This window comes from Arthrobacter psychrochitiniphilus (assembly GCF_003185915.1).
In the GTDB taxonomy this organism is placed as follows: domain Bacteria; phylum Actinomycetota; class Actinomycetes; order Actinomycetales; family Micrococcaceae; genus Specibacter; species Specibacter psychrochitiniphilus.
This window is the reverse complement of record NZ_QHLZ01000006.1, coordinates 115,344-311,485: the sequence shown is the minus strand read 5'-3', so window position 1 is coordinate 311,485 and position 196,142 is coordinate 115,344. Positions and strand designations below refer to the sequence as shown.

At 60.0% G+C, this 196,142-nt stretch carries 174 protein-coding genes and 2 tRNA genes (1 of these 176 only partly in view); 54 read left to right on the top strand and 122 right to left on the bottom strand.

All coding sequences use genetic code 11. From position 1 onward, the window contains the following. Positions 1–1,130: 1,130 nt before the first annotated feature. Entirely contained in the window at positions 1,131–3,215 is a 2,085-nt protein-coding gene (gene uvrB, locus CVS29_RS11725; protein WP_110106491.1) for an excinuclease ABC subunit UvrB, read from the bottom strand. Positions 3,216–3,448: 233 nt separating this feature from the next. On the opposite strand from uvrB, the gene CVS29_RS11720 reads away from it, so the two are divergent. After that, positions 3,449–3,925 carry a DUF4190 domain-containing protein gene (locus tag CVS29_RS11720; protein ID WP_110106490.1) on the top strand — a complete coding sequence of 159 codons (477 nt, stop codon included), beginning with the start codon at positions 3,449–3,451 and terminating at the stop codon, positions 3,923–3,925. A gap of 82 nt (positions 3,926–4,007) precedes the next feature. On the opposite strand, the gene coaE is transcribed toward CVS29_RS11720, so the two are convergent. Beyond that, positions 4,008–4,940, bottom strand: coding sequence for a dephospho-CoA kinase (gene coaE, locus CVS29_RS11715; protein WP_110106489.1), 933 nt, complete (start codon positions 4,938–4,940; stop codon positions 4,008–4,010). 22 nt (positions 4,941–4,962) lie between these two features. Here coaE and CVS29_RS11710 point away from each other — a divergent pair, with 22 nt between their 5' ends. Further along, positions 4,963–5,700 carry an IMPACT family protein gene (locus CVS29_RS11710; protein WP_110106488.1) on the top strand — a complete coding sequence of 246 codons (738 nt, stop codon included), beginning with the start codon at positions 4,963–4,965 and terminating at the stop codon, positions 5,698–5,700. 14 nt (positions 5,701–5,714) lie between these two features. Here CVS29_RS11710 and CVS29_RS11705 read toward each other — a convergent pair whose 3' ends face one another. Together CVS29_RS11705 and rpsA are read right to left on the bottom strand one after the other, a co-directional pair. Further along, positions 5,715–6,326: a DUF805 domain-containing protein gene (locus tag CVS29_RS11705; protein WP_110106487.1), complete on the bottom strand. Its 612-nt coding sequence runs from the start codon at positions 6,324–6,326 to the stop codon at positions 5,715–5,717. Between the two features lie 174 nt (positions 6,327–6,500). After that, positions 6,501–7,982, bottom strand: coding sequence for a 30S ribosomal protein S1 (rpsA, locus tag CVS29_RS11700; RefSeq protein WP_110106486.1), 1,482 nt, complete (start codon positions 7,980–7,982; stop codon positions 6,501–6,503). Positions 7,983–8,240: 258 nt separating this feature from the next. Here rpsA and CVS29_RS11695 point away from each other — a divergent pair, with 258 nt between their 5' ends. After that, complete coding sequence (locus tag CVS29_RS11695) at positions 8,241–9,002, top strand: ABC transporter permease (RefSeq protein WP_211315124.1); 762 nt, start codon at positions 8,241–8,243, stop codon at positions 9,000–9,002. A 72-nt stretch (positions 9,003–9,074) separates the two neighbouring features. Here the strand turns inward: CVS29_RS11695 and CVS29_RS11690 are convergent, their stop codons facing one another. Together CVS29_RS11690 and polA are read right to left on the bottom strand one after the other, a co-directional pair. Further along, positions 9,075–10,418: a GNAT family N-acetyltransferase gene (locus CVS29_RS11690; RefSeq protein ID WP_170120961.1), complete on the bottom strand. Its 1,344-nt coding sequence runs from the start codon at positions 10,416–10,418 to the stop codon at positions 9,075–9,077. 74 nt (positions 10,419–10,492) lie between these two features. Next, positions 10,493–13,117, bottom strand: a complete 2,625-nt coding sequence (gene polA / locus CVS29_RS11685) for a DNA polymerase I (protein WP_245932210.1) — start codon at positions 13,115–13,117, stop codon at positions 10,493–10,495. Between the two features lie 163 nt (positions 13,118–13,280). On the opposite strand from polA, the gene CVS29_RS11680 reads away from it, so the two are divergent. Further along, entirely contained in the window at positions 13,281–13,739 is a 459-nt protein-coding gene (locus tag CVS29_RS11680; protein ID WP_110106482.1) for a hotdog fold thioesterase, read from the top strand. A 141-nt stretch (positions 13,740–13,880) separates the two neighbouring features. Here the strand turns inward: CVS29_RS11680 and CVS29_RS11675 are convergent, their stop codons facing one another. Next, a complete protein-coding gene (locus tag CVS29_RS11675; protein WP_110106481.1) occupies positions 13,881–14,135 on the bottom strand; it encodes a hypothetical protein in 255 nt (84 codons plus the stop codon). Continuing rightward, a complete protein-coding gene (locus tag CVS29_RS11670) occupies positions 14,132–15,520 on the bottom strand; it encodes an inorganic phosphate transporter (RefSeq protein ID WP_110106480.1) in 1,389 nt (462 codons plus the stop codon). Before CVS29_RS11670 ends, CVS29_RS11675 begins: the two co-directional genes overlap by 4 nt. A 294-nt stretch (positions 15,521–15,814) precedes the next feature. Here CVS29_RS11670 and CVS29_RS11665 point away from each other — a divergent pair, with 294 nt between their 5' ends. Then, the gene (locus CVS29_RS11665; protein WP_110106479.1) at positions 15,815–16,807 is read left to right on the top strand and encodes a pirin family protein; all 993 of its coding nucleotides are present in this window, start codon (positions 15,815–15,817) and stop codon (positions 16,805–16,807) included. Positions 16,808–16,835: 28 nt separating this feature from the next. On the opposite strand, the gene CVS29_RS11660 is transcribed toward CVS29_RS11665, so the two are convergent. The 4 genes from CVS29_RS11660 to CVS29_RS11645 form a co-directional block, all read right to left on the bottom strand. Beyond that, entirely contained in the window at positions 16,836–17,894 is a 1,059-nt protein-coding gene (locus CVS29_RS11660; protein WP_245932201.1) for an LLM class flavin-dependent oxidoreductase, read from the bottom strand. Positions 17,895–18,023: 129 nt separating this feature from the next. Beyond that, complete coding sequence (locus CVS29_RS11655; RefSeq protein ID WP_110106477.1) at positions 18,024–19,265, bottom strand: pyridoxal phosphate-dependent aminotransferase; 1,242 nt, start codon at positions 19,263–19,265, stop codon at positions 18,024–18,026. Between the two features lie 88 nt (positions 19,266–19,353). Further along, positions 19,354–19,731, bottom strand: a complete 378-nt coding sequence (locus CVS29_RS11650; protein WP_110106476.1) for a VOC family protein — start codon at positions 19,729–19,731, stop codon at positions 19,354–19,356. Between the two features lie 144 nt (positions 19,732–19,875). Next, complete coding sequence (locus CVS29_RS11645; RefSeq protein WP_110106475.1) at positions 19,876–21,597, bottom strand: long-chain-fatty-acid--CoA ligase; 1,722 nt, start codon at positions 21,595–21,597, stop codon at positions 19,876–19,878. Positions 21,598–21,784: 187 nt separating this feature from the next. Here CVS29_RS11645 and CVS29_RS11640 point away from each other — a divergent pair, with 187 nt between their 5' ends. The 6 genes from CVS29_RS11640 (at position 21,785) to CVS29_RS11615 (ending at position 26,222) form a co-directional block, all read left to right on the top strand. Beyond that, on the top strand, positions 21,785–22,054 hold the full coding sequence (locus CVS29_RS11640) for a GlsB/YeaQ/YmgE family stress response membrane protein (protein ID WP_110106474.1): 270 nt from the start codon (positions 21,785–21,787) through the stop codon (positions 22,052–22,054). 13 nt (positions 22,055–22,067) lie between these two features. Next, positions 22,068–23,270, top strand: a complete 1,203-nt coding sequence (locus CVS29_RS11635; RefSeq protein WP_245932200.1) for a YihY/virulence factor BrkB family protein — start codon at positions 22,068–22,070, stop codon at positions 23,268–23,270. Between the two features lie 269 nt (positions 23,271–23,539). Further along, positions 23,540–24,175, top strand: coding sequence for a uracil-DNA glycosylase family protein (locus CVS29_RS11630; RefSeq protein WP_110106473.1), 636 nt, complete (start codon positions 23,540–23,542; stop codon positions 24,173–24,175). A 554-nt stretch (positions 24,176–24,729) separates the two neighbouring features. Continuing rightward, positions 24,730–25,122 carry a DUF3054 domain-containing protein gene (locus CVS29_RS11625; protein WP_179442418.1) on the top strand — a complete coding sequence of 131 codons (393 nt, stop codon included), beginning with the start codon at positions 24,730–24,732 and terminating at the stop codon, positions 25,120–25,122. Between the two features lie 75 nt (positions 25,123–25,197). Continuing rightward, entirely contained in the window at positions 25,198–25,479 is a 282-nt protein-coding gene (locus CVS29_RS11620; protein WP_110106472.1) for an Lrp/AsnC family transcriptional regulator, read from the top strand. Positions 25,480–25,487: 8 nt separating this feature from the next. After that, positions 25,488–26,222, top strand: coding sequence for a copper homeostasis protein CutC (locus CVS29_RS11615; protein ID WP_110106471.1), 735 nt, complete (start codon positions 25,488–25,490; stop codon positions 26,220–26,222). A 146-nt stretch (positions 26,223–26,368) separates the two neighbouring features. Here CVS29_RS11615 and trpD read toward each other — a convergent pair whose 3' ends face one another. Then, entirely contained in the window at positions 26,369–27,439 is a 1,071-nt protein-coding gene (trpD, locus tag CVS29_RS11610; RefSeq protein WP_245932199.1) for an anthranilate phosphoribosyltransferase, read from the bottom strand. Positions 27,440–27,625: 186 nt separating this feature from the next. On the opposite strand from trpD, the gene ctaE reads away from it, so the two are divergent. The 4 genes from ctaE to qcrB all read left to right on the top strand — a co-directional run bounded on the left by ctaE (position 27,626) and on the right by qcrB (position 31,959). Then, positions 27,626–28,264 (top strand): aa3-type cytochrome oxidase subunit III, encoded by a 639-nt coding sequence (gene ctaE, locus CVS29_RS11605; protein ID WP_179442420.1) that lies wholly within the window; start codon positions 27,626–27,628, stop codon positions 28,262–28,264. Between the two features lie 90 nt (positions 28,265–28,354). Continuing rightward, positions 28,355–29,143 carry a cytochrome bc1 complex diheme cytochrome c subunit gene (gene qcrC / locus CVS29_RS11600; protein WP_110106468.1) on the top strand — a complete coding sequence of 263 codons (789 nt, stop codon included), beginning with the start codon at positions 28,355–28,357 and terminating at the stop codon, positions 29,141–29,143. 98 nt (positions 29,144–29,241) lie between these two features. After that, on the top strand, positions 29,242–30,270 hold the full coding sequence (gene qcrA, locus CVS29_RS11595) for a cytochrome bc1 complex Rieske iron-sulfur subunit (RefSeq protein WP_110106467.1): 1,029 nt from the start codon (positions 29,242–29,244) through the stop codon (positions 30,268–30,270). 3 nt (positions 30,271–30,273) lie between these two features. Continuing rightward, the gene (qcrB, locus tag CVS29_RS11590) at positions 30,274–31,959 is read left to right on the top strand and encodes a cytochrome bc1 complex cytochrome b subunit (RefSeq protein WP_110106466.1); all 1,686 of its coding nucleotides are present in this window, start codon (positions 30,274–30,276) and stop codon (positions 31,957–31,959) included. A gap of 210 nt (positions 31,960–32,169) precedes the next feature. On the opposite strand, the gene CVS29_RS11585 is transcribed toward qcrB, so the two are convergent. Next, a complete protein-coding gene (locus CVS29_RS11585) occupies positions 32,170–32,949 on the bottom strand; it encodes a GntR family transcriptional regulator (RefSeq protein WP_110106465.1) in 780 nt (259 codons plus the stop codon). A gap of 76 nt (positions 32,950–33,025) precedes the next feature. On the opposite strand from CVS29_RS11585, the gene CVS29_RS11580 reads away from it, so the two are divergent. Then, positions 33,026–33,313 (top strand): HPr family phosphocarrier protein, encoded by a 288-nt coding sequence (locus CVS29_RS11580; protein ID WP_110106464.1) that lies wholly within the window; start codon positions 33,026–33,028, stop codon positions 33,311–33,313. A 179-nt stretch (positions 33,314–33,492) separates the two neighbouring features. Here the strand turns inward: CVS29_RS11580 and CVS29_RS11575 are convergent, their stop codons facing one another. From CVS29_RS11575 to CVS29_RS11555, 5 genes are all read right to left on the bottom strand, one after another. After that, on the bottom strand, positions 33,493–33,894 hold the full coding sequence (locus CVS29_RS11575; protein WP_110106463.1) for a cytochrome c oxidase subunit 4: 402 nt from the start codon (positions 33,892–33,894) through the stop codon (positions 33,493–33,495). Further along, complete coding sequence (ctaD, locus tag CVS29_RS11570; RefSeq protein WP_110106462.1) at positions 33,891–35,600, bottom strand: aa3-type cytochrome oxidase subunit I; 1,710 nt, start codon at positions 35,598–35,600, stop codon at positions 33,891–33,893. Before ctaD ends, CVS29_RS11575 begins: the two co-directional genes overlap by 4 nt. Positions 35,601–35,613: 13 nt before the next feature. Then, a complete protein-coding gene (gene ctaC / locus CVS29_RS11565) occupies positions 35,614–36,498 on the bottom strand; it encodes an aa3-type cytochrome oxidase subunit II (protein WP_110106461.1) in 885 nt (294 codons plus the stop codon). Between the two features lie 179 nt (positions 36,499–36,677). Beyond that, the gene (locus CVS29_RS11560; RefSeq protein WP_110106460.1) at positions 36,678–37,061 is read right to left on the bottom strand and encodes a HesB/IscA family protein; all 384 of its coding nucleotides are present in this window, start codon (positions 37,059–37,061) and stop codon (positions 36,678–36,680) included. 65 nt (positions 37,062–37,126) lie between these two features. Further along, positions 37,127–38,581, bottom strand: a complete 1,455-nt coding sequence (locus tag CVS29_RS11555; protein WP_110106459.1) for a dipeptidase — start codon at positions 38,579–38,581, stop codon at positions 37,127–37,129. Positions 38,582–38,651: 70 nt separating this feature from the next. Here CVS29_RS11555 and CVS29_RS11550 point away from each other — a divergent pair, with 70 nt between their 5' ends. Next, positions 38,652–39,254, top strand: a complete 603-nt coding sequence (locus CVS29_RS11550) for a DUF3043 domain-containing protein (protein ID WP_308467738.1) — start codon at positions 38,652–38,654, stop codon at positions 39,252–39,254. Positions 39,255–39,456: 202 nt separating this feature from the next. Further along, positions 39,457–40,461, top strand: coding sequence for an aldo/keto reductase family protein (locus CVS29_RS11545; RefSeq protein ID WP_110106457.1), 1,005 nt, complete (start codon positions 39,457–39,459; stop codon positions 40,459–40,461). Between the two features lie 150 nt (positions 40,462–40,611). On the opposite strand, the gene CVS29_RS11540 is transcribed toward CVS29_RS11545, so the two are convergent. Then, a complete protein-coding gene (locus CVS29_RS11540) occupies positions 40,612–41,679 on the bottom strand; it encodes a quinone-dependent dihydroorotate dehydrogenase (protein ID WP_110106456.1) in 1,068 nt (355 codons plus the stop codon). 93 nt (positions 41,680–41,772) lie between these two features. On the opposite strand from CVS29_RS11540, the gene CVS29_RS11535 reads away from it, so the two are divergent. Further along, the gene (locus tag CVS29_RS11535) at positions 41,773–43,476 is read left to right on the top strand and encodes an FAD-binding dehydrogenase (RefSeq protein ID WP_110106455.1); all 1,704 of its coding nucleotides are present in this window, start codon (positions 41,773–41,775) and stop codon (positions 43,474–43,476) included. Continuing rightward, positions 43,473–44,627, top strand: coding sequence for an alpha/beta hydrolase (locus CVS29_RS11530; RefSeq protein ID WP_245932198.1), 1,155 nt, complete (start codon positions 43,473–43,475; stop codon positions 44,625–44,627). The genes CVS29_RS11535 and CVS29_RS11530 overlap by 4 nt, the downstream gene beginning before the upstream one ends. A 71-nt stretch (positions 44,628–44,698) precedes the next feature. On the opposite strand, the gene CVS29_RS11525 is transcribed toward CVS29_RS11530, so the two are convergent. The 3 genes from CVS29_RS11525 to leuA all read right to left on the bottom strand — a co-directional run bounded on the left by CVS29_RS11525 (position 44,699) and on the right by leuA (position 48,176). Further along, positions 44,699–45,535, bottom strand: coding sequence for an isoprenyl transferase (locus tag CVS29_RS11525; RefSeq protein ID WP_245932197.1), 837 nt, complete (start codon positions 45,533–45,535; stop codon positions 44,699–44,701). Positions 45,536–45,544: 9 nt separating this feature from the next. Further along, positions 45,545–46,297 (bottom strand): DNA repair protein RecO, encoded by a 753-nt coding sequence (gene recO / locus CVS29_RS11520; RefSeq protein WP_110106453.1) that lies wholly within the window; start codon positions 46,295–46,297, stop codon positions 45,545–45,547. 136 nt (positions 46,298–46,433) lie between these two features. After that, a complete protein-coding gene (gene leuA, locus CVS29_RS11515; protein WP_110106452.1) occupies positions 46,434–48,176 on the bottom strand; it encodes a 2-isopropylmalate synthase in 1,743 nt (580 codons plus the stop codon). 299 nt (positions 48,177–48,475) lie between these two features. Between leuA and CVS29_RS11510 the strand changes: the two genes are divergently transcribed. Next, positions 48,476–50,440, top strand: a complete 1,965-nt coding sequence (locus tag CVS29_RS11510; RefSeq protein WP_110106524.1) for a M13 family metallopeptidase — start codon at positions 48,476–48,478, stop codon at positions 50,438–50,440. Positions 50,441–50,551: 111 nt separating this feature from the next. On the opposite strand, the gene CVS29_RS11505 is transcribed toward CVS29_RS11510, so the two are convergent. The 5 genes from CVS29_RS11505 to CVS29_RS11485 form a co-directional block, all read right to left on the bottom strand. Beyond that, entirely contained in the window at positions 50,552–51,982 is a 1,431-nt protein-coding gene (locus tag CVS29_RS11505; protein ID WP_245932196.1) for an LCP family protein, read from the bottom strand. A 292-nt stretch (positions 51,983–52,274) separates the two neighbouring features. Beyond that, a complete protein-coding gene (gene era, locus CVS29_RS11500; protein ID WP_110106451.1) occupies positions 52,275–53,240 on the bottom strand; it encodes a GTPase Era in 966 nt (321 codons plus the stop codon). Further along, complete coding sequence (locus CVS29_RS11495; RefSeq protein ID WP_110106450.1) at positions 53,233–54,591, bottom strand: hemolysin family protein; 1,359 nt, start codon at positions 54,589–54,591, stop codon at positions 53,233–53,235. Before CVS29_RS11495 ends, era begins: the two co-directional genes overlap by 8 nt. Further along, entirely contained in the window at positions 54,588–55,061 is a 474-nt protein-coding gene (gene ybeY / locus CVS29_RS11490; RefSeq protein WP_110106449.1) for an rRNA maturation RNase YbeY, read from the bottom strand. Before ybeY ends, CVS29_RS11495 begins: the two co-directional genes overlap by 4 nt. Beyond that, complete coding sequence (locus tag CVS29_RS11485) at positions 55,058–56,131, bottom strand: PhoH family protein (protein ID WP_110106448.1); 1,074 nt, start codon at positions 56,129–56,131, stop codon at positions 55,058–55,060. The genes ybeY and CVS29_RS11485 overlap by 4 nt, the downstream gene beginning before the upstream one ends. Positions 56,132–56,472: 341 nt before the next feature. On the opposite strand from CVS29_RS11485, the gene CVS29_RS11480 reads away from it, so the two are divergent. Next, positions 56,473–57,474: a GerMN domain-containing protein gene (locus tag CVS29_RS11480; protein WP_110106447.1), complete on the top strand. Its 1,002-nt coding sequence runs from the start codon at positions 56,473–56,475 to the stop codon at positions 57,472–57,474. A gap of 301 nt (positions 57,475–57,775) precedes the next feature. On the opposite strand, the gene CVS29_RS11475 is transcribed toward CVS29_RS11480, so the two are convergent. From CVS29_RS11475 to hrcA, 3 genes are read right to left on the bottom strand one after another with little or no spacing between them, the layout of a single operon-like run. Continuing rightward, a complete protein-coding gene (locus CVS29_RS11475) occupies positions 57,776–58,570 on the bottom strand; it encodes a 16S rRNA (uracil(1498)-N(3))-methyltransferase (RefSeq protein WP_110106446.1) in 795 nt (264 codons plus the stop codon). Between the two features lie 5 nt (positions 58,571–58,575). Further along, positions 58,576–59,718 carry a molecular chaperone DnaJ gene (gene dnaJ / locus CVS29_RS11470; protein ID WP_110106445.1) on the bottom strand — a complete coding sequence of 381 codons (1,143 nt, stop codon included), beginning with the start codon at positions 59,716–59,718 and terminating at the stop codon, positions 58,576–58,578. Positions 59,719–59,751: 33 nt separating this feature from the next. Next, on the bottom strand, positions 59,752–60,765 hold the full coding sequence (gene hrcA, locus CVS29_RS11465; RefSeq protein ID WP_110106444.1) for a heat-inducible transcriptional repressor HrcA: 1,014 nt from the start codon (positions 60,763–60,765) through the stop codon (positions 59,752–59,754). A 329-nt stretch (positions 60,766–61,094) separates the two neighbouring features. Here hrcA and CVS29_RS11460 point away from each other — a divergent pair, with 329 nt between their 5' ends. Together CVS29_RS11460 and CVS29_RS11455 are read left to right on the top strand one after the other, a co-directional pair. Beyond that, the gene (locus tag CVS29_RS11460; RefSeq protein ID WP_110106522.1) at positions 61,095–61,943 is read left to right on the top strand and encodes a DUF3097 domain-containing protein; all 849 of its coding nucleotides are present in this window, start codon (positions 61,095–61,097) and stop codon (positions 61,941–61,943) included. A gap of 20 nt (positions 61,944–61,963) precedes the next feature. Next, positions 61,964–62,392 (top strand): DUF4870 domain-containing protein, encoded by a 429-nt coding sequence (locus CVS29_RS11455; RefSeq protein WP_110106443.1) that lies wholly within the window; start codon positions 61,964–61,966, stop codon positions 62,390–62,392. Positions 62,393–62,471: 79 nt separating this feature from the next. Here CVS29_RS11455 and hemW read toward each other — a convergent pair whose 3' ends face one another. Both hemW and lepA read right to left on the bottom strand, forming a co-directional pair. After that, positions 62,472–63,701 carry a radical SAM family heme chaperone HemW gene (gene hemW, locus CVS29_RS11450; RefSeq protein WP_110106442.1) on the bottom strand — a complete coding sequence of 410 codons (1,230 nt, stop codon included), beginning with the start codon at positions 63,699–63,701 and terminating at the stop codon, positions 62,472–62,474. After that, positions 63,698–65,554 (bottom strand): translation elongation factor 4, encoded by a 1,857-nt coding sequence (gene lepA, locus CVS29_RS11445; RefSeq protein ID WP_179442422.1) that lies wholly within the window; start codon positions 65,552–65,554, stop codon positions 63,698–63,700. Before lepA ends, hemW begins: the two co-directional genes overlap by 4 nt. Before the next feature lie 186 nt (positions 65,555–65,740). On the opposite strand from lepA, the gene CVS29_RS11440 reads away from it, so the two are divergent. Beyond that, positions 65,741–66,328, top strand: a complete 588-nt coding sequence (locus CVS29_RS11440) for a type II toxin-antitoxin system PemK/MazF family toxin (RefSeq protein ID WP_110106441.1) — start codon at positions 65,741–65,743, stop codon at positions 66,326–66,328. 178 nt (positions 66,329–66,506) lie between these two features. Then, entirely contained in the window at positions 66,507–66,767 is a 261-nt protein-coding gene (gene rpsT / locus CVS29_RS11435) for a 30S ribosomal protein S20 (RefSeq protein WP_110106440.1), read from the top strand. A gap of 1,577 nt (positions 66,768–68,344) precedes the next feature. On the opposite strand, the gene holA is transcribed toward rpsT, so the two are convergent. The 8 genes from holA to CVS29_RS11390 all read right to left on the bottom strand — a co-directional run bounded on the left by holA (position 68,345) and on the right by CVS29_RS11390 (position 80,487). Continuing rightward, positions 68,345–69,352 carry a DNA polymerase III subunit delta gene (gene holA, locus CVS29_RS11425; protein ID WP_110106438.1) on the bottom strand — a complete coding sequence of 336 codons (1,008 nt, stop codon included), beginning with the start codon at positions 69,350–69,352 and terminating at the stop codon, positions 68,345–68,347. 124 nt (positions 69,353–69,476) lie between these two features. Continuing rightward, complete coding sequence (locus CVS29_RS11420; protein ID WP_110106437.1) at positions 69,477–71,387, bottom strand: ComEC/Rec2 family competence protein; 1,911 nt, start codon at positions 71,385–71,387, stop codon at positions 69,477–69,479. After that, positions 71,384–72,298: a ComEA family DNA-binding protein gene (locus CVS29_RS11415; protein ID WP_110106436.1), complete on the bottom strand. Its 915-nt coding sequence runs from the start codon at positions 72,296–72,298 to the stop codon at positions 71,384–71,386. The genes CVS29_RS11420 and CVS29_RS11415 overlap by 4 nt, the downstream gene beginning before the upstream one ends. 60 nt (positions 72,299–72,358) lie before the next feature. Next, positions 72,359–73,360, bottom strand: coding sequence for a DegV family protein (locus CVS29_RS11410; protein WP_110106435.1), 1,002 nt, complete (start codon positions 73,358–73,360; stop codon positions 72,359–72,361). A 199-nt stretch (positions 73,361–73,559) separates the two neighbouring features. Next, positions 73,560–76,064, bottom strand: a complete 2,505-nt coding sequence (leuS, locus tag CVS29_RS11405) for a leucine--tRNA ligase (protein ID WP_373366721.1) — start codon at positions 76,062–76,064, stop codon at positions 73,560–73,562. 234 nt (positions 76,065–76,298) lie between these two features. After that, positions 76,299–77,813 carry a glycerol kinase GlpK gene (gene glpK, locus CVS29_RS11400; protein WP_110106434.1) on the bottom strand — a complete coding sequence of 505 codons (1,515 nt, stop codon included), beginning with the start codon at positions 77,811–77,813 and terminating at the stop codon, positions 76,299–76,301. A 48-nt stretch (positions 77,814–77,861) separates the two neighbouring features. After that, the gene (locus CVS29_RS11395; RefSeq protein ID WP_110106433.1) at positions 77,862–78,605 is read right to left on the bottom strand and encodes an MIP/aquaporin family protein; all 744 of its coding nucleotides are present in this window, start codon (positions 78,603–78,605) and stop codon (positions 77,862–77,864) included. An 85-nt stretch (positions 78,606–78,690) separates the two neighbouring features. Next, a complete protein-coding gene (locus tag CVS29_RS11390; RefSeq protein WP_110106432.1) occupies positions 78,691–80,487 on the bottom strand; it encodes a glycerol-3-phosphate dehydrogenase/oxidase in 1,797 nt (598 codons plus the stop codon). 167 nt (positions 80,488–80,654) lie between these two features. Between CVS29_RS11390 and CVS29_RS11385 the strand changes: the two genes are divergently transcribed. The 6 genes from CVS29_RS11385 to CVS29_RS11360 are packed head-to-tail and all read left to right on the top strand — an operon-like array spanning position 80,655 to position 87,132. Continuing rightward, positions 80,655–81,617, top strand: a complete 963-nt coding sequence (locus tag CVS29_RS11385; RefSeq protein WP_110106431.1) for a sugar-binding transcriptional regulator — start codon at positions 80,655–80,657, stop codon at positions 81,615–81,617. A gap of 49 nt (positions 81,618–81,666) precedes the next feature. After that, positions 81,667–82,500 carry an aldo/keto reductase gene (locus CVS29_RS11380; protein ID WP_110106430.1) on the top strand — a complete coding sequence of 278 codons (834 nt, stop codon included), beginning with the start codon at positions 81,667–81,669 and terminating at the stop codon, positions 82,498–82,500. A 1-nt stretch (position 82,501) separates the two neighbouring features. Further along, positions 82,502–83,518 carry an alpha/beta fold hydrolase gene (locus tag CVS29_RS11375; protein ID WP_110106429.1) on the top strand — a complete coding sequence of 339 codons (1,017 nt, stop codon included), beginning with the start codon at positions 82,502–82,504 and terminating at the stop codon, positions 83,516–83,518. Between the two features lie 53 nt (positions 83,519–83,571). Continuing rightward, on the top strand, positions 83,572–84,630 hold the full coding sequence (locus tag CVS29_RS11370; protein WP_110106519.1) for a glycosyltransferase family 4 protein: 1,059 nt from the start codon (positions 83,572–83,574) through the stop codon (positions 84,628–84,630). Then, the gene (locus CVS29_RS11365; protein WP_110106428.1) at positions 84,627–86,093 is read left to right on the top strand and encodes a hypothetical protein; all 1,467 of its coding nucleotides are present in this window, start codon (positions 84,627–84,629) and stop codon (positions 86,091–86,093) included. The genes CVS29_RS11370 and CVS29_RS11365 overlap by 4 nt, the downstream gene beginning before the upstream one ends. Next, the gene (locus tag CVS29_RS11360; protein WP_110106427.1) at positions 86,047–87,132 is read left to right on the top strand and encodes a hypothetical protein; all 1,086 of its coding nucleotides are present in this window, start codon (positions 86,047–86,049) and stop codon (positions 87,130–87,132) included. Before CVS29_RS11365 ends, CVS29_RS11360 begins: the two co-directional genes overlap by 47 nt. 579 nt (positions 87,133–87,711) lie before the next feature. Here the strand turns inward: CVS29_RS11360 and CVS29_RS11355 are convergent. From CVS29_RS11355 to pyrR, 13 genes are all read right to left on the bottom strand, one after another. Beyond that, positions 87,712–89,883: a primosomal protein N' gene (locus tag CVS29_RS11355; RefSeq protein WP_110106426.1), complete on the bottom strand. Its 2,172-nt coding sequence runs from the start codon at positions 89,881–89,883 to the stop codon at positions 87,712–87,714. A 136-nt stretch (positions 89,884–90,019) separates the two neighbouring features. Further along, complete coding sequence (gene metK / locus CVS29_RS11350; RefSeq protein ID WP_110106425.1) at positions 90,020–91,222, bottom strand: methionine adenosyltransferase; 1,203 nt, start codon at positions 91,220–91,222, stop codon at positions 90,020–90,022. 90 nt (positions 91,223–91,312) lie between these two features. After that, a complete protein-coding gene (locus tag CVS29_RS11345; RefSeq protein ID WP_110106518.1) occupies positions 91,313–92,677 on the bottom strand; it encodes a bifunctional phosphopantothenoylcysteine decarboxylase/phosphopantothenate synthase in 1,365 nt (454 codons plus the stop codon). Between the two features lie 26 nt (positions 92,678–92,703). After that, positions 92,704–92,961 (bottom strand): DNA-directed RNA polymerase subunit omega, encoded by a 258-nt coding sequence (gene rpoZ / locus CVS29_RS11340; protein ID WP_038462701.1) that lies wholly within the window; start codon positions 92,959–92,961, stop codon positions 92,704–92,706. Between the two features lie 68 nt (positions 92,962–93,029). Further along, positions 93,030–93,644, bottom strand: a complete 615-nt coding sequence (gene gmk, locus CVS29_RS11335) for a guanylate kinase (protein ID WP_110106424.1) — start codon at positions 93,642–93,644, stop codon at positions 93,030–93,032. Beyond that, a complete protein-coding gene (gene mihF, locus CVS29_RS11330; RefSeq protein WP_110106423.1) occupies positions 93,641–93,961 on the bottom strand; it encodes an integration host factor, actinobacterial type in 321 nt (106 codons plus the stop codon). The genes gmk and mihF overlap by 4 nt, the downstream gene beginning before the upstream one ends. Before the next feature lie 121 nt (positions 93,962–94,082). Then, the gene (gene pyrF / locus CVS29_RS11325; protein ID WP_110106422.1) at positions 94,083–94,997 is read right to left on the bottom strand and encodes an orotidine-5'-phosphate decarboxylase; all 915 of its coding nucleotides are present in this window, start codon (positions 94,995–94,997) and stop codon (positions 94,083–94,085) included. Beyond that, positions 94,987–98,298, bottom strand: a complete 3,312-nt coding sequence (gene carB, locus CVS29_RS11320; RefSeq protein WP_110106421.1) for a carbamoyl-phosphate synthase large subunit — start codon at positions 98,296–98,298, stop codon at positions 94,987–94,989. Before carB ends, pyrF begins: the two co-directional genes overlap by 11 nt. Next, positions 98,298–99,494 (bottom strand): glutamine-hydrolyzing carbamoyl-phosphate synthase small subunit, encoded by a 1,197-nt coding sequence (gene carA / locus CVS29_RS11315; protein ID WP_245932195.1) that lies wholly within the window; start codon positions 99,492–99,494, stop codon positions 98,298–98,300. The genes carB and carA overlap by 1 nt, the downstream gene beginning before the upstream one ends. A 17-nt stretch (positions 99,495–99,511) precedes the next feature. After that, positions 99,512–100,036 (bottom strand): PH-like domain-containing protein, encoded by a 525-nt coding sequence (locus CVS29_RS11310; protein ID WP_245932194.1) that lies wholly within the window; start codon positions 100,034–100,036, stop codon positions 99,512–99,514. Further along, positions 100,036–101,361 carry a dihydroorotase gene (locus CVS29_RS11305; RefSeq protein ID WP_110106419.1) on the bottom strand — a complete coding sequence of 442 codons (1,326 nt, stop codon included), beginning with the start codon at positions 101,359–101,361 and terminating at the stop codon, positions 100,036–100,038. Before CVS29_RS11305 ends, CVS29_RS11310 begins: the two co-directional genes overlap by 1 nt. Next, complete coding sequence (locus CVS29_RS11300) at positions 101,358–102,368, bottom strand: aspartate carbamoyltransferase catalytic subunit (RefSeq protein ID WP_110106418.1); 1,011 nt, start codon at positions 102,366–102,368, stop codon at positions 101,358–101,360. The genes CVS29_RS11305 and CVS29_RS11300 overlap by 4 nt, the downstream gene beginning before the upstream one ends. After that, entirely contained in the window at positions 102,365–102,976 is a 612-nt protein-coding gene (gene pyrR / locus CVS29_RS11295) for a bifunctional pyr operon transcriptional regulator/uracil phosphoribosyltransferase PyrR (RefSeq protein WP_110106417.1), read from the bottom strand. Before pyrR ends, CVS29_RS11300 begins: the two co-directional genes overlap by 4 nt. 147 nt (positions 102,977–103,123) lie before the next feature. Here pyrR and CVS29_RS11290 point away from each other — a divergent pair, with 147 nt between their 5' ends. Next, entirely contained in the window at positions 103,124–104,515 is a 1,392-nt protein-coding gene (locus tag CVS29_RS11290) for a PrsW family intramembrane metalloprotease (protein WP_146213041.1), read from the top strand. A gap of 66 nt (positions 104,516–104,581) precedes the next feature. Here CVS29_RS11290 and nusB read toward each other — a convergent pair whose 3' ends face one another. The 14 genes from nusB to CVS29_RS11215 all read right to left on the bottom strand — a co-directional run bounded on the left by nusB (position 104,582) and on the right by CVS29_RS11215 (position 118,173). Continuing rightward, complete coding sequence (nusB, locus tag CVS29_RS11285; protein ID WP_110106415.1) at positions 104,582–105,022, bottom strand: transcription antitermination factor NusB; 441 nt, start codon at positions 105,020–105,022, stop codon at positions 104,582–104,584. Then, positions 105,022–105,585, bottom strand: coding sequence for an elongation factor P (efp, locus tag CVS29_RS11280; RefSeq protein ID WP_110106414.1), 564 nt, complete (start codon positions 105,583–105,585; stop codon positions 105,022–105,024). Before efp ends, nusB begins: the two co-directional genes overlap by 1 nt. Before the next feature lie 237 nt (positions 105,586–105,822). Then, positions 105,823–106,323: a tetratricopeptide repeat protein gene (locus tag CVS29_RS11275; protein ID WP_110106413.1), complete on the bottom strand. Its 501-nt coding sequence runs from the start codon at positions 106,321–106,323 to the stop codon at positions 105,823–105,825. A 1-nt stretch (position 106,324) separates the two neighbouring features. Then, entirely contained in the window at positions 106,325–107,449 is a 1,125-nt protein-coding gene (aroB, locus tag CVS29_RS11270; protein ID WP_110106412.1) for a 3-dehydroquinate synthase, read from the bottom strand. Between the two features lie 3 nt (positions 107,450–107,452). Beyond that, positions 107,453–108,025: a shikimate kinase gene (locus CVS29_RS11265; protein WP_110106411.1), complete on the bottom strand. Its 573-nt coding sequence runs from the start codon at positions 108,023–108,025 to the stop codon at positions 107,453–107,455. Beyond that, a complete protein-coding gene (gene aroC, locus CVS29_RS11260; protein WP_110106410.1) occupies positions 108,025–109,224 on the bottom strand; it encodes a chorismate synthase in 1,200 nt (399 codons plus the stop codon). The genes CVS29_RS11265 and aroC overlap by 1 nt, the downstream gene beginning before the upstream one ends. Before the next feature lie 5 nt (positions 109,225–109,229). Further along, complete coding sequence (locus CVS29_RS11255; RefSeq protein ID WP_110106409.1) at positions 109,230–110,153, bottom strand: shikimate dehydrogenase; 924 nt, start codon at positions 110,151–110,153, stop codon at positions 109,230–109,232. After that, entirely contained in the window at positions 110,141–111,505 is a 1,365-nt protein-coding gene (gene mltG, locus CVS29_RS11250) for an endolytic transglycosylase MltG (RefSeq protein ID WP_110106408.1), read from the bottom strand. Before mltG ends, CVS29_RS11255 begins: the two co-directional genes overlap by 13 nt. Beyond that, positions 111,502–112,041: a Holliday junction resolvase RuvX gene (gene ruvX, locus CVS29_RS11245; RefSeq protein WP_110106516.1), complete on the bottom strand. Its 540-nt coding sequence runs from the start codon at positions 112,039–112,041 to the stop codon at positions 111,502–111,504. Before ruvX ends, mltG begins: the two co-directional genes overlap by 4 nt. 58 nt (positions 112,042–112,099) lie before the next feature. Further along, entirely contained in the window at positions 112,100–114,781 is a 2,682-nt protein-coding gene (gene alaS, locus CVS29_RS11240) for an alanine--tRNA ligase (RefSeq protein WP_110106407.1), read from the bottom strand. A gap of 151 nt (positions 114,782–114,932) precedes the next feature. After that, entirely contained in the window at positions 114,933–115,169 is a 237-nt protein-coding gene (locus CVS29_RS11235; RefSeq protein ID WP_179442424.1) for a hypothetical protein, read from the bottom strand. Between the two features lie 42 nt (positions 115,170–115,211). Continuing rightward, positions 115,212–115,586, bottom strand: a complete 375-nt coding sequence (locus tag CVS29_RS11230; protein WP_110106406.1) for a DUF948 domain-containing protein — start codon at positions 115,584–115,586, stop codon at positions 115,212–115,214. A gap of 191 nt (positions 115,587–115,777) precedes the next feature. Further along, on the bottom strand, positions 115,778–116,404 hold the full coding sequence (gene rpsD / locus CVS29_RS11225) for a 30S ribosomal protein S4 (RefSeq protein ID WP_110106405.1): 627 nt from the start codon (positions 116,402–116,404) through the stop codon (positions 115,778–115,780). A gap of 302 nt (positions 116,405–116,706) precedes the next feature. Continuing rightward, entirely contained in the window at positions 116,707–118,173 is a 1,467-nt protein-coding gene (locus tag CVS29_RS11215; RefSeq protein WP_110106403.1) for a replication-associated recombination protein A, read from the bottom strand. A gap of 32 nt (positions 118,174–118,205) precedes the next feature. On the opposite strand from CVS29_RS11215, the gene CVS29_RS11210 reads away from it, so the two are divergent. Further along, entirely contained in the window at positions 118,206–118,811 is a 606-nt protein-coding gene (locus CVS29_RS11210) for an acVLRF1 family peptidyl-tRNA hydrolase (protein ID WP_110106402.1), read from the top strand. 111 nt (positions 118,812–118,922) lie between these two features. Next, complete coding sequence (locus CVS29_RS11205; protein WP_110106401.1) at positions 118,923–119,381, top strand: LapA family protein; 459 nt, start codon at positions 118,923–118,925, stop codon at positions 119,379–119,381. Between the two features lie 263 nt (positions 119,382–119,644). On the opposite strand, the gene aspS is transcribed toward CVS29_RS11205, so the two are convergent. Further along, the gene (gene aspS, locus CVS29_RS11200; RefSeq protein WP_110106400.1) at positions 119,645–121,420 is read right to left on the bottom strand and encodes an aspartate--tRNA ligase; all 1,776 of its coding nucleotides are present in this window, start codon (positions 121,418–121,420) and stop codon (positions 119,645–119,647) included. A gap of 210 nt (positions 121,421–121,630) precedes the next feature. Next, the gene (gene hisS, locus CVS29_RS11195) at positions 121,631–122,977 is read right to left on the bottom strand and encodes a histidine--tRNA ligase (RefSeq protein ID WP_110106399.1); all 1,347 of its coding nucleotides are present in this window, start codon (positions 122,975–122,977) and stop codon (positions 121,631–121,633) included. Between the two features lie 230 nt (positions 122,978–123,207). On the opposite strand from hisS, the gene CVS29_RS11190 reads away from it, so the two are divergent. The 3 genes from CVS29_RS11190 (at position 123,208) to CVS29_RS11180 (ending at position 126,383) form a co-directional block, all read left to right on the top strand. Then, complete coding sequence (locus CVS29_RS11190; protein ID WP_110106398.1) at positions 123,208–124,041, top strand: peptidylprolyl isomerase; 834 nt, start codon at positions 123,208–123,210, stop codon at positions 124,039–124,041. Between the two features lie 121 nt (positions 124,042–124,162). Next, positions 124,163–125,641, top strand: a complete 1,479-nt coding sequence (locus tag CVS29_RS11185; RefSeq protein WP_110106397.1) for a DUF349 domain-containing protein — start codon at positions 124,163–124,165, stop codon at positions 125,639–125,641. Positions 125,642–125,765: 124 nt separating this feature from the next. After that, on the top strand, positions 125,766–126,383 hold the full coding sequence (locus tag CVS29_RS11180; RefSeq protein ID WP_170120960.1) for a type IV toxin-antitoxin system AbiEi family antitoxin: 618 nt from the start codon (positions 125,766–125,768) through the stop codon (positions 126,381–126,383). A 211-nt stretch (positions 126,384–126,594) separates the two neighbouring features. Here the strand turns inward: CVS29_RS11180 and CVS29_RS11175 are convergent, their stop codons facing one another. The 9 genes from CVS29_RS11175 to pdxT form a co-directional block, all read right to left on the bottom strand. Beyond that, the gene (locus CVS29_RS11175) at positions 126,595–128,943 is read right to left on the bottom strand and encodes a RelA/SpoT family protein (protein WP_315913679.1); all 2,349 of its coding nucleotides are present in this window, start codon (positions 128,941–128,943) and stop codon (positions 126,595–126,597) included. A gap of 166 nt (positions 128,944–129,109) precedes the next feature. Beyond that, positions 129,110–130,114 carry a protein translocase subunit SecF gene (gene secF / locus CVS29_RS11170; RefSeq protein ID WP_110106394.1) on the bottom strand — a complete coding sequence of 335 codons (1,005 nt, stop codon included), beginning with the start codon at positions 130,112–130,114 and terminating at the stop codon, positions 129,110–129,112. After that, positions 130,114–131,880 carry a protein translocase subunit SecD gene (gene secD / locus CVS29_RS11165; protein WP_110106393.1) on the bottom strand — a complete coding sequence of 589 codons (1,767 nt, stop codon included), beginning with the start codon at positions 131,878–131,880 and terminating at the stop codon, positions 130,114–130,116. The genes secF and secD overlap by 1 nt, the downstream gene beginning before the upstream one ends. A 95-nt stretch (positions 131,881–131,975) precedes the next feature. Next, on the bottom strand, positions 131,976–132,374 hold the full coding sequence (yajC, locus tag CVS29_RS11160) for a preprotein translocase subunit YajC (RefSeq protein WP_306457009.1): 399 nt from the start codon (positions 132,372–132,374) through the stop codon (positions 131,976–131,978). A 256-nt stretch (positions 132,375–132,630) separates the two neighbouring features. Continuing rightward, on the bottom strand, positions 132,631–133,791 hold the full coding sequence (gene ruvB, locus CVS29_RS11155; protein WP_245932192.1) for a Holliday junction branch migration DNA helicase RuvB: 1,161 nt from the start codon (positions 133,789–133,791) through the stop codon (positions 132,631–132,633). 2 nt (positions 133,792–133,793) lie between these two features. After that, positions 133,794–134,426 carry a Holliday junction branch migration protein RuvA gene (ruvA, locus tag CVS29_RS11150; protein WP_110106391.1) on the bottom strand — a complete coding sequence of 211 codons (633 nt, stop codon included), beginning with the start codon at positions 134,424–134,426 and terminating at the stop codon, positions 133,794–133,796. A 77-nt stretch (positions 134,427–134,503) separates the two neighbouring features. Then, the gene (gene ruvC / locus CVS29_RS11145; RefSeq protein ID WP_110106390.1) at positions 134,504–135,091 is read right to left on the bottom strand and encodes a crossover junction endodeoxyribonuclease RuvC; all 588 of its coding nucleotides are present in this window, start codon (positions 135,089–135,091) and stop codon (positions 134,504–134,506) included. A gap of 3 nt (positions 135,092–135,094) precedes the next feature. Then, a complete protein-coding gene (locus tag CVS29_RS11140; protein WP_110106389.1) occupies positions 135,095–135,850 on the bottom strand; it encodes a YebC/PmpR family DNA-binding transcriptional regulator in 756 nt (251 codons plus the stop codon). Positions 135,851–135,852: 2 nt separating this feature from the next. Continuing rightward, positions 135,853–136,539 carry a pyridoxal 5'-phosphate synthase glutaminase subunit PdxT gene (gene pdxT, locus CVS29_RS11135; protein ID WP_373366687.1) on the bottom strand — a complete coding sequence of 229 codons (687 nt, stop codon included), beginning with the start codon at positions 136,537–136,539 and terminating at the stop codon, positions 135,853–135,855. A gap of 132 nt (positions 136,540–136,671) precedes the next feature. On the opposite strand from pdxT, the gene asnB reads away from it, so the two are divergent. The 3 genes from asnB (at position 136,672) to CVS29_RS11120 (ending at position 142,198) form a co-directional block, all read left to right on the top strand. Then, complete coding sequence (asnB, locus tag CVS29_RS11130) at positions 136,672–139,356, top strand: asparagine synthase (glutamine-hydrolyzing) (protein ID WP_110106388.1); 2,685 nt, start codon at positions 136,672–136,674, stop codon at positions 139,354–139,356. A gap of 93 nt (positions 139,357–139,449) precedes the next feature. After that, positions 139,450–141,513 carry a M3 family metallopeptidase gene (locus CVS29_RS11125; RefSeq protein ID WP_110106387.1) on the top strand — a complete coding sequence of 688 codons (2,064 nt, stop codon included), beginning with the start codon at positions 139,450–139,452 and terminating at the stop codon, positions 141,511–141,513. Positions 141,514–141,517: 4 nt separating this feature from the next. Next, positions 141,518–142,198 (top strand): GNAT family N-acetyltransferase, encoded by a 681-nt coding sequence (locus tag CVS29_RS11120; protein WP_110106386.1) that lies wholly within the window; start codon positions 141,518–141,520, stop codon positions 142,196–142,198. A 61-nt stretch (positions 142,199–142,259) separates the two neighbouring features. On the opposite strand, the gene CVS29_RS11115 is transcribed toward CVS29_RS11120, so the two are convergent. The 7 genes from CVS29_RS11115 to CVS29_RS11085 all read right to left on the bottom strand — a co-directional run bounded on the left by CVS29_RS11115 (position 142,260) and on the right by CVS29_RS11085 (position 151,482). Beyond that, on the bottom strand, positions 142,260–143,153 hold the full coding sequence (locus CVS29_RS11115) for a dihydrodipicolinate synthase family protein (RefSeq protein ID WP_110106385.1): 894 nt from the start codon (positions 143,151–143,153) through the stop codon (positions 142,260–142,262). Positions 143,154–143,349: 196 nt separating this feature from the next. Further along, complete coding sequence (pdxS, locus tag CVS29_RS11110) at positions 143,350–144,252, bottom strand: pyridoxal 5'-phosphate synthase lyase subunit PdxS (protein WP_110106512.1); 903 nt, start codon at positions 144,250–144,252, stop codon at positions 143,350–143,352. A gap of 110 nt (positions 144,253–144,362) precedes the next feature. After that, positions 144,363–144,989 carry a phosphatidylinositol phosphate synthase gene (gene pgsA, locus CVS29_RS11105; protein ID WP_110106384.1) on the bottom strand — a complete coding sequence of 209 codons (627 nt, stop codon included), beginning with the start codon at positions 144,987–144,989 and terminating at the stop codon, positions 144,363–144,365. Further along, a complete protein-coding gene (locus CVS29_RS11100; protein ID WP_110106383.1) occupies positions 144,989–145,567 on the bottom strand; it encodes an HIT family protein in 579 nt (192 codons plus the stop codon). Before CVS29_RS11100 ends, pgsA begins: the two co-directional genes overlap by 1 nt. After that, a complete protein-coding gene (thrS, locus tag CVS29_RS11095) occupies positions 145,564–147,573 on the bottom strand; it encodes a threonine--tRNA ligase (protein WP_245932191.1) in 2,010 nt (669 codons plus the stop codon). Before thrS ends, CVS29_RS11100 begins: the two co-directional genes overlap by 4 nt. Positions 147,574–147,647: 74 nt before the next feature. Beyond that, a complete protein-coding gene (locus tag CVS29_RS11090) occupies positions 147,648–151,088 on the bottom strand; it encodes a DNA polymerase III subunit alpha (RefSeq protein WP_110106381.1) in 3,441 nt (1,146 codons plus the stop codon). Next, a complete protein-coding gene (locus CVS29_RS11085) occupies positions 151,081–151,482 on the bottom strand; it encodes a hypothetical protein (RefSeq protein WP_110106380.1) in 402 nt (133 codons plus the stop codon). Before CVS29_RS11085 ends, CVS29_RS11090 begins: the two co-directional genes overlap by 8 nt. A 270-nt stretch (positions 151,483–151,752) precedes the next feature. Between CVS29_RS11085 and CVS29_RS11080 the strand changes: the two genes are divergently transcribed. The 4 genes from CVS29_RS11080 (at position 151,753) to CVS29_RS11065 (ending at position 154,007) form a co-directional block, all read left to right on the top strand. After that, positions 151,753–152,259 carry a GNAT family N-acetyltransferase gene (locus tag CVS29_RS11080; RefSeq protein WP_110106379.1) on the top strand — a complete coding sequence of 169 codons (507 nt, stop codon included), beginning with the start codon at positions 151,753–151,755 and terminating at the stop codon, positions 152,257–152,259. 23 nt (positions 152,260–152,282) lie between these two features. After that, positions 152,283–152,537, top strand: a complete 255-nt coding sequence (locus CVS29_RS11075) for a VOC family protein (RefSeq protein WP_110106378.1) — start codon at positions 152,283–152,285, stop codon at positions 152,535–152,537. A 230-nt stretch (positions 152,538–152,767) separates the two neighbouring features. Continuing rightward, positions 152,768–153,571 carry an LCP family protein gene (locus CVS29_RS11070; RefSeq protein WP_170120959.1) on the top strand — a complete coding sequence of 268 codons (804 nt, stop codon included), beginning with the start codon at positions 152,768–152,770 and terminating at the stop codon, positions 153,569–153,571. A gap of 34 nt (positions 153,572–153,605) precedes the next feature. Beyond that, complete coding sequence (locus CVS29_RS11065; protein ID WP_110106376.1) at positions 153,606–154,007, top strand: LCP family protein; 402 nt, start codon at positions 153,606–153,608, stop codon at positions 154,005–154,007. Positions 154,008–154,052: 45 nt separating this feature from the next. Here the strand turns inward: CVS29_RS11065 and CVS29_RS11060 are convergent, their stop codons facing one another. Further along, positions 154,053–154,778, bottom strand: coding sequence for an SOS response-associated peptidase (locus tag CVS29_RS11060; protein WP_110106511.1), 726 nt, complete (start codon positions 154,776–154,778; stop codon positions 154,053–154,055). A 104-nt stretch (positions 154,779–154,882) separates the two neighbouring features. On the opposite strand from CVS29_RS11060, the gene CVS29_RS11055 reads away from it, so the two are divergent. The 3 genes from CVS29_RS11055 to CVS29_RS11045 all read left to right on the top strand — a co-directional run bounded on the left by CVS29_RS11055 (position 154,883) and on the right by CVS29_RS11045 (position 156,974). Continuing rightward, entirely contained in the window at positions 154,883–155,140 is a 258-nt protein-coding gene (locus CVS29_RS11055) for a mycoredoxin (RefSeq protein WP_110106510.1), read from the top strand. Positions 155,141–155,256: 116 nt separating this feature from the next. Next, positions 155,257–156,354, top strand: coding sequence for an S-(hydroxymethyl)mycothiol dehydrogenase (locus CVS29_RS11050; protein ID WP_218868018.1), 1,098 nt, complete (start codon positions 155,257–155,259; stop codon positions 156,352–156,354). Beyond that, positions 156,354–156,974 carry an MBL fold metallo-hydrolase gene (locus tag CVS29_RS11045; protein ID WP_110106375.1) on the top strand — a complete coding sequence of 207 codons (621 nt, stop codon included), beginning with the start codon at positions 156,354–156,356 and terminating at the stop codon, positions 156,972–156,974. The genes CVS29_RS11050 and CVS29_RS11045 overlap by 1 nt, the downstream gene beginning before the upstream one ends. 104 nt (positions 156,975–157,078) lie before the next feature. Here the strand turns inward: CVS29_RS11045 and CVS29_RS11040 are convergent, their stop codons facing one another. The 3 genes from CVS29_RS11040 to CVS29_RS11030 all read right to left on the bottom strand — a co-directional run bounded on the left by CVS29_RS11040 (position 157,079) and on the right by CVS29_RS11030 (position 159,242). After that, on the bottom strand, positions 157,079–157,792 hold the full coding sequence (locus tag CVS29_RS11040; protein ID WP_110106374.1) for a lipoate--protein ligase family protein: 714 nt from the start codon (positions 157,790–157,792) through the stop codon (positions 157,079–157,081). Next, entirely contained in the window at positions 157,789–158,610 is an 822-nt protein-coding gene (locus tag CVS29_RS11035; protein ID WP_110106373.1) for a thioesterase family protein, read from the bottom strand. The genes CVS29_RS11040 and CVS29_RS11035 overlap by 4 nt, the downstream gene beginning before the upstream one ends. 89 nt (positions 158,611–158,699) lie before the next feature. Further along, a complete protein-coding gene (locus CVS29_RS11030; RefSeq protein WP_245932190.1) occupies positions 158,700–159,242 on the bottom strand; it encodes a DedA family protein in 543 nt (180 codons plus the stop codon). A 207-nt stretch (positions 159,243–159,449) separates the two neighbouring features. Here CVS29_RS11030 and CVS29_RS11025 point away from each other — a divergent pair, with 207 nt between their 5' ends. Beyond that, the gene (locus CVS29_RS11025) at positions 159,450–161,081 is read left to right on the top strand and encodes an AMP-binding protein (protein ID WP_110106372.1); all 1,632 of its coding nucleotides are present in this window, start codon (positions 159,450–159,452) and stop codon (positions 161,079–161,081) included. 97 nt (positions 161,082–161,178) lie between these two features. Beyond that, a complete protein-coding gene (locus CVS29_RS11020; RefSeq protein WP_110106371.1) occupies positions 161,179–161,772 on the top strand; it encodes a class I SAM-dependent methyltransferase in 594 nt (197 codons plus the stop codon). 86 nt (positions 161,773–161,858) lie between these two features. Here the strand turns inward: CVS29_RS11020 and CVS29_RS11015 are convergent, their stop codons facing one another. Genes CVS29_RS11015 through CVS29_RS10995 form a run of 5 tightly spaced genes read right to left on the bottom strand, consistent with a single transcriptional unit; the run spans position 161,859 to position 166,701 of the window. After that, the gene (locus CVS29_RS11015; protein WP_245932189.1) at positions 161,859–162,977 is read right to left on the bottom strand and encodes an adenosine deaminase family protein; all 1,119 of its coding nucleotides are present in this window, start codon (positions 162,975–162,977) and stop codon (positions 161,859–161,861) included. Next, positions 162,974–164,047 (bottom strand): ABC transporter substrate-binding protein, encoded by a 1,074-nt coding sequence (locus CVS29_RS11010; RefSeq protein WP_110106370.1) that lies wholly within the window; start codon positions 164,045–164,047, stop codon positions 162,974–162,976. Before CVS29_RS11010 ends, CVS29_RS11015 begins: the two co-directional genes overlap by 4 nt. Positions 164,048–164,087: 40 nt before the next feature. Next, positions 164,088–165,089: an ABC transporter ATP-binding protein gene (locus tag CVS29_RS11005; RefSeq protein WP_110106369.1), complete on the bottom strand. Its 1,002-nt coding sequence runs from the start codon at positions 165,087–165,089 to the stop codon at positions 164,088–164,090. Beyond that, positions 165,089–165,883 carry an ABC transporter permease gene (locus CVS29_RS11000; RefSeq protein WP_110106368.1) on the bottom strand — a complete coding sequence of 265 codons (795 nt, stop codon included), beginning with the start codon at positions 165,881–165,883 and terminating at the stop codon, positions 165,089–165,091. The genes CVS29_RS11005 and CVS29_RS11000 overlap by 1 nt, the downstream gene beginning before the upstream one ends. Then, a complete protein-coding gene (locus CVS29_RS10995; RefSeq protein ID WP_110106367.1) occupies positions 165,880–166,701 on the bottom strand; it encodes an ABC transporter permease in 822 nt (273 codons plus the stop codon). The genes CVS29_RS11000 and CVS29_RS10995 overlap by 4 nt, the downstream gene beginning before the upstream one ends. A gap of 175 nt (positions 166,702–166,876) precedes the next feature. Between CVS29_RS10995 and CVS29_RS10990 the strand changes: the two genes are divergently transcribed. Continuing rightward, positions 166,877–167,824, top strand: coding sequence for a LacI family DNA-binding transcriptional regulator (locus tag CVS29_RS10990; protein ID WP_110106366.1), 948 nt, complete (start codon positions 166,877–166,879; stop codon positions 167,822–167,824). 44 nt (positions 167,825–167,868) lie between these two features. Here the strand turns inward: CVS29_RS10990 and CVS29_RS10985 are convergent, their stop codons facing one another. From CVS29_RS10985 to nrdH, 6 genes are all read right to left on the bottom strand, one after another. Next, entirely contained in the window at positions 167,869–168,414 is a 546-nt protein-coding gene (locus CVS29_RS10985; RefSeq protein WP_110106506.1) for an NUDIX domain-containing protein, read from the bottom strand. A 74-nt stretch (positions 168,415–168,488) separates the two neighbouring features. Beyond that, complete coding sequence (gene yiaA / locus CVS29_RS10980; RefSeq protein ID WP_110106365.1) at positions 168,489–168,953, bottom strand: inner membrane protein YiaA; 465 nt, start codon at positions 168,951–168,953, stop codon at positions 168,489–168,491. A 156-nt stretch (positions 168,954–169,109) separates the two neighbouring features. Continuing rightward, positions 169,110–170,087 carry a class 1b ribonucleoside-diphosphate reductase subunit beta gene (gene nrdF, locus CVS29_RS10975; RefSeq protein WP_110106364.1) on the bottom strand — a complete coding sequence of 326 codons (978 nt, stop codon included), beginning with the start codon at positions 170,085–170,087 and terminating at the stop codon, positions 169,110–169,112. Positions 170,088–170,196: 109 nt separating this feature from the next. Next, the gene (gene nrdE / locus CVS29_RS10970; protein ID WP_110106505.1) at positions 170,197–172,317 is read right to left on the bottom strand and encodes a class 1b ribonucleoside-diphosphate reductase subunit alpha; all 2,121 of its coding nucleotides are present in this window, start codon (positions 172,315–172,317) and stop codon (positions 170,197–170,199) included. Positions 172,318–172,331: 14 nt separating this feature from the next. Continuing rightward, positions 172,332–172,808 carry a class Ib ribonucleoside-diphosphate reductase assembly flavoprotein NrdI gene (nrdI, locus tag CVS29_RS10965; RefSeq protein WP_110106363.1) on the bottom strand — a complete coding sequence of 159 codons (477 nt, stop codon included), beginning with the start codon at positions 172,806–172,808 and terminating at the stop codon, positions 172,332–172,334. Between the two features lie 129 nt (positions 172,809–172,937). Continuing rightward, positions 172,938–173,192, bottom strand: a complete 255-nt coding sequence (gene nrdH, locus CVS29_RS10960) for a glutaredoxin-like protein NrdH (RefSeq protein WP_110106362.1) — start codon at positions 173,190–173,192, stop codon at positions 172,938–172,940. Between the two features lie 443 nt (positions 173,193–173,635). On the opposite strand from nrdH, the gene CVS29_RS10955 reads away from it, so the two are divergent. Then, positions 173,636–174,568 (top strand): LysR family transcriptional regulator, encoded by a 933-nt coding sequence (locus CVS29_RS10955; protein WP_110106361.1) that lies wholly within the window; start codon positions 173,636–173,638, stop codon positions 174,566–174,568. 56 nt (positions 174,569–174,624) lie between these two features. Here CVS29_RS10955 and CVS29_RS10950 read toward each other — a convergent pair whose 3' ends face one another. From CVS29_RS10950 to CVS29_RS10910, 9 genes are all read right to left on the bottom strand, one after another. Beyond that, complete coding sequence (locus CVS29_RS10950) at positions 174,625–176,037, bottom strand: aldehyde dehydrogenase family protein (RefSeq protein WP_110106360.1); 1,413 nt, start codon at positions 176,035–176,037, stop codon at positions 174,625–174,627. Positions 176,038–176,210: 173 nt separating this feature from the next. Beyond that, entirely contained in the window at positions 176,211–178,526 is a 2,316-nt protein-coding gene (metE, locus tag CVS29_RS10945) for a 5-methyltetrahydropteroyltriglutamate--homocysteine S-methyltransferase (RefSeq protein ID WP_110106359.1), read from the bottom strand. Between the two features lie 81 nt (positions 178,527–178,607). Further along, positions 178,608–179,570: a methylenetetrahydrofolate reductase gene (locus CVS29_RS10940; RefSeq protein ID WP_110106358.1), complete on the bottom strand. Its 963-nt coding sequence runs from the start codon at positions 179,568–179,570 to the stop codon at positions 178,608–178,610. 389 nt (positions 179,571–179,959) lie between these two features. Continuing rightward, on the bottom strand, positions 179,960–180,757 hold the full coding sequence (locus CVS29_RS10935; RefSeq protein WP_110106357.1) for a hypothetical protein: 798 nt from the start codon (positions 180,755–180,757) through the stop codon (positions 179,960–179,962). Beyond that, entirely contained in the window at positions 180,754–181,752 is a 999-nt protein-coding gene (locus CVS29_RS10930) for a vWA domain-containing protein (RefSeq protein ID WP_110106356.1), read from the bottom strand. Before CVS29_RS10930 ends, CVS29_RS10935 begins: the two co-directional genes overlap by 4 nt. Continuing rightward, positions 181,749–182,732, bottom strand: coding sequence for a VWA domain-containing protein (locus tag CVS29_RS10925; protein WP_110106355.1), 984 nt, complete (start codon positions 182,730–182,732; stop codon positions 181,749–181,751). The genes CVS29_RS10930 and CVS29_RS10925 overlap by 4 nt, the downstream gene beginning before the upstream one ends. Continuing rightward, positions 182,723–183,193, bottom strand: a complete 471-nt coding sequence (locus CVS29_RS10920) for a hypothetical protein (protein WP_110106354.1) — start codon at positions 183,191–183,193, stop codon at positions 182,723–182,725. The genes CVS29_RS10925 and CVS29_RS10920 overlap by 10 nt, the downstream gene beginning before the upstream one ends. Continuing rightward, on the bottom strand, positions 183,183–184,127 hold the full coding sequence (locus CVS29_RS10915; RefSeq protein WP_308467740.1) for a DUF58 domain-containing protein: 945 nt from the start codon (positions 184,125–184,127) through the stop codon (positions 183,183–183,185). Before CVS29_RS10915 ends, CVS29_RS10920 begins: the two co-directional genes overlap by 11 nt. Positions 184,128–184,154: 27 nt before the next feature. Next, positions 184,155–185,162: an AAA family ATPase gene (locus CVS29_RS10910; RefSeq protein ID WP_110106352.1), complete on the bottom strand. Its 1,008-nt coding sequence runs from the start codon at positions 185,160–185,162 to the stop codon at positions 184,155–184,157. 161 nt (positions 185,163–185,323) lie between these two features. Between CVS29_RS10910 and CVS29_RS10905 the strand changes: the two genes are divergently transcribed. Next, on the top strand, positions 185,324–185,521 hold the full coding sequence (locus tag CVS29_RS10905; protein ID WP_110106351.1) for a hypothetical protein: 198 nt from the start codon (positions 185,324–185,326) through the stop codon (positions 185,519–185,521). Here CVS29_RS10905 and CVS29_RS10900 read toward each other — a convergent pair whose 3' ends face one another. Then, on the bottom strand, positions 185,522–186,787 hold the full coding sequence (locus CVS29_RS10900) for an ROK family transcriptional regulator (RefSeq protein WP_245932188.1): 1,266 nt from the start codon (positions 186,785–186,787) through the stop codon (positions 185,522–185,524). Between the two features lie 132 nt (positions 186,788–186,919). Next, complete coding sequence (locus CVS29_RS10895) at positions 186,920–188,101, bottom strand: class I SAM-dependent methyltransferase (protein ID WP_308467742.1); 1,182 nt, start codon at positions 188,099–188,101, stop codon at positions 186,920–186,922. A gap of 141 nt (positions 188,102–188,242) precedes the next feature. Between CVS29_RS10895 and CVS29_RS10890 the strand changes: the two genes are divergently transcribed. Further along, positions 188,243–189,241, top strand: coding sequence for an MIP/aquaporin family protein (locus CVS29_RS10890; RefSeq protein ID WP_110106350.1), 999 nt, complete (start codon positions 188,243–188,245; stop codon positions 189,239–189,241). Here CVS29_RS10890 and CVS29_RS10885 read toward each other — a convergent pair. The 10 genes from CVS29_RS10885 to CVS29_RS10840 form a co-directional block, all read right to left on the bottom strand. After that, the gene (locus CVS29_RS10885; protein ID WP_170120958.1) at positions 189,235–189,651 is read right to left on the bottom strand and encodes a YchJ family protein; all 417 of its coding nucleotides are present in this window, start codon (positions 189,649–189,651) and stop codon (positions 189,235–189,237) included. The genes CVS29_RS10890 and CVS29_RS10885 overlap by 7 nt on opposite strands. Positions 189,652–189,695: 44 nt before the next feature. Continuing rightward, a complete protein-coding gene (locus CVS29_RS10880; protein ID WP_110106348.1) occupies positions 189,696–190,424 on the bottom strand; it encodes a FadR/GntR family transcriptional regulator in 729 nt (242 codons plus the stop codon). Between the two features lie 197 nt (positions 190,425–190,621). Next, positions 190,622–190,697 (bottom strand) — tRNA-Ala (locus CVS29_RS10875). A 61-nt stretch (positions 190,698–190,758) separates the two neighbouring features. Beyond that, a tRNA-Ala gene (locus CVS29_RS10870) sits at positions 190,759–190,834 on the bottom strand. A gap of 110 nt (positions 190,835–190,944) precedes the next feature. Then, positions 190,945–191,712 carry a histidine phosphatase family protein gene (locus CVS29_RS10865; protein WP_110106347.1) on the bottom strand — a complete coding sequence of 256 codons (768 nt, stop codon included), beginning with the start codon at positions 191,710–191,712 and terminating at the stop codon, positions 190,945–190,947. A 46-nt stretch (positions 191,713–191,758) separates the two neighbouring features. Next, on the bottom strand, positions 191,759–192,151 hold the full coding sequence (gene rsfS / locus CVS29_RS10860; protein WP_110106346.1) for a ribosome silencing factor: 393 nt from the start codon (positions 192,149–192,151) through the stop codon (positions 191,759–191,761). Positions 192,152–192,183: 32 nt separating this feature from the next. Next, positions 192,184–193,920: a hypothetical protein gene (locus CVS29_RS10855; protein WP_146213040.1), complete on the bottom strand. Its 1,737-nt coding sequence runs from the start codon at positions 193,918–193,920 to the stop codon at positions 192,184–192,186. Then, positions 193,920–194,621, bottom strand: a complete 702-nt coding sequence (gene nadD / locus CVS29_RS10850; protein ID WP_110106344.1) for a nicotinate-nucleotide adenylyltransferase — start codon at positions 194,619–194,621, stop codon at positions 193,920–193,922. Before nadD ends, CVS29_RS10855 begins: the two co-directional genes overlap by 1 nt. After that, on the bottom strand, positions 194,596–194,841 hold the full coding sequence (locus CVS29_RS10845) for a hypothetical protein (protein ID WP_110106343.1): 246 nt from the start codon (positions 194,839–194,841) through the stop codon (positions 194,596–194,598). Before CVS29_RS10845 ends, nadD begins: the two co-directional genes overlap by 26 nt. A 269-nt stretch (positions 194,842–195,110) precedes the next feature. Continuing rightward, positions 195,111–196,142, bottom strand: the 3' portion of a protein-coding gene (locus tag CVS29_RS10840) for a glutamate-5-semialdehyde dehydrogenase (protein WP_110106342.1). Its footprint extends 249 nt past the window's final position; 1,032 of the gene's 1,281 nt are visible here — the last part of the coding sequence; the start codon falls outside the window, past its right edge; the stop codon is at positions 195,111–195,113.

The window sequence follows — 196,142 nt, the reverse complement described above, 5'->3', positions numbered from 1 at the left end:
TATCCGGGCAGTTTTGCTGGCCACCAGTGGGCAGATAACCTGGCCGCTGGTGGGCAGAAACTCATGGCCCTTGACACCCGCGGCCCACAGCTCACGTCGAAGTAACGGAACAGAACGCCGTGACGGCTAGCAGCACGCGAATGTCCACAAATGCGAAGTTCATGGTTCTGCCCCGTCAGAACTGAGCGCTGGGGCCCTTCCTCACTCACACTACGCACCGTGCGATTGAACCTTAAGGAAATCACCCTGCGGCAGGACAGCTCAGCGACCACCCCTGGACGAGAGTTGGTCCGGCAGCTGTCCAGCCGACGTGCTATCAGGGGCGAGGGCACTTGAACGGCAACCTGAAACGATGTAGCCCAGCGGCCTTCACCCCGCCGTGGATCTAGATACAATACGAAAAACTATGCGGTATCTTTCTCCTGTTGGGGGCTTTTCTTGTTGCTTCTGCCACGGTAAGCGTCCTGTTATCTCCAATCCGAGGGACCCGCTGGAATTGCTGATACACCTCGCATTAGCGGGGAATAAGCCGGGAAAAGGCGAAAAGAGCGGCAAGCAACGTTCCTATAATGACGGAAGCGAAGCCAACGCATCAACCGCACGGCCGGTTGAATCAATCAGGTGTTGAAAACACTCCATATTCGTCTTTTTTCCGGGTCCAAGCGCCACTTTTCCTACGGCAAATGTGAAAGCTTCTGCATGGAACGGGCTTTAGCCCGGACAAGCTAGAAGGCGCAACAATCTACTAGCGTGATGAAGTCCGAAACTGCCAGTTGAGCATGAGGATGCCATGAAATGCCACATTGGGTATACCCTGATCAACGCAACTCATCCACTGTCAGACTCTCGGAGATTAGGCGGCCAAGCGAAAACTGCGAGGACAGCAACCAATCCAACCGCTGAGCAGCTGTGGAATTCGAACCGTAACTTCTTGACGAAACAGCCAGTCAAAGATTCTCGCAGATTAGCAATGAAATCTATTGCTGCAGCTCAGAGCATGTTAAGAATTCAAAACATTCATCAGTTATCAAACCTTTTAACCCCGTTTAAACTTCACATACCCAAGATGCGCAGCGCTTGCCCCCGCGGGTCTCAACAACATCGACCCGCCGGGGCCAGCGCACGTACCGTTAGTCGTGGCCGGCTTCACGCATCTGGCGCAGTTCCTTCTTCAGATCCCCTACCTCATCGCGCAGCCTGGCTGCCAGTTCAAAGTGGAGGTCAGCGGCGGCACCATGCATCTGTGCCGTTAATTCCTCGATCAGGTCCATCAATTCCTTCGCAGGGCGGGAGGCAGTGCTGCCAGAGGCCTTCTTCTTGCCACCCTTTCCGCCTGTTTCACGCTTGAGACGTGCCTCCTCCAGCAGGGCTGCCGTGTCTGCGTCTTCCCTGGCCAATTGGTCGGTAATATCGGCAATCTTCTTACGCAACGGCTGCGGATCAATACCGTGTAATTTGTTGTAGCTGACCTGAATTTCTCGGCGCCGGTTGGTCTCGTCAATGGCGAACTGCATGGAGGCCGTGATCCGGTCCGCATACATATGCACCTCACCAGAGACGTTACGGGCTGCACGCCCAATGGTCTGGATCAGTGAGGTGGAAGAACGCAAGAACCCTTCCTTATCCGCGTCAAGGATGCTGACCAGGGAAACCTCGGGCAAATCAAGACCCTCACGCAGCAAGTTAATCCCCACCAACACATCAAAAACGCCCATGCGGAGTTCACGCAGCAGTTCCACCCGTCGCAAGGTGTCAACATCGGAGTGCAGGTACTGGACCTTGATGCCATTGCCCAGGAGGTAGTCCGTGAGATCCTCGGACATGCGCTTGGTCAAGGTGGTCACCAGCACGCGCTCATTTTTTGCTGTACGTTTGCGGATCTCTCCCAGCAAGTCATTGATCTGGTCCTGAGACGGCTTCACAATAATCTGGGGGTCAATCAGTCCCGTGGGGCGGATGATCTGTTGCACGTAGCCATCCGAAACCCCCAGCTCGTACTTTCCGGGAGTGGCCGAGAGGTACACGGTCTGGCCAATGCGTTCCTGGAATTCATCCCATTTCAGTGGCCTGTTATCCATGGCGGAGGGCAACCTGAAGCCGTGGTCTACAAGGGTGCGCTTGCGGGACATGTCCCCTTCATACATGGCCCCGATCTGCGGAACCGTCACATGGGATTCGTCAATGACCAGCAGAAAGTCATCCGGGAAGTAGTCAATCAAGCAATGCGGGGCGCTGCCCTGATCACGGCCGTCAATGTGCCGCGAATAGTTTTCAATGCCGTTGCAGAAACCCATCTGCTCCATCATTTCCAGATCATACGTGGTGCGCATGCGCAGCCGCTGCGCTTCAAGGAGCTTGTTCTGGCTTTCAAGTTCTTTAGTTCGTGCAGCCAGCTCATCCTCAATTTGTTTGACGGCACGAGCCATGCGGTCAGGCCCGGCTACGTAGTGAGATGCCGGGAAGACATACATCTCGTTTTCTTCCCTGATGATTTGCCCTGTTAAAGGGTGCAGGGTGTAGATGCTTTCAATCTCGTCCCCAAAAAACTCCACCCTGAGGGCCTGTTCCTCATACATGGGGATAATTTCTACGGTGTCCCCCCGGACGCGGAAGGTGCCGCGGTGGAAGTCAATGTCATTGCGCGTGTATTGCATGCTCACAAACTTGCGCAGCAGATCGTCACGGTTCATGGTTTCCCCACGGCGCAGCGTGACCATCCCAGCCACGTACTCTTCCGGGGTGCCGAGTCCGTAAATGCATGACACCGTGGCAACCACAATCACATCACGCCGGGTCAAGAGCGCGTTTGTTGCCGAATGCCGTAGCCGCTCTACCTCTTCATTGACGGAGGAATCCTTCTCAATGAAGGTGTCCGACTGCGGAACATACGCCTCCGGCTGGTAGTAGTCGTAGTACGAGACGAAATATTCAACAGCGTTATTAGGCAGCAGCTCCCTAAATTCGTTGGCAAGCTGTGCTGCCAGGGTCTTATTTTGCACCATGACCAGTGTGGGCCGCTGCACCTGCTCAATGAGCCACGCCGTTGTGGCGGACTTGCCTGTTCCGGTGGCACCGAGCAGGACCACATCTTTCTCACCGTTGTTGATGCGTTCGGTCAGTTCCTTAATGGCTGCAGGCTGATCGCCTGCCGGCTTGAACTCACTGATGACTTCGAAGGGTGCAACGACCCGGTTGATTTCCTGCGCAAGGCTCATGGCGTTAACGCTACCGCGTCCTATGCACTATGGGGCACTTCCTCTGCCAGTTGTTCACCTCTGGCAGCTAATGGGGAGGACTCCCCATGACACAACACCAACTTGTCAGCCATGCCATGACAAAATGAGACTAAGCACGAAGGTGTTCCTTCAGCCACTTCCGGGGGCTACACGGAACCCATCGACATCACACTGCACACCACCGGCTTGAGAAAGCTTCCTGAGAGGAAAACATGAGCGAGAATCCCGAAAACCCCTACGGCCAGCCCGTAAAGACCCAGGCACCCTACAACCAGCCCGGCCAGGCCCCTGCACCTTACGGCCAGCAGCCTCCCGCACCTTACGGCCAGCAGCCTGCCCCCTACGGCGCACCCGCTGTGGACCCGGGCAAGACACTGTCCATTGTTGCCATCATCCTGCCGTTCGTAGGCTTCGGTCTGGTCGGTATGATCTTGGGCTTCGTGGCCCTCTCCAAGTCCAAGAAAGCCGGCTTTGGACGTAACACTCTGGCCCTGGTGGCCGTCATCATCGGTGCACTCGCGGTTGTTGCTTCCATCATTGCGACCATTGTTATTGTCGTGGCAGCCATGAACGCCGTCAACGAAGTGGGCGGATTGGACCTGATCACTCAGGTTGTCAACCAGTGCCAGAGCACCGGTGCCGAATCCGTTGTGGTTGACGGACTGGAATACTCCTGCGCCGGCTACTAAGCCAAAAATAAGTCTCGGCCTTTCCCTCCGGGGAGCCGCCGGCTAGCAGGGCCCGCACCTCAACGGTGCGGGCCCTGCTTCGTTAGAGGGGTGCTGCTGCCAGCTCAATTGTGGCGTGCTGGCCCGGATCTGCCGAGGCCAAGAGAGTTGATCCTCCCCCTTGCGGCAGTGGGAAATAGCCTGCCGTAGCCAAAGCAGCCAACAGACTCCCACGGCTAGTTCCTCTAGCCGCCTCGATGACAAACACTGGTCCGTGCGCCGAACGGGGCGGTAAAATCTCCGCACTCGCCCCCACTGCCAAGTGAAGCCGCGCAAGCAGTCTGTCCCTTGCGCCCTCCTCAAGGGGCACCGACGCTGCTGCGGCGTGAACAGTGGACGCATCTGGGGACGCTGTGGCAGGTATTCCAGCTGCCAGGTTCACAGCAAACGGCACTAGCCGGTCAAACCACAGTGCATCCAATGCGCCAAGAGCATCCTCTCGGGTGCCATCGTTAACAATCACCACATCGGCCGCTGACATGCGCTGTTCGTCGCTGGCCTGGGCACCAATGCGCGCCATCGCATCTTCGTACGACATGCCACGATCAGTCATCATTCGCCGGAGACGGCTCTCCAATGGCGCTTGCGCAACCACCACCAGATGGAAGGCGGGGCCTTGCCCTGTCTCCACGAGCAGCGGAATGTCCTGCACCACAATGGTTCCCGGCCCGGCGCTGGACTTCAGTGCGGTGGCCGCCTCCCTCACCAGAGGATGCGTAATGGCGTTCAGGGCCACCAGTTGTGCCTTGTCAGAAAAAACCATGGCGCCCAGGGCCGAACGATTCAGCGCGCCATCGGCCAACAACATGCCGGCACCAAAATGTTCGACGACGGCGCGCAAGCCAGGCGAGTCAGGGGCCACCACCTCGCGGGCCAGTTGGTCCGCATCAATGACCAAGGCACCCAGGTCACGGAAGCGGGCGGAGAGCAGCGATTTTCCGGAGGCAATGCCACCAGTGAGTCCCAATGAAAGCATGACTCCACACTAGACTGATTTGGTGAGCCAGACTGTCCAGCCCAGCCCCGGGCCCCCGCGGGCCACGCCCGGCCCCAACTCGTACACAACCCTTCGCGCCGGAGCCGATTTCCGTCATGAACTCGTGATCAAGCGTTCCCGTTTCATCACGGTGCTGCGCCGAGTGGACGAGGAGCCGTCAGCCAGGGCGCTGGTGGCCGAACTGCGCAAGGAGTTTTACGACGCCCGGCACCACTGTTCGGCCTTTGTCATTGGCCCAGGCCGCGATCTTCAGCGCTCCCACGACGACGGCGAACCTTCCGGCACAGCTGGCACACCCATGCTGGATGCGTTGGTGAAACGTGAGACTCGGGCTGGTGATGGGGTGCACAGCGCTGACCTCAGCGATGTGTGCGCCGTGGTCGTACGCTATTTTGGCGGCATTCTCCTGGGTGCCGGTGGGCTGGTGCGGGCGTACTCAGAGTCCGTCAGCAAAGCCCTGGAGTTGGCTCCCTTGGTGAGCCGGGACAGGCTCAAACTTTTCACTGTAGCCGTCCCCCATGCGGCGGCAGGCCGGCTGGAAAATGATCTGCGCAGCGCCGGCTACCTCATGACGGGCAACAACTATGACGCCCTCAACACCCATGTGGGATTGGCCATAGCTGATGATGATCTGATCATCAACACTGCTGTGGAACGCCTTGCCGCATTAAGTGCGGGGCGCTGCACGTTGGCAACAGCCGGCACGGACTGGGTGGACACACCATTAGACCGGGCCTGACAACGGCTGCCGATCTACCTTTGGTGCTTCCTAGCTTGCAGGCGCGCACGTTCCGGCTGCAGGCGATCGAAACGGCTGCCGCCTGGCTTTGAGGACTTGCACGCCAAGCCCCCGATGATCAGGAATCCCACCCATGGGATCAATACCAATATTGTCAAGAGGCCGGGGAGATTAGCGTCGTGAAGACGCCGGGCAGTTAGCGCCAGCATGGGCACAAAAGAAACGAACACGAAGGTGATATAGGCATTGACTACCCAGTCACTGGTGGCTGAATTCACCATGGCCGTAATAACGAACACGGCAGCCATAAAGAATAGGACCCACCAAAATTCGCTGCGGCTGGCCCTGCCGCTGAAAGTTCCGTACTTCTTGTAGAAACGGCCCACGGCTTGTAGCGGGGTGGCCCCGACCATGGGCTGCGAAGCGGAATCTGCCGACCCATAACTCATCGACGGAGTCACATACGGTGGCACGGACGCCGGCATCTGCCATTCTTGAACCTGCTGCCCTAGTGGCTGCGGGGCTTGTGCCTGCGTCACCGGAACCGAGACCGGCGCAGCCTCTGCAGGGCCAAAGTATCCAGGGATTACACGATGATGCTGCGGGTGGTGTTCCGGATTGGTCATTGCCTCATATACCTCTTGTTCGATGGTTTCAACCCATCGTATCCGAAGGCATGCCTGCCCGGGCTAAGATCATTGACACAAACAGCTCAACAGGTTCTGCCCCCTTAACAGGTACGGGTCCCCCACCCGAAGGTGGAGAACCCGTTCAGAACTACTGTGTGAAAGGCTGGGAAATTAGTTTCCGGTCAGCTTTTCGCGCAGGGCAGCAAGTGCCTCGTCGGAAGCCAGAGTGCCGGCGCCCGATTCGGTTGCAGCAGGCTCGGAGGAGTAGGAAGTCCCTGCGGACTCGCCACCTTCACCGGCGTTATCAGCAGCTGCATCTTCTGCGGCGTGCTCGGCAACCTGCTTCTTGTGTGCTTCCCAGCGAGTCTGGGCATCAGCGTACTGCTGCTCCCAAACGGCGCGCTGGCTCTCGTAGCCTTCAAGCCACTCGTTGGACTCGGAATCGAAGCCCTCCGGGTACTTGTAGTTGCCCTCTTCGTCGTACTCAGCAACCATGCCGTAGAGTGCGGGATCGAACTCGGTGGAGTCGACGTCAACACCTTCGTTGGCCTGCTTGAGTGAGAGCGAGATCCGGCGGCGTTCCAGATCGATGTCGATGACCTTGACGAACAATTCGTCGCCAACGGAGACAACCTGCTCGGCCAGCTCAACGTGGCGCACGGCCAGCTCGGAGATGTGAACCAGGCCTTCGATGCCGTCTTCAACGCGAACGAACGCACCGAAGGGAACCAGCTTGGTGACCTTACCCGGAACAACCTGCCCGAGGGCGTGGGTGCGAGCGAAGGTCTGCCAGGGATCTTCCTGCGTAGCCTTGAGCGAGAGCGATACACGCTCGCGGTCCAGGTCAACTTCCAGAACCTCAACGGTGACTTCCTGGCCAACTTCGACAACCTCAGACGGGTGGTCGATGTGCTTCCAGGACAGCTCGGAAACGTGGACGAGGCCGTCTACGCCGCCGAGGTCAACGAAGGCACCGAAGTTGACGATGGAGGAAACAACGCCGGGACGAACCTGGCCCTTTTCCAGCTTGTTGAGGAACGTGGAGCGAACCTCGGACTGGGTCTGCTCGAGCCAGGCACGGCGGGACAGAACAACGTTGTTGCGGTTCTTGTCCAGCTCGATGATCTTGGCTTCGATCTTCTGACCGATGTAGGGAGCCAGGTCGCGGACACGGCGCATCTCGACCAGCGATGCAGGCAGGAAGCCGCGCAGGCCGATGTCGAGGATAAGACCACCCTTGACCACCTCGATGACGGTACCGGTAACGACACCGTCTTCTTCCTTGACCTTCTCGATGTCGCCCCAGGCACGCTCGTACTGCGCGCGCTTCTTGGAGAGGATCAGTCGGCCTTCTTTATCTTCCTTCGTGAGGACCAAAGCTTCGACCTGATCGCCAACGGAGACTACGTCTCCGGGATCAACGTCGTGCTTGATGGACAGCTCGCGGGAGGGGATGACACCTTCGGTCTTGTAACCGATGTCGAGCAGAACTTCGTCGCGATCAACCTTGACAACGATACCTTCAACGAGGTCACCGTCGTTGAAGTACTTGATGGTTGCATCTACTGCGGCGAGGAATTCTTCAGCAGTACCAATGTCGTTAATGGCAACGACGGGAGTGGTACTAGTCTTCTCGGGGGTCGTGATGGTCATGTAGTAGGGGCTCCGATGTGGATAGTTGGTTTCGACGGATCCGTAGCTTCGCCGCATAGTACTCGCGACGTAACCGTTGCCGGACCCGAATATTATTATGAGTGCAGGGGTTCCTGCGCAGTGCTGTGCATATTTTGGGCAAGTGAGGACCGCAAAGGCCACCACATCACTCATTACATACCCGCTCAGTATAGTTGTTCGGGAGTGGGAGCGCAAAACGCATCCGCCACTTTTCGGCAGCTTGCAATAATGGCGTGTGTGAATGCTTCTACACTTCTGGTCCTTGGGCCGAATGCCTGGTTTTTGCTGGCCGTGATGTTGCTGTTGGCCGCCGTAGTGTGGCGTTGGGCTCTGGGCCGTTCACCCTTCCAACTAGTGACTGCAGGAGCCCGGGCACTTGCACAGTTGAGTGCCGTTGCTCTGATCATTGCGTGGCTGTCACAGCACACGGCGCTGTCCTTCAGCTTTGTAGCCTTCATGTTTGTTATGGCGGTCTGGACGTCGGGGCACCGGGTTGCCCCTTCGGGGCGGTGGTGGATGGCAGCGATTCCCCTGGCGGCGGCCGTGGCGCCCATGGCCGCTCTCATGTTTGCTTTTGGGGTGCTGCCCTTCAACGCGCTGGCCATCATCGCCGTGCTGGGTCAGCAGATTGGCGGGGCCATGTCCGCGGTCACGCTCAGTGGGCGGCGCATCCGTGACGAATTGCACCTGCGGCACGGCGAGACTGAGGCTGCTGTGGCCCTGGGATTCCGCTGGCCGACTGCCCGCTTCATGGTGGGCCTGCCTGTTGCCGGCGAGGCGGTACTACCGGCTGTTGACCAGACCCGCACGGCCGGGCTGGTCACGCTGCCGGGCGCCTTCGTGGGAATGATCCTTGGCGGGGCCGCCCCACTTGATGCAGGCATGATCCAGCTCCTCGTGCTGATTTCCCTGCTGTTCGTCAATTCCACAGCCGCCGCCATGACACTGTGGCTGAGCACTCTGGCGGCATGGGACCGACCACGCTCAGTGGCCGTTTGAGTGCACCTTTCCCGCTTGCCCGTGGCTGATTTCCTGCACGTAGGCGGGAAGGGTGCGCTCAAGTGAAGAAAGCTAAAAATTGGTCATGCAATGCGCTGATTCCTTGGCGGCAAACAGCGCGTCAAAGGCGGCTACCGTCCCGGCAAGATCCTCGCGGATCCGGCCTGCTGCGTGGAGGGTTTGGGCACTGACGGCGCCCAAATACAGGCTGGAGAGTTCACTGACGCCCATGCTCAGCCCAAAGGGAACCGAGCCGTCCTCCGGGCAGCGGGTGACCGTGGCCTTGCCGTGGATTACATCGATCCGGAAGATCCCGGAGGCATGTCCCAGCGGGTCGCCCACGTGGATGGTCAGGCTGCCGTCAGCCCTGTAGTCACGCGCAGCCAGTGCCGCAGGTGTGTCCAGTATCCGCAGCCACAAGAGGTCCTCCGTGGAAGTGCGCTTGTACCGCCGCTTGGCTGCCATGGCCCATTCCAGCGGGTCCACTACTGGAGCCATGGACCACGTGATCACCTCAATTAAATCGAGTGAGCCCAGGAACTTCCACAAGGCCAGGTAGGCGCCGTCGCTGGCCGCGAGCAGGTCCACAATCTGCACGGTGGCCAGGGAGCTGTCAGTGCTCGGCTTGTACGTCACGTAGCCGTCAACAGCTCCGTGCTGGTCGTAGTGGAGCGCCGCCCGAACGTTCTTGACCGGTTCCATGCTCCCGTAGTTGCCGTGGCCCGAGGCACTGAGCCGGTACATGTCATGCCGTCCTATTGATCCGTACCGGCCCGCATGGACTTTGGCAAAGACCTCATTGTGGACGTCCCGGACGGTTGCCGGATCCGCGATTTCAACCTGGCCTTGTTCGGCTGCCGCGGGCACAATAAAGTCCAGGCCGCCCTTGACGTTGACCTCAATGTCACTGGCGTGGGTTGCCACGCCGAATCCGAAGCGCCCGTAAATGGTTGCCTCGGACGCTGTCAGGGCCGCCACCGGGATCCCGGCCGCCTTGGCCTGGGCCAGGTCAGATCCCATCATGGCCCGCAATAATCCACGACGGCGGTGGCTGGGCCGGACCGTCACAGCAGTGATCTGGTGGACCGGAAGCAACGTTCCCCCGCCAACATTGAGGGTCTTTCGGTGGTAGGCGTAAGTGGCTACCGGATAGTCGACCCCCCACGCACCGGCGGGTGACACCGTGTCTTTGAGGTAGGCCCCGGTAGCCATCCGCTCATCGGCCTGCTCACATTCAACATACCGTTTGGCGAGCTCCGGGGTGGGAGCGTCCCCGTGGAACCCTAAAGCCACCGCCTGAATCCAGGCACTGACCTCCGCCGGCACCTCTCCGTCCACGAGCCGGCAGGGGAAGGTGCGCAGCTCATAGGGGAAGGACCGCGGGGCCCGCTGGCGGGTGCTGTGTTCGTTACTCATGAGCTCTTCCATCCGGGTGGGCGAAGTGAGGGTCGGTGCAGTGAAGGTTGGTGCAGTGAAGTGCGAGGCGGTGCTTAGTGTCCGGCGTCGTTCCAGCTGGCGCCGATGCCCACCTGGACTTCCAGCGGCACCTGCAGTTGGGCTGCGGCACCCATTTGTTCTGTGACGAGCGCCTTGACGGTGTCAAGCTCCCCGGGCCAGATTTCCAGGATCAATTCATCATGAACCTGCAACAGCATCCGCGATTTCAGGCCCTGCTCCGTCAGCGCCTTGTCCACGCCGAGCATGGCCTCCTTGATGATGTCCGCGGCCGAGCCTTGGATGGGTGAGTTCAGTGCCACCCGCTCGGCCAACTCGCGCAGTTGGCGGTCGGTGCTGGCCAGATCGGGCAGGTAGCGGCGGCGGCCCTCAATCGTGGAGGTGTAGCCGTCAATGCGGGCTTGTTCCACCACGCCACGGAGGTAGTCGCGGACGCCGCCAAAGCGGTCAAAATAGTCCTTGACCAGGGTGCGGGCCTCATCGACGGAGATTTCCAGCTGCTTGGACAAGCCAAAGCTGGTCAGCCCGTATGCCAGCCCATAGGACATGGCCTTGACCTTGGAACGCATGGCGGAGGTGACCTCTTCCGGGGCCACACCAAACACATGCGAGCCAACGTAGCGGTGCAGGTCCTCGCCCTGGGCATAAGCCTCAATGAGGCCGGCATCCCCTGAGAGGTGGGCCATGATGCGCATTTCAATTTGCGAGTAGTCGGCTGCCAGCAGGCACTCGTAGCCTTCGCTGACCACGAAGATGTCCCGGACCCGGCGTCCTTCCTCGGTGCGGATGGGGATGTTCTGCAAATTGGGGTTGTTGGAGGACAAGCGTCCCGTGGCAGCAACATTTTGGGCGTAAGTGGTGTGGATGCGCCCGTCCTGACCCACCGATTTCTTCAGGGTCTCCACCATTTGCTTGAGCTTGGATGCCTCGCGGTGGGCCATGAGCTGGGCTAAGAATTCGTGCCCGGTCTTTTCCAACAGCATCTTCAAGGAAGCGGCGTCGGTGGTGTAGCCGGTCTTGATCTTCTTGGTCTTGGGCAGCCCCAATTCTTCAAAAAGGACTTCCTGGAGCTGCTTGGGTGAACCCAGGTTGACCTCGTGCCCAATCGCGGCAAAAGCGGCCTCCTGTGCTGCGTTCATGGCAGCGGTGAAATCGGCAAGCAGCGTGGCCAGGCGCTCTTGAGAAACGTCAATGCCCGTCAATTCCATCTCGGCCAGAATAGCGGCCAGAGGAAGTTCCAGCTCGCGTAGCAGGCCTTCAGCGCCACGCTCCACCAGCATGGGGGCGAAATGTTCGCTCAACAGCAGGGCCACGTAGCCGCGCTGGACGGCGTCGGTGAATTTTTTCTCACCCTCCAGTCCCAGGTCCAGCTGCCCGGATTCCTCTTTTGCCGCTTCGAAGGAGACCTTCAGGTGGACTTGGCTCAGCTCGGCCAGTTCGTAGCTGCGCCGGTCAGGCTGGATCAGGTAGCCAGATAGTGAGGTGTCATCGATGACCCCTGCCAAGGCCAGCCCGCGTACCGAGAGCGCCTTGAGCGCTTCCTTGTACTCGTGCACCACCTTCGGCGCATCGGCTGCCAGCCAGGTGGCCAGGGTGTTCTCCAGCGCCTCATCGGCGGTGCTCAGTTCAACCACCACGGCGGAATCGGCACGTACCAGCGCTACCGCGACGGCCTCGTGGGCCAGACCGGCCTTTTCGCTGAGCACATCTACAGCTACGGGGCCCGGGGCGGCCTTCAGCCAGGTGGTGAGTTGGCCCGCCTCAGTGAGAAGCTGATGCTCGGGCACCTCGTGAGCCTCACCGGCATCCTCCGGTTCCTCCTCACCAAAAAGGTCAAAGAGTCGCTTGCGCAGGGTGTTGAACTGGAGCGCGTCAAAGAGTTCCTCAACAGCCTCACGGTCCGGGGATTGCAACAGGGTTTGTTCCAGGGCCACGGGCAGGTCCATGTCACGCAGCAGGTGGTTCAAGTGGCGGTTGCGTTTGACGTCCTCCACATGGGCTCGCAGCGACTCCCCCACCTTGCCGCCAATAGAGTCAACGTTTTCCAGGATCCCGTCCAGGTCCCCGTAGAGCTTGAGCCATTTGGCTGCAGTCTTGGGCCCCACACCGGGAACGCCCGGCAGGTTGTCCGCGGATTCGCCCACCAGCGCAGCCAGATCCGAGTAACGGTTGGGAGGGACCAGGTACTTCTCCTCGACGGCCGCAGCATCCATAGGCGGGATGTCGGAGATGCCCTTCTTCGGGTACAGGACCAGCACTTTTTCGGTGATGAGCTGGAAAGCGTCACGGTCACCGGAGACCACCAGCACGTCCCAGCCGGCGGCTTCGCCCTGGGTAGAGAGCGTGGCGATGATGTCATCAGCTTCAAAACCGTCCACCGAAATGGTGGGAATCTTCATGGCTGCCATGACTTTGATAATGAGATCAATCTGGCCGTAGAACTCCTCAGGAGTTTTATTACGTCCGCCCTTGTACTCCGTGTACTCCAGGGAACGGAAAGTGGGTGTGTCTAGATCGAAGGCCACCACCACATGGGTTGGTTTTTGCTGCCGGATCATGGTCAGCAGCATCGAGGTGAAACCATGCACTGCATTGGTGTGCTGGCCCGTGTCCGTGGCGAAGTTCTCCGGGGGCAGGGCGTAAAAGGCACGGAAGGCCATGGAGTGGCCGTCAACCACCAGCAGGCGCGGGGTTCCCCCGCTGGGAAGCCCGGTAGCAGGGGCTGTAGCGGGCGCTGTGGCTGGCGCTGAAACCGGGCTGGTTGCAACAGTGGACTGGGGGGCCGTCTTGGCAGAATCACTCACAGGTGCCAGCCTAGTCATCATGAGCGATAAATTCACACCGCATCCCCTGACCGAAGAACTCCTCGCCGCAGGAATCCCCACCGAAATTCACGCCATCCTCGGAAAGCACGGCGTGGGCGCCCTGGTCACCAAGATGGGAATCGTGTTCACCGAGATGAGCGCCGAATCCATGGTTGCCACCATGCCTGTTGAGTCAAACACTCAAGTGACGGGTGTGCTCCATGGCGGAGCTCACGTGGTTTTGGCCGAAACGTTGGGTTCCTTTGCTGCTGCTTTTCACGCTGGTCCCGGCAGCAAGGTGGTGGGTATTGAGATCAATGCCACACACCACCGGGCCGCCAGCACGGGCCTGGTCACCGGCACCGCCACGCCCATCCACCTGGGCCGCACCCTCACCACCCACGAGGTTGTTATGAGAAATGACGCTGGCCAGCGCTTATCCACCTGCCGCATCACCAACATGATCCTCTCAAACTAGCCCCCACCAACCCGTACCAATCCGCACCGCCGGAACGCTCCGTTGAGCCTTGGAAGCCGTTAACTTACGACGCCGGGCACCCGCCTTCCGCAGTATGCAAAAGGTGAGTGCCCGGCGTCGTTCTTCAATGGTGAGGCGGGCTTAGACTTCCACGCCAAACACATGCATGGCGGCCTTGTAAAACGGCGGCACAATCAGCACTATTCCGGCCACCACAGCCAGGATGCTGAACCCGAAGCAGACGTAGGAACCAAATTTGGCAGCGCCCGGGGAGTTTGCTTCCGGATCATCACTGACAGCATCCAGCCGCACGCCCAGGGAGTACATGGTGACGACAAATACGGCGCCAACCAAGGTGACGATGGCGACAATGACGAATCCAAACCAGTCAATCATTTGTTGCCCTTCTTAGCGTCAATCTTTGCCTTGTCCTTGGGAGCTTCCGCCTGCGCGGCAGCCTTGGTCATGGCCTTCAAGACAGCCGTATCGGCACGGTCCAGGGCCGTTTGCGCGTCGGCGCGGACGGCGGCGGTTTCGGCAGCACGCCTGGCTGCCTTTTCGGCCACCTTCTGTGCGGCACGGGCCTTGGCGGCCAACTTCTCGCGCTCCTTCTTGCTGGGGATGTTCAGCGCTTCACCCACGGCGTCAACGTCACTGATGGCGTTGTTGTGGTCAACCACTTCACGCTGTGACCTGTAGAACATGAACAAGATGGCGCCCAGTCCCAAGATTGCCACGATGACCAGGCCTACTGTGCCGGTGCGGATCAGCAGGGCGGCAAGGCCACCCACAATGGCCGCCGAAGGTAGGGTCAGGAGCCAGGCAATACCAATCTTGCCAATGGCGCCCCAGCGTACTGTGGCACCCTTGCGGCCCAGTCCGGAGCCAATCACGGAGCCGGAGGCCACGTGCGTGGTGGAGAGAGCGAAGCCAAGGTGGCTGGAGGCCAAAATGGCGGCTGCCGTGCTGGTTTCAGCGGCGAAACCCTGGGCGGGCTTAACGTCTGTCAGGCCGGAGCCGAGCGTGCGGATGATGCGCCAGCCGCCGGCATACGTACCACCGGCAATCGCAATGGCACAGGCCGTGATGACCCAGAGGTGCGGACCTGTTCCTGCTGTTTGCAAGCCCGATGCCACCAGTACCAAGGTGATTACACCCATGGTCTTCTGGGCGTCATTGGTGCCGTGAGCCAGTGCCACGAGGGAGGAACTGAAGACCTGTCCGCGGCGGAAACCGCCACGTTTCTGAGTCAGCTTGTCTCCGGAGTCCGGGTCGGAACGGCGGGTAATACCGTACGCCAGCCGCGTACACAGGTAGGCGACCAGGCCGGCAATGGCCGGCGCCAGGATGGCCGGCAGGAGCACCTTGGAGATAACCACCATGAAGTTCACTGCACCGAATGACCAGGTACCGACGATCGCGGCTCCGATAAGCCCACCGAACAGTGCGTGGGACGAGCTAGAGGGCAGGCCCAGCAACCAGGTGAACAAGTTCCACAGCACGGCACCCATGAGCCCGGCGAAGATCATCTCCGGGGTGATGGCGACACCGTTGGGCCCGCCCTCATTGATGATGCCGCCGGAGATGGTCTTGGCCACCTCGGTGGAGAGGAAAGCACCCACCAGGTTCAAGATTGCGGCCAGGGCCACAGCAGTCTTGGGTTTGATGGCGCCGGTGGCAATGGGAGTTGCCATGGCGTTGGCTGTGTCGTGAAAGCCATTCGTAAAATCAAAGAAGAGGGCCAGTGCTATGACTAGCACGACCATGAAGGTGAGATCCACCCGCGATCCAATCTTGAGGGGGCAAAGGCGAGACTACAAGAATTATTGAGCAGGAAACTTTGTGCCACCGCCCATGACATGAGACAGCGCTGGTGAACCCAACCGCTACGATCCTACGATGATTTTCCCACGCTTGGTGCCCAGAACCCAAGCAGCAGGTTAACGGAAGGTGAACACGGGGTTAACCCCGGCACTAAGAGCGCGCACTAGCATTGGTCCAAGAGCCGCCTGAGCCGAGGTGCTCGCTATCCGCAACACCGTGACCTTGGCCCGTTTTCTGGAAGGACCCCTGCAATGAGTAACCTTGAAACTAGCCCAGATGAGCTGCTTTGCCCCAGTGATCCCGGGCCTTTGGTGGCGGGCGTGCAAATCTTAGCGCCGCGCCTGGTGCCCCTGGGCGGCCCCCGTGCCATGACCGTGCGGCGAACTCTGCCACAACGAGGCCGCTCCCTCATTGGGGCGTGGTGTTTTGTTGATCACTATGGTCCCCATCATATAAAAAACAACCCGCCCATGGCAGTCCCGCCACATCCTCACACCGGGCTGGCTACCCTTAGCTGGCTCTTTAGCGGAGAAATCCTGCACGCCGACAGCGCCGGCAATCACACCTTGATCCGGCCCGGGGAGCTGAACTTAATGACCGCCGGCCGTGGCATCAGCCACTCGGAGTATTCAACGCCCACCACCCACACCTTGCATGGGGTTCAACTGTGGGCGGCGCTGCCGGACGCCGCACGCTTTACCTGGCCCAAATTTGAGCATTACCGGCCAGTTCCACGGCAACTACCCGGAGTGGTCATCAGTGTCTTCCTGGGCTCAGCACTGGGCGAGCACTCCCCCGTTGAGACATTCACGCCCATGGTGGGTGCCGAGATCAGGCTCGACGCCGGCGCCGCGCTGACACTTGATCTGGCCCCAGGCTTTGAACATGGATTCCTTGTTGATACTGGATCCCCGAGCATTGCCGGCACCACGGTTGCCAGCAACGAGCTGGCCTACTTGGGGCTGGGACATGACACGGTGCACCTGGTTGCAGGCCACGCCCCTGTCCGGCTGCTCTTCATAGGAGGCGAGCCCCTCAACGAGTCCATCCTGATGTGGTGGAACTTTGTGGGCCGAACTCACGAGGAGATCGTGGCGTTCCGGGCTGCCTGGCAAGCCGTGATAGGGCAGGAACCAGGCGGTGCGCAGTTTACTTTCACCCTGCCCACCGGCCAGCGTGACGCCCCTCTGCCAGCTCCGGCGCTGCCTACGGTCAGGCTGCGTCCACGCGCCAACCCGAGCTGAGGGCAGAAAGTTCCCTGGCCAGTCTTGGCTACTCTTGGCTGAGGTTGGCCCGCACGCGCGGGGCAACCTCAGTGGCGTAGAGCTCAATGCTTTTCATCAGGGACGCGTGCGGCAGCGTGCCGTGAGAGTATTTCAGATCAAACCGCGAGAGTCCCAGTGTCTTCGCTACCCGGGTGATCTTTTTCGCCACAGTTTCGGGTGAACCCACCACGAGTGCGCCGTTGGGTCCGGCCGTGGCATCAAATTCTGCACGGGTCAGGGCTGGCCATCCCCGGTCCTTGCCAATACGGTTGTGCATGATGGCATAGTGGGGCCAGAGCTCATCCATAGCTTCCTGGTCCGTTGCGGCAATATGGCCTGGTGAATGGACGCCAATGGGCTGGCCGGGCTGGCCGAATTCCTTCAATGCCCGGTGATAGAGCTCGGCAAAGGGTGCAAACTGCGCAGGCTCTCCCCCAATGATGGCCAGCATGAGCGGCAAGCCGTAGTGGGCGGCCCGCACCACCGATTGGGGGCTGCCACCCACGGCAATCCAGGTCTTCAGCGTGCCGGACTCCATGGCCGGGTACACGCTCTGCTGGTGAAGTGCCGGGCGTAGATTACCGCTCCAACTGACGGGTTTTTCCTTGAGCAGTTCGGTGAACAATTCAAGTTTTTCCTCGAAGAGCTCCTCATAATTGGCCAAATCAAGGCCGAAGAGCGGGAAGGATTCCGTGAAGGACCCCCGCCCAAGGATCACCTCCGCGCGGCCGGAGGAAACGGCGTCGAGCGTGGAAAAGCGCTGATACACGCGGATGGGGTCATCGGAGCTCAGTACCGTGACGGCCGAGCCCAAGCGGATGCGCTGTGTTTGCCCGGCAATGGCTGCCAGCACCATATCTGGGGCGGAAATGGCGTAATCGTCACGGTGATGCTCTCCCACGCCAAAGTAGTCAAGGCCCAAGGTGTCAGCCAAGACGGCTTGTTCTACGACGTCGCGAATCACGTGCGCGGCGCTCTTGGGCGCTCCCGTGGCGTCTAGGGTGATGTCACCGAAAGTGTCTAACCCCAGTTCGATGTGCCGGGGTGAGGAAGTGTTCGTAGCCAAGGGGGTTCCGTCCAATCTCAAAGAAAGATGCGTTTGCATCTAAGTGGGGAACTGTTGTGCCACTCAAACTATTCCCGCCGCGGCTAGTGGCGGCGCGGCTAGAGACGGCGCGGCTAGTGACGCCCAGACTCAGGCCTGCCTGGCCATGAGTGCGGCTTTGCTCCGGTAGACGGCCAGAAAACTGCTAATTCGCCGGATGGCTTCTTCAATGTCACCCACGGAAGGCAGGATGACGAAGCGGAAGTGGTCAGGGGTGGGCCAGTGGAACGCGGTGCCGTGGCTGACCAAGATTTTCTGGTCCTGCAGCAGATCAATCACAAATTTCTCATCCGAGTCAATGGGGTAGATCGCCGGATCGAGCTTGACGAACAAGTACATGGCCCCCGCTGCCGGGACGCAGGAGACACCGGGCAGCGCGTTCAGGAGCTCCGAGGCCCTGTCCCGCTGTTCATGTAGGCGTCCACCGGGCTTTGTGAGGTCGTTGATGCTCTGGTAGCCGCCCAGTGAGGTTTGAATGGCATGCTGGGCCGGCACGTTCGAGCACAGGCGCAAGGAGGCAATGAGTTCCAGTGCCTCCTTGAATCCAGCCATGGCGGAGCGGGGACCGGAAAGTGCCACCCAGCCCGCCCGGTAGCCTGGCATCCGGTACGCCTTGGAGAGGCCACTGAACGTGAGCACACACACGTCTTCGGCTAGCGAGGCCATGTGAATGTGGCTGCGGCCGTCGTACAGGATCTTCTCGTAGATCTCATCCGAGAAGATCACCAAATCATGCTCACGGGCCAGCTCCATGAACTTTTCCAGGATGTGCCGCGGATACACCGCACCTGTGGGGTTATTGGGGTTAATGATGACAATGGCCCGGGTTTTCGGCGTAATTTTCGCCTCAACATCGGCCATATCAGGCCACCACGCCGTCTCCTCATCACAGAGGTAATGCACGGGCACACCCCCGGTGAGTGTGACGGTAGCGGTCCACAGTGGATAGTCCGGTGCTGGGATAAGGACCTCGTCACCGTTTTCCAAAAACGCCTGCAGCGTCATGGAAATAAGTTCGCTGACACCATTTCCCACGAAGATATCATCCACACCGATCTTCATCAGACCCTTGGTTTGGTAGTACTGGGAGATAGCGGTCCGGGCCGAGAAGATGCCCTTGGAATCGCTGTAGCCCTGTGCCCCGCGGAGGTGGTGGATCATGTCCACAACAATGGATTCCGGCGCCTCAAGGCCAAACGGGGCCGTATCGCCTAAATTCATGCGCAGGATCCGGTGCCCCTCCGCCTCCATTTTCTGGGCGGCGTGCAGGATGGGACCGCGAAGTTCGTACCGGACATTGGCTAGTTTTGAAGAATGTTGCATGGGGCGCATACATTCCATCTTCACACAAGCGCGGGTGGCCAAAGCCGCATTGTCCGCATTCCGGTCAGCCGTGCCCCCCGCTGCGGCAAGGACGCCTTCACTCTTGAATGACGCTGAGCACGTTTCCTGCAGGATCCCTAAACCAGGCAATCAAGGGCCCGCCCTTGCGGAAAATCCCTGCAGAATCCGTCTCCATCGGGGTGCCCGCGTAGTGTTCAAGTTCCACGCCGGCCCGCACCAACGCCTCCACGGCGCCTTCGATCTCGGGAACAGGAAAGTTCAAAACAGTGAAGGATGCTGGCTGATGCGCGGCACCCTTGGGATAGAGAATAATCTTTGACCCGCCGGGCGGATGCAATGAAAGCATCCCGTTCTCCTCGCTGACCACCAGCCCCAGAGTTCCGCCATAAAATGAACGTGCCACAGGAATATCATCGACTGAGAATCCACTGAAGGCGCTGCTCTTTTCAAACATGGTGAGTACTTCCTTCTTGCCAGCGTGTGCCTATCCTCATCCAGTGTAGGTATCAGGGGTAGGTGGGCACCAGAGAATTTTTTTACTTCGCTTGAACTTCCCTGATGTGGGCGCGCTTCCTGAGGCCCTGAATTCCGGCGAGTGCTACAGGGATTTTTCCGAGGCTTCCTTGACTTGTTTGCGCAGGATCTTGCCCAGCATGGAGCGTGGCATGTCCGGCACTTCAATGATCCGCACGGGCACCTTGTACCGGGCCAGGTATTCCTTGCAAAAGGCGCGCAGGCCGGGCTCGTCCAACACAGTCCCGGGTTCCAATTGGACGGCTGCCACTACCATCTCCCCGCCCCGTGGGGAGTTCGCACCGAACACGGCAGCCTCAAGGACGGACTCGTGCCGGCGCAGCACCTGCTCCACCTCGGAGGGAGAGACGTTGAATCCGCCCGTGATGATCAGCTCCTTGGCGCGGTCAACTATGGTGGTGAATCCTTCCGGATCAACCGTGACAATGTCCCCGGTACGCAGCCAACCGCCGTCGGTCAGAGTTTTTGCGGTTTCCCCCGGATTGTTCCAGTAGCCCGGAAATACCTGCGGGCCTTTGAGCAGCAGTTCTCCCGGCTCGCCGGCAGTGACCTCGCGGGAGGGATCCTCAATGTCCACAACCTTCATCAACGTTGATGGGAAGGGAACGCCAATGGTCCCTGTTCGCCGCGTTGAGGCGAACGGATTTCCCAGCGCCACAGGTGAGGACTCGGTCATGCCATACCCCTCAACAAGGAGTCCTCCGGAGACTGACTCCCAGAGCTCCACCACGTGTTCGGGCAAGCTCATGGCCCCGGAGATGGCGAATCTGATGGACCGCAGTGACACCCCTTGTTCCTGGGCGGCCACTGCGGTGCGCTCGTAAATGGGCGGCACGGCGCAGTAGACGGTGGCAGGAGTCTTCTTCATGGCGGAGATCACCAGATCCGTCTCGAATTTGGGGAAGAGAACAAGCAGGCCCTGTTTGCGGATACCGAAGGTGAGGTAGAGGGTCATGCCGAAAGCATGAAACATGGGCAGCACGGCGTAGAGGACCTCATTGCGCAATTGCGCACCTTGCATCCAGGCCTCGCCCTGCAGCGCATTGGCGTAGAGGTTGCGGTGGGTGAGCATGGCACCCTTGGGCCGGCCGGTGGTGCCGGAGGTGTAGCCAATAACCGCCAGGTCCGCCACGCCGGGCCGGGTGGCCGAGGCCCCAAGAGCCTCACCGGCTAGGAGTTCGCGCCACGGCATGGTCCCTGGGGCGGGCCCTGACAATGCCTCGCGGGAGGTTCGCATTTTCCGCAACGGCAAGGATAGGGCCAGGCGTTTGACGGTGGGGAATTCCGTCAACAGATTCACCGAAATGATCCGCTCCGGAACCATCCCGTCGGGGAAACTCGCCACGGCGGATACGGCCTTGTCCCAGACAATAGCAATCCGGGCACCGTGATCCTGGAATTGGTGTAAGAGTTCCTCCGAGGTGTACAGCGGATTGTGCTCCACCACCACAGCGCCCAAGCTCAACACCGCGTAGAAGGAAACCACGTGCTGGGGGCAGTTTGGCAGCACCAACGCCACCCGGTCCCCCGCCCGGACTCCAAGCCGGCTCAGCCCGCCCGCGGCACGGGCTACCTGCTGTCCTAGATGGCGGTAGCTGGTGCGGCGCCCAAAGAATTCCATGGCCGGGCTGTCTCCAGCTTCCTGCACGGAGCGTTCAAACATATCCACCAGAGATTCCGTGGGCATCTGAATCTCTGCCGGAACACCCGCCTGATAGTTGGCTACCCATGGTTGCTGGACAGGGCCCGGTGATTCGGCCGTGTTGGTGCACTCGTTGTTCGGCATGGTTCCATCTTGCCGCTTGCAGAGAGAATTCTTCAAACAGTTACCCGTTGGTGCTGGACTCATGGCGTGAGGCTCGTTAGCGTGGAATCACTGACCTTGTAGGAAATAACTTACAGTAAACTACTTGGACTTATTGCCCTACGAATAGCAGCACTTTCACTACTAATGCACTATAAGGAGAGCCGTTATGGGTTTCATCGGATGGATTATTTTGGGCCTCATTGTCGGGGCTATCGTCAAGGCCATTATGCCCGGCAAGGTAGGCGGCGGCTGGGTCACGAGCTTGATCCTTGGCGTGGTGGGCGCCGTGGTGGGCGGCTGGATCGGTGACGCTCTCTTTAACAAGGGTGAAATGGGCTTCTTCAATATCTGGTCCTGGATTCTGGCCATTGTGGGTGGTTTGGTGGTTGCCGGGATTTACGGTGCTATCACCGGACGCAGCAAGACAGCCGCCTAGGAGCTTCTGAACCGTGATATTAAATCAACGAGGCCCGGCCACAGCGCCGGGCCTCGTCACGTCCGGAGCAGCCGTCGCTAAAGCCGGCGCTCCAGCCCCTGACGACGACCGCAAACCGGACACCCCCGCCCAACTGCCAGCAAAGTCATGGAAGTATGCCGGGCGGCGTTCATTGGCCAAGTTCAGCGCAGATGGCTGCACGGATCTAGCAGCATCACTGACCTACTTCGGCGTGCTCTCCCTTTTCCCGGCGCTTCTGGCCCTGATCTCGATCATGGGTCTAGTGGGTCAGGCAGAACAGACCTCCGCACTTCTGCTCGATATGGTGAGCCGCGCTGCTGGCCCCGATACTGTTGAAGCCATCCGGCAGCCAGTAGAGCAGCTGACAAGTTCCCCCGCTGCCGGGTTGACCCTAGCTCTGGGAATTATCACGGCTCTATGGTCCGCCTCGGGTTATGTTGGCGCCTTTAGCCGGGCCATGAACAGGATTTATGGCATGGATGAGGGGCGGCCCATCTGGAAACTGCGCCCAGTCCTGCTACTAGTGACACTGGCCGTAGTTCTCTTAGTGGCCGTCATGGCCCTAATGGTCTTAGTCTCTGGGCCCGTAGCACAGGCTGTGGGTGAGGTGTTCGGAATCGGACCTGCCGCTCTCACGGTCTGGTCTATCGCCAAGTGGCCCGTGGTGGGTATCTTGGCAGTGGTGCTGATTGCCATCTTGTACTACTTCACCCCTAATGTGCGTCAGCCAAAATTCCGCTGGATTAGTATTGGCGCCACCGTCGCGTTGGTGGCCGTAATTGTGTCTTCAGCAGCGTTTGGCCTGTACGTGGCAAACTTCTCGCACTACAACAAAACCTACGGAACCATTGCTGGCATGATCGTGCTGCTGCTCTGGATGTGGATTATGAACCTGATGCTGCTCTTCGGGGCCGAGGTAGACGCAGAACTTGAACGCGTGCGTGAACTCCAAACAGGGATCAAAGCGGAATCACAACTTCAGCTGCCCCCGCGCGATATTTCCGCCAGCGCCAAGAAACAAATCAAAGAACATCAGCTTCTCACCGAGGGCCGCCAACTACGTACCGAACTAAGCACAGATGCGGAGCCTCCGGTGAGTAAAACTGCCGAGGCCCGCACTCTGCTGTGGCTCGCCGGAATCGGCGCCGGTGCCCTTGTTGTGTCCGCGGTACGCGCCCGGCGGCGTCAACCCTGAGTGTGCCACTCGGCGAGAGCGTCGCAGAAGCGCCCGCTGACGCTCCCGGAGGGAAACATCCAGTGGCCCTAAAAAACTGTCCGGGGGCAGGTTTGGGGCCTCTTTGAAGCTGTTGCATTTCTCACAATTGGGGAATTTTCCATCTCCTTAGCACAGACCCGCGATGCCCTGTTGCCCGGAAATAATTGATAGGCTGGGAAGTCGGCCCTGCTCTCTTAACGAAAGCTGCCGCAACCACTCCCATTCCCTCTAAGGAGAACTAAGCCTCAATGACATCCGTGGCCACTGAATCACCGCGTGAACAGCTCTGGAATCGCCGTTATGACGAGAACATTGCTCCCATCACCGAACTTTGCGACTCGCTGGCCGAAGCGCGGCCCGAGCAGCAAGTGGCCTACGTGGACCCCGTTCACGACGTGGACGAGTGCAAGATCATCAGCCTGTTCTCAAACGTTGGCGAATTGGACTCCTCCGGGTTCGTCACAGCAGGAGATGAGCAGGCAGCCACACGGCTTCTGGGCATCCACTGGCAGCTGGGCCTGCGCCCCAGCTACGTCATGCCGTGGAACGTCCACCCTTGGTTCACCCCGGGCGAAGCCAATGGCCGCCTCACGGCACCCCAGATTGAGCAGGGCCTGCGCCCGCTCGTAAAATTCCTCACACTTGTACCGCGCGCCTCAGCTTTGGTTGCCCACGGCACCGAAGCTCACCGGTTGGCGGATCAGTTGTTGAAGGCTCAGGGCCCCATGCTGTACAAGCGCGGTTTTGGAATTTACAAGGTCCGCTCACTATCCGGCCGTAGCTTCGCTGGCTCAGCGGAGCGTCAGGAGCAGTGGCTGCTGGAATCCGCCAAGGCCTATGCCGAGTCAATGACGCGCAACGGAATCACCGTCAAGGGACGCTAAGGCTTCACCCCGGACTTCTCCCATTGCACCAACAAAGCGGCCCCAGCCATGACGGTTGGGGCCGCTTTGTTGGTTTGGGAGTATGGACCGGACACCACACAGGGAAGTGAACTGGTGGGTTCTAGTGAGGCGGACCAGCCGGTGGGCTAACACCGAGTCAGAGCAACGCCCCGCCAGGTTTTCCAGGACCGCCTTGCACGTTACCCAAGCCAGGCAGCTCTGAACCGGCAGCAGTGATCCACTCTGACAAGGCCGGCCGTGCTGCACAGAGTGGCTCTCAGTGCAGCCGCGCAACTGAGCCGTGTCGTAGGCGGCTTGAAGTGCTGCCCTGTCAATTTTCTTTCCTCTCATCAGGGCGACAAAAAACGCATTGGGCACCTGCGTCCATCCAACTCAAAGCAGTCAGTGGCCAAGGCCCCTAGAAAATACTCAAGGAAACACGCCCGGCGCAACAATGCCTGCCCCGCGGTATTATCCATCCTGCTGCAAACGGGGTGTGCAAACCTCTTTTGGGGACCGCTGGCGCAGAACTTTTTTCGACTAAACTTGGCCGAGTGACGCAAACGAATTCCAAACAAAGTTCCAAAACCCTCATCTATGCCGCCATAGCGGACCTTGTGCTGGTAGTGCTGTTCGCCCTCTCTGGCCGAAGCTCCCACAGCGAATCACTCACGGCAGCCGGCGTACTCCAAACCGCCTGGCCCTTCCTGGCTGCACTGGCCATAGGCTGGCTTGTGTGCCGCATGTGGCGGGCCCCTCTGGCCGTCTGGCCCCAGGGCGTGTGCCTGTGGTTGATCACCGTGGCTGGCGGTATGGCCTTGCGCATCCTCTCCGGGAACACCGCCGAACTGCCCTTTGTCATTGTTGCCACCCTGGTCTTGGCACTATTCCTGCTGGGCCACCGGCTCCTCGCAACATTCGTAACGCGACGGCCCAAACGAGCGTGATTCAGGCAACGATTGAGTTAGGATCGTTAGAAGCTTTTAGCCGCAAAGACAAGCCCCACGAGAGGGAACACACCTGTGATCACCGCATTTGTCCTGATTAAAACTGATGCAACCCGGATTCCCGAGTCTGCCCAGGAAATTTCCGAATTGGTCGGAATCAGTGAAGTTTATTCAGTGACCGGCGAGTGGGACCTTATTGCCATTGCCCGGGTAGAAAAGCATGAGGATCTGGCCGACGTTATTGCTGACAAGCTCTCGAAGGTGAAGTCGGTTGTTTCCACCACCACGCAGATTTCCTTCCGCGCCTACTCCCAGAATGATCTGGACGCGGCGTTCTCCCTCGGCTTCGACCACTGAGCCCCAGGATGCAGCTGGAAATTGCTGTTCAGGACGTCCCCGGCGCACAGCTCGCAGCCGCCCATGGAGCGGCCCGCATTGAGTTGTGTTGCGCCTTGCAACTGGGCGGGCTGACGCCCTCCCAAGGACTACTCCAAAGCGTCCGCTCTGCTGAACCGGCTCTGCCCATTCATGCCCTCATTCGGCCGCGCCCGGGAGACTATGTCTACGACGAGGCTGCTGTGGCGCTCATGGTTGCGGAGATCAAGGCCATGCGCGACGGCGGTGCCACCGGAGTAGTCATTGGGGCCCTCACAGCGGCTGACACCATTGACTATCAGAGCGTCCAGACATTGGTGGCGGCCGCCGATGGATTGCACATCACCTTTCACCGGGCTGTGGACCATCTTTCTTTGTCCGACGCCGTTGCCGCAGTCCCACATCTGGCTGACTTGGGCGTCTGCCGCATCCTCAGCTCCGGTGGGGCCGCCAGCGCAGGAACCGGGCTGGAACAGCTGCAAGCCATGCATGAGGCATCGGCAGGAGCATTGAGCATCATGGCAGGTGGCGGTGTGAAAATCTCCGACTTCGCCGCGTTCTACGACGCCGGTCTGCGTGATGTGCATCTTTCAGCCAAGCGGACCCTCAACACCAGGCCCCCTGGCCACCTCACGGGTGCGGCCCTGGCTGAGGATCACAGCTATTTCGCTACGGATGCCGCGCTGGTGGAACAAGCCGGACAAGCCGCGCGAGCCCTTCACTAGCCAGTGCCTGAACTGAGCCGGGGCGTCCCTGGCCTTGGGACTGCCCGGGCTCGGGAGTACACGGAATTAGGGCTATTACGACTTGGGACGGCCAAGGCTGGGGTATTGGGCGTGTTTGTAAACCGCCAGGGAAAGTCTCTCTTGGGCTAGGCCTGTTCGGCTTGGCCGCCCAAGGCGACCCAGTGGCTCAGGACCGTGGCAGCCGCGCCACTGTCAATAGCTGCTTCAGCCTTGGCTAGGCCAGCTGCCATACGTTCCTGCAGCGTACCCAGCCCGGAAACGTTATACGCCACCAGCCCTGCCGCCGCGTTCAGGACCACGGCGTCGCGCACGGGCGAATGTTCCCCATCCAGGATGCGGCGCACCACCTCGGCATTGAAGGGGGCATCTTTCCCCCGCAGGTCCTCGATGGTGGCACGGGGAATGCCCAGCTCCAGGGGTTCAAAGTGACTCTCGGTGATCTGGCCTTCCCGCACTTCCCAAATGGTGGAGGTGCCCGTGGTGGTAAGTTCATCCAGGCCATCGCTGCCACGGAACACCAAAGCCCGCACGTTCCGGGCCGCCAGGACGCCCGCCATGAGTGGGGCCATGCGGGCATCCGCCACACCAATGGCCGAGGCAACCACCCTGGCTGGGTTAGTAAGCGGGCCTAGGAAGTTGAAAGCGGTGGGGACGCCTATTTCCTTCCTGGCAACTGCGGCGTGGCGCATGGAGGGGTGGAAGAAATTAGCGAAGCAGAAGGTGATTCCCACCTCTGTCGCGGCCCGGGTGAGAATCTCCAGCGGCAAATCCAGACGCACGCCCAGGTTCTCCAGAACATCAGCTGACCCTGCCGCTGAGGAAGAAGCACGGTTGCCGTGCTTGACCACCGTAGCCCCGGCGCCGGCGCACACCAAGGCGGCCATGGTGGAAATATTTACCGTATTTAAGCGGTCCCCGCCGGTGCCAACAATATCCAGCGCGTCTCCTGGAACATGCAACGGCCTGGCGTTCTCTAGCATTGCCTCGACGAGTCCGTTAACTTCCGCGACGGTTTCACCTTTGGCTCGCAGCGCCACCAGGAACCCGGCGATCTGCACATCCGTAGCATTTCCGGCCATGATCGTGTTCATGGCCCACTGAGTTGCATCCTGTCCAAGATCTTGACCCGCGATCAGTGCGCCGATCAGATTGGGCCAGGTGTGTGTGCTTACCGGAATGTTTTGGAGAGGATTCACCCTCCAGATATTAGACGAATAAGTGACAACTCCAGCGTTTGTGACCATTGACACGTGGAGCGTGTTGTGCATACAGAACTGGGTTTTTGCTGTGAATACGCAGGAATTTCGCAAGTTTGTAGAAAAAGATCACGTGATCGGAGTTTTGCATTGGGTTCTGAGGCTTTTTATAGACATAATGTCTATGTGACAACTGCGACCCATGCCCCCAGTACCCCGGCGCATCCGACGCTGAACCGCCCGAACATGGTTTCTGTAGGAACCGTAGTTTGGCTGTCCAGTGAGCTGATGTTCTTTGCCGGCCTTTTTGCCATGTACTTCACACTGCGCTCCACCACAGGTGGTTTGTGGGCTGAAGAAACGGCCAAGCTGAACTTCCCGTTCGCCTTGGTAAACACCCTCATCCTGGTTTCCAGCTCCTTCAGCTGCCAGATGGGTGTGTTCACCGCGGAGAACCTTCGGCCTCGCCGCACTGGACGCCTCTTCCAATTCTCCAAGTGGGGAATGACGGAGTGGTTCCTGTTGACCTTCGTTCTTGGTTCAATCTTCGTTGCCGGTCAGACGACCGAGTACGCGATGCTGACTTCCGAGTACGTGACCCTGAATTCAAACGCCTATGGCTCCGCCTTCTACATAACGACTGGTTTCCACGGCCTGCACGTTATTGGTGGTCTCATAGCATTCCTCCTTATCATTGGCCGCGCCTATGCAGCCAAGAAGTTTGGACACTTCGAAGCTACGAGTGCGATCGTGACTTCTTACTACTGGCACTTCGTGGATGTTGTGTGGATTGGCCTCTTCTTGGTCATCTACGTGCTGAAGTAAGCTGCCAACAGCTCTCTTCTCTACAAGGTAAGAATTAGCATTTGCGGCTCTCACTAGGGGCTGCTGGATATAGATCAAAGGAACCACCAAGTGAAGGCACTCTCGCAGAAGCGACGTCATCCGCTGGCCGCACTAGCGTTGCTAGTGATGGGGCTCATGCTGACAGGTGGGCTATACGCCGTTGTCACAACCGTGAATCAGGCTAAGGCCGATACCACCACTTACACAGCGCAGGAAGTACAAGAGGGCGAGAAGCTTTTTATTGCTAACTGCGCCACCTGTCACGGCCTCGGCGCCAACGGCACTGACGCAGGACCGTCTTTGGCCGGTGTTGGCGCCGCAGCTGTTGATTTCCAGGTTGGCACGGGCCGCATGCCCATGCAGATGCAGGGCCCGCAGGCTCGGCAGAAACCGAAGCAGTTCACCACCTCCCAGACCCGTGAAATGGCTGCCTATGTAGCCACACTCGGTGACGGTCCGGCACTGCCTGAAGAGCAGTACATCGACGGTGGCGGCGACGCTGCTGTTGGCGGCGAGCTGTTCCGTGTTAACTGCGCCATGTGCCACAACGCTGCCGCTGCCGGTGGCGCCCTGACACGAGGCAAGTTCGCACCCCCGCTGGCTGGTGTCTCGAGCAGCCACATCTACAGCGCCATGGTGACCGGCCCGCAGAACATGCCGGTCTTCAACGACACGAACATCACCCCTGAAGGCAAACGCGACATCATCACCTTCTTGAACACCATTGAAAACCAAGGTGCGCCTGGTGGAGCACAGCTTGGCTCACTGGGCCCTGTCTCAGAAGGCTTGTTCCTCTGGACCGTGGTTCTGGGTGTCATCATCGGATTTACCATTTGGCTCACCTCACGGACTTCCTAAGTCCCAAGAAGCCTTAAGATTTTGGCTGCAGCTGCAGCCACAGAAACATACATTACGACCCCGGGAATGTACCGGGATAAGAGAAGGATGAGGGGATTATGGGCAACCATAGTGACGGCTCGCCGACAAGCTCGGACGCCGTAGCTAAGGCTGGTCACGAAGAGGTGGATAAGTTCCAAGACCCGGGACTGCCTCCACATCGTTTGCGACTAGCTGACACGGACCCCAAGGCTGCAAAGCGGGCCGAACGCCAGGTGGCATGGCTATTTATCATTTCCATTGTCGGAACCTTGCTGTTCTTCGTCGCCTACTTCGGTATCCGTCTGGATGACACTTTCGGCCCGCTGCGTCTGCAGAACACACTTCTGGGCTTGGGCGTGGCCTTCGCCATGCTCGGCATTGGAACGGGCATTGTGCACTGGGCCCGTGCCCTCATGCCGGACCACGAAGTTGCTGAAGAGCGCCACGCGATCCGCAGTGAAGAGGATCGCTTGGCCGCTGTGCAGATCGTCGACGACATTTTGGACGAGACAGGCATCAAGCGCCGTCCGCTAATTCGCAACACGCTCATCGGTGCTGTGGCGCTGGCACCCCTGCCTGCTATTGCAATCTTCCGTGACTTGGGCCCCCTTCCGGGCGACTCGCTGCGTCACACACTCTGGAAGGAAGGCGAGCGTCTTGCTCGCGACCCTGACGGCACTCCGATCAAGGCCTCTGATGTCACCATCGGCTCAGCATTCCATGTGATTCCTGAATCGTTGAACAGCCTGACCGAAGGCAAGATCGCTGCCAAGGCCAAGGCCGTTGTACTGCTGATGCGCTTGAACCCCGAAGACCTCAACCCTTCGCAAGGCCGTGAGGACTGGGGCTACAACGGAATCGTTGCCTACTCCAAGATCTGCACCCATGTTGGGTGCCCGGTTGCACTGTACGAACAGCAGACGCACCACCTGCTGTGTCCTTGCCACCAGTCGACTTTTGACCTCACGCAAGAATGCAAGGTCATCTTTGGACCCGCCGTTCGCCCGCTGCCTCAGCTGCCTATCGCAGTTGATGCTGATGGCTACCTGGTGGCTCAGAGCGACTTCCACGAACCTGTTGGACCAAGCTTTTGGGAGCGTGGCTAAACCATGTCTACAACACAGCAAACACCCGCACAGGAAACACCGTTCGTTCCCGCAACCGCCACGGGCCGCATCACCAACTTTGTTGATGAGCGTGTGGGCGGCTCAGGCATACTGCGTGAATTCGGCCGGAAGGTCTTCCCTGACCACTGGTCCTTCATGTTCGGTGAAGTCGCCCTGTACTCCTTCGTCATCTTGCTTCTCTCGGGCACTTTTTTGACGTTCTTCTTTGATCCGTCCATGGCGGAAACACATTACAGTGGCCCCTATGTCCCGCTCAAGGGTGTAGAGATGTCAGTGGCTTACGATTCCACGCTACGGCTCTCCTTTGAGGTACGTGGCGGCTTGTTCATGCGCCAGGTCCACCACTGGTCAGCCCTGCTCTTCGTGGCCGCTGTCTCTGTGCACATGCTCCGTGTGTTCTTCACCGGCGCATTCCGCAAGCCCCGCGAGCTGAACTGGGTGGTGGGCGGTGTACTGCTCATCCTCTCCATGGCTGCAGGCTTCACCGGCTACTCCCTTCCCGATGACCTGCTCTCAGGTAACGGCCTACGCATCATTGACGGTGTGGTTAAGTCCATCCCCGTCATTGGAACTTACATCTCGTTCTTCCTGTTTGGCGGGGAGTTTCCGGGTACGGCCATTATTGGGCGTTTGTACATGTTGCACATCATGTTGGTCCCAGCCATGATCCTGCTCATGATCGCGATTCACCTGTTCATGGTTGTTGTTCACAAGCACACGCAGTACCCTGGCCCCGGACGTAACGACCGCAACGTAGTCGGCTACCCGCTCGGCCCGGTATACGCTGCCAAGGCCGGTGGCTTCTTCTTCATTATGTTCGGCATCATTGCCTTCATCTCCGCGACCTTCCAGATCAACCCGGTATGGAACTACGGCCCCTACGATCCCTCCCCGGTTTCCGCAGGCACACAGCCTGACTGGTACATCGGCTGGGTCGATGGTGCACTTCGCTTGATGCCAGGGTGGGTGTTCAACATTCCGATGGAGTGGCATATCCCGTTCCCGTGGGGCACCAACACGCTCTCGATGAACGTGCTTGCCCCTGCTCTGATCCCCGCTGGGATTGTGTTCACCTTGCTGTTCATCTACCCGTGGATCGAACGCTGGGTGACCCGGGACAACCGTGAGCACCACGTGCTTGACCGGCCGCGCAACGCACCAACGCGCACCGCTATTGGTGTTGCAGGCTTCATCTTCTACTGCGTCATGTGGGCAGCTGCCAGCTCCGACTTGATCGCAACGCACTTCGAGGTCTCCCTCAATGACGCGTTGTACTGGATGCGGGCGCTATTCATCGTTGGTCCGATCCTTGGCTTCATCATCACCAAGCGAGTTGCTTTGGCGCTCCAGCGCAAGGACCGTGAGATTGCACTACACGGCCGTGAGACCGGTCGCATTGTGCGCCTGCCGCACGGTGAGTTCCAGGAAATCCACGCACAGCTCGATGACTACAAGCGTTACAAGCTCGTAGGCTTCGAGTCCCCCGTTCCTGAAGAAGGCATCCCGAACGAAAACGGCATTGTGACGAAGAAGGAAAACCTGCGCTCCAAGCTCAGCAGCTTCTTCTTCGAGGATCGTGTAGCTCCGGCCGCACCGTCCGAGCTCGAAGCCGGTCACCATCACGAGGCTATTACAGCCGCTGACGATGACAAGGCGATCACACACTAATTTTGTGAGAGATCTGTAGTTCAAGAGAAAAGGCGGTTCCCATAAGGGAGCCGCCTTTTCTCTTTGTCGTTCAGTATTTCCCAATTTCCCAACACTGCTACGCGCCGTAGCTTCTCGGGTGGAGATAGCCAAAGGAGCCGTGCTCACGGTTCACCCCACCAGCGCCTGGAAGGCACAGCTGCCCGGCCACAGCCCTGCAGTAGACGCGGTCTAATACATACGACGAGGGCGCACGCCAGGACGTTGCAGGGGCACACGCAGCTTATAGCGATCAGCTCGGTAGAAGGACACCGAGTAGTCAACCGTGGACCGTGAGACAAAGGCATGGCGTTCGGTCCTCAGCACGGGCGCACCAATATCCACGTGCAATAGCCGCGCAATGGACGGTGTCGCGGCATTTGCCTCAATGGTGTCCTCGCCCCATTCAATGATGAGCCCATAACGCTCCCCCAACACGTTGTACAGGGATGCCGGCGGTCCGGCGTCGAGAATCCCGGGCACCCGCCAGGCCGGGATAAAGTTTTCATCCACGCTCATGGGCAGGTCATCAGCCAACAGCAAGCGGCGCAGCCGGATCACGGCCTGGCCTTCCTCAATTTGAAGTTCTCGGGCAAGCCGTGCAGTGGCGGGAATCTGCTCAAAGGCGAGGGTACGTGCCGCGGGGCGCAGTCCGCGTCGGGCCATTTCTTCTGAGTAGGAGGTGAGCTTGAGAGTGAGATCGAGTTTTGCCCGGGCCACAAAGGTACCCACGCCCACGACTCGCTCCAGCAGTTCTTCTTCTACCAGGGCTTCAACAGCCTGACGAAGAGTCATGCGAGCAACACCGAAGCGTTGGGCCATGTCCCGTTCCGAGGGCAGTTGCCGACCCGGCTTGCTGTGCTCTACTACATAACTGCGCAACAGTTCCCGCAGTTGGATGTGCACCGAAACTGGGGTACTCCGATCCAACTCACCCGGGATCTCGTACGCCGATGGCACTAAATAGCTCATGATTGTCCTCCCCTCACAAGTACCACCCTAAAACACGACTACTCTCTATACAGAACCATCTACCGTAGGAGTAATCATGTACACCCGGAAAGCCTTAGTTGCCGCAAGCGTAGGCTTGCACGCGCGTCCGGCTGCCGTCTTTGTCAGGGCCGTCAACGGCACTGGGCTACCCATCACACTGGCGAAAGCCGGCAGTGTCCCCATTGACGCACGCTCACTTTTGGCTGTCATGAGCGCCGACTTTGAGCACGGCGCCGAAGTGGAGATCAGCGTCGCCCCCAGCGACGCTCCTGAAGAGAGCGTAACGGCCGCTGTAGACCAGCTGGCAGCCTTGCTTCTCACCGATCTGAGCGGCACTCTCTAACAGGCACTCGGGGGCTTTACCGTCCCGCACGTGGGCGCAGCACCAAGAAGCATTGACGCTGCACATCCTAGCAACACTAGATCACAGCAACACAAAAGGGATTGCCCCGCACCAGTGGTGCGGGGCAATCCCTTTTGTGTTGCTGATCCTGTATGAAACCTGTTTAATGCAGGGCGAATTTAGTGTGCGTGGTCTCCACGGCTGTACTCGTAGACCCAGCCAACCAACGCGATCACGGCCAAACCGGCACCGAAGAGGAACACCCACCAGCCAACAGCCAAGCCCAAGAAGCCAAAGAAGCAAGCCAATCCAAGGACTAGCGGCCACCAGCTCCAAGGGCTGAAGTGCCCTTGTTCGCCAGAGCCTTCGTGGACCTCAGCGTCGAGACGGTCCTCGGGACGTGGCCCGATTCTGTTACCGGTGAAGTGCAGGTACACACCCACCATGAGGCACAGCGCGGAGAGCAGCATGAGCGCAAGGTAACCCACGTGCTCCTGCCAATCCACCATGAAACCGTAAACAACGGCTACGGGAATAAAGAACACACCCAGCAGCATGAAAAGCCAAGATTCTACCTTCACTTTGCAGCTCCCTTCGAGGATGCAGTCACAGGCTGAACTGGCTGGTAATGCGGGGCCAGCTCAGGATGGTGTAGATCAAGTGCCGGTCGCTCCGAACGGATACGCGGCAAGGAGGTGAAGTTGTGACGTGGCGGCGGGCAAGAAGTTGCCCACTCCAAGGAAGCACCAAAGCCCCAAGGATCATCAACCTCAACCTTCTTGCCACTGCGCCAGGTAATGTACACGTTCCAGAACCAGGGGATCATGGACGCGCCCAGAACGAACGACGAAATGGTGGAGAACTGGTTCATCCAAGTGAAGTTATCTTCAACAAGATAATCAGCGTAACGACGCGGCATACCCATGACACCCAACCAGTGCTGGATCAGGAAGGTGCCGTGGAAGCCCAGGAACAAGAGCCAGAAGTGGATCTTACCAAGGCGCTCGTTGAGCATCTTCCCTGTGAACTTGGGCCACCAGAAGTAGAATCCGGCAAACATGGCAAAGACCACGGTTCCGAAGACCACGTAGTGGAAGTGAGCCACAACGAAGTACGTGTCCGAGACATGGAAGTCCAGCGGCGGTGAGGCCAGGATGATTCCGGTCAGGCCACCGAACAAGAAGGTGACAATGAAGCCAAGGCTCCACAGCATGGGTGTTTCAAATGTCAGCGAGCCTCGCCACATGGTGCCGATCCAGTTGAAGAACTTCACACCCGTTGGTACGGCGATCAGCATCGTCATGAAGGAGAAGAACGGCAACATTACCTGGCCGGTCACGTACATGTGGTGTGCCCACACAGTGACGGACAGCGCAGCAATGGAAATGGTTGCAAACACCAGACCCTTGTAACCGAAGATCGGTTTGCGGCTAAAGACCGGGAAAATCTCGGAAACAATACCGAAGAACGGCAACGCAATAATATAGACCTCGGGGTGGCCGAAGAACCAGAACAGGTGTTGCCACAACAAGGCTCCACCGTTTTCGGCATCAAATATATGAGCCCCAAAACGTCTATCTGCTCCCAAGGCGAACAATGCAGCGGCCAACGGAGGGAAGGCCATCAGGACCAAGATGCCAGTGATCAGCGTGTTCCACGTGAAGATGGGCATACGCCACATGGTCATGCCTGGGGCACGCAGGCAAATGATCGTGGTAATGAAGTTCACGGAACCGAGAATGGTACCGAAGCCGGACAGCGCCAAACCGAAGACCCAGAGGTCTCCACCGACGCCAGGGCTGTAGGTGGTGTTTGAGAGCGGTGCGTAGGCGAACCAACCGAAGGCTGCTGCGCCCTGGGGGGTGAGGAACCCGGCCACGGCGATGGTGCTACCAAAGGTGAAGAACCAGAATGCCAGCGCGTTCAGTCGCGGGAAGGCAACATCGGGTGCACCGATTTGCAGCGGCATAATGACGTTGGCAAAGCCGGCAAAAAGCGGTGTTGCAAACATCAGCAGCATGATGGTGCCATGCATGGTGAACAACTGGTTGTACTGATCCTTGGTCTGCAGAATCTGCATACCAGGCTCAAACAACTCTGCCCTGATGATAAGCGCCATGACGCCACCAAGACAGAAGAATATAAATGATGCGATCAGGTACATGTACCCGATGGTTTTGTGGTCGGTGGAGGTGATCCAATTGACGACAATGCGTCCCTTGGAAACCGGAACGACTCTAGGAGCAGCTGAATTGACTTCAGTTGCCGAGTACTCGAGCGTAGACACTTTCCTCTCCCCCCTACTTCTTCTGGTTCTCGGTGATGGCAGCGTTCGGGTTGCGGTCGTACTTCTCAGTCAACTCACCAGTCTGGCCCTTGGCCTTCAACTCGGCAAGATGGGCATCGAACTCGGCCTGCGTGACAACCTTGACGTTGAAAAGCATCTCTGAGTGGTATTCGCCACAAAGTTCCGCACACTTACCGTCATACGTACCCAAAGCGGTAGGCGTCAGGGTCATGTAGTTGGTCTTACCCGGGAGCATGTCCTTCTTATCCAAGAAGGCAGGAACCCAGAAAGAGTGAATAACATCGCGTGCGTTCAACTGGAGTTCAACCGAACGGTTCACCGGCAAGTACAGGGTGGGCAGGGTGGACTTATCGAACGGCTTACCGTCCAGTTCAGCCTGGACGCCGACGGAATAAACAGATTCCTTGACGTCCTTACCCTCCAAGTAGTTGAAATCGAAGGACCACTGTTTGGCTCGGACGTCGATAGTGACATCCGGGTTAGCGTCACGGGCGTTGATGGATTCCTGCTCGATGTTCGTGAAGTGGAAGAACACCAGCACCATGAACAACGGCACCAACACATAAAAAACCTCCAGTGGGAGGTTGTAACTTGTCTGGCGCGGGAAACCCGTGGCACCCTTGCGGCGACGGTACGCAATAATGCACCAGATGATCAGGGCCCAAGTAATGAGACCAATGATCAAAATTGTGATCCATGTATTAACCCACAGATCGATGATCCCAGCCGTGTGATTGGTGGTATCACGTTCGGCTGGCATCCAGCCGTTCTTATTCTCTGCCGTACATCCTGACAAAGCTAACGCTCCGGCAATCGCCAACCCGGCTATGGGGATGACTTTCGCGCGTCGGCTGCCGGTTCGGTCCTGCGAACTCACAGACGGCCCTTCCTCTTGTTACTGTGCTCTGCAACGGTTGCATACCGCTGGAGCTAATGGGTTTTACTACTCGATGTAGAGCTTACCGCTATGGCACGCAAAATGCGCACTAAACCCTCCGTGCGTCGGATGTCCACAAAGAATATTTATGGACAGCCCCACCTCGAGCAGAAGTTTCTTTAATGGAATGAATCGCCGCAGGCGCAAGAGCCCCCGGCACTAGGGTTATCAATGGTGAAACCCTGCTTTGAGATTGTGTCCTCAAAGTCGATGCTGGCACCGTCTAGGTAGGGCACGCTCATCTTGTCAATGACCACCTCGACGCCGTCAAAGTCACGTACGGCGTCTCCTTCGAGCACGCGCTCATCAAAGTACAGCTGGTAGATCAAACCGGAGCAGCCTCCGGGCTGAACTGCCACACGCAGGCGCAGGTCGGTGCGGCCTTCCTGTTCAAGGAGGCTACGTACCTTGCCGGCAGCAACATCAGTGATCAGCACACCATGGGTGGGCAGCTCACTTTCAACAGCGGCAGATGTGGTTTCTTCGTGGACATTTGCAGTCATGGCGTTTCCTTACGTGAGGGTACAAGTACATGCTACGTCGAGCCCGGCAGAGGCGCTAACTTGGTTCAGACTTGCTGACCCGTTTGACGATCCCCCAGCGCACCGCTATTGACGGCCGCCAACAGGAGAGCCTGGGACACAATGGCCTTTTCAAAGTCACCCAAATGCAACGACTCATTGGCGCTGTGGGCGCGGGAATCCGGGTCCTCAACACCGGTGACGAGAATTTGCGCAGCCGGGAAGGTTTCTTTCAGATCGGCAATGAAGGGGATGGACCCACCCATTCCCGTCTCCACAGCCGGCACTCCCCACGACTCCCCCATGGCCCACAGTGCGGCTTGGGCTGCGGGAGCAGAGACGTCGGTGGCGAAGGACTGACCGGATTCGCCCGGCATGAAAGTGACTTGGGCGCCAAAGGGAGCATTGCTCTGCATGTGCTGCGCCAAGGCCTCCATGGCCGCGGCCGGATCCTGCCCGGGAGCCAGTCTCAGACTGATCTTGGCCCGCGCAAAAGGCAGTAATGTGTTGGAACTCATATCAACGCTGGGGATATCCATACCAATGACGCTCAGCGCTGGTTGGGCCCACAACCGTGAGGCAAGGCTGCCGCGGCCAGCCAGCTTAACGCCGTCGAGCACGGCAGCGTCAGCCCGGAATGTTGCTTCCGGATATTCCAGGGCAACCTCGGGTCCCCGGTGCAGGCCAGCAATAGCCACCGAGCCCTGATCGTCATGGAAGGTGGCAATCAGGCGGGCCAACAGGGTGGGCGCATCAAGTAGAGGCCCACCAAACATGCCCGAGTGGACGGCATGGGCGCTGACCCGGACCTCCACTGTGCCGTCAACCAGTCCACGCAGGCTCGTGGTCAGGGCCGGTATACCTACCTGCCAGTTAGCTGAATCGGCAACAACAATGACATCACCAGCTAGCAAATCACGGTATTCGGCCAGGAAGTCTTTGAACGTGGGTGAACCCGCCTCCTCTTCCCCTTCAATAAAGAAGGTAATGCCGACGCCGAAGTCAGCACCCAAGGTTTCGGTGACGGCCCGGAAGGCGGCAATATGTGCCATGATGCCGGCCTTGTCATCTGCTGCACCGCGGCCGTAGAGCCGGCCCTCACGCTCGGTGGCCACAAAAGGCTCGGTGTCCCAGAGTGCGCTATCTCCGGGCGGCTGTACGTCATGGTGGGCGTAAAGGACCACGGTGGGCATACCAGGGGCCGGAAGTTTTCGGGCCACGACGGCGGGGCCGCCCGGGGCGCCGTCGGCCTTGGGAACGCGCAGGATCTGTACGTCTTCAAGGCCAGTAGTGCGGATAAGTTCTGCCACGGCTTCCGCACTGCGTTCAAGCGCGGCGGCGTCAAAGGCATCCCAGGCGATTCCGGGAATGGCCACCAGTTCTACGAGTTCCGCCACCGTGGCGGAAAGGTTTGCCGCTACGTTTGCTCGAAGCGCGGCCGTGGGGAGCTGTGCTCCCATGCGGGGATCCAACCCGGCATGAGGCGTGTGTTCAAGAGTCATGAACCAAAGACTACCGCCGCCAAAACACCTGCGGTCAAGGTGGCGGCCGTGTTCGGGGTATTCTATACGGGTGTTTGGACGTAAGAAAGATCAAGCCCCCGACCCGCAGCTGGCGGCTGCCTCCAACGAGCCGATTGTCAGGTCCAAGGACCCGCAGTCAGCCAAAGGCGTGCCCACGCCGTCCCGGAAGGCACAGGAGGACGCCCGCAAGCGGCCCCTTGTTCCCAACGACCGTGGGGCAGCCAAAGTAGCAGCGCGAGACGCTCGCCGTGAAGAGCAGGCCCGTATGCGCCGCGCCCTGGACACCGGAGAAGAACGCTTCCTGCCAGCCCGTGACAAGGGCCCGCAGAAGCGTTACGTCCGTGACTATGTGGACGCCCGCTTCAGCCTCGGCGAATACGTCATGTTTGCGGCACTGGCCATTGTGCTGCTGACAGTTGTCATCCCGCCCACGAACAACGCCACGATTATCCTCTTTGGCCTTTTCTGGGTCATGGTGGCAGGTGTGGCAATTGATGTTTGGCTCATGTCACGCAAGCTTAAGCGCCTTGTAATTGCCAAGTTCGGCGGCGTGGATTCCGGTGTGATCTGGTACGCCTCCATGCGTTCAATGCAGTTCCGCCGTCTGCGCCTGCCCAAGCCCATGGTGAGCCGCGGAGAGTGGCCTTCCTAGTCCCCACTCCCTCCCAAACCTCGTGCCTCGGCTCGGGGCCCTCGGGAGCGTGGGCCCACCCACACCACCCAACTTTCGTGCCTCGGCTCGGGGCCCTCGGGAGCGTGGGCAACGTCATTGAACATACCCACTGCGCAGCACGCCGGTCATTTCCTGAAGGAAGTGACCGGCGTTTCACTTTAAGTGTGGTTAAGCTGGAGCTATGGAATACCGCCACCTTGGCCGATCCGGCCTGAAAATCACTGAAATCACCTACGGCAACTGGCTCACCCACGGCTCGCAAGTGGAAAACGAGGTTGCCACGGCCTGCGTACGTGCAGCGCTGGACGCCGGCATCACCACCTTCGACACGGCGGACGCCTACGCCAACGGGGCAGCGGAGGAAGTTCTTGGCGCTGCCCTGGCCTCGGAGCGCCGCGAATCCCTGGAAATCTTCACCAAAGTTTACTGGCCGGTGGGACCCAAGGGCCCCAATGATACGGGCCTGTCCCGCAAACACATCATGGAGGGAATCAATAACTCCCTGCGCAGGCTGAACATGGACTACGTTGACCTGTACCAGGCGCACCGCTACGACTTTCAGACTCCCCTGGAGGAGACCATTGCCGCCTTCGGCGATGTGGTTCGGGCAGGCAAGGCTCTCTACATCGGAGTTTCAGAGTGGACCGCGCAACAACTCCGTGACGGCCAGCGCCTGGCACGCGAGGCAGGGTTCTCACTGGTCTCAAACCAGCCGCAGTACTCAGCGCTCTGGCGGGTCATTGAACCGGAGGTGATCCCGGCCGCGAAGGAGCTGGGCATGTCCCAGGTAGTGTGGTCACCCATGGCGCAGGGCGTGTTGAGCGGGAAATACCTTCCGGGCGCGCCGCTGCCTGCCGGTTCGCGCGCCACGGACGAACACGGCGGGGCAAACACCATCAAGGGTTTCCTCAACGATGACATTCTGGCCAATGTACAAAAATTGCGCCCGGTTGCGCAGGAGCTGGGGCTGAGCATGCCACAGCTTGCTATTGCGTGGGTATTGCAAAACGAGAACGTCGCAACAGCCCTGGTGGGGGCCTCACGGCCCGAGCAGGTGGCCGAGAACGTCAAGGCCTCCGGCGTGAAAATCCCGGCCGAGCTCATGGCAGCCATTGACACTGCTCTGGCTCCGTCCATCATTAACGATCCTGCGAAAACAGTGAGCCCGCCCACCCGCGTGGCGTAGGCGCATATTAAGGGTAGGAGCATACAGGCGGGCGCCGAGGTCCTCTCGCGGGCAGTAAGATTTCTCGCGCGTTCTTCGTTCCTCATACCGTGCGGGGAAATCCATCCCCGCTCCGAGGATCTCGACCCCCGCTGAAGCGCAAATGTGTTGCTACTTGCGCAACGCGGCAAGTTCCTTGTTGATACGAGCCGCCCAGAAAGGGCCCTCGTACAAGAACGCCGTGTAGCCCTGAACGAGGGTGGCACCAGCGTCGAGCCGTTCCTGGACGTCGACACCGCTTTCCACACCACCTACTGAAATAAGAACCAGAGAATCCCCTACGGCCGCCTTGAGCTGGCGCAGGACCGCCAATGAGCGGGCCTTCAACGGCGCTCCGGAAAGCCCGCCAGCACCCTTCTCCTGGACCAAGGCGTCCGGGCTGGCCAAGCCCTCGCGGCTGATGGTGGTGTTGGTGGCGATAATGCCATCCAGTTTGAGCTCCAGGGCCAGGGCTGCAACATCCGCAACATCCTCGTCGGCGAGGTCAGGGGCAATCTTCACCAGCAACGGGACATGCCGAGCCGCGGAGGCATTGGCCGCTTCACGAACTCCCACAAGTAGCGGCCGCAGCGTAGCCACGTCTTGCAACAAGCGCAGCCCGGGGGTGTTGGGTGAGCTGACGTTGACCACAAGGTAATCGGCCGACGGCGCAAGGGTGCGGGCGCTGATGAGGTAATCCTCCAACGCATCTTCTAACTCGACCACCTTGGTTTTGCCAATGTTGACACCAACGATGGGCCGGACTCCCGGGTAGGTCTTACTCAGCCCAGCCAGCGCTTCCTTGAGACGAGGAGCCACGGCTGCGGCGCCGTCGTTGTTGAAGCCCATGCGGTTGATCACGGCACGGTCCTCCACGAGACGGAAGAGACGCGGTTGAGGGTTTCCTTCTTGAGCCTGGCCCGTGATGGTGCCAACCTCAACGTGACCAAAGCCCAGGTTTGCCAGGGCGTTGATGCCCTTGCCCTCTTTATCAAACCCGGCCGCCAGGCCAAACGGTGTGGGGAATGTCAGGCCCAATGCCTGTGTGGTCAGAGAGCTAGACGGGGTGAACATGCGGCGCAATACTGCACCGCCTCCCACGGTATGGATCGCCTTGATCATGGTGAAGCCGATCTTGTGCGCCTTCTCGGCATCCATCCAAGAAAAGCAGAGCCGGAAAACTGTGGGATATATACGCATACCCCTAGTTTTCCGGTTCGGCGGCACAACTGCAAAACGCCTGAACGTGAGCTGTACGCGTGACGGCTGACAAAGAGGCGTTAGCATGGCCACATGAATACCAATGGCGGTGGCGTGTGGCAGCATTCGGACGTGGTGGTTGTAGGGGCGGGACTGTCCGGATTGGTGGCCGCAGCAGAGGCGTATAACGCGGGGAGCCGCGTGTTGATCCTAGATCAGGAGCCCGAAGCGTCACTGGGCGGGCAAGCACATTGGTCCTTCGGCGGGCTGTTCATGGTGGACACTGCGGAACAACGCCGTCTGGGGGTCAAGGATTCAGTGGAGCTCGCCATGAATGATTGGCTGGGTTCAGCAGCCTTTGACCGTCCCGAGGATGCCTGGCCACGCGCCTGGGCGGAAGCCTATGTCAACTTTGCTGCGGGAGAAAAACGGGCCTGGCTGCATGCGCTTGGAGTCAGGTTCTTCCCCCTTGTCCAATGGGCTGAACGTGGCGGCTACGACGCCCAAGGTCACGGCAATTCCGTCCCCCGATTCCATGTGGCGTGGGGAACCGGCCCCGGCATTCTCTCCCCCTTTCTGGCCAAGGTCCGTGAGGGGGTGGCCGCAGGGCGCGTTCAGATTGCCTTCCGCCACCGCGCCACGGAATTGGTGTTCCATTCCAGATCCGTCACCGGGGTGCGCGGCGAGCTTCTTGAGCCCTCCGGTGTGAACCGAGGCGAAGCCAGCAACCGCACTGTTGTAGGAGATTTTGAGGTGTCCGCCCAATCAGTTATTGTCACCACTGGTGGGATTGGCGGAAACCACGCCATGGTCAGGGAACAATGGCCCAACAGTAGCGGTCCGGACTATATGCTCAGCGGAGTCCCCGCCTCCGTGGACGGAGAGTTCCAACAATCCGTGGCCAACTCCGGTGGGGCACTGATCAATACAGACCGCATGTGGCATTACACAGAGGGCATCCACAACCCTGAGCCCGTGTGGCCTCTGCATGGAATTCGGATTCTTTCCGGGCCCTCACCCCTGTGGCTCGACGCCACGGGACAACGCCTGCCCATCCCGCTGTTCCCGGGCTTTGATTCATTGGGCACGCTTCGTCATTTAGAAACCACTGGACATGAACATTCCTGGTTTGTGCTCAACAAGACCATTCTGAACAAGGAATTTGCTCTCTCTGGTTCCGAACAGAACCCGGATCTGACAGGCAAGGACGTGAAACTTCTGGCCAAACGTGCCCTTCCCGGTACCCCGGCACCCTTGCAAAAGTTCCTCGACGCGGGCATTGACTTTGTTCAGGCTGCCACCGCCCAGGAACTGGCGCTCAAGATGAACGCGTTGACGGGCAACTCACTGATCGATCCGGAAAACTTGCACCAAACTATTCTCGCGAGGGATATGCAAGTGGACAGTGGCCTTGGCAAGGATACTCAGCTCAATGCCATCCGGGAGGCGCGCCGCTTTGCCACCGACAAACTGATGCGAGTGGTTCCCCCGCATCCAATCCTGGCAGCGGAGCACGGCCCGCTGGTTGCGGTTCGCTTAACAACTCTGACGCGCAAGAGCCTGGGCGGGCTCACAACGGACCTTTCGGCCAGGGTGCTCGGTGGCGACGGTGAGCCCATCCCCGGCCTCTTTGCTGCCGGCGAGGCTGCTGGCTTTGGCGGGGGCGGCATGCACGGCTACCGATCCCTAGAGGGAACTTTCCTTGGCGGCGCCCTGTTTTCCGGCCGCGTTGCCGGCCGTCACGCGGCAGAAGCTACCGGGACTGCGGCTGCTGCAGCTGGGAGTACCGGGGTATGAGCGCCGCTACCACGCTCTGGGGGCCAGATATTCTGGGCCCGGACTACCAAGCAACAACGCTCTTGGTGCCAATGCCCGGCCAGAACCTCAACGCACAGACCACTACTGCCCCCGGGGCCGGAGCGAACGCTGACAGCCCCAGCCCCAGCCCCAGCCCCAGCCGAGAGTACCGGGCCACCCTGGTCCGCCACCGGCCCCAAGGTGGCCCCCGTCAAGCCTCCCCAGCAATAGCGGGCACGCCTGTGCTGTTCATTCACGGGTGGAGCGACTACTTCTACAACACAGGATTGGCTGAGTTCTTCACGGATCGCGGATACAACTTCTATGCTCTTGATCTGCACAATCACGGCCGCAGCCTGGAGTCTCCTGAACTGGGCGGCTATGTGGGTAATCTGGCCGATTACGACGCCGAAATACTCGCCGCATATGACCTCATTGACAGGGAGAGCGCGCCTCATCAGCAAAGGGCAGAAACCGTGCCCGGCTCACTAGAGCCCGGTGAGAGGCCGGCACGGCCCTTCATTCTGGTAGGTCACTCCACTGGTGGGCTCATCGCCACATTGTGGGCGCAACACTATCCCGGCCGGGTCAGCCATCTGGTACTGAACAGCCCTTGGCTGGAGATCCAGGGCGGGGCCGCGATCAGGCGGGCGGCTACACCCTTGGTACAGTTGGCAGATTTGCGGCCACTGCTGCGGATGCGTGTGCCCGAACGGTCGTTCTACTGGCGCGGCATCAGCAATGAAGCTTATGGAGAATGGCCGGTGGACAAGGCACTCCGGCCACCGCACGCGTTTCCTGTTCGGGCCGGCTGGATGAAGGCTATTTTAGCCGCGCAACAGGAAGTGGCCTCCGGACTGAAACTACCCATGCCCATTCTGGTGCTGCTCTCCTCCAAGAGCATGCTTGGCCCTGTCTGGAACGATGCGATGCTGCGTGCCGACGTGGTCCTTGATGTGCGCTCTTTGGCGTTACGGACCCTCTCACTGGGAAACTCCGTCACCTTGGAACGGATCGAGGGGGCCCTTCATGAGGTTCTTCTCTCTCCCCAACCGGTGCGAGATGACGCCTATACCAAAGTGGCCCGCTGGCTGCAGGGTTATGTAACACCTGTGCTAAAACCTGCTTCGACCAAGGGCACTGATGATTAGGCATGATTCCTTCTAGGGAGCCTGTATTTTCAGTGCCCTCAGAAGGTCCCGTAGTCCTTACGTGGAGGCCACTAGCCGTGGGCAGCTGCATCCACGGCGCCACCATAGCGCCGGTCCCGGCGGGCGTATTCATCCACAGCAGCCCACAGGGTCCGCCGGTCCACATCCGGCCACATGGTGTTCATGAAAACAAACTCCGCATACGCTGATTGCCACAGCAGGAAATTTGAGAGCCGCTGCTCTCCGCTGGACCTCAGGAATAAGTCCACATCAGGGACATCGGGCAGGTACATGTACTTCTGGATGGTTTTTTCATTGACCTGTTTGGGGCTCAGCCGCCCCGCCGCCACATCCGCGGCCAAGGCCGCCACGGCGTCTGCAATTTCCGCCCGGCCCCCGTAATTAACACACATGGTCAACGTAATCACATCGTTGTCCTTGGTGTGCTCCTGGGCGGCCTCAAGCTCCTTGATGACAGAGCCCCACAACTTGGGCCGCCGTCCTGACCATCGAATGCGCACACCCCACGCGTCGAGTTGATCCCGTTGGCGTCTTAATACGTCCTTGTTAAATCCCATCAGAAAGCGGATTTCTTCGGGCGAGCGCTTCCAGTTTTCCGTCGAGAAGGCATAGACACTGACATATTTTATGCCCATTTCAATAGCCCCGGCCATGACGTCCAGCAGCGCCGGCTCCCCCGCTTTGTGCCCTTCCACCCGGGGCAGGCCGCGCTGGTTGGCCCAGCGTCCGTTGCCATCCATGACAATGGCAACGTGCTCGGGGATGAGTTCTTGGGCAATGGCAGGGGCACTCTCCCCTGAGGTGTGCGGCCAAGGCGCCACTACCGGAAGCTTAGCCGCGCTCCGGCTGCTTTTTGCCTTGCCGCCTTTGTTTCCACTGCGCTGCATTGCCATACTCTAAACACGCTCCACAAGTTTCAGGGAACGCACAGTGCGTTCCAAATGCCATTGCACATAACCGGCCACAAGACCCGCCGCCTCGCGACGATGAAGGGCCAAGGAGCCCTGTGCCCCGGCCCAGTTTCCGCTCAATAGCTGCCCCAGAAGCACCATAGTTTCCGGAGCAGGGGCGGGGGAACCCGGCGGCCTGCAGTCATGACACACGGCCCCACCCAAGGATGCATTGAAGGCGCCATGAGGGCCCGGCTCACCGCAGCGGGCGCAGGCTGAGAAGCTCGGCGCCCAGCCTGCGATCGAGACGGCTCTTAGGAGGTAGGAGTCAAGGATCAGCTCGGGCGCATGGGCGCCTCGGCTGAGCGCGGCCAGGGCCCCCACCAGCAGCAGGTAGTGCGCTGTTGAGGTTTCGCCATCAACATCGGTGAGCCGCTCCGCCGTTTCCGCCATGGCCGCCGCCACCACGTATCTGTCATAATTGGCGGCAATCGCATCGCCGTAGCTTGCCTTCGCCACTGCCTGGGTGATGATGTCCAAGGAACGTCCCTTGACCAGCTGAAGATCAGCCACCATGAACGGTTCCAGCCGGGCGCCAAATTTACTGCTGGTGCGCCGCACCCCCTTGGCTACGGCACGCAGCTGCCCATGATGGTGTGTCAGGAGCGTGATAATTCTATCTGCTTCACCCAGTTTGTGCGTGCGCAGAATCACAGCATCATCCCGATAGGTGCGGGCGGCAAAAGATTGATTGGACACTGACCCATTATCCCATCTTTGCCTCCCGCCGCGGAGCAACCCGCGCCGAGCAATGGATCCGCCAAACAAGCCCGGCAAACAAGTCACCCCGGTAGCTGCCAAGAGGTGGCAGCTACCGGGGTGCACTGTTTGGTGATTAGACGTTCTGAGAGTCACGCACCGCACGGTTGACGGCTGAGATAACTGCCTTCAAGGATGATGTGGAGGTGTTGGCGTCAATGCCAACACCCCACAGTACGCGTTCACCAACGGCACACTCCACAAATGCCGCAGCACGTGCATCCCCTCCCTCTGAGAGAGCATGTTCGGAGTAGTCCAAGACCCGCACATCCATGCCATCTTCAGCCAGAATACCCAGCAGAGCTGCAATGGGCCCGTTGCCGGTTCCCGTGCGGGTGTGGACTGTGCCGTCAATGGTGACCTTGGCAACGAGCATCATCTCGCCGTCGTCATCCGTTGACGTGGTAAACGGCCCAATGCGGTAGCGGCCCCACTGCTCATCGCTACCCTCTGCGGGCAGGTATTCATCCTTGAAGATTTTCCACAGTTCGGCGGCGCTGACTTCTCCACCTACCGTATCGGTGCGCTGCTGGATGACGCCGGAGAATTCAATCTGTGCCCGGCGCGGCAGGTCCAGGCTGTGCTCATTCTTCAACAGGTACGCCACACCACCCTTGCCGGACTGGGAGTTGACCCGGATGACAGCTTCGTAGCTGCGGCCCAGGTCCTTGGGGTCAATGGGCAGGTACGGGACAGCCCAGGTGTGTGCTTCCACGGCAACGCCGGCCGCGGCAGCGTCGGCCTCCATGGCTTCAAAACCCTTCTTAATGGCATCCTGGTGCGAGCCGGAGAAGGCGGTGAACACCAGATCGCCACCGTACGGTGAACGCTCAGGTACCGGCAGTTGATTGCAGTACTCTACGGTGCGGCGCACTTCATCAATGTCAGAGAAGTCAATCATGGGGTCAATTCCCTGCGTGAACATGTTCAGGCCCAAGGTCACCAGATCCACATTGCCGGTGCGCTCACCGTTTCCGAACAGGCAACCCTCAATCCTGTCAGCACCTGCCAGGTAGCCCAGCTCGGCAGCAGCAACACCGGTACCACGGTCATTGTGCGGGTGCAAGGAGAGCGCAATGCCTTCCCGCGGGTGCAGGTTCCGGCTCATCCATTCAATAGAGTCGGCATAGACGTTGGGTGTGGCCATCTCCACGGTGGCGGGCAAGTTGATGATGACCTGGTTCTCGGCTGAGGCTTCGAAGATGTCGGCAATGGCGTTGCAAACGCGCAGGGCGTATTCGGGCTCGGTTCCCGTGAATGATTCGGGCGAGTACTCATAGGTGATGCGGGTATCGGTCAGGGTCTCTTCATACTTCTTGCACAGGCGCGCACCCTGCAGGGCAATGTCAAGGATGCCGTCCTCGTCCTGGTTGAAGACAACGCGACGCTGCAGCACCGAGGTGGAGTTGTACAGGTGCACGATTGCCTGCTTGGCACCGATCAGGGACTCGTAGGTCCGCTCGATCAAGTGCTCGCGTGCCTGAGTCAAAACCTGGATCGTGACGTCGTCCGGGATGTGGCCGCCTTCGATGAGCTGACGCACAAAGTCGAAGTCGGTTTGTGAGGCGGACGGGAAGCCTACTTCAATCTCCTTGAAGCCCATCTTGACCAGCAGTTGGAACATCTTCATCTTGCGGCCCGGGCTCATAGGGTCAATCAGAGCCTGGTTGCCGTCGCGGAGGTCAACGGCGCACCAGCGCGGCGCCTTCGTGATTACTTTGTCCGGCCATGTCCTATCCGGCAAGCTCACGGAGATCTGATCCTGGAACGGGATGTAACGCTCGACGGGCATTCCGGAGGGTTTTTGCGCATTTCGCATGGAGGTGACCTTATCTGTTGTACAACGAAGTGGGAGGCCGGCCGGGCAACACAAACACCGCAGCGAGGGTGGCCATGGTCCGTGTCGAACAAATCAACAGGTTCTAGGCCTCGCCGCGGCAGCTAAGAAGAAGCATTCCAGTGCGCACATTTTTACCCTAACACGGCACGTAGGATGGTGGTGAACGAACTCACTTTGTGGGTTCGCCCACCTTCCAAAAAGCACACACCTGTGAGCGCACCACGCCTGCAAGCCAGCAACGCTTGAAGGCGGTAACCCATGAAGGGGAAACGATTTCTTTGACCCACGCCGGCATCAATTTCAGCCATCTTGACCCGGGCACAAGGCCCCAGGATGATCTATTCCGCCATGTCAATGGCACGTGGTTGGACGCTGAGGTGATCCCGGAGGACCGGGCAGTCACCGGATCTTTCATCACCTTGCGCGACGAATCCGAAGATGCCGTCAAGGCCATCATTGAGCAGGCAGGCGCGCAGGCGGACCCCACCGACTCCGCCAACGCGGCACTGTCCGCAAAAATTGGTGCCTTGTATGGAACCTTCATGGATGAGGCCGCCATTGAAGCAGCCGGGGCCGCTCCCCTCGTTGCAAAGCTCCGCAGCATTGAGCAGGTAGGCAGCATGGAGGCCCTGGTCCGGCTCATGGGCGATCTGGACCGTACCGGTGGCAGCACCTTGTTCGGTGCCTATGTCAACAACGACGCCGGAAATCCAGACCGCGCCCTGCTGCACCTTTTCCAATCTGGCCTAGGGCTCCCGGATGAGTCCTACTACCGGGATGAAAAATTTGAGGCCATTCGCACCGCCTATGTTGGACATATCCAGACCATGCTGGAATTGGCGGGCATAGCCGACGCCGCCGTCAAGGCGCCGCGCATCATGGCCCTGGAGACGGAGATTGCCGCAACACACTTGGACAAGGTGTCCTTGCGCGATCCACAGAAAACCTACAACCTGATGAATCACAGTGAAGCCGTTGCGCTTTTGCCTGCACTAGCTACCTGGCTCGAATCTCTGGGTGTGACGCAGGAGCAAAGCGCTGAAGTGGTGGTGGCCACGCCTGATTTCTTTAGCGGGCAACAAGCCCTGCTGGTGGAGGGCCGCCTGGCCGATTGGCAGGCATGGCTGGCCATGCGCACCATCTCCAGCCTGGCAGGCTACCTGTCAAAGGAATTTGTTGATAGTAACTTCGCTTTCTACGGCACAACCCTCAGCGGGACCCCTGCCATCAGAGACCGATGGAAGCGAGCCGTGGCCCTTGTTGAAGGATCCCTAGGTGAGGCGGTGGGCCAACTCTACGTAGCCAAACACTTCCCTGAATCACACAAAACTCGTATGGAAGCCCTAGTAGCTAACCTCATCGAGGCCTACCGCAGCAGCATTGCCGAGCTTGCCTGGATGAGCAGCGAAACAAAAGAAAAGGCCCTCGAAAAATTGGCGGCCTTCACTCCCAAGATCGGCTACCCCGCCAAGTGGCGTGACTACTCCGCCCTGGAGATTAGAGAAGGGGACCTGCTGGGCAACATTGAGCGCAGTAACGCCTTCGAGCTGGCGCGGCAGCTGGCAAAGATTGGTGCCCCCATTGACCATGATGAATGGTTCATGACACCCCAGACAGTCAATGCCTACTACAACCCCACCATGAACGAGGTGGTGTTCCCGGCCGCAATCTTGCAGCCACCCTTCTTCGATGTAGAAGCTGACGACGCCGCTAACTACGGTGGGATTGGCGCCGTCATCGGGCACGAGATTGGCCATGGTTTCGATGACCAGGGTTCACAATTTGACGGTTCCGGGGCACTGCGGAACTGGTGGACTGACGCGGACAGAAGCGCTTTTGAGGCTCTCACCAAGAGATTGGTGCAACAGTACAACGTACTGTCCCCCATGGCCGCCCCCGACGAGTTCGTCAATGGTGAACTGACCCTCGGTGAAAACATCGGCGACCTCGGAGGATTAGCCATCGGTTTCAAGGCCTACCAGCTCAGCTTGAAGGATTCCAGCTCAGCTGTCATTGATTCTCTCACGGGTGCCCAGCGCTTCTTCTACTCTTGGGCCGAATGCTGGCGCACCAAGATCCGATACGAGGAAGCTGTCCGACGCCTCACAATAGACCCGCACTCCCCCGCGGAACTACGCTGCAATGCGGTGGTCAGCAACCTCGATGCCTTCCATGAGGCCTTCGGCACCGTACCGGGCGACCAACTGTGGCTGGCACCGGAGCAACGCGTCAGCATCTGGTAGACAGACGGTACCTCAGAGGCAGCCACTAAGCACCTCACACACAAGGGGGCGCGGTGGTGAAAGGATTCCTTTCACCACCGCGCCCCCTTGTGTGTTCTAGCCCGTGGCGAGCTAGTAGGTGTAGTACAGCGGGTTGACCTTCATGCACTCACCGCTTTGCTCGGCGGTGCTGGAGACAATGTCATCTGGCAGAACGATCTTGCCGAATTCCTTGCCGGAGGCCCAATCAGCCCCCACCACGAGGCTGATGCCCGTCACGGTTGGATCAGATTTCACGGCACTTGCGGGAAGCTTGAAGAGTGCGGCCACATCAGCCGCCACGTCAGCCATGTCCGCCCCGTAGAGAAGCTGGGTTTTGCTCTGTACGGGAACATCCCCTGCCTGCCAAGCACTTTGGAAACCAGCGGCCGCCAGTTCCTGGACCAATTCCAGGGAACGGCCAACAATGGCGGTTGCGTTGACCACGCTGATGGGCTGCAGTGACTTGTCATAGGGCGGTGCTGAGGGCGCCTGCGTTTCAGGGGCTTTGCTTGACGCGACGCCAGAAGGAGCCGCGGCCGGGGGGCTCGGGGAGGGGGCTCCGGAGAGATCCGCGTCCTGGCGCAGGGCTGCGAAGAATTGGCTGGCCTGAGGCTCCTTCAACTGAACCCTGTTGATATCTGCAGAATATGGTTCGTTGGGGACCGTGACAAAGGAGACCTTGCTCAGATCAATCTTGGCCAAGCGTGTAGCTACACCGATCATGGCTGGAACATTGGCCAGGTTCTCATCAATGGTGAGGTTTTTGGTGACCACGTCAGCCAAGGTGTAGAGCTTGGGCAGGTTGGTCAACGTCCCTTCACTCTTGACCTTGCGCACCATGGAGCCAAGGAAATACTGCTGGGCCTTGATCCTGTCCAGATCACCGGAATCACCAAAGGCGTGCCTGGTGCGCAGGAAAGCAAGCGCCTGTTCCCCTTCTACCAGGCTTTTACCCTTGGGTAGTTTCAGGAACGAGCCGTTGACGTCATACATGGCGTGGTCAACACACACTTCAACACCACCCAAGGCCTTGGAAAGTTCCTTGACGGCTGTGAAGTCAGCCAGCATGAAATGGTCAATGGTCAATCCGGTGATGTCATTGATGGCCGCTACAGTGCAGCCGGGCCCTGCCGCAAGCGCTCCGTTGAGCTGTCCCAGAAGTGCCCCTGGAACGGTTTCACCGGTCGCCACGGACACGCAATCAGGGATGGGCACCATGAGGTCGCGGGGAAAACTGGTCACGGAGACCCGGCTGTTATCTGCCGAGATATCCATCAGGAGCATCACATCCGATTGGCCCTGACCGGCAGAATCTTCCGCGGTACCGTACTCACTGTTCTTGCCAGCGCGTGTATCGGTTCCAAGAATCAGGATCTGCAAGGAGCCCGTGTCTTCCACGGACTTGCCCGAACCGGAGGCGTTGGGTACGCGCCCGTCAAGCGGCGCTGTTGTGACATTGCTTTGCAGCTTGTAGAAAAGCAGCCCGGCAGTGCCTAACCCAATAACAAGGACTGAGCACACAGCAAGAGCCGTGATTCGCAACCAGAGTGGGGCTCTGCGATGGGGCTTGTAGTGCCTGCCGGCCGGCTCCAAGGTACTCTCAGGTCCCCTAGGTGGGGTGCTGGCAGCTTTCACTGCCCCCGTTTCGGCACGGCGACGCCCCATGAACAAACCTTTCACTATGGATATAAACTCTCAAGAGTTTATCGGCGAAGGCTGGGAACATCCCACAAGCCACACGTTCGCCCAAAATTGAACAGAAAAACATCAAGCGGCGGCCCGGCAGGCCGCCGCCTTCCTGCTGAATTATTCGCTAAAAGCCCAGCTTAACAAGCTGTTTGGGATCGCGCTGCCAATCCTTGGCTACCTTGACATGCAAATCAAGGTAGATTTTGGTACCCAGTAGCGCCTCGATACCTTTCCGCGCAGTGGTGCCTACATCGCGAAGCCTGGCCCCACCCTTGCCGATAATGATGGCCTTTTGGGAGGGCCGTTCCACATACAGATTGACCCGCACATCCAGCAACGGGTTATCCTCCGAGCGGCCTTCTCTGGGAATAATCTCCTCAACCACCACGGCGAGGGAGTGAGGCAGTTCATCGCGAACGCCCTCCAGCGCGGCCTCACGAATCAACTCTGCAACCATGACAGCCTCAGGCTCGTCGGTGAGGTGCCCATCAGGATACAAGGCAGGGCCCTCCGGCATGTAGCTGGCGAACACCCCTGCCAAGGTTTCAACTTGGAAGTCTTCCACAGCGGAAACAGGTACGACGGCGGCAAAGCCAGTCTCGCCGAAGACATCCCGGCCCAGCTTGTCAACAGCTATGAGCTGGTCTGTGACCGCTTGGCGGTCCACCGTGTCTGTCTTGGTGACAATGGCAATGACAGGTTTTTTGCCTACGTTGGCCAATTGCTGGGCGATGAACCTGTCACCGGGACCAATTTTTTCATTGGCCGGCAAGCAGAAACCAATAACATCAACTTCAGCCAGAGTATCCGCCACCAGATCGTTGAGGCGTTTACCCAAGAGTGTTCGGGGGCGGTGCAGCCCTGGGGTGTCCACCAGAACAAGCTGGAATGTGTCCCTGTGCACTAGCCCACGAATGGTGTGCCGGGTGGTTTGCGGCTTGGCCGAGGTGATCGCTACCTTTTGTCCCACAAGGGCGTTGGTCAGTGTTGATTTCCCTGCATTGGGCCGGCCGGCCAAGACGGCGAAACCTGCACGGAAACCCTCGGCCTTGGGAGCAGGCATGGCCAGCTTCTTGTTCGACTTACTCATGGTTGCTCCTAGTGTTTTGATCAATGGTCGCCTCATTCGAAGGCGCATTAGCTAATTTTGAATCTCTTATGCCAGTGTCCGTCCCGGACCGGCTGCTGGCAATATTACGGCTGGCGATGATGTGGCTAATTCTGTTGCGTTGGGGTTCCTTGCGCTCAGCCTGCAAGATCACCCCGGAGATCTCCACAATGTCCCCCACCATGGGGATCCGCCCCAAGTGCTTGGCAAGGAGGCCGCCCACCGTGTCCACCTCGTCGTCGTCCATGTCCTTATCGAAAAGCTCACCGAGTTCGTCAACGGCCAACCGGGCCCGAATCCGGAAGCACCCTTCTGCAAGGGTCTGCACATCTGGGGACACGGAATCGTATTCGTCCTCAATTTCTCCAACAATTTCCTCAAGGAGGTCCTCGAGTGTCACCAGACCGGCCGTTCCGCCATACTCATCCACCACAATGGCCACATGTGTTGATTCCAGCTGGAGTTCTTTGAGGAGGGCGTCCACCGGCTTGGACTCGGGAACATAACGAACAGTTCGTGTTAGCTGCTCCACGCTGGGCCTGCCCCGGGCACCATTGTTGCGGTACAGGGTAGCCACCAGGTCTTTGAGGTACAGGATCCCCAGAATATGGTCGGTACTTTCCCCAATTACTGGAATGCGCGAGTACCCCGAAGACAGAAAGGCCTCGAGTGCTTCTTCCAGTGTGGAATCTTGGCCAATGCTCATGATGTCAGTGCGCGGAACCATAACGGCCCGAACCATGGTTTCACCCATGTCAATCACGCTGTGGATGAGTTCAGCCTCATTGTCCTCAATCATGTCCGCTTCACTGGCGCGATCAACGAATTCACGGAATTCCTCTTCGCTGACAAATCCTTCATCGGCAGCTGGCGCGTCCTTGGTGAGGGCGGCGCCCAGACGGTTCAGCCATTTCGGGATGGGGCCCAGAACGCGCCGTAGAAAGTGCACCAGCCAGGACGTTCGGCCTACAAGAGCAGCCGCGTGAAGGCGGCCCAGGCGTCGCGGGGACACGCCCACCATCATGAACCCCAAAAAAGCCATGATGACGGTGGCGATCAGCCCGGCGAGCCATTCGTTGTCCAGCAGCCGCACCAGAAAAAGGGCCACGGCTACGGCGGCAGCCATTTCAAACCAGACCCGCCAAAACTTCAGCGCATTCAAGTGCGCTTGAGGTTCAGCGAGGACCTTATCCATGGATACGCCACGGCTGTGCAAGGCAATGCTTTCCGAGTCGTGGCGGGGAAAGAACCCTAACGCTGACTCAATGGCCGTCAAAAAAGCGGCAATGGCCGTGAAGAGAATCCCCAGGACCGGCAAGAGAACAAGCGTCACTGCGTGGTCTCCCGCGGAGCTTCCCGGCCCAGGAAGCTGGAGAGCAATTCACGCTGGATGCCAAACATCTCTTCCTTTTCCTCCGGTTCACGGTGATCGTATCCCATCAGGTGCAACATGCCGTGTGTGGTGAGCAGCAATAGTTCCTCCTCCATGGAGTGCCCTGCACTCACCGCCTGCTCCTGTGCCACAACGGGGCAAAGAACAATGTCTCCCAGTAATCCTGGTGCGGTGGGCTCGGCAGCCGTGCCGGGGCGCAGCTCATCCATGGGGAAGGAGAGCACATCGGTGGGGCCGGGCTCATCCATCCATTCCACGTGAAGCTTTTCCATGGTTTCAATATCCGCCAAAATGACCGAAACTTCCGTTTGCGGGTGCAGATGCATGGCCGTCAGGATGTGACGGATCAGCTTGACGAGCTCTTCCTGGGGTGCCTCCACGCCTGATTCATTGTTAATTTCGATGCTCATCGTGACGTGCTGTCCTTCGGTTTTGTGGGGCTGGGATGAGCTTCATCCCAGCTGTTGTAGGCGCTGACAATGGCACCCACCAAACGGTGGCGCACCACATCCGTGGCGTCCAGTATGGAGAAGTTGATGTCATCAACGCCCTCGAGAATCTCCCTGACTACCCGCAAGCCAGACCGCGTTCCCGTGGGCAGATCCACTTGCGTGATGTCTCCCGTGACAACAATCTTGGATCCAAAACCCAACCGAGTCAGGAACATTTTCATTTGCTCCGGGGTTGTATTCTGGGCTTCATCTAAAATGATGAACGCATCGTTGAGGGTGCGCCCACGCATGTAGGCCAGCGGAGCCACCTCAATGGTTCCTGCCGCCATGAGCCTTGGAATGGTTTCCGGATCCATCATGTCGTGCAGTGCGTCATAGAGCGGGCGCAGATAAGGATCAATTTTATCGTTCAAGGTTCCGGGCAAGAAGCCCAACCGTTCCCCTGCTTCAACGGCAGGGCGGGTGAGAATGATCCGGCTGACTTCTTTGTGTTGCAAAGCCTGAACTGCTTTTGCCATGGCCAGATAGGTTTTTCCTGTGCCGGCGGGGCCAATACCGAACACCACGGTGTTGCGGTCAATGGCGTCTACATAGTCCTTTTGATTCGCGGTCTTAGCCCGGATGGTCCGGCCACGGCTGGAGAGAATATCGTGACTGAGGATGTCCACCACAGAGACCTCAGGACGGGTTTTGAGCATGACTACCAGCTGTTCCCAGATGGCAGCACTCATGGTGCTCTCGCGGGCCACCATGCCGCGGGCTTCCTCCATCAAGTGCATGATGCGCGGCACTACTCCAACAGGGCCGGTGATGGTGAGCACATTGCCACGAGCTAGGAAGGAAATCCCCGGATAGAGTTTTTCAACAACCCGCAGCCCCTCGTCTTCGGCACCCAAGGTGGCAACCATCTGCTCGGTTGAGCGAAAATACACCAGTTCGGTGCGGGTCCCGTCCACTGAATGGGGGAAGTGCCCGCCCTGACCTTCTTCTGCGCTGTGATCGCTTTGGTGTGCTGTTGTCTCTGCCATAAGTCCGGCCCGTCCAGGCCTGAAATCTCTCCTTGGGTTTACCGGTTTTAATTCCCGGAACGCCTGCTATTTCTCCTTATCATCAATTCTAGTGCACTGCTCAGCAACGCCGCTCATATACGCTTCGCCGCCGATGTGCATCTTTGTCCCAAACTGCGGAAAAGTGTTTCGATACGGTTTCAGTTCACCCAAACCAGCCAATTCGAGCTCTTCCGCACATTCTCCTGTGCCAAGCTAGGTACGGTTCCAAGCCTTGTGGGGATGCTTGGAGCAGGCGCATCCATCATGGACTGGGCCTTCAACCAGCACACTTTGACAAAGAAACTGCGAGACAACTCCCCATGGACGCCTTCCCCCCTGTGCCAACACCCCGGACTGGCGCCGCTGCCATCCCGGATGTTAGGGGGCAGCGGACGGCCGAGAGGCTGCGCACCGTAGACAAGGTTGCCATTGTGGCCCTGTCACTGACACTTCTTTTGGGCGGCTGTACCTCTGCCAACACCCAGAACCCTGACTCGTCAATGCCAGCCACGGCGGCGTCCTCGTCCACCGGGCTAGTGACAAGTGCGCCCCTGGAAACTGCCACAGCCTCGCAGACCCTGCCCGTTTACTGGCTAGGTCGCAGCAACAGCGATGTTTTCCTGTACAGGGAATTCCGCGCTTCCACCGCCCTCGATGAGCCCATTGTCACCGCATTGCGCATCATGATGAGCAATAAGGCACTGGACCCCGATTACTTCACCTTGTGGAGTGCCCCGTCCCGGCTCGGAGCCTCCATTTCCGCTAAGAATGTCATCACGGTGGATGTGTCGGCGGACGCCTTCAGTCAAAAAGCGGACGCCGGAATGGCTGAGCGTTCCGTTTCCCAGCTGGTGTACACAGCCACTGCTGCGGCCGCCATGGCCGGGCTCGTTGACACCAGCTCCCCCATCCAGGTCTCCGTTCTTGTTGACGGACATACCGGTTATAGCGCCTTTGGACATGTCCCCTTGGATAAGCCGCTGACCCGTAACCCTGCCTATATAGCCCCTGTTTGGATCATTGACCCGGCCAACGGCTCAACATACAAGCATCTCCCACTGAAGGTGACGGGCCAAGGCGTCTCCCCGACAGGGACACTGGCGTGGTCTTTGTCTCACGTAAGTGAGGGCAAAGTCGCTGACGAGTATCTCAGCGGAACCGTCAATATTCCCCAGGGTCCCAACGAGTTGGGTGAGTTCACCTTCAATCTGGTTCCACCAAACGGCAGCTACCAGCTCTCCGTCTTCATCGACAACCCCCTGCTGCCGGGCCGCAAAATTGGCATCGACACCAAGATTGTCACCATCACCGGCAGCCCGTAACCGGCCAAAAAAGTAGGCCTCTCAAAGCTGAAACGGAGGCCGTGGGTGGGCCCCCACGCCCGAGGGACCCGCTGCCGAGCTTGCGCGTGAAACGGAGGCCGTGGGTGAAACGGAGGCCGTGGGTGGGCCCCCACGCCCGAGGGACCCGCTGCCGAGCTTGCGCGTGAAACGGAGGCCGTGGGTGGGCCCCCACGCCCGAGGGACCCGCTGCCGAGCTTGCGCGTGAAACGGAGGCCGTGGGTGGGCCCCCACTCCCGAGGGACCCGCTGCCGAGCTTGCGAGGAGGGGGAGGGTGTGGGGACTACCAGCGCCCGAGCTGCTGGCTAAGAATTGCCACAGCGGCGCCTCCGGCAGTCGAGGAGCGCAGCACATTGTGGCCCAACAGGGCCGTCAGCGCGCCAGCGTCCTTGAACGCTTGAACTTCTGTGGCGCTCATACCGCCTTCCGGACCCACGATCATCAGCACCGTGGTACTTGCTGATTCTCCTGTGGGCGCAGCATACCCGCCGGCAGCGCCTGATTCCTGCCAGTTCCGGGCCACCTCCGCGACTGAGTCTAAGGCGTCCTCGTGCAATATCAGGGCTAGCCCGGCGGCAGCGATTTCTTCGCAGACCCCGGCGGTGCCCAACAGTGATCCGACGGTGGGTATGGTTGAGCGGCGCGCCTGTTTCGCGGCCGCCGCGACCACCTGACGCCACTTCTGCGGCCCCTTAGTGGCCTTGTCCATCTTCCACCGCACAATGGAGCGTTCAGCCTGCCAGGGTGCCACCGCGTCGATGCCAAGTTCAGTAGCCATTTCAATGGCCAGCTCATCCCTGTCACCCTTGGCCAATGCCTGGATCAAGACAAAGCGCAACGGCTGGGCTGGTTCTTGTTCCACACTGTTGACCTGCACCGTCAACAAACCCTTTTCAGCGCTGCTGACGGTGCAGGACAAACGCAACCCAGCGCCGTCGCACATGTCCACCGGCTCACCTGAGGCGAGACGTTTGACCGTAGTGGCATGCCGGCCCTCATCCCCACCTAGGGTGAAGTGTGCGCCGGGCAGCAACCCGGAGAGCTCTGCAGGGTTGGCGTAGAAGACTGGGTTACTCATGAGGTTTAGTTGTTGCCGAACTTATCACGCAGCTTGGCGAACATGCCGCCACTGGAGACCAGTTTCCCTTCGGTGAAGGTCTCCCCGCGCAGGGCTGCCAGTTGCTTCAGGAGGGCTTCCTGCTCGGCGTCGGGCTTGGTGGGTGTCTCCACGTGAATGTGTACCTTCAAGTCTCCACGGCCAAAGCCACGCAGGTGGGTCACCCCCAGGCTGCGCAGGTTGATGACTTCCCCTGCCTGGGTGCCGGGCTTGATGCTGATGGGCTGCTCACCATCGAAGGTCTCGAAGTTCAGCTCTGTGCCCAGTGCGGCAGCGGTCATGGGGACGCTGAGTGTGGCATGCAGGTCATCGCCTTCACGCACAAAGCTGGGATCGTTATTGACCTTCATCTCCACGTACAGATCGCCTGAGGGGCCACCTGCCGGTCCGGCCTCGCCCTGGTTGGCGAGTTGGATCCGGGTCCCGGTGCCCACTCCTGCAGGGACCTTGATGGTCAGCGTGCGGCGATCGCGGATACGGCCTTCGCCCATGCACTCGTTGCACGGGTCCACGATCATGGTGCCGAAGCCTTGGCAGGAGTTGCAGGTAGCCAGGGTCATGACATTGCCCAAGATGGAGCGCATGGGGCGTTGAATCTGGCCACTGCCATGGCAAATGTCACAGGTGGTGGGTGCCGTTCCCTGGCGGCAGCAGCTGCCCTCGCAGGTGGGGCAGGTGATGGCGGTGTCAATTTCAAGCTTCTTGTTGACGCCAAAGACGGCCTCGCGCAAGTCCACGCGCACGCTGATGAGGGCGTCTTGGCCGCGGCGCATACGTGATGCGGGACCACGCCCTCCGCCGCCACCGCCACCGGCACCGCCGAAGAAGGTTTCAAAGATGTCCTGGAAGGCGAAGCCCTCGCCACCAAAGCCGCCGCCACCGCCACCTGCGTCATTGCCGTTTTCGTTACCCGTGGTGTCATAGATGCGGCGCTTTTGCGGGTCAGACAAGACCTCATAGGCGTGTGTTACAGCCTTAAAGCGATCCTGAGCATCCGCGGCGTCATTGACGTCCGGATGGAGTTTGCGTGCAAGCTTGCGGTAGGCCTTCTTGATTTCCTCGGCCGTTGCGTCGCGGGAGACGCCCAATGCATCGTAATGGTTACTCAAAGTAATGCTCTCTTTTGTTGAAACGGTGGCCGCTTAGCCGGCCAAAATTCTCGAAAGGTACTGGGCCACGGCGCGAACGCTGGCCATGGTGTTGGGGTAATCCATTCTGGTAGGACCCACCACACCAAGCTTGGCGTTCTCACCACGGACGTAGCTGGTGGCCACCACTGAGGCTTCCGCGAGGGAATCGTGCGGGTTTTCCCGTCCAATCACCACAGACATACCCAAGGAGTCTTGGGCCATGGCTTCAAGCAGCCTCAGTAGCACCACTTGTTCCTCCAGTGCGTCAAGGACGGGCCCGATGCTCAGGGGGAAGTCATTGTTTGACCGGGCCAGGTTGGCGGTGCCTGCCATGACAATCCGGTCTTCACGGGCGTTGTGCGCCAATAGCGCCAAACCCTGGGCCAAGCGTGCAGCCACAGCATGCTCTCCCAAGGGGACATCGAGGGGAACTTTGGAGACAGCGCTGGGCAATTGGGCCACAGTGAGTCCGTTCAAACTGGCCATAAACACTTTGCGCAATCCGGCCAGGATGTCATCATCAACGGCGGCACCAATATCGATGACGTTTTGTTCTACCTTGCCAGAAGCCAAGATCAGGACCACTAGCACTTGATGCGCTGCCAAGGAGACAAACTCAATGTGGCGCACAGTGGCCGCAGTGGTGCGCGGATACTGGACAACCGCCACTTGGTTGGTCAGCTGGGCCAGGGTCCGCACTGTCCTCTCGAGGACGTCATCCAGATCGGTGGGCCCATCTAACAACACAGAGATGGCTCGGCGTTCAGCGGCTGAAAGTGGCTTAACGGAGGCCAACTGATTCACGAAGAGCCGGTAGCCCTTGTCAGTGGGGATGCGCCCGGAACTGGTGTGCGGGGCCGTGATCAGCCCTTCTTCTTCCAGCGCGGCCATGTCATTGCGGATAGTGGCACTGGAAACTCCCAGATGGTGCCGTTCCACGAGTGCTTTGGAGCCGACGGGTTCCCGTGAATGCACATAGTCTTCGACAATGGCCCGTAGAACTTCCAACTTACGTGGTTCACTCATGCCCGGCACCTCCTTTCAGCCTTACGCTCTGCACCCATATCCCCTTGGACTCTTGACTAGGCGGGAATGTCAGAACATCTTTTAGAAAACAACTTTTAGCACTCTACCCAACCAAGTGCTAAGTCTAATACCTTTCCACGGCACCCCCATGGCCCACCGGTTCCCGCCACGTTCTCGACACGCTCCGCAGACACGCACTATGAACCGCGTAAGTGTGCCGCCTCAAGAGCGGCCCCGGCACGCGATAGCATGGCTTTTCATCCTGCAGCGTTCGCCATGAGCGTTGCCTTGAGCGTCAAGAGTCAGGTTTTTGCATGCATTTCAGTGACGTGTCCCACCATCAGTGGGGTCCCCAGGACCTCAGTGCCCCGCCGCCCCGAATCCTGCGCAAGGTTGAAGCCCGTTCCGGCCTTGTTGTAGAGGACGTGCAAACAGGCTGGGTGGGCGCGGTGGTCCGTCTGGAAAAGTCCGGCGGCATGCACATTGTGGAACTCGCCGACAGGCGCGAAAAGATCCGCGCCTTCCCGCTGGGATTTGGCTTTCTGTACGAGGGTGAGCCGATTGAGCTCATCGCACCTACCACAGCCGCACCCAAGAAGGCCCTGCGTACCGCATCTGGCTCCGTCAAAGTTATGGGGGACCGCGCCAAGGTGGCCAAGGCCAGTCGGATTTGGGTGGAGGGCAAGCACGACGCCGAACTGGTGGAGAAGGTCTGGGGAGACGATCTGCGGGTGGAGGGGATCGTAGTAGAACCTCTCCGAGGGATCGATGACCTGGCCGCCGCGGTGGCCGATTTTGGCCCGGGACCCCAGCGCAGGTTGGGCATTTTGGTGGACCATTTGGTGCCCGGTTCCAAAGAAACACGCATTGTGGGCAATCTCATGAAGAAGCCCGGGGTATCCAAGAACGTGCTGGTGGTGGGACACCCATATGTAGATGTCTGGCAGGCTATCAAGCCTGCTACTCTGGGCATCCCGGCATGGCCTGTAGTGCCTAGAACAATGGAGTGGAAGCTGGGTATCCTGAAGGCCTTCGGCTGGCCCCACACTACCGCTGAGGACATTGGACTGGGCTGGGCGAGATTGCTGTCACGGGTGGGTTCGTACTCAGATCTGGAGCCGTCCCTGCTGGGCCGGGTCGAAGAGGTCATTGATTTTTTGACGGCACCCGTATCCTAGAGTGAGGGCAATAATCCACCATGCCCGTAGTTGCGCATGCTGAAAGGCCTGAGATTGTGAACCACCCGGTTAACCAGAGCAATGTTGCACCCCAGCAGCCCCTCACCCCCTCCGAAGATAAGCAGTGGGCTTTCATGTCCCACTGTGGCGGAATTCTTGGGTGTGTACCTTCGCTGCTGATCTATAAATTCTTGGCTGCCCGCGGCCGATTTACAGCACAGGAGTCCAAGGAAGCCCTGAACTTCACCTTGATCCCGACAGCTTTGGCTGTCCTGCTGAACATTGTGGCTATCATTGCCCACGCGATCAGCCCAGGAAGCGGGACCATCTTTTCCCTGCTGGCGCTGCTGATCTGGGCCTTCCTGACGGTGTTCTCCATCATCGGCGCCGTACGTGTCAACAGTGGCCAGCCCTACCGCTACCCGCTCAACCCGCGGCTGATCAAGTAACTGATCAAGTAACTGAAAAACAGCACCAGATTGCACGGGTAGCTAGCCCGGAAGTGGCTTTAGCCGGCCTTAGCCACGGTTAGTCTAAGAGCGCCCGTGTCACGGCATCGCCCAGGAGCCTGCCCTTGAGCGTGAGCACCAAAGTGCCGGCGAAAACCTTGAGCGGGTCCACCAGTTCCTGTGCGATGAGCCCGGCAATGGCTTTGCGTGCCGTGGGCGAGAGTGTGTCCACAGCCAGCCCTTCGGACAACCTGGACACCAGCATGATCCGTTCCAGCTCTCGGGTTTGCGCATCAAGAGTTTCACGCCCGGCGGCCGGGGATTCACCCTTATCAAGCCGATTCGCGTACGCCGTGGGGTGTTTGACATTCCACCAGCGCACCCCACCAACATGGGAGTGCGCTCCGGGGCCAATCCCCCACCAGTCATCTCCACGCCAGTATGCAAGGTTGTGCTGGCAGGCGTCCTGGGGGGTCCGCGACCAGTTGCTGACCTCATACCAGGACAGGCCAGCTTCTTGAAAGAGCCGGTCTGCTAGTTCGTATTTCGCGGCGTGATCGTCGTCGTCAATGTTCGGGACCTGGCCGCGGCGGATCTGGGCGGCCAGTTTGGTTCCCTCCTCCACAATGAGCGAGTATGCGGAGATGTGATCCGGCTCGTAGCTCAACGCTGTGCGAACGGATGTTTCCCAGTCCGCGAAGCTCTCCCCTGGCGTGCCGTAGATCAAGTCCACACTGACCCGCAGGCCAACCTCACGCGCCCAGGCAACCGCCTGTGGCACCCTCTCCGGGTTGTGCGTGCGGTCCAGCACCTTCAAGACGTGCGGGATCGCGGACTGCATGCCGAAGGACACGCGGGTGAATCCGCCGTCGAATAGTTGCTGTAGGGATTCCCGGGTGACCGAATCAGGGTTAGCCTCGGTGGTGACCTCGGCGCCGTCCTCCAGTCCCCAGCGGGCCACGGCGGCAGCCAAGATGCGGGTGAGATCGCCGGCAGCTAACAGGGTGGGCGTTCCACCACCAAAGAAGACAGTGCTCAGCTTGCGTTTCGGAAGCCCGGAGGCACTCATGGCCTGGGCCGCAAACTCCACCTCACGCACAGCGGTTTCGGCGTAGGCATCCTGGGAGGCCCCGCCACCTAATTCAGTTGCCGTGTAAGTGTTGAAATCGCAGTAGCCACAGCGCACGGCACAGAAAGGGATGTGCACGTACAGGCTGAACTTGCGATCTGCTGCACCGATGGCGGCCTGCGCGGGCAGGACGCCATCGGCCGGGGCCGGGTCCCCGAGGGGCAAAACGCTGGGGGTCACTTCTTTGACTTGTCCTTTACCGGCTCTTCGGAGGACAGTGCAGCGATGAAGGCTTCCTGGGGAACCTCCACACGGCCCACCATCTTCATGCGCTTCTTGCCTTCCTTCTGCTTTTCGAGCAGCTTGCGCTTACGCGAAATATCGCCGCCGTAACACTTGGCCAATACGTCCTTGCGGATGGCGCGGATGTTTTCTCGGGCGATGATGCGGGCACCAATGGCGGCCTGGATGGGCACCTCAAACTGCTGGCGCGGAATAAGTTCGCGCAGCTTGCCTGTCATCATGACACCGTAGGCGTATGACTTATCGCGGTGGGTGATGGCGCTGAAAGCGTCCACTTGCTCACCCTGAAGCATGATGTCGACCTTGACAAGATCGGCAACCTGATCGCCGTCTGCCTTCCAGTCCAACGAGCCATAGCCGCGGGTCTTGGACTTGAGGATGTCAAAGAAATCGAACACAATCTCGGCCAAGGGCAGGCGGTAACGGATCTCCACCCGGTCCTCGGAGAGGTAGTCCATGCCGCCGAGAATGCCGCGCCGGGTTTGGCACAGTTCCATGATGGCGCCAACAAATTCGGTAGGAGCCAAGATGGTTGCGGCAACCATGGGTTCGCGGACCTCGGCGATCTTACCCGTGGGGTATTCGCTGGGGTTAGTCACGTGGACAACCTTCTTGTCCTCGAGCGTGACCTCGTACTCCACGTTGGGGGCGGTGGAGATCAAATCAAGGTTGTGTTCGCGTTCCAGACGCTCACGAGTGATTTCCAAGTGCAGCAAACCTAGGAAGCCCACACGGAAGCCGAAGCCCAGTGCGGCCGAAGTTTCGGGCTCGTAGACCAGAGCCGCGTCATTGAGCATCAGCTTTTCCAGTGCGTCACGCAGCACGGGATAGTCGGTACCATCCAGCGGGTACAGACCCGAGAACACCATGGGCTTGGCGTCATGATAGCCAGCCAACGCTTCCGTGGCCGGCTTGTGGAAGGTGGTGACGGTATCGCCCACCTTGGACAGGCGCACATCCTTCACACCCGTAATTAGGTAGCCCACTTCACCAACACCCAGGCCCTTGGACGGCTTGGGCTCGGGTGAGCTGACACCAATTTCCAAAAGCTCATGGGTGGCGCGCGTGGACATCATCTGGATTTTTTCGCGCGGGCTCAAGCTGCCGTCAATAACACGGACATAGGTGACTACGCCGCGGTAAGTGTCGTACACGGAGTCGAAGATCATGGCACGGGCAGGGGCATTGGGATCGCCTTGGGGTGCCGGGAGGTCGCGGACAATCTGGTCAAGGAGTTCCTCAACACCAACACCTGTTTTGCCGGAGACCATCAAAACATCTTCCGGCTTGCCACCGATGAGGTTGGCCAGCTCAGCGGCATACTTCTCAGGTTGCGCGGCCGGCAGGTCAATCTTGTTCAGCACCGGGATGATGGTGAGGTTGTTCTCCATGGCCAGGTACAGGTTAGCTAGAGTCTGCGCTTCAATGCCTTGGGCAGCGTCCACCAGCAAGATGGCACCTTCACAGGCTGCGAGGGAACGGGAGACCTCGTAGGTGAAGTCCACGTGGCCCGGGGTGTCAATCATGTTCAGGCAGTACGAGGTACCGTCAACTTCCCACGGAATGCGCACGGCCTGGGACTTGATCGTGATGCCGCGTTCGCGCTCAATGTCCATGCGGTCAAGATATTGCGCCTTCATATCACGCTGCTGAACCACTCCAGTGAGCTGGAGCATCCTATCGGCCAGGGTTGATTTACCATGGTCGATGTGCGCGATGATGCAGAAGTTCCTGATGATCGCCGGATCGGTGGCGGCGGGCACCGGGGCAGTGCGGGCCATGGGTGACACTAGGGTTCCTTACTGTTGCCTGGACGCAGGGATTGCGGCTGATGCGCCGAACCGTGCAGGGGTTGCGCCGGCGTAGTACACGCCGCACACTCATTGCCACCAAGTCTCCCACGTTTACCCCGCCACAAGAGAACCCGCCGCGTGGAAGCCACCTAGAAGTGGCCCATATTAGCTACCCTAGAAATCATGGCATCGACTTCCGACCGCATTTTTAAATTCCTCCGCTCCCTGGCAGGCTCACTCTTCGGCTCAGGGGAGGCGTCCCCACCCTCCACTAAACCCTCCGATAAGACCCGCTCGCGCCCAGCCTCCCGCCCGGCTGCCCGCCCGGCTGCCCGTCCGGCGTCGAGCGGGCCCACCAACACCCTGAGCGCACCCTATCCCGGGGACTTCCGCGGCACGGCAACCGTTAGCTACGCTCCCAAGCCCGACGGCGAGGCGGACCCGGGCGAAATTGTGTGGACTTGGGTGCCGTATGAGGAAGACCACAGCCAGGGCAAGGATAGGCCTGTGCTCATTGTGGGGCGGAACGGCAAACGCTTGCTGGCTCTGATGATGACCAGCAAGGACCACAGCGATGACCACCGCGGGGACAACGACTACATCGATATTGGCACCGGTACTTGGGACAAACAGGGCCGAGAGAGTGAAGTGAAACTGGACCGGGTGCTTCAAATCTCCGCCAGTGACATGCGCCGCGAAGGCTCAATTCTCGATAAAAAACGTTTTGCTGCCGTAGCTACCGGTCTGCGCCAGCGACACGGTTGGAAATAGGCGCCCCAAACTAGGCCCGCCATCTGATAAACTTTTTGATTGTGTGTATCCGTGCAGGTCGGCGGATGCAACAGCTTGGCCAGACGTTCACCATAATTCGAGCATCCCCACGCCGCTGTCAACGGTCAAGCTACGCCCTCTACGACCGAATTTACGTATCAAAAGAGAGTTATACAACGTGGCTAATATCAAGTCTCAGAAGAAGCGCATCCTGACCAACGAGAAGTCGCGTCAGCGCAACCTCGCTGTTCGTTCAGGCGTCAAGACCGCTGTCCGTGCAGTAAACACGGCTGTGGCCGCAGGCGACAAGGATGGCGCAACAGCCGCACTGGTGAATGCCGGCCGTAAGCTGGATAAGGCTGTCAGCAAGGGCGTTTTGCACGCCAACAACGCTGCCAACCGCAAGTCAGCCATCTCCAAGAAGGTTAACGCCCTCTAAGAGAAGCTGACCCGCTTCGCAACTCAAAGGTAGGACCCCCACTTTGGTGGGGGTCCTACCTTTTTTAAGCACAGTTCTTTTTTTGAGCACAGGGTGCGCCCCTTGAGTTGTAGCCGGACTCATCCCTATGCCTGGATTCTATTCACTCCCGTTTACGTGATTTGGGCGCTCTTTGCCTGGCCACTGCCAGGTTCCGTTTTCTTCGCGGTGGCACTCGCCTGGTCACCATACCTCCTCGCCACAGCCGTGGGGGCTCATCTTAGTCAGCACTGCGATGCTCTTGCTATCGGTCCTTGGACTAGCTCAGTGGATTTTGCCGATCGTTGCCAGCATCGTTGCTCTGCACATCTTCTTCATGGCGTTACTGTTCGGGCGCACCATCGATTAGTATCTCTGATCGTTCATGCTCATGCTCACGCTCGCACTAGCCGGGCCTGTGTTGACTTCAACACAAACACCATGGACCACAGTCTGGGGCATCTTCGGTGTCGGAAGTGCCTGCGTCACCAGCGCATTCGGATAGTGCATGATCAGAGCAGCGCGGCTCACTCTCACCGAAGCCAAGAGCGAGTAGGCACCCGCAAACCCCTCGCGGGCACTGGACGACTACTGTAACCACCGAAAACCGCACCTTGAACGGGCGTCTATACTCCATGCCTAAGCCGGATGTGTACTCATCATAAAGCCACTCGTTGAGGGCTTCGAGAGCATTAACCGTGGTGGCGCTTTCGCCGGGGGTCGATGGCGGGTTGGGGCCGCGTCCGGGCTAGCGAGAAGACCACCAGGGCCACAGCGATCAACCAGCATGAAGCCATGATCAACGAGCTGAAATCCTCGCCGTAGTCTGCGAAACTGAGTCCGTTGAAGAAGGCTGCCAGAGTAAAAACTGCGGCAATTCCGCTGGGCCATCGCCCGCGCCGCCGCCCAAAGACCAAAGGAGGCTTCTCCAGGAACTGGGGAAATACTCCCCGCCGGAGCCTAGATGAGTTGTTGGTAGCACGACGAACAGGTTAAGGACCATGCCGGCCATAAACGCCAGCCCGAAGAGCCACAATAGGATGACCGCTTGCACCCTCAAACTCGACCTGCCCATATTCCGGTCTTAGCACCCACGCCGATGACCGTCAAGCCAGTGCACAGCCCATGGCCGAACGTCTAGGATTCCTGGAATGCTCGCCTAACTGGCTGCATTGTGGCAGTGGCGGCTAACCAAAATCACCATAAAGGCAGAAAAACACATAGTCCCTCTCACCGGTCCTGTATGGAAGCGAATTGTGCAGCGATAGTACGTACAAGAAGTCTCAGCTGCACCGGATATCGGCATGAATATGGACCTTGTGAATTGGCCAGTCACAACGGATGATCACGGATCACTCACGAGGCTGAATATGGGTGGCCAGTCTATGTCAGGGCGATGATCACACTGTGCCCGACCCGGTGTGTCACCGATGGGTGCGCTGATCTTCTTGGCAGAAGCCGCGTCCAGGAGCGAGCCCGCATACCTTCAGACGCGAGCTGGCCCGAAGAACGCAAGGCAATGACAACAGGCACTGACCTCTGGCACAGGGCTTAGCTAGCTAGCGGCGCGCGGCGGTGGCAATCACTATGACAGCCCGCTCGACGGCATACACAGGATCTTTCGCCTCACCCTTCACCTGGGCGTCAGTTTCAGCCAGAACCTTGATGGCGGTCACGAGCGCAGGCCCGCTCCAGTGCCCGGCATCGCGGCGTGCAGCGTCCACCTGCCAAGGGCTCATGCCGAGGTCACGGGCCAGCTGGGCAGAGCTTCCGCGCAGCGAAAATACTTTGGCAATCTGGCGCACCTTCATGGCCAGGGCCCCTACCAGTGGCACCGGATCCACGCCCGTTGCGAGGGCATGCCTGAGGGTAGATAACGCTACGGGCCCGTTTCCTGCGAGGGCCGCATCGGCCACCCGGAAGGCAGTGGCCTCGACACGGCCTCCGTAGTATTTATCAACATCGTCGGCGCTGACCATGCCCGTGGTATCTGCGATCAGCTGGGAGCAGGCTGCCGCAAGTTCCGACAAGTTGGCGCCCACGGCCGCGACCAAGGCGCGGATCGCCTGCGCATCAATCCGCCGCTTGTTCAGAGTAAATTCCGCGCTAACAAATTGTGTCTTTTCGGCATCCTTCTTCAACGGCAGGCACTCAATGCGAGGCACACCGAGCGCCTTCAAAGCATCAAGGAGTTTTTTCCCGCGGGTACCGCCATTGTGGATCAGCACGAGTGTCACATCAGGGGCCGGATCCAACAGATACGCCAGCGCGTCCTGGAGGAAGTCATCATTCATGGTGGCCAGACCGGACACTTCAATGAGCTTGGGTTCGCTAAAAAGGGACGGGCTGGCAACGAGCCCCAGTTGACCTGCCGTGTACTGGCTCGCATCAAGGCTTGTCAGTTCCGTGGCCGGGTCTTGTGAGCGCAGTTTCCCACGAACACTATCCAAGGCCCTACTCGCAATGAAGTCCTCGGGGCCAAAGAGAAGCACCACGGGAGCCAAGGGAACATCGCGCCAGTCGGCACCGCCGGAAGGCCGCTGGGAAGATCTTGGGGCCGGGCTCATTGCCTTGTTCCTGTCCGTTTTGTTCCTGTCCATGCATTATCCACAGCCTCTACTGTGCCACCCCTATCCTTGAATCCCAACCCGTACCATTGCCCCTGGCCGAATCTCTGCATCCAAGCCCCACTCATGAGAGAAGTACCGCCGCACTCCACCAGGCAGTCGCCGCCATGACGAGCCCCACAGTGACCCCAAATTCGTGTCCACGCCAGCGCGCTGGCAGCAATGCGCGCAACCGCCCTGCCAAGGCGATGGCACGTTCCTTCTCCACTACGGCAAAAAGTGCAGCAAGTACTGCCCCGTTCAATACTGACATCAGCATGAATCCTTCGAGCCCTGCGGGCCAGGGCACGCTTGACGCTGGCAGGGCAGCCATGGTGCGGGCCACCGTTGCCACCCACCAGGCCCCGGCCCCGCTGACCGCAGCACACAGCGCCGCAACAGGCGGGATAAGTGCCGCCATCACCATCCCCAGCGTCCCCACAGTGGTCACGAGTGCCACCACAGGTGCCGCAAGCATGTTCGCCGGGATGGTGTAGGGCGTCAAACGGGCCTGCAACAGAACAATCACGGGTGCGCAAAACAACTGGGCCGCCAAAGGAATGGCAATTGCCTGTGCGAGCCACAGCGGCAGCATGGCGCCAAGCCAGCGCACACAGCGCTGGCCAATCAGGTGCAGCCCAAGCGTGGCCAGAACCGAGAGAATGAACGCGTAATCCGCGACGAGCCAGGGGTTGGCCACCAGTAAGGCCACGATGGTCACGCAAAGTAGCGCACCCACCCGCTTGGGCCGCCCACCCAGAACAGCCATGGCCCCGATGGATCCCATGACAGCAGCCCGCAGCACGCTCGGGTCCGGCCCTACCACCATGACGAAACCAAGCAGCCCTGCTCCTGACAGCGCAAAGGCGACACTGGGCTTGATACGCAGGGAGCGCAGCCCCAGCATGATGCTGGCCAGCACCAATGTGCAGTTGGCTCCACTGACAGCTGTCAGGTGGGTCAGGCCAACAGTTTTCATGGCCTCTTCTAGGCCGCTACCCATGCCGCCGCGATCCCCCATGACCATCCCCGGCAGGAGTCCTGCGGTATCCTCCGAGCGCCCCGTCCACACGTTCTGGACGGCGGCAATCCACGAGTTCCTGATCTTGGTGACTGCCATACCCGGACCGCCTGCGGCGGCGATCACCTCTTGGGGAGCAGTGGTGGTGCGTAAGAACCCGGCAACCGTGCCACTGCCGTGCGTTGTGCTGATGGTGCCGGCCGTGACCGCACGGTCTCCGTCCATGAGCACGGCCCACGAGGACCCAGCCACAACCCGGACCGGCACTGTGCCTGTGAAAACTTCTCCCCCGGCACGGATGCTGATAACCAACGCATCAAAGGCAACCCTGGGTGGCCCGTTCCCTGCAGCCAAAAGCCTCGGTGCGCTCTCAAGCTGCAGGGTGAGTACAAAGTCCCCACCACGGGCTATGACCTGATGCAGGGGGGACGTGCCCGCACCCCCGGTGCGCAAGGACGCCGAGCCCAGAACGGCCAAAACGCAGATGGCCGTCAGAGCCATGGTGGGCCCCGCCCTGGCGAACAGTGCCGTCCATCGCGAATACCTCAGAGTGAGGGTTCGGGAGTTGCTTCCGGAGCGGGTGCGGGAATGGGTGCGGGAATGGGAGCAGGATCGGGAGAGGGAGAGGTTCCGCAGCTTTATGGCACGGATACTCATGGGCACAAGAACTGACTTCAGGACCGCCGCGAACAAGAGCGTGGTGAGTAGGAGCACGCAAGCACCCACTATTTCCTTGGGCAGAGTTGTGGCTGCTGCTGCCGCAGCGCAGCTGCCAAGGACGGCGGGTAGGAGCCTGATATCGGCTCTCCTGCGGCCCCTCTCCTGGGCCCGCGCCGCCTGGGCGTCGGCAATGCGGCGCTGAAGATCGCTCAGGCGCAGCATCACGCGGGCTCGCAGAGGCTGCGGAGGAGTTGGTGCCATCTCCCCCACTGCGGCTTTTGCGAAGCGGGCCCAGCGCGGTTCACGAACCCTCATGAGACGCTCACCAAATCTCTTAGACCCGCCAACAGCTTTGCGCCAATCCCTGCCACGGCATCGAGCCCGTCAACCGTGGCAAAGGGACCATGCTCGGTACGCCACGCAACTATTCGTTCGGCCAGAACTGGGCCAACTCCCGGCAAAGTGTCCAGTTCTCCGGCCGTGGCAGTGTTGAGATTGAGCAGTCCCGCTGCTCCCCCACCGCTACTACCCTCTACCCCTTGCGGCGGGCCCGGTTGCAGCACCGCTCCCGGAGCTGTCAGCATTCTGGCTGCCTGTTCCTTGGTGGGCACAAACACTTGCAAACCGTCCGCCAGCGGGGCAGCTAAATTCAGTGCTGAGAGTTCCGCTGCCGGCAGCGCTCCTCCGGCCGCATCTACCGCCTCAAAGACTCTGCTGCCGGGGCGCAGCAGAAATACTCCCGGGTGTTTAACAGCCCCGGCCACATGAACCACCAATGTTCCCGGCTCAACACTCCCCGGTACACTACTTCCGGGATCCCGAGTTCCGTTGGAGGCTGCACCGGCACTGCCGTCAGGGATGGACTTCACTGCGCTGGCGGTGCTTGCCGGACGGCTTGCCTGACCGGGAGGGCCCGGACTACCAGGACCCGACGGCACTGTTCCCGCCTCCGCAGCCAATGGTGGCACGGCCACTTTCCCGGCTGTCTCGGCAGCCAGCTGGGCAGAAGCATTCTGAACGCTCGCTGACTCGATCCACAGGACCCCCAGCACGGCAGCCACCATGGCCAGCACCACCACGAGGGAGCGCACAGAAACGATCCACCTTGGCTTTTGCCAACGAGCCCCGACACTGGGGCCGTTGGGGGCCTCGTCGCCAGTCCACGCTGCACCGCGATGAGCTTGCCTGACCTGTTCGCGGTGGAATGTGGTGCTGTGCTCTTTCATGGACCCACAGTAGGCCCAGCAGATGCCGTAGGTACGGCAGTTTGAGGCGTCTGTGACGGGCTATGGCTTAGTGTCAGGCTGTGGAGGAATCTTGGCACCAGCAACAACCACTACAAGTACGCCCAAGCCGGCGTGGGCTGCCAAAACAGCCGGTAGGCGGGTCAGCGTGGCATCGTCCAAGCCCGGCGAGCCACGCTCCAAGGACTCGCTAAGCGTGCTGGCCTGCGCCTCATTCCCGAAGTGGTGCACGCTGATCTGGGTTCCGGCGGCACCGCGTGCTGCAATATCCGCTGCAGCAAGTGCCTCCAGCCGAGCAATGGCCTTAGCCGCCGTCCGTATCTTTTCCAGCGGGACAATGGCCCCGTCCTTGATCCCGAGAATCGGTTTGATATCCAGCACTGTCCCCAGCCATGAGGAGGCCAAGCTAATCCGTCCGCCCCTGCGCAATTGCTCCAAACTGGGAACATAAAAATATATCTCCGTGGCAGAAAAAGCCGCCTTGGCACCAGCAATGATGGCTGGAGCCTCCTCACCTCGTAGCGCCGACTCCACGGCAGCCTGCACGCCCCTGCCCTGGCCCATGCCCACTGTTGCGGAGTCCACCACGTAAACGGGGATGGGTGAGCGGTCCGCAGCCAACGCTGCGGCCTCAAAAGTTCCCGAGAGTTTGGCGGACATATGCAAGGAGACAATGTTCGTAAAACCTGCCTGCGCAGCCGCCTTGTAGGCTCGTTCAAACTGCCCCGGTGAGGGCCGTGAGGTCTTGACAGACGTACCGGAAGCAAGCGCCAGTGACATGTGGGCCTCCAGTTCCGCATCATCATCGGAAAAGACGTTCTCACCAATGATGACGGGGATGGGCACCACCGTCAGGAGTCCGGCGCAGCCAATCCGGGCAATCCATTCCGGCGGTAAGGCAGCCGCAGAGTCTGTGACGATGGCTACCGTAGGAGCAGGAGAGGCAGCCGAACCAGCTGGCACAGCAGCGATCTCGGTGGATCTAGGTCGAATCCGCCCTACCTGTGTCCGTAGCCAGGCACGTGCTGCTGATGCTTCATTCACGGTGCCCTCCCCCTCTCTAGCTCAGTGGTGCCGGACTCAGTCTTTTCGGCTCAGTAGTGCCAAAGCTACCCAACCACAACACAAAAGTGTCCTGCCCCGGTCAGGGCCAGGACACTTTCGCACGGATTCTTCCGTTGGTTACAGCGTGTCGCGTCTAGGCAGCAAAAATCTAGGCAGCAAAAATCTAGGCAGCAAAAATCTAGGCAGGAACAATATTGACCAGCTTAGGCGCCCGCACAATAACTGTGCGGATGCTGGCCCCATCCAGAGCCTTTTTGATAACTTCCGAGGTCAGTGCGAGTTCGCGCAGCTCATCCTCGGTGATGTCCGGGGACACTTCGAGGCGGTCCTTGACCTTGCCCTTGATCTGCACAATAGCCGTCACGCTCTGTGCCACCAAAAGAGCCTCATCCACCGCAGGGAATCCGGCGTTGGCAACGGAAGCCGGATGCCCTAGTGTCTCCCACATGTCCTCGGCCGTGTACGGTGCGAACAGGCTCAGCACAATGGCCACGGCTTCAGCTGCTTCACGTACTGCCGGATCGCCCGCACCGGCGCCGGAGTCAATGACCTTTCGGGTGGCGTTGACCAGCTCCATCAACTTAGCCACCACAACGTTGAACTTGTGCCCTTCCAAGAGCGCCTTCGCGTCATGGATGGTGTGGTGGGTCAATGACCGCAACGCAGCGTCGCCACCAATACCGGGGGCGCCGGGCGCACTGTCCACATCGCGGGCCAGGCGCCATGCACGGGCCAGAAACTTGGCCGAGCCGGACGGGGAAACATCCGCCCAGTCGACGTCGTCCTCGGGAGGGCCGGCAAAGATCATGGTGAGGCGAACGGCGTCCACCCCGTACTTATCCAGCTGCTGGCCCAGGTCCACACCGTTACCCAGGGACTTGCTCATGGCCTTGCCGCCGTTGAGGACCTGGCCCTGGTTCAGCAGGGCGCTGAAGGGCTCGGTGGCCTCGAGCATGCCCATGTCGTGGATGACCTTGGTAAAGAAGCGGGCGTACAGCAGGTGCAAGATGGCGTGCTCCACACCGCCCACGTACTGACCTACCGGCATCCACTCGTTGACCTTGGCCGGATCGAACGGGCCCTCGGTGAACTGCGGGGAAACGAAGCGCAGGAAGTACCAGGAGGAATCCACAAAGGTGTCCATGGTGTCGGTGTCACGCTTGGCGGCGCCACCACATGAAGGGCAGGCCACATTAACCCATTCGGCTGCAGCAGCCAGCGGGGAGGTGCCCTTCGGGGACAGGTCCTCGCCGCGCAGGTTCTCCGGCAGGCGCACGGGCAGCTGGTCATCCGGCACCGGGACTTCGCCGCAATCGGCGCAGTGAATGATCGGGATGGGGGTGCCCCAGAAGCGCTGGCGGGACAGCAGCCAGTCACGCAGGCGGAAGTTGACGAACTTCTCGCCCGTGCCCAGCTTCTCCAGGATTTCGATGGCGGCCGGGATGCCTTCGGTCTTGGACAGGCCGTTGAGCTCGCCGGAGTTGATCAGGGTTCCTTCGCCGGTGGTGGCGATGCCGGTCTCGGCGGGGTCCTCGCCTCCGGTGTCCAGGACTGCACGGACTGGCAGGTCGAACGCCTTGGCGAAGTCCAGGTCACGCTGGTCATGGGCGGGGACGGCCATGATGGCACCTGTGCCGTAGTCCGCCAGGACGTAATCGGCGGCCCAGACGGGCAGCTTCTCACCGGTCAAGGGGTTGATGGCGTAGCGGCCCGTGAAGACACCCGATTTGGGGCGTTCGGTTGACTGGCGTTCAATGTCGCTGAGCGCCTTGGTCTGCTCGCGGTAATCGCTGAGCGCCTCGGCGTGCTGGGCAGTGACCAGATCCACGGCTAACGGGGCATCGGCTGCCACAACAAAGAACGTGGCCCCGTACAGTGTGTCGGGGCGGGTGGTGAAGACCGTCAGCTCCTGCGCCGGCTTTTCCTCGCCAGCGGCTTCGATCACAAAGGTGACATGAGCACCCTCAGAGCGGCCAATCCAGTTCTTCTGCATGGCCAGCACGCGGTCCGGCCAGAGGCCCTTCAACGCATCCATGTCATCGAGTAGGCGGTCCGCGTAGTCGGTGATCTTGAAGTACCACTGGTTCAGTGACTTCTTGGTAACAACCGAGCCGCAACGCTCACAGGCACCGTTGACAACCTGCTCGTTGGCGAGCACGGTCTGGTCCGTGGGGCACCAATTAACGGGAGAGTTCTTCCGGTAGGCCAGGCCACGCTCATAGAAGCGCTTGAACAGCCACTGCGTCCACCGGTAGTACTCGGGGTCAGAGGTCTGCAGGCGGCGCGACCAGTCCACGGAGATGGCGTAGCGCTTGAAAGATTCCGCCTGCGTGTCAATGTTGGTGTACGTCCACTCGCTGGGGTGGGCGTTGCGCTTGATGGCGGCGTTCTCTGCGGGCAACCCGAAGGAATCCCAGCCGATCGGGTGCAGCACGTCATAACCGAGCTGGCGCCAGTAGCGGGACACCACATCACCCATGGCGAACGCTTCAGCGTGGCCCATGTGCAAGTCGCCCGAGGGGTACGGGAACATGTCAAGGACGTAGCGGCGTTCCTTGGAACCGTCGTCAAGCGGGGCGAAAACATTGAGTTCATCCCACACGGCAGGCCATTTGGCCTCTATTGAGGCGAAACTGTAGACGCCCTCTTCGCTGTTCTCTTCAGTCTGGGACTGCACGCTCACGTACCCTGCCTTTTCATTCATCATTGGCTTCTTGCACCTCACTCCTTACACACAAAAGCCCCTCGACATAGCAAGGGGCTCACCGCAACGAGAATTTTCTGGTTGCGGCTAGCTAAGGAGGAGAAATTTATGCACGTCTCTACTTTAGCGCACAAAAAGTACGACGGCGGGAGGCCGCCTTTGGGGAAAAGGTGGGCTCCCGCCGTCGTACTTCACTGCTGTTTGGCAGTGCTGTTACAGCACGTCCTCGTCAACCCAGTCCATGGACTTGGTGACGGCCTTCTTCCACAAACGCATCTGACGGTCACGCTCAGCGGCGTCCATGTTGGGCTCCCAGCGCTTGTCCTCAGACCAGTTCGCCGAAAGCTCGCCCAAGCCCTTCCAGAAGCCCACTGCCAGACCTGCCGCGTAAGCTGCGCCGAGCGCCGTGGTCTCGGTGACCTTGGGGCGGATCACGGGTACGCCAAGGATGTCCGCCTGGAACTGCATGAGGGCATCATTGGCAACCATGCCGCCGTCGACCTTCAATTCCGTCAAGTCAACGCCGGAATCCGCGTTGACGGCGTCCAAGACTTCGCGGGTCTGGAAAGCGGTGGCTTCCAGTGCAGCCCGGGCAATGTGGCTCTTGTTCACAAAGCGGGTCAGGCCCACAATGGCGCCACGGGCATCGGGACGCCAGTACGGGGCGAACAAGCCGGAGAAGGCTGGGACAATGTATACGCCACCGTTGTTCTCTACCGAAGCGGCGAGCTCTTCCACCTCTGGTGCTGACTTGATCATGCCGATGTTATCGCGCAGCCACTGGATGAGGGATCCGGTGACGGCAATGGAGCCTTCCAGAGCGTAATGCGGGGCTGCGTCGCCTAGCTTGTAGCCAAGCGTGGTGAGCAGCCCGTTCTTCGAGTGAACAATTTCCTCGCCCGTATTGAAGATCAGGAAGCAACCGGTGCCGTAGGTGTTCTTGGCCTCACCTGCTTCAAACGCGGCCTGGCCGAACGTGGCTGCCTGCTGGTCACCGAGGATTCCGGCCACGGGAACTTCACGCAGCAGCTGGCTGCCGTGCACGTGCCCGTAGACCTCGGAAGAGGACTTGATGGCCGGCATCATGGATTTCGGCACACCAAAGACAGCCAAAATCTCGTCATCCCAGGCCAGGGTTTCCAGATCCATGAACATGGTGCGGGAGGCGTTGGTGACGTCGGTGATGTGCACTCCACCGTCAACACCGCCGGTCAGGTTCCAGGTGACCCAGCTGTCCGTGTTGCCAAATAGCAGATCCCCAGCTTCCGCCTTGGCGCGGGCGCCGTCAACGTTGTCAAGGATCCATTTGATTTTGGTGCCGGAGAAGTAGGTGGCCAGGGGCAGGCCCACCTTTTGCTTGAAGCGCTCCACGCCGCCGTCAGCGGCCAGTTCATCAACGATGCTCTGCGTGCGGGTGTCCTGCCACACGATGGCGTTGTAAACCGGGACGCCGGTGTTCTTGTCCCAGACAACCGCCGTTTCGCGCTGGTTCGTGATGCCCACGCCAACAATATCGTGCCGGGTCAGGTTGGCCTGGGCAAGAGCGGTACCAATGACCTCGCGGGTGTTGTTCCAGATCTCGGTGGCGTTGTGCTCAACCCAGCCCGCCTTCGGGAAGATCTGCTCATGTTCTAGCTGACCAGTAGAGACGATGTTGCCGTCATGGTCAAAAACGATGGCACGGCTGCTGGTGGTGCCCTGATCGATGGCAATTACATACTGAGACATCTTTGTTTCCTTTGCTCGTGATTCATGTGAAGAACAAACAGCAGGTACTTAGGCAGTTACTACCAGCGGCAGCCACTGTGCAGCGGCACCACCCAAGGCGCCACCAAGGAGCGGGCCCACTACGGGAACCCAGGCGTAGGACCAGTCACTGGAACCCTTGCCCTTGATGGGTAGCAAGGCGTGTGCAATACGCGGCCCCAGGTCACGGGCAGGGTTGATGGCGTAGCCGGTAGGCCCACCAAGGGATGCGCCGATACCAACAACAAGCAGGGCCACGGGCAGTGCCCCGAGTTCGGCCGGACCGTTGGCGAAGTGCAAGATGACAAAGACAAGAACAAAGGTGCCGATGACTTCGGTGGCTACGTTCCAGCCGTAGCTGCGGATGGCCGGACCGGTTGAGAACACACCCAGCTTCGTGGCAGCATCCGGCTCACCATCGAAGTGCTGCTTGTAGGCCACCCAACACACAACGGCACCTATAAACGCACCCACCATCTCGCCACCAAAGTACGTCATGGTGGAGCCGAAGTTCACGGCCACATCGGGAGCATATTCAGCCTTACCGTTGGCTAGGATTCCGACTGTTACTGCAGGGTTGAGGTGGGCGCCCGATTTGGCAGCGACGAAGACACCGGCAAAGACTGCCAGGCCCCAGCCCCAGTTAACTAAAAGAAACCCGCCGGCATTGCCTTTGGTTCCCTTCAGGGCAACGTTTGCAACAACACCACAACCCAACAGGGTGAGCATCATCGTTCCCATCACCTCAGATGCGAACACAATTCCAAGAGACATCTTTGACTCCAAATGGCTAGTTTTTACATGAAAAGATCAACCCTTATTGGTTGCTCCTCTTGAGCCCCCTTTGCCCCCCTGGGGCTTAGGCAATCAAGCTTTGTACGTGGACGCCGTGGAAGCGTGCCAACACATCGACGCTGTGGCTGATTTCTTCCGCCACCTTTGCTGCATTCCATCCCAACGGTCCAGCTAGCGCTGCTGCCGTCTCGGCCAACAGTTCACTGGTAACCAAGCCCCGGAAGGCCAAGGAGGTGCGGCGGATCATAACGTCGATGAGGTGTCCAATTTGTTCGTGCTCCACCATGAACGCAACTTCCCGGTCACTGAGCTCGTCGGTGGAATTGAAGACGGTATCAATCCCTTCCCCGAGGTACGCCAGAACTTCTTCAGCGCGCGTTCCGTAACGGGTCAGAAGAACTCCTGCCCGTGCGGCGGTCACTGAGTCGCTGGTGTGGGCCAAAATCCAGGCTTCCACTCCGGCGGTGCTATCCGGGAAATTCACGCCGCCACCAATGGGCAGCTTGGCGGTGGACCGCTTTCGCGGTGCACCAATAATGGCCAGAACGTCATTGCTCATGTGCTCTGCCAAGGCCCGGAACGTAGTCCACTTGCCACCAACCAGGCTCAGCACCGGCACTGTTTTGCCGCCGATACTGTGCTCGGCCCGCTCAATACGGTAGTCACGGGAAACAAACCCGGGCGCTGTTTCATCGTGGCGCGGCAGCGGGCGGACCCCGGCGAAGCTGTAAACAATCTCCTCGCGGGTGACCAGGACGTTGGGGAAGACGTGTCCAATGAGATCGAAGAAGTAGTCAATTTCGTCTTCCGTGCACACGGCATCCGCCGTCATATCAGCGTTGACGTCTGTGGTGCCCACCAGGACTCTGTCTCCCATGGGGTAGATCAGCACAATCCGGCCGTCAGTGTGTTCAAAGAAGATTTCACGGCCGTTGCAGGCCGCCAGCAGACCGGGGTGGTCAAGGACAATATGTGAGCCCTTGGTGCCACCCATGAAGCGGGTGGGTGAGCCCATGTCGGTGTTGGTCATATCCACCCAGGCACCCGTGGTGTTGACCACAACATCGGCAGTGAAGGTGAACTTTTCGCCGGTGAGCTGATCGGTGAGCTCCACGCCGTCCTCAGCAACAGCCGTGACGGCCAGGTAGTTGGTGGCGCGGGCCTTGGCCTCGGCAGCCGTGGCCGCGGCTGCACCGGAGACGGGAAGCCCGGCCTTTTCGCCATCCTGCAGGACATCCAAAGTTAGCCGTTCCGGGTTGTGCACGGAAGCGTCGTAGTAAGTTGCCGCGTACTTGATGCCCGAATGCAGCTGGGGCAGCTCGGCCAGAGCCTTCTTGCGGCCCTTGAAATCGTGGCGGGGTACCGTGCCACCGTCACGGGAAAACGCGTCATACAGTGTCAGGCCAGCCTTGATCAGGAAGGCGCCGCGCTCTTGGGGCTTGCCCTGCTTGTGAGTCAGGAAGCGGATGGGGGCACTAAGAATTCCGGAGAAGGTGCTGAAGATGGGGATGGTGGTCTGCAGCGGCTTGACGTAGTGAGGTGCAATCTTGAGCAGCCCATTGCGCTCCACCACTGATTCCTTGACCAGACGGAATTCGCCGTTTTCTAAGTACCTGATGCCGCCGTGGATCATGTGTGAGGACGCGCCGGAGGCTCCCTGGCAGTAATCGCCGCGTTCCACGAGCGCCACATCAATACCTTGAAGGGCTAGATCCCGGAAGGTGCCCACACCGTTGATGCCGCCACCAATGATCAGGACACTGGCACGCGGACGCTGCTTCAGAGCCTCAACCTGGGCGCGCACAACTGCTTGCGTTTCTTCGGGTGCATTGTTCTTGCCAGCGTTGCCGTGGTGTCCCACATCGACCTCTTTCGAGTCCAGTTTAATTGCGCTCTACGCGCCTCGTACCCTTATTGTTGGAACAAATGAACAATATAGTCAACAGACCTGCACAAACGTGCAGAAAGGGTGTGTGAACCGTGAGTTCCAAGCGGATAAAACAGCAGGACACCCTCCGAGCTGCACAAATGTACTACTTGCAGGACCAAACCATGGATGCCATTGCCAGGGAGCTGCGAACCTCCCGCTCCACGGTGTCCCGGCTGCTCTCCACAGCCCGTGACAGCGGACTGGTGCAGATCCAAATCAAGACTCCCTCGGACCGTGCTCCGGAACTAGAACGCGCTATTCGCAAGCGCTACCGGGTGGAAGTCCATGTTGTTCCCGTTTCAGACATGCTCGGTGAGGTTGAAGTCTTGGAGCGGGTCAGCATGCAAGCTGCTCGCACCATTGGCCCATTGGTTGATTCCAATGCCGTGATTGGGGTGGCGTGGGGATCTACTGTCAGTACCGTCAGCCGCCATCTGACCCGCAAAACCACGCACGGCAGCACCATTGTCCAACTCAACGGCGCCGGAAACACCCAAACCTCCGGCATCACTTACGCCTCGGAAATCGTCCGTCGTTTCGGCACAGCCTATGGTGCCAAAGTGGAACAATTCCCGGTCCCTGCCTTCTTTGACCATGCAGAGACCAAAAACATGATGTGGCAAGAACGCAGCGTACGGCGCATCCTTGACCTGCAGGACCGCATGACCATTGCCATCTTCGGCGTGGGCTCCATGGATGCCGAAATCCCCAGCCACGTCTACTCCGGCGGCTATCTGGATTCCACCGACCTGGACGCGCTAGAAGCCAGCGGCGTAGCCGGAGATGTGGCAACAGTGTTCTTCCGCTCCGATGGATCCGATGACGGCATTGTCCTCAACTCTCGCTCCAGCGGACCTGACTTGGAAAGCCTGCGCAAGGTCCGGCGTCGTATTTGTGTGGTCTCTGGCGCGAAGAAAATTACGGGACTGCGCGGGGCCCTCGCAGCCGGTTTGGTCACTGATTTGATCCTGGATGAATCTACGGCCCGGGAATTGGTGGAATTGTCCAGCCCCTCCAACGATCCCATTTTTGGCTTCCTCAACGGCCTGGATGGCTTGTAGGCCGCGCCCCAATACCGTGCCGAGGCATGGACTGGGTAAAGTCGTGGATATGCAACGCTCCCCCAAACACACGCTCAACAACGGTGTAGACATTGACCAGCTCGGCTACGGCGTCTATAAGGTTCCGGCCCAGGAGTGCGCGGATCTGGTCTCCACCGCCCTCGATACCGGTTACCGGACTGTGGACACGGCCGCGCTCTACGGCAATGAGGAGGGCGTAGGCCAGGCCATCCGCAACGCCGTGGATGGCGGTACTGCCCGTGCAGAACTGTTCGTGACCTCCAAGGTGTGGAATACAGAGCACGGCTACGACGCCACGCTGGCCGCCTTCGATGCCAGCATGGAACGGCTTGGCCTTGACGTGCTGGACATGTTCTTGATCCACTGGCCATGCCCCGAACGGGAACTCTTCATCCCTACATACAAGGCGCTGGAAACCCTGTATGGCGAGGGGCGTGTGCGTGCCATTGGCGTGAGCAACTTCGAGCCGGAACATCTGGAGCAGCTCTTGGATTCCTGCGAGGTGGTCCCCGCCGTCAACCAGATTGAACTCCATCCCTGGCTGACCCAGACACGCCTGCGAGCGCTTCATGCCGAGCTGGGTATTGCCACCCAGGCGTGGAGTCCGCTGGCCCGGGGCACCATTCTTTCCGATCCGGTGCTGGTGGAACTTGCGGGAACGCACGGGCGCACTGTGGCCCAAATTGTGTTGCGGTGGCATGTCCAGTCCGGTCATTTGGTGATCCCCAAGGCCAGTTCCGGCGTACGCATGGCTCAGAATCTTCACGTTTTTGACTTTGCTTTGTCCCCGGAGCAGATGAGCATCATTGACGGATTGGATAGGGAGCGCCGTTCCGGTTCCAATCCAAAGGACGTGAACTGAGATGTCCGCCAAGAGCAGTACGACGGCGCCAGCCGCACGTCTTGTAGTTGACCTGGCCGGGCGGGAAAGGACACACGTGGTGGAGATCGCCGGCACCTCCGTACATTATTGGGAGTACGCGGCGGTTGGCTCCCCTGCGATTGCCGCCGACGTTGCGGCTGTCCCGGCCGCTACGACCGATGCTGTGGCTGCGCCTGCCCCTGTCCCTGCCTCTGCCGCTTCTCCTGTCCGGACCATTGTGATGGTCCATGGCTTCCGAGGTGACCATCATGGGCTGGAGCGTGTGGTGGAGCTATTGCCCCACGCCAGGATCATCATGGCTGATCTGCCCGGCTTTGGACGCTCACCGGCGTTCGTCTCCGGTGGCGGCCATGACATCCCCGGCTACAGTGCATTCCTGGGCGGCTTCCTTGATCAACTGGAGCTGGGGCCCGAGACCGTGTTGTTAGGCCATTCCTTCGGATCCATTGTGGTGAGCCACTTTGTGGCGGCCAACCCGGGCCGGGTGTACCCCCTGATTTTGGTCAACCCTATTGCCTCCCCCGCCTTGGAGGGCCCCAAAGGAATCATGACCAAACTGGCGGTGTTCTATTACTGGGCCGCGGCGAAACTCCCCGATGCCCTGGGCAACGCCCTGCTGCGCAGCAAAGTCATTGTCCATCTCATGAGTGTGACCATGGCCAAGACGCGGGACAAGGAGTTGCTGACTTTCATCCATGGCCAGCACCACGCCTACTTCAGCGGTTTCGCCAACCGGGACATGCTCCTGGAGGCTTTTCAGGCGTCCGCCGGTGGCACGGTCCGTGAGGTGGCCGCGTTACTGACGCTGCCTACCCTCCTGATTGCCGGGGAACTCGATGAAATTGCCCCACTGCCCCATCAGCACAAACTCCTAGAACGCCTCCCCGATGGCGAGCTGGTGGTCATTGCTGGGGTGGGGCATTTGATCCACTACGAAACACCCGAACCGGCAGCAGCCGCCATCACCGATTTCCTTGAAAGGCATCCAGCCCCTTGAGCACCACGAATGCGGCCATCACCCCGGCCCCCGCCAGCAAGCCAAGAATCGTCATGGATGCGCGTTTTACCCGGATGGATCACCATGATGGGATCAGCCGTTACGGCGCATCCCTCATGGCCGCCGTGGCCCCCTTTGCCGACGTCACCATGCTCATTCACGACGAGCGTCAGCTGGCATTGCTGCCGGATCTGCCGTGGGTGAAAATCAGCTCACCCCTCTCCCCGAGAGAACTCTTTGTGGCCCGCCAGGTGAACAAGCTGGGGGCGGATCTGGTGTTCTGCCCCATGCAGACCATGGGCAGCTGGGGGCGAAAGTATCCGCTGGTACTGACCTTGCACGATCTGATTTATTACGAGCACCCGGCCCCTCCCGGCTTCCTTCCCGCCCCGGTACGGGTGCTGTGGCGGCTGTACCACAAGGCTTATTGGCCGCAGCGGATGCTCTTGAACCGGGCCAATGTGGTGGCCACCATCAGTAAGACCACGCTGGCCCTGATGCGCAAACACCAGCTCACCAAGCGGCCCATCCGGATCATTGGCAACGCACCCCAGGGTGAGAGGACCCCGCGGGACCCTGCTGTGGTTCCGGAGAAGTCGCTGGCTTACATGGGTTCCTTCATGCCATACAAAAACGTAGAAACGCTCATTCGCGGCATGGCCGAGCTGCCAGATTTCACTTTGAACCTGCTGAGCCGGATCACCCCTGAACGCCGGGCCGAACTTGTGAAGCTGATCCCGGCCGGGGCTACCGTGGTATTCCACAATGGCGTCAGTGACGCCGAGTATGACGAGTTGCTGCTGCGTACTACCGCGCTGGTCACACTGAGCAAGGCGGAGGGTTACGGGCTGCCGCTCGTGGAGGCCATGGCGTTGGGGACTCCCGTGATTGTTGCGGACACCCCTATTTTTCGGGAGGTGGGCGGGGAGGCTGCACGGTATGTGCCAGCCGATTCACCAACGGAGTTTGCCCAGGCCGTCCGCGCACTGGACGCCCCGGGTATCTGGGCGGCATGTTCGACGGCGTCCGTGGCCCAGGCGGGCACCTTCAGCTGGGATGCCTCCGCCCGCGAGCTGATAGCCATTGCGCAGGAGCTACGCGCCACCTCATGAGTACGCGATTAATCCAGGCTCGGGCCAAGCCCCGATTCTGTTTCCCCTGGCTTGCCCTTTTACTGGGGCTGACCACGGGCAGCTTCGCCTTTCTGGGAATCCAAATCGTCACAGCCACCCCCGGTGAGCATCTTGAGATTGTGGTGGAGGGTGCCCATCCGTTCAATATTTCCCAAGAAAGCGTCACTAAGGTTCTGGGCGGCCCGGTTGCCACGTGGCGCCCCATCCGTATTCTGGTTACAGACCGGCTGCTCAGCTCCGATGAGAAAACAGGCCGGAGCGATCCGGGTGCCGATGTCATTCTGAGTACGGCCATTGACAGCGATACCACCACCTTTTCAGGTGAACAGGGCTTCCTGGGCGCCGGCGTTTATCAGCCTGAAGGAGAACACGGCCAGCGGCTAAGCCACGCCCGTGACATCACCCAGACGTATTTGGACAACGTTGGGCTTGGCCATGGCCCCCAATCCGTAGCGGCGGCAGCGCTTCGATCTGCAGACTTGCTCGATGAGGGCCCCTTGCTCCCGCCTCTGTTCTGGTGGGCGGGGACTGTCATTGGGCTAGGGCTGACGGTTGTGACTCTCACTCACTCGTTATCCCGCCGACGCCGCCATGAACGGCTATATCAGCGGCTTTCCGGCGCCCAACGCAAATTGGCTGGCGTGGTTCTTGAACTCGAAGGACTCGAGGTGACCTACGCCAGCACGCCGGAGAAACTGCGGACAGCAGGGTACACGTCAACTTGGACGAGTATCCGCAATGCTTCGCTGGCCCTGGCCCGCTCGGAAGACGCCGTCATGGAGGCCGTTTACACCGCCAGTACCGCACTAAAACCAGAAGCGGCGAAGCTGGTGGAAATTTTTGAAAGCAAAGCTGCGAAGATAACCGCACAGGCGGATGCTCTCATGGGGGCCGGGTCAGTACTGGGTGAGCTTGCTGGCGGCCAAGGTGTGCTGGACCGTTTAGCCGCGCCTGTGTCCTTTGCCGGCCGTGAACTGCTGGCACGTCTTGATGCTCGGCCTCCCGGGACAGTAACAACACGGCGGGTACAAAATTTTAGGAAGGCACTCAATGCGTTGCTTGCCGTGGCGGCAGGTGGCCACGGCAGCGCTTCGACGCTCACCGCGTGGACCAGAGCGGAGGCCGATCTTCAACGCACAGCGCAGGCCATCAACCGTTCCTTACACCACCGCCATATGCTTCCCGGTGGACGAGGACACCATGAGAACCTCTCGGCGCTTCGCGTGGGCATGGGACTCTCTGGATCAAAAGTGCTGCTCACTACACTCGATCAGGCTAACGCGGCCGCCCACTCACGCTTTGGTCCTCTGCCGGGAACAGATGAAGACCCCTTGGCGCTGCCCGATTTTTTTCTGGTGGACGCTGCTGCCTGGTCCGGGCAGCAAACTATGGTTGGTGCTGGCAGGCATTGCACTGACGATTCTCTCGGTCACCGTCAGTAGTGTGGTGGTAGCCCAAAGACCCCATGCTCCCAGCGAGGAGGCTTCTGGGAGCAAGCCACTGCGCTCGCTCCACTTCGACGGGGATCTGGGCGGCATTGATCAGGGTGAGATTCGCCGCTATCTTCCGAACCACTTCACTGAGGATGTTGATGTCACCGTAGTAGTGCGCAGCGCCGAAGACTACTTGAACTGGCCAACCGGTCCGTACGTTCGTGACACACTGACCAGCGAATTCTATGAACCGCAAGTCCTCGTTGATGCGTTGTGGAGGCTCAAGAGTGAGTTCCCGGGGCTTCTTGATCCGGCAACTGCTGAGCTCCGCAGTGACCATACAATCATTCCCGTGTGGCGTGTGAACTCGGAATACGTAACGATCCCCGCCATCATCTCTGGCGCGGTAAACCTAGGCGGACGTTCCCACCTTGGCACCTTCGACTGGGAATACGGCAGCTACTTTGTTTCCGACCATGCGGAAAACCAAGTGATCTCCGCCGTCAAAGAGCTGTCCCTAGGGCTGGAAAGCAACAACTATAGTGAACCTGAAATCAATGGCTTCTGGCTCTTCGTGCTGCTGACTCTAAGCCTTGGACTATCCAGCATTACCCTGCTCCTCGTGATCCGCTACGGCGGCAGCGTTTCGATGCGGCTGGGACTCTTCGGACGCAACGCCCGGACGTTGCGCCGCCTACGTGATGAACTCGATGCCTTGGCCCTAGGCCTAGACGACTCCCGACTCAACGCGGTTGCCGGCCTTGGCGCCTCTCCAACAGACTCCAAGACTCCTGGAACGGTCGCTGAATCCGACCAGCGCATCTACGAGCGCACCTTGGTCATGGCCTGGCGCATTTCCGAGGATCTCGCTTCCCGGCCGCTCTCAGGACGTCTGGACGCTGGCTACGTGGCAGAAATCGATCACCTTGAAACTATTGTGACTGCTTTGGGACTGCGTGAGAACGATGTTAAACGCCGTACCCAGCAACTGCTCGATGCAACCTTTGGCAGGAGCAAGTTCCCGAAAAATTCAGGGCATACGGGCTAAGGCCGAGAGCCTGGAGGGCTTTATCCGCGCCGACCTGAGGGTGGGCCGCCTCGGAGCACTTGTTGTTGTAGCTTTTCTAGAACCGAAGGTTCGGCGGCGATCTCTACGGTGCTATCCGGCAGGGATAGCGTCAGCACCATCAACCCCGCAGGCACATGCCCCGACTTGCCACCAGAGACACGCTGTGGAGGGCCGGAAACACTCAGTACATCCAATATTTTCTGCTGCCCCAAGGGGACTTCCGAACCGGACATGACCTCTTGGAAGAGGATTTGGTGCGGCTGACATGCGGCAGTGCCACCAGCCCAGGAGATTAAACAAGGTTGAGAAGATCCCTATTGACCACCCATTTCCACTGGTTCTGTAGATCAGAAGTGATCCCACAGCCATCAGTGCGATCAGCAGCGCAATGACTGCCCTCCTGTGCTGCCAGAGCCATTCCCTCATGTTTTGACCGAACTTTCTCGGGAGGATAGTCAATTCTGCGGCCCAATTCTGGCATCAGCAGCTCCCAGAACCGCGCCAACAGTGGGCCCAGATGGAGCTCAGTTTAGCCTTGTTCGCCTGCGCACGGGTGGGCTACAAGACGTCCAAACCGTCGCAGCGAACCTGCACAGGAGAGCCAACCCGCCGGGCAGCATTGGCGGCTTTCAGTGAACGCATGGCAGCGGTGACGCTGCCAGCCATGCTGTAGGGAAACAACAGAATAGTCCTGTAGTCCGGGGCCTGGTCAGCGGCAGTTCCTGCTGCACCGGCGGCGCCGCCAGCAGCACCGCCAGCCCCTGGGGCACCGAACGCAAGAGGAGCCGGGCCAATGGTGCGGACAGCCTGTGGCAAATCCAGGGCAGCCACGAACGCCGCAACATCGGCCTCGCTTCCCGTCAGGGACGCCAGGCGCATGGCCGGCGGCAGACCCAACTCGTGCCGCAGCGCAAACTCCCGCTCGGCATGGCCGGCCGGATCCCACCTAACTAGAGCCGCCACTTCAACAGACTCCTCAGCAGTGACGACAACAACGCCGCCTTCCTGCGCGGGCCGGACCAGTGCCGCAGCGTTCAGCCACCGCCGCAGAGTCTCCTCGCCGGCACGCAGCGATTCACGCCGGAGCATGGAATCGCCGTCGAGCAGCAGAGCCGCCGAATAGCCGTGCGGAGCAACAGGCTCAGCCCCAATAGTTGCCACAACGATGGCGGCCCGGTCCGGCACCGTTGTCTTGATGTTCTCTCCTGAGGAGGAAATGACAGGGACCGACGGGAAGGCCCGCCCCAGCTCCTCCGCGGTCCGCAAAGCACCCACGGAAATAGCACGCAACAAATTGAACCCACAGGTGGGACAGCTAAAGGCAGTCTCGGCCGTACCGCACCATTTGCAGGTGACCATGGTTAGGGTGGATCCTGGCGCCCTGGACTGCATCAGCGGCCCCGTGCAGTGCCTGCACCGTGCAACCTCCCGGCACCGCTGGCAGGCCAGCCCCGGCGCGTAGCCGGTGCGGGCAACTTGAACAAGGACAGGCCCAAATTTCAGGGCATCCTTCGCCGCTGCCCAGGCCCTGTGCGGCAGCCTGGCCAACGCTGCGGCCGGGTCCCGTTCCTGTTCAAAAGAATCGGAAGTGCTGATGACCCTGGCAGTGGCCTTTCGCACGGCCGGGCGGGATGCAACGATCTCCTGTGCCCAACCGGTGGCTACGAGGCGCTGGGATTCGCTGCTACGGCTGTGCCCTGCCATGAGGACAGCCGTGTCCTCTACCTCGGAGCGCAACAGCAGGACGTCACGGCTGTGCTGATAGGGCGCGCGGCGTTCAATATGGAGTTCATCGCCGTCATCCCAGCACACAACCAGCCCAAGGTTGGTGACGGGGGCATAGGCGGCTGAACGGGTACCAATCACAATCCGCACATCCCCGGCAAGGACACGAAGAAAGTTGGCATAGCGCAGGTTAGGGCCGTCATCCGCGGTGAGCTTCACAAAGCTGCCCTCCGCTAGGACCTCGGCAAAAGCCTGCTCCAACAGCTCCAAGTCCCGCAGATCTGGAACAACCACGATGGCGCCACGACCTGACTGCGCACAGTAGGCAACAATCTGGGCCAACTGGCGCTGCCAGGAATGCGGCCCAAAACCGGCGAGGGAACCCAGCACGGCCTTGGGGCTCTCCCCCATTGCCAGCCGGGTCAAGAATTCTTCGGCGTTCTGGTAATCGGCAAAAAGGGGATACCCAGGCTTGGCGGGCGGCCCTGCTGCTGCAGGAGCTTCTCCTGCAGCTTCCGCTTCCACCAGCTCCGCAGCCTTTTTCAGATACACCTTTTCAAGGCTTGCCACCCGGGGCGGCACGGCCACACGGAGCACGTCCGCTACGGTTCCGCAGTAACGGGCAGCCACCTTGTGGGCCGCCTGGAGCACGGCGGGGGTCAGGACCTGCACGGGGGAATACACCCGTGTCAGCGGCACCAGCCGTTCGCTTTCAGATTCGGCTGCCCGGGCTACCAGGAAACCGTTGAGGTCCTGACCAGAAAACTTGACCCGCACACGCACACCCGGCTGTGCCTGGGCGTCGAGTTCAAGCGGCACGGAGTAGTCGAAGACCCTGTCAAGGTGTGGCAGCGGGGAATCAATGACTACGTGGGCAACAGGCAACTCGCGGGCCAGCACCACTCCGCTGTGCGGATCTGCCACACGCTGCTTCGCGACAAAGCCACTGAGAAGGCTCAACTGCACGCCTTCGGCCGGCCCCTCATGGTTCAGCGGTTCATCCATGACGTCCTCCCAGGGTGCGTGGTGCGGTTCGGGCCGCGTAAAACCGGCCCCTAAAACAAGCTAAGCACAGCCCACTGACAAAGTGTCGGCGGGCCGTGCTCGGCTGTGGATAAGCAAACGTGGATAGCTAAAGCCGTTAGGCGTTAAAGTACGCCTTGAGCGCATCCACGCGGTCAAGGTTCTCCCACGTGAAGTCGGGATCGTCACGGCCAAAGTGGCCGTGTGCGGCCGTCTTGGCGTAGATGGGGCGTTTCAAGTCAAGGCTGTCGATGATGGCCATGGGGCGCAGATCGAAGATGGCCGCAATGGCGTCTTCGATGCGGCGTGGATCCACCGTCTCGGTGCCGAACGTCTCGACGTACACGCCCACGGGGCGGGCCACACCAATGGCGTAACCTACCTGGATTTCAGCGCGCGCAGCTAGCCCGGCGGCAACAACGTTCTTGGCAACCCACCGCATGGCGTAGGCAGCTGACCGGTCAACCTTTGACGGGTCCTTGCCGGAGAAGGCGCCGCCACCGTGACGGGCCATGCCACCGTACGTATCCACAATGATCTTCCGGCCCGTCAGGCCGGCATCACCTACGGGTCCGCCCACAACAAACGGGCCCGCAGGGTTCAGGTATGTCTTGACGGAGGAAACATCCAGGCCTGACGCCTCCATCACGGGGGCAATGACAAATTCCGCCAAATCCGCGCGCAACTTCTCCAAGGAAGTGCCTTCGGCATGCTGGCTGGAGATGACAACGGTGTCCACTGATACGGGCTTTTCGCCGTCGTACCCAATGGTCACCTGGGTTTTGCCATCGGGTCGCAGGTATTCGAGCAGCCCGGACTTGCGCACATTGGTCAGGCGCTCCGAGAGGCGGTGCGCCAAGAAAATGGGGGTGGGCATGTAAGAGGCGGTCTCGTTGCTCGCGTAGCCGAACATGAGGCCCTGATCGCCGGCGCCCTGGGTGTCATATTTGTCAACGGCAGTACCCTCGCGGACCTCCAAGGCGTTAAACACGCCATCGGAAATGTCCTGGGACTGCTGGCCAATGGAGACCGAAACACCACAGCGTGCGCCGTCAAAACCATTGGCTGAAGAGTCATAGCCAATGTCCAGGATGGTGTTGCGTACAATCTGCGGGATTTCCACATAGGCGTTAGTTGTCACCTCGCCGGCCACATGGACCAGACCCGTAGTGGCCATGGTTTCCACGGCAACACGGGAATCCGGGTCTTCGGCCAGCAGCGCGTCAAGTATGGCATCACTGATCTGGTCGCAGATCTTATCCGGATGACCTGCCGTCACGGATTCGGAGGTAAATAGGCGCAGGGGGTTTACTGAAATCACGTCTCTACTTTACTGGGGATAGCGCGCCACCCATTGCTGCGAGACACGGTTTGTCATCTATAGTATGTGCCGGCGCGCGGCTAATACTTGCTAATTCTTCCTAGTTCTTGCGAGTTCTTGCGAGTTCTTGCCTAGCTTTTGTGCAATAAGATGCACGACGACGTCAGCCACCTGGCGCTTGCTGCCCGCCGATTGCACAGGGCTGGAACCGTCCAGGGACAAGATCTCAACGTGGTTGTTATCCTGGCCAAAGACCCGCTCGCTGCCGCTTTCGCCGGGACCAACCTCGTTGACCACCAAAAGATCGCAGCCCTTGCGGCGCAATTTAGCCTGCGCATAAGTGCGTGCATCAGCCTCGTCGTCACCAGTTTCGGCGGCAAACCCAACAATGAGCTGCTGCTGGTTTTGCGCGGAACGGTGGGCCACCAATTCAACCAGAATGTCCGGGTTGCGGACCAAGGTTATGACGGGATCCTCACCATGGTCGCGTTTTTTGATTTTTCCGGTAGAAATAGTGGCCGGACGGAAATCAGCCACGGCAGCGGCCATGATGATCACGTCGGCGGTGGCCGCCGCTGCCAGGGTTGCCGCCCGCAGTTCAAGGGCAGTCTCGATTGGCTGGAGCCGGGCGGTTGCCGGAGGAGCAACGTCCAAGGGCGCGTGGATCAAGGTGACCTGTGCTCCTGCCGCTAGGGCGGCTTCGGCCAAGGCCACTCCCTGCTTACCTGAGGACTTGTTGCCCAAGTAACGCACGGGATCAAGTGGTTCTCGGGTGCCACCAGCGGTGATCAGAACATGGCGGCCCGCCAGCTCACCGGGTTCGGCGCCCGCTTGTTCCCCCGCAGAAGCTGCAGGTTCGGTCCCCAACGCTTCCCCCGCAGAAGCTGCGGATGCAGCGGGTGCCGGGGACGCGGCGTGGCGTTTGGCGGAATGCTCAACCAGACTCAGGGCGGCAGTAAAGATGTCTTCCGGCTCCGGCAGCCGGCCCGGACCCGAGTCGGCGCCCGTCAAGCGGCCAACTGCGGGGTCCAGGACGTGCACGCCACGAGATCGCAACGTAGCCACATTGGCCACCGTTGCCGCATGGGCCCACATTTCTGTGTGCATGGCGGGGGCAAGAAGCACCGGGCCTCGAGCCATGAGCAAGGTGGTGGTGAGCAAGTCATTGGCCTGCCCACTGGCGGCCTTGGCCAAAAGATCGGCGGTGGCCGGAGCCACCACGATCAAATCGGCCTCATGGCCGATCCTCACGTGGTTGACCTGGTCCACGGCGTCAAAGACATTGTTGGTCACGGGCCGCCCGCTCAGGGCCTCCCATGTAGCGGCACCAACAAAATTGGTGGACGCGTCGGTAGGAATGACCGTGACCTGATGCCCCGCCTCCGTGAAGAGGCGCAACAACAGGGCCGCCTTGTAAGCGGCGATACCGCCACCTACCCCCAAAACAATGTTCAGCTTAGACACCGTGGCTCAAACGCGCTTTAGACAGTCTCGACGGGAGTGGAAACCAGCAGGCCCTCGTCGATTTCACGGAAAGCGATGGAGAGGGACTTTTCATTGAGCTTGGTGTCAACCAGCGGGCCAACATATTCGAAAAGGCCCTCGTGCAGCTGAGCGTAGTAGGCGTTGATCTGGCGTGCGCGCTTGGCACCAAAGATGACCAGTCCGTACTTCGAATCCGCAGCTTCAAGCAGCGAATCGATCGAGGGATTGATGATGCCTTCGGGTTGTGTAGTCAATTACTTCTCCAAAAAATCGAAAGGGTGTCTTGCAGTTCCAGCATTGTTGCGTTCCAACAAATGCCGGCTCAAGCAGTGTGATGGGGGGTGAGCCCCATCAGTTCAACAAGCGCGGCTGCAGCCCGGCTTACCTGGTCATTGACAATGACGTAATCAAATTCCGGCGCGGCAGCAAGTTCCAGTTTAGCGGTTTCTAGGCGGCGGTGCTGTTCTTCAAGCGTTTCTGTGCCGCGTCCCACTAAACGGCGCACTAATTCATCCCAACTAGGCGGTGCCAGGAACACGAAATCAGCCTCCGGCATGGCTTTTTTAACTTGGCGCGCACCCTGCAAATCAATCTCCAGCAGCACTGACTTTCCGGCAGCCACGGCCGCCGCCACGGTGCTGCGCAAGGTACCGTACCGGTTCACACCATGGACAGTGGCCCACTCCAGCAAGTCACCCTTTGCCACCAGTGAATCGAATTCCTCTGCTGACTTGAAGAAGTAGTGAATCCCTTCTTCCTCGCCGGGGCGGGCCACACGGGTGGTGGCGGAAACTGAGAGCCACACATCCGGGTAGTTGTCCCGGATGAACGTGGACACGGTGCCCTTGCCAACAGCGGTGGGACCCGCCAAGACAGTGACACCACTGCGTGGCTTGCTCCGGTGGGTGAGTTCGGACGGTACGTTGAACCCGCTCATGACTTCTTTCCCAAGTAGTCAATGAGGGCGCGGCGCTGATGCACGCCCAGCCCACGCACCCTGCGGGTTGGGGCAATCCCCAGCTCGCTCATGATCACAGTTGCACGTACCTTTCCAATGCCCGGGAGGGCTTCCAATAAATCACTGACTCTGAGCCTGTCCAGGGCTGGCTCATCGAGCGCCGCGGAAAGCAAAGCGCCCACACTGAGCTGTCCTGTTTTCAAATCCTGCTTCGCCTGGGACCTGACCGCCCGGGCAGCAACGGCCTTAACCCGCGCGTCTGCGCGTTGTTCCTGCGAGAGGTGCGGCAAATTCACGAAAAAGCTCCCTGATGATGGCTGTCCCCGATGCGGATGGCGAACACGGTATTTATTTCGAACCTATCCGCACCGGGGAAGCAAATCAATCTGCGGCGAGGCATCCCCACCACATTCGGGACTACTTCAGGCTGGCTAGTGTTTCCACCGTAGCAGCCCGCAGGGCGGCAATGTCCGGCCCTGCTGCCAAGATGCCTCTGCTGGAGGTACCCAGAACCGCAGGGTATGCGGGCCCAAACGTAGCCCGCATATCCGCCCCAGTGGCTCCTTGGGCGCCAAGCCCCGGAGCCAGAATAGGGCCGTTGACAGCGGCTAGGTCAATGTCCAGCTCGCGCAGCGCATTGCCTACGGTGGCACCCACCACAAGCCCTACCGAGCCGAGAGCAGCCGCCGCGTAGCGCTGATTCTCTTGCGCGGCCGCCTGCACAATGCGTTTGGCCACGGACTCGCTGCCACCGACATGCTGGACGGACGCGCCCTCCGGGTTGGAGGTCAGTGCCAGGACAAAAACACCCCGGCCGTTGGCTGCTGCCAGATCCAGTGCCGGCCGCAGGGATTCAAAGCCCAGGTAGGGGCTCAGCGTCACCGAATCTGCCGCCAGCGCTGAGCCCTCACGCAGCCAGGCATCGGCATAGCCGGCCATGGTGGAACCAATGTCCCCGCGCTTGGCATCAGCAATAGTGAGCACCTCCGCTTGCGCGGACGCGGCCAGCAACTCCTCAAGGACTGCCAACCCGGCCGAGCCGTGGCGCTCATAGAGCGCCACCTGCGGCTTGATGGCTGCCGCCAGCGCAGCCACGGCCTCCAGCACTGTCTGGGAAAAGGTGCGCAGGCCCTGGACATCATCCGCCAGGCCCCATGCGGCCAGCAGGCCCGGGTGGGGGTCAATCCCCACACACAGGGCACCGCGGGCCTCCATGGCGGCGGCGAGGCGTGCGCCGAACGAGACCCGGCCGCCGTCTGGGCCCTCTGCGGCGGGGGGCCCGCTGCGGGGCCCCCCGGCTCCGAGGGAGCCGCTGGGGATACTACTTGGCATTCTGCGCTGCCTGGCCTGCTGCCAGGACCACTGCGTGCTCCTGCAAGCTGGTGACGTCCCATTCGTAGGAGCGCAATGCTTCCATGGCCTGAACAGCCACGTTGAATTCAGCCACCGTGGTGATGCAGGGGCGGCCGTTGGAAACTGCCGCCGCACGGATCTCGTAACCATCCCCGCGAGCCTGGCCGCCTGAGGGTGTGTTGAAGATCATGTCAATCTCACCGTTGTTGATGAGATCCACAATGCTCTGATCATCCGAACCACCGCTCTCCTGGCTGATCTTGCGAACAGTGGTGGAGGCGATGCCGTTGCGGCGCAGGACATCTGCGGTGCCGCCTGTGGCCACAATCTTGTAGCCCAGGTCAACGAGGCGCTTGACGGCCATGATGATGGAGCGCTTGTCACGGTTGGCCACCGAGACGAACACCGTTCCGTCCACCGGCAGGGCGCCGTTGGCAGCTGCCTGGCTCTTGGCGAAGGCAGTATCAAAGTGCTTGTCAATGCCCATGACTTCACCCGTGGAACGCATTTCCGGCCCCAGCAGGGAGTCAACAACGTGGCCTTCAACAGTGCGGAAACGGTTGAAGGGCAGCACAGCTTCCTTCACAGCAACCGGGGCGTTGTCAGGTAAGTTCCCGCCATCTCCCACCTCGGGCAGGATGTGGTGGACGCTGCGCAGGTGGGCAATGGAGACACCCACACCAATCAAGGCAGCTGCCTTGGCCATCTGCACACCGGTTGCCTTGGAGACAAACGGTACGGTGCGGGAGGCCCGCGGGTTGGCTTCAAGCACGTAGAGGATGTCCGCAGCCAGGGCGAACTGGATGTTGATCAAACCACGCACACCAACGCCTTCGGCGATGGCGCGGGTGGCCGCACGGACCCGCTCCTGGACGTCCTTGCCCAAGGTGATGGGAGGCAGCACGCAGGCGGAGTCACCGGAGTGAATGCCGGCCTCTTCAATGTGTTCCATGATGCCGCCAAGGTACATGTCCTTGCCGTCAAAGAGGGCGTCCACGTCAATCTCAATGGCGTCTTCTAAGAACCTGTCGATTAGGACCGGGTGCGCCTCGGTGATCTCGGTAGCGTTCTTGATGTAGCGGGACAGGTTGGCCTCGTCATAGACAATCTCCATGCCGCGGCCGCCCAGGACGTAGGAGGGACGGACCAGCACGGGGTAGCCAATCTCATCGGCAATCTTCTTGGCATCGTTGAAGGACACGGCCGTGCCATTCTTCGGGGCGATCAAGCCGGCCTCATCCAGGACGCGGGAGAACATGCCGCGGTGCTCGGCCAGATCGATGGCTTCCGGGGAGGTACCCAAGATGGGCACACCGGCGTCGGCCAGTTCCTGTGCCAGCTTCAGGGGCGTCTGCCCGCCCAGCTGAACAAAGACACCCATCACGCCGCCGGTGCGCTCTTCAGCCGCGATGATTTCCAGCACGTCCTCGAGTGTCAACGGCTCAAAGTACAGGCGGGTGGAGACGTCATAGTCAGTGGAGACGGTTTCCGGGTTGCAGTTGACCATGACGGTCTCGTAGCCGGCCTTGCGCAACGCCATGGAGGCGTGCACGCAGGAGTAGTCAAACTCGATGCCCTGGCCAATACGGTTGGGCCCTGAGCCGAGGATGATGACGGAGGGCTTTTCATGGAGCGCAATCTCATCCTCCTCGTCATAGGTGGAGTAATGGTACGGGGTGTACGCGGCGAATTCCGCGGCGCAGGTATCCACCGTCTTGTAGACAGGGCGGATGTTCAATGCTTGGCGGACGCCACGAACCACTGCCTCGGAGTTATTGGTCAAGGCACCGATCTGGGCGTCAGAGAAGCCGTGGCGCTTGGCCAGCTTGAGCATTTCCGGGCTCAAGGCTGTGGACTTGCGGATGGTTACCGAGACTTCATTGAGTAGCACCAGCTGATCAAGGAACCAAGGGTCAATGCCGGTTGCCTCATACATTTGCTCCACCGTGGCACCGCCGAGCAGGGCACGTTGAACCTGGCCAAGACGCTCCGTGGTGGGACGCTTGGACGCTTCGATGAGTTCCGGCACGTCCAGGGCGTTGACGCTGTGGAATTCCAGGCTTGCACCCTTCTGTTCCAATGAGCGTAGCGCCTTCTGCAGGGCTTCGGTGAAGTTGCGGCCCATGGCCATGGCTTCGCCAACGCTCTTCATGGTGGTGGTCAGGGTGGGGTCCGCTGCCGGGAACTTCTCAAACGCGAAGCGGGGTACCTTGACAACCACGTAATCCAGCGCGGGCTCGAAGGAGGCCGGGGTCTTCTGGGTGATGTCGTTGGGGATCTCATCCAGGGTGTAGCCCAAGGACAGCTTGGTAGCGATCTTGGCGATAGCGAAGCCGGTTGCCTTCGAAGCCAGTGCCGAGGAGCGTGAAACGCGCGGGTTCATCTCAATGACCACCACTCGCCCTGTGTCAGGTTCGATCGCGAACTGAATGTTACAGCCACCGGTGTCCACGCCAACCTCGCGGATCACCGCAATGGAGATGTCGCGCAGATTCTGGTATTCGCGGTCCGTCAGGGTCATGGCCGGGGCCACGGTGATGGAGTCACCCGTGTGGACGCCTACCGGGTCAAAGTTTTCAATGGAGCAAACAACAACGACGTTATCGTTCTTGTCGCGCATCATTTCCAGCTCGTATTCCTTCCAGCCAAGGATGGACTCTTCGAGCAGAACCTCGGTGGTGGGGCTGTACTGCAGGCCTTGACCCACAATGCGCTCCAAGTCCTTGGGCGTGTAGGCCAGGCCGGAGCCGAGCCCACCCATGGTGAAGGAGGGGCGGACCACCATGGGGTAGCCAAGGTCCTTGGCCGCCTCGAAGGCTTCATCCAGAGTATGGATGATATGGCTGCGTGCCGATTCGGCACCGCAGCGCTCCACCACACCCTTGAACTTTTCGCGGTCCTCGCCGAGTTCAATAGCGGCGATGTTCGCACCGATCAGCTCCACGTTGTACTTGGCCAGAACACCATTCTTATCCAAGGCGATGGCCGTGTTCAACGCGGTCTGGCCACCGAGGGTGGGCAGGATGGCGTCGGGGCGTTCCTTGGCGATGATCTTCTCCACCACCTCGGGGGTGATGGGTTCAACATAGGTGGCGTCCGCGAACTCGGGATCGGTCATGATGGTGGCCGGGTTGGAGTTGACGAGGATGACCCGCAGGCCCTCTTCCTTCAAAACACGCAGCGCCTGGGTGCCGGAGTAATCAAACTCGGCAGCCTGGCCAATCACGATCGGGCCGGAGCCAATGACCAAAACTGATTTAAGATCTTCCCTCTTTGGCATTACTTATCTTCCTGGCTCTGTGTGCTCTGGCTGGCTGCACTCTGGCTCTGTGCACCCTGGTAATTGGTCATGAGATTGATGAACCTGTCAAACAGGTACGCGGCGTCATGCGGGCCGGCTGCCGCTTCGGGGTGGTACTGCACCGAGAAGGCGGGGATGTCGCGGCAGGAGAGACCTTCAACCACTTGATCGTTGAGGCTGATGTGGCTGACCTCAACGCGGCCAAAACGCTCCTCGGGGGCCTGTGTAGGTCCCTCCAGCGGGGCGTCCACGGCAAAGCCGTGGTTCTGGCTGGTGATTTCCACCTTGCCGGTGCTGCGGTCCATGACGGGCTGGTTCATGCCGCGGTGTCCGTAGCGCAGCTTGTACGTGCCAAAGCCCAGGGCACGGCCTAGGATCTGGTTGCCGAAGCAGATGCCGAAGTAGGGCACCCCGGCGTCCAAGAAAGCGCGCACAAAGGCCACCTGGGCATCAGCGGTGGCGGGGTCCCCTGGGCCGTTGGAGATGAACACACCGTCCGGGTTCAGCGCCATCGCATCCTCAAAGGACGTGCTGGCGGGTAGCACGTGCAGGCGCACACCGCGCTCGGCGAAGCGGGCCGGGGTCATGGCTTTCATGCCAAGGTCCAGGGCCACAATGGTGAATAGGGTTTCCCCGGTCCAGCCGTGATCGGCAGGCTCAACGACGTACGCTTCCTTAGTGCTGACCTCTTCGGCCAGGCGCAGGCCAGCCATGGACGGCTGGGCCTTGACCTCGGCGAGCATCTCGGCCTCGGAGCGTGCTGCAGCTTCACCGGAGAAGATGCCGGCCTTCATGGAACCGCGTTCGCGCAGGTGGCGGGTGATGGCCCGGGTGTCTACACCCTGGATGCCGACAATGCCCTGGGAGATGAGTTCCGCGTCAAGGGTGCCCTCGCTGCGCCAGTTGGAGGGGCGGCGGGCGGCGTCGCGGACAATGTAACCGGCAGCCCAGATCTTGGCTGATTCATTATCTGCCTGATTCACACCGGTGTTGCCAATGTGGGGTGCGGTCTGGACAATCAGCTGGCGGGCGTAGGACGGGTCCGTCAGGGTTTCCTGGTATCCGGTCATGCCAGTGGTGAAGACAGCCTCGCCCAAGGTTGTCCCCTGTGCGCCGTAGCTGCTGCCACGGAAAGTGCGGCCATCTTCCAAGACTAAAAGTGCCTGTACAGGCATGGTTGTTTCCCTCATTCTCAATTGTTCTTTCCGTTGCGCTCTGTATCGCTGTCTTCAGGCAACAGTGCCTGTAATGCGTGAATCAAGGGGCGTTTAGCGCCAGCTTCTGTGGTTCTAAAGCCCGTGTCTACTTGGGTATTCTCCAGCAACCAGCCAATAACAACCAGTCCATCCTTTTCCACAAATTTACCCGCCATGCCGGAGCCGGTGCTGACCTCGGTAAGTTTTTGCGCGGCGATGAAAATCTCTTGTGCCCCTGTGCGCTCCACCAGGATCCCTGACGGGTAAACATGGACCACGGCGGTGGTCCGGATGCCCAAGCCGTGAACGGCCAGCCGGTCAAGCCAGTCCCCGCCCGAGGTGGTGACCACATACATGCCGGGGACACTGATCACTGCCTCACCCAGATCGGTGGGCACCGCGGGAAGCTGAGCAACATCACTTTGCCGCTTGAGCTTGTTCCGCCAGCCCCATCCCATGAGGGCGAACACCACCACAACCAGCAGTAGGGTCAGGATGCCGGGAAGAATCCGTTCATCCACTAGTTGGCTCCATGGCGGTAGGGGGTGTTGAGCATGCCACTTAACACTGTGGGGTGTCCGTTAAAGAAGGTGGCAATGACCTTGCCCGGCAGTTGCAGGCCGGCGAACGGTGAGTTGCGGCCCTTGGTTGCCATGGCGGAGGGATCAACGGTCCAACGCGCTGCGGGGTCCACAAGCACAATGTTGGCCGGCTCCCCCACTTCCAAGGGACGGCCCTGATCGGCCAGCTGGCCAATCTGTGCCGGCGTGGTGGAGGTGACGCGGGCAAAGTCCGCCCAGGTCATCAAGTTCGTTTCGATCATGGTTTCCTGCACCACTGACAGGGCTGTTTCCAATCCCGTCATACCCATGGCTGCGGCGGCCCATTCGCATTCCTTGGCTTCGCTAGGGTGCGGGGCGTGATCGGTGCCAACAATGTCAATGGTGCCATCAGCCAGAGCGGCACGCAGTGCGTGAACGTCGGCGTCGGCGCGCAGCGGCGGGTTGACCTTGTAGACGGGGTTGTAGCTGCGTACCAGTTCTTCGGTCAGCAGCAGGTGGTGCGGGGTGACCTCAGCGGTGACAGAGATACCGCGTTCCTTGGCCCAGCGGATGATCTCCACCGATCCGGCTGTGGACACATGGCACACGTGCAGGCGTGAACCCACATGCTGGGCTAGCAGCACGTCACGGGCAATGATGGATTCTTCGGCTACTGCCGGCCAGCCGGCCAGGCCCAAGTCAGCGGAGACTTCGCCCTCGTTCATCTGGGCGCCTTCGGTGAGGCGGGGTTCTTGCGCATGCTGGGCGATCACGCCGTCGAACGCCTTGACATACTCCAGGGCACGGCGCATCAGGACGGGGTCACTGACACAGATGCCGTCATCGGAGAAGACCCGGACGCGGGCGCGGGAATCGGCCATGGCCCCCAGCTCGGCGAGCTGTGCACCGGCGAGTCCCACGGTTACTGCACCCACGGGGCGCACATCCACCCAGCCGGATTCACGGCCCAGCGTGTAGACCTGCTCCACCACGCCGGCGGTGTCAGCCACGGGTGAGCTGTTGGCCATGGCGTGCACGGCGGTGAACCCGCCCAGGGCTGCGGCACGGGTGCCGGTTTCCACGGTTTCGGCGTCTTCACGGCCGGGCTCGCGCAGGTGGGTATGCAGGTCAACCATGCCGGGCAGTGCCACCAGATTGGTGGCGTCAATAACAGTTGCCTGTCCCACAATCTCGGCACTCAGGTCCTGGCCCACCGCGGCGATAACCCCGTCTCGGACCAGGATATCGGCGGTTTCCTTGCCCAATAGGGAGGCTGAACGAATCAAGTAACCAGAAGAAGTCATGAAGGGTCCTTTACTGAGGGCAGAGGTGAGGGGGCGTGGCTCTGACGCATTTCCCCGGATAGCAGGAGGTACAAGGTGGCCATGCGCACCGAGACACCGTTGCGCACCTGGGCCAGCACGGTGGAGCGTGGCGAGTCAGCGGCGGCCGAGGAAATTTCCAGGCCCCGGTTCATGGGCCCGGGGTGCATGATGATGGTGTCCTTGAGGTTCAGGGCATCCAACTTGGCCAGGCGGGAGTCGTCGAACCCCCACCGGCGCGCATACTCCCGGGTGGAGGGGAAGAAGGAGGCGTTCATGCGTTCGGCCTGGACCCGGAGCATCATGACCGCGTCAACACCCTTTTCCAGGGCCGCGTCCAGGTCATAACTGACTTCGCAGGGCCAGTGCTCGATGCCGACCGGCAGAAGGGTGGGTGGCGCCACCAAGGTCACGTGAGCACCCAGGGTACGCAGCAGCCACACGTTGGAGCGGGCCACGCGGGAATGCAGCACGTCGCCAACAATGATCACGCGCATGCCGCTCAGGTCCGCACCCACGGAGGAGGTGCCGGCAAGTTTAGCCCAGTGGGCTCGCATGGTGAAGGCGTCCAGCAGTGCCTGGGTGGGGTGTGCGTGGGTACCGTCACCGGCGTTGATGACGGCGGCATCAATCCAGCCGGAGTTGGCCAGCTGAGCGGGCGCCCCGGAGGCCCAGTGCCTGATGACCACGGCGTCAGCGCTCATGGCTTCCAGGGTTTGGGCGGTGTCCTTGAGGGATTCACCCTTGGAGACGGAGGATCCCTTGGCGCTGAAGTTGATGACGTCTGCGGAGAGGCGCTTGGCTGCGGCTTCAAAGGAGATGCGGGTGCGGGTGGAGTCCTCAAAGAACAAGTTCACCACGGTGCGTCCGCGCAGGGCGGGCAGCTTCTTGATTTCCCGCTCGCCCACGGCACTCATTTCCTGGGCCGTGTCCAGGATCTGGATGGCGTTTTCGAGGCTGAGCTGTTCGGTGGAAAGTAAGTGCCTCATGCGCCAGCCTCGATAACAACCTGGTCATCGGCGGCTGAGCCACCATCAATTTCACTCAAGCGCACACGCACTTTTTCAGTGGAGGATGTGGGCAGGTTTTTGCCAACATGGTCTGCACGGATGGGCAGCTCGCGGTGCCCGCGATCCACCAGTACGGCCAGGCGCACCACGCGGGGGCGGCCCAAATCAACCAGCGCATCCAAGGCTGCACGGATGGTGCGCCCGGAATACAGCACATCGTCAACCAGGACCACTGTTTTGCCGTCAATACCGGATACGGGCAGTTCGGTGCGCTGCGGGGCTCGGGTGGGATGCTGGGCTAGATCGTCACGGAACATGGTGACATCGAGCTGGCCAACAATGGCGGCGGGGTCTATGCCTGGATCACTGGCGGCCAGTTTCGCGGCCAGTCGCTGGGCGAGTGGGTAACCGCGGCGCGGAATGCCTAAAAGCAACAGATTGGCGCTGCCCTTGTTGGATTCCAAAATTTCATAGGCGATACGAGTTAGCGCCCGTTCAATATCTCCGGCGCTGAGAACCACACGGGACACAGTGAGCGGTGCCGAGTTTTGCTGAACTGCCTCATACTCTGCAGAGGAATTCGTCATTTTCTCGCGTCCCCTTTCCCCGCCTCACAGGACGGAATTAAAAGGTTGAATGCGTACAACTCAAACTACCACAGGCACCGCCACGCCCACGCGCTGGCACAGCGCGGCACCTTGGAGCGGGCACGCACTGGCCCTACGCTTGAGAACATGACTGAACCTGGCCACTGGCAAGATCCCGCCGCAGGTGCGCCTCTGGCGCAACCGCACTACGCCCAAGCACCACTGCCACAGGTGCAGGGGCCCGGGCCCGGCTCGGCGCTGAGCTACCGGCCTGACTATTGGGCGCATCCGGCCCCGGTGCAAACCAAACGAAAGCCTCGGGGCACGGGCGTCAAAGTGACCAACATCATTTTGCTCAGCGTGCTGATTCTAGTAACACTGGTGACCTTGGCCTTCTTCGCCATTTCCATTGGCGCCAACGTCTTTTTGATCTGCGGGGCGTTGGCACTGATCCCTTTGGTTATCTGTATTGCCGCCTTGATGTGGATTGACAGGTGGGAACCGGAGCCCCTCGCGGCCTTGATCCTGGGCTTCTGCTGGGGTGCCGGGATGGCTGTTGTCACCACCCTTGTTGTGGGTAGCTGGGTCCAGCCCCTACTCATGAGCCCCAACCCTGCCGCGGACGCTGATATGGTGGGGGCCGTAATTCAGGCACCCTTAGTGGAGGAATTCTGCAAAGGTGCCGGATTGCTGTTGCTCTTTTTCCTGCGCCGGCGCACCTTCGACGGTCCCATAGACGGGGTGGTTTATGCGGGCATGATCGCTGCCGGCTTCGCATTCACGGAAAATATCCTCTATTTCGGCCAGGCGCTTTCCGAAGCGGACGGCGCCGTGGGCGGCCTGGCCAGCATCTTCATCCTGCGAGGGCTCATGTCACCGTTTGCCCATGTCATGTTTACCGCAATGCTGGGCGTCTGTGTGGGCTATGCAGCCCGCAACGGTGGCACCCTCATGGTCCTGGGCGCCTGGGTGGTAGGCCTTGTCCCGGCCATGCTCCTGCATGGGCTTTGGAACGGTTCAGCCTTTTTGGGCGGCAACTTCATCATTGTGTACGTGGTGCTTCAGGTCCCCTTGTTCATCCTGAGCATTGTGGGCATCGTCTTATTGCGCCGCTCTGAGGCGAAACTCACCCGCCGGCGTCTATCCGATTACGTCCCGTCTGGCTGGTTCACCCAACAAGAGGTGCCGATGCTCGCAACAGGTGCAGGCCGGCGTCGCGCTTTAACATGGGCTAGGACCTTTGCGGCGGCACCCATCATGAAGGAGTTCATCCGCCTGGCCACGCGCCTGGCATTCACCCGGCAGCGGCTGCTAGTTGATGCCCGGGGCGCCAGCAAAGGGTCAAGAACACGCTTCGCCGCGAACCAGGAACTAGAACTCGGATTGCTCAACAGGAGCACCGCCGTGCGTAGCGAACTGCTAGGGCGCCATTCACAGGCTGTGTGGCAGGCCCAAAACTTGGCGTCCCAACAGATGCAAGCGCAACAGATGCAAGCCCAGCATTTTCAATCCCAGCATCAGCCCTGGCAACAGCCTTAAACGAGAACTGACCCGCAGCTCTTGGCTGCCGGTCAGTTCTCGTTGCGGGTGGGCCCCAGGCGGCTTCTAGGCCAGCAGAGTCGGCTTGATCTGCTGCAAACGTCCCAGCAGGCCGTTGATGAACTGGGGAGATTCATCAGTTGAGAGAATTTTTGCCAATTCCACGGCTTCGCTTATGGCGACTGCATCCGGAACGTCGTCGTTGTAGAGCAGCTCCCAGGTGCCGATGCGCAGGATAATCCGGTCCACGGCGGGCATGCGCTCAAGCGTCCAGCCCTGTGAGTAGGTCGCCAGGAATTCGTCAATGCTCTCGGCCATTGCTGTCACGCCTTCAACCAGGTCAACGGTGTAGACGTTGATGATCTGATCGGCAATTTCACGCCGTGCCGTCAAAGCCGACATGGCGCTGACCTCACGCTGCTCGGCCTCGAACAAAATGTCCAGGGCGCGGCGGCGGGCCTTGCTACGTGCCGAATTCGGTTTGTTGCTGTCCTTAGTGCTTGCCACTACTCGCTGACACGTCCCAAGTAGCTGCCGTCACGGGTATCAACCTTGACGAGAGTGTTGTTCTCAACGAACAAGGGAACCTGAATTTCCAGACCGGTCTCAACCGTTGCGGGCTTGGTACCGGCGGAGGAGCGGTCACCCTGCAGTCCGGGCTCGGTGTAGGTGATACGCAGCTGCACGCTCGGCGGCAGTTCAATGTAGAGGGGTGAGCCCTCGTGCAACGCGATGGTCACATTGATGTTTTCGAGCATGTAGTTCGTGGCGTCACCAATGGTCTTGCCTGACACGGTGAGCTGATCGTAGTTGTCCAGATCCATGAAGACGTAGTCTTCGCCGTCCTGGTACAGGTACTGGAAGTCTGAGCGGTCAACCGTTGCGGTTTCAATCTTCAAACCAGCGTTGAAGGTCTTATCAACCACCTTGCCGGAGAGGATGTTGCGCATCTTGGTGCGGACAAACGCCCCGCCCTTGCCTGGCTTGACGTGCTGGAACTCAATGACGTTCCAGAGCTGTCCTTCAAGTTTGAGAACGGTGCCGTTCTTAATGTCGTTTGTCGTTGCCACAGTAGCCTCTTAGCGTATAAGTATTTTCAAAAATCCATTGACCATACTACCGCACCTTGCTTTGCGCCGCCGCATGATTTCTACCACCATGGCTGGACACCTCACCGGCAAGCACGACGGCGGCCCTCACAACATCGATCCGTGAGAAAAGGTTGTTTAGAACCGCCAAAGCGACCTTTTCTCACGGATCGATGGATTATCCGGATGCGCGGACCTGGAATCCACCCGGTGGAGGCGTTATTCGCGTTCGGCCAGGTCCAGGGCCCGTTTCAGGGACACCGTGGCCGAGTAAATTGCTGAGGCGTCGGAGCCGGATACCACCCGCAGCTCAAGGGCGGTGGCGAAGGTTTTCGCCGCCGTTTCAAAGGCACCGTTGCTGAAATACACCTTGCCGAGCTGCTGAAAAACCCAGGCTTCCATGGGTTTTCCTGCCACCTCTGGCAGAACGGCCCGCAGGATCTTCTCGGCCCTGTCAAAATGCTTGCTGGCCCGCAGAATATCAGCGTCCAGGACCTGCAACCGCAATGATCCAGGATCGCTGAGCCGGGCGGTGGCAGCAGCATCGGCTGCCTCGGCCGTCAGCCCTCGAGCCAGCAGAACAAAGACCCTATCCGCGGCATCGCCTGACTCTTCCAGTGCCAACTCGCAGGCCTCTTCATCCACCACTTCCGGCAGGAGCGTCTCGGGGTTGACGGCTGTTCCTGGGAATCCGGCTGAGGGCCAATCTTTTAACCCCATGCTAGGAAGCTATTTCCTGGTAGGCGGCAAAGAGCAGGGACTGATCGGGCACGTCCAAGATCCCGGGCCGGCCAATGCCGTCAAGAACCACAAAACGCAGCAGGTCCCCGCGAGTCTTTTTATCCCGCTTCATACCATCGAGCAGTGCCTGCCAGCGGTCCCTGCGGTAGCTCAACGGCAGTCCCAAAAGATCCAAGATGGTGCGGTGCCGGTCAGCATCGGCATCGCTGAGCCGGCCTACACTGCGGGCCAGTTCTGCCGCGAACATCATGCCGACGGACACAGCGGCACCGTGGCGCCAGGAGTAGCGTTCAACCAGTTCAATGGCGTGGCCTAGGGTGTGTCCGTAGTTGAGGATTTCACGCTGACCGCTCTCCTTCAAATCTGCCGAAACCACGGCAGCCTTCACAGCTATGGCACGCTCAATGAGTTCGCGCAGCACAGCGGAGGCGGGGTCCTTGACGGCTTCCGGGTTGGCCTCGATCAAATCCAGGATCACGGGATCGGCGATGAAGCCGCACTTGATCACCTCGGCCATCCCGGAGATCAGTTCATTGGGGGGCAGAGTGGCCAAGGTATCCAGGTCAACGAGCACGCCGGCCGGCGGGTGGAATGCGCCCACCAGGTTCTTGCCCTCTGCCGTGTTGATCCCTGTTTTGCCACCAACAGCGGCGTCCACCATGCCCAGCAGGGAGGTGGGAATATTCACGAGCTTAACCCCGCGCAACCAGGTGGCGGCAACAAATCCGCCCACATCGGTCACGGCGCCACCACCTACGGCAACAATGGCGTCGGAGCGGGTGAAATCATTCTTGCCCAAAACTTCCCAGCAGAAAGAAGCCACCTGAATGTGCTTGCCTTCTTCGGCATCGGGAATCTCTGCCGTGAGGGCGGTGAAGCCGGCAGCTTCGAGTTCATCCCGGACGGTATCCCCCGTCAGGCGCAACGCCCTCGGGTGGATAACCAAGACCTTTTTGACTCGCTCACCCAAGAGTGCCGGAAGCTGCGCCAGCAGCCCCCGGCCCACAACCACCTCGTAATTCTCCTGCGGCAAGACGCCGGTAACCTTGATGACGGTGTTGGGGGTGGCTGCTTCTGTGGAAGTCTCTGGGTTCACGGTGTTCATGGTTTAGGAATTCTCTTCTCTGGATTCTGCTGCCAACAGACGGATCAGCCGCTCAACAAGCTGCGGCACATTGGAATTGGCCACATCAAGGGTGATGTTGGCCAGCCGGGCGTACACAGGACCGCGCACGGCGGCCAAGCGTTCCCAGGCGGCAACGGGGTCCGCCGACAGCAGGGGACGGCCTGTGTTGCGGGTGATGCGCTCCCGGACGGTGTCCAGTTCTGCACGCAGGAAAACAACGGTGGTCCGGGCCAGCAATTGCTGGGTTCCGGAGTCCAGGACGGCGCCACCGCCCAGAGACAAGACCACGGCTTTGGGGCTGGGGCTATCTAGGACGTCGGCAATGGCCTTCGCCTCGAGCTGACGGAAGTGGTGCTCGCCCCTGCCGGCAAAAATCCGAGGAATGGCCCCGTGCTTGGCCACAATTTTGTGGTCGGAGTCAATGAACTCCAGTCCCAGCACGCGCGCCAGCTCGGCCCCAATCACGGACTTGCCAACAGCCATGGGCCCGATCATGACAATGGGCTGTTGGGGCGTGAAGTCCGGCGCCCCCACCGGATCCCTGCCCGTGCCCATCAGTGGTCCTGGGTATCCAGATTGGCGGGGATGGCCGCCAGGTAGCTGTCCATGTTCCGCTTGGTCTCCGCAATGGAATCGCCGCCGAACTTCTCCACGAGTGCTTCTGCCAGCACAAGTGCGGTCATGGCTTCCGCCACTACGCCGGCAGCCGGAACGGCACAGACGTCGGAGCGCTGATGGTGCGCCTTTGCGGGCTCACCGGTGGCAACGTCAATGGTCTTCAGGGCGCGCGGCACGGTGGCAATGGGCTTCATGGCCGCGCGTACACGCAGCACATCGCCAATGCTCATACCACCCTCAATGCCGCCGGCACGGTTGGAGGTGCGGATGATGCGCCCGGATTCGTCGCGCACAATTTCATCGTGTGCGGCGGAGCCTCGGCGTGCGGCGGTGGCGAACCCGTCGCCAACCTCCACGCCCTTGATGGCCTGAATACCCATGAGGGCACCGGCCAGGCGTGAGTCCAGGCGGCGGTCCCAGTGCACATAGCTGCCCAGTCCGGGAGGCAGGTTGTAGGCCAGGACCTCAACAACTCCGCCGAGTGTTTCGCCTTGTTTCTGAGCCGCATCCACTTCCGCAACCATGGCGGCTGAGGTGGCTACGTCAAAGCAGCGCAGCGGATCGGCATCCAGTGCGGCCACGTCGGAGAGCACCGGAAGCGCGGCACTTTCGGGTAAGGCAACGCCGGCAATTTGCACCGTGTGGCTGACCAGTTCAACGCCTACGGCGGCGAGCATCTGCGCGGCCACTGCACCGAGGGCTACTCGTGTGGCGGTTTCGCGGGCACTGGCACGCTCCAACACGGGGCGGGCCTCGCTGAATCCGTACTTCTGCATACCGGTGAAATCGGCGTGGCCGGGGCGCGGACGCGTCAAGGGTGCGTTGCGGGCCTGCCCCTCCAACTCGGCAGCATCCACGGGGTCCGCAGACATGATCGACTCCCACTTGGGCCATTCCGAGTTGGCAATCTGAATGGCAACGGGGCCACCCTGAGTCAAGCCGTGCCGGACGCCGCCCAAAATGGTCACCACGTCCTGCTCAAACTTCATGCGGGCGCCGCGGCCATAGCCCAGACGTCGCCTGGCCAGGGCGTCCTGGATGTGGGCGCTCGTGAGCTCCACACCGGCGGGCACGCCTTCAATAATTCCAACGAGAGCCGGGCCATGTGATTCTCCGGCGGTCAACCAACGCAACATACTCTCTATCCTGCCATGTTCTGTTCATGGGAATCGCGCCTGTGGACGCCAATTGCGTCGCACATCACATTGATGACGTCCCCGATTTGCACTGTGTCCAAGGTACCTAACCCTCCGGCCTCTGAAAACAGTTTGACTTGTTCCACACCTTGGTACAAAAGCATTTCGATGCCCGCCACAACTGTGCCACCGGCAGCCTGCCAAACCTGCGCCAGGGCACTGGGCCACGGATCATAGGCCACGTCCAACAACAACGCCCCGTCCTGCACAGTTGCACCTATGCCCGCAAACTCTCCGGCGAGCCCGTCCGCACCGTGCGGTGGCAGCGTGGAAATGATGACATCAAAGCCGGCCAGTTTCCCGGCGGCAGCATCAAAGGATTCAAGCACCACGCCGACACCCAGGGCTGCTGCTACATGGAGGGTCCCAGCAGCCTTGTGAGCGTTACGCACAAAGAGCGTGATGTCCGTGGCGTGGAGTTGCCCCAGGGCGGCAATGGCCGAAACTGCCGTGCCTCCACCGCCCAGGATGGCCGCCCGGGGCCGCTGTCCCACGCCTGCGTGGCGCAGGGCGTTGACAATCCCGGCGACGTCGGTGTTGTCCCCCACAAGGCGGGTGCCTCCGGTGCCGTCCCGCCTAGGAACAATGGTGTTGACGGCACCAACGGCAGCAGCAACAGGTGTGAGCTCATCCACCAGCATGGCCGCCTCGTTCTTCAGCGGCATGGTGACGGAGAGACCGTACCAGTTCCCGTCAGCACGCACCTGTGCCAGGAAGCCGGCCAATTCCGGCAGCTGGAGATCGCGGGCAACGTAGTTGAAGGGGGCTCCCAGCGCCGTGTAGGCGGCGTTGTGCAGGGCCGGTGACTGTGAGTGCCCAATGGGGTGTCCTAAGACCGCACCGAAAAGCTTATCTGTCACTGGTTGCATTCACCTTCATTGGCTGCGCACCATGCGGAGAACTTCGCCACGTTAGCCTGATGTTCGGCATAGGTCTTCGCAAAAAGAGTCTCTCCGGTTTTAAGGTTCACGGTCACCCAGAAATAATACGGATTCGCTTTGGGGTGAGCGGCAGCAACAATGGCCTTGGCGCCCGGGGAACCGATGGGGCCAATAGGCAGCCCCGGATTCGCATACGTGTTGTACGGATTGGACTTGTCAGCCTTTTGCGCTGCCGTGAAGTGGTAAGACTTGGTGCCCAGACCATAGGTCACGGTGGCATCGGATTCAATCCGTCCACCAGTTTCCCCGTCAGGGTTGTTGAGCCGATTTTCAATGGCACCGGAAATCAGCGCATAGTTATCCGGCGTACCCTCAAATTCAATGATGCTGGCAATGGTTAGAACCCGGAACTGCTCATCAGGATCGGTGACTCCGGTCTCCGTCAGCTCCTTCTTGGTGTTCTCCACCATTTGGGCCAGAATTTCCTGGGCGTTAAGGTCTATGGAGAAGCGATACTCCCCCGGTGCTAGGTAACCCTCAAGGTTCAGAGCCTGGGCCGGGAGCCCAAAGAGCTTCGGCTCCTTGGACAGGGCAGTGAACTCGCCTTCGGGAATCCCTGTGCTCTTGGCTAGCACCGCCAGAACCTCGTTGATACGCAGGTTTTGTGCCACGGCAGCGTAGTGGACCTTCTCATCACTACTGGCCAGCAAAATAGCCACCGCGTCTGAGGCCTTCATCTGGGACTTCATCTGGAACTCTCCAGGTTGCAAAGAACCTGAGCCATCAGCAGCTTTAAGCGCATCCAGGAACGCCTGCTCGCTCGCCACCACATCACTGCTTTTGAGCTCGCTGGCCACGGTGCGCCCGTTGGCGCCCGGCTGGATGAGAATCTGTACCGTCCCCGTGCCAGGGCCCGGGTAGTCCGGCACCGTAAATCCACCCAGCATGGGTTTAACGGCCTGGACCGCAAAGTAAACAACAGCACCAAACAGCACCAGGACCACCAGGAAGGCCAGGCTGCGACGGCGCTTGCGGACCCGCTTGGAGACCCGGCTGGTTCTGCGCGAAGGCAGCACCAGCACCTCCGGCGCTACGGGCTCGGAAGATTCGTGCTGCCCATACTCTTCGTAGTGTTCGTAGTCCGAATGACCCGTGTAGAGAGCATCTTCAGCGTTATCGTGCCCATATCCTTCGGCGGCGCTGTGCTCGTCGTCGTACTGGGGCCCGTCACTCTGGGGCCCGTCACTCTGGGGCTCGGCATGGTAGGGCTCAGCGTGGTGGGGCTCGGTGCTGCGGCGTCCGCCGGAGCTCTGGGAGCGGTCCCGAAAAAGATCACTCATGGCGCCTCCCGGGGCTCAAGAGGCGCAGTGTTTAAACTGGTGATGGTGGTTCCCTCTTCGTGTTCAGATGAATCGGCAGTCCCCACAACACCCGACTTGATGGCGCGCACGATCTCTCCAACATCACCATTGCGCGCTTTTTGCATATCAATGGCATGTTGCAGGATTTCAACTGCCGCCACTTGATCTACCACTTTACGGTGTTCACGGCTACTGATACCAGCCTGATGCAGTGACTGGTGGGCGCTGACAGTGCTCAGGCGTTCATCCACAAGCCGCACCGGGACATCCATTCCCGCAGCATCCAGCAAGTTTGCCAGCTGCTGCGCATAGCTTCTAGCCATGTCCGCCGAAGCCTTTTCCTCACCCTTTAAGGTGCGGGGCAGGCCAACAAAAATCTGCCGTACGCACCGGGTGGCGGCCTCTTTGAGAACCACCTTGATATCACTATTGCGCTTAGCGTCACGGCTGAGCGTTTTCACAGGCGTGGCTAAGATACCCTCGGGATCGCACGTGGCCAACCCCACCCGGACCATGCCCACGTCCACACCAAGTTTGACCCCTTGCGGGTAGTTAAGCTCCAGCACTGAGGCCCTAGGTCCGGTTCTTCACTGCGTCACTGACAGCAGTCAGTGCTGCGGGAATAGCAGTCACATCCGAGCCGCCACCCTGAGCCATGTCAGGCTTTCCGCCACCGCCGCCGCCGAGAATACCGGAGGCGATCTTGACTAGGTTCCCAGCCTTGATGCCGGCCTGGCGGGCGGCCTCATTGGTGAGAACCAAAATGATGGGCCGGCCATTGCTGGCTCCGGCTACGGCAATGGTCGACGGCGCCGAGCCGAGACGGTCGCGCAGGTCCAGTGCCAGCACGCGCAGCTCATCGGCGCTGCCAACTTCGCCGGCATTGTGGGCAATGACGCGCACGCCGTTGGCGTCCACGGCAGTTCCTACCAAGTTTGCTGCTGCTGCGCTGAGCTGTTCCTTGCGGAGACGTTCCAGCTCCTTCTCCGCGGTCTTGAGTTTCGCCAAGGTGGCGGCCACGCGTTCCTGGAGCAGGCTGGAGGGCACCTTGAGCATGTCCGTCAATTCACTGACCAGGGCGCGCTCGGCGGCCAGGTGACGGAACGCGTCCATGCCAACGAAGGCCTCGACGCGGCGGTTTCCGGACCCTACCGATTGCTCACCCAACAGGGTCAGCGAACCGATCCGGGAGGTGCTATCCACGTGCGTGCCGCCGCACAGCTCACGTGACCAGGCGCCGTCGATCTCTACAACACGGACCTCGGAGCCGTAGTTTTCCCCGAACAGGGCCATGGCTCCGAGCGCCTTAGCGGCGTCCAAATCCATAACTTTGGTGTCCACACGGTAGTTGTTGCGAATGGCAATGTTGGAAACTTCCTCGATCTCAGAACGGGTCGCGGCGCTCAGGCCCTCACCCCAGGCGAAGTCGAAGCGCAGGTAGCCGGCCTTGTTGAAGGAGCCTCGCTGCAGTGCTTCCGGGCCGAGGATCTGATGCAGGGCAGCGTGCACAATGTGCGTACCCGTGTGTGCCTGCTCTGCTGCGTGGCGGCGTTCGCGGTCCACGGCAGCACGCACCAAAGCGTCTGCTGGCAGTTCGCCTTCGCGCACAATTGCCTTGTGAACGCTCAGGCCTTTGATGGGGCGCTGGACATCAAGAACTTCCACCACAAAGCCGTCACCGGTGATCAGGCCCGTATCAGCAGCCTGCCCGCCGGCCTCGGCGTAGAACGGAGTGGCGTCCAGGACCAGCGAAACTTCATCGCCCGTGGAGGCGTGCGCCACGGCGGCACCATTGGCCAGGATGGCGCGGATGCGGCCCTCGCCTTCCAACTCGGTATAGCCGGTGAAAACAGTCTCGCCCTGGGCATGCAATTCATGGAACACCGTGAGATCAGCGTGGCCGCTCTTCTTGGACTTGGCGTCCTTACGGGCGCGATCACGCTGTTCGAGCATGAGTGTGCGGAACCCTGCCTCATCAACGGCCAGGCCTGCTTCGCCGGCCATTTCCAAGGTGAGGTCAATGGGGAAACCGTAGGTGTCATGGAGAGCGAAGGCTTCTTCACCGGACAGCGGGTGGTTGGCTGCCTTGGAAACCTTCACGGCTTCCTCCAGACGGGCCGTGCCGCTGGCAATGGTGCGCAGGAAGGACTTCTCTTCCGCGTAAGCAATGCGTGCGATCCTCGCGAAGTCGGTTTCCACCTCAGGGTAGGCGCCCTTCATGGCGTCCCGTGAAACGGGCAGCAGCTCCGGCAGGACGGCTGTTTCCACGCCCAGGAGGCGCATGGCACGCACGGCACGGCGGATCAGGCGGCGCAGCACGTAGCCGCGGCCCTCGTTGGAGGGGGTGACGCCGTCGGAAATCAACATCAGGGAGGAGCGGATGTGGTCGGCAACAACACGCATGCGCACGTCATCTGTGTGGTGCGGGTCGGCAGGGTCCTCCGTGGAGGTGTACTTTTTGCCGGAAATTTCGGCGGCTTTGTCCAGAACGGGACGGACCTGATCGGTCTCGTACATGTTCTCCACGCCCTGCAAAATCATGGCAAGACGTTCCAGTCCCAGGCCTGTGTCAATGTTCTTGTTGGGCAGTTCACCCACCACATCGAAGTCCACCTTGGAGGTGACGTTGTCAATCTGGTACTGCATGAACACGAGGTTCCAGATTTCAATGTAACGGGTCTCATCCGCAATGGGGCCGCCGTCAATACCATACTCTGCGCCACGGTCGTAGAAGATCTCCGAGCAGGGTCCGGCCGGGCCGGGCTGGCCGGTGGACCAGTAGTTGTCTTCCTTGCCGATGCGCTGGATGCGGTCAGCGGGGACGCCCACCTTATCGCGCCAGATACCGTACGCCTCGTCGTCCTCGGTGTACACCGTGACCCACAGACGCTCCGCTGGGAGGCCGTAGCCGCCGTCGTCCAAGGAACTGGTGAGCAGTTCCCAGGCGTAGGGGATGGCGGTTTCCTTGAAGTAGTCGCCGAAGGAGAAGTTGCCGCACATTTGGAAGAAGGTGCCGTGGCGGACCGTCTTGCCAACCTCGTCAATGTCTCCGGTGCGGATGCATTTTTGCACGCTTGTGGCGCGCTTGAACGGCGGGACCTCGCGGGCGGTCAGATACGGGATGAAAGGGACCATGCCGGCCACTGTGAACAGTAGGGAAGGGTCGGAGGACACCAGGGAGGCAGAGGGCACGGGTGTGTGGTGCTTGCTGGCGAAGAATTCTACCCAGCGGTTTGCGATGTCGTGCGATTTCATTAGCCTGGTGGCTCCTTCATAGTTCTACAGGGCAAAAAGCTTTACGTCGCTGGCAGGTGAAGCTCAGCGGCTTTAGTTCAGCGGCTTTAGTTCAGCGCCGTTGATGGCGCATGGCGCTGGCGCTGTGGTGCTGGCGCTGTGGTGCGTTGCTTCAGCGGCGGGTTGTCAGGGATGGGTCTTGGTCAACGCCTAAGGCTATCCGCAAATCACTTTCACGTTCATTCATGTTCTCACGGAGTGTGTCAGCGAAATCCGCAATCGCATCACCCACACGTCCCACGGCCCGGTTGAGCCCTTCGGGGCCCAGCGCGCCTCGAGCAGCCGTAATTTTCCGTGCTGCGATGACACCAATGGTGATGCCCACGCCCAGCCAAAAGATTTTCTTCATGGATGCTTGTCCTTATATAACGGCAATATTTTGCGGGCGCGGTTAACGGGCGCGCCGGGCGCGTGAGGGCTTGCTGCGGCCGGAAAAGGCCTGACGGACGCCGTAGGAGAACGCGGCAACTTTGATCAGCGGGGAGCCGATGGTGGCTGCGACGAGTGCTGACAGCGCTGAAATGTTGGCGGTTGCGTCTGAGACGTTGTTGGAGATTGAATCAACCTTGCCCAACTGTGTGTTGGTTGTGGCAACTGTTGCCGTGACCTCTTCGATCAGCGGGGTGGTACCGTCGCCGATCTGTTTAATGGTGATGCGAATTTCTTCAAACACCTTGCCCAGTTTAAGGATCGGCACAGCCAGTAAAGCCACCAAGATGGCAAAGACCCCTGCCGCGATCAATCCTGCAATGTCGCCACCACTCATGTGTGTGCCGCCTCAATTCCATGCTCGTTGGCCAATATTGTCCGGCCGTGGCCGAATACAACATGTTTCCCCAAAATACCTTAGTCCAAAAGTATCGTGATTCGGGCACAAAACAGCCCGCGGCGGTTGCCACGGGCTGCAATGTGTTTCAAGCTGCGAAGGATTCGAGCTCTACTTCATGCTAAGAAAATTTAGCGTGAGTAGAATTCAACAACCAGCTGCTCTTCACAGGTTACGGGAACCTCAACACGCTTGGGGCGGCGCACCAGGCGAGCCTGCAGGCTCTCCAGCTTGACGTCCAAGTACGCGGGGACCGCGGGGAGCACGTCGCGGTGGGCGCCGGCTGCAGCGAGCTGCAAGGGAACCATGGTCTGGCTGCGCGGGTGCACGTGGATCAGCTGACCCTCAGCAACGCGGAACGACGGGCGGTCCACGCGGGCGCCGTCAACCATGATGTGGCGGTGAACAACCAGCTGGCGAGCCTGGGCCGTGGTGCGGGCGAAGCCTGCACGCAGAACCAAAGCATCCAAACGGCTTTCCAAGATTTCAACCAGGTTCTCACCGGTCATGCCCTTGGTGTGCTTGGCTTCTTCGAAGGCACGGGTCATCTGTGCTTCGCGGATGCCGTACTGGGCGCGCAGACGCTGCTTTTCGCGCAGACGTACAGCGTAGTCACTGTCCTGCTTCTTGCGGGCGCGTCCATGCTCACCGGGGCCGTACGGGCGGCGTTCCAGGTACTTGGCTGCCTTGGGAGTCAGAGCAATGCCGAGGGACCGCGAAAGGCGGGCCTGACGGCGGGCACGTGTGTTGTTAGCCACTTGTGTCCTTCCAATAGGTGCAATAAGTGTTGTCTCTGGCCTCCATTGTGGAGAGCTGGGGCTATTGCAACCCGTCGCTACAGCACCTGGGCATGGACAACAAGATCCTTGTTAGCACGGCAAATACGCGGCAAAATGCCGCCCAGTGCGTGCTTGGATGTTGTGCATGGAGCCAGAGCTTGCCAGTGCGGGTTCAACTCTACCACTTGCAAGCACTCGAGCAGCAGCGCGCCGCTGCCTACTACCGAGGAGGGTGCCAAATCTGAGCCACCAACTCTGCAGGCCCGGTTCATCCTGCGCCGTCACCCCTTCTTGGGTTCTGTTCCGCGAATAATCTCCCGCAGCCGGGCTAGGCGTGGACCCAGGTCCCGTTCGTGCCCATTGGCTGTAGGCGTGTAATAGTTCCGTCCCACCAGGTCATCCGGCGGGTATTGCTGGGTGGCAATGGAGTGCGGTGAATCGTGGGAGTAGATGTAACCCTTGCCGTGGCCAAGCCCGGCCGATCCGGCATAGTGGGCATCTCGCAGCGGCGCCGGAACGGTGGAGCCCCTACCGGCTCGAACATCGGCAATGGCGGCGTTGATGCCGTTATAGGCAGCGTTGGACTTCGGCGCGGTAGCCACATGCACTACAGCCTCGGCCAGGATGATCCGAGCCTCCGGCATACCAATCAGTGCCACGGCTTGGGCTGCCGCAACAGCCGTTTGTAGCGCTGTTGGATCGGCCATGCCCACATCTTCGGCGGCGGAGATCATGATGCGCCGGCCAATGAAACGCGGGTCCTCCCCTGCCTCCAGCATGCGTGCCAGGTAGTGCAGCGCAGCGTCTACATCGGAACCCCGGATGGACTTAATGAAGGCGCTGATGATGTCATAGTGCTGATCCCCTGCCCTGTCATAGCGCACGGCTGCAGCATCTATGGCGCGCTCAGCAATGGCCAGGTTAATCTCCACCGGGGCGTCTTGGCCCTGCTCAGCACCAGCGCCCGCACCAGCACCCGTACCAGCACCCTCTGCGTCTTCAGAGAGGGCCACCCCTGCGGCGGCTTCCAAAGTGGTCAACGCCCTGCGGGCATCGCCAGCCGCAAGCCGCACCAGGTGATCTAGTGCCTCATCCGTCACGGTGACAAGAGAGTCCAGGCCGCGCGGATCAATGATGGCCCGCTCCAACAGGCCTTGGATGTCCGCATTTGTTAGAGGCTGCAGGGTCAGCAAGATGGAACGTGAGAGCAGCGGTGCCACCACGGAGAACGACGGGTTTTCGGTAGTGGCCGCAATCAACACGACCCACCGGTTCTCCACCCCAGGCAGCAGGGCATCCTGCTGCGCCTTGTTGAAGCGGTGAATTTCATCCAAGAACAATACAGTGGTGCGCCCGTGCAGATCCCTGTCGGTCAGCGCCTGGTCCATGACCCGGCGCACATCCTTAACCCCGGCGGTGATGGCGGAAAGTTCCACAAACTTCCGTCCCGGTCCGCGGGCAATCACGTGTGCCAGCGTGGTCTTTCCCGTCCCGGGAGGCCCCCACAACATCACGGAGGCGGGCCCTGCCGCTCCCCCAGCGCTGCCACCAGCCGCCAACATTTGCAGTGGTGAGCCGGGGCCCAGCAGGTGCTTCTGGCCCACAACTTCTTCAAGGCTTCGCGGACGCATGCGCACGGCAAGGGGGCTGCGTGGGCGCGATCCGTCCCCCGCTGACCCACTCGAGGCGAGGGAATCGTCGTCGTCCGTGTCATCGTCGCCATGCAGCGCGCTAAAAAGGTCACTCACCCCTCTAGGCTATCGCCCGGTAGTCTGGCAGCGTGAACCCTGCCCAACGCACCAACTATGTCCCCGCTAGCCGCCTGATGGGTTGGCTGGAGCGCTTTTCCGGCGCGCACGGTGGACAGGATTCCCTACAAGACACTGACGACGGCGTGATGTTGCGTATGCGCGACGGCGCCACCGCAACGTTGGCAGCACCCTGGCCGGCCGAGGGACGGCCCGGACGCGGTACCAACATTCTCGAAAGACTGGTGTCCGTGACCGCCCAGGAGCGCAGCTACGGCATTTTGTTGCTCCGGCGTGGCGGTTTTGCTGTTGGGGTGGCCAAAGCGGGAAAATTGGTGGCACACAAAGTGGGCAGTGCCTCTGGCCGGTCTCGTGGCACTGACCCGGCTGCTGCCGTAATCGAACGCGCCTCGCAGGAAGCCAGCCGCCTTTTTGCCGGGGCAGCCTTTGAATACTTGGGCACTGGCGGCGACAGGCAACTGGTTGACTCTGTCCTCTCGGTTCCGGCCCTGCGTAGGTACGCGGACACTACCCGTCTGGCGCCTATTCCTGTCCAGGAACTGAAAATGGATGCGTTGATGCGGGCAGCGGCGGATTTTGCTTCCGTTCGCATTCACATTACGGATGTGCACAAGTAGTGCCCGCAGCCTGGGACCCGATACCTGAGGGTGACCCCGGCGCACTGCACGGGTATTGTGTCAGGTATCTCTCCTGCACGGAGAGGTACCACAGGATTTAGGGGTTAGAAAATGTCCAATGATCCAGTGCTGCCTCCTGAAGAGGGCACATCCCAATACATCGATCCGGAGCGTTCCATCGTGCCGGAGCATGAGCCAGAGGCGGCCGCCATTCCTACGCCGGCCACAGCCAACCAGGGCTCTAAGGTGGTTCCCACCAAAAGTCCCAAGAACCCACCAGTAACGCGAGCTGGCATGGTGTGGGCCGCTGTCATCGCCGGATTGCTACTGCTGGTTGTGCTCATCATCTTTATCCTGCAAAACGACGCAAGGGTGACTGTGAATTTCTTTGGCGCCTCCGGTGAGCTTTCCCTGGGCATGGCATTGTTCATTGCCGCGGTAGGAGGCGGGATACTGGTAGCGATTGCTGCAGCGGTGCGAATCCTGCAGCTGAGAAATCAACGCCGTCACCTAACAAACCGGCCGACAGCCCAACCGGGGCTCTCGGCCAGTGACCAGCCGGGGATCTAGGCACCCGGGCCTCCCGAGCAGTGCAAGCGAGGCTCACTGCACTGACCTTCTCCCTCAAGTTCCTGACATTTTTTGTTGGCCAGCAGCCAGTTCTCCCTGCGCCTCCTGAGCTCCTAAGCTCCTAAGCTCCTGTTGGATCATGGGTTCGACCCCAAGTTTCCACGGCAGCGGCGTACTGGCACGGAACTCTTGCCGCACATTTAGGCAAAAGAATGCCTGCCACCCCGCGAGTGGGGTGGCAGGCATTCTGGCGGTTGCTGGGGTTACTTGTCCCCGGCGCTTGCTTCGGGCTTGAAGTCCACGCCGGCTTCCTTGCGCTGCTGTGCCGTGATGGGCGCAGGGGCCTGGGTCAGCGGGTCGTAGCCGCCACCGGACTTCGGGAAAGCAATGACGTCGCGGATGGAGTCAACACCTGCCAGCAGGGACACGGCACGGTCCCAGCCAATGGCGATTCCACCGTGCGGCGGGGCACCGAACTTGAAGCCTTCCAGTAGGAAGCCGAACTTCTCTTCCGCTTCTTCGTTGCTCAGGCCCATGACTTCAAAGACACGCTTCTGCACGTCGGAGCGGTGAATACGGATGGAACCGCCACCAATCTCGTTGCCGTTGCAGACGATGTCGTAAGCGTAGGCCAAGGCGCTTTCCGGATCCGTGTCAAAGGTGTCCAGGAACTCGGGCTTGGGCGAGGTGAACGCGTGGTGCACGGCGGTCCACTTGCCGGCGCCAACGGCGACGTCACCGGAGGCTACGGCGGCGGCGGCGGGCTCGAACATGGGCGCGTCAACGATCCAAACGAACGCCCAATCGGCCGGGTTGATCAGGCCGGTACGGTGGCCGATTTCAACACGGGCGGCACCCAGCAGTGCGCGGGAGGGGGAAACCTCGCCGGCGGCGAAGAAGATGGCGTCACCGGGCTTGGCACCCACGGCCTCGGCCAGGCCGGCACGCTCGGTGTCGGTCAGGTTCTTGGCTACGGGTCCGGTCAGCTCGCCCTCTTCCTTGAACAGGACGTAGGCCAGGCCCTTAGCACCGCGCTGCTTGGCCCATTCCTGCCAGGCGTCCAGCTGGCGGCGCGGCTGTGAGGCCCCGCCGGGCATGACAACGGCACCAACGTAAGGGGCCTTGAAGACGCCGAATTCGGTGTCCTTGAAGAACTCCGTCAAGTCAGTCAGTTCCAGGCCGAAGCGCAGATCAGGCTTGTCGGAGCCATAACGGGCCATGGCGTCGCGGTAGGTCATGCGCGCAATAGGCAGCGGAATTTCAACGTCAATCAGCTTCCACAGTGCCGAAACAATCTTCTCGCCCAGGGCGATGATGTCGTCCTGATCAACGAAGCTGGCCTCGATGTCCAGCTGGGTGAATTCCGGCTGGCGGTCCGCACGGAAGTCCTCATCGCGGTAGCAGCGGGCAATCTGGTAGTACTTTTCAAAGCCGCCCACCTGCAGGAGCTGCTTGAACAGCTGTGGGGACTGCGGCAGCGCATACCAGGAACCCGGGGCCAGACGTGCCGGCACCACAAAGTCGCGGGCACCTTCGGGGGTGGAACGCGTCAGTGTGGGTGTCTCAATTTCGGTGTAGCCCTGCTCGTGCAGCAAGTTACGGGCCACACGGTTCGCCTCTGAGCGCAGGCGCAGGTTGCGCTGCATGCCGGGGCGGCGCAGGTCCAGGTAACGGTGCTTCAGGCGCGCTTCCTCACCAACTTCAACATGCTCATCGACCTGGAACGGCAGGGGCGCTGCTTCGTTAAGTACCACGACCTCATCGGCCATGACTTCAATCTCACCGGTGGCGAGGGCCGGGTTTTCGTTGCCTTCGGGGCGGCGGGAGACCGTGCCGGTGATCTGCAACACGAACTCGTTGCGCAATGCATGGAAGATTTCTTCTTCCCGCACTACAATCTGGGCCACGCCCGAGGCGTCACGCAAATCCAAGAACGCCACTCCGCCGTGGTCGCGGCGGCGGGCTACCCAGCCCGAGAGGGTGACGGTTTGGCCAATATGTTCAGCCCGCAGGGAGCCCAGGTCATGTGTGCGCAGCACAGCATTCCTTTCAATGGTGGTGAACGGCCCATAATGTGGGCCCGCAAAAGAGTTTGATATGAAGTTTACCGTTGATCGCGACACCCTAGACCCGGTAGAGCGCTCTAAGGGAAATCGACCCGTGAGAAATGGCTGCTATGACGCTCCATAGCAGCCATTTCTCACGGATCGGTGGTGCGGTGGTGGTGCGGTGGTGCGTGGATCTCAGGGTTAGGCCTTGATGATCTGCGGTGTCAGATCCTCAACCGGTGGCATCCATACTGCGGGATCGGCCACCACTTGCTCGCCTGAGCGGATGTCCTTTACCTGGTGCTCCCCGGACTCGTCGGTGAACCAGACGTAGGGGATGCCTCGCTTGTCGGCGTACTTGATTTGTTTGCCAAATTTGTCAGCCTTGGCGGCAACCTCTGTGGAGATGCCTCGGGCGCGCAGCGCTGCCGCCACGTCCTGGGCTTCGCCCCAGCTGTCCTCATCACTCAAGGTGACTAGGACGGCGGTGGGCACGCTGCGTGAAGCCTTCGCGAACTCCTGGCTCAGGATGCGTGCCACCAGGCGGGTGACACCAATGGACAGGCCTACTCCGGGGAACTTGCGGTTGCCCTTGGAGGCCAAGGCGTCGTAGCGCCCGCCGGAGCAGATGGAACCAAGCTGTTCGTGGCCCACCAGCACCGTCTCGTAGACAGTTCCCGTGTAGTAATCCAGGCCGCGGGCAATGGAAAGATCAGCCACAACGGAACCGGGCGCGCTCTTGATTGCTGCAGCAATAACCTGTTCCAGCTCATCGAGGCCTTCTTCCATGAGCTCATCCGTGACGCCTAGGGCGCGGACGGCGGCAACAAAGGAGGTGTCCTCGGTGCGGATCGAGGCCAATGCCAGGGCCTTGGCGGCTTGCTCATCAGTGGCGCCAAGCTCATTTTTGAGCAACGTTGCAACAGCGTCAGCGCCGATCTTTTCCAGCTTGTCGATGCTGCGCAAAACTCCAGCTGTATCGGTGAGGCCAATGCCGCGGTAGAAACCTTCGGCAAGCTTGCGGTTGTTGATGCGCAATTTGAAGGCCGGGATGGGCAGCGCGGAGAGCGCTTCAGCAATCACCAGCGCAAGTTCCACGTCATAGCGGAACGGCAGTACGCCGTCGGCCACTACATCAATATCTGCTTGGGTGAACTCGCGGGCACGGCCCTCTTGGGGACGCTCACCACGCCACACCTTCTGGATCTGGTAGCGGCGGAACGGGAAGGAAAGGTAGCCGGCGTTTTCCACAACATAGCGGGCAAAGGGCACCGTCAAATCAAAGTGCAGGGCCAGCGCGTTGGGATCATCCTTGGAGGCAACGGCGGTGTTTCCGTCGTCGTCCTGCAGGCGGGAGAGCCCGTACACTTCCTTGTCGATTTCGCCCTTGCGCAGGAGGTGTCCCACGGTTTCCACGGCGCGAGTCTCAATCGAGCTGAAGCCGTGCAGCTCAAAAGTGCGGCGCAGGGTGTCCAGCACATGCGCCTCCACCAGCCGCTCCTCGGGAAGCCACTCGGGAAAACCGGACAAGGAGGCGTTGCGTGCCATGGGTGTTGCTCTCCTAACATGCGCCAGGCCCTGATTCAAGGGCAGGATCCGGCGGGCGGGTAATCGTCACGGTGTCACGAGTGCCATGTCACGCTCGCTGCTGAGCGGGCCTGACATGGGTAAGCTGACACCGGCTGCCATTTTATAAGATTTGGCAGCCCACCACTAAACTTACCCGGATACGGGACGCCCGGGTGCACCTACCCCTGACATTGAAGAAAGAGGCACCGTTGGCCAACAGCAACAAGTCCAGCCGTGAAGCAAAGGCTCGCGTGGCACGTATGGAGGCGAACCAGGCCCAGCACAAGGACCAGCTCCAACGACGCAAGCGAGATAACCTCATTGCCTTTATTGCCATTGGCGCCTCCTTGGTTCTGGCCACGGTGCTGGCACTGACGGCCTTTTCCCCCAAGACGGACGACGGCGTTGACGGCGCAGGTGCGCAGGCTCCCGTCAGCACTCCTTCGGCTCAGGCAACCACGAACCCCACGGAACCCACCGATGCTGCCACTGACGCTGCGCCGGTGGAAACGAACAGCCCCACCGTGCCCAAGGCAGATACTGCCCGGGGCAAGACGTTCACTGGCACGCTGACGCTGAACGGCAAGCCCATGGGTGTGGAATTGGATGGCAGCAAGGCTCCTCAAGCTGCGGCGGTGTTCAAATCGTTGGCTGACTCCGGCTTTATGACAGGCAAAACCTGCCACCGTCTGACCAATGCACCCGACTTTGGGCTCATCCAGTGCGGTTCACTCAAGGGTGATGGTGCCGGCGATCCCAGCTACCAGTGGGGCCCTGTGGAGAACACTCCTGCGGATGGTGTGTACCCGGCCGGGACCATCGCTGTGGCCCGCGCCAACACCACGTACTCCAACGGCACGCAGTTCTTCATCACCTATGAGGACACTAATCTTCCTCAGGGCGACGGCGGCTACACCATCGTTGGAAAGGTCACCAGCGGCCTTGATGTGCTCACAGCCATCGCCAAGGACGGGATAGCTGGCGGGGCAACCGACGGTGCGCCCAAGACCAAGGTGACGATAGACTCGTTCAAGCTCAACTAATTTTTATCAGGCCTTCCCTGATGCGGCACAACCGTGCACATGAGGGAAACGCACCACAGCGATTCTGGTCAGGCACGTTTGGCGTACCTGATAGTTTCCATCAAGCGAAAGACTTTTAGCGGTGACACACAGTCAAGAATCCGACGAAACACTTGCCTCCACAACAGAGGCTCCCGTAACGGAGAGCAACCCTGTCGAAAGCACGACGGCGGCCACCCCCGCCGCCCCGGCACCGGCCTCCGTTCCAGCTGCTGCGCCTTCACCGGCCGCCTTTGCAGCCCGTCCCAAAGTTCCGGCGCCCGCCGCCGTTCCTGCTCCCGTTGCGGCACCGGTTGCGCCTGCCATCAATTTGATCGAGGCCGCCAAGTTTGGCCGGGCCGAAGAAGACGGTCACGTCTTCTTGCTCCTCGATGGTGAAGAGTTCCCGGTTGGCCAGTACCCCGGAGCCAGCAAGGACGAGGCGCTGAGCTACTTTGTGCGCAAGTTTGATGACATTCTGGCCCAGGTCACTTTGCTCGAACAGCGTGTTGAGGCCAAGGCCCCCACCACAGACATGAACAAGACTGTCAGCCATGTGCGTGAACAGCTCGGTGAGCGTAACTCCGTGGGGGACGTCAACGCGGCACTGGCCCGTCTGTCCACCCTGGAAGAGAACATCAAGGCTCTCTCCGCTGCGGAGAGGGCCGCCCACGAATCGGCCCGCGCCGTGGAGCTTGCCTCCCGTGAAGCAATTGTGGCTGAGGCGGAAACCATTTCCGCCGAGGACCCCACCACTATCCAGTGGAAGATCAGCAGCGCACGCATGAACGAGCTCTTTGAGTCTTGGAAAGCGGCGCAGAAGAACGGGATGCGTTTAGGCCGGGCCACGGAAGAAGGCCTGTGGAAGCGTTTCCGCAGCGCCCGGACCGTGTTCGATCGCCACCGCCGCGCCTACTTCTCGCAGCTGGATAACACCAACGCCGCCGCCAAGAGCGCCAAGGAATCACTGATTGCTGAGGCTGAGGAGCTCGCTACCTCCACCGATTGGGGCTATGCAGCCGGCGAATACCGCCGCCTCATGGACCAGTGGAAGGGCTCCCCCCGGGCCAGCCGCAAGGACGATGACGCTCTGTGGGCACGCTTCCGCGGGGCACAGGATAAGTTCTTCGCTGCACGTCAGTCCGCCAACAACGCTCTTGATGAAGAGTTCGGTGCCAACCTGATCGTCAAGGAAGCTCTCCTTGTTGAAGCTGGCGCCCTGCTGCCCATCAAGGACCTCAACGCCGCGAAGAAGTCCCTGCAATCCATCCGCGACCGCTGGGAAGAAGCCGGCAAGGTGCCGCGCAACGACATGCAGCGTGTGGAGGCAGGTCTGCGCAAGGTGGAGGACGCCGTGCGTTCCGCTGAAGACGACAACTGGCGCCGTAGCGATCCTGAAGCCAAGGCCCGCACCAGCAGCGCCCTGAGCCAGCTGGAAGCCACCATTGCCGGTTTGAAGGAAGATCTGCTCAGCGCCGAGAAGGCAGGGGATGCCCGCAAGGTCGCCAAGGCCACCGAGGCACTGGCAGCCCGCGAGCTGTGGCTGGAACAAATCCAGAAGGCAGCCCAGGATTTCTCCTGAACAGTTAACACGACAAAGACCTTCTGCCACTAGTTGAGCTAAGTTATCAGGCCTCCGGGCCGGGTTGTCCACAACCCGGCCCGGAGGCCTTTTTCTTCGCCCGCCAGCAGGGCAGGCTGGGATGATGAGAAGCCACGCAACTCCGCCAGAGGGCCCAACGGCTGTTCTGCTTCTGGCGCCGGGTACACAGTTCACTGCCTCCGAACTGTCCGCCATGACCCTGGATGGGGTGATCTGTCACGTCTTTGGCCAAATTTTTAGGCCCTCCTCCTTGCCCGAAACCCCCACTGTCCGCGCCGCCGCGCTGGCTCTTGCCGTCCCGGCGTACCTCAGTCACCGGGCGGTGCTGGGACAATTGAGCGCTGCATGGGTGCACGGCTGCGCACCCCTGCCTGAGGTGATCTCCCTGCTGGTGGCCAATGACGGCAACAGCGTCTCCTTGCCACGGAGCAGTGGCGCCAGCATTCGCCAGGTCAGTTTGGCTGTACAGGAGGTGATGGTGTTGGGTGGTACACCCGTCACGCGCCCGCTGCGCACTGCGGTAGACGTGGCCCGAAGCGCCCCCGAGTTGCTGGCCAGAACCGTGCTGCAAACCATGGCGGAGCAACCCTTGTTGGACTGTTCACTCGAGCGCCTCCTTTGCGCCATTCAAGCTGCACCTCACGTCCCTGGGAAAATCAGGGCACAGGAACTTGTGCAAGCCATGATGGGGCATCCGCCAGCTATCGGGGGCACTGGCTAGGGAGTCATTGATACTTGGGCCTCACGTGTCCCAGCCTTGGCCTCATGGACGCCGGACTCCTGCTCGCGGCGGCAGCAGCAGCGCGAACAGGGGTGCCGACCTCGCGCGTATTCTCCATACTGATGGCAGCTATCAGACCAGCGGCGGGACCGTCTTGGATGCGGAGGCCCTCACGGCCCCGTTCCAACAACGTCTGGGACTGTTGAAGGCCCTAGGCACGGCGGTGCGAGCCGGTGGCCCGGTAGACGTCAAACACCCCGTCAATGCGCCGCACCGTATTCAACACATGATCCAGGTACTTGGGGTCACCCATTTCGAACGCGAACTTGGACAGCGCCACACGGTTGGTGCTGGTGTTGACACTGGCCGCCAAAATATTGACATGACACTCAGATAAAACCCTAGTCACATCCGAGAGCAGGCTCTTGCGGTCCAGGGCCTCCACCTGAATTTCCACAAGGAAGACACCCGATTGTGTGGGCGCCCAGTCAACGTCCACCAGCTTCCCGGGCTCGTTCTGCAGATGCAGGAGATTGGGGCAGTCCTGCCGGTGTACCGATATGCCCGAACCCTTCGTAACAAACCCTGAGATGGGATCCGGCGGAACGGGTGTGCAACACCTGGCCAGCTTCACCAAAACATCATCAACGCCGTGCACAATGACACCGGAGCTTGAGACACGTGAACGGGTGTTGGAGACATGATTTTTAACCGGTGGTGCCGCGTCTTCAATATCAACCAAGCCCATGGCCTCGCGCAGACGCTCCACAACTGACTGTGCCGAGGTGTGTCCATCACCCACCGCAGCGTAGAGTCCGGCAATGTCTTGATAGTGGAAGTGCTCGGTGACGGCCATGAGGGAATCATGGGTCATCATTTTCTGCAACGGCAGGTTTTGCTTGCGCATGGCCTTGGCGAGAAGTTCCTTACCCTTCTCAATGGACTCGTCTCGCCGTTCCTTGCTGAACCACTGACGGATCTTATTACGTGCCCGCGGGCTCTTGACGAAGTTTTGCCAGTCTTGGCTGGGTCCGGCACCTTCGGCCTTGTTGGTGAAGATCTCCACCGTGTCACTGTTGGAAAGTTCACTGTTGAGGGGCACCAGCTTGCCGTTGACCCGGGCACCAATGGTTCGGTGCCCTACTTCCGTGTGAACAGAGTAGGCGAAGTCCACCGGGGTTGCCCCGGCCGGCAGCGCCACAACCTTGCCCTTGGGGGTGAAGACGTAGACTTCCTTTGCGTTCATTTCAAAGCGCATCGAATCCATAAACTCGCCCGGATCCGCTGTTTCACGCTGCCAGTCCATGAGCGAGCGCAACCACGTCATGTCATCTTGATTGGTGGCGGCCGGGACCTTACTGCCACTTTTGTACATCCAGTGCGCAGCCACACCATACTCGGCACGCTGGTGCATTTCTCTGGTGCGGATTTGAATCTCAACCAGTTTGCCGCCAGGACCCAGCACCGTGGTGTGAAGGGATTGATACATGTTGAATTTGGGCAGCGCAATGTAATCCTTGAAACGCCCTACCAGCGGTGTCCAGAGGGAGTGTACCTCGCCTAACATGGCGTAGCAGTCTCCCACGGTGTCCACGATGACGCGGACCCCGATCAGGTCATTAATGTCATCAAAGTCTTTGTTGCGGACCACCATTTTTTGGTAAATGGAGTAATAGTGTTTTGGCCGGCCGCTGATTTCACCCTTGATCTTGGACACGCGCAAGACTTCTAAGAGTTCACGGCGGATCAGACTCAACTGCTTCTCCCGCTCCGGTGAGCGGTCCTGCACCAGCCGGACAATTTCCTCATACACCTTCGGGTACAAGGCGGCGAAGGAAAGTTCTTCCAATTCCCACTTCATGGCGTTCATGCCGAGGCGGTGAGCCAGCGGGGCAAAAATGTCCAGTGTCTCCCGAGCCTTTTTACTCGATGACTGGGCTGAGACAAACCGCCACGTGCGGGCGTTGTGGAGCCTGTCAGCGAGCTTGATGACCAGAACACGGATGTCCTTGGACATGGCGATGACCATTTTCCGCAAGGTCTCAGCCTGAGCGGCCTCACCGTAGTCCACCTTGTCCAATTTGGTGACGCCGTCTACCAATAAGGTGATTTCCTTGCCGAAGTCCCGCTCCAGTTCGGCAAGCGTATAGGGGGTGTCCTCAACCGTGTCATGCAGCAGCGCAGCAGCCAGGGTGCTGCCGCTCAAACCCATTTCCGCAAGGATGGTTGCCACAGCCACGGGGTGGGTGATGTAGGGGTCGCCACTTTTGCGTTTTTGGCCCTCGTGGTATTTTTCTGCCACCGAAAAGGCGCGCTGAATTAGATCGAGGTCTTCCTTGGGATTCTTGGCACGCACAATGCGCAGCAAAGGTTCCAGGATGGGTGCGTAGCTTTCCGCTGACCACCCGGTCAGGCGTGCCAGACGGGACCTGGTGCGTTCACGGCGACCAGGAAAAGTGGAGCGACTATTTGCTGGCCGAGGTTCAGAACCCTCCGTGGCGGACGCAGCTTGCTCGCCCGAACCAGTTACCAGCTCATGCGAGGGTGATTCTTCGTTCAACGTATTGCCTCCCTCACACATGTAGCTCCTGTGCGCCCCCAAGGCGGGGCATTAACCCATTCTAAGGTGCCCGCAGAGCAATGTTGACCAAAACAGGGCCGGGACCGAATGCGTACCATTCGGTCCCGGCCCTGTGAGGATGCCGGAGGCGGTAGTGCTGTGAACCTTAGGTGGTAGCGCTCACTGCAACAGCTTCGTTGGCACGGCGCTGCTGAACTTTCTTGGCCTGCTTGGCCAGTTCCGGTTCACGCTCACGAAGCCATGAGTACAACGGAGCTGCCACGAAGATGGTGGAGAAGGTACTGACAATAATTCCGATGAACAGGGCCAGTGAAAGGTCCTGCAATGTTCCTGCACCCAGGAGCAGTGCACCAATGAACAAGATGGAGCCAACCGGCAACACTGCCACCATCATGGTGTTGATGGAGCGCACCAAGGTCTGATTCACCGCGAGGTTAACCTCCTCGGCAAAGGTCCGGCGCACGGATTTAGAAATGTCCGCCGTATTTTCTCGAATCTTGTCAAAGACCACCACTGTGTCATAGAGCGAATAGCTCAAAATAGTGAGGAATCCGATGATGGCTGACGGTGTCACCTCAAATCCTGAGGCTCCGTAGATTCCGGCCGTGACCACCATAACCACCAGCATGCCAACAATGGCCGCAATGGACATCCGCCAGGTGCGGAAGTACAGGGCCATCAAGACGGTGGCCAAGAGTACGAACACAATGAAACCAATGACTGCCTGGCGTGAGACATCCTGTCCCCAGCTAGGGCCCACAAAGGTTGAAGTAATGTGGTCCTCGGTGACACCATAGGCGGTCTTCAAGGCGTCCTTGACGGCGATGGTCTGATCATCGCTTAGCCTGTCGGTTTGCACCTGCATGGTGTCGCCAGCAATGTTGGTCACCACGGCTGCTGTGCCAGGAACGGCCTCGGCAACAGCTTTTTCACCAATGGCAACATCCGTGTGGGCAACAGCAGAAACCGTGAACTGGGAACCGCCACGGAACTCAATACCAAAGTTGAAACCGCCGCCAAGCAGTGGGATCAGAATGGAAAGCAGAATGGCGACTCCGGCGATGCTGAACCAAATCTTGCGTTTGCCAATGAACTCGTAGGACCGTTCACCGGTATACAGTTCATTGCCGAAAGTGGCGAAACTCTTCATTATTTGCTCTCCTTCGAGTCGCTGGAACCGGATTCGGCGGCTCCGGCGCCCCCGCTGCCAACCATTTGGGCTTCCTTGGCAGCTAACCGCCGCTCAGCGATGGTTTGGCGACGTTCGGCCTCTCCTGCTGCACGGACATTCTTGCCCTTGGCAACGGCTGCGCTTTCCTCGGGTGTGCGGAAGCGGCCGGCTCCGCGGTATAGCGGAATGGCGCCAAGCTGCTTCGGGTCAAGACCTGAGAAGTGGTGGCCTTCCCCGAAGAACTTGGTACGTGCCAGCAACTGCAGGGTGGGGTGGGTGAACATGAAGACCACAATGAGGTCAGCTACTGCCGTGAGGCCAAGGGTGAAGGCGAAGCCCTTCACACTGCCTACGGAGACGAAGTACAACACCAGTGATGCCAAAATATTGACGGCCTTGGAGGCAAGGATGGTGCGCCTGGCACGTTCCCAACCGTTCTCCACGGCCGCAACCAGGCCCCGTCCGTCCCGCAATTCATCCCTGACGCGTTCAAAGTACACGATGAACGAGTCAGCGGTCTGACCGATGGCCACGATAATGCCCGCCACACCTGCCAGCGACAGCCGGTAGTTTTCCGCCCAGCCCAGCAAAATGATGGCCAGGTACGTGATAACACCGGCAATGACTAGGGAGAAGATTGTGACAAAGCCCAGTGCACGGTATTGGAACAAGGAGTAGATGACAACGAGTCCAAGACCAATCAAACCTGCCAAAAGGCCCATTTCCAACTGCTGCAGACCAAGAGTTGCGGAGATCTGGATTTCGCTTTGAATCTCAAAGCTGATCGGCAATGAACCAAACTTCAGCTGATCCGCCAGCGCCTTGGCACTTGTCTCGGTGAAGTTGCCGGTGATGGAGGACTGGCCGTCGGTGATAACAGCCATGGATGAAGGTGCTGAAATGACACTGTCATCCAAGACGATGGCAAAACGGGCCTGCGGGTCATCCGGGTTGGCCAAGTACTTTGTGTGCAAGCGTTGCGTCACGGTCTTGAATGCTGCGGCACCTTCAGGCTTTTCCAAGGTCAGCTGCACCGACCACTCATTGGTGGTGGCACCCTGTGCGCCAGCTTGCAGGCCATAGGAGGCGGTTTTGATCCACTTGCCCGGAATCTCCACCGGCCCAAGGATGTATTTGATGCCGGAGTCCGGCTCACAGCTGATCAAAGGCTTGGCTGGATCCGACGTTGTGGGCCGCTCGGTCAGCGGCGGAATGCAGCTGGTAGCCTCAAATTCCTTCATGAGGGCAGCATCAACCCAGTTGGGATCGCTGGCGTTCAACGGCGCAGCAGTCGGCACGGGGAGCTTGTCCGCCGGAGTCCGCTCTGCTTCCGGAACGGCACCGCTAGGAACCTGGGTGGCCGCAATGACGGGGCGGAAGTTCATGTTCGCCGAAGCCTTGATGAGGTTGCGTTCCTCGTCGGTAGGCTTGCCTGGCATGCTCACAACAACGTTACTGCCGCCCTCAGTGGAGATCTGGGCTTCGGAGACACCAGAACCGTCCACACGCTGACGAATAATGGACACAGCTTGGTCCAGTTGTTCGGAGGTAATACTGCCCGCTCCTTCAACCTTGGGCGCCAGAATCATCTGGGTGCCACCTTCAAGGTCTAGGCCAAGCTTTGGCGCCCAAGTGGCGGCGCCAGAAAGCACACCAGCACCTACTGCCAGGGTGCATGCAATAATGAGCGCCGCGAGCCACAGAAGAGTTCTGCGGGCCGTGGACGCCGGACCTGTTCGTGCCATCAAGGGATCCTTCTATTGGTCACGGGATTGTGAACATGGCAATGCTGCTGCATCTGGACCATACGTAGACGCAGCAGCTGCCAACCCGGATAAGGCTAGTTGTCTTTGTTGTTGTCTTTGTTCAAGCGCTCAAGGGTTTCATCAACGGACTCCCCTGCATCAGGGGCCTTATCAAGGTTCAAAGTCAGCGATGAGGCATCGTTGGGCACGGTAGCGCTGATGTCTTCAGCGCCCTGGGGCTCAATGATCTTGGCAACCGTCTGGCTGTGCACAGTGGCTGTGGTGCCGGGAGAGATCTCGAGGATGATCTGATTCTCTTCCTCATCAATGGCCAGGACCTTGCCGAAGAGACCAAAGTTGGTCATGATCTCAACGCCGGGCGCCAGCTTTGAGCGCTTTTCTGCCGCGGCTGCCTTGGTCTTCTTTTGCTTGCGCATCATCATGATGATGAGCAGGCCAAACATGGCGAACAAGACTAGTGTCATCGGGTCCATGAGAACCCCCTGAGGGCGAAGTTGTTGGCCAAAACACTACTGAGAGACACAGCTGAGGTTCCATTCGTTAGGAAAAAATTTCAGGCCCGGCTACGGCGCAAACGTGCCGGACGTCATACCAGTGTAGAGGGTAAAGCTGAACGTAGGATGATAAACCACCCGCAATAGCCAGAAATTACACGCACGAACCCGAAATGGGCCGGGAACCACGCAGCCGGGACCGTTTTGGGCCCACGGGCAACGCCAAGGTAGGCGTTCAGCCTTCTCGTGGCTCTTCTTCGAAGGGAAGCATAGCGGCGGCAACCGCGTTGCCCGGCATTTTCAAACCGAGGTGCTCCCAGGCGGCGGGCAGAGCTATGCGGCCACGTGGGGTGCGTCCCAAAAGTCCTTCCCGTACCAGGAAGGGTTCAGCCACCGTCTCCACAGTTTCCGGCTCCTCCCCTACGGCAATGGCCAAGGTGGATAGCCCCACGGGTCCACCATTGAATTTGTTGACCAACGCTTGCAGCACGGATCTATCCAGCCGGTCCAACCCGCGGGCATCAACTTCATACATATCCAAGGCCGCAGAGGCCGTGCGGGCGTCAATGGATTCAATGCCGTGAACCAGAGCCCAGTCCCGCACCCGGCGCAGAAGCCTGTTGGCAATGCGGGGAGTGCCGCGGGAACGTCCGGCAATCTCCGAAAATCCTGCGCTGGTGAGCCGCAGGTCCAACATGCCGGCGGAGCGGCGCAGCACTAGCTCCAGTTCCGCCACCGAATAGAACTCCAAATGGCCCGTAAAACCGAAACGGTCACGCAACGGTCCAGGTAGCAGCCCGGCCCGTGTGGTTGCACCGACCAAGGTGAAGGAGGGCAGTTCCAACGGGATGGCAGTGGCTCCGGCGCCCTTGCCAACAATGATGTCAACCCGGAAGTCCTCCATGGCCATGTACAGCATTTCCTCGGCTGGACGTGACATGCGGTGGATTTCATCCAGGAACAGCACCTCGCCCTCGGTGAGTGAAGAAAGAATGGCTGCGAGGTCGCCAGCGTGCTGAATGGCCGGACCTGAGCTGATCCGCAAAGGAGCGTTCATTTCTGCAGCGACGATCATGGCCAACGTGGTTTTACCCAGCCCGGGCGGGCCCGACATCAGCACGTGATCAGCACTGCGGCCCCGGATTTTGGAGGCTGCCAGCACCAGTCCCAGCTGCTTGCGGACCCGCTCCTGGCCAACAAAATCATCAAGGTTCTTGGGCCGCAGGGCCGCTTCGAGCTCTCGCTCTTCGGGCTCAGCAACGGGCCCGGCCAGTTCACTCGCGGTGTTGCGGGCTAACCCGCCGCTCCCCGCTGAACCGCTGCTCCCCCCTGAGCCGCTGTTGCCGATGCTGATCTGCCCCGGCAACAACGGAATTGACTCTTCGTTGGCTGCCATTCTTAGCGCACACCGCCCTTGCCCCTAGTGTTGTCCTGGCCGAGCCTGCGCAGCGTGGCACGGAGAACGGCGGGCACATTGGCGCCTTCAGCGAGTTCGGGCTCTGCCGTCACGGCGGCATCGATGGCTTTGAGGGCGTCCCTTTCATTCCAGCCCAGGCTGGTCATGGCAGCCACCACTTGATCCTTCCACTCCATGGCCGGAGCAGCCACGGTGGCGGACACAGCCTCCCCCGTCGGTTTTAGTTTGCCCTTGAGTTCAAGGACAATACGTCCGGCAACCTTGGGGCCTACTCCGGGAACCTTGGTGAAGACCTTGCCGTCACCGGCATCAACTCCCAAGCGAATACTTTCAGGCTCAAGGACGGCTAGGATCGCTAGCGCCAGCCGCGGCCCAATGCCGCTAACGCTCAGGAGCGTGTCAAAGACCTCGCGTTCGCCCACGTCGGCAAATCCATAGAGAGTCATGGAGTCCTCACGCACAATCATTGCTGTTGTGAGGCTCGCTTCCTCACCTTGGACCAAGGCCCCCAGGGTCTTGGGTGTGGCATGCACCAGCATGCCCACGCCATTGACGTCAATGACTACCTGGGACAGCGAAAGCGCAGCCACCGGCCCGCGGACAAAACTGATCATTGCAACTGCTCCTGACAAATTCCAAGGTTGGGCTGCTTTAGCTTAAGCCCAGTGTAATCGAACATACGTACTAGCAACTAGTGCCAGGTTGCCCCCGGCGCTTCCTTGTTCTTGGTGACCTTCGATTTCCGTTCGGCTTCACGCCAAAGCTGCTGGGCCGCCGTCGTACTTTGGCTGCCACTGGCAAAAGAGGCACCGCTGCGCCACGCATGGGCAATCGCCAACGCCAGGGCATCCGCGGCATCAGCCGGGCGCGGCGGCTCGTCCAGGCGCAGCAGCCGGGTGACCATAGCGGTGACGTGCGCCTTGTCAGCGCGGCCATTGCCCGTCACCGCAGCTTTAACCTCCGACGGCGTGTGCATGGCTACGGGGATTCCTCGCCGGGCGGCCGCAACCATGACAACCCCTGACACTTGGGCCACGCCCATCACGGTGCTGAGGTTGGTTTGGGCGAAGACCCGTTCAATGGCCAAGACATCGGGTTTAAACGCGTCCAGCCACTGGTCCACCGCTTCCGCAATGACCAGCAGCCGGGCTTCCAGGCTTAATTCATGCGAGCTGCCCACCACCCCCACGCCTACAAGGGTGGCTTGGCGGCTGGCAGCGACGTCAACAACGCCGAGCCCGCACCGGGTCAAGCCCGGATCCACTCCTAGGACACGCAGGTCCTAGTCCTCCTCGAGAGCCGCAAGAACGTCCGCGCTCATGTCCGCATTGGAGTAAATGTTCTGGACGTCATCAAGGTCTTCGAGCGCGTCGTAGAGCTTCATGAACTTGCGGGCATTCTCAACGTCGAGCTCAACCTGCATGGATGGGACAAAACCTGCCTCATCGCTCTCGTACTCAATGCCGGCCTCGGTCAACGCGGCACGGATGGCGGGCAGGTCCTGGGGGTCGGAGATGATTTCAAAGCTTTCGCCCTCATCCTTAACCTCTTCGGCACCGGCTTCCAGCACGGCCATGAGCAGGTCATCTTCGGTGAGACCGTTCTTAGGCAAGCCCACAATGCCCTTGCGGGTGAACATGTAGGCCACCGAGCCGGGGTCCCCCATGTTCCCGCCGTTACGGCCAACGGCCAGGCGAACCTCGGAGGCTGCCCGGTTCTTGTTATCTGTGAGACATTCGATCAAAATGGCCGTGCCCTGCGGGCCGTACCCTTCATACATGATGGTCTGGTAGTCAACGGCGTCACCGAGCAGGCCCGCTCCACGCTTGATGGCGCGATCAATGTTATCTGCAGGTACCGAAGTCTTCTTGGCCTTGGTGACAGCCAATTCCAAGCCAGGGTTACCGGCGAGGTCCGGCCCACCGCCACGTGCAGCAACTTCAATGTTCTTGATGAGCTTGGCAAACGATTTAGCGCGGCGGCTATCAAGAATGGCCTTCTTGTGCTTGGTTGTTGCCCATTTGGAGTGGCCTGACATAGTTACGCTTCTCCTCTAATCATTCGAATAAACAGTTCATGGATACGGCGCTCCCCTGTCACTTCCGGATGGAAGGAGGTGGCCAGCAAATGCCGCGAACGAACGGCGACAGCACGAACTTCAAAATCAATCCTATCGTTTTGCCCGGCTTCTGGCAGTTTCACGCTCGCAAGCACCTGCACACCGGCACCCACCCGCTCCACCCAGGGAGCCCTGATGAACACCGCATGCATCGGCGTTTCGGCCTGCACTGCCGGTGCCAAAGCCGTGAAATCGAGCTCCGTTTCAAAGGAGTCCACCTGGCGGCCAAAGGCGTTGCGCCGCACGGTGATGTCAAGGCCACCCAGCGTTTGCTGCGGGTTTCCGGCCAAATCGGTGGCCGGATCCGCAATTTCATTGGCCAGGAGGATCATCCCGGCGCAGCTGCCATAGACGGGCAGACCAGCCTGGATGCGTTCGCGCAAAGGCTCCCGCAGCCCAAAAATCCGGCTGAGTTTGTCCATGGTGGTTGACTCACCGCCGGGAATAATGAGACCGTCCACGGCGGCCAGCTCACTTGGGCGGCGCACCGAGACGGCAGTGGCACCACAGTCCGCCAACGCCTTGAGATGTTCACGCACGTCACCTTGGAGCGCCAGGACACCGATCTTGAGGCCCTTACCGGGCGTGATTGCGGAGTTAAAATTCACACTTACATCATAAGTGGGCGCTATCTCACACAGATAACTTCCGTTACTCGCCGAGCGCGGTGGGCCGCGAGCGTGCCGCAAGCAAGTAGCATTGTCGGCAGGACTGACGTACTAAAGATGAGGTAAGTAAGTATGTGCGGAATTGCCGGTTACTACGGTTATGGGGAAGACGAATCCCTATTGCAGCAGATGAATGCGTGCATGGTGCACCGAGGCCCCGACGGCGAGGGCATTTATACGCAAGGCAACGTAGGGCTGGCACACCGTCGCCTCTCCATCATTGATGTGGCCCACGGCCAGGAGCCAATGTTCAGCGCCGACGGTGAAACGGTGCTGGTCTACAACGGCGAGGTCTACAACTACTTGGCCCTGCGTGCCGAGCTGGAGGCCCTGGGCCGGAGTTTCACCACCAACTCGGACACCGAAGTGGTGCTCCAAGCCTACGAACAGTGGGGCGATGACGCCTTTGATAAGTTCAACGGCATGTTCGGCTTTGCCATCCACGACCGCCGCAACAACCGCCTGGTTCTGGCGCGCGATCACTTCGGCATCAAGCCGTTGTACTTCGCCACCGCCGGTACCCCGCAGGCGCCCACCTTGCTGTTCGGCTCCGAGATCAAGCCTCTGCTGGCCACCGGCAAGATTGCTGCAGAAGTGGATGAGCGGATCCTGTTCCGCTACCTGCAGTTCCGGATTCACGACGACGAATCCAGCACCTTCTTCGCCGGCGTGCAGAAGCTCATGCCTGGCGAGAAGCTGGTGCTCAACACTGTGGATTCCGAGGCCGGACCGGCCGGAACCGCCACCATCAGCAAGTACACGCGCTTCCAGGAAGAGCTGGCCGAACTGGCCAAGATTGAGACCCCGTACTCCCAGGCGGTCATTGACGAATACAAGGAACGCTTCACCGAAGGTGTGCGCCTGCGTCTTCAGTCTGAAGTACCTGTGGGCACTGCCCTGTCCGGCGGACTAGACTCGTCCGCCGTCGTGGTCACCATCAACAAGCTGATGGCGGAAAACGCGGCTGCCACGGACTCCCTCGGAGCCAAGCAGCAAACATTCTCAGCCATTTTCCCCAACTCCATCAACGACGAGGAAAAGTACGCCGACGCCGTGCTGGCCCGTTGTGAGGGCAATGTCATCAGCCACAAGATTCTACCCAAACCGGGTGAATTTGTGGATGATCTGGAAGATTTTGTGCGCACCATGGAGGAGCCCATTATCTCCTCGGGCCCTTACGCCCAGTACCAGGTGATGCGCGAGGCCTCCAAGCATGTCACGGTGCTGCTCGATGGCCAGGGTGCCGATGAGATGATGGCCGGCTATATCCCTTACTACTTCGCGTACCTGCGCCAGTTGAAGAGCAAGGGTCAGAACGCGAAGTTGGCCAAGGAACTGGTTTCCAGCTCAGATATCTTGTTCCGGCTGGCCCGGTTCCGGATTCAGGGCATGCTCAGCTTCAAGAAGGAAGTTGGCGTTTCTGCGCTGTTGAACAAGAAGTTCACGGCCAAGTACAAGGCCGAGAAGTTCTCCAACATCCCGGATAACTTGAAGCTGCGCCTCATTGACGACCTGTTCCACAAGTCCTTGCCAGCTGTGCTGCGCTACGAGGACAAGAACACCATGCGCTTCTCCTTGGAGGGCCGTGTGCCGTTCCTGGACAAGGAAGTGGTGAAGTTCCTGTTCAGCCTTGATGACGAATCCATCATCAAGGGCGGCTGGAACAAGCGCATTTTGCGTGACGCCACCCGGGAGCTGCTGCCGGAAATGATCAGCAACCGCCGCAATAAGATTGGCTTCACCACCCCGGAGGCGGAGTGGTTTGGGCACATGAAGGAAAAGATCTACGAGATCTTCCTCTCCACTTCCTTCGGTAACCGCCCCTACTGGAACCAGGATGCCGTCATTTATGCGTTTGAGGAACTCCTCAGTGGCAAGAGTGGCGGTTCCACCATGGTGTTCTGGCGCCTGATCAACACCGAGCTGTGGCTGCGTGAGTTCTTTGACGAGCCCGAGATCAAGGCGGGCATTGAGGGCAAGAGCGATTACATTCCCAATGCGGACAAGCAGCTGGAGATCACCGTCCCCAACGGCGCCGGCACCTTCCGCCGTTACCCGCTGCGCACTGAGGTTTTCTACAAGGAAACCGACTTTGACCCCGCGGTCATGAAGTACGTCAAGCGTTACTTTGACGGGCTGCCCACGGCTGGCGGGGACCATGGTGAGGCTACCGCGGATACGCCGTGGTACTTGTTTGTCTCGGAAAAGATTGTGGCCATGACGCAGGGCCGCTCCATCCCGGTGTGGGATATCAAGGTCTCTAACGCGGCACGTATTTTCTCCAAGTTCGTGACCCGCAACCCCGGCGGCATTGGCTTGGCCAGTCCCTGGTCCATGCAGCTGGCCATTGATGAGGTTGGTCTGCCCAAGATCATGTACGCCTCGGCGCGCTCGGTCATCGGCAAGTTGCAGGGCAAGTCGGGCGTGTTCTACGAAGTTGTTGGCAACAACATCAACGCGATCGACGGCGCGGCCGGCTATCAGGTGGGTACCTCTACTCACTCGGTCAAGTACGCTCCGATTGACCCCGACGGCGTGGCCGCCCGCCTGAGCGCTTTGGTGCGTGCCTCGGTTCCGGCCGAATTCGCGGCAACGTTTGCCGGTACCGCCATTATGGACGCCAATGATCTCGGTGTTGTGGCACTGGGCCATGACACACAGTTAACAAAGGCCGTCTTGGAAGACATCTTCCGTGACAACCCGCAGGGCCAGACCACCGAGACCACTCCCATGTCCCTCGTGTTCACCCAGAAGTAAGCCACCGCATCCTTTAGCGGCACCCTCCCAGGGACGACGGCGAAACTCTCGTTTCGCCGTCGTCCTTGGGTTAATCCATGAAAGAGTTAAGGCATGACCGAGGAAAACTCACCCAACCCGTTTTTGATGGCCAGCAGGCTCGATTGTCAGCTGCCAGACTTCGCCGCCATTGACGTGGTGCATTACCTGCCCGGGTTCGAGGCTGGCTTTAGCGAACAGTTGGCTCAGATCGCCTCCATTACCTCCGACCCGGCCGCGGCAACTTTTGAGAACACCGTGCTGGCCATGGAGCGTAGCGGTGCGATCCTGACGCGCGTGGTGAACGTGTTTTTCAACATTGCCAGCTCCCATGGGACCGCGGAGATTCAGGCATTGGAGGCTATGGTTGCCCCCCGGCTCGCCGAGCATGAGGATACGGTATTGCTGAACGGTGCCTTGTATGAGCGGATGCTCGCGGTGCCTGCTGAGGGCTTGGATGCTGAATCGCTGCGCTTACTGGCTGAGTACCGCAAGGCCTTCACGCGGGCAGGTGTGGCGCTTCCAGAGGAGTCACGGGAGCGCTTGCGGGAACTCAATGCTCAGCTTTCCTCCCTCAGTACCAAGTTTTCCCAACTCGTCATGCAGGCCGGGAACCAGGCTGCCCTGCACATTCAGGATGTGGCCGAACTCGATGGGCTCAGTGCTGATGACGTGGCAACGGCTGCTGCCGCGGCCCGGGCTGCCGGTCATGCGGAGGGATATTTGCTGACGCTGATCTTGCCCACGGCCCAGCCGGCCCTGGAGGTGTTGACTAACCGGCAGACCCGACAGAAGCTGCATCTGGCCTCGGTGGGCCGTGGCAGTGGTGGCGGTGCTGGTGGTGGCGATGCTGGTGGTGCTGGTGGTGGTGGCGATGCGGCCGTTTTGGGTTTGGCCGCCACTATGGCTTCGCTGCGGGCCGAAAAGGCTGCGCTGCTTGGCTTCTCTTGCGAAGCTGAGCGTTCCATTGAACCGCAGACGGCACCGTCGTTGGCCGCCGTGCACTGCATGCTGGCCCCTATTACGGCAGCGGCTGTACGCAATGCCCGTTTGGAGGCAGAGAAGCTGGCTGCCACGGCCGGGCACTTCATCGAGGCTTGGGACTGGGCTTTTTACTCCGAGCAGATCCGCCGCGATGAGTACGGTGTGGATCAGGCCGCACTGCGCCCTTGGTTTGAACTTGACTCGGTGCTGGAAAACGGCGTCTTTTATGCGGCCACCCAGCTCTACGGAATTACTTTTAGGCGCCGAAGTGATCTCATCGGCTACCACCCTGACGTTCGTATTTGGGAAGTCAGCAATGCTGATGGCTCCGTGCAAGGTCTCTTCCTGGGCGATTTCTATACCCGGGCAACCAAACGTGGAGGGGCCTGGATGAACTCCTTCGTAGAGCAGTCTTTCCTTGAGAACACTCATGCCGTGGTGGTTAACAACCTCAACATTCCCCAGCCCCCGGCCGGTGAACCTACGCTGTTGACCTTCGATGAAGTGGTGACCTGCTTCCACGAGTTCGGCCATGCCCTGCACGGCTTGTTCTCCGCTGTCAGCTACCCGAAGTTTTCCGGGACCAATGTTCCGCGGGACTTTGTGGAGTATCCCTCACAGGTCAATGAGATGTGGATTCTCTGGCCAGAGGTGCTGGCGAACTACGCCAAGCATCACCGAACGGGCGAACCACTACCCGTTGGGACGGCGGAGAAGCTTCAGGCCGCAGCCTTGTGGGGTCAGGGTTTTGCCACCACCGAATACTTGGGCGCCACCTTGTTGGATCTGGCGTGGCACGAGCTCGCCCCCGGTGCCCCCGTAGCAGATCCATTGGCCTTCGAAGCCGCGGCCCTTGCCGCAGCGGGTGTGGATATTCCCGCCGTCCCGCCGCGCTACCGGACCGGCTACTTCAACCACATCTTTGCTGGCGGTTATGCGGCCGGCTACTACTCCTATCTTTGGTCCGAGGTGCTCGACGCCGACACTGTGGCCTGGTTCAAGTCCAACGGCGGGCTGACGCGTACCAACGGTGAGCATTTCCGCAGCACCGTGTTGAGCCGTGGATTCTCTGTTGACCCTTTGCTCGCCTTCGCCGACTTTGCTGGCCGTGCTGCCGATACCGCTCCCCTACTTGCCCGACGGGGGTTGGTCTAAGCACATGGTGACACTTGCAGATTGTCAACGTACACAGCACGCATGGTTCCGTGCACTAGCCGAAGCCACCGGTGGACGGGCGTTTTCCACGCACCGCATGGACTGGGTGTGGCTGCCCGAGACCCGGGAAATGCTGTGCCTGTTCCCTTCCGAGATCACCGAGGCGGGCTTGGCGCCGGCCCTGGCCGAGGCCGAACGCCGTGGTGCCGCCAGTGTGGGTATTTGGATGAATGCCGCCATGCGTGAAGGCATTCTGCCGCAGTACCGTTTTGAGCGCGGCTGGCAGCCATGGTGGATGACCCGTGCGCTGGACGTGGAGACTGTTGCCAGCTCCAGCGAGGAAGCCGATCCGCGGGTGAGTCTGACGGCCCTTGTGGAACATCAGGTGTGGCTGGCCACGGCCCGCAGCGGTGATGATTGGGCCGGGCGCTCCTACGCGTATCTGCCACCGGATCAGGGCGCAAAGCATCTGGCGGGCATCTTTGACATGATCGTGGCACCGGAGCAGCGCCGCACCGGGCTGGGCACGGCCCTGTTGAATACGCTCTCGGAGGCTGCCTTCAACGCAGGTGCTGAACATCTGCTGCTCAACGCCACCCCTGATGGTCAACGCCTCTACCGCAAGTACGGGTTCGAACTCATCGGCAAGGGCCAAACCTGGTGGCTGCATCTCCCGCCTTCATGACGCTATCCCACCAATGGCGCCATTTTTCGGTTCGATATCGCAGTAGTTGGTGAATTTCAGGCTAGCTAAGTGCGGCCTGCAGCAGCTGCACATCCGCGCTGCCTGGCAGCCCAAACGGGCCCCGGGGATTCGCTGTTGCCACTCCCAACTCCCCCGCCAGCGCATGCAGGGCCCCCACCGAATGTCGCACTCCGGAGAGCGCCAAAGCCACGGCCTGTAACAGGGCTAGGCCGCTCCCCTGCTCATGCCCATTTCGGCTCCGGCTCCACACCTGCGCATAATCAGCTGGCATGAGCGCAGCCAAGCCCGTGTGCCAGGCATCGACGTCGGGCCTGTCAGCGAGCAGTTGCACATCCGAGCTGAGCCCGAGGGAAAAGTCCGGACCGGAGGCGTCCCGAAGCACACTGACCCGGGACACGATGTGCTCGCGCCGCATGGTTTCCTTCACGGCCACGACACGGGCCGTGTTGGCCAAATGTGTCAGGGTTGCCGGTGTGAGGTCATATTGGGTCTGGACGGGCTTGTTGTAAAAGCACAGTGGCAGCTCCGTCGCGTCGGCAACTTCGGCAAACAGCGTCCGCACTTCCCCATCAGAAAGCGGGAGGTAGGAGAAGGGCGCCACCAGCAGTCCGGCAGCTCCCGCCCGCTCAGCATCCTGGGAAAACTGGCGCACCTGACGGGTGGAGGCGGCACTGACGGCAGCGTAGACAGGAATAGGCGCATCCCCGGCCATGGCAGCACCCTCGGCGGCCTGAACTGCTGCCTCTACCACCGACTTCCGCTCGCCCCGGTCGAACGTCACTCCCGCGCCTGACGTGGCAAGCACGGTAATGCCGGAAACGCCTGCCCGCGCGGCATTGTGCACGAGGTGCGCCAAGACACCCATGTCGAGTTCGTCGTCGTGCGTCAAGGGCGTGATGGGATAGGCGATCAAGCCGGTGAAGTGCCTGGTCATGGGTGTTATCCTCCGGTCAGGTGCGGTAGCGTTCTGGATAAAAGGCCCGGATCTAACCGAGCGTTGGGGGTTAGTGGGGCAGCGGCGGTCATTAAGGCAGCGGCGGTATTTAAGGCAGCGGCGGTATTTAAGGCAGCGGCGCCGGGGAACTTTCGTCCCCCGGCGCCGCCAGCCTCCGCGTCAAAGCAACTGGCTGTTACCAGCCGCGCTCAGAGAGGCGGTGGGGCTCGGGGAGGTCGGCCACGTTGATGCCCACCATGGCCTCACCCAGGCCGCGGGAGACGTTGGCGATCACGGACGGATCGTCATAGAACGTGGTGGCCTTGACCACGGCGGCGGCACGCTGAGCCGGGTTGCCGGACTTGAAGATGCCGGAACCGACGAACACGCCATCAGCGCCGAGCTGCATCATCATGGCGGCGTCGGCCGGGGTGGCGATGCCGCCAGCGGTGAACAGAACTACGGGGAGTTTGCCGGAGGCGGCAACTTCCTTGACGAGTTCATACGGGGCTTGGAGTTCCTTCGCCGCCACGTACAGTTCGTCGGCAGGCAAGGCAGCCAGCTGGGCGATCTGGGTGCGGATTTTGCGCATGTGGCCCGTGGCGTTGGAGACATCTCCGGTGCCGGCCTCACCCTTGGAGCGGATCATGGCCGCACCCTCGTTGATGCGCCGCAGTGCTTCACCTAAGTTGGTGGCTCCGCAGACAAAAGGAACCTTGAAGTTCCATTTGTCGATGTGGTGCTCGTAGTCGGCTGGGGTCAGGACCTCGGATTCATCCACAAAGTCCACTCCGAGGGACTCCAGTACCTGGGCCTCCACGAAGTGGCCAATGCGGGCCTTGGCCATGACGGGGATGGACACTGCGGCAATGATGGCATCAATCATGTCCGGATCACTGGCGCGGGAGACCCCGCCCTGGGCACGAATATCTGCCGGGACGCGTTCCAGGGCCATGACGGCCACGGCGCCGGCATCTTCGGCGATCTTTGCCTGCTCAACGTTGACCACGTCCATAATGACGCCGCCCTTGAGCATGTCGGCCATGCCGCGCTTTACCCGGCTGCTGCCGGTCACGGGTGTTACCTCGGGTGTAGACACAAAAAACCCCTCTGGGAAGGAACGGAAAATTTTCTCGCACCCGTCAAACGTGACATGTTTCACGGGTGCGATCATTCTATTCCGAGCCCCAGAGGGGATAAAAACTAGTGTTACTGTCCCTCTGCGTTACTGCCCGCCAACGCTTGGCGGCGCACCGTCCCAATCCTCTGGAACACGGTCACCATGCTGGCAATGGCCAACAGGACAAGCACCACGGCGAGCACGGCTTCGGGTATTCCCAGCCCTACCAGCCCGGTCGCCACGAGCACCACCACGAGCCTGTCGGAGCGTTCAGCAATGCCAACATTAGCGGTCATGCCCAGACCTTCGGCGCGTGCCTTGGCGTAGGAGACAATGGAGCCCAGCACCAGGCACGTCAGCGCCATCGCGGCAATGAAGTGGTTGTTGCCACCTGTGTAAAACCAGATGACAATACCGGCAAACACTGCTCCGTCTCCCACCCGGTCAAGGGTGGAGTCCAAAAAGGCACCCCATTTGCCCGAGCGGCCCAGCATCCTGGCCATGAGCCCGTCCACAATGTCAGAGAAGACAAACACTGTAATGACCACGGTGCCCCAGAACAGTTCCCCCAGCGGGTACCCGATCAGGGCGCCGCCGGCAACGCCTAAGGTGCCGATGATGGTGACGGCATCGGGTGAAACCTTCAGCCGCACCAGAAGTGTTGCGACCGGGGTGAAGATGGCGGCAAAAAGAGCACGCGCGTACTTGTTTAGCATCACTTCCCCTGTTCAGCGTTGTTCCAGGCCTCAGCAACCTGTTGGCGGACATCGCCTAGAGTTTGAGTGATGGCCTTGGTTCCGGCAATAATGGGCATGAAATTGCCATCACCACCCCACCGAGGCACCACGTGCTGGTGCAGATGGGCCGCTATGCCGGCACCCCCGGTGACTCCCTGGTTCATGCCCAGGTTGAATCCGGAAGGGTTGGCCACGTGCCTCAGAACCCGCATGGCTTGTTGTGTCAGCGCAGCAAATTCTGCGCTTTCCTCCACCGTTAGGTCCGTGTAGTCCGGCACGTGCCGGTACGGGCAGACCAGTAGATGCCCCGGGTTGTACGGGTAGAGGTTCAGCACCACAAACACCAGCTTGCCGCGGTGGACAATGAGGGACTCTTCATCACTGCGCCCGGGAGCCTCGCAGAACGGGCAGTTGTGCTTGCCTGTAACCTGCTCCTGCCCGCCCTTGACATAGGCCAGCCGGTGGGGCGTCCACAGCCGTTGGAAGGCGTCCGGAACCCCTGGGAGTTCAAAATCATCTATTGCAACGGGATCGGACTCCCCACCAAGGCTGCTCACGCCGTGCGGTTCCGAACAGCCTCAACAATGCGGCGCACTGCTTCTTGAACAGGTACGCCGTTGTCCTGGCTGCCGTCGCGGAAACGGAAGGACACAGCGTTTGCGTCAGCGTCGTCCCCGCCAGCGATCAGCACAAACGGTACCTTATCCTTGCTGGCCGTACGGATTTTCTTGGGGAAGCGATCGCTGGAGATGTCCACCTCGGCACGGATGCCGGCCGCTTTAAGCTGCGCGACCACGTCAAACATGTAGTCATTGAACGCCTCAGCCACAGGGATGGCAACAACTTGCACCGGGGAAAGCCAAGCCGGGAAAGCGCCGGCGTAGTGCTCGGTCAGCACGCCCATGAAGCGTTCCACAGACCCGAACAGGGCGCGGTGGATCATGACGGGGCGCTGGCGGGTGCCATCGGCAGCCTGGTATTCCAGCTCGAAACGCTCCGGCAGGTTGAAGTCCAGCTGAATAGTGGACATCTGCCAGGTGCGGCCCAGCGCATCCTTGGCCTGGACCGAAATTTTGGGACCGTAGAACGCGGCCCCACCGGGATCGGCTACCAGTTCCAGCCCGGAGGCCGCAGCAACCTCGGCCAGGGTGTTGGTGGCTTCTTCCCAGATAGCATCGTCACCAACAAACTTTTCCGGGTTCTTTGTGGAGAGTTCCAGGTAGAAGTCATCTAGCCCATAGTCCTTGAGCAGTGAGAGCACAAAGTTTAGGGTTTCGGTGAGCTCATCTTTCATCTGCTCCTTGGTGCAGTAGATGTGGGCGTCGTCCTGTGTCATGCCACGCACACGGGTCAGCCCGTGCACTACACCGGACTTTTCGTAGCGGTACACCGAGCCGAATTCGAACAGGCGCAGCGGCAGCTCACGGTAGGAGCGCCCGCGGGAGCGGAAGATCAAGTTGTGCATGGGGCAGTTCATGGGCTTGAGGTAGTAGTCCTGGCCGGGCTTGCGCACCGTGCCGTCCTCATTGAGTTCAGCATCCACATGCATGGCCGGGAACATGCCTTCCTTGTACCAGTCAAGGTGTCCGGAAACCTCGTACAAGTGGCCCTTGGTGATGTGAGGGGTGTAGACGAAGTCATACCCGGCCTCAACATGGCGCTTGCGCGAGTAGTCTTCCATCTCCTTGCGGATGATCCCGCCCTTGGGGTGGAACACAGGCAGGCCCGAGCCCAACTCGTCGGGGAAGGAGAACAAATCAAGCTCCACACCGAGCTTGCGGTGGTCGCGGCGCTCGGCCTCGGCAATGCGTTCCTGGTAGGCCTTGAGGGCTTCCTTGGTGGGCCAGGCCGTTCCGTAAATGCGCTGGAGCTGCTGGTTGTTCTGGTTGCCCAGCCAGTAGGCGGCGGAGGTGCGCGTCAGTGCGAAGGCGTTGGAGATCAGCTTCGTGTTTTGCAGGTGCGGGCCGCGGCACAGATCACACCACACCTCTTCGCCGCTCTTGCGGTCAATGTTGGAGTAAATGGTGATGTCCCCGGCACCGACTTCTACGTTGACACCTTCACCAGCGGCATCGGCGTCGGAAGCCTTGCCGAGCAGTTCCAGCTTGTACGGCTCATTGGCCATGGCCACGCGGGCTTCATCCTCGGAGACCACCCGGCGTGCGAACTTCTGGTTTTGGTTGACGATCTTGAGCATCATCTTCTCAAGCGTCTTCAGATCTTCCGGCGTGAAGGGCTCGGTCACATCAAAGTCGAAGTAAAAGCCGTCGGTGATGTAAGGGCCAATGCCGAGCTTGGCATCGGGGCGCAGCGCCTGCACGGCCTGGGCCATGACGTGCGCGGTGGAGTGGCGCAGCACGTCCAGTCCGTCGGGGGAATCAATGGTGACTGACTCCACGGAGGCGCCCTCGGCCAGTACGGCGGAGAGGTCCTTCAAGGTGCCGTCCATGCGCATGACAACAACGTCGCGGCGTTCAAAGAACAGCTCCGCACCGGTGGTGCCTGTGGCCACCGTAGTCGTCTCGCCGTCGACCTTGATGGTGATTTGTGAATCCACTGGCACGTCTAACTCCTTGTTTGTTATGTGCGGCTCCATATCCAAGCAACATACGGGGGTTGCTGTGAGCCTCCTTGATGTTATCGGTTTGCTGGCGCCCCAACCAACCCGGGCGGTGTGGGCAGGCGGGCAGTGTCCTGCAGGTCCCAAGCCTCCAGCGCCTGCACCGTGATCCCGCGGGGCCCGGTGCGCCGGGTCAGTCCGCGGATCAGCAGCATGCGGGTACCAAAGAGCAGCGGCCCGGATTTTTGCTGCGCTTGCGTGAAGAACGTGGTGTCAACGCAGCCGGTGCCGTCGTCAACACTGATGAACACCACCCGTTTGCCACCCCTCATGGGCGGGGTTTGGGTGGCCACCCGCACCCCGGCCACCAAAACCTCAGTGTTATTGCGCAGGCCAAGGAGTTGATCCGCCCGGCTCACCCCCAACCGGTCAAGAAGGGGTGCATAACTGTCCATGAGATGGCCACTGACATCCATGGAGAGCAGATCCAGCTCTGTGCTCACTATTTCAGCCAGACTGCTTTCCGGAAGCCCGACGGCGAGCGCGCCCAGTTCCACATCATCCATGGGCAGGGCGAATTGCCCATGGATGGGGTCATTGGCCTTGTTGCTCTTATGGGCGGGCAGGCTGTTGACATGGGCCACTAGATCGGCACGATTGGCGGTACTTCCGGTGCGGTCCTTTGCCTGATTGTGCAACGGGTCAAGTGCGCCCAGCTGGGCCAACCGTTTCAAGGTGGGCCGGCTGAGTTTTGCTTTGTCTCGCAGCTCCGCCAGGGAGCCGTACGGCTGACCCGCCACGATACGTTTCAACTCCGTGGCAGAGAGCCCGTATACCCCGGCCAAACTGAGCCGCACCCCAATCTCTCCGCTATCAGTGCGTTCGGCATGGTACTCACCGGCGCTGGCGTTAATGTCCAGGGGAAGAATGGGAATGCCCATGCGCCGGGCTTCTGCCACGAGCAGACGGCGCGGATACATTCCGGGGTCATGTTCCCATAGCCCCGCCATGAACTCGGCGGGGTGGTGCGCCTTCAGCCACGCCGATTGGTAGGTAGGGACGGCGAACGCTGCTCCGTGGGCTTTGCAGAAGCCGAAGCTTCCGAAGGCGGATAAGGTGGCCCACACTTCTTCGATCACGGCAGGGCTGTAGCCCTTGTGGGCGGCTTTGTCCCTAAAATACTTTTCCACCACGGGTTCCACCATCGCTTTGCCCAGTCCGCGCCGGAATTCGTCAGCCCGGGATAGGGTGCAGCCTGTCATGATGGCCAAGGTGCGCAGCACTTGCTCATGAAAGACGGTTACCCCGTGTGTTTCCGCCAGCACCGGGATGAGGTCCGGGTGGGCATAATGCGGTTGTGCGAATCCGGAGCGGCTTTCCAAAAATGGTTTGACCATGTTGGATTTCATGGGCCCTGGCCGGAAGAGGGAGATGTCAATGACAAGGTCGCTGAACTCGGTGGGGGCCATTTTCCCTACCAGTTCACGCTGCCCAGGAGACTCAATCTGAAAACATCCCAGCGTGTGGGTGCTGCGAATCAGCTCAAAGGTGGGTTCGTCGTCGAGAGGTATGGCGTCAAGGTCAATGGCTCCGCCCTCCCCCAGGAAGGGCGCGGCGCGGTCATGCCCGCCCTGGACGGCCACTTCCTCCCGTGAAGGGTGCAACCGGATAATCTCCTGCACCGCATGGGCCATGGCACTTTGCATGCGCACACCTAGGACATCGAGTTTGAGCATGCCCATGGCGTCCATGTCGTGCTTATCGAACTGGCTCATGGGCAGCCCCATGCCGCTGGGTTGGACGGGGGTGCGGCCCAGCAGGGTTGAATCCCCCAAGATCACTCCGCACGGATGCATGGAGATGTGCCGGGGCAGGCTATCAAGCCGTTCTGTGACATCCACCAGCAGGTTCAGCGCCGGCGCCTGGGCCGCACCCTGGATCCCCTCCAGTTCAGTCTGGGACGGGGCTTGAAGGGACTGGTGCACCTGGGCCGCTAAATCACATAATTCGGGTTTCTGCGCCAGGGCCTCCCTCAAGGAGCCTGCCGGGATCCGCCACAGCTGTTTGGCAATCTGATCGATGTCCGCCTTATCCAGCCCCAAGGCAAGTCCGGCATCTCTGACGGCGCCACGGGCCCGGTAACTGTTTTGCATGCTCATCAAAGTCACCCGCTTCGACCCGAAACGCTCAAAGATGCGTTTGTACACGTTGTGCCGTTGCGCACTTTCCACATCCAAGTCAATGTCGGGCAGGGTGGACCTGTCGTTGGAGAGGAACCGTTCAAAGAGAAGGTTGTTGGCGATGGGGTCCACAGCGCTGATGCCCAGCAGGTAGTTAACCAACGACGACGCACCGGAACCTCGTGCGGCCCGGCGCACACCCATGCCGGCGATCATGTCCGATACTTCAGCCACGGTGAGAAAGTACGTTTCAAAGCCCAGCTCGGAGATGGTGCCCAACTCCACCGCCAACCTGTCCTTGACCTTTTCGAGCTTGCCGCCGGAAAGCCCGGCAAACCGTTGCACAAGCGCCGATTCCGTGCGCTGCTGCAATTCCCGGCCGGCAGTTTGCGTCAGCCCAAGCACCTCGCTTTCCGGGGTGTGCGGCTGTTTCCAGCCCAAATCTGTTGACGGATCAAGGCGGCATTTATCCGCCAGCTGTGCCGTGTTGGCCCATAGCCGGGCCAGCCCCGCGCTGCCGTAACCGCCCTGGGAGACAATGTCCCGTGCTATTTCTCCCATCTGGGCGGCACTTTTCAGCCATGCCTGCCCTGTGGGCTGCAGGGTGTTCAACGCCGCCAGGGAGGCGATGCTCTTGGCGGCGTCAAGCACATCGGCGATGGGCCCATCTTCTTGATTGACATAGCGGACGGCGTTACTCAAGACCGCTGGAACATCAAATTCCTGCGCCAATTTCACCATGCGCACAGCGTGGGTTGTGCTCAGCGGATCTCCCGGGGCATTCAAATGGCTGGTGATTTCCGCCACAAGAGAACCAGCCGGCATGGCCTCTTTCCACTGCTTGAACTTGCTGCGGGGAAGCAAATATTTGCGGCTCTCCATGGCCTTACCCACGGGGGAATACGGACCCAGCAAAACGCTCAGCACGGGCCGCCCGGACTCTGGGTCCAGAACACCTTGCGCCAGTTGTGTCAGGGTCAGGCCTACCGGGCCCTTGGGCGCACTGTGCGCTGTTGAAATCAGCCGGCACAGTGCGCCATAACCGGCCCCGGGGCGTGCGGAGGCCCCGCCATGGGCCAGCACCACCACCCTGCCGGTGACCTCAATAACATCTCCAACCTCTTCACGGACAGCCACATCAACCCCAATAATCGGGTCGATCCCGGCGGCCATGCACGCCTTAACGTGCTTAACAGCCCCATAGAGGCCGTCCCGGTCAGTGATGGCGAGCGCATCAGCACCGTCAGCTGCTGCGGCTTGGGCCATCTCCTCCGGCCACGAGACCCCAAAGTGTGCGCTAAAGGCCGTGGCTGCGTGCAAGTGGATAAAGTTACGCACCAAACCACTCCTCCGTGCCAGCTACTTCCACGGGCAGCACTTCCGCGTTCGCGCACTCCGGGGATACCAGCTCCTGCGCCTCCTTGGCCGCGAGGGGAACCCGGGCGTGAACTTTCATGACACGCCATCGCAGACTGGGCCGGTACAGCACCACATCCATTGTCAGGCTTTCTGCTTCGTCTTCCCGCAGTACCTGCAAACGCCATATCTGGACGTCCACATACCCCACACCTTCCCCAGGCCTTAGGCTTCTCTGGTCCGTCCACCAGGGCCGGCGCTGATACCAGTTCATGGGCGGGGCAATGACCTCATGAAGGAGCCCGCGCCACCACAACCGCAGCGGCTCCCCCTCCGGGGAGCATTCCATTGTGACGGCGTCCGTAAAGGTGCCCATGTGCGCGCTCCAATCTCCACCAGAACGGATAATCATGAGAGCTGTTCAGGGGGAAATAAATTATTAGTACATATATTCGACTAGATTTAAGTGTACGCTCAATTTCACGCGGCATACATCCGCCAATTGGGAAGAAGCACCCGAACGGGCACCTACCAGGAGCGCAAACCATTATCTGGATGACTGGGGACACCTCATGCGTCTAGCATGGCCTTATAGCTGCAGGCTGGGTCTTATCACAGGTGCCACAACAACTTAAAGGAGCGTTCCATGACTGACATGGTCACCCTCATCGCTAGAACCACGCCGCTGGAACGGGAACTCAAAACTGCCTCCCGCACCATTGTCGATTCTGACCTGCCCCGTCTCGGCGAACTGTACTTCACCGCCTACGACGCAGGCATTGCCGGGGAGACTCTGGATGCCGCCATAGCTGATATGAAGAATGCGTTTGTTGGAAAGTACGGCACCCTCCTCCCTGACGCCTCCCACGTTGCCTTGGACGAGAACGGCAAGATCGTTGCCGCCGTCCTGGTTGTTGAGCGCGCTCTTGGCGACGCCATGCCTGATGCTCCCTTCATCATTGAACTGATTACGGACCGCGAGCACCGCCGCCGGGGTTTGGCTGAGGACCTGGTGCTGGCCACCTTGGACACCTTGTTCAACAACGGCAAGCGTGACGTCGCTTTGCGCGTGGAATCCACCAACTCGGCCGCCTTAGCCTTGTACCTCTCCCTGGACTTCCACCGCTGGTCACCGGAAGAAGACGACGACTAAAGTCCCTATGGGACCGCGCAGCCATGGCCACCGAGCTTGGTGTTACCCCATCCCACGGCGTCCCTCCCATCAGTCTGAGCCACAACGTTGCCAGCGTGGCTGAGGTGGATGCGGTCTTGGCGCAGGCACGGGAGGCCGGTGCCGGCATCGAACATCCAGCCGCCCACCAGCCTTGGGGTGGGTACAGCGGATACTTCTCTGACCCGGATGGCTTCCATTGGGAGGTCGCTTTCAACCCCACCTGGGCGGTTGACAGCACCGGTCACGTCACGGTCTGACCCGCCAGCACCACTGATTGTGCCAGCTGAGTTGCCTGCGCTGCAGCGAGCCGGTTTACCCTCTGGAGTGGCCAAGGCTCCTTTCTCACGCTGGGAACATGGTGGGACTTCCCCGGCAATTGAGCCTTTTCACCCCTATTTGTCCGTGGGCAATGTGAAGATGGTTTCAGTGCCCGATCATCATGACGGGTCGGCGATTTTGCGGTGGGGGCGCAGCAAGGAGCGTGACCATGAGCCCGGAGATACAGAGCCCGGAGAGGCACTTGGCCAGGCCCGGCGCCAAGCACAAGCGCCGGTTGGTGATTTCCGTGGTGACGGGGGTGGTGGCCGTCGGCTTTGTGGCCTTCAATGTCATCAACGCCAACAACCATATTGCGCGCTCGGACGCACTCACCGCCGCGCATCTGGTTCCCAAACTCAGCAAAGACACGAACATACTCGTCATGGGCCTCGACTCAAGACTTGACGAGCAGGGCAAACCGCTCTCGCCCGCCCTCTACAACGCTCTCGACGCCGGCGGCCAGAGCGTTGGCGGCTACAACGCCAATGTCCTGATGCTCATTCACATCCCGGCCGACGGCGCCAAGGCCACTGCCATCTCCATCCCCCGTGACAACTACGTTGAGCTTGCCGGCATCCCGGCAGAGTCCGGCACCTACGGCAAGATCAGGGAAGCCTACGGGGTTGGCCTCGCCGCCGAACAGACCACGTTGCGGAACGCAGGGCAATCCAATGACAACGCCACCTACCAGCAGGCGCGGGATGCAGGGCGCACCGCCGAAATCGATACGGTGAGCCAATTCCTGGGCAGCGTGCACATTGACCACTTTGTGGAAGTGACAATGGCAGGGTTTTACGAAGTGGCCCAGGCAATCGCCCCCATCACCGTGTGCGTGCGCCAAGCCACGGCGGACACGTATTCCGGCGCGAACTTCAAGGCCGGAGTGCAGCAGATCGAAGCCAGCCAGGCCATGGCGTTCGTGCGCCAGCGCCGGGATACCAGCAATCCCAACTGCGCCTTTTTTCGATCTTGACCGTGAACGCCGGCAGCAGGCGTTCATTGTTTCGGTGATCCACCAGCTCAAGCAGGCCGGTACCTTCACCAACATCGGAAAAATGGAGGCAGTGCTGACGGCCGTCAGCACCAACATCGTGGTGGACAAGGGCCTGAACCTCATTGAACTGGCACAGCAGGCCACTGCCATCACGGCGGGTCATATCTCCTTCACCACGCTACCCATCACGGGCTTTGGCACTGCACCTAACGGGGAATCCATTAATACTGTCAACGTTGGCCAGGTCCAGACCACGGTGAAGGAACTGCTGGCACCGGCTCCCAAAGCAGCTGCCACCTCCGGGACCTCCGCTGCGGACAAGGCAGCAGCCGCAAAAGCTGCAGCCAACACTACCGCCACTTACTCCGATTGGACGGGCGCGCTGCAGGGCGGCACCATTCCCTGCGTGAAGTAAGGGGCCGGGGGCAATGGCGTAACGGGCAGTGGGCGGGATGTGAGGTTAGGCCGTGATGGGTGCAATCAGTTCAGGTCCGTTGTTGCGCACATTGCCCACGGCGGCACTGACCGGATCAAGCACCCACGTTCCGGCCAGCTCCCACGCTTGTGCAAGGGCACTTTCCAGCAGCGGAGCCACCGCAGGGCTTTCCGGGTCCAGCCATTCGGCCAGGGCTTCGCGCCCCAACGGGACGGGGAGACGGTCATGTAAGGTGGCCAATTCGCCGCTGGGAGGGGATGCCATGGTCAAGATGGTGCAAGAGAGCAGCCACTGATCTGGCGCACCATTTTCCTTGTCCGGATCCTTCCACCACTCATACAGCCCGGCAAAGGTGATGAGCGCGCCGTCGGGGGTGTGCACAAAATAGGGCTGCTTGGTTTTCCCATCCGGGGACTTTTTCCATTCGAAATAGCCCTGCACGGGGACACCGCACCGCTTTGACTTCATGGCTGTCCGGAAGGTGGGCTTGTCCAAAACAGTTTCACTGCGGGCGTTGAAGGCTCGCACCCCGACGCTGGGATCTTTGGCCCACCCCGGCACCAGCCCCCACTTCGCTATGTGCACCTGCCGGTGAAGCGTGCCGTCTATGAGCCGTTCCAATACGATCGGCACATCGGTGGTGGGGGCAACATTCCACGAGGCTCGCACTTCCAGCGACGCCTCAGCTTCTGCTTCCAACTCTGCCACCAGATCACCGACGGCCCTGGCCATGACATAACGTCCACACATGTCATCCATGGTGGCACATCAATCGTGGAATATCTCCCATGCCCGGTAGCGTTATCACCAGTAGCAACCGCATGCTTTCTCCCAACCACCAAGGAGCACCCACCGTGGACTTCACCCCCGACGCTGGCACTATCACCATGTTTTCCACCACCTGGTGCGGATACTGCAAACGCCTGAAGAAGATGCTGGACGCTTCAGGGATCGGTTACACGGAAATCAACATTGAAGATGTTCCCGGCACTGCCGAACTGGTGGAGAGCCTCAACGGTGGAAACCAGACCGTCCCTACGGTTTTGTACCCCGATGGCACAGCTGCCACCAACCCCTCCCTCAAGGATGTCAAGGAAAAATTGGGCGTCTAAGACCTGGCGGCTGGGGCACAGCCCTCCCCAGCCTCTTCCGGAGTATCAAAGCGTGTAGCCTGTCAGGAACCCCATTGGGTGTTCCCGGCAGGGACACGGCTATTTAAGGAGTTCTTTTGATTAACAAAACCGTTCACAAAGTCAAGGGCGCAGTGGTCCTTCACAAGGACGCCCCCGTCACCTTGGAAACCATTCTGGTACCGGATCCCGGCCCGGGAGAGGCTCTCGTTGACATCTTGACAAGCGGTGTCTGCCACACGGATCTGCACTACAAACAGGGCGGCATCAGCGACGATTTCCCGTTCTTGCTGGGCCATGAAGCAACCGGCGTTGTCAGTGCCGTGGGTGAAGGTGTCACTAATGTTGTTCCGGGTGACAGGGTGATCCTGAACTGGCGTGCTGTGTGCGGGAACTGCCGCGCCTGCGCCAAGGGCCAAGCCCAATACTGCTTCAACACGGCCAATGCCACCCAGAAAATGACGCTCGAGGATGGCACTGAGCTCTCCCCCGCTCTGGGTATTGGTGCGTTCATTGAAAAGACTCTCGTGGCAGCGGGCCAGTGCACCAAGGTAGATCCCGATGTGGATCCCGCCGCCGTGGGCTTGCTGGGCTGCGGCGTCATGGCAGGTATTGGCGCAGCCATTAACACCGGTGGCGTCAAGCGTGGCGACACCGTGGCCGTAATTGGTTGTGGCGGGGTTGGTTCCGCCGCGATTGCAGGAGCAGCTCTGGCAGGTGCTACCACCGTGATCGCTGTGGACCGCGATCCTAAGAAGTTGGCGGCCGCCTTGGCCTTCGGCGCCACTCATACGGTGGACTCCTCGGTGGAAGACGCCGTCACCGCTATCCAGAATCACACCGGTGGGTTCGGGGCAGATGTGGTCATTGACGCCGTGGGGCGTCCTGAGACCTACAAGCAAGCTTTCTACGCCCGCGATTTGGCTGGAACCGTGGTGCTGGTGGGTGTACCCACTCCCGAGATGACCGTGGAACTGCCCCTGCTGGACGTGTTTGGTCGTGGCGGATCTCTGAAGTCCTCTTGGTACGGGGATTGCCTGCCCTCGCGTGATTTCCCCATGCTCGTTGATCTGTACAAGCAGGGCAAGCTGGATCTGGATGCCTTTGTTACCGAACGCATTGGCATTGCGGACATCGAGGCAGCGTTTGCCAAGATGGGCGAAGGCTCAGTGCTGCGCTCTGTGGTGGAATTCTGATGAGTGCACGGATCGAACACTTGGTAACCTCGGGAACTTTTTCACTCGACGGCGGCACCTGGGATGTTGATAACAACGTGTGGATAGTGGGTGATGACGCAGAGGTTTATGTGATCGATCCAGCCCACAACGCCGCCGCCATTGCCACCGCGGTGGGGGGCAGAGCCGTCAAGGCCGTGCTGCTCACGCACGGCCACGATGATCACATCCGCCACGCTCGCGAGTTCGCCACTTTGGTGGCGGCACCGGTGCTCATGAACCCCGCAGACCAAATGCTGTGGGAAGACATTTATCCAGGGACGACGCCGGACGGAACCATCGCTGATGGCGACGGCTTTGAGATTGCAGGCACTGCGCTGACGGCGATTCACACACCCGGCCACTCCCCCGGCTCCACCTGCTTTTACGCCGCGGAACTAGGCACAGTGTTCTCCGGCGATACCTTGTTCAATGGCGGCCCTGGGGCAACAGGACGCTCGTACAGCGATTTCCCCACAATAGTGAAATCAATTACTGAACGTCTCATGACCCTGCCGGGCGAGACTGTGGTCAACACCGGACACGGCGACTCCACCACTGTTGCTGCCGAGGCGCCGGGAATTCTGGCCATCAAGGAGTAGAACAGAGCACCAAATCATCGATCCGTGAGATATGGTCCCTATGAGTCATTCATAGCGACCATATCTCACGGATCGATGTGCGTCTGGGCTCAGCACCGAGCGATTCAGGCCTGAATGAGCTCCGTGTGCTGAGCGTAGGCGGCCAGCACGGACGCTTCTACGTCCTCAACAGTGATTGTGGGGATCAGATCTTCGGCGGCGCCGGCCGTGGCTGGCTCCCAATCGAGCTCCAAAGCCGCATAGGTGTCTGTTAGCACTGCACGGATGGGTGGGGAGTTTTCCACCACAATGACGGAGCTGAATAACCAGGCTCCTGCGACAACGCGTTGCGCCGTACCCACCAGCTTGATGTTGTGCTGGGCCCCACGGCCGTAAACGCTGAACTCCCCGGGGCAGTATTCTCCGGGAATCTCACCAACAGCCGCGTCCACACCTAATGCCCGCAATGCCTCGGTGAAGAGTTCGCCAAAGAAAGCAAACCGGCCTTTGGCACCGGCAATGGAGTCTTTCTCGCGCTGGATATGATCAACAATCAATGTTCCTTGGTGATAGGCGGCGGCTCTGCCTCCTGCACGGCGTACGGCAGGCACAAAGCCGTTAACGCGGGATGCTTCTTCGGCGGCGAGAAATCCTGGCAGTTTGGTGTCACGCTGCCCAAAAGCCACTGTGGGTTCGGGACGGTAGAAGCGCACCATTGCTTCCCTACTCCCACGTTTAACCTCCCCCAGCAGATCCAAGGCACGGTTGAGGTCGGCTTCGGCGCCACCGCTGGTCAACTGCCGGTGGATTTCCAGTGCTGGTGCTAGGAGATCACTCACTGCGCGTGCGGGATGGGTCGCACGGTCAAGATTTGTTCGGAGCGCCCAAAAGGTCCGTTGACATCATGGAGCACCGAGGAGGTTAGACCAATACCGTCAGATCCAATGGTGACGTGGGTGGCCAGACCCAACCATTCGCCCACCGGATCCCGGTACAGGTGGATGGAAAGGTCAACGTTGGGGTACATCCAACCGCCGGGTTCCGGCTCCATGCGTGCTGCCACACCGTTGGCACTGTCAACCAAACCTATAAGACGCACCAGCGCGGAGGCGTGCTCTCCGCCGTCGAGCATGGTGTAGGGGCTGTGCAGCCACGCCCGTCCATGACCGGCGCGGTGCTCCGGCAAGGACCTGCCCTCAAGGGTCTGAATGAAACCGCCCGGCCAGCGGCCCATGCCGTCCCAGGGCACGGAGTCCTCGAGGCTGCCCAACGGTTCATCCTCATAAAATTCAATAGCGGTGGTGTCATTTTTTTGCAGCCGCCACGCTGTTGCGCGTACAGCTGGCCGGCCTTGGGCCAACAACTCCGTCTGGAGAAGTTCAATGGTCTTTCCCGGACGCAGCAAGGTGGTTTTGAGGCTAAATTCGCCAGCAGGAATCAACCCGAGGATGTCAAAGTTAATCCGCGCCAAGCGCATGTCATCTCGGTGCTGAAACTGTTCGAGTGCCTGAACCATGAGGCCAGCAACCGGAGCCATGTGCTGCTCGTGAGGGTTCCAAGCGCCTTGCGCGTGAACCGTGGACTCGTAACGGTCCCCACCGAGATGGTTGTAGTACGAGCTAGCTTCGAGCGCTGTGAGTGTTATGAGGTCCACCATGGCAACGATTCTACCGTTCGGGCGGGTAGCTTCAGAAAATGACGGCGGGCATCAAGCGCGTCACGGACGCGGTGAGAGCATCACGATGATTAGGCTTGAGCGCCGGCTGTGCCGGAAATTTCCGCACCCATGACGGGACAGTCATCCAGGGCGCTCTGATCCAGTTTGCGGTTCCGTGAAACCCGGAACAGGTGCACTCCCAGAATCAGGACACCCACGGTGAGGACCAGCAAAACCAGTGCCCAGGGCGAACCGGCGGCCGCTGCCAAAGCTGCCTCGAAGGCTGCGATGCCAATAGTGGCGTAAATACATGCCCAGGCAATGGACCCCACTATTGTGGCTGGAATGTAGCGGCGCAGGGGCATCCGGCCCAATCCAGCAGACATGTTCACAGCGGTTTGAACACCGATGGTCAAGAAGCTGACACTCACAGCAGGTGCACCCCAGCGGGCAATAAGTTTCTCTGCCCGCAGTACGGCCGAAGAATCCATGTATTTTTGCATTTTCGTCTTGCGGCCCCCGGCGGCAAGACCCCGGCCAGCCCAGTAGGTGGCGTTGGAACGCAACATAACGATGCAAAAGAGAATCAGGAAAGCCCAGACGAACGGAAGTGAAATGATGCTGTCCATCATGAGCGTGGGCTACCCCTCTAAGTGCTAATAATATAGCTACAGAATCCTGCGCTATTACCCCTAGCTTATCTCATAGCCAAGCGCTTCGCTAAGTCCGCTCAAGCAGGGATCTGCCCGCTCAAACACGGCTCACGAGGGCATGAAACGCCACACATCATAAAGTGTGAGTTAGTGCACATTAACCCGGTGGAGTATTAGCATCATCACATGACCTACGATGTTCAGCTCTCGCACACCACCGGCAGCACCAACATTCCGCTTCTGGAAGGCACCATCGGCGCTAACTTCCAGGCTACGGCCGCACGCTTCGCTCAGCGCGATGCCTTGATCGATAAACCCTCGGGGCGGCGGTGGACTTATGGGCAGCTGAACGACGACGTCGATGCCCTGGCCCGCGGATTGCTCACCGCAGGAGTAGCCAAGGGCCACAGGGTGGGTATCTGGGCCCCCAACGTCCCCGAATGGGTGATCTTGCAATATGCCACGGCGAAGATCGGCGCCATCTTAGTTAACGTCAACCCGTCCTACCGGGTCCACGAGCTGCGGTATGCCATCTTGCAGTCCGGCATGTCCATGATTGTTGCCCTGCCACACTTCAAGGGTTCTGAATATCAGGCCATGATCGAGCAGATCACCCCGGAGTGTCCCGGTTTGAAGGCCGCTGTCTACATTGGCACGCCGTCCTGGAACACGCTGGTGGCGGGCGGTCAATCCCAGCCAAGTAACGCTGTCGAACGTGCCATGGCTGAACTTGAGCCCACCGACCCCATCAACATCCAGTACACCTCCGGCACCACCGGCTACCCTAAGGGCGCCACGCTCAGCCACCGTAATATCCTCAACAACGGCTATTTCGTGACGGAGACCATCGGCTTCACGGAGGCGGATAGATTGTGTGTGCCTGTGCCCTTCTACCACTGCTTCGGCATGGTCATGGGTAATCTGGGCTCCACCACGCACGGGGCCGCGATCGTCATTCCGGCCCCGGCCTTTGACGCCGCAGCAACCTTGGCCGCAGTGCAGCAGGAGCGCTGCACCGCACTCTACGGGGTGCCCACCATGTTCATCGCCGAACTGAACCTACCCAACTTTGCCAGTTACGACCTTTCCTCACTGCGCACCGGGATCATGGCCGGCTCGCCCTGCCCCGTGGAGGTCATGAAGTCCGCCATGACGCAGATGAACATGTCAGCAGTCTCCATTGCGTACGGCATGACGGAGACCTCCCCCGTATCCATGCAGACCCTCATGGACGACGACGTGGCCCACCGAACCGAGACAGTGGGCCGGGTGCACCCTCACCTTGAGGTCAAGATCGTGGACCCCGCCACCGGGGAGAGCGTCCCGCGCGGAACGCCAGGTGAGTTCTGCACCCGCGGCTATTCGGTCATGCTCGGCTACTGGAACGATTCGGAGAAGACTGCGTCCGCCGTTGACGCCGAGCAGTGGATGCACACCGGGGACCTTGCCGTGATGTACCCCGACGGCTACGTCAACATAGTGGGCCGCATCAAGGATATGGTGATCCGCGGCGGCGAAAACCTCTACCCGCGCGAGATTGAGGAGTTCCTGTACCACCACCCGGACATTGCCGACGTGCAGGTCATTGGGGTGCCGGATCCGGAGTACGGCGAGGAACTGTGCGCGTGGCTGCTCATGAAGCCCGGTACTGTGCCCTTGGATGCGGCCGCCGTGGCCGCCTACTGCAAGGGGAATCTGTCCCGGCACAAGGTGCCCCGCTATGTGCTGGTGGTGGATGAGTTCCCCATGACGGTCACCGGAAAGGTGCGCAAGATGGACATGCGCGAGCGGACCGTGGCGATCCTGGGGCTGGAGTAGGCAGGCTGGCGGGAGCCGCCCGGCCGCCTCAACGAGCCAACGTAGAGACGCAGAGGCATAGGCAGAGGCATGGCCTAGACGGTTGTAGCCTTGGTTCATGGACAGCGAGAATTTATGGGAAGCAAAGAAGCGGGAAAATCCCGGCCATTCGGCCTGGTTTATTGCCCGTTTCGCGGGAATGCGCGCAGACGGGGTTGACCTGGATGGCGAGAGCAGACTGGTTGACGCACTTGCGGGCCGCTCAGCCCGGATCCTGGATGCAGGATGCGGCACGGGCCGCGTGGGTGGGGAGCTAGCCCGGCTCGGGCACCAGGTGATCGGCGTGGATATTGACGGTGAACTCATCGAGGCCGCACGCACTGACTACCCTGACGTTGATTGGAGGCTGGGCGATCTCGCCGCCCTCTCCGTGCCCGGGGAAAAATTCGATGTGATCGTATGCGCCGGCAATGTCATGCCGTTCCTGGCCCCCGGCACTGCCCGATCCGTACTCACCCGTTTCCGCGAACACCTGGCGCCGGGTGGCCGCGCCTTGGTGGGCTTCGGGGCGGGACGGGGCTATGACTTTGATAATTTCTTCCTCGATGTGCAGGATTCGGGGCTGTCTGTGGCGGGCCGTTTCGCCACCTGGCAACTGCACACCTTGACACCGGACGCGGACTTTCTCGTGGCACTGCTGGAGCACCCCTAGAGTTCAAGCCCGCAGCGGCTCCGGCACGTTAAAGAAAAGGACCGCCACCAGTCGTTAAACCAGCGGCGGCCCTTCCAGATTTTCCTTTAGGCGTTGAGACCGGCAACGTGCTCGTCAAAACGGACAAGCACAGCAGCCTTTTCGGGCTCGCTGAGCCAGCTGGCTTCGAAACCTGCCCGGGCCATCTCGGTGAGCTTTTGCTTGCTCACTCCGCGCTCGGCAAGAATCCTGTACTCGTTGACCAACGTTGTGGGGAACATGCCCGGATCGTCGGAGGCCACCAGCACGTTCAGTCCGGCGTCGAGCATGGCAAGGATGGAATCTGTTCGCCAGGGACGCCATGAACGGCGGCTCGTAGTGGAGGCACAGGACAACGCGATCCCGGATTCCTTTACCTGGGCAATGACATCGTCATCTTCTAGGATGAAGTAGCCGTGATCCAGTCGATCGCACTGCAGATCCTCGATGCACGTGATGGCGTTCTGGGCTGAAGGTACATGCTCTGATGTGTGAGCAGTCTTCTTCAACCCAAATTGTCCCGCCAAGGCATAAGCAGCCACGAACTTCTCGGGTGCGCCGGAGTTTTCCAAGTTATCCAGGCCAATGCCCGCCACGTACTCATGCGGATACCCGGTTACGGTCTGAACCCACGCCAAGGCTTCCTCGCCCGAGCGGCTGCGGTCGATCGCGGCCAGTAAGCAGCCCGTCATTCCGAAGTCCTTCTCGGCCTTGCGGATTCCCTGCGCCATGGCGTCGACGTAGCGGTCGTAGCCAATTTCAACAAAGTGTTCCGGGAGTTCATCAAAGGACATTTCCAGGTGCCAGGTCCCGTATTTGTGGGCTTCCTCGAATGCCTCATACGTAATACGTGTGAGGTCTTCTTCGGTGCGCACCACTTCACGAACCCATTCGGAAACCTTGAACAAGGAGTATGAGTTTTCCGGCTCGATATCGCTCAAACCGGTAGGCATCGGGATACGAGTGTTGCGATAAAGCTCCGGGTCCGGAGGAAAAGAATTGATTGATGCAAAGATGGTCTCGGGTGACTCAGGAAGTTCTAGGCCGGCGCGGCGCGCCAGCTCACCAAAGGTTTTAGCTTGCACGGTGCCCAAGAGGTGACAGTGAAGATCCACCTTGGGCAACTGCAATAGGTAACTATCCAGATCTAGTGTGGTTGCCGTTACGGCAGCTTCGCCCCGGCTCACTGGCCAATAACCTCGCGGTTGAAGCGCTCTGTCCATTCGTTGCGATTGGGCAGGAAGTCAGCCGGGCTGATGGTCTTGTACCCGTGGGCACTGGGGTCTTTGGCAATATCCCCAACAACGGCGCTCAAGTCCTGGGGCAGTTTGGCGCTCAAGTTCACCGGCAGATCGCCCACAATTTCGGCGCTTGATTGCTGCGTTGCCTGTGAGAGCAGGAAGTTGATGAACTTGTTGGCGCCATCAACGTTTGTGGCGCCTGTGGGAATCATGGCACGGTTGGTCGCCATGTAGCGGCCCTTCTCCGGTGCGGTCCAGGCGAACTGGTCATCGCTCTTGACCAGCGGAGTGGCAAATCCGTTCAACGCCACACCGGCATAAATTTCACCCTGCGTGAGCAGGTTCGTAAATTCAGTGGTGGAGCTGTAGAACTGCAGGATGTTCGGTGACCATGCATGCATCTTCGTGAACGCCGTATCAACGTCTGTGGCACCCTTGCCGAAGGTCTGCGCAACACCGGCAACTGTCAGCGGACCGGAGGTGACGGCATAGTTGGGAAGCGCAAGGCGTCCCTTCAAGGAGGCGTCGCTGAAAAGATCCCACGAGGCAGCTTCCTTGGCAGAAACCTTGTCTTTGTTGAAAAGCACCCCGTTGAGCTGGTAAGAGTATGCCGGCCCGGTGTAGGAATCATCCTTGGCAAACTCTGCAATGTTGGCCAATTCTGGAATCTTGGCCGCATCAACCTTCTGGAAGAGGCCGTCCTTGTCTCCCAAGGCAGCGAAAGTATCGGAGATCATCATGACGTCGATTCCGGACTTGTCACCCTCGAGCTGCAAGCGGGACAGGCGGTCCGCATTCGAGCCCGTATCAACCTTGACCTTGATGCCGGTGGCCTTGGTAAATGGATCGAAGATTGCCTCGGTCATCTGATCGACGCCGAAGGGGAAGGTGCTGACAACTATTGTGTCGCTGGAATTCTGGGGCGTTTCAGTGGAACTGCAGGCTGAGACGGCAAGCGCCGTGGCTGCGAGCACACTGCCGACAGCCAGTGCGCGCCTGGTGAACGTGATGGTCATGAAGTTTCCTTTCAGAGGGATGAAGTAGCAAACGCAGCGCCTAGTTGGCGAGCGTTACCAAGTTGTGTGACGGGGCAAAGAATTTAATCTGATCTCCGGCGCTCAGGCCTGAGGCTTGCTCGGCGCGCACGTTGGCAATCAGGGTGGTGGGCTCTCCGGAGAGCGATGAAGTCTGCACCGTGAGCAGGCAGTCCACGCCGCGGTAGGCAATGCCGGTCAGTGAGGCATCCAGCAGCATGCCCTCGCCTGCCGCCCCGGCCTCCTCCACCAACGCCAGATGTTCGGGGCGGATCGTCAGCTGCTTGCCTTCGGAAGTGCTGATGAAGTTTTCATAGCCCATGAATTCGGCGACGAATCGGTTCGCCGGACGCGGGAAAACTTCCGTTGGGGCGCCTTGTTGCTGGACCCTGCCCTGGCTCATGACAACCATCTGGTCGCTCATTTCCAGTGCTTCATCCTGATCATGTGTCACCAGAACAACACTGAGACCGGTTTCGCGCTGGATTCTGCGCAGTTCGCTGCGCATCTGAATACGCAGCCGGGCATCAAGGTTGGACAGAGGTTCATCCAGAAGCAGGAGCTTGGGCCGGATAGCCACAGCACGGGCAATCGCCACCCGCTGCTGCTGACCTCCTGAGAGCTGCTTGGGACGCTTGGCGGCCTGAGACGCCAGTCCCACCATCTCCAAAGCCTCAGCAGCACGACGGCGGCGCTCGGATTTCTCCACGCGGCGCAGCTTCAGGCCGTACTCAACATTCTCGGAAATACTCATGTGCGGGAACAGCGCATAGGACTGGAACACCATGCCAAGATTGCGCTTTTCCGGCGGCGTGTTTGTGCTGTCTTCGCCGTCGATCAGGATCTTTCCGCTGTCCAGGCGCTGGTAGCCGGCCAGCATCCGCAAGGACGTGGTCTTTCCGCAACCACTGGGGCCTAGAAGTGTGGTGAACTTACCCGCTGGAATACTCAGGTCAATGCCGTCCACGGCCACGAAGTCGTCGAAGCTGACCCGGACGTTTTGAAATTCTGCTGCATTACTCATTAGTTGATGCCTCCAAAAATCTTGGCGAATCCAACGGTTCGCTCAGCCACTACGGCAATCAAGATGGTTCCAAGTAGTATCAGCACGCTCATTGCGGCCACGATCGGGTCATAGTTTTGCTGGACGTAGTCCAGCATCGTCACAGGCAGGGTACGGAAGTCACGATTCTGCAAAAGCAGTGAGAGCGGAACATTGTTGAATGAGGTGACAAAACTCAGCAGCCCCGCGGAAAACAGCCCGGGACGCAGGAGCGGAAATGTCACGGTGAAGAATGTGCGCAGGGGTGAGGCTCCCAGGCCACGTGCGGCTTCTTCAATATGCGGGTCCATGAGTGCCAGCGACGCGCCAGTGACTCGAACCGCATAAGGGAAGAGCAAAACGGTGTGACCAATCAGCAAAGTGGTGAAGTTGTTCAGGCCAAGGCCAATCATCAACTGCTGGTAGAGGGCAAGACCAACCACCAACTCGGGCACAATCAGCGGCGAGAGGAACAATCCCTCCAGCAATCCTTTTCCGGGAATCTTTCCACGGCTGATGGCCAAGGCAACGGGCACACCCAGCAGAAGCGAGAAGAGCGCCGCAAGGACCGCCAATTCAAGGCTGGATACCAGCGATGTCATGAATGGCTGGTACTTGAACGCTGCTTCGAACCAGCGCAAAGAGAATCCGCTAGGTGGGAACTTCAGCGTAGAGCCGTCGGTGAATGCCGTGATAACAACGAAGAACAACGGCACGATCATGACGATGTAGCCAAGGACGGCCAGTGACGCGGCTATGGGGTGACGATTGTTCATGAGGTCCGTGCCTTCCGTCCCATGAGGGTGGAGATGGCCGAAACACCGAAAACCAGCACTGTCATGATGATGGCGGTGGCGCTGGCGGCCGCCCAATCAATGGTTCCGTTCGCATAGTTGTAGAGCTGGGTTGAGAGCATCCGCTGCCGTGATCCACCCAGCAAATAGGGGGTGGTGTAGGCGGTGACGGACCCGGCGAAGACCAAGGTGCAGGCTACAACAATGCCGGGCCAGGACAGTGGCACTACTACTGTCCAGAATGTTTGGGTCCGGTTGGCGCCAAGACCACGGGCAGCTTCATCCAGGGCGGGGTTCACCTGGGCCACAGCTGAGTAGCAGGAAATGATGGCCAACGGCAGGAAGAGCTGGAGCAGACCCAAAACTATGGCAAGAGGTGTGTAGAGCAACTGCGGCGCCTCATCCACAATGTGCAAGGAGGTCAGTAGCTGACCGATGGCGCCTTCCTTGCCCAGCACCACAAGCCAGCCAAAGGTACGAACAACGTTCGAAAGCAGGAGCGGGAAGATGGCCAACGCCAGCAGCATGCCGACCCAGCGCGATGTGGAGCGCGCCAGCATGTAGGCAATCGGAAATCCAATCACAACGGAAATGATCATGACAATCAGACCCAGGACAACGGTACGTCCAATGATCGCCAGGTCATAGCTGTTGGTAAGCATGGTGCCCAGACGTGCCAGGATGTCGCCGAATTCCGTCCGTGGCGGTGAAACAAGCATCACCACGGCAGGTATGAGGAAACCGCCAAGAAGCACAATCAGTCCGGGCACGATCAGGAACACAATCCTGTTTCCGCGCATGGGAGTCCTTGTCTCAGGGGAAGGTTGGAAGCGGTGGTTCTGTAAAAGCACCTCAGGACATAGTACCCGCAACCGGTCCCACAACCGGTTTCATTACAAATTGAAGCAAATCATTTTCTTCGACTACTGTCAGGGGGATGCCACATTATGAAAGTCCTGCCACGAGGGTCCTGCTATGAAAACGCTCAACGACGTTGCTGTGCTGGCCGGCGTCTCTAAATCAACCGCTTCCCGCGCCCTGGCACGTCCCGAGCTCGTGGCCCCAGCAACCCTTCAACGGGTTGTGGCAGCGGCACAGCAACTGGGCTTTGTACCCAACCGTGCGGCCCAGGGCCTAGCCCGTGGCCGTACCGGAATCATTGCACTCGTGCTGCCAACCATCTCCAACGTGTTCTTCGTGCCCATTGTTGCCGGCGCCCAGGAAGCGGCACAAACGGCCGGGCTTCAAGTCACCATCAACATCAATCCCCTCACCAACCCCGAGGACATCGCCCGTTACCAACGTCTCTCACAAGAGGTTGACGGGATCCTGCTCGTTGCCCCGCATACCGCCGATGAGGTTCTGGCGTCCCTCAACAGCCGAGTCCCCATGGTAATGATTGACCGTGAATTGGCCGGGTTCGAATCCGTCAGTGTTGATTCGGCCAGCGCGTTCGCTGAGCTTATGGTGGGCCTGGTAGAGAACGGGCATCAACATATTGCCTATGTTGGTGGCCCCGAGAATTCTTGGCAAAACGCCCAGCGGATCGCGAAAATGTCCGCAACCGCAGCCAGTTGCGCGGCAAAGCTTGAGATACTGGGCCCCTATCCCCCGTCACTGGAGGACGGCTTCGCCATTGCTGAGTCGGTGCGCGAGACGGGCGTCAGCGTCGTGATTCCCTATGCTCGGGATCTGGCCCTCGGCATGCACATTAAGCTTCGAGATTCGGAACAGCGCGCGGGGAAGGACTCCTGCACCTCTGGCGATGAACTCGAGGTCGTCGGCTACCCCACCCAGCCCATGGTTCAGGTTGACGGCCTTCTCATCGGAGAAACAGCCTTCGGGCTGCTTGAACGCCGGATAGCTGGCAGCCAAGACGCCCCGTCAGTGCTCCGCTTACCAGCCACCGTGCTCTGGACTTAACACAGTTCACGCCTCGCTTGGGTCGGGGCGATTCTTGATCGGTCTCAATTCTCTAGACGACGCCGCAGCGCCGGCCACGCCGCCCCGAACCCCGGGTGCAGCTGGCGGGCTGCGACCTCATGGAGCGGCACCCATTCCAGGGCCAGGCTTTCGGGGTCACTAATGACGGCTTCGAAAGGTTCCACGGCGTTGACCGCAACGGTGGTGTAACTCCAGTACCCAACGTCGTAGACCGAGGTGAATATCAACTCCACCTTGGATGAGGGGACGCCTGCTTCTTCCCACGCCTCACGTAGGGCACCATCCGCGGCAGCTTCACCCTGATGGAGAGCTCCTCCGGGAAGCCCCCACGTGCCGCCATGGTGAGACCAGAGGGCCCGGTGTTGGAGCAGGACTCCACGTCCGGCGTCGAACACCAAAAGACCGGCAGAACCGAAGCGGCCCCAGAATTTGCCAGCTTCTCCTTCAACCCAAGCATCGCCGGGGTCACGGTTGCGCCCCAGGTGACCCGGAGGAGCAACTGCCGCGGCCTCCCGGATGAATCGGGCCGCCGCGGTGTTCTGGAGGCCGTTGGCCTTTTGATCATCCATGACTTCCACGGTATCAAGTGTGCGGGCCATCAAGTGCGCAGGCAAAGCGCCCGGAGCGTGGCCTTGGGGCTTTTCTACAGCTCTGGGCCGCCAAGATACCCGGGCTTGGCCGCTTGGTGCTGATCGGGGTAGACAGCCTTGTGCGCAGCAAGATCTCTGATGTTCTTCTGCACTGCCACCACAGCGAACAAACTCATGGCGAAGCCAATGCCGTAGAAGCCCTTCTCCGAGAGCAGCAGCTCAGCGTTCCACAAGCCAATCGCCAACAAGAGCAACGAGGCCAGCAACGCAAACCAGGCGATGCCCAAATAGATGGAGGTGACGGGGATTTCCTCGGCCTTGTCCCGCACAGCTTTTTGGAGCGAGACGGCAGCGAAGAGCCCAAACAAGAACACCGTCAAGTAGAAACCCTTCTCGTTAAGCTCCATCTTGGCGTTCCAAAGGCCAATAAAGTACACGGCCATGCCCAGCCCCAAAGCGATCCAGGACGCCCCAATGAAAGCTCCAGTTGGTTTGCCCAGCTGATTTACCTGGCTCATAGCGTCTTTTTCCCTTATACGTTCCAGCATTGGCCTATCAGTGAATCACCAGCATAAACGAGCCCGAAGAATATTACGCTATTGAGTGGATAAAAAGAATGCGCGCAAGCGGGCCCCAGGAGGGGCCCGCTTGCGCGCAGTGATTTTAGAAGGGTACTAGAAGTCCCAGTCGTCGTCTTCGGTGTTGACAGCCTTGCCGATGACGTAGGAGGAACCGGAACCGGAGAAGAAGTCATGGTTCTCATCCGCGTTGGGCGAGAGCGCCGAGAGGATGGCCGGGTTCACGTCAGTGACCGCGGCCGGGAACATGGCCTCGTAACCTAGGTTCATCAGCGCCTTGTTGGCGTTGTAATGAAGGAACTTCTTGACGTCCTCGGCCAGGCCAACGGAATCGTAAAGGTCATGCGTGTACTGGACCTCATTCTCGTACAGCTCAAAGAGAAGCTCAAAGGTCCAGGCCTTCAACTCTTCCTTGCGCTCCTCGGGAACCCCTTCCAAGCCCTTCTGGTACTTGTAGCCGATGTAGTAGCCATGCACGGCCTCATCACGAATGATCAGGCGGATCATGTCTGCCGTATTTGTCAGCTTGGCCCGTGAGGACCAGTACATGGGCAGGTAGAAGCCCGAGTAAAACAGGAAGGACTCAAGCAAGGTGGAGGCAATCTTGCGCTTGAGAGGATCGTCGCCGTAGTAGTAAGACTCAATGATTTGAGCCTTCTTCTGCAGGTTCACATTCTCCACCGACCAGCGGAACGCCTCGTCAATCTCCTTCGTGGAGCACAGGGTGGAGAAAATCGAGGAGTAGCTCTTGGCATGGACCGATTCCATGAACGCAATGTTCGTGTAGACGGCTTCCTCGTGCGGGGTGATGGCATCCGGGATCAATGACACGGCGCCCACAGTGCCCTGCAGGGTGTCCAGCAAGGTCAAACCGGTGAAGACGCGCATGGTCAGCAACTGCTCTTCCGGGGTCAGTGTTGCCCACGACTGAATGTCATTGGACAGCGGCACCTTCTCCGGCAGCCAGAAGTTGTTGCACAGGCGGTTCCAGACTTCCACGTCCTTATCGTCCTCGATGCGGTTCCAGTTGATGGCCGTTACGTGGCTCGCCAACTTCAGCTTCTCCGGTGTCATAGCTTTTCCTCTTCACTAAATTCTGGTGGCTCCATGAGCCAAATCAATCTTAAGCCAAAGGCACGACGGCGGGGCCGCCCTCGCCGTCGTGCACTTTAGTTCCGTGGTGCTAAAGCTGGCACGAGACGCAACCTTCCACTTCCGTTCCTTCCAGCGCGAGCTGGCGCAGACGGATGTAGTAGATGGTCTTGATGCCCTTACGCCAGGCATAAATCTGGGCCTTGTTGATGTCACGCGTGGTGGCGGTGTCCTTGAAGAACAACGTCAGGGACAGGCCCTGGTCCACGTGCTGCGTGGCAGCGGCGTAGGTGTCGATGATCTTCTCGAAGCCGATCTCGTACGCGTCCTTGTAGAACTCAACGTTGTCGTTGGTCAGGTAGGGAGCCGGGTAGTACACGCGGCCCAGCTTGCCTTCCTTGCGAATCTCGATCATGGAGGCGATCGGGTGGATCGAGGAAGTGGAGTTATTGATGTAGCTGATGGAGCCTGTGGGCGGGACAGCCTGCAGGTTCTGGTTGTAGATCCCGTGCTCCATAACGGAAGCCTTCAGCGCACGCCAGTCTTCCTGCGTGGGGATGTGCATGCCGTCAAAAAGCTCCGCAACGCGGGCGGTCTGCGGCAGCCATTCCTGGTCCGTGTACTTGTCGAAGAACTCACCCGAGGCGTACTTGGAGTTCTCGAAGTTGATGAACGTGGAGTTATTCTCAATGGCCAACAGGTTTGAAGCACGGATGCAGTGGTACACCACCGTGTAGAAGTAAATGTTGGTGAAGTCCAGGCCCTCAACGGATCCGTAATGGACGCGCTCACGGGCAAGGTAGCCGTGCAGGTTCATCTGGCCCAAGCCAATGGCGCGCGACTGGCGGTTGCCCTTGGCAATGGAGGGGACACTGGTGATGTTTGACATGTCAGAGACAGCGGTCAAGGTACGGATGGCCGTCTCAATCGTGGCACCGAAATCGGGGGAATCCATGGCCTTGGCAATGTTTAGTGAACCCAGGTTGCAGGAGATGTCCTTGCCAGTCTCGGCGTAGGAGAGGTCATCGTTGTACGTGGTGGGTGCGGAAACCTGAAGGATCTCAGAGCAGAGGTTGCTCATGATGATCTTGCCCTCGATGGGGTTTTCGCGGTTCACCGTGTCCTCAAACATGATGTACGGGTAGCCGGATTCGAACTGGATCTCGGCGAGAGTTTGGAAGAACTCGCGGGCCTTGATCTTGGTCTTCTTGATCCGGGCGTCGTCAACCATCTCGTAGTACTTCTCAGTAACAGAGATGTCGGAGAACGGCATGCCGTACACCTTTTCAACATCGTACGGGGAGAACAGGTACATGTCCTCGTCGCGCTTGGCCAGCTCAAAGGTGATGTCGGGGATGACAACACCCAAAGACAAGGTCTTGATGCGGACCTTCTCATCAGCGTTCTCACGCTTGGTGTCAAGGAAGCGGTTGATGTCCGGGTGGTGGGCGTGCAGGTACACGGCGCCTGCGCCCTGGCGTGCGCCAAGCTGGTTGGCGTAGGAGAAGCTGTCTTCGAGGAGCTTCATGACGGGGATGACGCCGGAGGACTGGTTCTCGATCTGCTTGATCGGGGCACCAACTTCACGGATGTTAGTCAGGGCAAATGCCACGCCGCCGCCGCGCTTGGAGAGCTGCAGAGCGGAGTTAATGGAGCGGCCGATGGACTCCATGTTGTCTTCGATGCGGAGCAGGAAGCAGGAGACAAGCTCGCCGCGCTGTGCCTTGCCGGCATTGAGGAAGGTGGGGGTAGCGGGCTGGAAGCGGCCGTCCATGATTTCATCGACAATGCTCTTGGCGAGTTCCTCATTGCCGCGGGCCAGGTGCAGGGCAACCATGCACACACGGTCTTCGTAGCGCTCCAGGAAGCGGTTACCGTCAAAAGTCTTCAGCGTGTAGGAGGTGTAAAACTTGAACGCGCCCAGGAAGGTCTCAAAGCGGAACTTCTTCTTGTACGCACGCTGGAAGAGCTCGCGGGTGAAGTTCATGGAGTACTGGTCCAGCGTCTCGCGCTCGTAGTACTCATTCTTCACGAGGTATTCCAGCTTTTCTTCCAGGTCATGGAAGAAAACGGTGTTGTTGTTTACATGCTGGAGGAAATACTGACGGGCGGCCGCACGGTCGGCGTCGAACTGGATTTCACCCTTGGAGTTGTACAGGTTGAGCATGGCGTTGAGCTCGTGGTAACCCAAGCCCTCCCATGCTGCGGGCATCTCCTTGGAGGCCTTCACGCCAGTGCCTTGGTCTGAGACAATCGTGTCCAAAATTCTTCCAATCCTTCGCGAACGCGGGCAACGTCCTCAGACGTACCCATCAGTTCAAAACGGTATAAATGCTGTACTTTGCACTTCTCGGCGACAATGTCACCGGCCAGGCAATAGGTTTCCCCGAAGTTGGTGTTCCCGGCGCCTACGACACCGCGAATCAACTTCCGGTTTTGTTCCACGTTAAGGAACTTGATGACCTGCTTCGGCACTGCCCCGCTCCGATTTTCCCCGCCATAAGTGGGCAAGATCAGGACAAAGGGAACTTGTGCCAGAAGCGTTTCTTCTTTGGTGTAGATCGGCAGCCGTGCCGCGTCCATCCCCAGCTTCACCATGAATCGGTGGGTGTTATCGGAGGAGGAGGAAAAATATATCAGCCGGCTGCTGGTGTTTCGAGAAGGTATCGCTGTTACTGCGGCTTCTGCTGCAACGGCTGACATGGCTTTCGCTTTCCAACTGCTTACTTGCGGTTGTAGGGCCAGCCGTTTGACGGGCCAGCCCCACATGTGTGCGTTATCCGCACATGAAATTATGTGTTTCGTGCGGGCCCAAAAGGCCCACTTCCTGACTTACGCTACGCTCGCGGCGTTTGCCTGGACGGCTGCGGCAAGTTCGGAAATCTTATCCGGACGGAACCCTGACCAGTGGTCGCCATCAGTGATCACCACGGGCGCCTGCTGGTAACCAAGGCTGAGTACGTGTTCCAGAGCAGCCGGATCAGTGGAGATGTCTACGCTCTGGTACGTGATGCCCTTTTTATCCAACGCCCGGTATGTTGCGTTGCACTGGACGCAAGATGGTTTGGTGTAAACCGTGACGGTCATGATCGAAGTTCCCCTTTGTCTGTTTCTGCCTGTGGCTGCCTCTGTCGGCATGCTCGCTGTCGGTGGGGGCTACGGGTCACGCAACGGCCTCGCCAGCTTTTTAGAGCTGTTTCAGCGGCCCTTTTCAGAACCGCTTGAATTCTGTAATAGATACTACATGTAGTGCGAGTCTCCAGCACCGACCCCTACATGATGTATTACAAGTATGTCATTCTTATGCACCGCTCGTCCACAGCCTAGGAGAATTAAAAGCCCGTGAACTCAACGTTTAAACCGAGCTGTCCACAGGCTGTGGACAGCCTGGGTGCACACTAAACGTGCGGCGTGTCTCATAATTTCGGCGTGTCGTGCCGGGGCGGCTGGCCCATGTGCACCACCACAGCCCGTCTATGCTTGCTTATGCTTGCTTAGGAATCAGCCGCTCCGGCAGAAAGAGCCATCCTGTGATCAATCCCCTGCACCTGCGCACCCTTTTAGAAGTTGTTCGCCGCGGATCCTTTGCCGCCGCAGCCACCGCGCTGGGGTACACGGCGTCGGCTGTTTCACAGCAGATGTCAGCTCTGGAGCGTGATTCCGGAGTCGATTTATTTCACCGCTCAGCACGCAGCATCCTGCCTACGGAAGCCGCCTTGGTCATGTGCCGCCATGCCACCAAGGTGCTGACCGATATAGATGCCTTGTTGGCTGCGAGCGCACGCACGGCTGAGGGGACAAGCCAGGAATTGCGGCTGGGCATCTTTCCCTCGCTGGCCACCTATGTCCTGCCGCGCTTATTTGGCTCCTCACAGTGGCCGGAGCTGGGAATTAATCTCCACGTCTCCGTGGGGGAACCGCAGCAGACCATTGGTGGCTTGCGCACGGGCGGAGAGCTGGATGTGGCCCTGGTGTATCAGGTAGGTCAGTCAGGGCTGGCGTGGCCGCACAGCCTGAACCGGCAGTGGATTGGCGACGATAATTTTCGTGTTGTCCTTCCCGCGTCCTGGGGCATTCGCCCGGGCTCCACCATGGACGCTGCCCACCTCTCAGACATGCCCTGGATCATGCACCATCCCGGGACCAGTGACGCCGCCGTGATAGAGCGGCTCTTCGCCAGCTGCAACCTGCATCCGCGCGTGGCCGCCTACAGCGACGATTTCAATGCCAGCCTGCAACTGGTGGGAGTGGGGCTGGGCGCAGCACTGGTCCCGGAACTGGCTCTGGCCGCCCGGCCCGAGAACGTGGTAGTCCTGGACGTGCCTGAAATCCGGTTGGCCCGCAATATCTTTGCCCTGCTCATCAATGAGAATCGCACGGCCCGCGTCGAGGTGTTTGTGGACAAACTGGCCAGCATCCTGGCAGAGGTCACGGATATCAGCCATGTGGACCGGACACCGTGAGTCCTCACGCCGTGATGGCGAGCCCATACGGCGCTAGCTCGGCATTGTAGGAGCCGTTACTGCTTCCGGAACTTCTTGGCCGGTGCCACAAAGCGTTTGATGAGCTGCTTTTTCACCGCACCAAACGGCGGGTAGATCAGCGCGAGCGTGTCCGGGAACAATGTCTTTTCCAACACCGCCTTGTGATGTGAGAACGTCGCCACCGAGTGCTGCCCGTGGTAGCCCCCCATGCCGCTCTCCCCCACACCACCAAAGGGCAGGCCGGGCACCGAGAGGTGCGCCACGGGGACACCAAAGTTCAGTGCGCCCGAGGAGGTTTGGCTCAGGAACTGCGCCCGTACGCCGTCGTCCTCGCTAAAGACGTACAGGGCCAGCGGCTTGTCCCCCGCATTGATGTAGGCGATGGCCTCTGCGGCCGAATTGACGGTGAGCAGCGGCAGCACCGGGCCGAAGATCTCCGCCTCCATGAGCTTGGCATCAGCATCCACATGGAGCACTGTGGGGGCGATGTAGCGGGTGGGCGCATCCGTACGCCCGCCACTGACAAGGGCGGAGCCGGAGTGCTCCGCTAAGTCTTCTACCAGCAACCCGGCAATACGGGCAAAGGCCTGGTCATTGATTATCCGCCCGTAGGCCAGGCTATGTGCAGGCTCGGTACCGTAGAGGTCCTCGATGGCCAGCGGAAGTTCCTTGGCAAGTTTGGCCAGTGCGGCGTCAGTGCCCAAAACATAATCGGGCGCCACGCAGGTCTGCCCGGCGTTCATGAACTTGCCCCAGGCAATGCGGCGTGCTGCGGCAATCATGTCCACTGACTCGTCAATGTAGACCGGCGATTTTCCGCCCAGTTCCAGCGTCACCGGTGTCAGGTGCTTGGCTGCGGCGGCCATGACGATCCGTCCAACACGAGAATTACCGGTGTAAAAAATGTGGTCGAAGCGCTCCTCCAACAGTTCGGTGGTTTCGGCCACACCGCCCTCCACAATGCTCACGGCGCCGTCAAGATATTCCGGGACCCAGCGGGCCAGCGCCGCCGAGCTGGCAGGTGCCATCTCGCTGGGCTTGCCCACAACGGTGTTCCCGGCCGCGAGGGCTCCGACCATGGGGGCCAAAAGTAGTTGGATGGGGTAGTTCCACGGCGCAATGACCAGCACCACGCCGAGCGGATCCAGCACCGTGCGGGCCCGTGCTGGCTGGAGCGCCAAGGGTACGGGCACTGGGCGTGGCTTGAGCCATTGCTCAAGATGTTTCAAGGTGTGGGAAATCTCGGCGGTGAGGAAGCCGATCTCTGTCAGCCAGGCTTCGGCCGGGTGTTTGCCAAGATCTCCGGCCAGGGCTGCGGAAAAATCATCACGGTGCTCAACGAGCATGCTATTCATGGCCTTCAACGCACTGACACGCCACGCCAAGGGCTTCGTGGTGCCGCTGGTGAAAACTGCCCGGGCGCTTGCCACACTCTCTTGTACGCTCATGGCTTTAATCTACCCTCTCTCCGGGACCAGGACGTTACCCGCTGGTAACGTGCCCCGGTAATGTGCGCTAGTGGCCAAAAGCACAGCGCCCCTGGCCTTTCCGTGAGGAGAGGCCAGGGGCGCTGAGGGTGACGCTGGTGGAGCAGGTTTCGCTGGTGGAGCTAGCGGGCGTGTTAGACGAGCTGGGCGCGGACTTCCTTGGTGGCCTGAACCAGGTTCCGCAGGGACTCCTCAGTCTCGGCGTAGCCACGGGTCTTCAGTCCACAATCGGGGTTGACCCAGAGCTGGCGAGCGGGCACGTGCTTGACGGCGGTGCCGAGCAGTTCAGAGACCTCGGCCGCACCGGGGACGCGGGGGCTGTGGATGTCATAGACGCCCGGGCCAACACCGCGGCCAAAGCCATGGTTCTCGAGGTCGTTGACAACCTCCATGCGGGAACGGGCAGCCTCGATCGAGGTCACATCTGCGTCCAGACCGTCAATGGCATCAATGATGACACCGAACTCGGAGTAACACAGGTGCGTGTGGATCTGAGTGGCGTCGGCAGCTCCGGCGGTGGAGAGGCGGAAGGAATTCACGGACCAGTCCAGGTAGGCGGGCTGATCGGCACGGCGCAGCGGGAGGAGCTCGCGCAGGGCAGGCTCATCCACCTGGATGATCTTGATGCCGGCAGCTTCCAGATCCGCGATCTCATCACGCAAGGCCAGGCCCACCTGGTTGGCGGTGTCACCCAAGGGCTGATCGTCACGGACAAAGCTCCAGGCCAGGATCGTGACAGGGCCCGTGAGCATGCCCTTCATGGGCTTGTTCGTCAGCGACTGCGCATATTCCGCCCATTCAACGGTGATGGCCTTCTCACGGGTGACATCCCCCCACAAGATGGAAGGACGGGTGCAGCGGCTGCCGTAGGACTGGACCCAGCCGTGAACCGTAACGTTAAAGCCTTCGAGGTTTTCGGCAAAGTACTGAACCATGTCGTTACGCTCGGGCTCGCCATGGACCAGCACGTCAAAGTCGAGTTCTTCTTGCAGCTCCACCACGCGCTTGATCTCTTCCTTCATCAAGGTGGTGTATTCATCCGCCGTAATGGCGCCCTTGTTGGCCCGGGCCCGTGCGGAGCGGATTTCGCCGGTCTGCGGGAAGGAGCCGATGGTGGTGGTGGGCAGTGGCGGCAAGGCCAGAGCCTCATCCTGGGCGGCTTCGCGGATGGCAAAGTTGGAGCGGTTGAAGTCCGCCGGGGTCAGGGCTGCCAAGCGGGCACGTACCTCGGGGCGCTTGACCCCAGCGGCTACTGCCCGTGATGCGATGACAGCAGAGGCTTCACAAATGGCTACCGCGGACGACGCCGGGTCCACCAGGTGCGCTGCCAGTGTCACCACTTCGGTGACCTTCTGGTCTGCGAACGCCAACCAGCTGCGTAGTTCCTCAGAGAGCTGGGTTTCCTCGGTGACGTCCTGCGGGACGTGCTGGGTGGAGGTAGAGGTGGAGACGGTGACCGCTAGACCGGCAGCCTTCAAAATATCCAGCCGCGCAGCGGATTCGGCCAGATCGTTGATCCAGATGTTATGACCATCCACTACACCTGCAACAACGGTCTTGCCTGCGAGCAGGGCCAGCTCTTCCGCGGAAGGAACGGCACCCTTGAAGGCGTCAATGTGCAGAGCCTCGATGGGGGCGCCAGCCAGGGTGGGCAGCAGTTCACTGAGTGCACCGAACGGGGTGGAGACAAGGATCTGCGGGCGGCCAGCAGCTGCTCCGAGTACCTCGTAGCTGCGTGCAACGGCAGCCTGAATTTCGGCAACGGGCACATCCTGATCGGCAACAAGGGCGGGCTCGTCCAGCTGGATCCAGGAGGCGCCGGCGGCACCGAGGCGGCTCAGCAGTTCAGCGTAGACCGGCAGTACCTCTTCCAGGCGGGAGAGCGGGTTGAAGTCTGCCGGGGCTTCATCACTGGCCTTGCTCAACAGCAAGAACGTGACAGGGCCAACCAGGTACGGGCGGGTCTCAAAGCCGTTGGCCAGAGCGTATTCGAACTGCTCCACCACGCGGGTTGAGGTGAGTGAGAAAGTGGTTTCCGGGCCAATCTCCGGCACCAGGTAGTGGTAGTTGGTATCGAACCACTTGGTCATTTCCAGCGGCTGCTGCTCAACCGTGCCGCGAGCCAAAGTGAAGTAGGCGTTGATGTCAAGCTGGCCATCGGCGTTGCGCAGTTCACCGAAGCGGGCCGGGACGGCACCGATGTGGGTGATGGCGTCCAGCACCTGATCGTAGTAAGAGAACGTGCCGGGAATGGCTGCCGCTTCGTTCAGTCCCAGCTCAGTCAGGCGGCGGGCGGTACCCAACTGGATTTCTTTGGCGGCAGCATCCAGCTCGGTGGCGTCGATCTTGTTCGCCCAGAAACCCTCGATGGCCTTCTTCAGTTCGCGGCGGCGGCCAATGCGGGGGTAGCCCAGTAGGGAGGCGGAGGGGAATGCAGTGTTCTTTGACATGGAATTTCCTTAGATTTTTAAGACAAATATTTCAAGATAAAAAAGTCAGATGCAGCGGCCATTGCTTGGCCAAGGCGGGTGTTAGGCCAAGGCTGATGCGGCACTTCTGGAGCCCAGCTGGGGCCGTCCCGGACGCAGTAGTTCGAGTTTATTCAGGACCTCCAGGGCGGCGGCATGTTCATTGAAGGTGTAGAGGTGAATACCGGGTGCGCCAGCGTCCAAGGCCGCCCGGGCCAAGTCCACTGTGGCCTTGACCCCCACACGGCGGCTCTGTGCTGCGTCGTCGGCCCGACCCAGACTATCCAGCAGCTTGGGGCAGGGTTCCACACCCGTCAGATCACCCAAACGCTGAACCCGGCGCAGGCTGGTCAGCGGCATGACACCAGGGATGATGGGTATGCTGACCCCGGCGCGGCGTGCCCGGCTCACAAGGTCGCGGTACTGGTCCGCATGGAAGAACACTTGGGTGATGGCAAAGTCGGCTCCTGAGCGCTGCTTGGCCAGGAGGACCTCCACATCATGTTCAATCGAGGGTGACTCCGGGTGCCGCGCAGGGTAGGCCGCCACACCAATAGCAACCTTGCCGGCACAGAGCAACGCCGAACGGCGCTGCTCCACACGGCGGATCAACTCAATGAGGTCCTGCGCGTAGGCCAAGGATCCAGCCCGTGGTTCGGCGGGACCGTCCTGGGGCAGATCTCCGCGCAGGGCCAGGATGCCGCGCACACCATGGTCGAGCAGTTCAGAGATGATCTCGGCAAGTTCATCAGCCGTGTTTCCCACGCAGGTCAGGTGTGCCAACGGTCTCAGTGAGGTTTCCGTCAGGAGCCTGTTCAAGAGTTCCACTGCTGTGTTGCGGTTACTGCCATTGGCACCGTAGGTGACGGAGACGTAGTCCGGATTGGTGCTTTCCAATTCACGGATGGTTTGCCACAGCGTGGCTTCCGCGGCCGCATTCTTGGGTGGAAAGAGTTCGTAAGAGAGGGCTATCGGCGCACTTTGTGAAGCTGGCGCCGATACCTGTATCAGGCTCGGTGGAGACATTTGCTGGGTCCTTGAGGATGGGTTGGCCGCTGCTGCCCCAAGCGTCTAGAACACCGGAAGGCAGCAACAATCACATTTTCGAAGAAAGCGGCGCAGACCACCCGGAGCTGTCTAGAGAGCAACAGCGAGCGGGCGTGATCCGCGAGCAAATGTCAGACCCACATGGGGGCACCCACACCCTCGATTAATCCGAAGGTCGCTGACACACGTTGAGGAGATAACGTGCACCAAATATAAGCACCCCGTGACATGCAGCGCAAATTCATGATCGAATTACTACGCGCCTTTACGGAATATTTCAGCAATTACATTCGGAGAAGCTAGTGAATTCTGCACCTTGACCGAATAAGTGAGCAGTCAGAGTCCCTCTGTACTCCAAAATGCACACGTCACCACGGCTTGGGGTGCTGCTCTGGCTCTTCCTCAAGCAGTTCATCCAACTTCTGGCCCTTGCTACGTTCCTGCTGCGCTTTCTGGCCGGATTCCTTGAGCTTGTCCAGCTTGCTGGCGGGTGGCGCCGGCGTATCCTGCCCCGGCTCACTCTCGCCGCCTTCGCCGTCCTGGCCACCATCTTGGGAGGCGGACGCCTTCTCCTCCAGGCGCTGCGCAGCGTCCCGCAGCGCATCACCTTCACCGTCGCTGTTATTGGCACTATCAGGGGTGAAGCAGTCCCGCGGCGCTTGCTCTACAGTTGCGCTGCCCTGGGCAAAGAACTCCAGGGCACTCGCCGTGTCCCCCGCCTTCTGCCCCTCCTCACCCAACTTCTCTAGGCTAAGTACCAAATTAACCCGAACCTTGCATGAGTCCTTTGCTGGGACCAGCTCCAAGGCCGTGGCAAATTCCTTCCTGGCCCGTTCAAAGTCGCCGCGCAGCACATATCCATCACCCACGGCAAAGTGGGACTTGTACCGTTCAACCAGGTTCAGTACCCCCATGGCCTGCCCGGCGTGCACGGTCCCGTCCGCGTTAGAGCTGCCGTAGGCTGCGCCGGCCTGCCCTGCGGCGAGTGGCAGGCTCAGCAACTTCAGTGCAACAACGGCGGCGACAAGGATGGCAGGTGCGCTCCAGAGCAGCAGTTTCTTCCGCCGTTGCCGGGCGTCGCCAGCCCCGCTGGGTGCAGTCCCACTGGATGCAGTCCCACTGGGTGCAACTGGTCCGGGTTGCGCTGCCAAGGAAGAGGCATTCATGCGCGGTCCTTTCGGGGCGCCGCCAAGAAACGGCGGGCACGGCTCAGTGAGGCCAGTTCTGCGGTGGCCACACCAAAAGCGGCCAAAGCGAAGAGCCAATATAATTCAGTGCGCCCGGCACCAACACGGACCTCTGTTCCACCCGGCGAGGAAGAAACCTTGGGGGCAGACTTGCCCAACGCCGCAGCAATGTTTCCCGGCTGCTCCCGGTGAACATAGGGCACGTCCAGCTGGGAGGCGATGCCGGCCAGCGCCTTCTCATCAATACGGGAAATCGCTGGCGCATAGTTGGCGCTTTTGTCCAGAATGTAGGGCCCGGAGGATGTACTGCTGAAGCTGTACTCACGCATTTTTCCTCCGGCAGTTGTCCCGTACCCCAACACAGCGCCACCATCTATCAGTTCTATCTTGTCCTTGAACGGTTCGGGTGCTTGAGCTGCTGTTTGTTCCCCGTCACCGAGGTAAAACACCAGCCGCGGCCGCTCCGGGTGGTTCTTCGCAGAATCCGCCAGCCGTTGGGCCAGCAGCTGATGGGCCACGCTGATGCTGCTGCCTTGAGAGATGTAGGCCGGTTTGGGTGAGATGACCTCAGTCATGGTGGCCAGCGCTGTTGCGTCGGTGGTCAGCGGAAGCGTGACGGAGGCCTTGCTATCAAAGGTGATCAGGGAGAACCGGGCCCCAGCCAGTTCGGTGGCCAGGGCTTGAATGTCCCCTTTCATTCCCTCAATCCGGGGAGATTTTCCATTGAAGTCCTCGGCAGCTGAACTGGGTGTCACATCAACCACAAAGTACACGTTGAGTTCGGTGTTCGCTACTGGTGCGGGCGCGCCCACCAGTCCGGGCCGGGCTCCAGCAACCAAGACCAGCACAACCAAGGCTGCGTAGCGCCAACGGGCGGCGGTGGCCCCCTTGAGCAGAAGGAAACCAGCAACGGCTAGCAGCATCAGAGACAGAGCCAGGTACAGCCACAGGGGCAGGATCGGCAGTAGGCTCATCTCCGAAGCCGCCAACCAGCTACACCCAGCATCAGCAGGGAAAGCAGCGCCATACCCAAGGCCCAACCTGGTTGATCCAGCACACTGCGCTGCGGGGCGCCCTTGAGCAGTGCCGCCTCAGTGGCTTGCACTTTTTGCACAATTCCAGGAACCGCAGATTCACTCTCCAGCGCAAAGTAGGCCCCGCCCGTGGAGGTGGAGGTCGTCTTGAGGCCTTGTGCGGCCTTGCCCAAGAATGTTTCCATGCCGAAGTCGTTGGGGTTAAGGGAATAGATACGTATCTTGTCCTTCTGAGCCAGCGTGGTGGCCTCCGCCAGGCTGAACAAGGGTTTTCCTGCCAAGAGGTTGTCGGTGGCAAAGATGACCGATCTGGATCGTTGGGATTGGGCTGCTGCCGGAAAGCCGTTGATGCAGCTGGCTAATCCGTCGCCAATGAGAGAGGAGCCCGGCGCCTCATATGTTCCAGTGAAATAATCAAAGGAACTCGCGTCCGGGTTCAGCGCCTTCTGCGCAATTTTGAGCTCATTCGCCACAAACTCATAGTCGTCCGTGAGCGGAAAAACTGTGACAGCCGTTGAATCAAAGATGGTCAAGCCAATCCGTTCACCCTTGAAGTTCGCCACCAAGGTGGAAAAAACACTCACAATGGCCTCATCGGTATCCAACATGGAACCGGAGACATCCAGACACAAGATGATGTCCCGGTTAAGTTGTTCAGGAATGCTTGTCCGCTCCGTGACGGGCCGGGCCGCGGCCACCAGCAGCGAGAGCGCCAAAACCGCAACGGCAGCAACCGCCACAGTGAGCCACGTGCGGCGCTGGCGCAGCGCGTTTTGGTAGGCGGGTAGGGCCGTGAGCCGTTCGGTATGGGCCACCGGAAGGCGCCACACCGGCGCCGTTCCACGCCGGAACAGCAGTACAAGGACAGTGCCAAGAACGGCCAGCCCCACAGGCAGCAACCACCAGTATTTCAACGCCATTCTCTCACCACATTCCTAGCCGCCTGAGCCGAGTCGGACACTAAGCGGTCTCCTCCTGTGCGGGAAAACTCCCCCGGATAAAACAGTTCCACAGCCTCCTCAGCCAGTGGCAGGCGGTGCTCACGCAACTCGGTGAGTGTCATGCGCTGAGTCCGCAACCCCGTCATCTCATGGACGAAGGTGCGCACAGCCAGGCTGAGCTCACTGTGGGCTGCGCGCGTAGCCAGGTGTCCGGCGTCGTGCTGGTTTTGCAGCCCATCAATGAGGGCCAGGTATTTGGCTTTGACGCCCTGCGGGTGCCGTGGCGGAACAAAATTGGGGACGCCGATGGTGCCGGCCGGCTTGGTGGCGACCCAGATCCAGGCCACCGCTGCGGCGCACAGGATCAGCAGCGCCACCCCCATCAGCGGCCACCACGCCGAGTAGCCAATGGGGGCATAAAACGTTGTGTCAGCGGGCACGTCGATGCCTCTCCAGCAAGGCGAAGACAGCAGTCATGACCTGCTCTGTGGCACCCACACAGGTCATGGCAATTCCCTGGGTACGCAGCAGCTCGGCCAGCCCCTGGGACCTTTCGGCGGCAGCTTGGGCATAGCTGCGGGCAAGTTCCGGATCATTGGCAAGTAGCAGCAGGACCTGCCGCTCCCCCTCAACGTCAGTTGCCATAACCTCGGTGCCCGCCCACCCGGATGCTAGGTGTGCAGATGCCGTAGCGCCCTTGTCCAGGCTGCCTCTTGACCTTCCGGCAGAGCCGTGGACAGCACCGGGTCCGGCTAAGATGGCGTCAGCAATTTCTACCCACAGGATTTCATGCTGGGCGTTGAGCCGGCGAAGCACCTTAGCGAGGCGCTCGTTGGGTGCGAGCTCATCCGCAACAACCACCAGGAGTGTGCGGGCCTTGATGTGGGTGGCAGCATACTCCAACTGCGTGCACAGCTCACTGCGCCCGCTGTCCTCTGAGGCTGCATCCATGCGGCGCAACACATTCTCCACATGACTTTCGGTGCCTTTGGCGGGCAGTGCGGCGGTTGCGTTGGAGTCTCCGTGGATAAGGGCCACGGAATCACCGTGTCTGCAGGCCAGCAAGCCGATGACCCCCATGACCATGACGGCAATATCCTTTTTGATCTGGCCGCCGCGAGAGGTTGCAGCCATGTTCCGGCCAGTGTCAGCCACAAAAAGTACCTGTTGGCGGCGGGTAGCCACGTAGCGTTTGATCAGCGGCGTCCCCACCCGGGCAGTGGCTTTCCAATCGATGTCCCGGACTTCATCCCCCGGAACATAATCGCGCAGATCATCGAAGTCCAGGCTACGGCCGCGGAAAATGGAAGCGTACTCTCCGTCAAGGACACCGCGGGCCCGGCGGTGCGCAAAGATGTACATCTTTGCTTTCACGCCAGTCAAGAGGCTACTCACGGCAGGCTACGGTGTTTGAACTGAGTCAAGGATGGCGGCAATCAAGGTTTCCACCGGAATATTTTCCGCCACGGCTTCAAAGCCCAGAATGATCCGGTGCCGCAAAACACGTTCCGCCAGTGCCTTGATGTCTTCGGGGATCACGTGGTCCCGTCCTTGCAGCAGGGCTAAAGCACGCGATGCCTGGGTGAAGGCGATGCTGGCGCGGGGGCTGGCACCAAACTCAATAAGCTTGGCCAGCGCAGGGTCAATGTACGCTCCGGCATGGCGGGTTACATAGACCAGCCCCACAATGTAATTGATAAGAGCAGGGTCCAGATAAACCTTTTTGACGGCGTCCTGCAGGGCAACGATATCTGCCAGCCCTGCCACGGGAGCTGGCGCCGCCCCGGCTAGGAACACCCCGGAATCAATACGCCGAATGACTTCGGCTTCCTCCACGGGGCTGGGATAATCCAGAACATCCTTGAGCATGAAGCGGTCCATCTGGGCTTCGGGGAGCTGGTAGGTGCCTTCCTGCTCAATGGGGTTCTGGGTGGCCAGGACCATGAACGGGTGTGGCAGCGGGTGTACCTGGCCGGCAATGGTGGTTTGACGTTCCTGCATGGCTTCGAGCATGGCAGATTGTGTCTTGGCACTGGAGCGGTTGATCTCATCCAGCAGCACAATGTTGGCGTGCACGGGACCCAGCTGCGTGGCGAAGGTGCCTTGGGCGGCGTCGTAAATCTGGGTGCCAACAATGTCACTGGGCAAAAGATCCGGGGTGCACTGGATCCGGTGGAACAGTGCGCTGACTGATTCTGCCAGGGTCTGTGCGGCCGTGGTCTTCGCCAAGCCCGGAACGGATTCCAACAGGACGTGGCCCCCGGTCATCAGGGAGATCAGCAGGGTTTCCCGTAACCGGGTTTGTCCCACCACCTTGTGTTCAAAGCTGCGGGAGATCTTGTTCAGAACCTGCTGCGCATGCGCCAGCTCCGCCTGATCGAGGGACGGGTTCACGCTGGTGGATAACACTGTCAAGGGGGCCTTTCGTTGAAACAATTTCTGACACAATTTCGGACACAATTTCGGGGTGGATCTTATAGACAAGTTCATACATTTAGTGGCTTTCCCACAATGGGGAGAACTTCCCATGCCCACTGTCCAGAGTGCACGGCGCGGACTAGAGTGAACCCATGAACCAGTTGCCAGCTGTCTATGAGGAGTACCTACAAGGCAAGGATGAGAACTTCATTGCCACAGTCCGCCCGGTACTGCAGCAGTCAGTGGCCGAGAAAACCCACGGGGTGCGGGTGGTTGTGACCCCGCATGCCCTTCAGGCCCACACCGATCCTGCCATTCCCTTTGGCGAGATTATTGAGGGACCGGACTGATCAGAACTTCGCGTCCAGCAACAACTGTGCGGCATTGGAGCTGAACGTTTTTTCCATGACCAGGCAGGCCGCCCCAAACGCTTCCTCACCCGAGTTCACCACGGTGCCGGTGACTTCCACCGAGTGCACACAACTGGTGACGCTTAGCTGCCTCAGAAGCTCCGGAATCAGCTCCAGATAGGTGGTTGCCAGAGCCGGCCAGAAGGGACCGCCGAACACCACCTTGTCCACATCGAGCAGGTTGGTCAGGACCGAAACAGCGCCAGCAAGACGCCGTGCAGATTGCGCCAACACCTCTTTGGCTTTCCTGTTTCCCTGGGCAGCGGCCTCCGCAAGAGCCGCCAGGTCCGCAGGAAGTGACGGTTCCACGCCCTCGGGCGCAGCGGGAAGAACACCAACAGCACGGGCTTGAGCTACCAAGGTTTCGGGCATGCAGGTGACCTTCACGCAGCCGCGCCGCCCACAATCACACGGCGGGCCGTCGGGGTCCGCAATGATATGCCCAATCTCTCCCACGTTACCTGAGGAACCCCTCACCACCTGATCATTGAGCACCAAGCCGGCACCTATACCCGTGCCAATGTACACAAACACAAAATCCGTGGCGTTATTCTCGGCCCCGGCCCACAGCTCGGCCACTGCCGAGGCCGTGACGTCTTTGTCCATCACCACGGGCAACCCGGTTGAGCCCTGCAAGATGTCTCGCAGAGGGACCCTATTCCAGCCCGTCATATGGGGCGGGTCAACCACTGTTCCACTGCCCGCATCAACAGGGCCCGGCGTAGCAACACCCACACCGGCAATACGGTGCTCGGGAATACCGGATTCGGCAATGATGCGGCGAATCTGAGAACCCATGGCGGCAACGGCCTGTGCCGGCGGGCTGGCAAGATCAGTGACTTCATCCACCGAGACCAGCACGGTCCCTACCGCGTCCAACAACACATAGTTGGTGGTCGCCGGATCAATGTGAAGCCCGATCGCGTACATGCCTTTGGGGTTCAACCGCAAAATGGTGCGCGGCTTCCCCGGGCCAGAGGTCTCCTTGCCGGCTTCCACAATGAGCTCTGAATCCAGAAGGCGCCGGCAAATATTAGATACTGTCTGTGCCGCCAACCCGGCCGAAGCCGCCAGTTCAACCCGGCTAAGGCCTTCCGCGGAACGTCGAATGGAGTCCAGGATCACTGCCTGGTTGAAATCCCCCATCTTAGGAAGGTTTGTGCCGCGGCGGCGCTGGGGCACAACCATATTGGGAAGTCCCAACATTATCTCCTTGACAAATCATTAGCTGCTGATTGCCGGCCTCGTGGATGAAGCCGGCCCCATTCCCCAGCTGCCAGATTACCCCGGCGGAGGTGGCGACTCGTGAACGCCACGGCGGGCGCGCGAAACTTCAGGTTAAGAACTAGAGCCTTCGGCCGTACCGGATGCCGCCTTGGTGGAAACTGTGAGAGTAAATTTGCTGTTACGAGCTACTACGCGCGTGGTTCCCACCGCTTTCGCCAAGGCACCCTTGTAGTCCAGATGGCGGTTATAAACGCACCACAGCTCTCCCCCAGGCGCCAGTACACGTGCTGTGGCTGCGAACAATTTATGTGCAATTCCGGCATGCACGGTGGCCCCCACGTGGAAGGGCGGGTTCAGGACTATCAACTCCGCTGAGCCAGAGGCGAACCCGGCCAGCGCATCATCACGGACCACCTCAATTTGATCGGCCAGAGCGTTGGCCAGCGCTGTGGCTGTTGTTGAGGCCACCGCCGCAGCAGACTGATCCGTGCCAATGACCTTCAGCTCCGGACGGGCCTTGGCCAGGGCCGCTGAAATGGTGCCATTGCCACAGCCCAAATCAATGGCCAGGCTCGCATCCGGGCGCATCTGGGGAACATAGTCGAGGAGGAAGCGTGTGCCGACATCAATTTTTGTGCCACCAAACGTAGCCCCGTGGGCGCAGATCCAGAGCCCTTGCTCCGCATGGAACTCCTTTTTTGGAAAGCTCAGCGCCGTTGCCTCCTTGCGTGGGCCGCTGAGGTGCAGTGGGCGGGATTTTCGCCAGGCCCGCCCTGGAACAACTGAGCTAAAGTATTCTGCCAGCACTGTATTCATGGCCAGGGTCATGTGCTTGATGCGGCCGCCAGCAAAAACTTGCACGGTTGGCGAGGCGTAGGTGCTGATAAGGGCCGCCACTTCTGCCAGTTCGTCGAGGCTGCGCGGCAATTGCCACAACACAACCTCTGCCTCGGTAAAGAGCTCCGGCCCCAACGCCATGGACGTGTACACATCGGCGTGTCCGCTGCGGTCTGCGTTGAATGCCAACGCATATTCCCCTGAAATACCATCCTGGCTCACGCGCAGTCCGGACAGATCATGAACCGTTGCAGAGGCAAGGGTCAGCGCTCCATACCGGTCCCCCAACACGGTGACGGATCCGGGGGCGGAGGTCTCCAGCGCGGCATAGGCCTGCTGGAGGATCAGATCGTCTGTGGCGTCATGGGCGAAGAGGTTCTCTGCCTCTATGTCCGGGAACCTCCGCAAGTGCCCAAAATCAAAGACCATGCCCTCAAGTTCACTGTTTTCCTCCACCGACCAACTCTACCGCGCCGCATTTTCAGCCCAAGTTTCTTCCCCTGCCTTGGTGCCCAAAATCACACAGGATATATACTTGAGGCAATCACCTAAGTCACAGATACGTCGCCGTCATCGACGACTCGAAGGATGATTATTATGAGTCAAATTACGCCACTTCGCAGAACCGTCCGTGATGGCAGCGGACTCAAACGTGTTGGAGGTGTGTGGGGAGAGGTCCTGGCTGAATTCCTCGGCACCTTTGTCCTGATTTGTTTTGGTGACGGTGTTGTAGCCATGGCCGTAGCTGCGCTACCTGGCAGTGGCCGCGCCGCGACTGACACAACAATTTTCATGGCTGCCGGGGACTGGCTACTGATCACGTGGGGATGGGCGTTGGCGGTAGCGTTAGGCGTCTATGTGGCCGGTGGCGTTAGCGGGGCACACCTGAACCCCGCAGTGACGTTGGCGTTCGCCGTCCGGAGAAAGTTCCCATGGAACAAGGTTATTCCCTACGTGGTGGCTCAGGTTGTGGGAGCTTTTGCGGCTGCGGCGCTGCTCTACGTAGTCTATTTCAACGCCATTGACGCCTTCAACGCCGCATCCAAAACACAACGGGATCAAGCCGGCGGCTTAGCCACGTTCTCCATTTTCGCCACCTTCCCTGCGCCGTATTTCAAGGGCAATTTGACCATCCCGCTGATTGACCAGATTGTTGGTACTGCATTTTTGGTGATCTTCATTGTGGCCATCATCGATTTGCGCAACACAGCTGTTAAGGCCAATCTGGGACCGCTGATGATCGGCTTCGCTGTGGCGGCCATTGGGATGTCCTTCGGTGCCAACGCCGGTTACGCCATCAATCCCGCCCGTGACTTTGGTCCTCGCGTGTTTGCGTGGCTAGCAGGCTGGGGTGATGTTGCCTTGCCGGGCACCATCACGGGGGTTCCTGGCGCATTCAGTTGGTACTTCTGGGTGCCTATTGTAGGTCCGCTCATTGGCGGCATCATAGGCGTGCTGCTCTACGACTGGTTCATTGGCGATATCCTGCATGCCCGCCGCGCACTGGCGGATCAGGAGGCAGCTGCTAGTGGTAAGCCACGCATTGACCAGGATAAGACGGAACCGGGTCCGGCCGAAGAAGAGGAAGACTACTGAAGCTCCAAGGCCTGGACATACAGCCACTGGCTGCCAACTTTGGTAAAGCTACTGGTTTCCGTGAAGGAGTCCCGCAGTTTACGGTTCGCCGCTGAGCGGTAGTGTGCGCGGAAAGTCACCACGCCCTCACGCTCAAAGGGACCGCCGCGTTCAGTTCCGAGGATTTCCAATAGATACCACTTCTGGTCGGGGTCCAATTCCAAAGTCTCAGGGCGAGTGTCACTGTGCCAGGTTCGCAGCAGGTAGCCGGCATCGCCCAGGGCGAAGGCGCTGAAGCGTGAGCGCATCAGCGCCTCTGCTGTGGGCGGGAACGTCCGGGCCACAGTGTTGGCGCTGTCTAGGTAGCGCCCGCAGCAATTGAGCAACAGTTCCCCACTGTGGCAGGGGCAGCGCATTGTGTCCGTCGTCATGGTTCTCACCTTTCTTGTCCTTAGTTCCTCAATGCTCAGTGGAGCTATTGGAGCGGGTGGGTTTGTGCATGGAACCATTCGATGTGGTTCTTGAGTTCTTTGGCTGCCCGGACGCCGTCGTTGGCTAGCACTGCGGCAAGGATCTCACCGTGCTGGGTACGCAAGGATGGGACCATGGAGTCCCACTTGGCTTCACTGTCAATGGCCTCGCTGACATAGCCCTGGATGGCCAAGCGCAGGGATTCCATCATGGCCGTGACAACCGCGTTTCCTGCCAGTGAGCTGAGCAGCACGTGGAAGGCGGCATCCAAGACATGGAATTCCTCCCGGTCCAGGCCGGGGGCTGCCATGGCTTCAAAAAGTTGGTGCAGGGTGGCCTCTTGGCTGGCAGTGCGTGGCTTCCCGGCAGCTTCCACAGCCGCCCACGTCTCCATCATGATGCGAGTCTGGACAATGTCTGCAACGGGAAAATGACTCGTTGCCATATGTAGGCGAAGTGTTGCCGCCAGTCCGGCTCGAGGATTGGCTATGACCACAGCACCGGATTGCGGTCCGGAGCCTACTCCTGTGCGGACCACTCCCATCACGTCCAAGACACGAATCGCATCGCGGACGGACGCGCGGGAAATACCGTGTTTCAACGCTAGGGCCCGCTCCCCCGGCAATTGATCGCCCACTTTAATCTTGCCGTCGCGAAGATCGGCTTCAATACTGTTCAGCACCGCCTCGTAGCTGCGGGTAATAGGCGTGGGATCGGGTTCTGAGGCGTGCACTGGATCATTCTCGCATTCAGTGCCGCCAGAGAGTGAATCGGCACCCGTTTTTGGCACAGAGCGAGCAAGCAGCGAGGCGTGGGAATAAATCCGTAATCCGGCTCAGTTGCCAACGCTTCACGCCCAGGCAGAGGAACTCCCCCACACGGAGGGCAAGAAAAAATCCGGCCATTCTCACGAATGGCCGGACCTTGTTTTGGTGGAGCTGAGGGGACTCGAACCCCTGACCCCCTGCATGCCATGCAGGTGCGCTACCAGCTGCGCCACAGCCCCAAAACTAACGATATTTAGTTGTAAACCCACTGAATAACTTCTTTAGCTCATTCAGCGTGTTTGGTGGAGCTGAGGGGACTCGAACCCCTGACCCCCTGCATGCCATGCAGGTGCGCTACCAGCTGCGCCACAGCCCCAAACACTGTATTTATTTGCCGATTTCCTTGACCTAGCGGTCTTGGCTGAAGCAACCTGTCTATCCTAGAACACGTTTTACCGTAGTGCCAAATCGGCGTGTTCAGGGCGCCTAGTCCTCTACAGGCTGGTCAAGACCTTCGGGTGATTCATACGGTTCCGGAAGCGTCCCAACATTGTGTTCAAGTAGCCTCCAGTGGCCCACTCCCGATCCTGAATCAGCGGAATGGGCAGCTTCAACCACAGACCAATGACAATTGGAGAGCCCGGACAAGGTGCGCCACAACGGCTCCGGCAGACCCAACAGCTTAGCCATGGCTACCCTGGTGGCTCCTCCGTGGGTGGTGACCACCAGAGTGCCGCCGTCGGGAAGTACAGAGACACCTTCCAGAACGGCATCAACCATCCGTTGGGCTACTTCAACCCGGGTTTCCCCACCACCGGCCCGGACACCGGGTTCATCACGTTGCCACTGTTTGATCTGCTCGGGAAAGCTCGCAATTATCTCATCGAAAGTCCTCCCCTCCCACTCACCACCAAAGGTTTCACGCAGGCGTGGATCCACCTGAATAGGACCACCAGTGAGGGATGCCAGCTCTTGGGCAGTGGAGAAAGCCCGGGAGAGATCGGAGGAAAGTATCTGCACCGGATGCCCACCGGAGACGGCAGAACCGAGCTTGCCGGCTAGAAGTGCCGCGGCCCGGCTAGCCTGAGATGCTCCCACCTCGTCCAGAGGAATATCGCTCTGACCCTGAAAGCGTCCGGCAGCATTCCATGATGTGCGGCCATGGCGCCAAAAGATGACCCGCCGGCGAGGGCCGGCGGGCTGCAGAACTGAACGTCCCGGTGTTTGGTTGGCTATCAATGGCCACCGTCCCATCCAAGGTCCCCCAAAGGGACAATCACAGTGCTGATTCTTTTTCCTACTACTCTGTTACGGCAGCAGCTGATGGGTCAGCGGCATCCAACTGAAGGTCAATGATGGGGCATTCCCCGTAAAGACGCTCGAGTGCGTAGAAAACGCGGTCCTCTTCATGCTGGACATGGACCACAATGTCGGCGTAATCCAGAAGAACCCAGCGGCCTCCTGAGCGGCCTTCGCGGCGTACCGGACGCAGACCAAACTTGTGCAGTTCGTCCTCGATGCCATCAACAATGGCGTTGACCTGGCGTTCAGTTGCTGCGGAGGCGATGAAGAAGATGTCCGTAATAGCCAAGCGGTCGCTGACATCGATGGCTGTCACATCCTGAGCCAATTTTTCCGATGCTGCCCGCGCTGCCGCGCGTGCCAAGTCAATCGACGTTTCTGATGCTGTCACTGGTGTTCCTTTGATTGTTGAAAAAATCTTGTTTAAAGAGTATTGGTCAATATCACGATGACGCTGACCACAAGAGCCGCACCGCCAAGAATAATACTCCCCCACTGAATCAGCAGGTTGCGTTGCGTTCGTCTCAGCCCGGCAGTCATGGCATCCAGGGGCTCGAGCCCGTGCGCGTAGTCTGCGGGCATGGGGGGCATTTGTGAGCGTTGCACCGGCTCCGCTGCAGTCGCGGCATGTGAGGGATAAGGACCTGACCCTTCAGCAGCAGTAGCAGTAGCAGCATGCTCCCCGTTCGCCATGGCCTCAGCACGTTTGATGGTGCTACTTCGGCCACCCGTCAAAGGGCGGTTTCCCGGACCAGGGCGGTGCACGGCACGTGCTGCCAGCGCCGCATCGAACCTCTCAGCACTAACGTTGGGCACGGTGGGGCCGGATTCCGGGATTTCCTCTGACGCTTCGGGGCTGGACTGCACCACTGCCCGTGCCTTGGCTGGCGCCTGCCGCGGAGTGGAACGTGTGACAATTGGCACATGGGTAGTGGCCGGCGGACGCATAACGCGCTGGTCCATCCCGGGCACGTCAATAAACTCCATGGGCGTAACCATGGCCAAGTTATTCGTGGCCGTGGGGTCAGCCGGCGGACGCCGATTCTTGGCATTTTCCTGAACCAGCCGTTCACGGGCCTGTGCGCGCTGGGCCAAAATAGCGGCCCTTTCCGATTCAGCCCGCTTGGCTGCCAGCACTTGAAGTTCTTCAGTGCTGGGAGCAACTGGCGGCCCCGCCGAGATCGGATAATAGCTCCCACCGGGAACAAGTCCGGGCATGGGAGGAGAATTACGCTCAAGTTCACTCTCAAGCGGTGTCTGCGCCTGAACTTCCGCGGCAGCGGCGGCGTCAGGTGTTGCGGCAGTCTGCGGGCTTGGCGCACCCTCGCCATCAGCGCAGATGGACGCGTTAGCTTGGTCTGCGCCAGCCTGATCCACGGTGAACAGGGCGGCACTGCTAGGCAAAGCTGTCGGTGGGCTTGGCATTTTCACGGCGGCCGGCGGCACGTCCAGTGGTGTCACAGCCTCAGGCGCCGATGCGCCGGGCAGCTTTTTATCATCAGTACCTGCGGAGGCGGTACTGGTCCCGGTTTGCCTCCGGCTGGTAGCAGGGGCTGCACGGCGCCCTGCCCTGGTACGCGGCACAGGCGTTAGGCCCGGAACCGCACTTCCAGCAGGCGTAGGGGTACCAGCAGAGACAGACTGCTCAGTGGCGTCCGCGGGGACATCGCGGGTGCTGTCCGTCGAGGCCTCGCTGGTGGTGTGGGAAGAGTGGGTATCCGTTAACGCCACAGCCGGGCTCTGACTCGTCTGAGGCGAAGCACCCGCCTTCCCCGCCCGTGAGGTGACAGAGATGACAGGGTTCACTGCCGTGATGGGTGCCCGTTCTGCATCAAGCTGAGCCTGACGAAGCGTCTTTCGTGATGGCAGCGGGCTCAGTTCGCCCGGATCGACAAGGTCCTTGTAGGCACGCAAGGCAGCCCTGTCGCGTGCCCGAGTCTGTGATTGACGTTCCCGAGGTAACGGTGCCTCCGCGGCGCTGACTTCCTTGCCGGCGTCGGCGGTGCCTGTTGGTACTTCTGTTGCCCCGTGAGCCCGGTTAGCAGGCGAAACAGGCGCCATGATCTCAGGCACCGCGGAGACTTCCGGGGCACCCGTTCTGTGTGCAGATTGCTCGCGCATTTCTCTGCGACTACGAATCGGCTCTGTTTCCTTGCTCATCACTTACTCATTCGGTTCTCTTTAGTCACCGGCACTATGCCTGCTCCGGCATCTGTTACGGGTTGCACGTACAGCCCGTACTTGGCAATATATTGCACCACACCGTCCGGAACCAAGTACCAAACGGGATTGTGCTCTGCCACTCGCTGGCGGCAGTCGCTAGAAGATATTGCCATAGCAGGCACTTCCAGCAAACTTACATCGGTTCGCCCTCTGTCATCGAGCACATGCCCTGGCCGGGTGACACCCACAAAGTGGGCCAAATCCCATAGTTCTTCATTGTCTTTCCATGACATGATCTGTGCCATGGCATCGGCACCTGTGATGAAGAACAAGTCCGCTTCAGGACGCATCCTGCGCAAATCACGCAATGTGTCAATGGTGTATGTGAGCCCTGGTCTGTCAATATCCACACGGCTCACGGTGAATTGCGGATTCGCAGCCGTTGCAATGACAGTCATCAAGTAGCGGTGTTCAGCGGCGCTGACTTGGCCTTTTGACTTTTGCCATGGCTGGCCGGTGGGCACAAAGATGACTTCGTCTAGCTTGAAGACGCTCGCAACTTCACTGGCTGCAACAAGGTGTCCATGGTGGATCGGATCGAACGTGCCACCCATGACTCCAACCCGGAGACGGTCCCGGGTACCTTTAGCGCAAGATACCCGGGGGGTTCCCTCAGTGATGGGAAGACGCCTGGCCATCGTTGTGCAGGTGCTTGTTGGTGTGCTGGCGGTGCGGGTCTTCAGTTGCTTCAACAACACTGTGGCGGTTGCCCAAGTTCATGAAAGAGACCGTAACAAACATCAGCAGCAGCAGGGCAGCAAGCATAGTACCGCCAATCACATACGGCGGCGCAATCAGCGGCGCAAGATCGTGTTCTTCTGCGGCAGCCAGTACGACGCCGGCAAGCTGGGTCAGCATTATTTCTCCCCTTGGGTACGTGGCCTGGCGGTTATGTCACCGCACCAAGGCCAATTGTTGCTTGTATTCCTTCTAATGGTACGTGCAATCGGCATGCTCAGGGACACCGGCCGCGCCGTGTGGGCCACACGTGGCTAATTTCCACACTGGGCCCCCAGGCCCGAGGGACCCGCCGCGAGCTTGCGAGTAGTGGAAGCACACCTAACGCACTGGGCCCCCAGGCCCGAGGGACCCGCCGCGAGCCTGCGAGTAGTGGGAGGGCCTGGGGATTAGCCCCGGATCTGACCTTCGCCCTGAACAATCCACTTGGTGGTAGTCAGCTCGGTCAGTCCCATGGGCCCGCGAGCGTGCAGCTTTTGGGTCGAAATGCCAACTTCAGCCCCTAACCCCAGTTCTCCACCGTCCGTGAACCGGGTGCTGGCATTGACAATGACGGCCGCGGAATCTATCTCAGCCACAAATTTTTCGGCGTTGGATAGGTCGTTGGTCAGGATGGCTTCTGTGTGACCGGTACTCCATCTGCGAATATGCTTGATCGCCTCATCCATCGAGTCAACCATTTTCACTGCCAGGTCCAGGTCCATGTATTCAGTGGCCCAGTCCTGGTCAGTGGCAAGATCCGCTGTGAGCCCTGCGGGCAGCACCGCCTGCACCTGCTCGTCAACATGGAGCCGAACCCCTGCCTTGGCCAAGGCGGAGAGGACGGGGCCAAGTACTTTGGCATCCTTGTGCACCAGGAGTGTTTCTACGGTGTTGCACACGCTGGGACGCTGGGTTTTGGCATTGAGCAAAATATCTACGCTCATCTCTTCTTTGGCGCTGGCGTCAATGAAGATGTGCACATTGCCTTCACCAGTCTCAATGACAGGGACGGAGGCGTTGTTCACGATGGTTTGGATCAGTTCGCGTCCACCACGGGGAATAAGGACGTCCACGGCACCGCGGGCCTTCATAATCAGGTTGGCGCCTTCGCGGCCAAATTGATCAACTGACTGGACTGCGTCCGAAGGCAGGCCAACGGAATCGAGGGCATCACGGAGGATACTCAGGAGCGCCTTGTTGGTGTTCGCTGCGGCAGTGCCGCCACGCAGGATGACGGCGTTGCCGCTCTTGAGCGCCAAGCCGGCAATATCAACTGTCACGTTGGGGCGGGCCTCGTAAATGGCGGCCACAACGCCCATTGGTACGTTGATCTGACGCATGCGCAGACCGTTGGGAAGTGTCTGACCACGCACCACATTCCCTACAGGATCCGGCAGGGTTGCAAGGTTCTCAAGTGCATCTGCGAGTCCTTTGATGCG

Excerpts from the sequence above, each read along its gene's own strand:
- rpsA (WP_110106486.1), bottom strand. The coding sequence starts at position 7,982 with ATGACCATCACGACCCCCGAGAAGACTAGTACCACTCCCGTCGTTGCC.
- CVS29_RS11080 (WP_110106379.1), top strand. The coding sequence starts at position 151,753 with ATGACTGACATGGTCACCCTCATCGCTAGAACCACGCCGCTGGAACGG.
- CVS29_RS11690 (WP_170120961.1), bottom strand. The coding sequence starts at position 10,418 with ATGAGTAACGAACACAGCACCCGCCAGCGGGCCCCGCGGTCCTTCCCC.
- leuA (WP_110106452.1), bottom strand. The coding sequence starts at position 48,176 with ATGCGAAATGCGCAAAAACCCTCCGGAATGCCCGTCGAGCGTTACATC.
- pyrR (WP_110106417.1), bottom strand. The coding sequence starts at position 102,976 with ATGACGAATTCCTCTGCAGAGTATGAGGCAGTTCAGCAAAACTCGGCA.
- CVS29_RS11480 (WP_110106447.1), top strand. The coding sequence starts at position 56,473 with ATGGACGCCTTCCCCCCTGTGCCAACACCCCGGACTGGCGCCGCTGCC.
- yajC (WP_306457009.1), bottom strand. The coding sequence starts at position 132,374 with ATGGACCCGATGACACTAGTCTTGTTCGCCATGTTTGGCCTGCTCATC.
- CVS29_RS11440 (WP_110106441.1), top strand. The coding sequence starts at position 65,741 with ATGGCATCGACTTCCGACCGCATTTTTAAATTCCTCCGCTCCCTGGCA.
- CVS29_RS11370 (WP_110106519.1), top strand. The coding sequence starts at position 83,572 with ATGGATGCGCGTTTTACCCGGATGGATCACCATGATGGGATCAGCCGT.
- CVS29_RS10930 (WP_110106356.1), bottom strand. The coding sequence starts at position 181,752 with ATGAGCCTACTGCCGATCCTGCCCCTGTGGCTGTACCTGGCTCTGTCT.
- CVS29_RS11525 (WP_245932197.1), bottom strand. The coding sequence starts at position 45,535 with ATGCAGCGCAGTGGAAACAAAGGCGGCAAGGCAAAAAGCAGCCGGAGC.
- yiaA (WP_110106365.1), bottom strand. The coding sequence starts at position 168,953 with ATGAGCCAGGTAAATCAGCTGGGCAAACCAACTGGAGCTTTCATTGGG.
- qcrB (WP_110106466.1), top strand. The coding sequence starts at position 30,274 with ATGTCTACAACACAGCAAACACCCGCACAGGAAACACCGTTCGTTCCC.
- CVS29_RS11000 (WP_110106368.1), bottom strand. The coding sequence starts at position 165,883 with ATGAACAATCGTCACCCCATAGCCGCGTCACTGGCCGTCCTTGGCTAC.
- CVS29_RS11580 (WP_110106464.1), top strand. The coding sequence starts at position 33,026 with ATGTACACCCGGAAAGCCTTAGTTGCCGCAAGCGTAGGCTTGCACGCG.
- CVS29_RS11380 (WP_110106430.1), top strand. The coding sequence starts at position 81,667 with ATGCAACGCTCCCCCAAACACACGCTCAACAACGGTGTAGACATTGAC.
- glpK (WP_110106434.1), bottom strand. The coding sequence starts at position 77,813 with ATGTCTCAGTATGTAATTGCCATCGATCAGGGCACCACCAGCAGCCGT.
- CVS29_RS10865 (WP_110106347.1), bottom strand. The coding sequence starts at position 191,712 with ATGGGACGGTGGCCATTGATAGCCAACCAAACACCGGGACGTTCAGTT.
- CVS29_RS11355 (WP_110106426.1), bottom strand. The coding sequence starts at position 89,883 with ATGGATGAACCGCTGAACCATGAGGGGCCGGCCGAAGGCGTGCAGTTG.
- CVS29_RS11140 (WP_110106389.1), bottom strand. The coding sequence starts at position 135,850 with ATGTCAGGCCACTCCAAATGGGCAACAACCAAGCACAAGAAGGCCATT.
- secF (WP_110106394.1), bottom strand. The coding sequence starts at position 130,114 with ATGAAGAGTTTCGCCACTTTCGGCAATGAACTGTATACCGGTGAACGG.
- CVS29_RS10845 (WP_110106343.1), bottom strand. The coding sequence starts at position 194,841 with ATGCTGACCCAGCTTGCCGGCGTCGTACTGGCTGCCGCAGAAGAACAC.
- CVS29_RS10925 (WP_110106355.1), bottom strand. The coding sequence starts at position 182,732 with ATGGCGTTGAAATACTGGTGGTTGCTGCCTGTGGGGCTGGCCGTTCTT.
- CVS29_RS11645 (WP_110106475.1), bottom strand. The coding sequence starts at position 21,597 with ATGCCGAACAACGAGTGCACCAACACGGCCGAATCACCGGGCCCTGTC.
- CVS29_RS11560 (WP_110106460.1), bottom strand. The coding sequence starts at position 37,061 with ATGACTGCAAATGTCCACGAAGAAACCACATCTGCCGCTGTTGAAAGT.
- CVS29_RS10995 (WP_110106367.1), bottom strand. The coding sequence starts at position 166,701 with ATGCGCGGAAACAGGATTGTGTTCCTGATCGTGCCCGGACTGATTGTG.
- CVS29_RS11640 (WP_110106474.1), top strand. The coding sequence starts at position 21,785 with ATGGGTTTCATCGGATGGATTATTTTGGGCCTCATTGTCGGGGCTATC.
- CVS29_RS11705 (WP_110106487.1), bottom strand. The coding sequence starts at position 6,326 with ATGACCAATCCGGAACACCACCCGCAGCATCATCGTGTAATCCCTGGA.
- CVS29_RS11535 (WP_110106455.1), top strand. The coding sequence starts at position 41,773 with ATGAATACCAATGGCGGTGGCGTGTGGCAGCATTCGGACGTGGTGGTT.
- qcrA (WP_110106467.1), top strand. The coding sequence starts at position 29,242 with ATGGGCAACCATAGTGACGGCTCGCCGACAAGCTCGGACGCCGTAGCT.
- polA (WP_245932210.1), bottom strand. The coding sequence starts at position 13,117 with ATGGCCTTCCGTGCCTTTTACGCCCTGCCCCCGGAGAACTTCGCCACG.
- aroC (WP_110106410.1), bottom strand. The coding sequence starts at position 109,224 with ATGTTGCGTTGGTTGACCGCCGGAGAATCACATGGCCCGGCTCTCGTT.
- CVS29_RS11085 (WP_110106380.1), bottom strand. The coding sequence starts at position 151,482 with ATGGGCACCTTTACGGACGCCGTCACAATGGAATGCTCCCCGGAGGGG.
- CVS29_RS11020 (WP_110106371.1), top strand. The coding sequence starts at position 161,179 with ATGGACAGCGAGAATTTATGGGAAGCAAAGAAGCGGGAAAATCCCGGC.
- era (WP_110106451.1), bottom strand. The coding sequence starts at position 53,240 with ATGAGTAAGTCGAACAAGAAGCTGGCCATGCCTGCTCCCAAGGCCGAG.
- CVS29_RS11120 (WP_110106386.1), top strand. The coding sequence starts at position 141,518 with ATGGTGACACTTGCAGATTGTCAACGTACACAGCACGCATGGTTCCGT.
- CVS29_RS10935 (WP_110106357.1), bottom strand. The coding sequence starts at position 180,757 with ATGAATGCCTCTTCCTTGGCAGCGCAACCCGGACCAGTTGCACCCAGT.
- coaE (WP_110106489.1), bottom strand. The coding sequence starts at position 4,940 with ATGCTTTCATTGGGACTCACTGGTGGCATTGCCTCCGGAAAATCGCTG.
- hisS (WP_110106399.1), bottom strand. The coding sequence starts at position 122,977 with ATGGCACGCAACGCCTCCTTGTCCGGTTTTCCCGAGTGGCTTCCCGAG.
- CVS29_RS11290 (WP_146213041.1), top strand. The coding sequence starts at position 103,124 with ATGACTGAACCTGGCCACTGGCAAGATCCCGCCGCAGGTGCGCCTCTG.
- CVS29_RS11385 (WP_110106431.1), top strand. The coding sequence starts at position 80,655 with ATGTACTACTTGCAGGACCAAACCATGGATGCCATTGCCAGGGAGCTG.
- CVS29_RS11115 (WP_110106385.1), bottom strand. The coding sequence starts at position 143,153 with ATGACCAGGCACTTCACCGGCTTGATCGCCTATCCCATCACGCCCTTG.
- CVS29_RS11075 (WP_110106378.1), top strand. The coding sequence starts at position 152,283 with ATGGCCACCGAGCTTGGTGTTACCCCATCCCACGGCGTCCCTCCCATC.
- CVS29_RS10940 (WP_110106358.1), bottom strand. The coding sequence starts at position 179,570 with ATGTCTCCACCGAGCCTGATACAGGTATCGGCGCCAGCTTCACAAAGT.
- CVS29_RS11680 (WP_110106482.1), top strand. The coding sequence starts at position 13,281 with ATGAGCGATAAATTCACACCGCATCCCCTGACCGAAGAACTCCTCGCC.
- CVS29_RS11005 (WP_110106369.1), bottom strand. The coding sequence starts at position 165,089 with ATGAGTAATGCAGCAGAATTTCAAAACGTCCGGGTCAGCTTCGACGAC.
- CVS29_RS11665 (WP_110106479.1), top strand. The coding sequence starts at position 15,815 with ATGAGTAACCTTGAAACTAGCCCAGATGAGCTGCTTTGCCCCAGTGAT.
- CVS29_RS10855 (WP_146213040.1), bottom strand. The coding sequence starts at position 193,920 with ATGAGCAAGGAAACAGAGCCGATTCGTAGTCGCAGAGAAATGCGCGAG.
- ruvB (WP_245932192.1), bottom strand. The coding sequence starts at position 133,791 with ATGGCAGCCAACGAAGAGTCAATTCCGTTGTTGCCGGGGCAGATCAGC.
- carB (WP_110106421.1), bottom strand. The coding sequence starts at position 98,298 with ATGCCAAAGAGGGAAGATCTTAAATCAGTTTTGGTCATTGGCTCCGGC.
- uvrB (WP_110106491.1), bottom strand. The coding sequence starts at position 3,215 with ATGAGCCTTGCGCAGGAAATCAACCGGGTCGTTGCACCCTTCGAAGTC.
- ruvX (WP_110106516.1), bottom strand. The coding sequence starts at position 112,041 with ATGGTCCGGGTGGGGTTGGCCACGTGCGATCCCGAGGGTATCTTAGCC.
- CVS29_RS11035 (WP_110106373.1), bottom strand. The coding sequence starts at position 158,610 with ATGGTGGACCTCATAACACTCACAGCGCTCGAAGCTAGCTCGTACTAC.
- CVS29_RS11675 (WP_110106481.1), bottom strand. The coding sequence starts at position 14,135 with ATGATTGACTGGTTTGGATTCGTCATTGTCGCCATCGTCACCTTGGTT.
- CVS29_RS11720 (WP_110106490.1), top strand. The coding sequence starts at position 3,449 with ATGAGCGAGAATCCCGAAAACCCCTACGGCCAGCCCGTAAAGACCCAG.
- nadD (WP_110106344.1), bottom strand. The coding sequence starts at position 194,621 with ATGGCCAGGCGTCTTCCCATCACTGAGGGAACCCCCCGGGTATCTTGC.
- CVS29_RS11415 (WP_110106436.1), bottom strand. The coding sequence starts at position 72,298 with ATGAAAGAGCACAGCACCACATTCCACCGCGAACAGGTCAGGCAAGCT.
- CVS29_RS10985 (WP_110106506.1), bottom strand. The coding sequence starts at position 168,414 with ATGGATGATCAAAAGGCCAACGGCCTCCAGAACACCGCGGCGGCCCGA.
- CVS29_RS11485 (WP_110106448.1), bottom strand. The coding sequence starts at position 56,131 with ATGGCAGAGACAACAGCACACCAAAGCGATCACAGCGCAGAAGAAGGT.
- CVS29_RS11395 (WP_110106433.1), bottom strand. The coding sequence starts at position 78,605 with ATGTCTCTTGGAATTGTGTTCGCATCTGAGGTGATGGGAACGATGATG.
- CVS29_RS11615 (WP_110106471.1), top strand. The coding sequence starts at position 25,488 with ATGCAGCTGGAAATTGCTGTTCAGGACGTCCCCGGCGCACAGCTCGCA.
- CVS29_RS10905 (WP_110106351.1), top strand. The coding sequence starts at position 185,324 with ATGAACCAGTTGCCAGCTGTCTATGAGGAGTACCTACAAGGCAAGGAT.
- CVS29_RS11545 (WP_110106457.1), top strand. The coding sequence starts at position 39,457 with ATGGAATACCGCCACCTTGGCCGATCCGGCCTGAAAATCACTGAAATC.
- CVS29_RS11180 (WP_170120960.1), top strand. The coding sequence starts at position 125,766 with ATGAGAAGCCACGCAACTCCGCCAGAGGGCCCAACGGCTGTTCTGCTT.
- CVS29_RS11230 (WP_110106406.1), bottom strand. The coding sequence starts at position 115,586 with ATGAGTGGTGGCGACATTGCAGGATTGATCGCGGCAGGGGTCTTTGCC.
- CVS29_RS11585 (WP_110106465.1), bottom strand. The coding sequence starts at position 32,949 with ATGAGCTATTTAGTGCCATCGGCGTACGAGATCCCGGGTGAGTTGGAT.
- CVS29_RS11275 (WP_110106413.1), bottom strand. The coding sequence starts at position 106,323 with ATGGGGTTAAAAGATTGGCCCTCAGCCGGATTCCCAGGAACAGCCGTC.
- CVS29_RS11045 (WP_110106375.1), top strand. The coding sequence starts at position 156,354 with ATGAGTGCACGGATCGAACACTTGGTAACCTCGGGAACTTTTTCACTC.
- nrdH (WP_110106362.1), bottom strand. The coding sequence starts at position 173,192 with ATGACCGTCACGGTTTACACCAAACCATCTTGCGTCCAGTGCAACGCA.
- aroB (WP_110106412.1), bottom strand. The coding sequence starts at position 107,449 with ATGAACACCGTGAACCCAGAGACTTCCACAGAAGCAGCCACCCCCAAC.
- pgsA (WP_110106384.1), bottom strand. The coding sequence starts at position 144,989 with ATGCTAAACAAGTACGCGCGTGCTCTTTTTGCCGCCATCTTCACCCCG.
- CVS29_RS11420 (WP_110106437.1), bottom strand. The coding sequence starts at position 71,387 with ATGAGGGTTCGTGAACCGCGCTGGGCCCGCTTCGCAAAAGCCGCAGTG.
- CVS29_RS11030 (WP_245932190.1), bottom strand. The coding sequence starts at position 159,242 with ATGATGGACAGCATCATTTCACTTCCGTTCGTCTGGGCTTTCCTGATT.
- CVS29_RS11205 (WP_110106401.1), top strand. The coding sequence starts at position 118,923 with ATGTCCAATGATCCAGTGCTGCCTCCTGAAGAGGGCACATCCCAATAC.
- CVS29_RS11530 (WP_245932198.1), top strand. The coding sequence starts at position 43,473 with ATGAGCGCCGCTACCACGCTCTGGGGGCCAGATATTCTGGGCCCGGAC.
- CVS29_RS11300 (WP_110106418.1), bottom strand. The coding sequence starts at position 102,368 with ATGAGGCACTTACTTTCCACCGAACAGCTCAGCCTCGAAAACGCCATC.
- ruvA (WP_110106391.1), bottom strand. The coding sequence starts at position 134,426 with ATGATCAGTTTTGTCCGCGGGCCGGTGGCTGCGCTTTCGCTGTCCCAG.
- CVS29_RS11375 (WP_110106429.1), top strand. The coding sequence starts at position 82,502 with ATGTCCGCCAAGAGCAGTACGACGGCGCCAGCCGCACGTCTTGTAGTT.
- CVS29_RS11070 (WP_170120959.1), top strand. The coding sequence starts at position 152,768 with ATGAGCCCGGAGATACAGAGCCCGGAGAGGCACTTGGCCAGGCCCGGC.
- CVS29_RS11060 (WP_110106511.1), bottom strand. The coding sequence starts at position 154,778 with ATGTGTGGACGTTATGTCATGGCCAGGGCCGTCGGTGATCTGGTGGCA.
- CVS29_RS11655 (WP_110106477.1), bottom strand. The coding sequence starts at position 19,265 with ATGCGCCCCATGCAACATTCTTCAAAACTAGCCAATGTCCGGTACGAA.
- alaS (WP_110106407.1), bottom strand. The coding sequence starts at position 114,781 with ATGAAATCGCACGACATCGCAAACCGCTGGGTAGAATTCTTCGCCAGC.
- CVS29_RS11235 (WP_179442424.1), bottom strand. The coding sequence starts at position 115,169 with ATGAAGAAAATCTTTTGGCTGGGCGTGGGCATCACCATTGGTGTCATC.
- CVS29_RS10950 (WP_110106360.1), bottom strand. The coding sequence starts at position 176,037 with ATGAGCGTACAAGAGAGTGTGGCAAGCGCCCGGGCAGTTTTCACCAGC.
- mltG (WP_110106408.1), bottom strand. The coding sequence starts at position 111,505 with ATGAGTGATCTTTTTCGGGACCGCTCCCAGAGCTCCGGCGGACGCCGC.
- CVS29_RS11455 (WP_110106443.1), top strand. The coding sequence starts at position 61,964 with ATGCCCGTAGTTGCGCATGCTGAAAGGCCTGAGATTGTGAACCACCCG.
- CVS29_RS10885 (WP_170120958.1), bottom strand. The coding sequence starts at position 189,651 with ATGACGACGGACACAATGCGCTGCCCCTGCCACAGTGGGGAACTGTTG.
- nrdI (WP_110106363.1), bottom strand. The coding sequence starts at position 172,808 with ATGTCAGCCGTTGCAGCAGAAGCCGCAGTAACAGCGATACCTTCTCGA.
- pyrF (WP_110106422.1), bottom strand. The coding sequence starts at position 94,997 with ATGCCAAGTAGTATCCCCAGCGGCTCCCTCGGAGCCGGGGGGCCCCGC.
- CVS29_RS11305 (WP_110106419.1), bottom strand. The coding sequence starts at position 101,361 with ATGACTTCTTCTGGTTACTTGATTCGTTCAGCCTCCCTATTGGGCAAG.
- hrcA (WP_110106444.1), bottom strand. The coding sequence starts at position 60,765 with ATGAGTGAACCACGTAAGTTGGAAGTTCTACGGGCCATTGTCGAAGAC.
- carA (WP_245932195.1), bottom strand. The coding sequence starts at position 99,494 with ATGCCTGTACAGGCACTTTTAGTCTTGGAAGATGGCCGCACTTTCCGT.
- CVS29_RS11555 (WP_110106459.1), bottom strand. The coding sequence starts at position 38,581 with ATGACTCTTGAACACACGCCTCATGCCGGGTTGGATCCCCGCATGGGA.
- holA (WP_110106438.1), bottom strand. The coding sequence starts at position 69,352 with ATGAGCCCGGCCCCAAGATCTTCCCAGCGGCCTTCCGGCGGTGCCGAC.
- CVS29_RS11650 (WP_110106476.1), bottom strand. The coding sequence starts at position 19,731 with ATGTTTGAAAAGAGCAGCGCCTTCAGTGGATTCTCAGTCGATGATATT.
- asnB (WP_110106388.1), top strand. The coding sequence starts at position 136,672 with ATGTGCGGAATTGCCGGTTACTACGGTTATGGGGAAGACGAATCCCTA.
- CVS29_RS10990 (WP_110106366.1), top strand. The coding sequence starts at position 166,877 with ATGAAAACGCTCAACGACGTTGCTGTGCTGGCCGGCGTCTCTAAATCA.
- secD (WP_110106393.1), bottom strand. The coding sequence starts at position 131,880 with ATGGCACGAACAGGTCCGGCGTCCACGGCCCGCAGAACTCTTCTGTGG.
- CVS29_RS10890 (WP_110106350.1), top strand. The coding sequence starts at position 188,243 with ATGAGTCAAATTACGCCACTTCGCAGAACCGTCCGTGATGGCAGCGGA.
- nrdF (WP_110106364.1), bottom strand. The coding sequence starts at position 170,087 with ATGACACCGGAGAAGCTGAAGTTGGCGAGCCACGTAACGGCCATCAAC.
- metE (WP_110106359.1), bottom strand. The coding sequence starts at position 178,526 with ATGTCAAAGAACACTGCATTCCCCTCCGCCTCCCTACTGGGCTACCCC.
- CVS29_RS11365 (WP_110106428.1), top strand. The coding sequence starts at position 84,627 with ATGAGTACGCGATTAATCCAGGCTCGGGCCAAGCCCCGATTCTGTTTC.
- CVS29_RS11010 (WP_110106370.1), bottom strand. The coding sequence starts at position 164,047 with ATGACCATCACGTTCACCAGGCGCGCACTGGCTGTCGGCAGTGTGCTC.
- CVS29_RS11630 (WP_110106473.1), top strand. The coding sequence starts at position 23,540 with ATGACATCCGTGGCCACTGAATCACCGCGTGAACAGCTCTGGAATCGC.
- CVS29_RS11475 (WP_110106446.1), bottom strand. The coding sequence starts at position 58,570 with ATGAGTAACCCAGTCTTCTACGCCAACCCTGCAGAGCTCTCCGGGTTG.
- ybeY (WP_110106449.1), bottom strand. The coding sequence starts at position 55,061 with ATGAGCATCGAAATTAACAATGAATCAGGCGTGGAGGCACCCCAGGAA.
- CVS29_RS11255 (WP_110106409.1), bottom strand. The coding sequence starts at position 110,153 with ATGCAACCAGTGACAGATAAGCTTTTCGGTGCGGTCTTAGGACACCCC.
- CVS29_RS11540 (WP_110106456.1), bottom strand. The coding sequence starts at position 41,679 with ATGCGTATATATCCCACAGTTTTCCGGCTCTGCTTTTCTTGGATGGAT.
- gmk (WP_110106424.1), bottom strand. The coding sequence starts at position 93,644 with ATGAGCGGGTTCAACGTACCGTCCGAACTCACCCACCGGAGCAAGCCA.
- CVS29_RS11025 (WP_110106372.1), top strand. The coding sequence starts at position 159,450 with ATGACCTACGATGTTCAGCTCTCGCACACCACCGGCAGCACCAACATT.
- nrdE (WP_110106505.1), bottom strand. The coding sequence starts at position 172,317 with ATGCCCGCAGCATGGGAGGGCTTGGGTTACCACGAGCTCAACGCCATG.
- CVS29_RS11265 (WP_110106411.1), bottom strand. The coding sequence starts at position 108,025 with ATGGGCACGGGCAGGGATCCGGTGGGGGCGCCGGACTTCACGCCCCAA.
- CVS29_RS10900 (WP_245932188.1), bottom strand. The coding sequence starts at position 186,787 with ATGTTGGGACTTCCCAATATGGTTGTGCCCCAGCGCCGCCGCGGCACA.
- CVS29_RS11125 (WP_110106387.1), top strand. The coding sequence starts at position 139,450 with ATGACCGAGGAAAACTCACCCAACCCGTTTTTGATGGCCAGCAGGCTC.